General features: G+C 72.2%; 203 protein-coding genes and 14 pseudogenes (2 of these 217 running past the window's edge). 134 read left to right on the top strand and 83 right to left on the bottom strand.

The window, feature by feature from the left end:
- The 3 genes from IE142_RS12080 to IE142_RS12070 form a co-directional block, all read left to right on the top strand.
- Positions 1-1,437, top strand: the 3' portion of a protein-coding gene (locus IE142_RS12080) for a xanthine dehydrogenase family protein molybdopterin-binding subunit (protein ID WP_191885725.1). Its footprint begins 945 nt before the window's first position; 1,437 of the gene's 2,382 nt are visible here — the last part of the coding sequence; its start codon lies off the left edge, out of view; the stop codon is at positions 1,435-1,437.
- Positions 1,438-1,726: 289 nt separating this feature from the next.
- A complete protein-coding gene (locus IE142_RS12075) occupies positions 1,727-3,184 on the top strand; it encodes an NCS2 family permease (RefSeq protein WP_191885724.1) in 1,458 nt (485 codons plus the stop codon).
- Positions 3,185-3,242: 58 nt separating this feature from the next.
- On the top strand, positions 3,243-4,394 hold the full coding sequence (locus tag IE142_RS12070) for an XdhC family protein (protein WP_191885723.1): 1,152 nt from the start codon (positions 3,243-3,245) through the stop codon (positions 4,392-4,394).
- Positions 4,395-4,425: 31 nt separating this feature from the next.
- Here the strand turns inward: IE142_RS12070 and IE142_RS12065 are convergent, their stop codons facing one another.
- From IE142_RS12065 to IE142_RS12055, 3 genes and pseudogenes are all read right to left on the bottom strand, one after another.
- Positions 4,426-5,304 carry an endonuclease/exonuclease/phosphatase family protein gene (locus IE142_RS12065; protein WP_191885722.1) on the bottom strand — a complete coding sequence of 293 codons (879 nt, stop codon included), beginning with the start codon at positions 5,302-5,304 and terminating at the stop codon, positions 4,426-4,428.
- 85 nt (positions 5,305-5,389) lie between these two features.
- Positions 5,390-5,830 (bottom strand): SRPBCC family protein, encoded by a 441-nt coding sequence (locus tag IE142_RS12060; RefSeq protein WP_191885721.1) that lies wholly within the window; start codon positions 5,828-5,830, stop codon positions 5,390-5,392.
- 30 nt (positions 5,831-5,860) lie between these two features.
- Positions 5,861-6,589: pseudogene (locus IE142_RS12055) on the bottom strand (polysaccharide deacetylase family protein).
- Between the two features lie 95 nt (positions 6,590-6,684).
- Here IE142_RS12055 and IE142_RS12050 point away from each other — a divergent pair.
- The 12 genes and pseudogenes from IE142_RS12050 (at position 6,685) to IE142_RS11995 (ending at position 19,547) form a co-directional block, all read left to right on the top strand.
- Positions 6,685-7,677: a UDP-glucuronic acid decarboxylase family protein gene (locus IE142_RS12050; protein WP_191885720.1), complete on the top strand. Its 993-nt coding sequence runs from the start codon at positions 6,685-6,687 to the stop codon at positions 7,675-7,677.
- 237 nt (positions 7,678-7,914) lie between these two features.
- On the top strand, positions 7,915-9,555 hold the full coding sequence (locus IE142_RS12045) for a carbamoyltransferase family protein (protein ID WP_191885719.1): 1,641 nt from the start codon (positions 7,915-7,917) through the stop codon (positions 9,553-9,555).
- Entirely contained in the window at positions 9,552-10,571 is a 1,020-nt protein-coding gene (locus IE142_RS12040; RefSeq protein WP_191885718.1) for a glycosyltransferase family 2 protein, read from the top strand. Before IE142_RS12045 ends, IE142_RS12040 begins: the two co-directional genes overlap by 4 nt.
- A pseudogene (locus tag IE142_RS12035) lies at positions 10,568-11,164 on the top strand (D-glycero-alpha-D-manno-heptose-1,7-bisphosphate 7-phosphatase); the annotation flags it as partial. The gene IE142_RS12040 and the pseudogene IE142_RS12035, both read left to right, overlap by 4 nt.
- A 368-nt stretch (positions 11,165-11,532) precedes the next feature.
- Positions 11,533-12,522 carry a glycosyltransferase family 9 protein gene (locus IE142_RS12030; protein WP_191885717.1) on the top strand — a complete coding sequence of 330 codons (990 nt, stop codon included), beginning with the start codon at positions 11,533-11,535 and terminating at the stop codon, positions 12,520-12,522.
- Positions 12,519-13,469, top strand: coding sequence for a glycosyltransferase (locus tag IE142_RS12025; protein ID WP_191885716.1), 951 nt, complete (start codon positions 12,519-12,521; stop codon positions 13,467-13,469). The genes IE142_RS12030 and IE142_RS12025 overlap by 4 nt, the downstream gene beginning before the upstream one ends.
- Positions 13,466-14,683: a glycosyltransferase family 4 protein gene (locus IE142_RS12020; RefSeq protein ID WP_043378298.1), complete on the top strand. Its 1,218-nt coding sequence runs from the start codon at positions 13,466-13,468 to the stop codon at positions 14,681-14,683. The genes IE142_RS12025 and IE142_RS12020 overlap by 4 nt, the downstream gene beginning before the upstream one ends.
- Entirely contained in the window at positions 14,683-15,282 is a 600-nt protein-coding gene (locus IE142_RS12015; RefSeq protein ID WP_043378297.1) for a D-sedoheptulose-7-phosphate isomerase, read from the top strand. The genes IE142_RS12020 and IE142_RS12015 overlap by 1 nt, the downstream gene beginning before the upstream one ends.
- 8 nt (positions 15,283-15,290) lie before the next feature.
- A complete protein-coding gene (gene rfaE2 / locus IE142_RS12010; protein ID WP_191885715.1) occupies positions 15,291-16,673 on the top strand; it encodes a D-glycero-beta-D-manno-heptose 1-phosphate adenylyltransferase in 1,383 nt (460 codons plus the stop codon).
- Positions 16,670-17,722 (top strand): glycosyltransferase family 9 protein, encoded by a 1,053-nt coding sequence (locus IE142_RS12005; protein WP_191885714.1) that lies wholly within the window; start codon positions 16,670-16,672, stop codon positions 17,720-17,722. Before rfaE2 ends, IE142_RS12005 begins: the two co-directional genes overlap by 4 nt.
- The gene (locus tag IE142_RS12000) at positions 17,719-18,654 is read left to right on the top strand and encodes a glycosyltransferase family 2 protein (RefSeq protein ID WP_191885713.1); all 936 of its coding nucleotides are present in this window, start codon (positions 17,719-17,721) and stop codon (positions 18,652-18,654) included. Before IE142_RS12005 ends, IE142_RS12000 begins: the two co-directional genes overlap by 4 nt.
- Complete coding sequence (locus IE142_RS11995; protein ID WP_191885712.1) at positions 18,651-19,547, top strand: glycosyltransferase family 2 protein; 897 nt, start codon at positions 18,651-18,653, stop codon at positions 19,545-19,547. Before IE142_RS12000 ends, IE142_RS11995 begins: the two co-directional genes overlap by 4 nt.
- A 119-nt stretch (positions 19,548-19,666) precedes the next feature.
- Here IE142_RS11995 and IE142_RS11990 read toward each other — a convergent pair whose 3' ends face one another.
- The 4 genes from IE142_RS11990 to IE142_RS11975 all read right to left on the bottom strand — a co-directional run bounded on the left by IE142_RS11990 (position 19,667) and on the right by IE142_RS11975 (position 25,459).
- Complete coding sequence (locus IE142_RS11990) at positions 19,667-19,975, bottom strand: DUF3040 domain-containing protein (RefSeq protein WP_043378289.1); 309 nt, start codon at positions 19,973-19,975, stop codon at positions 19,667-19,669.
- A gap of 57 nt (positions 19,976-20,032) precedes the next feature.
- The gene (locus IE142_RS11985; protein ID WP_229830414.1) at positions 20,033-20,947 is read right to left on the bottom strand and encodes a polysaccharide pyruvyl transferase family protein; all 915 of its coding nucleotides are present in this window, start codon (positions 20,945-20,947) and stop codon (positions 20,033-20,035) included.
- A gap of 706 nt (positions 20,948-21,653) precedes the next feature.
- Entirely contained in the window at positions 21,654-24,476 is a 2,823-nt protein-coding gene (locus IE142_RS11980) for an ATP-binding protein (RefSeq protein WP_191885711.1), read from the bottom strand.
- 185 nt (positions 24,477-24,661) lie between these two features.
- A complete protein-coding gene (locus tag IE142_RS11975) occupies positions 24,662-25,459 on the bottom strand; it encodes a helix-turn-helix transcriptional regulator (protein WP_370466341.1) in 798 nt (265 codons plus the stop codon).
- Between the two features lie 168 nt (positions 25,460-25,627).
- On the opposite strand from IE142_RS11975, the gene IE142_RS11970 reads away from it, so the two are divergent.
- Positions 25,628-27,301, top strand: a complete 1,674-nt coding sequence (locus IE142_RS11970) for an AMP-binding protein (protein WP_191885709.1) — start codon at positions 25,628-25,630, stop codon at positions 27,299-27,301.
- Complete coding sequence (locus IE142_RS11965) at positions 27,298-28,905, top strand: AMP-binding protein (RefSeq protein WP_191885708.1); 1,608 nt, start codon at positions 27,298-27,300, stop codon at positions 28,903-28,905. The genes IE142_RS11970 and IE142_RS11965 overlap by 4 nt, the downstream gene beginning before the upstream one ends.
- An 18-nt stretch (positions 28,906-28,923) precedes the next feature.
- Here IE142_RS11965 and IE142_RS11960 read toward each other — a convergent pair whose 3' ends face one another.
- Positions 28,924-29,601, bottom strand: a complete 678-nt coding sequence (locus IE142_RS11960) for a hypothetical protein (protein WP_191885707.1) — start codon at positions 29,599-29,601, stop codon at positions 28,924-28,926.
- A gap of 165 nt (positions 29,602-29,766) precedes the next feature.
- On the opposite strand from IE142_RS11960, the gene gcl reads away from it, so the two are divergent.
- Positions 29,767-31,551 (top strand): glyoxylate carboligase, encoded by a 1,785-nt coding sequence (gene gcl, locus IE142_RS11955; RefSeq protein ID WP_191885706.1) that lies wholly within the window; start codon positions 29,767-29,769, stop codon positions 31,549-31,551.
- 97 nt (positions 31,552-31,648) lie between these two features.
- Here the strand turns inward: gcl and IE142_RS11950 are convergent, their stop codons facing one another.
- The 5 genes from IE142_RS11950 to IE142_RS11930 all read right to left on the bottom strand — a co-directional run bounded on the left by IE142_RS11950 (position 31,649) and on the right by IE142_RS11930 (position 36,428).
- A complete protein-coding gene (locus IE142_RS11950; RefSeq protein WP_191885705.1) occupies positions 31,649-32,251 on the bottom strand; it encodes a DUF2207 domain-containing protein in 603 nt (200 codons plus the stop codon).
- Positions 32,252-32,316: 65 nt separating this feature from the next.
- A complete protein-coding gene (locus IE142_RS11945) occupies positions 32,317-32,568 on the bottom strand; it encodes a hypothetical protein (protein ID WP_191885704.1) in 252 nt (83 codons plus the stop codon).
- A 420-nt stretch (positions 32,569-32,988) separates the two neighbouring features.
- Positions 32,989-34,452 (bottom strand): catalase, encoded by a 1,464-nt coding sequence (locus IE142_RS11940; protein ID WP_191885703.1) that lies wholly within the window; start codon positions 34,450-34,452, stop codon positions 32,989-32,991.
- Positions 34,453-34,650: 198 nt separating this feature from the next.
- On the bottom strand, positions 34,651-35,541 hold the full coding sequence (locus IE142_RS11935; RefSeq protein WP_191885702.1) for a 2-hydroxy-3-oxopropionate reductase: 891 nt from the start codon (positions 35,539-35,541) through the stop codon (positions 34,651-34,653).
- Between the two features lie 47 nt (positions 35,542-35,588).
- Positions 35,589-36,428: a TIM barrel protein gene (locus tag IE142_RS11930; protein WP_191885701.1), complete on the bottom strand. Its 840-nt coding sequence runs from the start codon at positions 36,426-36,428 to the stop codon at positions 35,589-35,591.
- A 141-nt stretch (positions 36,429-36,569) separates the two neighbouring features.
- On the opposite strand from IE142_RS11930, the gene IE142_RS11925 reads away from it, so the two are divergent.
- The 8 genes from IE142_RS11925 to IE142_RS11890 all read left to right on the top strand — a co-directional run bounded on the left by IE142_RS11925 (position 36,570) and on the right by IE142_RS11890 (position 43,775).
- Entirely contained in the window at positions 36,570-36,836 is a 267-nt protein-coding gene (locus tag IE142_RS11925) for a YkoF family thiamine-binding protein (RefSeq protein ID WP_043378267.1), read from the top strand.
- Complete coding sequence (locus IE142_RS11920; protein ID WP_191885700.1) at positions 36,833-37,201, top strand: helix-turn-helix domain-containing protein; 369 nt, start codon at positions 36,833-36,835, stop codon at positions 37,199-37,201. The genes IE142_RS11925 and IE142_RS11920 overlap by 4 nt, the downstream gene beginning before the upstream one ends.
- A gap of 149 nt (positions 37,202-37,350) precedes the next feature.
- Positions 37,351-37,860: a 2-oxo-4-hydroxy-4-carboxy-5-ureidoimidazoline decarboxylase gene (uraD, locus tag IE142_RS11915; RefSeq protein WP_191885699.1), complete on the top strand. Its 510-nt coding sequence runs from the start codon at positions 37,351-37,353 to the stop codon at positions 37,858-37,860.
- A gap of 2 nt (positions 37,861-37,862) precedes the next feature.
- On the top strand, positions 37,863-38,264 hold the full coding sequence (gene uraH / locus IE142_RS11910) for a hydroxyisourate hydrolase (protein ID WP_019330152.1): 402 nt from the start codon (positions 37,863-37,865) through the stop codon (positions 38,262-38,264).
- A gap of 7 nt (positions 38,265-38,271) precedes the next feature.
- On the top strand, positions 38,272-39,207 hold the full coding sequence (gene pucL / locus IE142_RS11905) for a factor-independent urate hydroxylase (RefSeq protein ID WP_043378259.1): 936 nt from the start codon (positions 38,272-38,274) through the stop codon (positions 39,205-39,207).
- Between the two features lie 64 nt (positions 39,208-39,271).
- Complete coding sequence (locus IE142_RS11900; RefSeq protein WP_191885698.1) at positions 39,272-40,687, top strand: nucleobase:cation symporter-2 family protein; 1,416 nt, start codon at positions 39,272-39,274, stop codon at positions 40,685-40,687.
- 72 nt (positions 40,688-40,759) lie between these two features.
- On the top strand, positions 40,760-42,148 hold the full coding sequence (locus IE142_RS11895; RefSeq protein WP_191885697.1) for an 8-oxoguanine deaminase: 1,389 nt from the start codon (positions 40,760-40,762) through the stop codon (positions 42,146-42,148).
- Positions 42,149-42,386: 238 nt separating this feature from the next.
- A complete protein-coding gene (locus tag IE142_RS11890; RefSeq protein WP_191885696.1) occupies positions 42,387-43,775 on the top strand; it encodes a nucleobase:cation symporter-2 family protein in 1,389 nt (462 codons plus the stop codon).
- 218 nt (positions 43,776-43,993) lie between these two features.
- On the opposite strand, the gene IE142_RS11885 is transcribed toward IE142_RS11890, so the two are convergent.
- The 3 genes from IE142_RS11885 to IE142_RS11875 all read right to left on the bottom strand — a co-directional run bounded on the left by IE142_RS11885 (position 43,994) and on the right by IE142_RS11875 (position 45,791).
- Complete coding sequence (locus IE142_RS11885) at positions 43,994-44,419, bottom strand: acyl-CoA thioesterase (protein ID WP_191885695.1); 426 nt, start codon at positions 44,417-44,419, stop codon at positions 43,994-43,996.
- Between the two features lie 62 nt (positions 44,420-44,481).
- Positions 44,482-45,153, bottom strand: coding sequence for a hypothetical protein (locus IE142_RS11880; RefSeq protein WP_191885868.1), 672 nt, complete (start codon positions 45,151-45,153; stop codon positions 44,482-44,484).
- 35 nt (positions 45,154-45,188) lie between these two features.
- Entirely contained in the window at positions 45,189-45,791 is a 603-nt protein-coding gene (locus tag IE142_RS11875) for a histidine phosphatase family protein (protein ID WP_191885694.1), read from the bottom strand.
- 98 nt (positions 45,792-45,889) lie between these two features.
- Here IE142_RS11875 and IE142_RS11870 point away from each other — a divergent pair, with 98 nt between their 5' ends.
- On the top strand, positions 45,890-46,720 hold the full coding sequence (locus IE142_RS11870; protein ID WP_043378244.1) for a helix-turn-helix transcriptional regulator: 831 nt from the start codon (positions 45,890-45,892) through the stop codon (positions 46,718-46,720).
- Positions 46,721-46,806: 86 nt separating this feature from the next.
- On the top strand, positions 46,807-47,901 hold the full coding sequence (locus tag IE142_RS11865) for an NHL repeat-containing protein (RefSeq protein ID WP_191885693.1): 1,095 nt from the start codon (positions 46,807-46,809) through the stop codon (positions 47,899-47,901).
- On the opposite strand, the gene IE142_RS11860 is transcribed toward IE142_RS11865, so the two are convergent.
- The gene (locus tag IE142_RS11860) at positions 47,882-49,090 is read right to left on the bottom strand and encodes a pyridoxal phosphate-dependent aminotransferase (RefSeq protein ID WP_191885692.1); all 1,209 of its coding nucleotides are present in this window, start codon (positions 49,088-49,090) and stop codon (positions 47,882-47,884) included. The two genes, IE142_RS11865 and IE142_RS11860, sit on opposite strands and share 20 nt — an antisense overlap.
- Positions 49,091-49,177: 87 nt before the next feature.
- Between IE142_RS11860 and IE142_RS11855 the strand changes: the two genes are divergently transcribed.
- Entirely contained in the window at positions 49,178-49,837 is a 660-nt protein-coding gene (locus tag IE142_RS11855; protein WP_191885691.1) for a winged helix-turn-helix transcriptional regulator, read from the top strand.
- 51 nt (positions 49,838-49,888) lie between these two features.
- Here the strand turns inward: IE142_RS11855 and IE142_RS11850 are convergent, their stop codons facing one another.
- From IE142_RS11850 to IE142_RS11840, 3 genes are all read right to left on the bottom strand, one after another.
- Positions 49,889-50,692 carry a hypothetical protein gene (locus tag IE142_RS11850; protein WP_191885690.1) on the bottom strand — a complete coding sequence of 268 codons (804 nt, stop codon included), beginning with the start codon at positions 50,690-50,692 and terminating at the stop codon, positions 49,889-49,891.
- Complete coding sequence (locus tag IE142_RS11845; RefSeq protein ID WP_043378237.1) at positions 50,692-51,966, bottom strand: VWA domain-containing protein; 1,275 nt, start codon at positions 51,964-51,966, stop codon at positions 50,692-50,694. Before IE142_RS11845 ends, IE142_RS11850 begins: the two co-directional genes overlap by 1 nt.
- Before the next feature lie 62 nt (positions 51,967-52,028).
- Positions 52,029-53,528 (bottom strand): IucA/IucC family protein, encoded by a 1,500-nt coding sequence (locus IE142_RS11840; RefSeq protein WP_191885689.1) that lies wholly within the window; start codon positions 53,526-53,528, stop codon positions 52,029-52,031.
- 114 nt (positions 53,529-53,642) lie between these two features.
- Between IE142_RS11840 and IE142_RS11835 the strand changes: the two genes are divergently transcribed.
- Entirely contained in the window at positions 53,643-55,202 is a 1,560-nt protein-coding gene (locus tag IE142_RS11835; protein WP_191885688.1) for an IucA/IucC family protein, read from the top strand.
- A 3-nt stretch (positions 55,203-55,205) separates the two neighbouring features.
- On the opposite strand, the gene IE142_RS11830 is transcribed toward IE142_RS11835, so the two are convergent.
- Positions 55,206-55,391, bottom strand: a complete 186-nt coding sequence (locus tag IE142_RS11830) for a DUF397 domain-containing protein (protein WP_191885687.1) — start codon at positions 55,389-55,391, stop codon at positions 55,206-55,208.
- Positions 55,388-56,239 (bottom strand): helix-turn-helix domain-containing protein, encoded by an 852-nt coding sequence (locus IE142_RS11825; protein ID WP_191885686.1) that lies wholly within the window; start codon positions 56,237-56,239, stop codon positions 55,388-55,390. The genes IE142_RS11830 and IE142_RS11825 overlap by 4 nt, the downstream gene beginning before the upstream one ends.
- 162 nt (positions 56,240-56,401) lie before the next feature.
- Here IE142_RS11825 and IE142_RS11820 point away from each other — a divergent pair, with 162 nt between their 5' ends.
- Together IE142_RS11820 and IE142_RS11815 are read left to right on the top strand one after the other, a co-directional pair.
- Positions 56,402-56,851 (top strand): ATP-binding protein, encoded by a 450-nt coding sequence (locus IE142_RS11820; protein ID WP_191885685.1) that lies wholly within the window; start codon positions 56,402-56,404, stop codon positions 56,849-56,851.
- Positions 56,852-56,898: 47 nt separating this feature from the next.
- Positions 56,899-57,813, top strand: coding sequence for a HipA family kinase (locus IE142_RS11815; protein ID WP_191885684.1), 915 nt, complete (start codon positions 56,899-56,901; stop codon positions 57,811-57,813).
- A gap of 56 nt (positions 57,814-57,869) precedes the next feature.
- Here the strand turns inward: IE142_RS11815 and aceB are convergent, their stop codons facing one another.
- Both aceB and IE142_RS11805 read right to left on the bottom strand, forming a co-directional pair.
- The gene (aceB, locus tag IE142_RS11810; RefSeq protein WP_191885683.1) at positions 57,870-59,492 is read right to left on the bottom strand and encodes a malate synthase A; all 1,623 of its coding nucleotides are present in this window, start codon (positions 59,490-59,492) and stop codon (positions 57,870-57,872) included.
- Between the two features lie 184 nt (positions 59,493-59,676).
- A complete protein-coding gene (locus IE142_RS11805) occupies positions 59,677-60,276 on the bottom strand; it encodes a nucleotidyltransferase family protein (RefSeq protein WP_191885682.1) in 600 nt (199 codons plus the stop codon).
- Positions 60,277-60,474: 198 nt separating this feature from the next.
- Here IE142_RS11805 and IE142_RS11800 point away from each other — a divergent pair, with 198 nt between their 5' ends.
- A complete protein-coding gene (locus IE142_RS11800; RefSeq protein WP_191885681.1) occupies positions 60,475-60,789 on the top strand; it encodes a DUF5955 family protein in 315 nt (104 codons plus the stop codon).
- Positions 60,790-60,822: 33 nt separating this feature from the next.
- On the opposite strand, the gene allR is transcribed toward IE142_RS11800, so the two are convergent.
- On the bottom strand, positions 60,823-61,626 hold the full coding sequence (gene allR / locus IE142_RS11795) for an allantoin degradation transcriptional regulator AllR (protein ID WP_191885680.1): 804 nt from the start codon (positions 61,624-61,626) through the stop codon (positions 60,823-60,825).
- Between the two features lie 249 nt (positions 61,627-61,875).
- Here allR and allB point away from each other — a divergent pair, with 249 nt between their 5' ends.
- Both allB and alc read left to right on the top strand, forming a co-directional pair.
- Positions 61,876-63,216 carry an allantoinase AllB gene (gene allB, locus IE142_RS11790; RefSeq protein ID WP_191885679.1) on the top strand — a complete coding sequence of 447 codons (1,341 nt, stop codon included), beginning with the start codon at positions 61,876-61,878 and terminating at the stop codon, positions 63,214-63,216.
- Between the two features lie 62 nt (positions 63,217-63,278).
- Positions 63,279-64,409, top strand: a complete 1,131-nt coding sequence (alc, locus tag IE142_RS11785) for an allantoicase (protein WP_191885678.1) — start codon at positions 63,279-63,281, stop codon at positions 64,407-64,409.
- 105 nt (positions 64,410-64,514) lie between these two features.
- Here the strand turns inward: alc and IE142_RS11780 are convergent, their stop codons facing one another.
- Positions 64,515-65,288: an SDR family oxidoreductase gene (locus IE142_RS11780; protein WP_191885677.1), complete on the bottom strand. Its 774-nt coding sequence runs from the start codon at positions 65,286-65,288 to the stop codon at positions 64,515-64,517.
- Between the two features lie 155 nt (positions 65,289-65,443).
- On the opposite strand from IE142_RS11780, the gene IE142_RS11775 reads away from it, so the two are divergent.
- The gene (locus IE142_RS11775) at positions 65,444-65,839 is read left to right on the top strand and encodes a guanyl-specific ribonuclease (protein WP_191885676.1); all 396 of its coding nucleotides are present in this window, start codon (positions 65,444-65,446) and stop codon (positions 65,837-65,839) included.
- Between the two features lie 30 nt (positions 65,840-65,869).
- On the opposite strand, the gene IE142_RS11770 is transcribed toward IE142_RS11775, so the two are convergent.
- Entirely contained in the window at positions 65,870-66,070 is a 201-nt protein-coding gene (locus IE142_RS11770) for a hypothetical protein (RefSeq protein ID WP_043378219.1), read from the bottom strand.
- A 169-nt stretch (positions 66,071-66,239) separates the two neighbouring features.
- Here IE142_RS11770 and IE142_RS11765 point away from each other — a divergent pair, with 169 nt between their 5' ends.
- The 3 genes from IE142_RS11765 to IE142_RS11755 all read left to right on the top strand — a co-directional run bounded on the left by IE142_RS11765 (position 66,240) and on the right by IE142_RS11755 (position 69,568).
- Complete coding sequence (locus IE142_RS11765; protein WP_191885675.1) at positions 66,240-67,499, top strand: sensor histidine kinase; 1,260 nt, start codon at positions 66,240-66,242, stop codon at positions 67,497-67,499.
- Positions 67,500-67,595: 96 nt separating this feature from the next.
- Positions 67,596-68,276, top strand: a complete 681-nt coding sequence (locus IE142_RS11760) for a response regulator (protein WP_191885674.1) — start codon at positions 67,596-67,598, stop codon at positions 68,274-68,276.
- Positions 68,277-68,383: 107 nt separating this feature from the next.
- The gene (locus IE142_RS11755) at positions 68,384-69,568 is read left to right on the top strand and encodes a cytochrome P450 family protein (protein WP_191885673.1); all 1,185 of its coding nucleotides are present in this window, start codon (positions 68,384-68,386) and stop codon (positions 69,566-69,568) included.
- A gap of 46 nt (positions 69,569-69,614) precedes the next feature.
- Here IE142_RS11755 and IE142_RS11750 read toward each other — a convergent pair whose 3' ends face one another.
- Positions 69,615-70,637, bottom strand: coding sequence for a Gfo/Idh/MocA family protein (locus IE142_RS11750; protein ID WP_191885672.1), 1,023 nt, complete (start codon positions 70,635-70,637; stop codon positions 69,615-69,617).
- Between the two features lie 130 nt (positions 70,638-70,767).
- On the opposite strand from IE142_RS11750, the gene IE142_RS11745 reads away from it, so the two are divergent.
- The 8 genes from IE142_RS11745 (at position 70,768) to IE142_RS11710 (ending at position 81,800) form a co-directional block, all read left to right on the top strand.
- On the top strand, positions 70,768-71,505 hold the full coding sequence (locus tag IE142_RS11745) for a myo-inositol degradation transcriptional regulator (protein WP_078949346.1): 738 nt from the start codon (positions 70,768-70,770) through the stop codon (positions 71,503-71,505).
- Positions 71,506-71,781: 276 nt separating this feature from the next.
- Entirely contained in the window at positions 71,782-72,786 is a 1,005-nt protein-coding gene (locus tag IE142_RS11740; protein WP_191885671.1) for a sugar ABC transporter substrate-binding protein, read from the top strand.
- Positions 72,783-73,823 carry an ABC transporter permease gene (locus IE142_RS11735; protein ID WP_191885670.1) on the top strand — a complete coding sequence of 347 codons (1,041 nt, stop codon included), beginning with the start codon at positions 72,783-72,785 and terminating at the stop codon, positions 73,821-73,823. The genes IE142_RS11740 and IE142_RS11735 overlap by 4 nt, the downstream gene beginning before the upstream one ends.
- Complete coding sequence (locus IE142_RS11730) at positions 73,820-74,659, top strand: ATP-binding cassette domain-containing protein (RefSeq protein ID WP_191885669.1); 840 nt, start codon at positions 73,820-73,822, stop codon at positions 74,657-74,659. Before IE142_RS11735 ends, IE142_RS11730 begins: the two co-directional genes overlap by 4 nt.
- 97 nt (positions 74,660-74,756) lie before the next feature.
- Positions 74,757-75,905, top strand: coding sequence for an ROK family glucokinase (locus tag IE142_RS11725; RefSeq protein ID WP_191885668.1), 1,149 nt, complete (start codon positions 74,757-74,759; stop codon positions 75,903-75,905).
- Positions 75,902-76,483, top strand: coding sequence for a sugar kinase (locus IE142_RS11720; protein WP_191885667.1), 582 nt, complete (start codon positions 75,902-75,904; stop codon positions 76,481-76,483). The genes IE142_RS11725 and IE142_RS11720 overlap by 4 nt, the downstream gene beginning before the upstream one ends.
- A 110-nt stretch (positions 76,484-76,593) precedes the next feature.
- The gene (locus IE142_RS11715; RefSeq protein WP_191885666.1) at positions 76,594-79,557 is read left to right on the top strand and encodes an SCO1167/SCO6262 family helicase; all 2,964 of its coding nucleotides are present in this window, start codon (positions 76,594-76,596) and stop codon (positions 79,555-79,557) included.
- A complete protein-coding gene (locus IE142_RS11710; RefSeq protein ID WP_191885665.1) occupies positions 79,554-81,800 on the top strand; it encodes an SWIM zinc finger family protein in 2,247 nt (748 codons plus the stop codon). The genes IE142_RS11715 and IE142_RS11710 overlap by 4 nt, the downstream gene beginning before the upstream one ends.
- A gap of 158 nt (positions 81,801-81,958) precedes the next feature.
- Here IE142_RS11710 and IE142_RS11705 read toward each other — a convergent pair whose 3' ends face one another.
- Genes IE142_RS11705 through IE142_RS11690 form a run of 4 tightly spaced genes read right to left on the bottom strand, consistent with a single transcriptional unit; the run spans position 81,959 to position 85,286 of the window.
- A complete protein-coding gene (locus tag IE142_RS11705) occupies positions 81,959-82,438 on the bottom strand; it encodes a thioesterase family protein (protein ID WP_191885664.1) in 480 nt (159 codons plus the stop codon).
- The gene (locus IE142_RS11700; protein WP_229830379.1) at positions 82,435-83,451 is read right to left on the bottom strand and encodes a 3-hydroxyacyl-CoA dehydrogenase NAD-binding domain-containing protein; all 1,017 of its coding nucleotides are present in this window, start codon (positions 83,449-83,451) and stop codon (positions 82,435-82,437) included. Before IE142_RS11700 ends, IE142_RS11705 begins: the two co-directional genes overlap by 4 nt.
- A gap of 29 nt (positions 83,452-83,480) precedes the next feature.
- On the bottom strand, positions 83,481-84,374 hold the full coding sequence (locus IE142_RS11695; protein ID WP_043378209.1) for a beta-keto acid cleavage family enzyme: 894 nt from the start codon (positions 84,372-84,374) through the stop codon (positions 83,481-83,483).
- 54 nt (positions 84,375-84,428) lie between these two features.
- Positions 84,429-85,286: a TetR/AcrR family transcriptional regulator gene (locus IE142_RS11690; RefSeq protein WP_191885663.1), complete on the bottom strand. Its 858-nt coding sequence runs from the start codon at positions 85,284-85,286 to the stop codon at positions 84,429-84,431.
- 261 nt (positions 85,287-85,547) lie between these two features.
- Here IE142_RS11690 and IE142_RS11685 point away from each other — a divergent pair, with 261 nt between their 5' ends.
- The 3 genes from IE142_RS11685 to IE142_RS11675 all read left to right on the top strand — a co-directional run bounded on the left by IE142_RS11685 (position 85,548) and on the right by IE142_RS11675 (position 87,024).
- The gene (locus tag IE142_RS11685) at positions 85,548-85,754 is read left to right on the top strand and encodes an EF-hand domain-containing protein (protein ID WP_191885866.1); all 207 of its coding nucleotides are present in this window, start codon (positions 85,548-85,550) and stop codon (positions 85,752-85,754) included.
- Positions 85,755-86,158: 404 nt separating this feature from the next.
- Positions 86,159-86,743: a DUF5994 family protein gene (locus tag IE142_RS11680; RefSeq protein ID WP_191885662.1), complete on the top strand. Its 585-nt coding sequence runs from the start codon at positions 86,159-86,161 to the stop codon at positions 86,741-86,743.
- 5 nt (positions 86,744-86,748) lie between these two features.
- On the top strand, positions 86,749-87,024 hold the full coding sequence (locus IE142_RS11675) for a hypothetical protein (protein WP_191885661.1): 276 nt from the start codon (positions 86,749-86,751) through the stop codon (positions 87,022-87,024).
- A gap of 80 nt (positions 87,025-87,104) precedes the next feature.
- Here IE142_RS11675 and IE142_RS11670 read toward each other — a convergent pair whose 3' ends face one another.
- The 3 genes and pseudogenes from IE142_RS11670 to IE142_RS11660 form a co-directional block, all read right to left on the bottom strand.
- Positions 87,105-88,820 carry a SpoIIE family protein phosphatase gene (locus tag IE142_RS11670; RefSeq protein WP_229830377.1) on the bottom strand — a complete coding sequence of 572 codons (1,716 nt, stop codon included), beginning with the start codon at positions 88,818-88,820 and terminating at the stop codon, positions 87,105-87,107.
- A 140-nt stretch (positions 88,821-88,960) separates the two neighbouring features.
- A complete protein-coding gene (locus tag IE142_RS11665) occupies positions 88,961-89,503 on the bottom strand; it encodes an XF1762 family protein (protein WP_229830375.1) in 543 nt (180 codons plus the stop codon).
- Positions 89,500-89,867, bottom strand: a pseudogene (locus tag IE142_RS11660) (hypothetical protein); the annotation flags it as partial. The gene IE142_RS11665 and the pseudogene IE142_RS11660, both read right to left, overlap by 4 nt.
- A gap of 128 nt (positions 89,868-89,995) precedes the next feature.
- On the opposite strand from IE142_RS11660, the pseudogene IE142_RS11655 reads away from it, so the two are divergent.
- From IE142_RS11655 to IE142_RS37495, 3 genes and pseudogenes are all read left to right on the top strand, one after another.
- A pseudogene (locus IE142_RS11655) lies at positions 89,996-90,304 on the top strand (CBS domain-containing protein); the annotation flags it as partial.
- Positions 90,305-90,429: 125 nt separating this feature from the next.
- Complete coding sequence (locus tag IE142_RS11650) at positions 90,430-90,657, top strand: DUF5133 domain-containing protein (protein ID WP_043378195.1); 228 nt, start codon at positions 90,430-90,432, stop codon at positions 90,655-90,657.
- Between the two features lie 139 nt (positions 90,658-90,796).
- Positions 90,797-91,045, top strand: a pseudogene (locus tag IE142_RS37495) (DUF6098 family protein); the annotation flags it as partial.
- 160 nt (positions 91,046-91,205) lie between these two features.
- On the opposite strand, the gene IE142_RS11640 reads toward IE142_RS37495, so the two are convergent.
- From IE142_RS11640 to IE142_RS36520, 3 genes and pseudogenes are all read right to left on the bottom strand, one after another.
- Positions 91,206-91,589, bottom strand: a complete 384-nt coding sequence (locus IE142_RS11640; protein ID WP_229830420.1) for a hypothetical protein — start codon at positions 91,587-91,589, stop codon at positions 91,206-91,208.
- A gap of 430 nt (positions 91,590-92,019) precedes the next feature.
- Positions 92,020-93,303 carry a cation:proton antiporter gene (locus IE142_RS11635; RefSeq protein ID WP_191885659.1) on the bottom strand — a complete coding sequence of 428 codons (1,284 nt, stop codon included), beginning with the start codon at positions 93,301-93,303 and terminating at the stop codon, positions 92,020-92,022.
- A gap of 106 nt (positions 93,304-93,409) precedes the next feature.
- Positions 93,410-93,827: pseudogene (locus tag IE142_RS36520) on the bottom strand (nitrate reductase); the annotation flags it as partial.
- Positions 93,828-93,957: 130 nt separating this feature from the next.
- Here IE142_RS36520 and IE142_RS11630 point away from each other — a divergent pair.
- A complete protein-coding gene (locus tag IE142_RS11630) occupies positions 93,958-95,217 on the top strand; it encodes a cation:proton antiporter domain-containing protein (RefSeq protein WP_229830370.1) in 1,260 nt (419 codons plus the stop codon).
- Positions 95,218-95,739: 522 nt separating this feature from the next.
- Positions 95,740-96,084: a DUF421 domain-containing protein gene (locus IE142_RS11625; protein WP_229830367.1), complete on the top strand. Its 345-nt coding sequence runs from the start codon at positions 95,740-95,742 to the stop codon at positions 96,082-96,084.
- Positions 96,085-96,354: 270 nt separating this feature from the next.
- Here the strand turns inward: IE142_RS11625 and IE142_RS11620 are convergent, their stop codons facing one another.
- The gene (locus IE142_RS11620) at positions 96,355-96,624 is read right to left on the bottom strand and encodes a hypothetical protein (RefSeq protein ID WP_191885658.1); all 270 of its coding nucleotides are present in this window, start codon (positions 96,622-96,624) and stop codon (positions 96,355-96,357) included.
- Between the two features lie 676 nt (positions 96,625-97,300).
- Here IE142_RS11620 and IE142_RS11615 point away from each other — a divergent pair.
- The 4 genes from IE142_RS11615 to IE142_RS11600 all read left to right on the top strand — a co-directional run bounded on the left by IE142_RS11615 (position 97,301) and on the right by IE142_RS11600 (position 101,432).
- On the top strand, positions 97,301-98,347 hold the full coding sequence (locus tag IE142_RS11615) for a glucose 1-dehydrogenase (RefSeq protein ID WP_191885657.1): 1,047 nt from the start codon (positions 97,301-97,303) through the stop codon (positions 98,345-98,347).
- A 27-nt stretch (positions 98,348-98,374) separates the two neighbouring features.
- Positions 98,375-98,884 (top strand): gluconokinase, encoded by a 510-nt coding sequence (locus IE142_RS11610; RefSeq protein WP_191885656.1) that lies wholly within the window; start codon positions 98,375-98,377, stop codon positions 98,882-98,884.
- Between the two features lie 686 nt (positions 98,885-99,570).
- Entirely contained in the window at positions 99,571-100,023 is a 453-nt protein-coding gene (locus IE142_RS11605) for a DUF4383 domain-containing protein (protein ID WP_191885655.1), read from the top strand.
- Positions 100,024-101,021: 998 nt separating this feature from the next.
- Positions 101,022-101,432 carry a four-helix bundle copper-binding protein gene (locus IE142_RS11600; RefSeq protein WP_191885863.1) on the top strand — a complete coding sequence of 137 codons (411 nt, stop codon included), beginning with the start codon at positions 101,022-101,024 and terminating at the stop codon, positions 101,430-101,432.
- A gap of 125 nt (positions 101,433-101,557) precedes the next feature.
- Here the strand turns inward: IE142_RS11600 and IE142_RS11595 are convergent, their stop codons facing one another.
- Positions 101,558-101,770, bottom strand: a complete 213-nt coding sequence (locus tag IE142_RS11595; protein WP_268252959.1) for an integrase core domain-containing protein — start codon at positions 101,768-101,770, stop codon at positions 101,558-101,560.
- Positions 101,771-101,821: 51 nt separating this feature from the next.
- Positions 101,822-102,199: a DDE-type integrase/transposase/recombinase gene (locus IE142_RS37350; RefSeq protein ID WP_268252958.1), complete on the bottom strand. Its 378-nt coding sequence runs from the start codon at positions 102,197-102,199 to the stop codon at positions 101,822-101,824.
- Between the two features lie 21 nt (positions 102,200-102,220).
- On the opposite strand from IE142_RS37350, the pseudogene IE142_RS11585 reads away from it, so the two are divergent.
- Positions 102,221-102,346 (top strand): annotated as a pseudogene (locus IE142_RS11585) (IS5/IS1182 family transposase); the annotation flags it as partial.
- Here IE142_RS11585 and IE142_RS37635 read toward each other — a convergent pair.
- The 3 genes and pseudogenes from IE142_RS37635 to IE142_RS11570 all read right to left on the bottom strand — a co-directional run.
- Positions 102,342-102,446: pseudogene (locus tag IE142_RS37635) on the bottom strand (transposase); the annotation flags it as partial. The pseudogenes IE142_RS11585 and IE142_RS37635 sit on opposite strands and share 5 nt — an antisense overlap.
- Positions 102,447-102,612: 166 nt before the next feature.
- Positions 102,613-102,990, bottom strand: coding sequence for a hypothetical protein (locus IE142_RS11575; protein ID WP_191885652.1), 378 nt, complete (start codon positions 102,988-102,990; stop codon positions 102,613-102,615).
- A gap of 375 nt (positions 102,991-103,365) precedes the next feature.
- Positions 103,366-104,180, bottom strand: a pseudogene (locus tag IE142_RS11570) (IS5 family transposase).
- A 93-nt stretch (positions 104,181-104,273) separates the two neighbouring features.
- Here IE142_RS11570 and IE142_RS11565 point away from each other — a divergent pair.
- The 6 genes from IE142_RS11565 to ggt all read left to right on the top strand — a co-directional run bounded on the left by IE142_RS11565 (position 104,274) and on the right by ggt (position 111,900).
- Complete coding sequence (locus tag IE142_RS11565) at positions 104,274-104,846, top strand: site-specific integrase (RefSeq protein ID WP_191885651.1); 573 nt, start codon at positions 104,274-104,276, stop codon at positions 104,844-104,846.
- Positions 104,847-104,875: 29 nt separating this feature from the next.
- Complete coding sequence (pcaDC, locus tag IE142_RS11560) at positions 104,876-106,246, top strand: bifunctional 3-oxoadipate enol-lactonase/4-carboxymuconolactone decarboxylase PcaDC (protein WP_191885650.1); 1,371 nt, start codon at positions 104,876-104,878, stop codon at positions 106,244-106,246.
- Between the two features lie 44 nt (positions 106,247-106,290).
- Positions 106,291-106,926: an MBL fold metallo-hydrolase gene (locus IE142_RS11555; RefSeq protein WP_191885649.1), complete on the top strand. Its 636-nt coding sequence runs from the start codon at positions 106,291-106,293 to the stop codon at positions 106,924-106,926.
- A 66-nt stretch (positions 106,927-106,992) separates the two neighbouring features.
- The gene (locus tag IE142_RS11550) at positions 106,993-107,781 is read left to right on the top strand and encodes an exodeoxyribonuclease III (protein WP_043382869.1); all 789 of its coding nucleotides are present in this window, start codon (positions 106,993-106,995) and stop codon (positions 107,779-107,781) included.
- 542 nt (positions 107,782-108,323) lie between these two features.
- Complete coding sequence (locus IE142_RS11545) at positions 108,324-108,731, top strand: DUF6278 family protein (protein ID WP_191885648.1); 408 nt, start codon at positions 108,324-108,326, stop codon at positions 108,729-108,731.
- 1,366 nt (positions 108,732-110,097) lie between these two features.
- Entirely contained in the window at positions 110,098-111,900 is a 1,803-nt protein-coding gene (gene ggt, locus IE142_RS11540) for a gamma-glutamyltransferase (RefSeq protein WP_191885647.1), read from the top strand.
- Positions 111,901-111,906: 6 nt separating this feature from the next.
- Here the strand turns inward: ggt and IE142_RS11535 are convergent, their stop codons facing one another.
- On the bottom strand, positions 111,907-114,441 hold the full coding sequence (locus IE142_RS11535) for an ATP-dependent Clp protease ATP-binding subunit (protein WP_191885646.1): 2,535 nt from the start codon (positions 114,439-114,441) through the stop codon (positions 111,907-111,909).
- A gap of 167 nt (positions 114,442-114,608) precedes the next feature.
- The gene (gene map, locus IE142_RS11530; RefSeq protein WP_191885645.1) at positions 114,609-115,385 is read right to left on the bottom strand and encodes a type I methionyl aminopeptidase; all 777 of its coding nucleotides are present in this window, start codon (positions 115,383-115,385) and stop codon (positions 114,609-114,611) included.
- 63 nt (positions 115,386-115,448) lie between these two features.
- On the opposite strand from map, the gene IE142_RS11525 reads away from it, so the two are divergent.
- From IE142_RS11525 to IE142_RS11495, 8 genes and pseudogenes are all read left to right on the top strand, one after another.
- Positions 115,449-115,700 (top strand): helix-turn-helix domain-containing protein, encoded by a 252-nt coding sequence (locus IE142_RS11525; RefSeq protein WP_191885644.1) that lies wholly within the window; start codon positions 115,449-115,451, stop codon positions 115,698-115,700.
- Positions 115,701-115,879: 179 nt separating this feature from the next.
- Positions 115,880-116,650: pseudogene (locus IE142_RS36515) on the top strand (nitrilase-related carbon-nitrogen hydrolase); the annotation flags it as partial.
- A gap of 66 nt (positions 116,651-116,716) precedes the next feature.
- On the top strand, positions 116,717-118,000 hold the full coding sequence (locus IE142_RS36510) for an aspartate aminotransferase family protein (RefSeq protein WP_229830412.1): 1,284 nt from the start codon (positions 116,717-116,719) through the stop codon (positions 117,998-118,000).
- 107 nt (positions 118,001-118,107) lie between these two features.
- Positions 118,108-119,706 carry a PucR family transcriptional regulator gene (locus IE142_RS11515; protein ID WP_191885642.1) on the top strand — a complete coding sequence of 533 codons (1,599 nt, stop codon included), beginning with the start codon at positions 118,108-118,110 and terminating at the stop codon, positions 119,704-119,706.
- A 114-nt stretch (positions 119,707-119,820) separates the two neighbouring features.
- A complete protein-coding gene (locus tag IE142_RS11510) occupies positions 119,821-120,663 on the top strand; it encodes a nitrilase-related carbon-nitrogen hydrolase (protein WP_191885641.1) in 843 nt (280 codons plus the stop codon).
- Between the two features lie 33 nt (positions 120,664-120,696).
- Positions 120,697-122,100, top strand: coding sequence for a dihydropyrimidinase (gene hydA / locus IE142_RS11505; RefSeq protein WP_043378015.1), 1,404 nt, complete (start codon positions 120,697-120,699; stop codon positions 122,098-122,100).
- A gap of 11 nt (positions 122,101-122,111) precedes the next feature.
- A complete protein-coding gene (locus IE142_RS11500; RefSeq protein WP_191885640.1) occupies positions 122,112-123,134 on the top strand; it encodes a TIGR03842 family LLM class F420-dependent oxidoreductase in 1,023 nt (340 codons plus the stop codon).
- Between the two features lie 102 nt (positions 123,135-123,236).
- Positions 123,237-124,781 (top strand): NCS1 family nucleobase:cation symporter-1, encoded by a 1,545-nt coding sequence (locus IE142_RS11495; protein ID WP_191885639.1) that lies wholly within the window; start codon positions 123,237-123,239, stop codon positions 124,779-124,781.
- Here the strand turns inward: IE142_RS11495 and IE142_RS11490 are convergent.
- The gene (locus tag IE142_RS11490) at positions 124,772-125,434 is read right to left on the bottom strand and encodes a hypothetical protein (RefSeq protein WP_043378009.1); all 663 of its coding nucleotides are present in this window, start codon (positions 125,432-125,434) and stop codon (positions 124,772-124,774) included. The two genes, IE142_RS11495 and IE142_RS11490, sit on opposite strands and share 10 nt — an antisense overlap.
- A gap of 159 nt (positions 125,435-125,593) precedes the next feature.
- On the opposite strand from IE142_RS11490, the pseudogene IE142_RS38735 reads away from it, so the two are divergent.
- Positions 125,594-125,807: pseudogene (locus IE142_RS38735) on the top strand (response regulator transcription factor); the annotation flags it as partial.
- 25 nt (positions 125,808-125,832) lie between these two features.
- On the opposite strand, the pseudogene IE142_RS11485 reads toward IE142_RS38735, so the two are convergent.
- Positions 125,833-126,373, bottom strand: a pseudogene (locus IE142_RS11485) (lipoate--protein ligase family protein); the annotation flags it as partial.
- A gap of 86 nt (positions 126,374-126,459) precedes the next feature.
- Positions 126,460-127,524 (bottom strand): lipoate-protein ligase LplAB, encoded by a 1,065-nt coding sequence (lplAB, locus tag IE142_RS11480; protein ID WP_191885638.1) that lies wholly within the window; start codon positions 127,522-127,524, stop codon positions 126,460-126,462.
- Positions 127,525-128,618: 1,094 nt separating this feature from the next.
- On the opposite strand from lplAB, the gene IE142_RS11475 reads away from it, so the two are divergent.
- Together IE142_RS11475 and IE142_RS11470 are read left to right on the top strand one after the other, a co-directional pair.
- Entirely contained in the window at positions 128,619-129,389 is a 771-nt protein-coding gene (locus tag IE142_RS11475; protein WP_191885637.1) for an SDR family oxidoreductase, read from the top strand.
- Between the two features lie 56 nt (positions 129,390-129,445).
- Positions 129,446-130,192 (top strand): SDR family oxidoreductase, encoded by a 747-nt coding sequence (locus IE142_RS11470; RefSeq protein WP_191885636.1) that lies wholly within the window; start codon positions 129,446-129,448, stop codon positions 130,190-130,192.
- On the opposite strand, the gene IE142_RS11465 is transcribed toward IE142_RS11470, so the two are convergent.
- Positions 130,141-131,097, bottom strand: a complete 957-nt coding sequence (locus IE142_RS11465; RefSeq protein ID WP_043382850.1) for a LysR family transcriptional regulator — start codon at positions 131,095-131,097, stop codon at positions 130,141-130,143. The two genes, IE142_RS11470 and IE142_RS11465, sit on opposite strands and share 52 nt — an antisense overlap.
- 625 nt (positions 131,098-131,722) lie before the next feature.
- On the opposite strand from IE142_RS11465, the gene IE142_RS11460 reads away from it, so the two are divergent.
- Positions 131,723-132,730, top strand: coding sequence for a BtrH N-terminal domain-containing protein (locus tag IE142_RS11460; RefSeq protein WP_191885635.1), 1,008 nt, complete (start codon positions 131,723-131,725; stop codon positions 132,728-132,730).
- A 226-nt stretch (positions 132,731-132,956) separates the two neighbouring features.
- On the opposite strand, the gene IE142_RS11455 is transcribed toward IE142_RS11460, so the two are convergent.
- Together IE142_RS11455 and IE142_RS11450 are read right to left on the bottom strand one after the other, a co-directional pair.
- Complete coding sequence (locus IE142_RS11455) at positions 132,957-133,616, bottom strand: restriction endonuclease (protein WP_229830363.1); 660 nt, start codon at positions 133,614-133,616, stop codon at positions 132,957-132,959.
- A 451-nt stretch (positions 133,617-134,067) separates the two neighbouring features.
- Positions 134,068-134,412: an ArsR/SmtB family transcription factor gene (locus tag IE142_RS11450; RefSeq protein WP_043377992.1), complete on the bottom strand. Its 345-nt coding sequence runs from the start codon at positions 134,410-134,412 to the stop codon at positions 134,068-134,070.
- Between the two features lie 169 nt (positions 134,413-134,581).
- Between IE142_RS11450 and IE142_RS11445 the strand changes: the two genes are divergently transcribed.
- On the top strand, positions 134,582-135,724 hold the full coding sequence (locus IE142_RS11445) for an FAD-dependent monooxygenase (RefSeq protein WP_191885634.1): 1,143 nt from the start codon (positions 134,582-134,584) through the stop codon (positions 135,722-135,724).
- 328 nt (positions 135,725-136,052) lie between these two features.
- On the opposite strand, the gene IE142_RS11440 is transcribed toward IE142_RS11445, so the two are convergent.
- On the bottom strand, positions 136,053-136,904 hold the full coding sequence (locus IE142_RS11440; RefSeq protein ID WP_191885633.1) for a helix-turn-helix transcriptional regulator: 852 nt from the start codon (positions 136,902-136,904) through the stop codon (positions 136,053-136,055).
- Positions 136,905-137,086: 182 nt separating this feature from the next.
- On the opposite strand from IE142_RS11440, the gene IE142_RS11430 reads away from it, so the two are divergent.
- The 3 genes from IE142_RS11430 (at position 137,087) to IE142_RS11420 (ending at position 140,736) form a co-directional block, all read left to right on the top strand.
- Positions 137,087-137,584, top strand: a complete 498-nt coding sequence (locus IE142_RS11430) for an SRPBCC family protein (protein WP_191885632.1) — start codon at positions 137,087-137,089, stop codon at positions 137,582-137,584.
- Between the two features lie 364 nt (positions 137,585-137,948).
- Positions 137,949-139,784 carry a gamma-glutamyltransferase family protein gene (locus tag IE142_RS11425; RefSeq protein ID WP_191885631.1) on the top strand — a complete coding sequence of 612 codons (1,836 nt, stop codon included), beginning with the start codon at positions 137,949-137,951 and terminating at the stop codon, positions 139,782-139,784.
- Between the two features lie 103 nt (positions 139,785-139,887).
- Positions 139,888-140,736: an inositol monophosphatase family protein gene (locus tag IE142_RS11420; protein ID WP_191885630.1), complete on the top strand. Its 849-nt coding sequence runs from the start codon at positions 139,888-139,890 to the stop codon at positions 140,734-140,736.
- 89 nt (positions 140,737-140,825) lie between these two features.
- Here the strand turns inward: IE142_RS11420 and IE142_RS11415 are convergent, their stop codons facing one another.
- Positions 140,826-141,506 (bottom strand): NAD(P)H oxidoreductase, encoded by a 681-nt coding sequence (locus IE142_RS11415; protein WP_229830360.1) that lies wholly within the window; start codon positions 141,504-141,506, stop codon positions 140,826-140,828.
- A gap of 174 nt (positions 141,507-141,680) precedes the next feature.
- Here IE142_RS11415 and IE142_RS11410 point away from each other — a divergent pair, with 174 nt between their 5' ends.
- From IE142_RS11410 to IE142_RS11370, 9 genes are all read left to right on the top strand, one after another.
- Positions 141,681-142,610 (top strand): AraC family transcriptional regulator, encoded by a 930-nt coding sequence (locus IE142_RS11410; RefSeq protein ID WP_440862268.1) that lies wholly within the window; start codon positions 141,681-141,683, stop codon positions 142,608-142,610.
- A 195-nt stretch (positions 142,611-142,805) separates the two neighbouring features.
- A complete protein-coding gene (locus IE142_RS11405) occupies positions 142,806-144,215 on the top strand; it encodes a phytoene desaturase family protein (protein WP_191885627.1) in 1,410 nt (469 codons plus the stop codon).
- A gap of 31 nt (positions 144,216-144,246) precedes the next feature.
- A complete protein-coding gene (locus IE142_RS11400) occupies positions 144,247-144,759 on the top strand; it encodes an O-acetyl-ADP-ribose deacetylase (protein ID WP_191885626.1) in 513 nt (170 codons plus the stop codon).
- 112 nt (positions 144,760-144,871) lie between these two features.
- A complete protein-coding gene (locus IE142_RS11395) occupies positions 144,872-146,464 on the top strand; it encodes an ABC transporter substrate-binding protein (protein ID WP_191885625.1) in 1,593 nt (530 codons plus the stop codon).
- A gap of 32 nt (positions 146,465-146,496) precedes the next feature.
- Complete coding sequence (locus IE142_RS11390; RefSeq protein ID WP_191885624.1) at positions 146,497-147,465, top strand: ABC transporter permease; 969 nt, start codon at positions 146,497-146,499, stop codon at positions 147,463-147,465.
- A gap of 5 nt (positions 147,466-147,470) precedes the next feature.
- On the top strand, positions 147,471-148,466 hold the full coding sequence (locus IE142_RS11385) for an ABC transporter permease (RefSeq protein ID WP_191885623.1): 996 nt from the start codon (positions 147,471-147,473) through the stop codon (positions 148,464-148,466).
- Positions 148,463-149,503, top strand: a complete 1,041-nt coding sequence (locus IE142_RS11380) for an ABC transporter ATP-binding protein (RefSeq protein WP_191885622.1) — start codon at positions 148,463-148,465, stop codon at positions 149,501-149,503. Before IE142_RS11385 ends, IE142_RS11380 begins: the two co-directional genes overlap by 4 nt.
- Positions 149,496-150,155, top strand: coding sequence for an ABC transporter ATP-binding protein (locus IE142_RS11375; RefSeq protein ID WP_043377964.1), 660 nt, complete (start codon positions 149,496-149,498; stop codon positions 150,153-150,155). The genes IE142_RS11380 and IE142_RS11375 overlap by 8 nt, the downstream gene beginning before the upstream one ends.
- A 131-nt stretch (positions 150,156-150,286) precedes the next feature.
- Positions 150,287-151,882: an alkaline phosphatase D family protein gene (locus tag IE142_RS11370; protein ID WP_191885621.1), complete on the top strand. Its 1,596-nt coding sequence runs from the start codon at positions 150,287-150,289 to the stop codon at positions 151,880-151,882.
- A 13-nt stretch (positions 151,883-151,895) separates the two neighbouring features.
- On the opposite strand, the gene IE142_RS11365 is transcribed toward IE142_RS11370, so the two are convergent.
- The gene (locus tag IE142_RS11365; RefSeq protein ID WP_191885620.1) at positions 151,896-152,525 is read right to left on the bottom strand and encodes a TetR/AcrR family transcriptional regulator; all 630 of its coding nucleotides are present in this window, start codon (positions 152,523-152,525) and stop codon (positions 151,896-151,898) included.
- Between the two features lie 81 nt (positions 152,526-152,606).
- On the opposite strand from IE142_RS11365, the gene IE142_RS11360 reads away from it, so the two are divergent.
- The 3 genes and pseudogenes from IE142_RS11360 (at position 152,607) to IE142_RS11350 (ending at position 158,704) form a co-directional block, all read left to right on the top strand.
- The gene (locus IE142_RS11360; protein WP_229830357.1) at positions 152,607-153,653 is read left to right on the top strand and encodes a saccharopine dehydrogenase NADP-binding domain-containing protein; all 1,047 of its coding nucleotides are present in this window, start codon (positions 152,607-152,609) and stop codon (positions 153,651-153,653) included.
- 237 nt (positions 153,654-153,890) lie between these two features.
- Positions 153,891-157,785 (top strand): annotated as a pseudogene (locus tag IE142_RS11355) (glycoside hydrolase family 2 TIM barrel-domain containing protein).
- Between the two features lie 40 nt (positions 157,786-157,825).
- Positions 157,826-158,704, top strand: a complete 879-nt coding sequence (locus IE142_RS11350) for a DUF72 domain-containing protein (RefSeq protein WP_191885619.1) — start codon at positions 157,826-157,828, stop codon at positions 158,702-158,704.
- Here the strand turns inward: IE142_RS11350 and IE142_RS11345 are convergent.
- Positions 158,685-159,047 carry an ArsR/SmtB family transcription factor gene (locus IE142_RS11345; RefSeq protein WP_043377953.1) on the bottom strand — a complete coding sequence of 121 codons (363 nt, stop codon included), beginning with the start codon at positions 159,045-159,047 and terminating at the stop codon, positions 158,685-158,687. The two genes, IE142_RS11350 and IE142_RS11345, sit on opposite strands and share 20 nt — an antisense overlap.
- A gap of 56 nt (positions 159,048-159,103) precedes the next feature.
- Here IE142_RS11345 and IE142_RS11340 point away from each other — a divergent pair, with 56 nt between their 5' ends.
- The 3 genes from IE142_RS11340 to IE142_RS11330 are packed head-to-tail and all read left to right on the top strand — an operon-like array spanning position 159,104 to position 163,089.
- On the top strand, positions 159,104-161,038 hold the full coding sequence (locus tag IE142_RS11340; protein ID WP_191885618.1) for a heavy metal translocating P-type ATPase: 1,935 nt from the start codon (positions 159,104-159,106) through the stop codon (positions 161,036-161,038).
- A gap of 55 nt (positions 161,039-161,093) precedes the next feature.
- Positions 161,094-162,578: a DNA-3-methyladenine glycosylase 2 gene (locus IE142_RS11335; RefSeq protein ID WP_306432538.1), complete on the top strand. Its 1,485-nt coding sequence runs from the start codon at positions 161,094-161,096 to the stop codon at positions 162,576-162,578.
- Positions 162,579-162,597: 19 nt separating this feature from the next.
- On the top strand, positions 162,598-163,089 hold the full coding sequence (locus IE142_RS11330) for a methylated-DNA--[protein]-cysteine S-methyltransferase (RefSeq protein ID WP_191885617.1): 492 nt from the start codon (positions 162,598-162,600) through the stop codon (positions 163,087-163,089).
- Between the two features lie 100 nt (positions 163,090-163,189).
- On the opposite strand, the gene IE142_RS11325 is transcribed toward IE142_RS11330, so the two are convergent.
- Entirely contained in the window at positions 163,190-163,915 is a 726-nt protein-coding gene (locus tag IE142_RS11325; protein ID WP_191885616.1) for an SIR2 family NAD-dependent protein deacylase, read from the bottom strand.
- 64 nt (positions 163,916-163,979) lie between these two features.
- Entirely contained in the window at positions 163,980-164,474 is a 495-nt protein-coding gene (locus tag IE142_RS11320) for an NUDIX domain-containing protein (RefSeq protein ID WP_191885615.1), read from the bottom strand.
- Positions 164,475-164,656: 182 nt separating this feature from the next.
- Between IE142_RS11320 and IE142_RS11315 the strand changes: the two genes are divergently transcribed.
- Positions 164,657-165,781, top strand: a complete 1,125-nt coding sequence (locus IE142_RS11315; RefSeq protein ID WP_191885860.1) for a glycerate kinase — start codon at positions 164,657-164,659, stop codon at positions 165,779-165,781.
- Positions 165,782-166,038: 257 nt separating this feature from the next.
- Here IE142_RS11315 and pssA read toward each other — a convergent pair whose 3' ends face one another.
- From pssA to IE142_RS11270, 9 genes are all read right to left on the bottom strand, one after another.
- Entirely contained in the window at positions 166,039-166,857 is an 819-nt protein-coding gene (gene pssA / locus IE142_RS11310) for a CDP-diacylglycerol--serine O-phosphatidyltransferase (RefSeq protein ID WP_043377942.1), read from the bottom strand.
- A gap of 22 nt (positions 166,858-166,879) precedes the next feature.
- Positions 166,880-167,536: a phosphatidylserine decarboxylase gene (locus IE142_RS11305; protein ID WP_191885614.1), complete on the bottom strand. Its 657-nt coding sequence runs from the start codon at positions 167,534-167,536 to the stop codon at positions 166,880-166,882.
- 170 nt (positions 167,537-167,706) lie between these two features.
- Positions 167,707-168,912, bottom strand: coding sequence for an acyl-CoA dehydrogenase family protein (locus tag IE142_RS11300; protein ID WP_191885613.1), 1,206 nt, complete (start codon positions 168,910-168,912; stop codon positions 167,707-167,709).
- Positions 168,913-169,425, bottom strand: a complete 513-nt coding sequence (locus IE142_RS11295; RefSeq protein WP_191885612.1) for a MaoC family dehydratase — start codon at positions 169,423-169,425, stop codon at positions 168,913-168,915.
- Between the two features lie 5 nt (positions 169,426-169,430).
- Positions 169,431-170,393, bottom strand: coding sequence for an HpcH/HpaI aldolase/citrate lyase family protein (locus IE142_RS11290; RefSeq protein WP_191885611.1), 963 nt, complete (start codon positions 170,391-170,393; stop codon positions 169,431-169,433).
- Positions 170,390-172,417, bottom strand: coding sequence for a protein meaA (locus IE142_RS11285; protein ID WP_191885610.1), 2,028 nt, complete (start codon positions 172,415-172,417; stop codon positions 170,390-170,392). Before IE142_RS11285 ends, IE142_RS11290 begins: the two co-directional genes overlap by 4 nt.
- A gap of 18 nt (positions 172,418-172,435) precedes the next feature.
- Positions 172,436-173,773, bottom strand: a complete 1,338-nt coding sequence (ccrA, locus tag IE142_RS11280) for a crotonyl-CoA carboxylase/reductase (RefSeq protein ID WP_031017991.1) — start codon at positions 173,771-173,773, stop codon at positions 172,436-172,438.
- A gap of 341 nt (positions 173,774-174,114) precedes the next feature.
- Positions 174,115-174,930: a TetR family transcriptional regulator gene (locus tag IE142_RS11275; RefSeq protein WP_229830355.1), complete on the bottom strand. Its 816-nt coding sequence runs from the start codon at positions 174,928-174,930 to the stop codon at positions 174,115-174,117.
- 160 nt (positions 174,931-175,090) lie between these two features.
- Positions 175,091-176,896 carry a 3-hydroxyacyl-CoA dehydrogenase family protein gene (locus tag IE142_RS11270; RefSeq protein WP_191885608.1) on the bottom strand — a complete coding sequence of 602 codons (1,806 nt, stop codon included), beginning with the start codon at positions 176,894-176,896 and terminating at the stop codon, positions 175,091-175,093.
- Positions 176,897-177,280: 384 nt separating this feature from the next.
- Here IE142_RS11270 and IE142_RS11265 point away from each other — a divergent pair, with 384 nt between their 5' ends.
- The gene (locus tag IE142_RS11265; RefSeq protein WP_191885607.1) at positions 177,281-177,874 is read left to right on the top strand and encodes an adenylosuccinate lyase; all 594 of its coding nucleotides are present in this window, start codon (positions 177,281-177,283) and stop codon (positions 177,872-177,874) included.
- Positions 177,875-177,949: 75 nt separating this feature from the next.
- Here IE142_RS11265 and IE142_RS11260 read toward each other — a convergent pair whose 3' ends face one another.
- The 4 genes from IE142_RS11260 to IE142_RS11245 all read right to left on the bottom strand — a co-directional run bounded on the left by IE142_RS11260 (position 177,950) and on the right by IE142_RS11245 (position 181,641).
- On the bottom strand, positions 177,950-178,453 hold the full coding sequence (locus IE142_RS11260) for a GNAT family N-acetyltransferase (protein ID WP_191885859.1): 504 nt from the start codon (positions 178,451-178,453) through the stop codon (positions 177,950-177,952).
- A 20-nt stretch (positions 178,454-178,473) separates the two neighbouring features.
- A complete protein-coding gene (locus tag IE142_RS11255; protein WP_191885606.1) occupies positions 178,474-178,872 on the bottom strand; it encodes a RidA family protein in 399 nt (132 codons plus the stop codon).
- Positions 178,873-178,910: 38 nt separating this feature from the next.
- Positions 178,911-180,488 (bottom strand): alpha/beta hydrolase, encoded by a 1,578-nt coding sequence (locus IE142_RS11250; protein ID WP_191885605.1) that lies wholly within the window; start codon positions 180,486-180,488, stop codon positions 178,911-178,913.
- Between the two features lie 109 nt (positions 180,489-180,597).
- The gene (locus IE142_RS11245) at positions 180,598-181,641 is read right to left on the bottom strand and encodes an Rv2578c family radical SAM protein (protein ID WP_191885604.1); all 1,044 of its coding nucleotides are present in this window, start codon (positions 181,639-181,641) and stop codon (positions 180,598-180,600) included.
- A 186-nt stretch (positions 181,642-181,827) separates the two neighbouring features.
- On the opposite strand from IE142_RS11245, the gene IE142_RS11240 reads away from it, so the two are divergent.
- The 8 genes from IE142_RS11240 (at position 181,828) to IE142_RS11205 (ending at position 191,773) form a co-directional block, all read left to right on the top strand.
- Positions 181,828-182,271: an SRPBCC family protein gene (locus IE142_RS11240; RefSeq protein ID WP_191885603.1), complete on the top strand. Its 444-nt coding sequence runs from the start codon at positions 181,828-181,830 to the stop codon at positions 182,269-182,271.
- 178 nt (positions 182,272-182,449) lie between these two features.
- Positions 182,450-184,858: an MFS transporter gene (locus tag IE142_RS11235; RefSeq protein WP_191885602.1), complete on the top strand. Its 2,409-nt coding sequence runs from the start codon at positions 182,450-182,452 to the stop codon at positions 184,856-184,858.
- Positions 184,859-185,248: 390 nt separating this feature from the next.
- Entirely contained in the window at positions 185,249-185,974 is a 726-nt protein-coding gene (locus tag IE142_RS11230) for a class I SAM-dependent methyltransferase (RefSeq protein ID WP_191885601.1), read from the top strand.
- A gap of 98 nt (positions 185,975-186,072) precedes the next feature.
- Positions 186,073-186,906 carry a M55 family metallopeptidase gene (locus tag IE142_RS11225; protein ID WP_043377914.1) on the top strand — a complete coding sequence of 278 codons (834 nt, stop codon included), beginning with the start codon at positions 186,073-186,075 and terminating at the stop codon, positions 186,904-186,906.
- Positions 186,899-188,224 (top strand): M20/M25/M40 family metallo-hydrolase, encoded by a 1,326-nt coding sequence (locus IE142_RS11220; RefSeq protein WP_191885600.1) that lies wholly within the window; start codon positions 186,899-186,901, stop codon positions 188,222-188,224. The genes IE142_RS11225 and IE142_RS11220 overlap by 8 nt, the downstream gene beginning before the upstream one ends.
- Before the next feature lie 69 nt (positions 188,225-188,293).
- On the top strand, positions 188,294-190,249 hold the full coding sequence (locus IE142_RS11215; protein WP_229830352.1) for a S9 family peptidase: 1,956 nt from the start codon (positions 188,294-188,296) through the stop codon (positions 190,247-190,249).
- Entirely contained in the window at positions 190,246-191,169 is a 924-nt protein-coding gene (locus tag IE142_RS11210) for a S66 peptidase family protein (protein WP_191885598.1), read from the top strand. The genes IE142_RS11215 and IE142_RS11210 overlap by 4 nt, the downstream gene beginning before the upstream one ends.
- A 37-nt stretch (positions 191,170-191,206) precedes the next feature.
- The gene (locus IE142_RS11205) at positions 191,207-191,773 is read left to right on the top strand and encodes a GNAT family N-acetyltransferase (RefSeq protein ID WP_191885597.1); all 567 of its coding nucleotides are present in this window, start codon (positions 191,207-191,209) and stop codon (positions 191,771-191,773) included.
- On the opposite strand, the gene IE142_RS11200 is transcribed toward IE142_RS11205, so the two are convergent.
- A complete protein-coding gene (locus tag IE142_RS11200; protein ID WP_191885596.1) occupies positions 191,745-192,092 on the bottom strand; it encodes a DUF6204 family protein in 348 nt (115 codons plus the stop codon). The two genes, IE142_RS11205 and IE142_RS11200, sit on opposite strands and share 29 nt — an antisense overlap.
- A gap of 121 nt (positions 192,093-192,213) precedes the next feature.
- Here IE142_RS11200 and IE142_RS11195 point away from each other — a divergent pair, with 121 nt between their 5' ends.
- The gene (locus tag IE142_RS11195; RefSeq protein WP_191885595.1) at positions 192,214-194,247 is read left to right on the top strand and encodes a DUF5107 domain-containing protein; all 2,034 of its coding nucleotides are present in this window, start codon (positions 192,214-192,216) and stop codon (positions 194,245-194,247) included.
- Between the two features lie 18 nt (positions 194,248-194,265).
- Here the strand turns inward: IE142_RS11195 and IE142_RS11190 are convergent, their stop codons facing one another.
- On the bottom strand, positions 194,266-194,613 hold the full coding sequence (locus IE142_RS11190; protein ID WP_043377903.1) for a VOC family protein: 348 nt from the start codon (positions 194,611-194,613) through the stop codon (positions 194,266-194,268).
- Positions 194,614-194,694: 81 nt separating this feature from the next.
- On the opposite strand from IE142_RS11190, the gene IE142_RS11185 reads away from it, so the two are divergent.
- The gene (locus IE142_RS11185; protein WP_191885594.1) at positions 194,695-195,210 is read left to right on the top strand and encodes a phage holin family protein; all 516 of its coding nucleotides are present in this window, start codon (positions 194,695-194,697) and stop codon (positions 195,208-195,210) included.
- A 66-nt stretch (positions 195,211-195,276) separates the two neighbouring features.
- Here IE142_RS11185 and IE142_RS11180 read toward each other — a convergent pair whose 3' ends face one another.
- Positions 195,277-196,239, bottom strand: coding sequence for an LLM class F420-dependent oxidoreductase (locus IE142_RS11180; RefSeq protein WP_043377901.1), 963 nt, complete (start codon positions 196,237-196,239; stop codon positions 195,277-195,279).
- Between the two features lie 158 nt (positions 196,240-196,397).
- On the opposite strand from IE142_RS11180, the gene IE142_RS11175 reads away from it, so the two are divergent.
- The 13 genes from IE142_RS11175 to IE142_RS11115 all read left to right on the top strand — a co-directional run bounded on the left by IE142_RS11175 (position 196,398) and on the right by IE142_RS11115 (position 206,535).
- Positions 196,398-198,347 (top strand): FAD-dependent oxidoreductase, encoded by a 1,950-nt coding sequence (locus IE142_RS11175; protein WP_191885593.1) that lies wholly within the window; start codon positions 196,398-196,400, stop codon positions 198,345-198,347.
- Positions 198,344-200,191: a transketolase gene (locus IE142_RS11170; protein ID WP_191885592.1), complete on the top strand. Its 1,848-nt coding sequence runs from the start codon at positions 198,344-198,346 to the stop codon at positions 200,189-200,191. Before IE142_RS11175 ends, IE142_RS11170 begins: the two co-directional genes overlap by 4 nt.
- Complete coding sequence (gene ligD, locus IE142_RS11165; RefSeq protein WP_191885591.1) at positions 200,188-201,117, top strand: non-homologous end-joining DNA ligase; 930 nt, start codon at positions 200,188-200,190, stop codon at positions 201,115-201,117. Before IE142_RS11170 ends, ligD begins: the two co-directional genes overlap by 4 nt.
- Before the next feature lie 95 nt (positions 201,118-201,212).
- Complete coding sequence (locus tag IE142_RS11160) at positions 201,213-201,584, top strand: gas vesicle protein GvpO (protein WP_191885590.1); 372 nt, start codon at positions 201,213-201,215, stop codon at positions 201,582-201,584.
- Positions 201,585-201,654: 70 nt separating this feature from the next.
- Positions 201,655-202,092 carry a gas vesicle structural protein GvpA gene (locus IE142_RS11155; protein WP_191885589.1) on the top strand — a complete coding sequence of 146 codons (438 nt, stop codon included), beginning with the start codon at positions 201,655-201,657 and terminating at the stop codon, positions 202,090-202,092.
- Positions 202,089-202,862 (top strand): GvpL/GvpF family gas vesicle protein, encoded by a 774-nt coding sequence (locus tag IE142_RS11150; protein ID WP_191885588.1) that lies wholly within the window; start codon positions 202,089-202,091, stop codon positions 202,860-202,862. The genes IE142_RS11155 and IE142_RS11150 overlap by 4 nt, the downstream gene beginning before the upstream one ends.
- Positions 202,863-202,866: 4 nt before the next feature.
- Entirely contained in the window at positions 202,867-203,130 is a 264-nt protein-coding gene (locus IE142_RS11145) for a gas vesicle protein GvpG (RefSeq protein ID WP_191885587.1), read from the top strand.
- A complete protein-coding gene (locus IE142_RS11140) occupies positions 203,127-203,837 on the top strand; it encodes a DNA primase (RefSeq protein WP_191885586.1) in 711 nt (236 codons plus the stop codon). Before IE142_RS11145 ends, IE142_RS11140 begins: the two co-directional genes overlap by 4 nt.
- A complete protein-coding gene (locus IE142_RS11135) occupies positions 203,834-204,967 on the top strand; it encodes an SRPBCC family protein (protein WP_191885585.1) in 1,134 nt (377 codons plus the stop codon). Before IE142_RS11140 ends, IE142_RS11135 begins: the two co-directional genes overlap by 4 nt.
- Positions 204,964-205,290, top strand: a complete 327-nt coding sequence (locus IE142_RS11130) for a gas vesicle protein (RefSeq protein WP_191885584.1) — start codon at positions 204,964-204,966, stop codon at positions 205,288-205,290. Before IE142_RS11135 ends, IE142_RS11130 begins: the two co-directional genes overlap by 4 nt.
- Entirely contained in the window at positions 205,287-206,066 is a 780-nt protein-coding gene (locus tag IE142_RS11125; protein ID WP_191885583.1) for a GvpL/GvpF family gas vesicle protein, read from the top strand. Before IE142_RS11130 ends, IE142_RS11125 begins: the two co-directional genes overlap by 4 nt.
- Positions 206,063-206,245, top strand: a complete 183-nt coding sequence (locus IE142_RS11120) for a gas vesicle protein (protein ID WP_003972471.1) — start codon at positions 206,063-206,065, stop codon at positions 206,243-206,245. The genes IE142_RS11125 and IE142_RS11120 overlap by 4 nt, the downstream gene beginning before the upstream one ends.
- Positions 206,246-206,250: 5 nt before the next feature.
- A complete protein-coding gene (locus IE142_RS11115) occupies positions 206,251-206,535 on the top strand; it encodes a gas vesicle protein K (protein ID WP_107063936.1) in 285 nt (94 codons plus the stop codon).
- A gap of 68 nt (positions 206,536-206,603) precedes the next feature.
- Here the strand turns inward: IE142_RS11115 and IE142_RS11110 are convergent, their stop codons facing one another.
- The 3 genes from IE142_RS11110 to IE142_RS11100 form a co-directional block, all read right to left on the bottom strand.
- On the bottom strand, positions 206,604-206,774 hold the full coding sequence (locus IE142_RS11110) for a hypothetical protein (RefSeq protein ID WP_043377884.1): 171 nt from the start codon (positions 206,772-206,774) through the stop codon (positions 206,604-206,606).
- A 36-nt stretch (positions 206,775-206,810) separates the two neighbouring features.
- Positions 206,811-207,650, bottom strand: a complete 840-nt coding sequence (locus IE142_RS11105; protein WP_191885582.1) for a class I SAM-dependent methyltransferase — start codon at positions 207,648-207,650, stop codon at positions 206,811-206,813.
- A gap of 94 nt (positions 207,651-207,744) precedes the next feature.
- Positions 207,745-209,250, bottom strand: coding sequence for a bifunctional phosphatase PAP2/diacylglycerol kinase family protein (locus tag IE142_RS11100; RefSeq protein WP_191885581.1), 1,506 nt, complete (start codon positions 209,248-209,250; stop codon positions 207,745-207,747).
- Between the two features lie 110 nt (positions 209,251-209,360).
- Between IE142_RS11100 and IE142_RS11095 the strand changes: the two genes are divergently transcribed.
- Positions 209,361-210,980, top strand: coding sequence for an ATP-binding cassette domain-containing protein (locus IE142_RS11095; RefSeq protein WP_191885580.1), 1,620 nt, complete (start codon positions 209,361-209,363; stop codon positions 210,978-210,980).
- A gap of 35 nt (positions 210,981-211,015) precedes the next feature.
- Here IE142_RS11095 and IE142_RS11090 read toward each other — a convergent pair whose 3' ends face one another.
- Complete coding sequence (locus IE142_RS11090) at positions 211,016-212,137, bottom strand: baeRF2 domain-containing protein (RefSeq protein ID WP_191885579.1); 1,122 nt, start codon at positions 212,135-212,137, stop codon at positions 211,016-211,018.
- A 63-nt stretch (positions 212,138-212,200) separates the two neighbouring features.
- Between IE142_RS11090 and IE142_RS11085 the strand changes: the two genes are divergently transcribed.
- A complete protein-coding gene (locus IE142_RS11085) occupies positions 212,201-212,479 on the top strand; it encodes a DUF6158 family protein (protein ID WP_191885578.1) in 279 nt (92 codons plus the stop codon).
- A 251-nt stretch (positions 212,480-212,730) separates the two neighbouring features.
- Here the strand turns inward: IE142_RS11085 and IE142_RS11080 are convergent, their stop codons facing one another.
- The 3 genes and pseudogenes from IE142_RS11080 to IE142_RS11070 all read right to left on the bottom strand — a co-directional run bounded on the left by IE142_RS11080 (position 212,731) and on the right by IE142_RS11070 (position 214,022).
- The gene (locus tag IE142_RS11080; RefSeq protein ID WP_191885577.1) at positions 212,731-213,273 is read right to left on the bottom strand and encodes a type 1 glutamine amidotransferase domain-containing protein; all 543 of its coding nucleotides are present in this window, start codon (positions 213,271-213,273) and stop codon (positions 212,731-212,733) included.
- Positions 213,274-213,420: 147 nt separating this feature from the next.
- Positions 213,421-213,594 (bottom strand): annotated as a pseudogene (locus tag IE142_RS11075) (CBS domain-containing protein); the annotation flags it as partial.
- Positions 213,595-213,614: 20 nt separating this feature from the next.
- Complete coding sequence (locus tag IE142_RS11070) at positions 213,615-214,022, bottom strand: DUF2795 domain-containing protein (RefSeq protein ID WP_191885575.1); 408 nt, start codon at positions 214,020-214,022, stop codon at positions 213,615-213,617.
- Positions 214,023-214,468: 446 nt separating this feature from the next.
- Here IE142_RS11070 and IE142_RS11065 point away from each other — a divergent pair, with 446 nt between their 5' ends.
- The 7 genes from IE142_RS11065 (at position 214,469) to IE142_RS11035 (ending at position 223,056) form a co-directional block, all read left to right on the top strand.
- A complete protein-coding gene (locus tag IE142_RS11065; RefSeq protein ID WP_191885574.1) occupies positions 214,469-216,859 on the top strand; it encodes an ATP-binding cassette domain-containing protein in 2,391 nt (796 codons plus the stop codon).
- Between the two features lie 62 nt (positions 216,860-216,921).
- Positions 216,922-217,350 carry a helix-turn-helix transcriptional regulator gene (locus tag IE142_RS11060; protein WP_191885573.1) on the top strand — a complete coding sequence of 143 codons (429 nt, stop codon included), beginning with the start codon at positions 216,922-216,924 and terminating at the stop codon, positions 217,348-217,350.
- A gap of 5 nt (positions 217,351-217,355) precedes the next feature.
- Positions 217,356-217,772, top strand: coding sequence for a VOC family protein (locus tag IE142_RS11055; RefSeq protein WP_191885572.1), 417 nt, complete (start codon positions 217,356-217,358; stop codon positions 217,770-217,772).
- A 421-nt stretch (positions 217,773-218,193) separates the two neighbouring features.
- Positions 218,194-218,988: an RNA polymerase sigma factor SigF gene (locus IE142_RS11050; RefSeq protein WP_191885571.1), complete on the top strand. Its 795-nt coding sequence runs from the start codon at positions 218,194-218,196 to the stop codon at positions 218,986-218,988.
- Positions 218,989-219,695: 707 nt separating this feature from the next.
- Positions 219,696-220,568 carry a hypothetical protein gene (locus IE142_RS11045; protein WP_191885570.1) on the top strand — a complete coding sequence of 291 codons (873 nt, stop codon included), beginning with the start codon at positions 219,696-219,698 and terminating at the stop codon, positions 220,566-220,568.
- 146 nt (positions 220,569-220,714) lie between these two features.
- On the top strand, positions 220,715-221,992 hold the full coding sequence (locus tag IE142_RS11040) for an aminotransferase class I/II-fold pyridoxal phosphate-dependent enzyme (protein ID WP_191885569.1): 1,278 nt from the start codon (positions 220,715-220,717) through the stop codon (positions 221,990-221,992).
- The gene (locus IE142_RS11035; protein ID WP_191885568.1) at positions 221,989-223,056 is read left to right on the top strand and encodes an MBL fold metallo-hydrolase; all 1,068 of its coding nucleotides are present in this window, start codon (positions 221,989-221,991) and stop codon (positions 223,054-223,056) included. The genes IE142_RS11040 and IE142_RS11035 overlap by 4 nt, the downstream gene beginning before the upstream one ends.
- A 51-nt stretch (positions 223,057-223,107) precedes the next feature.
- On the opposite strand, the gene IE142_RS11030 is transcribed toward IE142_RS11035, so the two are convergent.
- The gene (locus IE142_RS11030) at positions 223,108-223,734 is read right to left on the bottom strand and encodes a DedA family protein (protein ID WP_191885567.1); all 627 of its coding nucleotides are present in this window, start codon (positions 223,732-223,734) and stop codon (positions 223,108-223,110) included.
- Entirely contained in the window at positions 223,731-224,504 is a 774-nt protein-coding gene (locus tag IE142_RS11025) for an MBL fold metallo-hydrolase (RefSeq protein WP_191885566.1), read from the bottom strand. Before IE142_RS11025 ends, IE142_RS11030 begins: the two co-directional genes overlap by 4 nt.
- 82 nt (positions 224,505-224,586) lie before the next feature.
- On the opposite strand from IE142_RS11025, the gene IE142_RS11020 reads away from it, so the two are divergent.
- The 3 genes from IE142_RS11020 to IE142_RS11010 form a co-directional block, all read left to right on the top strand.
- A complete protein-coding gene (locus IE142_RS11020; protein ID WP_191885565.1) occupies positions 224,587-224,988 on the top strand; it encodes a hypothetical protein in 402 nt (133 codons plus the stop codon).
- Between the two features lie 151 nt (positions 224,989-225,139).
- Positions 225,140-227,284, top strand: a complete 2,145-nt coding sequence (locus tag IE142_RS11015) for a phage holin family protein (protein ID WP_191885564.1) — start codon at positions 225,140-225,142, stop codon at positions 227,282-227,284.
- Between the two features lie 84 nt (positions 227,285-227,368).
- Positions 227,369-228,159: the 5' portion of an amino acid permease gene (locus IE142_RS11010; RefSeq protein ID WP_191885563.1), read on the top strand. The gene runs 622 nt beyond the window's last position; only the first 791 of its 1,413 coding nucleotides appear in the window; the start codon lies at positions 227,369-227,371; its stop codon lies beyond the right edge, outside the window.

Here is a 228,159-nt window from a genome sequence, read left to right as displayed (position 1 = left end):
GGCAAGCTCACCCACATGAAGTGCCGGATCGTCCTGGACGGCGGCGCCTACGCCTCCTCCTCCCCGGCGGTCGTCGGCAACGCCGCCTCGCTGTCGGCCGGCCCGTACGTGATCGACGACGTGGACATCGAGGCGCTCGCCCTCTACTCCAACAACCCGCCCTGCGGCGCCATGCGCGGCTTCGGCGCCGTCCAGGCGTGCTTCGCCTACGAGGCGCAGATGGACAAGCTGGCGAAGGAACTGGGCATGGACCCGGTCGAGTTCCGCGGGATCAACGCCATGGAGCAGGGCACGATCATGCCCACCGGCCAGCCGGTCGACTCGCAAGCCCCCGTCGCCGAACTCCTGCGCCGCGTCAAGGCGAGGCCCATGCCGCCCGAGCGCCAGTGGGAGTCCAGCGAGGGCACCGACGTACGGCAGCTGCCCGGCGGCCTGTCCAACACCACGCACGGCGAGGGCGTCGTCCGCGGCGTCGGCTACGCGGTCGGCATCAAGAACGTCGGCTTCTCCGAGGGCTTCGACGACTACTCCACCGCCAAGGTCCGCGTCGAGGTCGTCGGCGGCGAGCCGGTGGCCACCGTGCACACCGCCATGGCGGAGGTCGGCCAGGGCGGCGTCACCGTTCACGCGCAGATCGTCCGCACCGAGCTGGGCGTCGGCCAGGTGACCATCCAGCCGGCCGACACACGGGTCGGGTCGGCCGGGTCGACCTCCGCCTCCCGGCAGACGTACGTCACCGGCGGCGCCGTGAAAAACGCCTGCGAGCTGGTCCGCGAGAAGATCCTGGACCTCGGCCGCCGCAGGTTCGGCACCCACCACCCGGCCTGGGCGACGGCCGAACTCCTCCTGGAGGGCGGCAAGGTCGTCACCGACGGCGGCGAGGTCCTGGCCGATCTCGCGGACGTACTGGGGGACGAGGCGATCGAGGTCGAGGAGGAGTGGCGGCACCGCCCCACGGAACCCTTCGACCGGCGTACCGGCCAGGGCAACGGCCACGTGCAGTACTCCTTCGCCGCGCACCGCGCCGTCGTAGAGGTCGACACCGAACTCGGCCTGGTCAAGGTCGTCGAGCTGGCCTGCGCCCAGGACGTCGGCAAGGCGCTCAACCCGCTCTCCGTCCTCGGTCAGATCCAGGGCGGCACCGTCCAGGGCCTGGGCATCGCCGTCATGGAGGAGATCGTCGTCGACCCGGAGACCGCCAAGGTGAAGAACCCCTCCTTCACGGACTACCTGCTCCCCACGATCCTCGACACGCCGACGATCCCGGTCGACGTGCTCGAACTCGCCGACGACCACGCGCCGTACGGGCTGCGCGGCGTCGGCGAGGCACCCACCCTGTCGTCCACCCCGGCGGTCCTCGCGGCCATCAGGGACGCGACCGGGCTGGCGCTCGACCGCACGCCGGTACGGCCGGAACACCTCACCGGCACGGCGTGAGCGGAGGATGTCGTTCGGATCAGGCCGACTCCAGGCGACGGTGCCTCGTAGCCGCCCCGCGCCCCGGCAGGATCCGAACGACATCCCCTGGCCCTCCGGGCGGCGCACGGAACGTCACACACTCCGCGCCGCCCGGAGCACACCCCGGGTACCGCCCCGCTCGCGGGCCCGGAAGCACCACCCACCATGCGTTCGTCTCGGGCCGTCCCCCGGGTCGTGCACATCCCAAATCCCGCAGCCGCCCCAGCGGCCCGCGCGGGTGCCCCTATGAACCTTGGGAGACGGCCCCATGACCCAGCAGTCCGTGGAGCCCAAGACCACCGCCGAGGACGCGGGCGCGGGTTCCCGCGTCCCCTCCGGCCGGTCCTGGCTCGACCGGTACTTCCACATAACCCACCGGGGATCGACGGTCGCGCGTGAGGTGCGCGGCGGCATCACCACCTTCATGGCGATGGCGTACATCGTCCTGCTCAACCCCATCCTGCTCGGCGGCGAGGACGCCGCCGGCAACACCCTGGGCCAGAAGGCCCTGATCACCGCGACGGCGCTCGCCGCGGCGGTCACCACGCTCCTGATGGGCTTCGTCGGCAAGGTGCCACTCGCCCTGGCCGCCGGACTCTCGGTGTCCGGAGTGATCGCCGGACAGGTCGTCCCCCAGATGACCTGGGGGCAGGCCATGGCCATGTGCGTGATGTACGGCGTGGTCATCATGCTGCTCGTGGTCACCGGGCTGCGCGAGATGATCATGAACGCGATCCCGCTCGCGCTCAAGCACGGCATCACCATGGGCATCGGCCTGTTCATCGCCATCATCGGCTTCGTGAAGGGCGGTTTCGTCCACGGGGGCAAGGCGACCCCGCTCCAGCTCGGCCCCGCCGGTGAACTCGCGGGCTGGCCCGTCCTGCTCTTCGCGGGCACCCTGCTCCTGATCTTCATGCTCCAGGCGCGCGACATCCCCGGCGCGATCCTGGTCGGCATCGTCGCCGGCACGGTCGTCGCGGCCCTGCTCAACGCCACCGGTGTCATCGACCCCGAGCAGTGGGCCAACGGCGCCCCCGAACTGCGCGGCAGCGCGGTCTCCGTGCCGGACTTCTCACTCTTCGGCGAGGTGGAGTTCGGCGGCTGGGGCGACGTCGGCGTCATGACCGTCGGCATGATCGTCTTCACGCTGGTGCTGGCCGGGTTCTTCGACGCGATGGCCACCATCATCGGCGTCGGCACCGAGGCCAAGCTCGCCGACGACAAGGGCCGCATGCCGGGCCTGTCGAAGGCGCTGTTCATCGACGGCGCCGGCGGTGCCATCGGCGGTGTGGCGGGCGGCTCCGGCCAGACCGTCTTCGTCGAGTCCGCGACCGGCGTCGGCGAGGGCGCGCGCACCGGGCTCGCCTCGGTGGTCACCGGTCTGTTCTTCGCCGCCTGCCTCTTCTTCACGCCGATCACCGCGCTCGTGCCGCAGGAGGTGGCGTCCGCCGCGCTGGTCGTCATCGGCGCGATGATGATGACGAACGCCCGGCACGTGGACTGGGCCGACCGGGCCACCGCGATCCCGGTCTTCCTGACCGTCGTCCTGATGCCGTTCACGTACTCCATCACGGCGGGTGTCGCCGCCGGCGTGATCTCCTACGCCGCCATCAAGATCGCCCAGGGCAAGGCCCGGGAGATCGGCGCGTTCATGTGGGCCCTGACGGCCGTCTTCATCGTCTACTTCGCCCTCAACCCGATCGAGAGCTGGATGGGGGTGCACTAGCGGCAGCTCCGGGAACCCTTCCACCACGCCGTACGAGGAGTACCGGGAGACCGAACGGATGCTGGACATCGCCGAAGAGCTCGACCGGTGGGTCGAGCAGGGACGCGACTTCGCCGTGGCCACCGTGGTGGCCGTCGACGGCAGCGCCCCGCGCCTGCCGGGCGCCGCCCTCGCGGTGGACGCCGACGGCACCGCGGTCGGCTCGGTCTCCGGCGGCTGCGTGGAGGGGGCCGTGTACGAGCTGTGCCGACAGGCGCTCCAGGACGGCCACACCGTGCTCGAACGCTTCGGCTACAGCGACGAGGACGCCTTCGCCGTGGGTCTGACCTGCGGCGGAGTCGTCCACATCCTGGTCACGCCGGTACGGGCGCACGACCCCGACCGTCCGGTGCTCGCCGCCGCGCTGTCCGCCGCCGCCCGAGGAGGGGCGGTGGCGGTGGCGCGGATCGTCGGCGGACCGGCGGAGCTGACGGGCCGCGCGCTCGTCGTCCACCCGGACGGCTCCCACCAGGGCGGTCTCGGTGCCCGTCCCGAGCTGGACCGTACGGTGGCCGCCGAGGCGGGCGCCTTCCTGGAGGCCGGCCGCACCGGCACCCTGGAGACCGGTGAGCGGGGCTCGCGCTGCGGCGCACCGCTCACCCTGCTGGTCGAGTCCTCGGTCCCGGCGCCCCGCATGATCGTCTTCGGGGCGATCGACTTCGCCTCGGCACTGGTCCGGGCCGGGAAGTTCCTCGGCTACCACGTCACGGTGTGCGACGCCCGCCCCGTCTTCGCGACCGGGACCCGCTTCCCGGACGCGGACGGGATCGTCGTCGAGTGGCCGCACGAGTACCTGGCCCGCACCGCCGTGGACGCCCGTACGGTGCTGTGCGTGCTGACCCACGACCCCAAGTTCGACGTGCCGCTGCTGCGGCTGGCGCTGCGCCTGCCGGTGGCGTACGTCGGCGCGATGGGCTCCCGCCGCACCCACCTGGACCGTGAGGCGCGCCTGCGCGAGGTCGGCGTGAGCGACCTGGAGCTCGCCCGCCTCAGGTCACCGATCGGCCTCGACCTCGGCGCGCGCACCCCCGAGGAGACGGCCCTGTCCATCGCCGCCGAGATCGTCGCGACCCGCCGCGGCGGCACGGGCGCCTCCCTGACCGGCGCCCGCACCCCCATCCACCACGACGGCCCGTCGTCCCCGGCGGGCCGCGTCGGCTCGGTGGCCTGAACGGGGCCCGGGACCCTCCCCGGAGGGGTCGTCAGTCCCTCCCGGGAGCCTTCCTGTCCAGGGACACGTCCGCGACCACCGGCCGGTGGTCCGAGGCCACGGCCTCCTCCGGCACGGCGGCGTCCCGCACCCGCACACCCTTTCCCACAGCCACGTAGTCGATCCGCTTCACGGGAGCCGCCGCCGGGTACGTGCCCCCGGTGCCGGTCCCGGCGTCGGTCAACTCCTCCCACAGCGGCCGGAGTTCCGGCGCCGACGGTTCGGCGTTGAAGTCGCCGAGCAGCACCTGCCGGGCCCCTGGCAGGGCCGCCCGCTCCCGCGCCATGATCCGCCGCGTGTCGGCGACCTGCGCCACCCGGACCGCCGGGTCGGCCCGGTAGTCGAGGTGCGTCACGAACACCTGCACCGGGACCCCGCGCACCTTGAGCGTGACCTCGCCGAACCCGGGCGCCGGGGCCGGTGCCGGGTTCTCGTCCTGCGTGGACAGGCGCGTGATCTCGTGGTTGGCCGCCGAGCGGGCGGGGAAGCGGGACAGCACCGCCACGCCGTACTCGCGCCGGGGACCGCCCGCCTCCACCGGGTCGAAACTGTAGATCGGCGCGAACGACACCCGCATGCCGAGCCGCCGCGCCAGCTCCTCGGCGACATCGAGGCCCTGGCTGCGCGCACCCCAGTGCACGTCGACCTCCTGAAGGCCGATCACGTCCGCGTCGAGGGCACGCAGCGCGGTGGCCTGGCGGTCGAGGTCGAAGACGCCGTCCGAGCCCGTTCCGGCGTGGATGTTGTACGTGGCGATGCGCAGCGGGACGGCCTGCCCCTGCCCGGCCGAAGCGGGCGGCGCCGCCACGGCCAGGCTCAACAAGGCACCCGTGAGGGACAGTTGGAGGTAAGTGCGCGCTCTGAGAGACATGTCGGCACGGTACGCGGGAAACGGCCGAGGCGGGGCGTGCGGCGCCGTCCCGACCGAGTCCCGTCCCCCGTGCGCAATCAGCGGTTCACGGGCGCCGCAGGAGCTGGTTCACCGTGCGGCCGAACACGTACCGGCCCGCGCGGCCCAGGACGCCGTCGAAGACCGACGGAAGGAGACGGACCCTCAGCTCCTCGCTCCACATGACTCGGGTGCGGCCGCCGGGTCCGGGCCGGACCTCGAACTCCGCCCAGCCGCCGACCAGTCGGCCGCGCTTGTCCAGCCGGCAGCGGCCGGGGGAGTCGTCCCCAGGCGGCTCCCAGACGGTCACCTCCATCCGGTCGTCGAAGGCGAACGGTCCGGCGCCCGTGCGGGCCACGATCACCGTGCCCCGGCGGGTGGGGCCGGGCGTGGCGACGGTGACGCGGGTCAGCGGCACGGAGTCGCCGTGCCGCTGCCACGCGGTGAGCCTGCGCCAGGCCTCGTCCAGGGGGAGCGGGGCGGTGCGTTCGAGCGAGAAGGTGACCACGGGACGATCGTAAGGACTGCGCCCGCGGATTCAGCGGTGGACCCTGCCAGGTCCGGCTTTCCCGGGGGCCGGCAGCTGGGGCACCGTCACGAGAACGTACCCCCGCTTCTCGAGCGCGTCGATGATCCCGGGCACCGCCGGCACCGTGCCGTCGTGGATGTCGTGCAGCAGGATGATGCCGTCCCGGGACGACAGGTCCAGGACGCGCTCGGTGATCAGGCCGGAGTCGTTCGTCCTGCAGTCCTTGGCGGTCACGGTCCACAGCACCTCCGCCAGGCCCAGCTCTCGGCAGATCCCGTGGACCGTGTCGTCCGTGCGGCCCTGCGGCGGGCGCATCAGGGTGGGCGCTTCCCGGACAGGCGCTCCGTCTCCTTGTTCGGGCGCTCCGGTTCCCCGCGTATCCCGTCCGGTTCGGCGTCCGTGAGGATCTTGTGGGTCCTCTTGTGGCCGGCCACCTCGTGACCCTCGTCAGCCCTGCGCCTGACAAGCTCGGGAGGTGTCGATGTGCCGTTCGTCCAGCAGGAAGAAGGTCGCCGGGACCTGCTTCTCCTTGAGTATGTCGAGAAGCCGGGCGGAGTTCTCGCTCGGCCCGGCGTCGAAGGTCAGTGCGATGCACTTGGCGCGGCCGCAGTCGACGGTGCCGAACCCGCCCGCCCGTGCCTGGCCGCCCGCCGCGCCCCGGACCGGGCTGGGCGAGGTCGTCTCCAGGCCTGGCCAGCGCAAGCATGCGAGGACTATGCGCAGCGAGTGCGAACGCAGTTCAGTAGGTTGCCGAATATGTGTTCGAGGTAGTGAGGGCGCTCACTGGGTTACTCAGCCGACACGCAAGTGACGGTCGGAGCGAGGAGGACCCCGTGAGCGAGAGCCCCGTGGGCGACAGCCCCGTGAGCGGACGCGTCTGGCGCCGCGCCCTGGTGACCGGCGGAGCGGGGTTCGTGGGATCCCACCTGTGCGCCCGGCTCCTCGACGCCGGCACGGACGTCGTGTGCCTCGACAACCTGGCCACCGGCTCCCGCGCCAACGTGGCCGACCTGGAGCGGCACCGCGGCTTCCGGTTCGTCCACGCCGACGCCACCGCCCCGGCCGCCCTGCGCCGCCTGCCCGGACGCTTCGATCTGGTCCTGCACTTCGCCTGCCCCGCGTCGCCCGCCGACTACCTCCGGCTGCCCCTGCAGACCCTGGACGTCGGCAGCACCGGCACCCGCAACGCGCTGGAGCGGGCCCGCGCCGACAACGCCCGCTTCCTGCTCGCCTCCACTTCCGAGGTCTACGGCGACCCCCTGGAGCACCCGCAGCGCGAGACGTACTGGGGCAACGTCAACCCGATCGGCCCGCGCAGCGTCTACGACGAGTCCAAGCGCTTCGCCGAGGCCCTGGTCACCGCCCACCGCCACGTGCACGGCACCGACGCCGCCATCGTCCGCATCTTCAACACCTACGGCCCCCGCATGCGCACCGACGACGGCCGCGCCGTCCCCACCTTCATCGCCCAGGCCCTGGACGGCATGCCGCTCACCGTCGCCGGCGACGGCGGCCAGACCCGCTCCCTTTGTTACGTCGACGACACCGTCGACGGCGTCCTGGCCCTCGCCGCGTCCGGCGAGAGCGGGCCGGTGAACATCGGCGGCGCCGACGAGATCACCATGCTGGAACTGGCCCGCCGCGTCGTCGAGCTCACCGGCTCCGGCTCCCGCATCCGCTTCGTCGACCGCCCCGTCGACGACCCCGGACGGCGCAAGCCCGACACCACCCTGGCCAGGGAACGGCTCGGCTGGCAGCCGAGGGTCGGCTGGAGCGAGGGGCTGGAGCGGACGATCGGCTGGTTCGCGCACTCCGTCGCCGCGTAGGTCCCCACGGCCGGGCCCGGCCGTGGGGGCTCGCGAGGGACCGCGCGGGCCCGTGGCCGGGTGGGCTCGCGCACGTGAGCGGGCCCACAGGCGTGGGCGCGCCCGCTTGTCATCACGTTCCGTGATTTGTCCGTTCATCGCTGGAATTGAGTTGTCTCCAAGTGTTTGACCCAGCTGCACCGCGGCACCCGCGAGACCGGAGAGACCCCAGTAGTCGCCCGGGACGGAGCACCATCCATGCGCATCCTTGGTATCAACGCCCTGTTCCACGATCCGGCCGCCGCGCTCGTCGTCGACGGCCGGACCGTCGCGGCCGCCGAGGAAGAGCGCTTCAGCCGCCGCAAGCACGGCAAGCGGCCGGTGCCCTTCTCGGCGTGGGAGGTGCCGGAGCTGTCGGCGCGGTGGTGCCTGGAGCACGCCGGGGTGCGGCCGGATGAGCTGGACGCCGTCGCGTACTCCTTCGATCCCAAGCTCGCCCGGCCCGCCCGCGACATGGGCCTCGACGACCCCTGGGACCCGCTGCGACTCGAGTACGCCCGCCGCGCGCCCGAGTTCCTCGCCGAGGCGCTGCCCGGGCTCGACCCCGACCGAGTGGTCTTCGTCCCGCACCACGTGGCCCACGCCGCCTCAGCCGGACCGGCCTCACCGCACCCCGACAACGACGTCCTCGTCCTCGACGGGCGCGGCGAGTCCGCCTCCCACCTGGCCGGCCGCTACCGCGACGGCAAGCTCGACACCCTCGCCACGCAAGCGCTCCCGCACTCGCTCGGCCTGGTCTACGAGGACCTGACCGAGCACCTCGGCTTCCTGCGCAGCAGCGACGAGTACAAGGTGATGGCCCTCGCCTCCTACGGGAAACCCCGCTTCGTGGACCGACTGCGCGAGCGCGTCCACGCCACCGGCGACGGCGGCTTCCGCGCCCACGGCGTCGACTGGGCGGCCCTCGCGCCGCCGCGCGCCAAGGGCGAGGACTGGACGAAGGACCACGCGGACCTCGCCGCGAGCACCCAGGCCGTACTGGAGGAACTGCTCCTCGAACTCGTCCACTGGCTGCACCGCGAGGCCGGCGGCCAGGCCCTGACCATGGCCGGCGGAGTCGCGCTGAACTGCGTCGCCAATTCGAAGATCGCGGCCCGCGGCCCGTACCGGAACGTGTGGGTGCAGCCCGCCGCCGGCGACGCCGGCACCGCCCTCGGCGGCGCCCTGCACGTCGCCGCCGCCCAGGAGGGCGCCACCCCGGAACCGATGCCCGGCGCCGACCTCGGCCGCGGCTGGAGCGACGACGAGATCCGCGCCTGGCTGGAGACGGCCGCGATCCCGTACGAGGAACCGGACGACATCGCCGAGACGGTCGCCGAGGAGCTGGCCCGCGACGGCGTCGTCGCCTGGTTCCAGGGCCGCAGCGAGTTCGGGCCCCGTGCTCTCGGGCACCGCTCCCTGATGGCCCACCCCGGCCGCGCGGAGAACCTGGAGCGCCTCAACCACGTCAAGGGGCGCGAGGAGTTCCGGCCGGTCGCGCCGATGGTGCTGGCCGACCGCGCCGCCGACATCTTCACCGGCCCGATCCCGAGCCCGTACATGCTCTTCGTGCACGACGTCGCCCCCGCCTGGCGGGACCGCATCCCGGCCGTCGTGCACGTCGACGGCACCGCACGCATCCAGACCGTCGAGGAGCGCCGCGAGCCGCTGGTCGCGCGGATGCTGGCCGCCTTCGAGAGGCGCACCGGACTGCCCGTGGTCGTCAACACCAGCCTCAACACCGCCGGCCGGCCCATGGTCGACGACCCGCGCGACGCCCTGGAGTGCTTCGGCTCCGCGCCCGTGGACCTGCTCGCCATCGGCCCGTTCGCGGTGCGCCGGGGAAGGGCGTTCGGATGAGCGGCGATCCCGTGACCGGCTACGCCGTGGTCGTCCCCACGCTCGCACGCGCGACCCTGGCCGACTGCCTTGCCGCGCTGGCCGCCGCGACCGGGCCCGGCCCCGACGAGATCGTCCTCGTCGACGACCGGCCCGAACCGGAGGCCGACCCGCGGGCGCTGGAACACCCCCTGACCGTCCTGGGCGACCTGCGCGAGCGCACGGTGGTGCTGCGCAGCGGCGGACGGGGGCCCGCCGCCGCCCGCAACACCGGCATCCGCGCGGTCACCGCGCCCTGGACCGCCTTCCTCGACGACGACGTCCAGGTCGGCCCGCACTGGTGCGACCAACTGGTCCAGGACCTCGCCGAGGCGGCCCCCGACACCGGTGCCGTGCAGGGCGTGATCGCCGTGCCGCTGCCCGGCGAACGCCGCCCCACCGACTGGGAGCGCGGCACCGCCGGCCTGGCACGGGCGCAGTGGATCACCGCCGACATGGCCTACCGCACCGACGTGCTGAAGCAGGTCCACGGCTTCGACGAACGCTTCCCCCGCGCCTTCCGCGAGGACGCCGACCTGGCGCTGCGCGTCCTCGACGCCGGCTGGCGCATCCGGCGGGGCCGCCGCACCACCAGCCACCCCGTGCGCGACGCCTCCCGCTGGGCGTCCCTCAAACAGCAGCGCGGCAACGCCGACGACGCGCTGATGCGCCGCCTGCACGGCCCCGACTGGTGGGCCAAGGCGGTGGCCCCCAGGGGCCGTATCCGCCGGCACGCGGCGATCACCGCCGCCGGACTCACCGCCCTCGCTCTCGCCGCCGCCGGCCGTCCCCGGGCCGCCGCGGTCGCCGGGCTCGGCTGGGCCGCGGGCACCGCCGAGTTCGCCTGGGCCCGCATCGCCCCGGGACCGCGCACCCGCGACGAGGTCACCACCATGCTGGCGACCAGCGCGCTCATCCCGCCCGCCGCGACCTGGTACCGGCTGACCGGCGAGTGGCGGCACCGCGGCGCCCGGGCCTGGCGGGAGGTGGCGGCATGAGCCCCGTCAAGGCCGTGCTCTTCGACCGCGACGGCACCCTCGTCCACGACGTGCCCTACAACGGCGACCCCGACCGGGTCCGTCCCGTCGACGGCGCCCGCGAGGCGGTGGCGCTGCTGCGCGAACACGACATCCGCGTCGGCGTCGTCACCAACCAGTCCGGCGTCGCCCGCGGACTCATCACCGACACCGACGTCCGCCACGTCAACCGGCGGATCGACGAACTCGTCGGCCCCTTCGACGTCTGGGCGGTCTGCCCGCACGGCCCCGACGACGGCTGCCACTGCCGCAAGCCGCAACCCGGCATGATCCTCTGGGCAGCCGGCCGCGTCTGCACCGCGCCCGCCGACTGCGTCGTCATCGGCGACATCGGCGCGGACATGGAGGCCGCCGAACGCGCCGGCGCCCACGGCATCCTCGTCCCCAACGACCGGACCCGCCCCGAGGAGACGAGGGCCGCCGCCCACGTCGCCCCGGACCTCCTGACCGCCGTACGGGCGGTACTGGACGGTGCGCCGAAGGGCCGCGTCCCGGCGGACGAGCGCCCCGACGAGGCGGCGTCCGACGCGGGCGCGGACGGCGGCGGTACGGCCGCCGAGGACGCCGTCCCGGGTGAGCCGGGGACCGGCCGCACCGGCCGAGGACCCGGCCACCGTCGGCGCGCCGGCCGTACCGCAGTCGGCGAGGACCGGGACACCCTCGCCCCTGACGCCCGTCGGAACGTTCCACAACAACCGGGCGGGCCCCCCGTCCACCGTGCGGCGAGCCGCCCGGCCGCGCAGGGAACCGACGGCCGGGCCGACGCCCCGGACCGGTCGGCCACCGCCCCGGACGGAAGCGCGGGCACCGGCCGGAGCGGCACCCCGGACACCCGGGACTCCGCCCACGACCCCCGACGGCCGGCCCCCGACGCCGAAGCGGCCCCCACGCGTACCGCCGTCGACACCCGCGGGAGGCCGCGATGAAGGCCCTGGTCACCCGGCTCGACAGCTTCGGCGACGTGCTGCTCGCCGGTCCCGCCGTGCGGGCCGTGGCCGCTGGCGCCGACCACGTCACGATGCTGTGCGGATCGCGCGGCGCGCCCGCCGCCCGCCTGCTGCCCGGCGTGGACGAGGTACTGGTCTGGGACGCGCCGTGGGGCGGGTTCCAACCGCCCGACGTCGACCGCGCCGACATCGACGCCCTCGTGGACCGGATCGACGCCGACACGGCGCTGATCCTCACCTCCTTCCACCAGTCCCCGCTGCCCACCGCCCTGGTGCTGCGCCTGGCCGGCGTCCGGCACATCGCCGCGGACAGCGTGGACTACCCCGGCTCCCTGCTCGACCTGCGCCACCAGCGCGCCCCGCACGCCCACGAGGCCGAGGCCGCACTGGACCTCGCCGAGGCGGCGGGCTTCCCCTGCCCCGACGACGGGCGCCTGAGGGTGCGCACGCCGCCCCGCACCGCCGCCCTGACCGGCCCCGGCCCGTACGTCGTCCTCCACCCGGGCGCCAGCGTCCCCGCCCGCGCCTGGAGCGCCGAGCGCAGTGCCGAGGCGGTACGCGAACTGGCCGCCGCCGGGCACCGCGTGCTGGTCACCGGCGGCCCCGACGAGCGCGACCTCACCGCGTACGTCGCCGGCGAGCACGGTACCGACCTCGGCGGCCGGACCGAGGCCCCGGAGCTGTCCGGCGTCCTCGCGGGCGCGTCCGTCGTCGTCACCGGCAACACCGCGCCCGCCCACCTCGCCGCCGCCGTCGGCACCCCGGTCGTGTCCCTGTTCGCCCCGGTCGTACCGGCCGAGCGCTGGCGGCCGTACGGCGTCCCGTACGTGCTGCTCGGCGACCAGGACGCGCCCTGCGCCGACAGCCGGGCCCGGGACTGCCCCGTCCCCGGCCACCCCTGCCTGGACACCGTCACGGCCACCGACGTGGCCGCAGCCGTCGAGAAACTCCTGGGGGAGGCATGAGGATCCTCATCTGGCACGTGCACGGGTCGTGGACCACGGCCTTCGTGCAGGGCCCGCACACCTACCTCGTCCCCGTCATCCCGGACCGCGGACCCGACGGCCTCGGCCGTGCCCGCACCTGGGACTGGCCCGACTCCGTGATCGAGGTACCGCCGGAGCGGCTGCCCGACGAGCACATCGACCTGGTGATCGTCCAGCGCCCGCACGAACTCGCCCTGGTCGACCAGTGGCTGGGCCGCCGCCCGCCGATCGTGTACCTGGAGCACAACGCGCCCGACGGAGATGTCCCCGACACCCGCCACCCCGCCGCCGACCTCCCCGGTGTCACCCTCGTCCACGTCACCCACTTCAACCGGCTGATGTGGGATGCGGGCCCGACCGAGACGACCGTCATCGAACACGGCATCGTCGACCCCGGCCACCGCTGGACGGGCGAGCTGGAGCGCGCCGCCGTCGTCGTCAACGAGCCGATCCGGCGCGGGCGTACGACCGGCACCGACCTGCTTCCCGACTTCGCCCGCGCCGCCCCTCTCGACGTCTTCGGCATGCGCACCGAGGGCCTCGCCGAGCACATCGGCGTCGCCCCCGACCGCTGCCGCACCCAGGACGTCCCCCAGAGCGACCTGCACACCGAACTGGCCCGCCGCCGCGTCTACGTCCACCCCGTCCGTTGGACCTCCCTCGGACTGTCCCTCCTGGAGGCCATGCACCTCGGCATGCCCGTGGTCGCCCTGGCCACCACCGAGGTCACCGAGGCCGTCCCCCCGGGCGCCGGGGTGGTCTCCAACCGCATCGACGTACTGACCGACGCCGTACGCGACTTCCTCGCCGACCCGCTGCACGCGCGGACCGTCGGCGACGGCGCCCGTGCGGCGGCCATGTCCCGCTACGGGCTGTCCCGCTTCCTGGACGACTGGGAGCGGCTGCTGAAGGAGGTGACCCGATGAGGATCGCCATGGTGTCCGAGCACGCGAGCCCGCTCGCCGCGCTCGGCGGCGTCGACGCCGGTGGACAGAACGTCTACGTGGCCCGCCTCACCGAGGAGTTGGCCAAGCGCGGCCACGACGTCACGGTCTACACCCGCCGTGACGCCACCGACCTGCCCGACCGGGTGCCGCTGCCCGGCGGCGCGGTCGTCGAGCACGTGCCGGCCGGACCACCCCGGGCGGTTCCCAAGGACGAACTCTTCCCGCACATGCCCGCCTTCGGCGCCCACCTGGCCCGCGCCTGGGCCCGCGAGCGGCCCGACGTCGTGCACGCCCACTTCTGGATGTCCGGCATGGCCTCCCGGATCGGCGCCCGGCCGCTCGGCATCCCGCTCGTGCAGACCTTCCACGCCCTCGGCACCGTCAAGCGCCGCCACCAGGGCATGCGGGACACCAGCCCGTACGAACGCATCGGCATCGAACGGCAGATCGGCCGCTCCTGCGAACGAGTCCTGGCCACCTGCACCGACGAGGTCGTGGAACTCGGCGACATGGGGGTACCGCCCCGCCAGGTCTCCGTCGTGCCCTGCGGCGTGGACGCCGAGCACTTCAGCCCGACCGCCGACACCGGCCGCACCCCCGACCGCAAGCAACGCCACCGGCTGCTCGCCTGCGGCCGGCTCGTCCCGCGCAAGGGCTACGACCAGGCCATCCGCGCCCTGGCCCGCGTCCCCGACACCGAACTCCTCATCGCGGGCGGCCCGCCCGCCGGTGGCCTCGACGCCGACCCCGAGGCACAGCGCCTGACCGCGCTCGCCCGCCGCACCGGCGTCGCCGACCGGGTCCGGCTGCTCGGCGCGGTCGACCCCGATGACATGCCCGCCCTGCTCCGCAGCACCGACCTGGTGCTGTGCACCCCCGTCTACGAGCCCTTCGGCATCGTGCCGCTGGAGGCGATGGCGTGCGGCGTGCCCGTCCTCGCCACCGACGTCGGCGGTCACCGCGACTCCGTCGCCGACGGGACCACGGGCCGCCTGGTCGCCCCGCAGGACCCCGACGCCATCGCGGACGCCGCCCGCGAACTCCTCGCCGACGAACGGCTGCGCCGCCAGTACGGCCGCAACGGCCGCGAACGCGTCCTCAGGCACTACACGTGGGCGCGCGTCGCCGACGGCGCGGAACAGGTGTACCGCCTGACCCTCGCCGACCACGCACTGCCGAAGGAGGTCGCCTGATGACCGTGCACCCGCCCGTCGTGGACCACTGCGACGAACTGCAGGACGCCCTGCGGGCGTTCCGCGCCAACGCGCACGTCACCCAGCGCTGGGGCGAACGGCTCGCAGCCGTCCTCGGCGGCGGCGGCCGGCTGCTGGCAGCGGGCAACGGCGGCAGCGCCGCCCAGGCCCAGCACCTGACCGCCGAACTCGTCGGCCGCTACCGCGACGACCGGCCCCCGTTCTCCGCGATCGCCCTGCACGCCGACACCTCCTCGACCACCGCCATCGCCAACGACTACGGCGTCGACGAGGTGTTCGCCCGCCAGGTCCGCGCCCACGGTCGCGAGGGCGACGTACTGATGCTGCTGTCCACGTCCGGCGCCAGCGCCAACCTGCTGTCCGCCGCCGACGCGGCCCGCGCGGGCGGCGTACGGGTGTGGGCGCTGACCGGCTGCGCGCCCAACCCGCTGATGGCGGGCAGCGACGAGTCGCTGTGCGTGGACGCCGCCTCGACGGCCACCGTCCAGGAGATCCACCTGGTCGCCGTCCACATGGTCTGCGCGGCCTTCGACGCGGCCCTGGAACGGGGCGTGCGCGGAAAGAGGACGGGGAGGTGACGGGTCGCATGACGGGACGCACGACAGGCAAGGCGCCCCTGGTCGTGGTCGGCGACGCCCTGCTCGACCGCGACCTGTCCGGCTCCGCCGACCGGCTCGCCCCCGACGCGCCGGTCCCGGTGGTCGCCGAGTGCGCCGAACGCGTCCGTCCGGGCGGCGCCGCCCTCGCCGCGTATCTCGCCGCCCGCGACGGCCGCGACGTCACGCTGATCACGGGCATGGGCGACGACCCGGCCGGCCGGGCCCTGCGCGAACTGCTGGAACCCTGGCTGACGCTGATCCCGCTGCCGCTGACCGGCACCCTGCCCGAGAAGACCCGCGTCCTGGCTCAGGACCGGCCCGTCGTCCGCCTCGACCGCGGCGGCGGCCGGGTCCGCGAGGCCACCGACGAGGCCCGCGCGGCGCTGCGCTCCGCCCGGGCCGTCCTCGTCTCCGACTACGGCCGCGGCGCCGCCGACGCGCTGCGGGACCTACTGGCCGAGCGCCCGCCGCTGGTCTGGGACCCGCATCCGCGCGGGGGCCCGCCGGTGCCCGGCACCCGGCTGGCGACGCCCGCCGAGAAGGAGGCGCTCGGCTTCGCACCGCGCGACGGCCGGCCGGGCGGGGGACTGAACGCCGCCGCGCACAACGCCGCCGCCCTCGTACGGGACTGGCGGGTGGCCGCGGTGACCGTGACCCTGGGCTCCCGCGGCGCCCTCCTCTCCTACGGCGAACACCCCCTGCTCGTCCCCGCACCCGCCGCCCACCACGGCGACTCCTGCGGCGCGGGCGACCGGTTCGCCGCCACTGCCGCCGGGCTGCTCGCCGACGGGGCGCTGGTGGGGGAGGCCGTCGAGGGCGCGGTGGGCGCAGCGACGGCGTTCGTCGCCGCCGGTGGCGCGGGTGCCCTGCCTCCCGCCGAGGACGGGCCGGAGGCCGCCGGCCCGCCCGACACCGACGACCCGCTCGCCCTGGCCGCCCGCGTCCGCGCCCAGCACGGCACGGTGGTCGCCGCGGGAGGCTGCTTCGACCTGCTGCACGCCGGGCACGTCGGCCTCCTCCAGGCCGCCCGGCGGCTCGGCGACTGCCTGGTCGTCTGCGTCAACTCGGACGCCTCCGTGCGGCGCCGCAAGGGCGACGGCCGCCCCGTCAACCCCCTCGCCGACCGGGTCCGCGTGCTGCGTGCCCTCGCGTGTGTGGACGCCGTCGCCGTCTTCGACGAGGACACCCCCGAACGCCTCCTCGGCGACCTGCGCCCCGACGTCTGGGTCAAGGGCGGCGACTACGCCGGCGCGGACCTCCCCGAGGCCGGCCTCCTCCAGGAATGGGGCGGTCAGGCGGTCCTCCTGCCCTACCTGGACGGCCGTTCCTCCACGGCCCTGATGGCCCGCGCGGCAGAGGGAGTGCGATGATCCACGCCACGCCGGGCCGGGCCCGCGACGGCGCCGCGCCCCACCCCGGCGGCGGCTCGCGGCCCCGGGTGCTCGTGCTGCGGGCCCTCGGGCTCGGGGACCTGCTTGCCGGGGTCCCCGCGCTCCGCGCGCTGCGACGGGCGTACCCCGGGCACGAACTGGTGCTGGCCACCCCCGCCGAGCTGGCGCCCGTGGTCGCCGCGACCGGGGCCGTGGACCGGCTGCTGCCCGCCGCCGAGCCGGGCCGTGCCGTCCCGCACGCCCTCGACTGGACCGGACCGCCGCCCGACGTCGCCGTCGACCTGCACGGCAACGGGCCGCCCAGCCACCGCCTGCTCATGGACCTCGGCCCGGGGAGACTGCTGGCCTTCGCGCACTCGGAGACGCCGGAGGTGGACGGGCCGCCCTGGTACGCCGAGGAGCACGAGCGGGACCGGTGGTGCCGGATGCTGGAGGCGTACGGCATCGACGCCGACCCGTCCGACCTGCGCCTGCCCCGCCCGCAGGCACCGTCCCCCGCGCCCGGAGCCGTCGTCCTGCACCCCGGCGCCGGCGCCCCTTCCCGCTGCTGGCCCGTGGACCGGTACGCGGCCGTGGCGGAAGCACTGCGCGCACGAGGACGCCGGGTCGTCGTCACCGGGGGAGCGGACGAGGGGGACCTCGTGGCGCTGCTGGCCGAGCTCGCCCACCTGCCCGACACCGACGTCTTCGGCGGCGGCCTCCCCTACGACCGGCTCTCCGCCCTGGTGGCCGGCGCCCGCACCGTCGTGAGCGGCGACACCGGCATCGCCCACCTCGCCGTGGCCCACGCCACGCCCTCCGTCACCCTCTTCGGCCCCGTACCGCCCAGCCGCTGGGGCCCGCCCGACCACCCCCGCCACCGCGCCCTGTGGCACCCGGGCCCGGACGGCGACCCGCACGGCCACGAGACCGACCCCGCGCTGCTGCGGATCGGCACCGATGACGTACTGGACGCGCTCGACGTACTGGACCGGCTCGTCGCCCTGGACGCTCCGGGAGCGGCACCAGCCCTGGGAGAGGCACCATGAACCACGCCACGGACCGCGGCCCGACGACCACCCGGGAACGCACCCGCGCCGCCCGCATCGAACCCGCGCCCGTCGGCGTCGTCATCGCCACCCGCAACCGCTCGGCGAGCCTCGCCGTCACCGTGCGGAACCTGCTCGCCCTGCCCGAGCGGCCCCAGGTCCTCGTCGTCGACAACGCCTCCACCGACGGCACCCCCGCCATGCTCGCCCACGACTTCCCGCAGGTCCGGGTGGTCTCCCTGCCGTTCAACCGCGGCGCCCTCGCCCGCACCCACGGCGTCCGCGCCCTCGACACCCCGTACGTGGCGTTCAGCGACGACGACTCCTGGTGGGCACCCGGCGCCCTCGCAGCCGCCGCACGGCACTTCGACGCCCACCCGAGGCTCGGCCTGCTCTCCGCCCGGACCCTCGTCGGCCCCGGCGACGACGCGGACCCCCTCAACGACCTGCTCGCCGGCTCGCCCCTCGGCACGGCCACCGACCTGCCCGGCACCCAGGTGCTCGGCTTCCTCGGCTGCGCCGCCGTCGTCCGCCGCACCGCCTACCTCGACGCCGGCGGCTACCACCCCCTGCTCTTCTTCGGCGCCGAGGAGACCCTCCTCGCCTACGACCTCGCCGCCCGCGGCTGGGGTGTCACCCACTGCCCCGACGTGCTCGCCCACCACCACCCGGACCCCGGCCCCCGCACCGGCCGCCCGGCCGTCGTACTCCGCAACGAACTCCTCACCGCCTGGCTGCGCCGCTCCCTCCCGCACGCGCTGGCCCGCACCCGCGCCCTCGCCGCCGAGGCCCGCCGCGACCCGCACGCCCGGCGCGCCCTGCGCGAGACGCTCACCCGCCTGCCCGCCGCCCTGCGCGACCGCAGGCCGCTGCCGCCGCACGTGGAGCGCGCGGCCCGCCTGCTGGACACGGTGAACGGAGCGATTTCATGACGGACACCCGGACCACCGTCGTCGTCATCACCCACAACCGGCGCTCCGAACTCCTGCGCACCCTGGACCGCCTCGCCGAACTCCCGGAGCGGCCCCCGGTGATCGTCACCGACAACGCCTCCACCGACGGCACCGCCTCCGCCGTCGCCCGCCACCACCCCGAGGTCAAACTCCTGCGCCCCGGCCGCAACCTCGGCGCCGTGGGCCGCAACCTGGCCGTCCGCCAGGTCCGCACCCCCTACGTCGCCTTCTGCGACGACGACTCCTGGTGGGCGCCGGGCTCCCTGTCCGGGGCCGCCGACCTGCTCGACCGGTACCCGGCGGTCGGCACGGTCACCGCCCGCATCCTCGTCGAACCGGACGGCACCGAGGACCCCATCGTCAAGGAACTGCGCGACTCAGCCGTACCCCGCCCGGACTGGCTCCCGGGACCGGCCCTCGGGTCGTTCCTCGCCGCCGCGACCGTGCTGCGCGCCGACGCCTTCCGGGCCGCGGGCGGCTTCCACCCCCGGCTGTGGCTGGGCGGCGAGGAAGAACTGCTCGCCGCGGACCTGGCGGCGGCCGGGTGGTGGCTGACGTACGCCGACGACCTGACGATCCACCACCACCCGTCCGTCGTACGGGACCCGACCCTGCGGCGGGCGCACGGCATCCGCAACACCCTGTGGTTCACCTGGCTGCGCCGCCCGGCCGGCCCCGCCCTGCGCCGCACCCTCCACCTGGCCCGCACCGTCCCCCGGGACACCGCGTCCCTGCGCGCCTTCGCCGAGGCGGCGGCCGCCCTGCCGTGGGTACTGCGCGAGCGCCGGGTACTGCCACCGGAGGTCGAGGCCCGCCTGCGCTCGCTGGAACCGGCCCAGCGCGACTCGAAGGCCCGCAGCTACACGGGCTGACCGGCCCCTGCCACCGCTCGCCGCCCCACACCGTCCGCCACCACACACGGGCCGGCCCCGCGCCGGGGGGACGCGGGGCCGGTTCACGTATTCACGCGGATGTACGGGCCAACCGCCGCCTAGCCTTCCGACCACCGGCACAGCAGCCGGAACGACGCGAACAGCGTCACCGGCCACACCGCGGCGAACGCCCAGATCACGCCGGGCGCGGACGTGACGATGCCGGTCACCAGCAGGGTGACCGACAGGGCCAGCAGCAGGAGAACGGTCAGGGTGCGCGGGCGGTAGGACACCAGCTGGGTGAGATCGGGGCGGCGGCTGAGCCGCAGGGTGCGCAGACGCCGGTCCAGCCGGCGGTCGCGGCTCAGCGCCCGCTCCACCTCGTCGAGTATGCGTTGCTCGTGATCTGAGAGTCGGTCGATGCTCACGATGTCTCCTCCCGGGGGCGGACCGACGCTCGACCGAGTGCCCGCGCCGCCGGGGGACTAACCGACCTGCCGCGTCCCCAGAGCCGCCACGAGACCGTCCGCCGCGTCCGCAGGCGCGTCCGCGGCCCGGAACCCGGCGCCGATCCGCCCGGCCTCGTCCCGTCCGCCGGTCAGGCACCAGTCCCACCAGCGCTCCAGCACCCGGTCCGTCATCCGCTCGGCGGCCACCAGCGCCGGCCAGCCGCAGGCACGGGCCTGTGCCGTCACCTTCGCCCCGCCCGCGACGGGGTCAACGGCCAGCGCCGGCGTCCCGGCCCGCAGCGACAGGACCAGCCCGTGCAGTCGGTCGGTGACGACCACGTCAAGCCGGGCCAGTACCGCCTCCAACTGCGCCGGTGTCCCGCACAGCCGCCAGTCGTGCGCGTCGAGCCGGGTCTCCAGCTCCAGCCGGGCGCAGTCCTTGCCGGCCAGCCAGCGGGTCAGCCCGGCGGCGACCTCCTCGTGCCGCCGCTGACCGCCGTACTCGTGCTGGCCGTGGGTGAGGACGACCCCGACTACCGGCCGGGACGGCAGGGCGGGCGCGCGGGCGGCGAGGTCCGGGGTCGGATCCGTGCCGGCGCCGTCCCGGGCCAGCACCCGGTGGAAGCCGGTGACGCCCGGGGAGCCGGGGTCGATCACGGACACGCCGACGGCGATCCGCACGCAGTGCGCGAACCGCCGGTGCAACTCCTCGACCTGCCATCCGTGGGCGGGCCCGCACACGAAGACCAGCCGGGAGTACGCCGCCGGGTCCAGGTCCGCGAAATGGGGCCCCGCCGCCCGGAACCCCGGGCTCCACACGACGTCGTATGCGAGCCCTGCGCTCCCCAGCACCTCCTCCACCCGCCGCAGTGCCAGGACGTCCCCGGCGGTCGCCTCCCCGTGCAGGAAGCTGAACCAGCCGGTCACCAGGATCTTGTCTCGTCCGTGCACAGTGCGCACGGGTGCCCCGGGGCGGCTACGGCAATCACGGGCGCCCCGCCTCACCGGTTGGGCCGGACTGTGGAAGCTGACGACGCCCTCGTCGTCGAACCCTTCGGTCCCGTCACCGGGGCACGGCGGGACGAGGTCGCGGCGGAAGGGGAGCGGATGCCGGCGGCGATGCACCCGGAGAGGGCGTACGACATCGGTTCCGGGACGGGTACGCGGCTGACATGGAGAGGGGGCGTTGCGGGCCGCTCGTGGAGGCCCGCAACGCCCCCCGGTCTGTCACCTGAGGGTTACTCAGGAGTCCTGCGTGGTGGACACAGTGCGGACGGACCCGCCGGGCACGCGTGCGCGGCGGCCGAGGGAGCGGCGGGTCTGGTGCGGATGATCCCGAACATGAGTCTCCTCAAGCTTTGCCGGTGGGGGGTCGCACGGGCGTGGGGGGTTGCACGGGGGGTCTCGGGACAGACCCCCGTGTGCCCGGGCGAGCGGCACGTGCTCACGCTAGGACCGGCGGCGGGACCGTCCCAATGAGGGAACCCCCTAAGGGCGTGGGGCAGGGAAAACCCTCGGTCGGCCCCCGGCAGACCCCGCGGGTTCACCTGGCCGCCGATCCCGCGTTCACCGCGCGGACGCGCGCCCGGCACCTCGGCCGGCCGACAGACGTGTGGCCGGGGACAGGCGGGTGGTGGCCGTCCTCGTCCGCTCCGCGTCATGACTCCCGCGGGCCCGCCGCCAGTCTGACGATGTCGACCCGGGACCGGATCCCCAGCTTGCGGTAGACCCGGGTCAGCGTCGCCTCGACGGTCTTGACACTGACGAACAGACGGCCGGCGATCTCCCGGTTGGTGGCGCCCTCCATGACCAGCGCGGCCACTTGACGCTCCATCGGAGCGAGTCCCGCCAGCGCGTCGGGGACGGTGGTCCGGGCCGGGGGCGGCCCGGCCGACCGGGCCGCGACCGCCGCATCCACCTGCCGCAACCAGGGGAGCGCACGGCAGCGCCGGAACAGCCGCGCCGCCTCGTCGTACGTCGTCGGCCCCGGCCCCCGGCCCGCCCGGAGCCCCGCCAGCGCGAAGGCGGCCCGTGCCTCCTCCAGGCCGTAACCCAGTCCGGCGAGCCGTTCCCGCGCCGACGTCAACCGCGTGACGGCGGCCCGGTGTTCGCCCCGTGCCGCACGCACCAGCGCCTCGGACCGGTCCATCACGGCGAGTACGCTCCCGCGCCCCAGCCGCAGCGCGTGCGCTCGCGTGACCTCGATGACGTCCAGGGCCTCGGCCGGCTCCCCGGTCCGCACCAGCGCCTCGGCGAGGTCGCCCTGCCACCGCCCGCGCGCCGGGTCGGTGATGCCGGCGCCCGCCTCCAGCTCCCGTACCCGGCGCAGCGCCCGCACCGCCGTCTCCGCGTCGCCGGCGACCAGGCTCGCGTGGCCCAGTGCGGCCAGCGCCCGCGACAGGTACACGGCGTCGCCGTCCTCCTCGGCCCGCCGCACCGCCTCCCGCGCCAGCGTGAGCGCCCGGTCCACGTCCCCGCCGGCCGCCTCGGCGAGCGCGGCCTGCATCGCGCCCGCGCCCTCCCCGATGCCCGCGTCCCTGGCCAGCGTCAGGCTCTCCCGGGACAGCTCCAGGGCCCGGCCGCAGTGCCCGGAGTGCAGCTCGGTCTCGGCCAGGAAGCGCAGGTAGTGCACCTCGCTCTCGGCCATGCCGCGTCGGCGCACCTCGCGCAGCAGCCCGGTGACGGCGGTGCGCGCCTCGGCCAGCCGGTCGCTCATCACCAGCCACCGGAACCGAGAGGAACCCGCCCCGTTGTGGTGGCAGGCCACCCGCGCATCCTGCGGTTCCGCCAGGGCCCGCTCGATGGTCGCCGGGGCGTCCGGGTGCCCCATCAGCGTCTCGGCCTGCGCCTGGAACGCCAGCGCGAGCAGCTCGGTGCGCCGGTCCCCGGCCCGGGCCGCCAGCCGGGCGGCGTGCGCGGCCTCCTCGCGGCCCTGCGCGAAGTCGCCCTGCACCACCAGGGAGCGCCAGGCCAGCTGGTAGTGGACCAGGGCGAGCAGGCGCGGGTCGTCGCCCGCGTCGGCCAGGGCCTGCGGGAAGACGGCGTCGACATCGCCGATGGCCTGCCCGGCGGCCTCGATCACCACCATCCAGGCCCGCACCCGCTCGCCGGGCGCGTCGGCCCGGGTCAGCACCTCGCGGGCGATGTCCCGGGCCAGGTCCGGCTCGCCCGCCGTGATGGCGTCCTCGGCGGCCGTGAGCCGGCGTTCGTCCGGTCCCGGCGCGCCGTCCGCGGGGGTGTGCCGGGCCGCGAGCAGCCCCAGCGACGCGGCGACCGAAGGCGCCCCGCGGTCCCGGGCCAGCGCGGCCGCCTCGGCCAGCCGGGCCGCCACCTCCGGGTCGGTGCCGGTGGTGGCCAGGGCCAGGTGCCGGGCGCGTTCGATCGGGTCGGAGGCCGCCGTGGACAGCGCGGCGTGCGCGGCCCGCCGCTCCGGCGCGGGAGCCTCCGCGTACAGCGCGGCCGATATCAGCGGATGCGCGAACCGTACGGCCGGACCTTCCGGGTCGGTCGCCAGCAGCCCCAGCGCCGCCGCCTGCGCCGTCTCGGCCTCGGCGTTCTCCCGGCCGGCCGCGTGCAGCAGCGCAGGGGTGGGGCGGGCGCCGGCACTGGCCACCAGGAGGGTGCGGCGGGCCTCGTCCGACAGCATCCCCAGGCGGGAGAGGACCAGGGCGCGCAGGGACGTCGGCACCGGCAGCGGCTCGCCCGGCCGGGCCTGGGTGGGGCTCTCGGCCAGCGCCCGGCCCAGCTCCAGCGCGAACAGCGGATTGCCGCCGCTGGTGCGGTGGATGTCGCGGACCGTGGAACGGGGCAGGCCCGAGTAGCCGCGCTCGTCGAGCAGCGCCGACACCTGGGCCCGGTTCAGCGGGCCCAGGCGGACCGCGCGGGTGTCCGGCGGGGACGCGCTCAGGTGACGGTCGTAGGCCGCGCCCTCCGCCCGCGGCCCCTCGGTGCGCACCGCGCACAGCAGCCGTACCGGGGCGTCACCCAGGCGGCGGGCGGCGAAGCCGAGGAGTTCGGCACTGGCCGGGTCGAGCCACTGCAGGTCGTCCGCGACGACCAGGACCGGACCCTCGGCGGCGAGGGCGCGCAGCACGGAGAGGACGGCCAGGCGCAGCGCCAGCCCGTCGCGCTGGAGCGTGGACTCGCCGCGGCCGGTGAGCGCGGACTCCAGGGCGGTGCGCTGGGCGGTGGGCAGGGCGTGGGACACCTGGTCCAGGACGAGGCCCAGGAGGTCGGCGAGGGCGAGGAAGGGGAGATGGGATTCGGACTCGGTGGCCGAGCATTGCAACACGGTGCGCGCGGTGCATGCGTATTCCGCGGCCAGCGTCCGCAGCACGGTCGACTTCCCGACTCCGGCGGGGCCGTGCAGCAGCACACTTCCCCCTCGGGTGAGCTGCTCGCGCGCCGCGCCGAACGACTCCTCCCGCCCGATGACCAGGTCGGAACGGCGCCCGGCAGACTCCGCGAAGTCCCGTCGCACGGTGACCGCTCCCCTCGTATGTCGTGTCCCGGCCAATGTTAGGCAACGTCCCGTCGCATGACGGCGGGACGATGAGGTGAGGGAAATAACAAGGCGGCAAAAACGAGTACGGCGTGCGGCGAAGGGAAGCCGACCGGTCACCGTGGAGGGGGCACTCCGAGCAGTCCGCCTCGGCGCCACCGGCGCTACGGCAGCCGGCCCGCCCGGCGCGCGGCGACCACCGCCTCCCCGCGTGTCCGTGCCCCCAGCTTGCGCATGGCCGACCGCAGATAGCCCTTGACGGTCTCCGGCCCCACCCCCAGCCGCTCGGCCGCCGCGGCGTTCGTCGCGCCCGCAGCCACGCAGGCCAGCACGTCCACCTCGCGCGGCGTCAGCCGCACCTCCTGCCTGCCCGGGCCGGCCTCGGGTGCCAGCAGGCCGCACGCCCGCAGGAGCTCGTCCCGCAGCGCCGGGTCCGCGATCCTGGGCGCCAGGGCCCGCAGCGCGGCGTGCGCCTCCCGCACCTGTTCCCAGGCGGTGGCGGAACCCGCCGGCTCGCGCACCGGCTGCGGCCGGGCCGTCGCCAGCAGCTCGCCCGCCTCGTCCCGCAGCACCAGCGCCTGCTCCACGTCCCGCGCCGCCGCCACGGCCGCGCCCAGCGTGCGGTCGCCCAGCGGCTGGGCCGAACGCAGGGCGCCGTACAGGACACCGCGCACCCGGCGCCGTACGACCACCGGAACCGCCAGCACCGAGCGCAGGCCCTCGGCGGCGACGGGAAGGTCGTACTCGTGGCTGATCTGCCGGGACACGGAGTAGTCCATCACCGCGCACGGCCGCGACAGCGCCACCGCCTTGCCCCCCAGGCCGTTGCCGGAGGTCACCGCCAGGGCGCTGAGCGCCGCCGTGGCGGTGCCGCTCAGCTCGCTGATCCGCACGTGGCGCCGCCCGGGCTCCACCAGCCCGCCGAAGGCGACCGGCAGCCCGGTCGCGCGCCGCAGCCGCATCAGCGCACTGCGGATCTCCACCCCGTCGGCCGCGTCCACCGCCACTCGTTCCGCCCTCCTCGCACCCGTCCCGGGGCGCACACCCCCGTTCGGGGGTAGTGAGACCTGCATCACGGATTACACGATGGCAGGGAGCCGCCCGGCAAGGTCCGGCACGAAGGAGGACAGATGACGACGGCCACGGAGCTGTTCCGCAGCGCACGGGACTTCCTGCTGGAGCAGCGCGAGGACTACACCGCCGCCTACGAGGGATTCCGGTGGCCCCGGCCCGAGCACTTCAACTGGGCCCTGGACTGGTTCGACGCCATCGCCGACGGGAACGAGCGCACCGCACTGCACATCGTCGAGGAGGACGGCTCCGAGGTCCGGGTCTCCTTCGCCGAGATGTCCGCCCGCTCCAACCGCGTGGCCAACCGCCTGCGCGAGTGGGGCGTCGGCCCCGAGGACCGCATCCTCGTCATGCTCGGCAACCAGGCGGAGCTGTGGGAGACGGCGCTCGCCGCGATGAAGCTGCGCGCCGTCGTCATCCCGGCCACCCCGCTGCTCGGCCCCGCCGACCTGCGCGACCGCGTGGACCGCGGCCGGGTCCGGCACGTGATCGTGCGCTCCGAGGACACCGGCAAGTTCGCCGACGTGCCCGGCGACTACACGCGCATCGCGGTCGGCGGCACCGCCGAGCCGGGCTGGCGGCCGTACGCGGAGGTGTACACGGCCCCCGACGCCTTCACCCCCGACGGCCCCACCGCCGCCGACGACCCCCTGATGCTCTACTTCACCTCGGGCACCACCGCCCGCCCCAAGCTGGTCGAGCACACCCACGTGTCCTACCCCGTCGGGCACCTGGCGACCATGTACTGGATCGGCCTGAAGCCCGGCGACGTCCACCTGAACATCTCCTCGCCCGGCTGGGCCAAGCACGCCTGGTCCAACCTGTTCGCGCCGTGGAACGCCGAGGCCACCGTCTTCCTGCACAACTACACCCGCTTCGACGCGGCCCGGCTGATGGCCGAGATGGACCGCGCCGGCGTGACCACCTTCTGTGCCCCGCCCACCGTGTGGCGCATGCTCATCCAGGCCGACCTGACGCAGCTCGCCACCCCGCCCCGCGAGGTCGTCGCCGCCGGTGAGCCGCTCAACCCCGAGGTGATCGAGCAGGTCCGCCGCTCCTGGGGCAGGACCATCCGGGACGGCTTCGGCCAGACCGAGACCGCCGTCCAGGTCTCCAACAGCCCCGGCCAGGTGCTGAAGACCGGCTCGATGGGCCGGCCGAGCCCCGGCTACCGCGTCGAACTCCTCGACCCGGTCACCGGCGCGCCCGGCGCCGACGAGGGCGAGATCGCCCTGGACCTGTCCGAGCGCCCCGTCGGCCTGATGACCGGCTACCACGGCGACCCCGACCGCACGGCGGCGGCGATGGCCGGCGGCTACTACCGCACCGGCGACATCGGCGCCCGCGACGCCGACGGCTACCTCACCTACGTGGGCCGCGCCGACGACGTGTTCAAGGCAAGCGACTACAAGATCAGTCCCTTCGAGCTGGAGAGCGCCCTGCTGGAGCACGAGGCGGTCGCCGAGGCGGCGGTCGTGCCGGCACCGGACGAGCTGCGCCTGGCCGTGCCGAAGGCGTACATCGTGCTGGCGGCGGGCTGGGAGCCCGGCCCGGACACCGCGAAGGTGCTGTTCGAGCACTCCCGCGAAGTTCTCGCCCCCTACAAGCGCCTGCGGCGCCTGGAGTTCGGCGAGCTGCCCAAGACCGTCTCCGGCAAGATCCGCCGCATCGAACTGCGCGAGGCCACCGCGGCCGGCTCCCGGAACGAGTACCGTGAGGAGGACTTCCGGTGACCGCGCTCTCCTACGCCCACGGAACCAGCACCACACCCCTCCTCGGCGACACCATCGGTGCCAACCTCGACCGGGCGATCACCGCCCACGCCGACCGCGAGGCCCTGGTCGACGTGCCGTCCGGACGGCGCTGGACCTACGCCGAGTTCGGCGCGGACGTCGACGAGGTGGCGCGCGGACTGCTGGCAAAGGGCGTGACGAAGGGCGACCGGGTCGGCATCTGGGCGGTCAACTGCCCCGAGTGGGTCCTCGTCCAGTACGCCACCGCCCGCATCGGCGCCGTCATGGTGAACGTCAACCCGGCCTACCGCGCGCACGAGTTGGAGTACGTCCTCAAGCAGTCCGGCATCTGCGTGCTGATCGCCTCCCTCGCCCACAAGAGCAGCGACTACCGGGCGATCGTGGACCGGGTCCGCGGCCGGTGCCCCGCGCTGCGCGAGACCGTCTACATCGGAGACCCGTCCTGGGACGCCCTGACGGCGGGCGCCGCCTCGGTGCCGCGGGAGCGACTGACCGCGGCCGCGGCCGAGCTGAGCTGTGACGACCCGGTCAACATCCAGTACACCTCCGGCACCACCGGCTTCCCGAAGGGCGCCACCCTCTCCCACCACAACATCCTCAACAACGGCTACTGGGTGGGCCGCACGGTCGGCTACACGGAGCAGGACCGGGTGTGCCTGCCGGTGCCCTTCTACCACTGCTTCGGCATGGTCATGGGGAACCTGGGCATCACCTCCCACGCCGCCTGCATCGTCATCCCCGCCCCGTCCTTCGAACCGAGGGCGACGCTGGAGGCGGTGCAGTGGGAGCGGTGCACGTCCCTGTACGGCGTCCCGACCATGTTCATCGCGGAGCTGAACCTCCCCGACTTCGCCTCCTACGACCTCACCTCCCTGCGCACCGGCATCATGGCGGGCTCCCCCTGCCCGGTGGAGGTCATGAAGCGGGTGGTCGCCGAGATGCACATGGAGGAGGTGTCCATCTGCTACGGCATGACCGAGACCTCCCCGGTCTCCCTCCAGACCCGGATGGACGACGACCTCGAACACCGCACCGGGACGGTCGGCCGGGTGCTGCCCCACATCGAGGTCAAGGTCGTCGACCCGGTGACCGGCGTGACCGTGCCGCGCGGCGACGCCGGCGAGCTGCGCACCCGCGGCTACAGCGTGATGCTCGGCTACTGGGACGAACCCGAGAAGACCGCCGAGGCGATCGACGCGGGCCGCTGGATGCACACCGGGGACCTCGCGGTGATGCGCGAGGACGGGTACGTCGAGATCGTCGGCCGCATCAAAGACATGATCATCCGGGGCGGCGAGAACATCTACCCGCGCGAGGTCGAGGAGTTCCTCTACGCCCACCCGAAGATCGCGGACGTCCAGGTGGTCGGCGTACCGCACGAGCGCTACGGCGAGGAGGTCCTCGCCTGCGTCATCCCGCGCGACGCGGCCGACCCGCTCACCCTCGAGGAGCTGCGCGCCTACTGCGCGGACCGGCTGGCCCACTACAAGGTGCCCAGCCGCCTCCAGATCCTCGACTCCTTCCCGATGACCGTCTCCGGGAAGGTGCGCAAGATCGAACTGCGGGAGCGGTACGGCGCCTGAGCCGTACGCGGGGAGAGTTCAGCCGGCCGTGGCGTCCAGCGCCACGGCCGGCGCGTTGACCGGGCGCGGTACGCCCGTCGGGCCGAGGACGAAGAGCGGTACGCCCAGCAGATCGGCACGGGCGCGGGTCTCCTCGGCGTACCCGGCGAGGGAGAAGTAGACGCAACTCGCGGACTCCGCCGTGGCCGTCAGCCACAGGCACTCCACGTCCCGCGCGGAAGCCGGGCCCGCCGCCGGGTCCACTTGGACCACGAGGCCGGGCGCGGCCAGCCCGATGCCGGCCACGGGCCGCTGCTCGGCGCGGCGGATGTCCCGGTGTCCCAGCCCGCGCAGGTACAGGACGGCGGCGGTCACCGCGTCCCGGGCGGTGCGGATCGGGACGGAGCGGTGGGCCGGCACCCGCGAGCCCGGCGTCCGTCCGGACCGGCCCGGAGCCGCCTGGTCCACCGGCACGCACAGCACCGTGCCGCACGGGCAGCCCAGCTCCGGCCGCGGCCACCGGCTCTCGGCGCCGCAGGCCGTGCAGCGCACCCCTGTCCACTCCTCGTCCCACGAGCGGTGGCTGACCGCGGTGGCGGCCCGGCGCGGATCGAGCTCCGGGGTCACGGGCTCCCCGCACGCACAGGGATACGACGGTGCCGTGTAGCGGTGCCGGCGCCCGCAGGCGGTGCAGCACACCGAGACGGTCTCGGACATGCCCCCATCGTCCTCCCTTGACGGCCCTCGGCCGCCCACTTACATTATTTCCAGATCGTAGAAATCAATTTCCGCTATACGGAAAAATCTCAGAAGTCGTTACGGAAGAGCTCACCGCGGGGCGCGACGGGAGTGCGAATCCGACAGCCGAAGCAGGAGTACTCGATGGCTCGTATGACCGCTGCCCGAGCGGCAGTTGAGATCCTCAAGCGCGAGGGCGTCACCGACGCGTTCGGTGTGCCGGGCGCGGCGATCAACCCCTTCTACGCGGCGCTCAAGGCCTCCGGCGGCGTCAACCACACCCTCGCCCGGCACGTCGAGGGCGCCTCGCACATGGCCGAGGGCTACACCCGCACCCACCCCGGCAACATCGGTGTCTGCGTCGGCACTTCCGGGCCGGCCGGCACCGACATGATCACCGGCCTGTACTCGGCGATCGGCGACTCGATCCCGATCCTGTGCATCACCGGCCAGGCGCCGACCGCGGTGATCCACAAGGAGGACTTCCAGGCCGTCGACATCGCCTCCATCGCCAAGCCGGTCACCAAGATGGCCGTCACCGTCCTGGAGGCCGCGCAGGTCCCCGGCGTCTTCCAGCAGGCGTTCCACCTGATGCGCTCCGGCCGCCCCGGCCCGGTCCTGATCGACCTGCCGATCGACGTCCAGATGACGGAGATCGAGTTCGACCCGGACACCTACGAGCCGCTCCCCGTCTACAAGCCGGCCGCGACCCGTGCCCAGATCGAGAAGGCGATCGGCCTGCTCAACGCCGCCGAGCGCCCGCTCATCGTGGCCGGCGGCGGTGTCATCAACGCCGACGCCGCCGACCTCCTGGTGGAGTTCGCCGAGCTGACCGGCACCCCGGTCGTGCCGACCCTGATGGGCTGGGGCCTGCTGCCCGACGACCACGAGCTGAACGCCGGCATGGTCGGCCTGCAGACCTCGCACCGCTACGGCAACGCGACCTACCTGGAGTCGGACTTCGTCCTCGGCATCGGCAACCGCTGGGCCAACCGCCACACCGGCAAGCTGGACGTCTACACCGCCGGCCGCAAGTTCGTGCACGTCGACGTCGAGCCGACCCAGATCGGCAAGATCTTCGCCCCGGACTACGGCATCGCCTCCGACGCCAAGGCCGCCCTGGAGCTGTTCGTCGAGGTCGCGGGGGAGCTGAAGGCGGCCGGTGAGCTGCCCGACCGCTCCGCGTGGGCCGCCTCCGCGCAGGAGCGCAAGGCCACCCTCCAGCGCCGCACGCACTTCGACGACATCCCGATCAAGCCGCAGCGCGTCTACGAGGAGATGAACAAGGCCTTCGGCCCGGAGACCCGGTACGTCTCCACCATCGGCCTCTCGCAGATCGCCGGCGCCCAGATGCTGCACGTCTACCGCCCGCGGCACTGGATCAACTGCGGCCAGGCCGGCCCGCTCGGCTGGACCGTCCCGGCCGCGCTCGGTGTCGCCAAGGCGGACCCCGACGCGCAGGTCGTGGCGCTCTCCGGCGACTACGACTTCCAGTTCATGATCGAGGAACTGGCCGTCGGCGCGCAGCACAAGATCCCGTACGTCCACGTCCTGGTCAACAACTCCTACCTGGGCCTCATCCGTCAGGCGCAGCGGGCGTTCGAGATCGACTTCCAGGTCAACCTGGAGTTCGAGAACATCAACTCGCCCGAGCTGGGCGTCTACGGCGTCGACCACGTCAAGGTCGCCGAGGGCCTCGGCTGCAAGGCGATCCGGGTCACCGACCCCGGCGAGCTGGGCGCCGCCTTCGAGCAGGCCAAGAAGCTCGCCGCCGAGCACCAGGTGCCGGTCGTCGTCGAGGCCATTCTGGAGCGCGTCACCAACATCTCCATGTCGGGCACCAACGACATCAGCAACGTCGTGGAGTTCGAGGAGGTCGCGACCGAGCCGGGGCACGCCCCGACCGCGATCCGGACGCTGAAGGCCTGACCCTCACGCAGTGCGTGGAGAGCGGCCCGTTCCTGACGGACGGGCCGCTCCTTGGTGTGCCCTGCCGCCGCCCGGCACCGCTCAGCCGCCCCGCCGCTCAGTCGCCTCCGCCGCCGCAGTAGTACGCCATGCCGCCCCCCGAGCCGCTTCCGTGTTCGGGCGGCGAGTTCTTCAGGAGGCGCTTGCCCGCCACCTCCACCCGCTCGACGAGTCCGGCCCGCAGCGCGAAGCGGGGCAGCAGTGCGCGCAGGGCGGCCACGTCGTGCAGGGCGACGGCGAGCAGTCTGTCGTCCGCCGTCATGCCGCGCCGGCTCGTGGGCGGCAGGTGCGCCTCCTGGAGAGCCCGCACCCGGCGACGGGCGGCACGGGTCGGACCGAGCAGCGGACAGCGCAGCAGCCCGGCCTCCGCCAGCGGAATCCGCATCAGCGCCACCGCCAGACGGACGTCGGGGTGCCGGGTCAGCCTCCGTACCGGGAGGGGCTCGTGAAGGCAGCCCCGTACCACCTCCGCCAGGGGCGGGAGGGGAACCGCGGCCGTCCCCGGCGCCGACGGCAGGGCCCGCACGGTGCCCGGCGGGCCGGCGTCGAGGGCGCCCCGCAGATACAGGTCCACCACGGCGACCGTCACGGCGGCACGGGGGCCGCCCCGCAGCAGCGCGACCTCGTGCGGTGCGAGCCGGAGCGTCCTGTCGTCGTCCATGACACCCCCCGAGAGCACCCCGTGTGCCCGGGGTTGTGCCCGCTGCCGGGGGCGGCTACGCGCGTTCAGCCCTCGTGGTGCCCATGGTGTTCGTGCAGCCCCGGCCAGTCGTCCGGGCCGCCGCCCTGCCACTCGACGAGGGCGCTCTCCTCGACGTCGGTCACATAGAGGTCGGCCAGCCGCAGGAGTTCGGCGACGTCGTCGACGTGCGAGGCGACGCCGAGGGTCTCGTCGCCGGAGGTGACCCGCCGGGAGCCGTCCAGGGCCGGGGCGTGGACGACGATGTGCGGGTGCTCGGGTGGGTGTGCCGTTGCCATGCCTCCAGGCTGCTGCGCGGGCCGGGAATCCGCACCCCCTGAACGCGGAGAAGCGCCGGATGCGGGACCGTCCGCATCCGGCGCTTCCCGGCCGGTGAAGGTTCTTCACGTGGTACCCGTCCGGCGGCGCGAGGCTGGGCGCGACAGGTCGTTCGCGCCGCCGGACGGAGTTGTTCGGCCCTCCCGAAGGGGCGGGTGGTGGCTGGGACCGCGACGGTGCGACGGGTCCGCGACGCTCTCCCCTCAGGTCGTAGGAGAAGCTCCGGGCCCTTCACCACCGCACTGGCTCGCAGGCCGCCGCGGTCCTCGCCCTGCCCGCGCCGGCACCGGGCGGCCACCCCTCATCCGGGCCGCTCCGGTGCCTGCGCGGGCCGCGCACGGTCCCGGCCTCCCCGCCGGATCCGTACGCGAGCTGGTGGATCAGTCCTCGCGCAGGGCGCGGACCGCCTCCTCCACGCGCTTGCCGTACTCCGTGTCGGCGGCGTGGAAGTGCGCGAGGTTCTTCTCGACCACGTCATTGCGGGAGACCTGGGACAGGCCGCCGGCGATGTTCGCGATCAGGCGCTTCTTCTCGTCCTCGGACATCAGGCGGAACAGCTCACCGGCCTGGAAGAAGTCGTCGTCCTTGGTGTGCTGCGGGGCCGCGTGGGTGCCGGTGTGGCCGGACACCGCGAGCGGGGCGGCCAGCGGGCGGCCGGTCTCGACCGGGCCGTCGTACGAGTTCGGCTCGTAGTTCTTGGCGTCCCGGCCCTGCGAGTTGGAGGCCATGAAGCCGTCGCGCCCGTAGTTGGCGGCACCGCCGGGCACGGCCTTCGGGGCGTTCACCGCGAGCTGGGTGTGATTGACGCCCAGGCGGTAGCGGTGCGCGTCCGCGTAGGCGAACAGGCGGCCCTGGAGCATCTTGTCGGGGGAGGGGCCGATGCCTGGAACGAAGTTGTTCGGGGAGAAGGCGGCCTGCTCGACCTCGGCGAAGACGTTGTCCGGGTTGCGGTCCAGCACCAGTCGGCCCACCCGCTTGAGCGGGTAGTCGGCGTGCGGCCACACCTTGGTCACGTCGAACGGGTTGAAGCGGTAGTTCGCCGCCTCGGCGACCGGCATGAGCTGCACGTGCAGCGTCCAGGACGGGTACACGCCCCGCTCGATGGCCTGTACCAGGTCCGTCTGGTGCGAGGTCGGGTCCTCGCCCGCCAGCTTGGCGGCTTCGTCGGCGGTCAGGCAGCGGATGCCCTGGTCCGTCTTGAAGTGGTACTTGACGAAGAAGGACTCGCCCTTGGAGTTCGTCCACTGGTAGGTGTGCGAACCGAAGCCGTCCATGTGGCGGTAGGACGCCGGGATGCCGCGGTCGCCCATCAGCCAGGTCACCTGGTGGGTGGCCTCGGGGGAGTGCGCCCAGAAGTCCCAGACGTTGTCCGGCTCCTGGCGGCCCGAGAACGGGTCGCGCTTCTGCGAGTGGATGAAGTCGGGGAACTTGATCGGGTCCTTGATGAAGAACACCGGGGTGTTGTTGCCGACGAGGTCGTAGTTGCCCTCTTCGGTGTAGAACTTCACCGCGAAGCCGCGCGGGTCGCGGACCGCGTCCGCGCCACCGAGCGAGTCGGCCACGGTGGAGAAGCGCAGGAAGACCTCGGTGCGCTTGCCGACGCTGCTCAGGAAGTCGGCGTGCGTGTAGCCGGTGACGTCGTCGGTCACCTCGAAGTGGCCGTAGGCACCCGAGCCGCGGGCGTGCACCACGCGCTCCGGGATGCGCTCGCGGTTGAAGCGGGCCAGCTTCTCCAGCAGGTGCTGGTCCTGGATCAGGAGGGGGCCGCCGATGCCGGCGGAGGCGGAGTTCTGGTTGTCGGCGACCGGGGCGCCGGACTCTGTCGTGAGCACGCGCTGCGACATCGGGGACCTTCCGTGCGAGGGGTCAGCGGAAACTTGTTTCCGCTTCGTGGAGCCTAGATTTGAGGCAACGGCACGTCAACAGTTTGTTGAAGTCCGCGTGCGGTGCATCGGGTGGAATCCGGGAGGCGCCGCCGCTCGGGCGCGACAGGACAGGTGTCAGCGACGGCGCCGCCCGGAGGTCTGGTGGCAGGTGGTCCGTCAGACCTGGGCGCCGGACAGCCGCTCCACGGCCCGCAGCAGGGCCGAGTGGTCCAGGCCCCCGTCGCCCTGGGCACGCAGCGAGGCGACCAGCTGGGCGACCACGGCGCCGACCGGCAGCGCGGCCCCGACGTTGCGGGCGGCGTCGGTGACGATGCCCATGTCCTTGTGGTGCAGGTCGATGCGGAAGCCCGGCTTGAAGTCGCGGGCCAGGAAGTTGTCCTTCTTCCGCGTCAGTACGGTCGAGCCGGCCAGGCCGCCGTTGAGGACGTCGAGGGCGGCCTTCAGGTCCACGCCCGACTTCTCCAGGAAGACCACGGCCTCGGCGCACGCCTGGATGTTCACGGCGACGATCAGCTGGTTGGCGGCCTTCACGGTCTGGCCCGAGCCATGCGGACCGCACAGCACGATGGTCTTGCCCAGCGCCTCCAGCAGCGGCTTGGCCTCGTCGAAGTCGGCCTGCTCGCCGCCGACCATGATGGACAGCACGGCCTCGATGGCACCGGCCTCGCCGCCGGACACCGGGGCGTCCAGGACGCGGATGCCCTTGTCCGCGGCGGCCTCGGCGAGGTCCACCGAGGTCTGCGGGGTGATCGAGGACATGTCGATCAGCAGGGCGCCGGACTTCGCGTTCTCCAGGATGCCGTCGGGGCCGTAGGCGATGGCCTCGACCTGCGGCGACGCGGGCACCATGGTGACGACCACGTCGGCGTCGCGCACGGCCTCGGCGATCGAGCCGGCCGCGGTGCCGCCGGCGGCGGACAGGCGCTCCAGCTTCTCCTGCTCCAGGGTGAAGCCGGTGACCTGGTAACCCGCCTTGATCAGGTTCTCGGACATGGGGGAGCCCATGATGCCGAGACCGATCCAGGCGACCTTGGGGAGCGTGCTCATGATGGGTGCCTCTCTGCAGATCCGTGGGGAATTCCTGCGGGTGGAGCTCAGCGGGCCGCGCGGGCCTCGGCCGGCAGCCAGGAGAAGGACTCGGCGCTGGGGTCGTCGCCCGGCTTGTACTCCAGGCCGACCCATCCCTCGTAACCGGCCTTCTTCAGGCGGTCGAGCAGGTCCTCCAGCGGGAGGGAGCCCGTGCCGGGGGCGCCGCGGCCCGGGTTGTCGGCGATCTGCACGTGCCCGGTCTTCGCGGCGTAGGCGTCGATCACCTGCGGCAGGTCCTCGCCGTTCATGGACAGGTGGTAGAGGTCCATGAGGAACTTGGCGTTGCCGAGCCCGGTGGCCTCGTTGACCCTGTCCACGACCGCGATCGCGGCCGGCGCCGACACCAGCGGGTACAGCGGCGACTCGGGCTTGTTGAGCGCCTCGATCAGCAGGATCGCGCCGATCCGGTCGGCCGCGCGGGCGGCGAGGACCAGGTTCTCCAGCGCCAGCTCGTCCTGCTCGGCGGGGTCCACGCCCTCGACGCGGTTGCCGTACAGGGCGTTGAGTGCCGTGCAGCCCAGCGACTTCGCGAAGTCTGCGGCCACGTCGATGTTGGCGCGGAAGCGGTCCGACTCCTCGCCCGGGACGGACAGGGCGCCGCGGTCGGGGCCGGGCAGCTGTCCCGCGTAGAAGTTCAGCCCGGTGAGCTGGACGCCCGCGTCCTCGATCGCCTTCTTCAGGGCGTCGAGCTCGGACTGCTCGGGGGTGGGCGAGTCGATCCAGGGCCACCACAGCTCGACCGCGGTGAAGCCGGCCGCGGCGGCGGCCGCGGGGCGCTCCAGGAGCGGGAGTTCCGTGAAGAGGATCGACAGGTTGACGTTGAAGCGCTGATCTGCGAAGCCCATCGGGTGCCGCGCTCCCTTCCGTTTCGTTCGTTGTTCCGCATTACGGAAGTTCATTTCTGCGTAATGGAAGATTGCCGGTGGAGCTCCGCCCTTGTCAAGAGGGGGCGGCGGAAAACGGTCACCGGGCGTTAGGTTGACCGGGTGCGATTGAGAGTGGAGTTCACGACCGAACCCTTCGACCTGGACGAGGCGCCCGCGCACGCGGTGGTCGCCCGCGAGGTCGTCGAGGCCGCGGAGCTGGACGAGGTGGACGTCGGCCCCTTCGGCAACACCGCCGAGGGCGGCTCCGACGCGGTGCTCACCGCCGTGGACGCGCTGCTGCGCCGCTCCCTGGAGGCGGGGGCCACCCGGATCTCCCTCCAGGTCAACGTCGTCGGGCCGGGCGCCGAAGGGGAGGGCGAGCGGTGACCCGTCCGGGGGAGGAGCCCTTCATCGCGGCCGTCAAACCCCTGGTCGACGCCATCGGGGGCGAGATGCTGCCGCCGGACGAGGCAGGGCAGGACGACGTCGTCCTCGCCTGGGAGGGTGCCGACGTCGTCGCCGTGCGCCTGCCCCAGCTCGCCGACTCCCTGGACCACATCCTGGCCGCCATGGAGCGCCGGCGGGGCAAGCCGCTGGCCGACCTGGACCGGCGTGCGAAGCAGGAGGTCGTACGCACCCTGGAGGCGCGCGGCGCCTTCTCCGTACGGCACGGCGTGGAGACCGTCGCGAGCGCCCTCGGCGTCAGCCGCTTCACCGTCTACAACTACCTCAACCGCGAGAAGGACTCCTGAGCCGCGCGGGAGCCCCGCATCACGAGCCGCCGTCCGGTAACCGGGCGGCGGCTTTCGTAACACCGAATTTTCAACAAAGTGTTGACGCGTTGTTTCCGAGGGCGTTAGCTATCGGCACGCCCGTTCAGCACAAGGCCACGGAGGCTCCCGTGACGTCCACTTCCGCGTCGGGCCTGGCCCGTTTCAACGCCCTCGAGGAGTCCGCGGCACTCGCGGAACTCCACGAGGCGTGTGCCTCGACGGCGTGGGCCCGGCACCTGCTCGCCGCCCGCCCCTACGCCACCGTCGAGGACCTGTACGCCGCGAGTGACGCCGCCATGGCCGGGCTGACGGCGGACGACCTCGCCGAGGCGATGGCCGGGCACCCGCCCATCGGCCGCCCCAAGCCGGGCGACCCGACCTCCTCCCGGGAGCAGGCCGGAATGGCCGGCGCCTCGGAGGAACTCAAGGCGGAGATGCTCGAACTCAACCTGGCCTACCAGGAGGAGTTCGGCCACGTCTTCCTCATCTGCGCCACCGGCCGGACCGGCGAGCAGATGCGGGACGCGGTCAAGGAGCGGATCGGCAACTCGCCCGAGCAGGAGCGCGAGATCGTCCGCACCGAACTGGGGAAGATCAACCGCATCCGCCTTTCCCGACTCGTCGAACAGGACGCCTGACCATGAGCACCAGCACCACCGCCTCCGTGTCCACGCACATCCTGGACACCAGCGTCGGCCGCCCCGCCGAGGGTGTCGCCGTCCAGCTCGCCGCCCGCGCCGGCGGCGAAGCGGACTGGCAGGCACTCGGCGGCTCCGCGACCGACGCGGACGGCCGGTGCAAGGACCTACCGGCACTGCCGGAGGGCACCACACACGTACGGCTCGACTTCGACACCGAGACGTACTTCGCCAAGAAACAAGCCGCGGCCCAGCAGGACGCCCCCGCGCTCCGGGACAGCGAGAACGGCCGGCCGGTGTTCTTCCCCGAGGTCACCATCACCTTCGCGGTGGTGCCCGGGGAGCACTACCACGTTCCGCTGCTGCTCAACCCGTTCGGCTACTCCGTTTACCGAGGGAGCTGACCGACACATGACCCGTTTCGTCCTGGGACAGAACCAGTACGGCAAGGCAGAGAACCGCGTCGTCAAGATCACGCGGGACGGCGACACGCACCACATCAAGGACCTCAACGTCTCCGTCGCCCTCTCCGGTGACATGGAGGAGGTCCACCGCAGCGGGTCCAACGCCAACGTCCTGCCGACCGACACCACCAAGAACACGGTGTTCGCCTTCGCCAAGGAGCACGGCATCGAGAGCGCCGAGGACCTCGGCGTCAAGCTCGCCCGCCACTTCGTCGACAACAACGAGCCGATCCACCGGGCCCGCATCCGCATCGAGGAGTACGGCTGGGAGCGGATCGAGACCTCCAAGGGCGGCGCCCGCTTCGTCGGCTCCGACGAGATCGCGCACTCCTTCGTCCGCAAGGGCCAGGAGACCCGCGTCGCGCAGATCACCTACGACGGCCACGGCATCCAGGTGCTCTCCGGCTTCAAGGACCTGACCGTCCTGAACTCGACCAACTCCGAGTTCTTCGGCTACCTGAAGGACAAGTACACCACCCTCCAGGAGGACTACGACCGCATCCTGGCCACCACCGTCTCCACCTGGTGGCGGCACAACTGGGACGGCATCGACTCGCACGCCCCGGACTGGGACCGCTCGTACAACGGGGTGCGCAAGCACGCGCTCCAGGCGTTCGCCGAGACGTACTCGTACTCGCTCCAGCAGACCCTCTTCGAGATGGGCGTGCGGGTGCTGAACTCCCGTGACGAGGTCGACGAGATCCGCTTCTCGATGCCCAACAAGCACCACTTCCGCTCGGACCTGTCGCCCTTCGGGATCGACAACGAGGCCAAGGACGGCGCCGTCTACTACGCCGCCGACCGGCCCTACGGTCTGATCGAGGCCACCATCCTGCGCGACGGCGCCGAGCAACTGATCCCGGTCGACATGACCAACCTCTGACGCGGGACGCGCGCCACCGGCCCGGCCACCGGGGCCGGTGGCGCGCCACACCGGAGGGAACACCATGGCACAGCCTGCAACGGAGCCGGCGAAAGGCTCAAGTTCCACCCCGTCACCGGAGCACACCGAGGACGCCGTCACGTCCGTGCACCCGGTCGACGAGAAGCTCCACCCCTCGCGGCTCGTCCCCGCCGCGCTCCAGCACATCGCCGCCATGTACGCGGGCGTAGTCACTCCTCCGCTCATCATCGGCCAGGCCGTCGGCCTCGACATCGCAGGCCGCACCCGGCTGATCGCCGCGAGCCTGCTCATCGCGGGCGTCGCCACCCTGATCCAGACCATCGGCGTCAAGGGCTTCGTCGGCAACCGCCTGCCCTTCGTCAACGCCGCCTCCTCGGCCGGCATCGCGCCCATCCTCGCCATCGCCGAGACCAACAGCGAGGGCGGCCAACTCCCCGCCATCTACGGGGCGGTGATGGTCGCCGGTGTCTTCTGCCTCGCCGTCGGCCCGTTCTTCGGCCGCCTGCTGCGCTTCTTCCCGCCCCTGGTCACCGGCGTGGTCATCACCCTCATCGGCGTCACGCTGATGCCGGTCCCGGTGGGCTGGGCGCAGGGCGGCGACGAGACGGCAGCCGACTTCGGCGCGATGCGCAACCTCGCGCTCGCCGCCTTCACCCTCGCCGTCATCCTCGTCATGCAGCGCTTCGGCAAGGGCTTCCTCAAGCAGGTCGCCCTGCTGTTCGGCCTGCTCGTCGGTACCCTGGCCGCCATCCCCTTCGGCATGGCCGACTTCAGCGGCCTGAAGTCCGCGCCGGTCGCCGCGCTGCCCACGCCGTTCGCCTTCGGCGCCCCCGAGTTCCAGCCCGCGGCCATCCTGTCGCTGTGCATCGTGATGCTGGTCCTGATGACCGAGTCCAGCGCCGGGATGCTCGCCCTCGGCGAGATCTGCGATCGCCGCGCCGACTCCGAGGTCATCACCCGCGGCCTGCGCACCGACGGCCTCGCCACCCTGGTCGGCCCCGTCTTCGGCGGCTTCCCCACCTCCGCCTTCGCGCAGAACGTCGGCGTCGTCTCCCTCACCCGGGTGCGCAGCCGCTACGTCGTCGCCGTCGCCGGCGCCACCCTGCTGGTCCTCGGCGCCTTCCCGGTCCTCGGCGCCGTGGTCTCCCTGGTGCCGATGCCGGTCCTGGGCGGCGCGGGCATCGTCCTCTTCGGCTCCATCGCGGTCAGCGGCATCCGTACGCTGTCCGAGGCCGGCCTCGACGACAGCTCCAACATCATCCTGGTCGCCGTGGCGCTCGGCGCGGGCATCATCCCGCTGGCCGCGCCGACCTTCTACACCGAGTTCCCCGCCTGGGCGCAGACCGTGCTCGGCTCCGGCATCAGCGCCGGCGCGCTCGTCGCGGTCACGCTCAACCTGTTCTTCCACCATCTCGGCACCCGCAGCCGCCCCGCGGCCGCGGCACTCAAATCCTCCTAGGGTTCTGCCGTGCCCTCCCCGCGGGTACTCGACTCCCCGCCCACGGGTCGCACCGAGAGACAAGGAAGCAGCATGGCAGCATCATCGGCAGCCGATCGCATCGTCATCGAGAACTGCGCCATCGCGACCGTCGACGCGGACGACACCGAGTACGCCTCGGGCCACGTGGTACTCGCCGGCAACCGGATCGAGTCGGTGGGCGCGGGGCGGGCCCCGGCGGGCCTGGAGAACGTCGTGAGCCGGATCGACGCGACCGGACACCTGGCCACGCCCGGCCTGGTCAACACCCACCACCACTTCTACCAGTGGCTCACCCGGGGCCTGGCCACCGACCACAACCTGTTCGACTGGCTGGTCGCGCTCTACCCGACCTGGGCGCGCATCGACGAGCCGATGGTGTATGCGGCGGCACAGGGCTCGCTCGCGATGATGGCCCGCGGCGGCGTCACCACCGCCATGGACCACCACTACGTCTTCCCCCGGGGCTGCGGCGACCTGTCCGGCGCGATCGTCCGCGCCGCCCGCGAGACCGGCGTCCGCTTCACCCTCGCCCGCGGCTCCATGGACCGCGGCGAGTCGGACGGCGGGCTGCCGCCGGACTTCGCGGTGGAGAGCCTGGACGACGCGCTCGCCGCCACCGAGGCCACCGTCCGGGAGCACCACGACGCGTCGTTCGACGCGATGACGCAGATCGCCGTCGCGCCCTGCTCCCCCTTCTCCGTCTCCACCGAACTGATGCGCCAGGGAGCCGAGTCGGCGCGTCGGCTCGGGGTGCGGCTGCACACCCACGGCTCGGAGACCGTGGAGGAGGAGAAGTTCTGCCACGAGCTGTTCGGCATGGGCCCGACCGACTACTTCGAGTCCACCGGCTGGCTGGGCGAGGACGTGTGGATGGCGCACTGCGTCCACATGACCGACTCCGACATCGCCGCCTTCGCCCGCACGAGGACCGGCGTCGCCCACTGCCCTTCCTCCAACGCCCGCCTGGCCGCGGGCATCGCCCGGGTCCCCGACCTGCTCGCCGCCGGCGTCCCGGTCGGCCTCGGCGTCGACGGCACCGCCTCCAACGAGTCCGGCGAACTGCACACCGAACTCCGCAACGCCCTGCTGGTCAACCGCCTCGGCGCCCACCGCGAGGCGGCGCTGACCGCCCGCCAGGCCCTGCGCCTGGGCACGTACGGCGGAGCCCAGGTCCTCGGCCGCGCCGCCGAGACCGGCTCGCTGGAGGCGGGCAAGCTCGCCGACCTGGTGCTCTGGCGAATGGACACGCTCGCCCACTCCTCCATCGCCGATCCGGTGACCGCCCTGGTCCTCGGAGCTGCCGCGCCGGTCACGGCGTCGTTCGTGAACGGCCGCCGGATCGTCGAGGACGGCAGGCTGCTGACGGTCGACGAGGACGCCGTCGCCCGCTCCACCCGGGACGAGGCGCGGCGGCTGGCCCGGATCGCCGCACAGGCCTGAACACCGCACGACCGAACACCACTTGATCTCCGGCCGGGAGGGACGGCTCCCGGCCGGTAGCCGTGGACCCGAGCGGGGTCCATGGCGGCCGTCTCCGGGGCGCGCGTCCCATACGCGTGCCCCCGGAGCGGTTCCCGTTTCCCCGAACGGGGTCCGTCCCGGTCCCGCACGACCATCCGCACCACCTCCCTGACACCCACGTCAGAGCCGACGTGTAACCGACCGGAGGAACGCCGCCGTGGCCGACCACCCTGTTGACGAGAAACTCCCGCCACTGAAAATGGCGACGACCGGCCTCCAGCACGTGGCCGCCATGTACGCCGGAGTCGTCGCACCACCCCTGATCGTCGGTGCGGCCATCGGCCTGACCGCCACCGAACTGACCTTCCTCACCGGCGCCTGCCTGTTCACCGCGGGTCTCGCCACCTTCCTGCAGACGCTCGGCATCTGGAAGATCGGTGCCCGCCTGCCCTTCGTCAACGGCGTCACCTTCGCGGGTGTCGCCCCCATGACCGCGATCGTCGCCTCCACCGAGGACAAGTCCGACGCGCTGCCGATCATCTTCGGCGCCGTCATCGTCGCCGGACTCCTCGGCTTCTTCGCCGCACCCTTCTTCAGCAAGGCGATCCGCTTCTTCCCGCCGGTCGTCACCGGCACCGTCATCACCCTCATAGGCGTGTCCCTGCTGCCCGTCGCCTTCGGCTGGGCACAGGGACCGAGCCCCGAGGCCGAGGACTTCGGCTCGTCGACCAACCTGGGCCTGGCGGCCATCACGCTCGTCATCGTGCTCGTCCTGCGCCGCTTCACCCGGGGCTTCGTCAAGCAGATCGCGGTGCTCCTCGGCCTGGTCGCGGGCACACTCATCGCCATCCCGTTCGGCGTCACGGACTTCGGGCCGGTCGCGGACGCGAGCATCGTGGGCTTCCCGACCCCGTTCCACTTCGGCGCCCCGCAGTTCCAGCTCGCCGCGATCCTCTCCATGTGTGTGGTGATGGTGGTGTCCATGACCGAGTCCACCGCCGACATGCTCGCCCTCGGCGAGATCGTGGACCGCAAGGCCGACGAGAAGACCATCGCGGCCGGCCTGCGCGCCGACACCCTCGGCTCGGCGATCAGCCCGCTCTTCAACGGCTTCATGTGCAGTGCCTTCGCCCAGAACATCGGCCTGGTCGCGATGACCAAGATCCGCAGCCGTTACGTCGTCGCCGCGGGCGGCGGGTTCCTGGTGCTGATGGGCCTGTGTCCGATGGCCGCCTCGCTCATCGCGGTCGTGCCCCGGCCGGTGCTCGGCGGCGCGGGCATCGTCCTCTTCGGCTCCGTCGCGGCCAGCGGCATCCAGACCCTGGTCCGGGCGAGCCTGGACAAGGACAACAACGTCCTGATCGTGGCGGTCTCCCTGGCCGTCGGCATCATTCCGATCGCGGAGCCGGAGTTCTACCACGCGTTCCCGGAGAACGCGAAGATCATCCTGGACTCGGGCATCTCGACCGGCTGCGTCGTCGCCGTCCTGCTCAACCTGGTCTTCAACCACATCGGGGGCCGCAAGCGGGACGCGGAGGACGTGACCCACCCCATGGAGGCGGGCGAGGAGATCAGCGAGGCGACCCGGGCCCCGGCCACCCCGTGAGGCCGGCACCGGGAGAGCCCCGGGAGTTACCGAGGGCCGGCGCCTCGACCGGAGGCGCCGGCCCCATGCCGGATCGCGGCACCCGCGTCAGCACCCGGGCATCGGCGCGACGGCGTGGCCGGCCGCGCCCAAGGGCCGCCTCGCCGGTCAGACGGCCGTGGCACGGGCTGCCTCTGCCGGTCAGATAGGCCGTGGCCAGGACCGCCCCCTTCGTCAGGTCATCGGGTCTCGAACAGTGCGGGCGCGGACGCCAGTTCCTTGAGGCGCTGCGCCGGATCGGCCACCAGCTTGCGGGCCTCGAGGTCCATCAGTCCGCCGACCGCCTCGATCTCGGCGGCGACGGTGCCGTCCGTCTTGCGGATGAGCTGCACGATCCGGAACGTCTTGCCCTCGCCCCACTCGAAGGCGCAGGTCACCTCGACCTCGTCACCTGCGAGCAGCTCCCGGCGGAAGCGGATCGTCGTCTCCAGGGCGACAGGGCCCACGCCTCGGGCCACGAGATCGGCCTGCCGGATGCCGGCGGCCCGGAGCAGCGACCAGCGGGCGTGCTCCGCGTAGTTCAGGTACACGGCCTGATTGAGGTGGCCCTGTGTATCGGTCTCGTACCCGCGCACGGTCACGGGCACGGAGAACGGTTCGCTCACGGCTGCTGCCTCTCCTCGCACACGTACTGGACGTACCGACCGACCGATCCTGACATGTGGCGTCACACCTTCCGCGGGGAGGCCAGCAGGTAACGGGCCCTGGTGCGCGGCTCGGTGTGCTCCCCGACCTGCCAGCCCGCCCGTTCCAGCGTCACCGCACAGTCCCGCAGGGCCGTGCCGTCGGGTCCGTACACGGCGACGGCCTCGGGCTGCGGCGTCGCGCGCACCCGGTACCCGTCCGCGCCGTCGGGCCCCGCCGGACGGCACCCGGCCGCCTCCAGGGCGAGCGCGGCGGCCTGCACGAGATGGGCCCGCTCCCACCCGCACGGCCGGTCCGTGGCCCCGTCCGGATGGCTCATCCGGCGCAACTCGAGCAGCCCCTGCCAGGCGCTGCGCACCTCGCGCAGCCGCGCCGGCCCGGCGTCGTCCGCCGCGGCCTCCTCCCCGCCGATCCGCGCGGCGAACACGCCTCCGCGGTCCGGTTCGGCGCCCTCCGAGGCATCCCGCGTCACCGCGGCCCCCGGCCCGGCACCGGCTCCCGGCTCGGCCCCCGTCTCCCGTATCCGGTGGCCGGCGGGCGTCAGGAAGTGGTCGTGCGGCGGGCGCGGATGCCGGAAGGCGAGCCCTCGCCTCACCAGCGCCGCGAGCTGTGTCTCCGTGCCCTTCAGGCGCCCGGACACGGGGTCGGCGGCGGCGATGACACGCCGCTGCGCCGCGGTCGGCCACAGTGCCACGACGTCCTCCCTCACACCGGTCACGCCTTCGAAGACTACGACGGGGGTCTGACATTCCAGGCGGCGATCACCGGCCGGCTGTGCTCCGTCCCCAGCCGGCACAAGGTCCCGGTGCCCAGCTGGAACAGGGCGCCGTCGGACGGCGGAAGTCCCAGGTACCGGGCGGTCAGCACCCGCAGGAAGTGTCCGTGCGCCACCAGCACCACACACCCCTCGGTATTGGCGAACGCGGCCTCCACCCTGGCCAGCACCCGGTCGGCCCGCTCGCCGACCTGCTCGGGAGTCTCCCCGGGATGCTCCGGCGGTCCGGGCTCAACCCCGTCCGTGAACAGGAACCAGTCCGGCCGGCTCCGGTGGATCTCGACGGTCGTGATCCCCTCGTAGCCGCCGTAGTCCCACTCGTGCAGGTCCGGATCGACGCGCGCCTCGTTCTGCAGCCCGATCAGCTCGGCGGTCTCCCGGGCCCGCTGGAAGGGGCTGACGAACGCGGCCCCGATGCGGTGCGACCGGATCAACGGCACCAGACCGCGCGCCTGCTCCCGCCCGTGCTCGGTCAGCGGAACGTCCGTGAGTCCGGTGTGCCGCCCGGACCGCGACCACTCGGTCTCACCGTGCCGGACCAGAAAGAGATCACCCATGGCTCCAGGCTACGGGCGCAGGCCCGGCGATCGGTGCGCTTGCGCCGGCGACGCACCGCCCGTGAACGGTGAGAGCGCAGGAAGGTGATAATGAAGTCATGCAGTCACGCGGCGAGTTGGGGGACTTCTTGCGTTCGCGGCGGGCGAGGATCCGGCCCGAGGACGTCGGCTTCGCCTCCGGCTCGGGCCTGCGGCGCGTGCCGGGGCTGCGCCGTGAGGAACTGGCGCACCTGGCGGGGGTGAGCATCGACTACTACGTACGCCTGGAGCAGGGCCGCAACCGCAGCGCTTCGGACGCCGTGCTCGGGGCGGTGGCCGCCGCGCTGCGGCTGGACGAGGACGAGCGCGCCCACCTCTTCCGGCTGGCGCGGCCCCGGAAGCCGGAACCGGACCATGCGCGGGAGGCCGTCGACGGGGCGACGCGCCCCGGAGTGCGTCGGCTGCTGGACTGGATCACCGCTCCGGCGCTCGCCATGGGCCGCCGGATGGACGTACTGGCCTGGAACCGGCCCCTGTGCGCCCTCATCACCGATTTCGCCGCACTGCCCGTCGCCGAGCGCAACCTGTGCCGGCTCCACCTGCTGAACGACGAGATCGGCCGCCGCTACCCGGACCGCGAGATGATCGCCCGCGAGGCGGTGGGTCATCTCCGCATCGCGGCGGGCCGCTTCCCCGAGGATCCCGAACTGTGGCGGCTGGTCGACGAGCTCAACGAGGGCAGCGAGGAGTTCCGGCGGCACTGGCGGCAGCACACCGTGCGCACCAAGTCCCACGGCCTCAAACGCATAGACCATCCCGAGGCCGGCCCGCTCACCCTCTCGTACGAGATCACCCACTTCCCCCAGGATCCCGAACTCAGCCTCCTCGTCTACACGGCAGCTCCGGGTTCGCCCGAGGAAGAGGCACTGAGGGTCATGGCCAAAGCCTAGGCCGGTGAGGGGGGACTGGGAGTACCCAGGTTCGCCGTGCCTTGGGTGAGGCAGAGCGGAGGGAACCGGGCCGCGACCCGACCAGGATGAACAGGACCATCCGCCCCACCGGCCCCGCGAGGTCCTCCATGCGCCTGTTCGCGTCCGCCCTGGCAGCCGTCACCGCGCTCGCCCTCACCGCCACCGGCTCCCAGGCCGCCACCGGCTCCGGGACCGCCGCCGCGCGGCTCCCCGACCACTATGTGATCCCTGGGGAGAAGGCCTTCCTCACCGGCGTGGCCTACGATCCGCGCAGCGGGCACTACTACGTGGGCAGCGCCCAGGACGGGACCCTCTACCGAGGGCATGTGCGCAAACCCACCGCACGGGTCTGGTCGCCCGACGGGAGGGACGGACGCTCCTTCACCGCCGGCATGACCATCGACGGCGAGGGACGGCTCTACGTCAACGGGGGCGGCACCGGCACGCTGCGCGTGTACGACACGGCGACCGGCATCCTGCTGACCACACAACACGGCGCGAAGGGCGGTTTCGTCAACGACGTCACGGTGGCCGCGGACGGCACCGCCTACGTCACCGACTCCTTCAAGCCGGTCGTGTACCGCCTGACCGAGGACGAGCGCGGCCGGTGGAAACTGGAGCACTGGCTGGACGTCGCCGCCTCGGGCATCGACTGGGTCGCCGGACAGCACAACCTGAACGGCATCGTCGCGGTCGGCACCGGCCGCCTGCTCGCCGTGCAGAGCAACACCGGCAAGCTGTGGCGCATCGACCGCTCCACCGGCCGGACCGCCGAGGTCGACCTCGGCGGACGCACCCTGGTCAACGGCGACGCCCTGGCCTGGCGGGACGGCCGCCTCTACGTGACCCAGGGCAACCTGTACGCCGATCCCGGCGCCCAGCCGCAGGTCGCCGTCGTCGAGATGGACGACGACCTCGCCCACGGCCGCTTCGTCGACCGTCTGGTGCCGCCGGACGGGCTCCTGCATCCGTCCGCCGCGGCTCTCACCGACCACGACCGCCTTCTCGTCGTGAACAGCCAGTACAACCGCTGGGTCGCCGGTCTTCCACCGGAGAGCCTGCCCTTCACGGTCTCCAGCCTGCCGCTCGACCAGGGGACGGCCGCCCGGGAGCCGCACACCCCGGGCCCCGAAGTGGTGGCTACTGCCGGTATCCGCTGAGGAACCGCCCGATCCGCCCGATGGCGGCCTCCAGGTCCTCCACGTGCGGCAGCGTCAGGATGCGGAAGTGGTCCGGGCTCGGCCAGTTGAAGCCGGTGCCCTGGACCACCTGGATCTTCTCCCTCAGCAGCAGGTCCAGGACGAACTTCTCGTCGTCGTGGATCTTGTGCACGGCCCGGTCGATGCGCGGGAACGCGTACAGCGCCCCCCTGGGCTTCACACACGACACGCCCGGGATCTCGTTCAGCTTCTCCCAGGCCGTGTCCCGCTGTTCGCGCAGCCGACCGCCCGGCGCGGTCAGTTCGCGGATGGACTGGCGGCCGCCGAGGGCCGCCTGGATGGCGTACTGGGCGGGCGCGTTGGCGCACAGCCGCATGGAGGCCAGCATGGTCAGGCCCTCCAGGTAGTCCTTCGCGTGCTGCTTGGGGCCCGTGACAACCAGCCAGCCGGAGCGGAAGCCCGCCACCCGGTACGTCTTGGACAGGCCGCAGAAGGTGAGGACGACCAGGTCGGGGGCGAGGGCGGCGGCCGAGTGGTGGACGGCGTCGTCGTAGAGGATCTGGTCGTAGATCTCGTCGGCGAAGACCATCAGGCCGTGCCGGCGGGCGAGGTCGAGGATGCCCTCGACGATCTCCTTGGGGTAGACCGCCCCGGTGGGGTTGTTGGGGTTGATGATGACGACCGCCTTGGTGCGGTCGGTGATCTTCGACTCCATGTCGGCCAGGTCCGGGTACCAGTCCGCCCGCTCGTCGCACAGGTAGTGGACCGCCTTGCCGCCCGCAAGGGTGGTCACCGCCGTCCAGAGGGGGAAGTCGGGGGCGGGGATCAGCACCTCGTCGCCGTCCTCCAGCAGGGCCTGTACGGCCATGGAGACCAGCTCGGACACGCCGTTGCCGAGGAAGACGTCGTCCACGTCCACCTCCAGGCCGAGCGCCTGGTAGCGCTGGGCGACGGAGCGGCGGGCGGAGAGGACGCCCCGCGAGTCGGTGTAGCCGTGCGCCTGCGGCAGCATCCGGATCATGTCCTGGAGGATCTCCTCCGGCGCCTCGAAGCCGAAGAGCGCCGGGTTGCCGGTGTTCAGGCGCAGCACGCTGTGCCCCGCCTCCTCCAACGCGTTGGCGTGCTCGATGACCGGGCCGCGGATCTCGTAACAGACCTCGCTGAGTTTGTTGGACTGCCGGAACTCCATGCGCCGCTACCCCTCCGGTATCTGGTGTTGCTTGGTTTTACCAAGTAGGAGCTTGGAAAGTCCAACAACTTGTCTACACTGCGTCGCATGTCACCTCGTCCTCGCCGAAGCTACGACCAGTACTGTTCCGCCGCGCGCGCCCTCGACACCGTCGGCGACCGGTGGACCCTGCTGATCGTCCGGGAGTTGCTGGCCGGTCCGCGGCGCTACACCGACCTGCACGCCGACCTGCCCGGCGTCAGCACCGACGTACTCGCCTCACGGCTGAAGGACATGGAGCGTGAAGGGCTGACGACCCGGCGCCGGCTGCCCCCGCCGGGAGCGGCGTACGTGTACGAACTCACCGAGCGCGGCAGCGGGTTGCTGCCGGTGCTGGAGGCGCTCGGCGCGTGGGGCGCCCGCGAACTGGGGGAGCGGCGGCCCACGGACGCCGTCCGGGCGCACTGGTTCGCGCTGCCCCTGCGGCGGGCGCTGCGGGAGGCCGGGGCGGGGGAGGGGGTCGTCGAAGTCCGGCTGGAGGAGGGGACCTTCCACCTGTACGCCGGTGACGGGGAGAGCGATTCCGGGCACGGCCCCGTGTACGGCGACGGACCCGCCCCCGGGGGGCCCGACGCCCGGCTGGTACTGGACTCCGGGACCTGCGCGGCCGTCTGCCGCGGGGAGCTGGGGCTGCGGGAGGCGGTGCGCGAGGGCCGGGTCGACGTGACCGGTGAGGGCACGGTGGCCAAAGCGCTCCGGGAGGCGTGAGACGGCGGAAGGCCCGCTCCCCGGCGGGCCTTCCGTATCGTTCAGGGGCGTTCAGGCTCCCGGCGGCACCCTCGACGGCCGTCCCGGCCCGCGGGTCAGCGCGTAGCCGCCGACGCCCGCGAGCGCGGCCAGTACACCGCCGATCCCGGTCCACACCCACCGGTCGGACCACCAGCCGGAGGACCAGCCGTCCTCGGGCTCGATCGCGGACAGCACCGCGCCGCGGTCCTTCTCGGCCTCGTCCGCACCGGACTTCATCGCGACGCCCGGCACCAGCGGCTCGGACAGCGAACCGTCCACCGCCGCCGCGCCGCCCATGTCCTTCGAACCGACCTCGATCTCGGCGCCCACCCGGACGCCGAGGTCGGAGGTGGGCAGGTCCACGACCGTCAGCCGGACGTAGTACGTGCCCGGCAGCGGGTCGTTCGCCCACGGCTCGGACCAGGCGCGGACGGTGCGCAGCACGCAGGCCAGCTCCACGGAGGAGGTGCCCGCCGCCGCCGTGCGGGTCTGGGCGCCCCACTGGCACGCCTGACGCCGGCGCAGACCGTCGTACACGTCGACCCGCCAGGTCTGGGCCGCGTGCGTCTCGGGCAGCTTCACCGTGGCCCGCACCGTGGGACGCTGGCCGGCGTCGGCCGGGAACGACCAGTACAGGTAGTCACCGGCGGCACCGTTCGCGGTCGCCCGCTGCCCCTGTTCGATCTCGGTCGCCGTCCGGAAGGAGGTGCCCGCCGTCGTCGGCGCGTCACCGTCCCCGGACGGGCCCGCGGAGGGCGAGGAGTCGGCCGCCGCCGGGGTCGCGGCGAGGCCCAGCAGCAGAACCGCGGCACTCAACATCCGTACAGCACGCATCAGTTTGCCCTCCAGATCGCGAACCGCCAGCGCGACAGCCAGCCCCACAGCAGACCGGCGAGGAAACCGACGAGCACCAGCACGCCGAGCAGCCACCAGCCGCGCCCGAGACCGAACGAGGCCACGTCGTCGGCGTCGCCGGGACCGTCCACGACATCGACGGTCAGCTCCAGGGGCAGCCCCGGCGTGGTCTTCACACCGGAGGCGACGGAGAAGGAGTTGGTGACCTGGAGGCACACGGCCTCGGCCGCCGGCTTGTCCCCGTCCGCCTCGTCGCTCTCGGCCTTCGGGTACCGCAGACCGGTAGAGATCACGTCCGTACGGCCGTTGCCCGCCGCCTCGCCGCGCACGATCTCCCGGCCGTGCACCGTCACCGCCCGCAGCAGCACGCCGTGGGACGGATTGACGGCACGGTCCGCGCCGACGCTCACCGAGGCGCGCAGTTCCTGTCCGGGCAGCACGTCCACCCGGTACCAGCGCTGCTGGCCGAACTCCTCGCGGTCGGTGTACAGCCCCGACTCCAGCGTCGGCGCCTTCGCGCAGGAGCCGGCGCCCTCGACGGCCACCGGCGTCACCACGGGGTCGGCCGCGCGGTCCACCAACTGGTTGACGCGGTCGGTGAGTTCGTCGGTGTGCTCGACGGAGGTGTACGTCCCGCCGGTCGCCTCGGCGATGCAGCTGAGCTGCTGCCGCATCTTGGCGTTGGGGACCAGGCCGAGCGTGTCGATGGTCAGCCCGATGCCCTTCGCGGCGATCTCGCGGGCCACCTCGCACGGGTCGAGCGGGGCGCAGGTGTCCTCGCCGTCACTGATCAGCACGATCCGCTTGGAACCGTCGCCGCCCTCGAAGTCGTCGGCCGCCGCGAGCAGCGCGGGACCGATCGGCGTCCAGCCGGTGGGCGACAGGGTCGCCACCGCCGTCTTGGCCTCGGTGCGGTCCAGCGGGCCCACCGGGTAGAGCCGCGCGGTGTCCTTGCAGCCCCGCTTGCGGTCGTCGCCCGGATAGTCGGCGCCCAGCGTCCGGATGCCCAGCTGCACCTCCTCGGGCGTCGCGTCGAGCACCTCGTTGAACGCCTGCTTCGCGGCGGCCATCCGCGTCCCGCCGTCGATGTCCCGGGTCCGCATCGACCCACTGACGTCGAGCACGAGATTGACCTTCGGTGCGTCCTCGCCCGTGGGTTCACCGGCGGCCGCGCCGGACGGGAACGCCAATCCCGCCGTCAGCGCGGCGAGCAGGGCACAGGCACCCGCCGCCAGCCGTGTTCTTGTGATCATCGGCGGATCTTATTGATCAGTGGTGCCGGGTTCCAAAACGAGACCGCGCGGACGCCCCGACTTCACCCCCAGTGCAGCGGATTGGGCAGCCGAGCCCAGAGATCCCCGGCGTTCTCCGGCGAAGTGCGCATCAGCGTGAGCGCCTTGACCGGCAGCGGCTCCTCGCGCAGCGCCACGACGTCCGGTGTGCGAGGCAGTTCGCGCACGGCCCCCTCCAGCGCCTCCCGCAGCGCCGGACCGGATCCCGCGGTCGCCGCCAGCGCGCCACCCACCAGCGAACCGAACAGCTTGCGGCGCAGCACCGCCGGGTCGTCCGTGAGCATGCGCGCCGGCAGCGCGGGGGCCGGGACGCCGTGCCGCGCCAGGCGCGCCGGGCTCACCCTGATGTCGGCGAGGTCGCGGTAGACCAGGCGCAGGGGGTCGCCCACCCGGTCCAGCACCACCAGCAGGTTCTGGCCGTGCGCCTCCAGGGCCACGCCCATCTCCAGGGCGCGCAGTCCGACGGTGAGCGCGAGCCGGGCGAAGGCGGCCGGCCAGCCGGGGCGGCGGGGCAGCCCGGTGGTGGCCAGGGCGGCCACCGGAACGACGCGCTCGCCGCCACTCACGTACACCTCGGGCGACTCGCGCAGCACGGCGGCCAGGTCGGGGGAGTGGGCGGTGGCCGCCCCCAGGGTACGGGTCATGTGGAGCAGGCCGTCCGTCCGCGCGGCCAGATCCTCCCCGAAGGACGACAGGGTCGCCGACGCGGCGATCGAGGCGACCGAGATGTCCCGCACGGAGGAGGTGAGCCGTGCGCTGAGCGCCGTCTTGACGTGCGGTCCGCCGGGCACGGCGAGCGTACGCAGGGACATCAGCGGACGGGCGGCGATCCGCTCCTCGCACGGCAGCTTCAGCACGTGCGCCGCCTGCCACGGATGCACCGGGACCAGCACCCTCGCCCCGTCCCGCAGGTCCGACGGCCACACCCCCGTCACCAGGCACGCGGACGCCGGCACGGGCACCAGCCCCAGCCCGACCACGGGCCGGTGCTCGGGCCCGTACGCGAGCTGGTCCGCCACCGAAAGGCCCGGGCGGGAACGGCAGTTGGGGTGGTAAGGGTGTCCGTCCACCACCCGCTGCTCCCAGGCCCAGTCGCTGTCCGGCCACTCGTCCGGGTGATTCTCCTGGGCCGTCCGCGACAGCGCCAACGACGCGACGCTGTGCCCGAGTTCCGCCGCGAAGCCCGCCGAGTGCGGCACGGCGAGGTCCGTCGTCAGCCGCGCCGGATCGTCGTAGGGCACGTCGTCCAGGTGTACGACGCGGACGTACGCGTCGGTCCGGTACGGGTCGGCGGCCGGGCCGGACAGCCGCCGGCCGTCCCGAAGCCGCAGGACGAGCCCGTCCCGCACGGTGTCCCGGCCCGTGATCCACGGCAGCGGTTCATTGGCGAAGGCACGCCACAGCCGGGTCAGCACGGCCGCGCGGGCGCCGGGCAACCCGGCCGTGAAGCCGGGCAGCAGACCGGGACGGACGACGGCCAGTTCGTCGGCGACCTCGGTCTCCGCGGTGGGGGGACGGTGCACGGGCGGGCTCCTCGGGTACGAGTAGGAGGTCACGGCACGCGGACGACGACGGACATGACGACAGACATACTGATCGCCTCCGCCTCTCCGCCATGGACAGACCGTAGGGAACGAGTGGAACGCGTGGATTTTCTGCCCCCGCCCACCGGCGCCGACGCCGCCACACGGGACTTCACCGGACACGCCGGCGCCGCCCGCCCGAGCGTCGCCGAACTCGCCGACGCCTACGCGATGGTGCCACTGCTCAACTGCCTGCTGCGCGAGGTGGCCGAACCCCTGCCGAACCCCGGCCCCCGGCCCGTGTACCGGCTGCCCGGCGGCCGACTGCTGCGAGTGCGCGCGGGCCGCCGCCCCGCCGAGCCGGAGGTCGCCGCGGCGGCGGGCGGGTGGCACCCGGTCGGCCACACCACGCTGGTGAAACTCGTCGCCGAGGAGCTGCGCCACCACACCGGCCTGCCCAACCACGAACTGCCCACCGAGATCACCGACAGCCGCGACACGGTGGCCGCCCTGCTCACGGCCCGCGCCCGCGCCACCCCGCCCCAGGACCCCTACCTCCGCTCCGAACAGGCCCTGATCACCGGCCACGCCCACCACCCCGCGCCCAAGGCGCGCGGCGGGGGCCCGCACGCCGGCTGGCTGCCGTACGCGCCCGAGGCGCACGCCCGCTTCCCGCTGACCCTGCTCGCCGTGCGCGAGGACACGGTCGTCGAGGAGGGCGACACCGCCACCCTCGACGACCTGGCCGACGCCCCGCCCGGCTACCGGCTGCTCCCGGCCCACCCTTGGCAGCTCGACCTGACCGCGGGCACCCTCGCCCCCGCCTTCGCCGACGGCCGCCTCCTCCGCCTCGGCACGACCGGCGGCTTCGTGTGGCCGACGGCCGCGATCCGCACGGTCTACGCCCCCGACCCCGATCTCTTCCTCAAGTTCAGCCTCGACGTACGCATCACCAATGACATCCGCCGCCTGTGGCGCCACGACCTGCTGAAGCTGCGCCGCACCGACACCGCCGTCACCGAGGCCTTCGACGCCATCGGCCCACCGGCCGCCTGGCTCGGCGACCGCGGCTACCGCACGGCGGACTTCGCCTTCGAGGAGTTGGCCGTCGTGGTCCGCGACGGCCTGCGGGACCGCGTCCTGCCGGGGGCCACCCCGCTTCTCGCCGCCGCACTCGCGGAGGGCTTCGAGGGCAGCCCCCTGGAGGCCGCCACCGACCCGGCGGCCTGGTGGGAGGCGTACCTCGCGGCCGTCGTCCCGCCCGTCCTGACCGCCTTCGCCGAGGACGGGGTCGTTCTGGAGGCGCACCTGCAGAACACCCTGGTCGCCGTGGGCGAGGCCGGTACGCCGGTGCAGGCCCTGTTCCGCGACGCGGAGGGCGTCAAGCTGCTGCCGGACACCTCGCGGACGGCCGGGTGGCAGCGGCTGGTGTACTGCCTCGTCGTCAACCACCTCATGGAGATCGCCGCCGCCCTGGCCGAACACCACTCGGGGTTCGATCCCTGGCCCGCCGCCCGCCGGGCCCTGGCCCACCACACCGACCTGCCGGAGATCCCGCCCCTCCTCACCTCACCCACCCTCCCCGCCAAGACCAACCTCCTGCTCCGCTGGACCGGCGCGGACGGGGCCGACGCGCGGTACCGGCCGCTGGCCAATCCTTTGCGGAGGGCGTGAACGTCAGTGGCCGGTCGTGTACGTGAGGAAACGGGCCCACGCCGCCGGGGAGACGGCGAGCTGGTCGCCGTGGCGCACCTTGGAGTCCCGGACGTGGACGGTGCCGGGGCAGGCGGCGACCTCGACGCAGTCGCCGTCGCTTCCGCTGCTGTAGCTGCTTTTGAACCAGACAAGTTCGGATGAGCTCATAGCGATCCTCGCATTCGCTTCAACAGGCCCTTGGAATCCTCGGGGTTGAGGGCCTGTGAACGCAGTTTCGCATAGCGCTGGAGCATAATGCTGACCTCCTTTGAGTCGGAGATCAGCAGGCCTCCGCGCTGCCCCTCGGCGTAGCCGAACCACCTGTTCTCTGGGGTCTCCAGTACCTGAAGGGGACCGTCGAAACCCGCGTGGTCCACTTGCCGTAACGGCATGATCTGCAGCTCTACGTTGAACTGATCAGCCTGTGCCAGCAGGTTGTCGATCAACAGCCTCGTCACCTCCGGCCCGCCAGTGCCTCGTTCGATCAGTGCTTGCTCGATGATGAAGCTGAACGAGATCGGCGGCCTGCGCTGAAAGAGTTCCTGCCGATCCAGACGTGCCGCTACCTGTTGGTTCACCTGCACGTCGTCCTTCACGGGCGGCACACTCACGGTCACCGCCCGCGCATACCCCTCCGTCTGCAACAGCCCAGGCACCACCCGGCACTCATACGTGTACAGACTCACCGCCTCCGCCTCGAACCGCGCCCACTGCCGGAACCAGCTCGCCAGCCCCGGCTGCCGTGACAGATGCCGTGCCGCACCCCGCAGCGCCCCGAACGCGTCGAGGACCTCCTCCGCGCGCTCCACGAAGTCCACCGGCGGAAACCGCCGCCCTTGCTCGATCGACGCCACCGTCGGCACCGAGTACCGCACCAGCGGCGCGAACTCCTCCTGCGTCAGCCCCGCCCGTTTGCGGAACGCCTTGAGGACCTCCCCGAAGGTCCTGAGACTGTCCGACCGCTCCGGTTCCCCGCCCCCGCAAGGCGCTTCCGCGCCACCCGCACCGTCCGACATCCAGGGCACCTCCCACACGTACACCCACTCGGGCAAACCCACCGAACGGGCCCATGGTCACGGACGGTTACCCCTACCGTCCACCGTCCGTACCCGTACGCTGACCCTGCGTACCGGTCGCCGAGCTGGTGGGACGTCGTCGCCGCAGGTGGGATGGGCGGCATGAGAGCAGCTTCCACCCCCCGACTCCCGGTCACCGCGCGTGTGTTCGTGCAGCGGTTCAGCTCCACCCCGCGCGGTGCACGACTGGCCCGGCACCTCGCCCTGCACCGCCTGGACGCGTGGGGTGTCCCGTACGGCTCGCCGGTCTCCGACACGGCCGCGCTGCTGGTCGCGGAGCTGGCGGCGAACGCCGTGACGCACGGGCGGGTGCCGGGGCGGGACATCGAGGTGCGGCTGCGGCTGGACGCGTACACGCTGCGGATCGACGTGTCCGACAGCAGGGGCGAGAGGCGGCCGCGCGGACCGGAGAGCACGGCCGCGGTGACGCCGGAGGCCGAGCGAGGCCGGGGTCTGCTGCTCGTGGACGCGCTCGCCGACCGGTGGGGCGTGTTCGACCGCGTACCCGTCGGCAAGACGGTCCGCGCGGAGCTGGACCTGCCGCCCCGGTGAGCGGCGGCGCCCCGCCCCCGCGTGCCCGGCGTGCATATGCTCGCCCCATGCTCACCGAAGTCACCGCCACTCGCTACATCGAGCCCCTGCGCACCGGCGGCTCCGTCCCCGGCGTCGTGGAGGCCGACGACCTCGGCACCTACGTGCTGAAGTTCACCGGCTCCGCGCAGGGCCGCAAGGCGCTGGTCGCCGAGGTGATCGTGGGTGAGCTGGCCCGGGAGCTGGGGCTGCGGGTGCCCGAGCTGGTGCTCGCGGACTTCGACCCGGCGATCGCCGCCGGCGAGCCGCACCAGGAGGTGCGGGACCTGCTGGACGCCAGCGCGGGGCTCAACCTCGGCATGGACTACCTGTCGGGCGGCGCCGACCTCACGCCCGAGCTGGCCGAGGTGTTCCCGGTGGACGCGGCGGAGGCCGGCCGCGTGGTCTGGCTGGACGCGCTCACCATCAACGTCGACCGCACGGTGCACAGCTCCAACCTCATGGTCTGGCCCACCTCCGGCACGGTGCCCCCGAGGCTGTGGCTGATCGACCACGGCGCGGCGCTGGTCTTCCACCACCGCTGGGGCGCGTCCACGCCCGAGAAGGCGTACGACTTCCGCCACCACGCCCTCGGCCACTACGCGCCCGACGTCAGGGCCGCCGACGCCGAACTGGCGCCGAAGGTGACGGAGGAGCTATTGCGCGAGGTGGTGGGGCGGGTGCCGGAGGACTGGCTGACCTGCGAGGCGGGTCTGGACACGCCGGACGAGGTGCGTGCCGCCTACGTCGAGTACCTGCTCACCCGCGCCCGCGCCTCCCGGCAGTGGCTGCCCACCGGATTCCCGACCCGCGAGGAACTCGCCGCCGAGAACGCCGCCCGCGCGGAGCGCACCCGCCGCGGCCGTCCCGACTGGCTCAAGCGCGTCCCCGACCTGCACGGCAAGCCGCCCGCCGAGCAGGACTGGTCCGTGCACCTGGGCTGAACGCACGACCGCGCCCCTGGTGCGGTACCGGGGGCGCGGTCGTGCCGTACGGGGCGTCAGCCCTCCAGCTGCTCGTACGCCGGCAGCGTCAGGAAGTCGGCGTAGTCCTCGTCGAGCGAGACGGTCAGCAGCAGGTCGTGGGCCTGCTGCCAGTTGCCGGCCGCGAAGGCCTCGTCGCCGATCTCGGCGCGGATGTTCGCCAGCTCCTCGGCGGCGACCTTGCGGGCCAGCTCGGCGGTGACCCGCTCGCCGTTGTCGAGGACGACGCCCGCGTTGATCCACTGCCAGATCTGGGAGCGGGAGATCTCGGCGGTGGCCGCGTCCTCCATCAGGTTGAAGATGGCGACCGCGCCGAGGCCGCGCAGCCACGCCTCGATGTAGCGGATGCCGACCTGGACGGCGTTGACCAGGCCCGCGTACGTCGGCTTGGCGTCCAGGGAGTCGATGGCGATGAGGTCGGCCGCCTTGACGTCGACGTCCTCGCGCAGCCGGTCCTTCTGGTTCGGCTTGTCGCCGAGGACCTTGTCGAAGGACTCCAGGGCGATCGGGACCAGGTCCGGATGGGCGACCCAGGAGCCGTCGAAGCCGTCGCCGGCCTCGCGGTCCTTGTCGGCGCGGACCTTCTCGAAGGCGACCTTGTTGACCTCGGCGTCCCGGCGCGAGGGGATGAAGGCCGCCATGCCGCCGATCGCGTGCGCGCCGCGCTTGTGGCAGGTCCGGACGAGGAGTTCGGTGTAGGCGCGCATGAACGGAGCGGTCATCGTCACCGCGTTGCGGTCCGGGAGGACGAACTTCTCGCCGCCGTCACGGAAGTTCTTGACGATGGAGAACAGGTAGTCCCAGCGGCCGGCGTTCAGGCCGGAGGCGTGGTCGCGCAGTTCGTAGAGGATCTCCTCCATCTCGTACGCGGCCGTGATCGTCTCGATCAGCACGGTGGCGCGGACGGTGCCCTGCGGGATGCCGACGTAGTCCTGCGCGAAGACGAACACCTCGTTCCAGAGGCGGGCCTCCAGGTGCGACTCCGTCTTGGGGAGGTAGAAGTACGGGCCCTTGCCGAGGTCCAGCAAGCGCTGGGCGTTGTGGAAGAAGTACAGGCCGAAGTCGACCAGGGCGCCGGGGACCGGGCGGCCGTCGACCTGGAGGTGGCGCTCGTCGAGGTGCCAGCCGCGCGGGCGCATGACGACCGTCGCCAGCTCCTCGTTCGGGCGCAGGGCGTACGACTTGCCGCTCTTCGGGTCCGTGAAGTCGATGGTGCGGGTGTAGGCGGCCATCAGGTTGAGCTGGCCGAGGACGACGTTCTCCCAGGTCGGGGCGGAGGCGTCCTCGAAGTCCGCGAGCCAGACCTTGGCGCCCGAGTTGAGGGCGTTGATGGTCATCTTGCGGTCGGTGGGACCGGTGATCTCGACCCGGCGGTCCTGGAGCGCGTCCGGGGCCGGGGCCACCTTCCAGGAGTCGTCCGCGCGGATCGCGGCGGTCTCCGGGAGGAAGTCGAGTGTGGAGGTGCGGGCGATCTCGGCGCGGCGCTCCGCACGGCGGGCGAGGAGCTCGTCACGCCGGGGCGTGAACCGCCGGTGCAGCTCGGCCACGAAGGCGAGCGCCGCATCGGTGAGGACCTCCTCCTGCCGGGGCAGGGGCTCGGCGTCGACGATGGCCAGCGTGGACGGCGCTGGTGCGGACATGAGCTGTCACTTCCTTCAGCGGTGGCACCGGGTGCCAACGGGCACGTATGGGGCAATGCGCACCCACTGTGCGGTCGGGTGCTTCTGGTCAGTGGATAGTAGTTTCCTTATCGTGGAACTTCAATGGTCTGTTGACGTCGAGATTCTCTGAGTCGAGGGACAGTGGCGCCCAGTGCCAGACCCCTCACTCGAGGTGGCGCAGGTCCGCCTCGGTGTCGATGTCGTACGGCCGCGCCACGTCCCCGCATTCCACCAGGGTGATCTCCGCCTCGTGTTCCCTCAGGTAGGCGCGTGCCCCCCGGTCCCCGGTGGCAGTCGCCATGACGCCCGGCCAGTGGTCGGCACCGAGGAGGACGGGGTGCCCGCGAACGCCGGCGTACGCCGCCGACACGAGTGACGCCCCGCCCCGGTACCCGGCCCGCACCCGCGCCATGGCCTCCGCGCCGATCCCGGGCTGGTCCACCAGCGAGACCAGCGCCGCCCGTGCTCCGGTGCCGGTCAGCGAAGCGAGCCCGGCGCGCAGTGACGACCCCATGCCCCGCTCCCAGTCGGGGTTCTCCACGATCACGCACCCGTCGAGCGCCGCCCGTTCGCGTACGGCGTCCGAGCGCGCTCCCAGGACGACGTGCACGCGGGCGCAACCGGCCGCGCGCAAAACGGCGATCGCATGTTCGACGAGTGGATGGCCGCGGTGTTCGAGCAGGGCCTTGGGTCGTCCGCCGAGCCGCCGCCCGCCGCCGGCGGCGAGCAGCAGCCCCGCCACCTGCTCTTCGGTCTTGGTCATGCGTCCTGCATACCTGACCGCCCGCCGAACACTCCGGTGTGCGCGGGGCTTTTGGAGGCTGAATTTCGGTCCGCGCGGTGGCGCGTCCGGTGCGGGGTGGCGTTTACTGGCCCGCGTCCCCGGCGCCCGAACCGGTGCCAGGGGCGCTCGGCACGTTCACCACTTAGGGGCGCACAACGGGGTGCGAGGGGGAGGGCTGTGTTGCAGAGCTTGGGGCAGGGGCAGGTGACCGTCGGCGACGAGGACGTGAGGGTGGTCGCGCTGCGCACCGCGGTGGCGCGACTGCGCCGACAACTCGCTTTGCTGCCCGCCGACTTCCCGGACCGGGCCATAGCCGAGGACGAACTCGCCGACCTTGCCGCGATGTCGGCGCGCGGTGTCCCGGAGGTGCCTCGGCTGCACCGCTCCCTGCTGCTGATAGCGGGCGCGATCGGCTCCGTCAGCGCCCTGTCGCGGGGGCTGACGGAGGTCCGTCACGCCGTGGAGCTCTTCGGCGATCCGCCGCGCCGCTGAGCAGCGCGGGATCCGCGCCGCGGCGCTGCCGTTCTACGCCGCGGGGTTGCCGTTCGAGTTCAGCAGGGACTCGGACAGCTCCGCCGCCACCTGCTGGAGCAGCGGCACCATTCGGTCGGTCGCGGCCTCGGTGACCCGGCCGGCCGGGCCGGAGATCGAGATCGCCGCCGCGGTCGGGGAGTTGGGCACGGAGACGGCCAGGCAGCGCACGCCGATCTCCTGCTCGTTGTCGTCGATCGCGTAGCCCTGGCGCCGCACCTCCTCCAGCGCCGCGATGAAGCCGTCCGGCGTGGTGATCGTCTTCTCGGTCGCGGCCGGCATCCCGGTCCTGCCGAGCAGGGCCCGCACCTCCTCCGCGGGGAAGTCCGCGAGGAGCGCCTTGCCGACGCCGGTGGAGTGCGGCAGGACCCGCCGCCCCACCTCGGTGAACATGCGCATCGAGTGCTTGGACGGCACCTGGGCGACGTACACGATCTCGTCACCGTCGAGCAGCGCCATGTTCGCCGTCTCGCCGGTCTCCTCGACCAGGCGGGCCAGGTGCGGGCGGGCCCAGGTTCCCAGCAGCCGGGAGGCGGACTCGCCGAGCCGGATCAGGCGCGGACCGAGCGCGTACCGGCGGTTGGGCTGCTGGCGGACGTAACCGCAGGCCACGAGGGTGCGCATCAGGCGGTGGATGGTCGGCAGCGGCAGTCCGCTGCTCGCGGAGAGCTCGCTGAGGCCGACCTCGCCGCCCGCGTCCGCCATCCGTTCGAGCAGGTCGAAGGCGCGTTCCAGGGACTGGACGCCACCTGTGGCGGACCTGGCGGAGTCGGTGGTGCTGGCGCTGGACGTCGGCACGGCACGTTCCTTTCGGGGCTGGCGGGAGGAAAGAAGCGTACCCGGCGGCCGGTTGACTACCGGCTTGTACGTAGCTACGTTCTGCTTGCTGGAATTCTAATTCCGCTTTGTGGAAACGTCCAGGGCTGAGCCGTGGGCATGCCCGCACAAAGGGTGCCTCTTGACGGCACGGAAGCGGGGATGAAGACTCCTTCGACGGAGGACTTCAACAGAACGTTGAAAAGCATGGCGGCAGAAAGAGGGGTTCGGGTGTCCGGAGCTGAACTGGTGCTGCGCTCGACGCGCGTCATCACCCCCGAGGGGACACGCGCCGCGTCGATCGCGGTGACGGGGGAGACGATCACGGCGGTCCTGCCGCACGACGCCCCCGTCCCGGCCGGCGCCCGGCTGGAGGACGTCGGGGACCACGTCGTGCTGCCCGGCCTGGTCGACACCCACGTGCACGTGAACGATCCCGGCCGCACCGAGTGGGAGGGCTTCTGGACCGCCACCCGCGCCGCGGCGGCCGGCGGCGTCACGACCCTCGTCGACATGCCGCTGAACTCGATCCCGCCGACCACCACGGTCGACAACCTGCGCACCAAGCGCGAGGTCGCCGCCGACAAGGCGCACATCGACGTCGGCTTCTGGGGCGGCGCGCTGCCCGACAACGCCAAGGACCTGCGCCCGCTGCACGAGGCAGGCGTCTTCGGCTTCAAGGCTTTCCTGTCGCCGTCGGGTGTGGACGAGTTCCCGCACCTCGACCACGAGCAGCTGGCCCGCTCCCTCGCGGAGATCGCCGCCTTCGACGGCCTGCTGATCGTGCACGCCGAGGACCCGCACCACCTGGCCGCGGCCCCGCAGCAGGGCGGCCCGAAGTACGCGCACTTCCTCGCCAGCCGACCGCGCGACGCCGAGGACACCGCGATCGCGGCCCTCCTCGCCCAGGCCAAGCGGTTCAACGCCCGCGTGCACGTCCTGCACCTCTCCTCCAGCGACGCGCTGCCGCTGATAGCCGAGGCCCGCGCGGACGGCGTACGGGTGACAGTCGAGACCTGTCCGCACTACCTGACCCTCACCGCTGAGGAAGTGCCGGACGGAGCCAGCGAGTTCAAGTGCTGCCCGCCCATCCGCGAGGCCGCCAACCAGGACCTGCTGTGGCAGGCGCTGGTGGACGGCACCATCGACTGCGTCGTCACCGACCACTCGCCGTCCACCGCCGATCTGAAGACCGACGACTTCGCCACCGCCTGGGGCGGCATCGCCGGCCTCCAGCTCAGCCTGCCGGCGATGTGGACCAAGGCACGCGAGCGGGGCCTCGGCCTGGAGGACATCGTGCGCTGGATGTCCGCGAACACGGCCCGCCAGGTCGGCCTCGACGGGCACAAGGGCGCCATCGCGGCCGGCCACGACGCCGACTTCGCCGTCCTCGCCCCCGACGAGACCTTCACCGTCGACCCGGCCGCCCTCCAGCACCGCAACCGCGTCACCGCGTACGCGGGCAAGACCCTGTACGGCGTCGTGAAGTCCACCTGGCTGCGCGGGACGCGCATCGTGGCGGACGGCGCGTTCACCGACCCGAAGGGACAGCTCCTCACCCGGACCCCCTGACACACGTCCGGACCTGCCCCAACTCATACATCGAACGAACCCGAGAGGAACACCTGATCACCGTGACGGCCCAGCAGAACACCTCGTTGGCCAGCTTCACCGGAGACGCGAACCCCTACGGAGGCGGCGACCCGTACGCGGACTACCGCACCGCCGACCTCCCCTTCACCCAGTACGCCAATCTTGCCGACCGGCAACTCGGCGCGGGTGTCGTCGCCGCCAACGACGAGTTCTTCGCCCAGCGCGAGAACCTGCTGGTGCCCGAGCGCGCCGAGTTCGACCCCGAGCACTTCGGGCACAAGGGCAAGGTCATGGACGGCTGGGAGACCCGCCGGCGCCGCGGCGTCTCGGCCGAGCACCCCTGGCCCACCGAAGACGACCACGACTGGGCGCTGATCCGCCTCGGCGCCCCCGGAGTGATCCGCGGCATCGTCGTCGACACCGCCCACTTCCGCGGCAACTACCCGCAGGCGGTATCCGTCGAGGGCACCTCGTTCGCCGGCTCCCCGTCCCCCGAGGAACTGCTCGCGGACGACGTGAAGTGGACGACCCTCGTCCCGCGCACCGCCGTCGGCGGCCACGCGGCCAACGGCTTCGCCGTCTCGGCCGAGCAGCGCTTCACCCACCTGCGTCTCAAGCAGCACCCGGACGGCGGCATAGCCCGCCTGCGCGTGTACGGCGAGGTCGTGCCCGACCCGGCGTGGCTCGCCGCCCTCGGCACCTTCGACGTGGTCGCCCTGGAGAACGGCGGCCAGGTCGAGGACGCCTCCAACCTGTTCTATTCGCCGGCCACCAACACCATCCAGCCGGGCCGCTCCCGCAAGATGGACGACGGCTGGGAGACCCGCCGCCGCCGCGACCAGGGCAACGACTGGATCAGCTACCGCCTGGTGGACCGCGTCCAGATCCGCGCGATCGAGATCGACACGGCCTACCTGAAGGGCAACTCGGCCGGCTGGGCCTCGGTCTCCGTGAAGGACGGTGAGTCCGGCGAGTGGCGCGAGGTCCTGCCGCGCACCCGGATGCAGCCCGACACCAACCACCGCTTCGTCCTGCCCGAGGCGGCTGTCGGCACCCACGCGCGCGTGGACATCTACCCCGACGGTGGCATCTCCCGCCTGCGCCTGTTCGGCTCGCTGACCGAGGACGGCGCGGCCCACATCGCCGCCCGTCACCAGGAGCTGGGCGGCTGACCTCTCCCGCGTGGGGCGCGCCGGCCCGGACGGCTCCGGCGCGCCCCACGCGCATCCGCACATCGTCGGCGGTGGAGCGGGTGACCGGCGTCCTCACCGCCGGCGTCAGGCGGCGTGCCCGCCGTCCACCGCGAATTCGGCCCCGGTGACGTACGCCGCCGACGCCAGGTGGGCGACGGTCGCCGCGACCTCCTCGGCCCTGCCGAAACGGCCCAGCGCGGTCAGCGCCGCCTGACCTTCGGCGTACGGGCCGTCGGCCGGGTTCATGTCGGTGTCGATCGGCCCGGGGTGAACGATGTTCGCGGTGATGCCACGCCCGCCCAGCTCCCGGGCCAGTGCCTTGGTGAGCCCCACCAGCGCCGCCTTGCTCATCGCGTACAGCGTGCCCCCGGGACCCGGCACCCGCAGGGCCATGCAGCTGCCTACGGTGATGATCCGTCCGCCCTCCGTCATACGGGCCGCCGCCGCTCGCGCGGTGAGGAAGACGCCGCGTACGTTGACGGCGAGCACCCGGTCCAGATTGGCGACCGAGATGCCCTCGACGGGGCCGAGCAGCCCGACGCCCGCGTTGTTGACCAGCACGTCGAGCCCGCCGAGGGCGTCGGCGGCGTGCTCCGCCACCCCGGCCGCCTCCTCCGCGTCGGCGGAGTCCGCCCGCAGGGCCACCGCGCGACGCCCCAGCGCCTCGACGGCCCGTACGACGTCCTCGGCCGCGTCCTTGCGGTTCACATAGGTCAGGGCCACGTCGGCGCCGTCGCGCGCCAGCCGGAGCCCGGTCGCCGCGCCGATGCCGCGACTGCCTCCGGTCACCAGGACCGCACGGCCGGTCAGGGGTGCCGGGAAGCGAACGAGCGAGTCCGTGTTCGTGTTCGTGTTCATGGGTCCATCCCAGCGGCCCGGCCCGGCCCACGCTGGCGGCGAACGGACACGGACCCGCCCCGGTGGTGAACGCGCCGAAAACACATATGACGTCCCGGGAAACTCCACGACATTGTCATTGACATGCCACTGTCTACGCGCGTCATCATGAGGTCATGCGATTCCCCCCACGCGTCGCTCGGTTCGGCGCAGCAGCCGCAGTCCTGTCCGCCCTCCTCGTGGGCGGCTCCGTCTCCGCGACCCCGGCCGGCGCGGCCCCCGCCGCGGTCGGCCACATCTGCTACGGCGACCTGCCGTCCCAGGCCCACGACACGCTCGACCTGATCGAGCAGGGCGGCCCCTATCCGTTCGAGCAGGACGGCACCGTCTTCCAGAACCGGGAAGGCATCCTCCCCAGCCGGTCCACCGGCTACTACCACGAGTACACGGTGATCACCCCGGGCTCCGACACCCGGGGCGCCCGCCGCATCGTCACCGGTGAGGACTATCAGGAGGACTACTACACGGCCGACCACTACGCGTCGTTCGACCTCGTCGACCGCGGCTGCTGACGGCGGCGGCCACCGGTCCGGGGACCGGACTCACCCGGACTTGCGGCTCTCGGCGGCGGCGAACAGCGCGCCGCCGAGAGCGAGCAGCGCGACGCTCGCGTAGACCTCGTGACCCTCGAGGAAACCGATCCGCCGCACCACGCCCGTGTCCCAGTCGGTGAACTCGTGCACGAGGCTCATCGCGCCCTGAAGAACGGCGATCAGGCCCAGGAACTCCAGCAGTTGTTTCATGCCCCCGACCCTCGCCCCGCGGTCCCCCCACACGCATCGGCCGCGGGGCGAGCCGTGCCCGACGGAAGGCGCCGTTGTCCGTGCCCCGGCGCGACCTAAGTCGCCGGGTCTGCGACTTCGGTCGGTGATCCCGTTCTCCCGGCAGTGCCGGTCCCCACCGCTGCGTAAATTGTCGACCGTGAACAGTGACGAGCGGGACACGACGTCTCCCGCGTTCGCCAAGGGGCGCTGGGTGCTGCCGGCGGCGCTGGTCGAGGACCTGTACCCCGAACCGCGGGGACCCGGCCGGCGGACCCGGCGCACCGCGCGCGACTGGTTCGTCGACTTCGCCTGCTTCCTGCTGGCCGTCACCGTCGGGCTGCTCGCCGCCGACGTGTTGGACGAGGAGCCGGGTCTCTCCCCGGCCATGGCCGTCGCCGATCAGGTGATCGGCGCCCTGGCCTGCGCCGCCGTCTGGCTCCGGCGGCGGTGGCCGGTCGGGCTGGCCGTGGCCATGGTGCCCGTCTCGCTGGTCTCGGCCACCGCGGGCGGCGCCGTCCTCGCCTCCATGTTCACGCTCGCCGTGCACCGGCCCTTCCGGTACGTGGCCTGGATCGGCGGCGCGAGCCTCGCCGTGGCGCCCCTGTTCTACTGGATGCGCCCGGAACCGGGCCTGCCCTTCCTGGCGTCCCTCCTCATCGCCCTCCTGCTCGCCGTGACGGTCATCGGCTGGGGACTGCTCGTCCGTTCCAAGCGCCAGCTCCTGCTCAGCCTGCGCGACCGCGCACGGCACGCCGAGGCGGAGGCGCGGCTCCGGGCCGAACAGGCGCAGCGGCTCGCCCGCGAGGCCATCGCCCGCGAGATGCACGACGTCCTCGCGCACCGGCTGACGCTGCTCAGCGTGCACGCCGGCGCCCTGGAGTTCCGGCCCGACGCGTCCCGTGAAGAGGTGGCGCGGGCGGCCGGCGTCATCCGGGAGAGCGCGCACGAAGCCCTCCAGGACCTGCGGGAGATCATCGGTGTGCTCCGCGCGGGGGAGTCCGACGACGCGGGCCGCCCCCAGCCGACGCTCGCCGCGCTCGACGCGCTGGTCGCCGAGTCACGCGAGGCCGGGATGAAGGTCGTCCTCGTGGGCCGCGTCACCGAACCCGCCGCCGTACCCGCCTCCGTCGGACGCACCGCCTACCGCATCGCCCAGGAGGCTTTGACGAACGCGCGCAAGCACGCCCCCGGCACCGCGGTCAGCGTCTCCGCGTCCGGAGCCCCGGGGCACGGACTCGTACTGACCGTGCGCAACGCACCGCCCGAGGGAGAGGTGCCCCACGTGCCCGGCTCCGGGCAGGGCCTGATCGGGCTGACCGAGCGCGCCACGCTCGCCGGCGGCACCCTGGACCACGGCCCCACACCGGAGGGCGGCTTCGAGGTACGGGCACGGCTGCCGTGGGCATGAGACGGGCACCGGCGACCGGACGGCCGCCGTCACGGGAACCAAGTCGGCCGCCTGCGACCGTGATGCGTTCACCGGCATTGTGATTTCGTGAGGGCCATGACTGCGATCAGACTGCTCCTGGTGGACGACGACCCGCTGGTGCGGGCCGGGTTGTCCTTCATGCTGGGCGGGGCCGACGACGTGGAGATCGTCGGCGAGGCCGCCGACGGGAACGAGGTCGCGGAACTCGTCGACCGCACCCGTCCGGACGTCGTCCTCATGGACATCCGCATGCCGGGAGTGGACGGCCTGACGGCCACCGAGCGGTTGCGGGGCCGCCCGGACGCCCCGCAGGTCGTCGTCCTCACCACCTTCCACGCCGACGAGCAGGTGCTGCGGGCTCTGCGCGCCGGCGCCGCCGGCTTCGTCCTGAAGGACACCCCGCCCGCGGAGATCCTCGACGCGGTGCGCAAGGTCGCGGCCGGCGACCCGGTCCTGTCGCCCGCCGTGACCCGGCGGTTGATGGAGCAGGCTGCCGACGGCGCCGCCGACAGCAGGCGTACGCGCGCGCGTGCGCGCGTCGGCACCCTCAACGACCGCGAACGCGAGGTCGCCGTCGCGGTCGGCCGGGGCCTGGCCAACGCCGCCATCGCCGCGGAACTCTTCATGAGCGTGGCCACCGTCAAGACCCACGTATCCCGCATCCTCGCCAAACTCGACCTCGGCAACCGGGTCCAGATCGCGCTGCTCACGTACGACGCGGGGCTTCTGGACGACTTCGAGGAGAGCGGGCACTGACCGACGGGCGCGCACGTTGGGGGAGCAAGGGCACGCGGTGTGCCGCACGGCCCCGCGTCGGAGCGGGCCGTGTGGACGGCCCGCGGGGAGCGAGCGAGGGGGCCATCGTGACGGAAGTGATCGACTTGGGGGAGTTCGGCGACGACTTCCGCAGGGACCCGCACCCGGTCTACGCCCGACTGCGCGCGCGGGGCCCCGTCCACCGGATCCGCCCGCCGTCCCCCGATGCGCGGTACGAGGCGTGGCTCGTCGTCGGCCACGCGGAGGCTCGTGCGGCCCTGGCCGACCCGCGTCTGGCCAAGGACCCGAGCGGGGTCGGCGCGACCTCCCTCGACGAGGAGCTGATCGGCAAACACCTGCTGGTCACCGACCCGCCCCGGCACACCCGGCTGCGCTCCCTCGTCACCCGCGCCTTCACCGCGCGCCGCGTGGAGGAGATGCGGCCGCGCATCCAGCGGATCACCGACGACCTGCTGGACGCCATGCTGCCGCCCGGCCGCGGCGACCTCGTGGAATCCCTCGCCTATCCACTGCCGCTCACCGTGATCTGCGAACTGCTCGGCGTGCCCGAGATGGACCGCACGGAGTTCCGGCAGATGTCGACCGAGGCGGTCGCGCCGACCAGTGCGGAGAGCGAGTACGACGCCTTCGTCAGGCTCGCCGGATACCTCACCGACCTCATCGAGGACAAGCGGTGCGCCGGGCCGAGCGGCGACCTGCTGAGCGATTTGATCCGCACCACCGCCGAGGACGGCGACCGGCTCTCCGCCGAGGAACTGCGGGGCATGGCCTTCGTGTTGCTGATCGCCGGCCACGAGACCACGGTCAACCTCATCACCACCGGCGTCCACGCCCTGCTCACCCACCCCGGGCAACTCGCGTCCCTGCGCGCCGACATGAGCCTGGTCGACGACGCGGTGGAGGAGGCGCTGCGCTGGGAGGGCCCGGTGGAGAACGCGACGTTCCGGTACGCCGCGGAGCCCCTGGACATCGGCGGCACCCCCATCGCCCGGGGCGACACGGTGATGGTCGGCCTCACCGCGGCCGACCGCGACTCCCACCGCTTCCCCGACCCGGACCGCTTCGACATCCGCCGCGACACACGCGGTCACCTGGCCTTCGGCCACGGCGTTCACTACTGCCTGGGCGCCCCGCTGGCCCGCCTGGAGGCCCGTACGGCGATACGCACCCTGCTGGAACGCGCACCCGGCCTCGCCCTCGACGGCCCGCCCGGCGACTGGCTGCCGGGCAGGCTGATGCGGGGAGTGCGGAGCCTTCCGGTGCGCTGGTAGGCGGGCGCCGACCACGAACTGCCCGGCGTCGGCTCCGGGGCACCGTTCATCCGACCACGAAGGACGCGGTCGCCTCGACCTCCGTCGGCCGCACCGGTCTGCGCTCCCGCCGGGAGACGTCGCAGGCCTCAGCGATCAGCAGCGCCCGCAGCGCCTCGCGCCCGTCGCACGGGTTGGCCCGCTCCCCGCGCACCACCTCCACGAAGGCCGCCAGCTCCGCCTCGTAGGCGGGTCCGAACCGCTCCACGAAACCCGTCCACGGCTTGTCCGCGGCCGGCGGCCCGGTCGGCTCCGTCGAGGCGATCGGCGTACGGTCGTCCAGTCCGACGACGATCTGGTCCAGTTCACCGGCCAGCTCCATGCGTACGTCGTACCCCGCGCCGTTCAGCCGCGTCGCGGTCACCGTGGCGAGCGTGCCGTCGTCCAGGGTGAGCAGCGCCGCGCCGGTGTCCACGTCGTCCGCAGCCCGGAACATCGGCGGCCCGGCGTCGGACCCGCCGGCGTACACGTCGACCACCTCCCGTCCGGTCACCCAGCGCAGCACGTCGAAGTCGTGGATGAGCGTGTCCCGGTAGAGCCCGCCGGACTGCGGCAGGTACTCGGCCGGCGGCGGCGCCTGGTCGCTGGTCACCGCCCGGACGGTGTGCAGCCGGCCGAGCCGCCCCGACCGCACCGCCTCGCGCGCGCCCGTGTAGCCGGCGTCGAAGCGCCGCTGGAAGCCCATCTGCAGGACCGTTCCGGCGGCCTCCACCTCGGCGATCGCCTGCAGCGTGCCCGGCACGTCCAGCGCGATGGGCTTCTCGCAGAACACCGGCAGTCCCGAGCGCGCGGCACGGCCGATCAGCTCGGCGTGGGCCGGCGTCGCCGTGGTGATCACGACGGCGTCGACGCCCCACCGGAAGATCTCGTCCACCCCGGGCGCCGCCGTCTCGCCGAGCCGGTGGGCCAGATCCTGCGCCCGCGCCAGGTCGGCGTCGGTGAGGATCAGGGAGCCGACGTCCCGGTGGCGGCTGAGCGTGTTGGCGTGAACGGTGCCGATGCGGCCCGTACCGATGACCCCGATGCGCATGGATTCAAAGTGGGCTCACAGCCCGGGCCCTGTCAATGCGTATGTCCGGACAATCGAACTACACGACTTCCCGTCAACAGCGCACGGAGCTACGCTCGGGCCCGTGCCCAGACCAGAAGTGGACCCGACCGTGTCGCTGGACCTCAGCGTGGATCGCAGCAGCCCCGTGCCGCTGTACTTCCAGCTGTCGCAGCAGCTGGAGGCGGCGATCGAGCACGGCGAGCTGACCCCGGGCAGCCTGCTGGGCAACGAGATCGAGCTCGCCGCGCGGCTCGGCCTCTCCCGCCCCACCGTCCGCCAGGCCATCCAGTCGCTCGTCGACAAGGGCCTGCTGGTGCGCCGCCGGGGTGTCGGCACCCAGGTCGTGCACAGCAAGGTCAAACGCCCGCTGGAGCTGAGCAGCCTCTACGACGACCTGGAGGCGGCTGGGCAGCGCCCGGCCACGAAAGTCCTGGTCAACACCGTGGTCCCCGCGACCGCCGAGGTCGCCGCCGCGCTCGGCGTCGCCGAGGGGAGCGACGTGCATAGGGTGGAGCGGCTCAGGCTGGCGCACGGGGAGCCGATGGCGTACCTGTGCAACCATCTGCCGCCCGGTCTCGTCGACCTGGACACCGGGCAGCTGGAGGCCACGGGCCTGTACCGGCTGATGCGGGCCGCCGGCATCACCCTGCACAGCGCCCGCCAGTCCGTCGGCGCCCGCGCCGCGACCGCCGGGGAGGCGGAGCGGCTCGGCGAGGACGAGGGCGCGCCCCTGCTCACCATGGAGCGCACGACGTTCGACGACACGGGACGCGCGGTCGAGTTCGGCACCCACACCTACCGGCCGTCCCGCTACTCCTTCGAGTTCCAGCTGCTCGTACGGTCCTGAGCTGCTGCTCGTGCGCTCGTGACCTGCCGCTCGGCGCGAGCTGACCTGCCGCCCGGGTACGGCCCGAAGAGCGCCGTCCCGCCGTCCGGAGGCACCTCGCGGTTCGCCGTGCGAGTTCGTCGCAATGTCCGGACAATGTGACCGACGTCTGCTCCCCGGCGCCGGTGGATCGTTTGCCATGTCGGACAATGGGGCGTTTGTGGTTTCCGGAACCCGGTCGCGGTTCCCGCGGAACCCGACACGCACAGCACGGCACAGCAAGAAGGGCACGGCCTCGTGGCACGGTTTCGGACATGGGTGGGCATCGCGCTGGCAGGGGCACTGTCGCTGTCCCTGGCCGGCTGCAGCAGCACGGGCGGCAAGCGCGCCGAGGACGCCCGCAAGGCCGCGTCGGCCCAGGGGAAGGCCGCGGTGAACACGCCGCGCTGGACCTTCGCGATGATCACGCACTCGGGTGACGGCGACACCTTCTGGGACATCGTCCAGAGCGGCGCCGAGCAGGCCGCGGTGAAGGACAACGTCAACTTCCTGTACTCCCACGACGACGAGGCGCAACAGCAGGCGCAGCTCGTGAACGCGGCCATCGACAAGAAGGTCGACGGGATCATCGTCACGCTCGCCAAGCCCACCGCGATGAAGTCCGCCCTGGACCGCGCGCGTAAGGCGGGCATCCCGGTGATCACCGTGAACTCCGGCTCCGCGGAGTCCAAGGACTTCGGCGCCCTCACCCATGTCGGCCAGGACGAGACCATCGCCGGCGAGGCGGTCGGCGAGGCGCTGAACGAACGCGGTCGCGAGAAGGCGATCTGCGTCCTGCACGAGCAGGGCAACGTCGGCCACGAGCAGCGCTGCGACGGCGTCGAGAAGACCTTCGACGGCGGGATCCAGCGGCTCTACGTCAACGGCACCAGCATGCCCGACGTGCAGTCCGCCATCGAGGCCAAACTGCAGACCGACGAGTCCGTCGACGCGGTCGTCACCCTCGGCGCGCCCTACGCCGACACCGCGGTGAAGGCCAAGCAGGGCGCGGGCAGCAAGGCCGAGATCGTCACCTTCGACCTCAACGCGAAGGTGGCCGCCGGACTGGAGGACGGCTCCCTCGGCTTCGCCGTCGACCAGCAGCCGTACCTCCAGGGCTACGAGGCTGTCGACCTGCTGTGGCTGTACAAGTACAACGCCGACGTCCTCGGCGGCGGCCGGCCGGTGCTCACCGGCCCGCAGATCATCACCAAGGACGACGCCGCCGAGCTGGCCGACTACACCAAGCGGGGCACCCGATGAGCGCCACGCAGGCAACGGACGCAGACGAAAGGATTCTGCAGACCTCTCCGCTGCGCAGACTCCTGGGCCGCCCCGAGCTGGGCTCCGTCGTCGGCGCGATCGCGGTCTTCCTCTTCTTCGCCTTCTTCGCCGACAGCTTCCTGCGCGCCACGAGCCTCAGCACGGTGCTCTACGCCGCCTCGACGATCGGCATCATGGCCGTCCCGGTGGCGCTCCTGATGATCGGCGGCGAGTTCGACCTGTCCGCCGGCGTCACGGTCACCTCGTCAGCCCTGGTTTCGTCGATGTCCAGCTACCAGATGACCGCCAACGTCTGGGTCGGCGTCGGCGTGTCCCTGCTGGTCACCGTGGCGATCGGCGCCTTCAACGGCTTCATGCTCACCCGCACCAAGCTGCCCAGCTTCATCATCACGCTGGGCACCTTCCTCATGCTGACCGGCGTGAACCTGGGTTTCACCAAGCTCATCGACGGCACCGTCTCCACCAAGACGATCGCCGACATGGAGGGCTTCGACTCCGCCCGCGAGGTCTTCGCCTCCACGATCACCGTCGGCGGCGTCGGCTTCAAGGTCACCATCCTGTGGTGGTTCGCCCTGGTCGCCGTCGCCAGCTGGATCCTGCTGCGCACCCGCGCCGGCAACTGGATCTTCGCCGTCGGCGGCAACAAGGACGCCGCCCGCGCGGTGGGAGTCCCGGTCGCCAAAACCAAGATCGGCCTCTACATGGGCGTCGGTCTCGGCGCCTGGATCTCGGGCCAGCACCTGCTCTTCTCGTACGACGTCGTCCAGTCCGGCGAGGGCGTCGGCAACGAGCTGATCTACATCATCGCGGCCGTCATCGGCGGCTGTCTGATCACCGGCGGCTACGGCAGCGCGGTCGGATCGGCGGTCGGCGCGTTCATCTTCGGCATGACCAGCAAGGGCATCGTCTTCGCCGAGTGGAACCCCGACTGGTTCAAGTTCTTCCTCGGAGCGATGCTGCTCCTCGCGACCCTGCTCAACGCCTGGGTCCGCAAGCGCGCGGAGGCCACCAAGTGACCGGGACGGAAGCACGCACGGCGCTCGTCGAGCTGTCCGGCGTCAGCAAGAACTACGGCAACGTCCGTGCCCTCGAAGGCGTGTCCCTTCAGGTTCACGCGGGCGAGATCACCTGCGTGCTGGGCGACAACGGCGCCGGCAAGTCGACCCTCATCAAGATCATCGCAGGGCTGCACCAGCACGACGGCGGCACTCTGAGCCTCGACGGGGAGGAGACCCGCCTCTCCTCCCCGCGCGAGGCCCTGGACCGCGGCATCGCCACCGTCTACCAGGACCTGGCCGTCGTCCCCCTCATGCCGGTCTGGCGCAACTTCTTCCTGGGCTCCGAGCCGCGCAAGGGCATCGCGCCCTTCAAGCGCATGGACGTCGACCACATGCGCAGCACCACCCACGCGGAACTCCTGCGCATGGGCATCGACCTGCGCGACGTCGACCAGCCCATCGGCACCCTCTCCGGCGGCGAGCGCCAGTGCGTGGCGATCGCCCGCGCGGTGCACTTCGGCGCGAAGGTCCTGGTACTCGACGAGCCGACGGCGGCGCTGGGCGTGAAGCAGTCGGGCGTGGTCCTGAAGTACGTGGCAGCGGCACGCGACCAGGGCCTGGGCGTTGTTCTCATCACCCACAACCCGCACCACGCGTACATGGTGGGGGACAGGTTCGTGCTGCTGAAGCGAGGCACGATGGTGGGCAACCACGAGCGCGAGGACATCACCCTGGACGAGCTGACGACGCAGATGGCCGGTGGGAACGAGCTGGACGACCTGCGCCATGAGCTGCAACGGACCCAGGAACCCGGGACCGTGTCACGTGGGGCTCCGCCGCGCGGGCGCGAGTGACCACGCCGCACCCGCACCCGCACCCGGCGATGAACCGAGCCCCCCGCCCCCTGCCGCATTCGGCACCCGGCACGGCCGTGCGGCACAATCGCACCCGATGAGCACCTACCGCGACTTCACCGCCCCCATCGGCTCCCGCCGCGCCCCGGTCCTGCGCACCGTGGGCACCAGGGAACGCCGCTCGCACCTGACGGCGCCCCGCGTGCCCACGGTCGGCATCGACATCGGCGGCACGAAGGTCATGGCGGGCGTCGTGGACGCCGACGGCAACATCCTGGAGAAGCTCCGCACGGAGACCCCGGACAAGTCCAAGAGCCCCAAGGTCGTCGAGGACACCATCGTCGAACTGGTCCTGGACCTGTCCGACCGGCACGACGTGCACGCCGTCGGCATCGGCGCGGCCGGCTGGGTCGACGCCGACCGCAACCGCGTCCTGTTCGCCCCCCACCTGTCCTGGCGCAACGAACCGCTGCGCGACCGCATCGCCGGCCGCCTCGCCGTTCCCGTCCTGGTGGACAACGACGCCAACACCGCCGCCTGGGCCGAGTGGCGCTTCGGCGCCGGACGCGGCGAGGACCACCTCGTCATGATCACTCTCGGCACCGGAATCGGCGGCGCGATCCTCGAGGACGGCCAGGTCAAGCGGGGCAAGTACGGGGTCGCCGGCGAGTTCGGCCACATGCAGGTCGTCCCCGGCGGCCACCGCTGCCCGTGCGGCAACCGCGGCTGCTGGGAGCAGTACAGCTCCGGCAACGCCCTGGTCAGGGAGGCCCGCGAGCTGGCCGCCGCCGACTCGCCGGTGGCGTACGGGATCATCGAGCACGTCAAGGGCAGCATCGGCGACATCACCGGCCCGATGATCACCGAGCTGGCCCGCGACGGCGACGCCATGTGCATCGAGCTGCTCCAGGACATCGGCCAGTGGCTCGGGGTCGGCATCGCGAACCTCGCCGCGGCCCTCGACCCGTCCTGCTTCGTGATCGGCGGCGGGGTCAGCGCCGCCGACGACCTGCTGATCGGACCCGCCCGCGACGCCTTCAAGCGCCAGCTCACCGGCCGCGGCTACCGCCCCGAGGCCCGCATCGTCCGCGCCCAGCTCGGACCCGAGGCCGGCATGGTGGGCGCCGCCGACCTGGCCCGCCTGGTCGCCCGCCGGTTCCGCCGCGCCAAACGGCGCCGGGTTGAGCGGTACGAGCGCTACGAGCGGTACGCGGAGGCCCGCCGCACGGCCCGGGAGTCGCTGTGACGGAATCGCTGCCCCACCAGGCCGGGCCTCCGGACGAACCCCGGCCCCCGGCGGAGGACCGCCGGCACATGATCCGCCGCAGGTCGCTCACCCTGCTCATCATCGTGCTGCTCATCGGCATCCCGGCCGGCTACCTCGTGATCTCCGCCAACCAGAGCCGCGACAGCGGCAGGAAGAAGGAGGCGAAGTACGCGGCGACCGGCATGACCCGGGGCTGGCCGTCCAAGCTCCAGCGCCGCATCTACGAGGTACCCGTCCCGCTCCCGGCGAACAAGATGGCGTACTACGAGACCAACAACTGGAAGACCAGCCGTCTCTACGTCCAGTTCGAGACGAGCGAAGCCGGTCTCGACGCCTTCCTGGCGGGACTCGGCGTCGACCGGGACGCGCTGAGGAAGGACAAGATCGCCATCAGCGACCGTGCCCAGCGCGTCACCGGCTGGGACTTCGGCCGATCCGGCCCCTGGTGGGGCCTGGTCAACGAGCAGCGGAACCCGGCGCCCACCCAGGACATCATGGTGAACATGAAGAATCCGGAGTATCCGATGGTCTACGTCGTCTCCCGAACGGTGCCCTGACCGACATCCGCGCGTCCGGGCCCCGGCAGGCCGCCGGAGCCGATTGTCAGACCCCGCCCGTAGAGTCGAAGACATCTGATCCGGCGGGCGGGCGGGAGGTGACAGGACGTATGAGCGACGTGGCCGTGGCGGGCACGCCGGAGACCGGGCACGCCGAGGCGCGCGGGCGGACCTGGCCGCCCGAGGACGTCCTTTCGTTCGCCGCGGTCCGGCTCGCCGCCGTCTTCCTGCCCGCACCGCTCCCGCGCGACGGGCGGATCGTCTTCTGGGATTCCGGGGACGGGTCCGACATCGAGACCTTCGCGCAGTACGGGGCCGGGGACGGGCCCGCCGCCGACGCTGCCCTCCGGCACGGTGCGCCGCCGCCCGCCCGGGTCACGGAGCTCACCGTCGTGCGGCGGCACGGCGCCGGGGCGCGACGCAGGACGACGCCCGCGCTGTCGCTCCCACTCACCGAGGCCCTGCCCCTGCTGGTGCGGGCCCGGCACGACCCGGCCGCCCACCCGGCCACCGCCTGCTGGGGCGCCGCCGCCCTGCACGCCCTGCGGCTCACCGCGCGAGGCCGGTTGCTGCCCGGCCTGACGCCGACCGGGCACGACGCCTGGCGGGCCGGCCCGCTGGGCCCCGACGACATCGCGCATCTGCGGGCGGTGGCCGCCGCACTGCCCCCTGAAGGACACGCGGTCCCGCTGGACGGCCCCGGCCCGATCCGGCTGCCCGAGCCGGAAGCGCTGATCCGTGCCTTCCTGGACGCGGTCGCCGACACCCTGCCGCGCACCCCGGCGGCGCCCCACGCCTGCGGCCGGCCCTTCGCCGACCGCGGAGCCCACCGCCTGCCGGGCGCCCACGACTGGGCCGCCGAGGTCGCCGCCGGCATGGACGCGGGCGTGCGGATCTCCCTCCGACTCGACCTGTCGGCGTACGACCTCTTCGACGGGGACACCGAAGGCAACGGCGGCGCGCGCAGTGCCGGGGCGGCGGTCGTGCAGGTGCACAACCTCGCCGACCCCACCCTCGTGGCCGACGCCGCGGACCTGTGGTCGGGAGCGGCGGACGCGGCGTTCGGTCCCCGCGCGCGCGTGGACGCGGCCCTCGCGGTGCGGCGGGCCGCCCGGGTCTGGCCGCCGCTGGACCGGCTCACCGAACAGGACGTGCCCGACGTCCTCAGCCTGTCCGAGGAGGAGGTCACCGACCTGCTGGGCGTGGCGGCCGGCCGGCTCTCCGCCGCCGGGGTAGCCGTGCACTGGCCCCGCGACCTGGCCCAGGACCTCACCGCCACCGCGGTGGTCCGGCCGGCGCCCGGCTCGGCGACGGACGGCACCGGCTTCTTCGAGAGCGAGGACCTCCTCCAGTTCCGCTGGCAGCTGGCCATCGGCGGCGACCCGCTCACCGAGGCCGAGATGGACACGCTCGCGGAGGCCCACCGACCGGTCGTGAGGCTGCGCGACCGCTGGGTCCTGGTCGACCCGGCCCTCGTCCGCCGGGCCCGGGGGCGCGACCTCGGCCTGCTCGACCCGGTCGACGCGCTGTCCGTAGCCCTGACCGGCAGCGCGGAGGCCGACGGCGAGACGGTCGAGGTCGTACCGGTCGGCGCGCTGGCCGCCCTCCGCGACCGGCTCACGGCCGGGGTACGTCCCGCGGAGCCGCCGCCCGGGCTGCACGCCACCCTCCGCGACTACCAGCTGCGCGGCCTGGCCTGGCTGCACCTCATGACGTCCCTCGGCCTCGGCGGCTGCCTCGCCGACGACATGGGCCTCGGCAAGACGGTCACCGTCATCGCCCTGCACCTCAAGCGGGCCCACACCGCGCCGACGCTGGTGGTCTGCCCGGCCTCCCTGCTGGGCAACTGGCAGCGGGAGATCACCCGCTTCGCGCCCGGCGTGCCCGTCCGCCGCTTCCACGGCCCCGACCGCACCCTGGACGACGTGACCGGCGGTTTCGTCCTCACCACGTACGGCACCATGCGGTCCGCGGCGGCGACCCTGGCCGAGCGGCACTGGGGCATGGTCGTCGCTGACGAGGCGCAGCACGTCAAGAACCCGTACTCCGCGACGGCCAAGGCCCTGCGCACGATCCCGACCCCCGCCCGCGTGGCGCTGACCGGCACCCCGGTGGAGAACAACCTCTCCGAGCTGTGGGCGCTCCTCGACTGGACGACCCCCGGCCTCCTCGGCCCCCTGAAGTCCTTCCGAGCCCGGCACGCCCGCGCGGTGGAGAACGGCGAGGACGAGGAGGCGACGGAGCGCCTCGCCCGTCTGATCCGCCCCTTCCTGCTGCGCCGCAGGAAGTCCGACCCGGGCATCGTCCCGGAGCTGCCGCCGAAGACCGAGACGGACCATCCCGTCCCGCTCACCCGCGAACAGGCCGCACTGTACGAGGCGGTGGTGCGCGAGTCGATGGCCGCCATCGAAGCGGCCGAGGGCATGGGCCGCCGAGGTCTGGTGCTCAAACTCCTGACCTCGCTCAAACAGATCTGCGACCACCCCGCGCTGTTCCTGAAGGAGGAACACGCGCCGGGCACCTCCGACCACCACCGGCTGACCGCTCGCTCCGGCAAACTCGCCCTCCTGGACGAGCTGCTGGACACCGTGCTCGCGGAGGACGGCTCGGTTCTGGTCTTCACCCAGTACGTCGGCATGGCCCGCCTGATCACCTCCCACCTGCTCGCCCGCGCGGTCCCCGTCGACCTGCTGCACGGCGGTACGCCGGTTCCGGAGCGCGAGCGGATGGTGGACCGCTTCCAGAGCGGGGCGACGCCCGTTCTCGTGCTGTCCCTGAAGGCCGCCGGTACCGGTCTCAACCTCACCCGCGCGGCTCACGTCGTGCACTTCGACCGCTGGTGGAACCCGGCCGTCGAGGAGCAGGCCACCGACCGTGCCTACCGCATCGGCCAGACTCAGCCGGTCCAGGTACACCGCCTCATCACCGAGGGCACGGTCGAGGACCGCATCGCCGACATGCTCCGGTCTAAGCGGGCGCTGGCCGAGGCGGTCCTCGGCTCCGGCGAGTCGGCACTGACCGAGCTGACGATCCGTGAACTGTCCGACCTGGTGTCCCTGCGGAGGCCGTCATGACCCCCCGTCCCGCCGACGAGGTCCGCCGCGCACTGCGCGCGGTGCGTGAACGCGGTGAGGAAACCCAGGCCACGACCGCCGGAACGACCGCCGACACGGACGCGGCTGCCGCCCCCGACGCCGGCGAGGACGCGACGGCAGGGCAGCAGGACGGGGATTCCGATGTCCAGCCCCAGCCCCACGTCCAGAGCCGGGCCGTGGGAAGCGGGGAGCGCACCGGGCCGCGCCCCGGTGACGTCGCACGCGAGGCACTGCGCAACGCCCGCACCGCGGGCGGGGCCACGGAGCGACCGGACCCGGCCCTGGACAGCCTGTCGGACCCGCCCGGCAACCAGGGAACGGAAGCCGACCGGCCCGAAGCGGCGAATCGGCTCGCTCGGCCGTCCACCGCCGGTGCGGCGACCGCAACCACCCCGGCGGACCGTTCCGGCCACACGGCGGAAGGCCGGCCCGGGGACGCGGCACGCGAGGCGTTGCGGGCGGCTCGCCGACAGCCGAGGCCGGATCCGGCGGCCAAGGGGACGGTGACGTCACGGCGGCCGGCCCGTGCTCCGCAGCGGACCGGCGGTTCGCGCACCGCCGACGCCCGCGCTCGTGCCGTACGGCAATTCGCCGCGGGCGCCTTCCGGCTGCCTCCTGAGGCGGACACCGTGGAGGCGGACACCGCGGGGGAGGGCCCGTCGCGAGGGGAGACAGCGGCCCTCGGGAGGCCCCCGCTCACCGGGGAGCCCGCCGACGGGGCTGCGGAGGACCCAGCGAAGGTGCCGGCTCCCTCGGCCGCTCCGCCGACCCCACCCCCCTCGTCGTACGCCCCATCCCCACGACGGCGCCCGTCGGCACCGGCCCCGGAGCGCGCCCCCGCAGTGCCGGACGGCTCCGCGCACCGGCCCACGCGCCCGGCTCCGCACCGGGAGGCGCACGGAGAAGCCGCCGCCTCGCCGCCCTCCGAGCCGGCCGCGCAGCCCCGCGCGCCCCGTTCCATGGCGGCCCCGGACCGGGACGGCGAGCTGCGCCGCACCTTCCCCGCCCTGCCGTCCCGGTCGTCGGCGGAGGACGGCTTCGCCGCGACCTGGTGGGGCACTGCATGGGTGACCGCGTTGGAGGAGGGCGCCCTGGACGCCGCGCGGCTGGCCCGGGGGCGCGGGTACGCCGAGCGGGGGAAGGTCGACGCGATCACCGTGACGCCCGGCCTGCTCCTCGCCTATGTGCAGGGCAGCCGTTCCCGTCCGTACCGTGTCCAGGTGCGGCTGCGCACGCTCGACGACACCGACTGGGAGCGGTTCCTGAACGCCGCCGTCGAGCGACCCGGGCACATCGCGGCCCTGCTCGACAAGGAACTGCCGCACTCCCTGGCCGACTGCGGAGTGCCTCTCCTCCCGGGCCCGGGCGACCTCGCCCCGCGGTGCAGCTGCCCCGACTCCGGGCACCCCTGCAAGCACGCCGCGGCCCTCTGCTACCAGGCGGCACGTCTGCTCGACGCCGACCCCTTCGTCCTGCTCCTGCTGCGCGGCCGGGGCGAACGCACGCTGCTCGACACCCTGTCCCGGCGCAACGCGGCCCACGCCGCACGCGCCGCCCGGGACCGGGGGCCGACGCCGTTGCCCGGCGTCCGGGCCGCCGAAACCCTCGCGGCGCGCACGCTGCCGCAGCTCCCGGCGCCGCTGCCCCCGCCCCCACATCCCGAACAGCCCCCGGCCTACCCGGCGGCCCCGGGCGGCCCGGACCCCTTCGTGCTGGACCAGCTGGCCACCGACGCCGCGGCCCGCGCCCACGCCCTGCTCACCACGGGCCGCGACCCGGTCGGCGGGCTGACGCTGTGGCAGGACGCGGTCCGTCTCGCCGCGGCCCGCCCCGGCTCCGGCCTCACCGCCGGCACCCGGGCGCTGTACGCGTCCCTCGCCGAGGCCACCGGCCGGGACACGGCGGAGCTGGCCCGAGCCGTGGCCGCCTGGCGCCAGGGTGGACGCGACGGCCTGGACGTCCTGGAGCAGGCCTGGGACCCCCCGGCCGGCCGCTTCGACCGCGCCCGTCCGCTGCTGCTCGCCGCCGACCTCCCCGCCTTCCGCCCCTGGCGGAACCGCCTCACCCACCCCCAGGGCCACGTCCAGCTCCGGCTCGGCCGCACCGGGCTGTGGTACGCCTACGAGTCGGAGCCTGACCGCGACGACTGGTGGCCGCGCGGCACCCCAGACCTCGACCCGGTAGGCGCGCTGACCGGCTTGGGCGCGTCCGGCGACCTCTGACATGCTGCCCGTGGCTCGACCAGCGATGCGAGAGGTACCTCTTGAGCAGGTCGCCGGACGCGTTCGAGGCGCATGTCCCCCGAGCGACGGCGTCCTGGACCTGTATGACACCGTTAACCCTGGGTGAACTCCCCCATAGGGCGTCGAAATGCTCCCCGTCAGGCCACGGCGCCGATCGAGCGGCCCGCCCACTCAGGAGCCGGTTCGGTCAGTTCCGTGAAGCGGCGCCGCACCGCGTCCGGAAACTCGGCGGCGCGGCCCGACTGCCGGTCGACGTGGACCGCGAGCAGCTCCGTGGTCGCCACCGGGGCCGCGTCGGGCGTCGGCTCCGACTCCGGTCCGGACATCACGTACATCTCGTGCACGAAGCGAGCCTTGCGCGCCGCCGCCCCCAACACGCGCGTACGGACGGCCAGATGGGAGCCGTCGGGCACGTCCCGGAGGAAGCGGATGTGGGACTCGACCGTGTAGAGGGAACAGCCCGTGGACTCGCGGTACCCGGAGTCCAGGCCCGTCTCGATCATCAGCGCGTCCGTGGCATGACCGAAGACGAGGACGTAGAAGGCCTCGCTCATGTGGCCGTTGTAGTCGATCCACTCCGGGCGGACCGTGCTGTGGAACAGGGGAGGCCTCGTCATCGGGAGTCCTCCTCGCGGTCCAGGCGGCCGGTGGCGCGCAGCACGTCGATGACCCCCCGGTCGCGTTCCGCCACCAGGTCGGCGATGGAGCGGCCGTCCGCCGCCTCGTCGCAGCCCGCCACCACGGCGTCGTACAACTGCTTGTCCAGTTCCGGCGCCTCCAGACGCGTCCACGGTGACTTCAGGGACGGGCCGAAGTGGTCCAGCATGTGCGCCATGCCGCCCTCGCCGCCCGCGAGCGCGAACGTCAGCATCGGCCCCATCACCGCCCAGCGCAGCCCGGGGCCCTCGGTGATCGACCGGTCGATGTCCCGGACCGTCGCCTCGCCGTTCGCGACCATGTGCAGCGCCTCGCGCCACAGGGCCTCCTGGAGGCGGTTCGCGATGAAACCCGGTACCTCGTCGTTCATCGTGATGACGGACTTGCCCGCGACCTCGTAGAAGCGGGAGGCCCAGGCGACCGCCGTGGCGTCGGTGCGCTCGCCCCCGACGACCTCGACGAGCGGGATGAGATAAGGCGGGTTGAACGGGTGGCCGACGACCAGGCGCGACGGGTCCTCGGCCGCCGTCTGCATGTCGGTCATCGGATAGCCGGAGGTGGAGGAGGCGATGACGACGCCGGGTGGTGTCGCCGCGTCCAGGCGGGCCAGCAGATCGCGCTTGAGGTCGAGCTTCTCGGGCGCGCTCTCCTGGACGAACTCGGTGTCGCCAACGGCCTGTTCGAGCGTGTCGGTGACAGTGAGCCGGCCGGTGGACGCGCCCTCGGCGAGGCCGAGCGAGGTGAGCGCCGGCCACGCCGCGTCGACCAGGCGGCGCAATTTCCGTCCGGCGTCGGGCGCCGGGTCCCAGGCGGTCACGTCGTAGCCGCGGGCCAGGAAGTGGGCGACCCAGCCACCGCCGATGACTCCGGCGCCGACGCAGGCGACGCGGCGGACGTTCTCCGGCGAGGTGATATCCGGTGACGCCGCCTTCGGCGCGGTCGGTTCGGGCGAGCCCGTCACGGGTGAGGCCATGAGTGCTGCTCCTTCGTCGTCGCGGCGGACTACTTGCGCGGCATGAGGCCGAGCGTGGCGCGGGCCTCGTCCGGTGTCGCGACGCGTGCGCCGATCGACTCGGTGATGGTCACGGCCCGCTCGACGAGCTGGGCGTTGGTCGCCTTGTTGCCCTTGCCGAGGTACAGGTTGTCCTCCAGGCCCACGCGGACGTGCCCGCCGAGCAGGATGGACTGCGCGACCCACGGCATCTGCATCCGGCCGAGCGCGAAGCTCGCCCAACGCGCGCCCTCCGGCAGCATGTTGACCATGGACTGGAGCACTCCGGGGTCCGCCGGCGCGCCCCACGGGATGCCCATGCACAGCTGGAACACGGTCGGGTCGTCGAGCAGGCCCTCGGCGAGCAGCTGCTTGGCGAACCAGAGCTGACCCGTGTCGAAGATCTCCAGCTCGGGCCGCACGCCCAGCTCCTGGATGCGCCGCGCGCCCGCACGCAGCATGTCGGGCGTCGAGACGTAGAGGTTCGAACCGTCGCCGAAGTTGAGCGAGCCGCAGTCCAGCGTGCAGATGTCGGGCAGCAGGTCCTCGACGTGCGGGAGGCGCTCCAGGCCGCTGACGAGGTCGGTGCCGGGGAGGTGGGTGAGCGGGTCGTCCGGGTCGATGACCAGATCGCCGCCCATGCCGGCGGTGAGGTTGATGACGACGTCGGTGCCGGTCTCCTTGATGCGCTCGACGACCTCCCGGTACAGCTTCGGGTCGCGCGACGGATCCCCGGTCTCCGGATCGCGTACGTGGATGTGGACGACGGCCGCTCCGGCGGCGGCCGCCTCCACGGCGTTCCCGGCTATCTGCTCAGGCGTGACGGGGACATGTGGGCTCTTGCGTACGGTGTCACCGGCGCCGGTGAGCGCACAGGTGATGATGACGTTCTCGGTCATGGGCATGCGGGGGCCTCCCGGGAGGGCAGGGGCGGGTACGGGACTTCGGTGGCCTCTGGCCTACTGCGCCAGGATCGTGTGGTCGACGTGGGCGGTCAGTGCGGCGTGCATCGCGTCCGCGGCCGCGGCGGACGACGGCCCGCTCACCGAGAGGACGTGTGTCGCCAGGCCGTCGATCAGCGCGGTCAGCGTCAGTGCCGCCGCCTGCGGATCGACCCCGGCGCGGAACACGCCCTGTCCGACACCTCGGCGTACGACGTCGGCGACGGTCTCCCGCCACTGCTGGTAGTACTCGGAGTGCAGTAGGCCGACCGTCGTGGAGCGCGCCGCCTCGGCCCACAGGTCGAGCCACACCGCCCACTGGCGGCGCTGCTGCTCGGTGCGCGGCGTCTGCAGCGCGATCAGCTGGCGCAGTTCCTCGGCCGCGTCGTCCGCCTCGGCGAGACGCGCGGCACGCCGTGCGGTGTCCTCGTCCATGCACCAGCGCACGGCCGCCTCCAGGAGTTCGGCGCGGCCGGGGAAGTGGTAGTGGATCGTGGCGCTGCTGGTGGCGCAGGCGCGAGCGATGTCGGCGACCCGCACCGCGTGGAAGCCGTGCTCGGCGATCAGCCGGACCGTCTCGCGGACGATCTGCAGCGGTCGCCCGCCCTCGACGCCGGCGGCCGGCGCCTGGGCCTTCTCGCGGGGGCGCGTCCCGAGCAGCCAGCCGGCGTCGACCCGACCCTCGTCGGCGATCCGCGCCAGCTCCGCGGCCGTGAAGCGGCGGGTGCCGCTCAGCGCGCGCGAGAGCTTGGACGGATCCATGACGACGCGGCGCGCGAACTCACGCTGGCTGACGCCCGCGGCCGCGATGACCTCGCGGACTCGGGCGGCGGTGTCGTCGGTCGGTGGGCTCTTGAGGACGGCGTCGGCTTCCACGGGCCACGACCCTAGGCACGTGTTGCGGAAAACTCAACAATGCGAACGGGTGAAGTGCGCATCGGCAGTGCTATTGCGATCCTGACTGACATGTCAGTCAGGATCGCAACGCCGCCCTGACCGGCGCACACCCCTCATGTCCGGCGGGCCTGGACGGCAGACACTCGCCGTCCGACCACTCCTCCGGGGAACGCCCTGGTCAAGCGCCACTAGGGTGGAGCCGTCCTGGAACAGCGAGAGAAGGGCGCCCACGTGGTAGACATGGCAGCCGCGGCGCGGAAGGTCTTCGAGCGTTACGACGTCGACGGTGACGGTCAGTTGACGGCGGAGGAGTACCGGAAGGTCGTCGAGGAACTCGGTGACACGGGCGTCACCGACGATGCCGCGCAGGCACTCATCGGCACCATCGACACCGACGGTGACCGGAAGGTGTCGTTCGAGGAGTTCCGGGCTTCCATGGGACTCTGAGCCCGAAGCGCCGGCGGTCGGTGCCGTGGCCATGCTGCCGAGCGTGATCATGGCTGCGGTGCTGACGAGTGCTGCCGCACGGCGCAGGGTGCGGCGCGAGCATGTGCGCTTCTTCATGAGTCTCCCCATTGGCGGCTTCGGTGGGTGTGTGCACCTGGTTCACCCGTGACGGGACCGGATGCGGCTCGTCGAGTCTTCATCCGCTGTGGAGCCGGCTCCCCCACGTGGCCGTCAGTCCGGCGAGCGCGCCGGCGCGGCCGATGCGCCCACGGCCCGCTCGGGCGCCGCGAAGAGTAGGCTGAAGGAACCGGGGACACTCCGTGCACGGACATTCGCGCCTGTGCCGTTCCCGGTGATCGAATACGCCGGGTCGGCTCAGGCCCGCCCGGGGCAGGGTTCGCGTCATGACTGCGACCGTCTCCCCTCCGCTGACGTCCGAAGACCGGCGTCCCACGTCTCCCGTGCGTCTGTCGCTTGTTCCCGACGGTTCGGCACCGCTCCTGCTGGACGGAGCGTGGTGGCCGCGTTCGCGCGATCTCACCGCCGAACTGCCCGGCCTGGCGTCCGTTCTCGATCCGTTGTGGGGACGGATCACCCGGGTCACGGTGCATCCCGCCCAGTGGCCGGTCGTCCCGCGCAGGGTGCCTGTGGCCGGTCACGTGGTGCAGGTGGGCTGGTTCCGCTTCGAGCAGGACGAGCACGAACTACTGTTGCTCTCCTACCACGTGGGCCGCTGGAACCTGCTGGTCGTTCCCTCGTGGATGCCTCCGGCTGCGGCCGCGTGGCTGATGGCCGCGGCGAGTGACCCGCGCCGGACCGCGACCGGGAGCAGCCTGGTGGCGGAGGCCGCGCGTCTGACGGTGACTGCCGAGGCCGACCGGGAAGCGGTGTGGGAGTCCGAAGGGGGACACGGAGCCGGTGCCCTGGTCATCCCCGCGTGGGGCAGGGCAGTCACCGAGGCGCCGACGGAACGGCCGGAAAGGGTGTGAGGACGGTGGACATCCTCGTGACGGTGATCGTGCTGCTGGCGGTGATCGCGGCAGGCGTGTTCCTCATCCACCGGCTGAACTCTCAGCACGGGGACAGGAGCGCCGCCTTCCACTACGGCCGTGGCGGTGTGGTCGCACCGGACCGGAAGACCGATGACGGGCCGGTCGCACGCCGACGGGCCGCCGTCGCGAGCGACGCCGACGGGCCCCGGGGCCGCCGGGACGGCAGACGCGGACGGCTGCGCCCTCGACGCCGTACCCGCGACGTATCGGCACGCTGAGCGCGGACGCGGGCCCGTCGGAGCGGGGCGCCGACGTTGTGGAGGCTGGTGAGCGCCAGCCGGCAGGAGGCGTTCATCTCTCATGGCGGCGGTACGCGCAGGGCGAGCAGGGCCACGTCGTCGGTGCTGCCGGGAGGCACGACGGCGAGCACGCGGTCGCACAGCGTGTCCAGTGGTTCGGAGGCGTGCGCGAGGGCGTGGCGGCGCAGCCGGTCCAGCCCCGTGTCGAGGTCACTGCCCGGTGTCTCGACCAGCCCGTCGGTGTACAGCAGCAGGGTGGAGCCGGGATCCAGGGGATGCATGGCGTCCGGCCGACCCGCGCCGGTGGCCGGACCGGTGCCGAGGAGCAGTCCTTGGCCGGCTTCCAGATAGCACGCGGTGCCGTCCGGGGAGAGGAGCAGCGGAGGCGGGTGTCCCGCACTGGTCCAGTGGAGCGTCCACGGTCCCGTGTCCGGGTCGCCCTCGACGCGGGCGAGGATCAGGGTGGCCAGCGGCACGGTGGTGATGACGGGCATGGCGGCATCGAGGCGGTCGACGACGGCGCCGGGCGGTCCCGTGTGGTCCCATGCCAGTGAGCGCAGGATGCCGTGCAGTTGCGCCATGCCGGCGGCCGCGGTCAGGTCATGGCCCACGACGTCACCGATGACGAGGGCGAGCGCGCCGTCCTTCAGCGTGAAGGCGTCGTACCAGTCCCCGCCGACCTGCGAGCCCGCCGGGGCGGGCTGGTAGCGGGCGGCCAGCCGGAGGTGGCCGGGCCGGGGCAGCGGTGCGAGCAGGTTGCGCTGCATGGCCTCGGCGACGGCGCGCTGACGGCCGTAGCGGCGGGTGTTGTCGATGACCACGCCGACCCGGCGGCCGACGTCACTCACTACCACCAGGTCGCCTTCGTCGAAGGGATGCGCCGGGTCGGTGCGCACCACCGTCAGCGCCCCGGTGATCCGGTCCCGGGCGCCGAGTGGCACCGTGACGGCGGAACTCGCGCCCACCGCCGCCAGGAAGCCATTGTGGATGGCCGCCAGAGGGGAGTGTCCGGCAGCCGGGAGGACGGCAGCCACCCGCTCCTGGAGTACGGAATCGCCACCGGTCAGCGCCCGGCCCAGTGGCGAGTCCTCCCCCTCACCGGCCCCCTCCGGGGCGGGCTCGCGCCGGCCCTCGAACCCCGCGTTCCGTCCCCCCGGACCGGTCACTGCCACCCGGTGGATCTCCCCGGAGCCGGTCCGGAGGTCCACCGCCGCCCAGTCGGCGAGGCGGGGCACCAGCAGGCGCACCAGGCGGGCCAGCGCCTCATCGGTTTCCAGGGTCTGCCCCAGGACGTCCGTGATCTCGGCGACCAGGGACAGCCGCTCGTTGAGGTCCTCCAGCGCGCGCGTGCGTGCCGTTCGCTCGCGGTGGACGCGGGGTTCCCCGGTGGCATCAGTGAACAGCAGTGCCACACCCCTGACGGAGCCGTCCTCCGTAAGGGGGGACGCGGACCAGGAGACCGCCAGCAGGCGACCGTCGCCCCGCAGATACGTGCCCCCTTCCCCGCGCGCTCCCTTCCCCTCGGCCAGCGTGCGGAGCAGCGGGCACCGGTCCCGCGGCACCCGATTGCCGTCCGCGTCCCGGTGCAGCAGATCGTGGGCGTCAGTGCCCCGCATCGCCGCGATGGTGCGGCCCAGCAACCGCTCGGCCGCCGGGTTCGCGGCGACCACCCGTCCGGCTGTGTCCAGCACCAGCACCGCCGTGACCAGCCGCTCGACGACCTGCCGCCAGAAGCCCGGCTCGCCCACCGGCCACAGCCCCACGTCATCACCCACCGCATCCCGCTCGGACTCTCCGGAGACTGCCTTCCCGTCGATGGTGCTCCGACGCGGTCCTGCTCGCAGGGCGACGGGGCACTCGGCGCACGTGGGCACGGCCCGACGGCCGGCGGGGAGTGTCCGGCCCAGTTCAGCCGTCATCCCGCCTTCTGTCCGGACTCCGCGTCTCCCGGACGGTCGGCTGTTCTCCGGCGGAGCCGTACCCCGCACCGTCCTCGCCGCCGTCCGCGAGGGCTCGTCAGAGGGCTTCCCGCAGCGCGGGTGACGCGGTCCCGCCCGCTGGCCGGGGCGTGCCATCCGGCACGGGGTGGCCGGTCGGCGATCACGCGCCATCCGGTGCCGCGCAGTGATGTGCCGCTCCCGCCGTCCTGCGTGCAGGTGATCAGTCTTCGGTAGCCGAGGGCCTTCGCCGCCCGCCAGGCGGCACCGCAGAGCAGTGAGCCGGCGTTGCTGGCGCCGTCGCCGGCGGTCCGGGCAAATCGGAAGGTGGCGCCGTCGTCCAGGTGGCGGGCCACCGGCCGGCCTATGGCGACCACGGCGCGCAGCGTGCCGGTCTCGTCGGTGGCGCCGACCGTGAAGATCTGTCCTGTGGGCGGCGGGTGGTGACGGTGCCGGGCGGGCACGAAGTCCTTCGCCTCACAGGAGCGGACCGGCACCAGGTGCAGTGGGGCGTCGCTCACGCGGCCTTCCCGAAGCCGGACTGTGTCGGCGCGTGCTTCGCGACGGCGCGGGCGGTGATCTCCGCCGATGCGCGGCCGTACGCCGCGGACAACTCCTCCGCTCCCGGCTCCCGATACCACGGTCGCAGGTCGAGCATCGCGGCCCACATGCCGGTGGCGAAGCACAGCGCGGTGCCCTCGGGCAGGGCGCGGATCGCACCGGCGGGCAGGATCCGTTCCTGCCACATGCTGACCGAGGTCGACTTCCCGGGCTCCGAGCGAGAGGTGGACGTGCTCTCACGTGGAAGTCGGGGTCGTCGACGCCGGAGCCGATGGCCTCGACGGTCGAGGCGGACGCCATGGCATCCATGCCCGCGTCTCCCCAGGGCTACTGGCCCTGACACGGCGCCGACCGAGGAGGACGTCACGCGCCTGTCGGCGTCTTTGCAGGACGCCGTCGACGAACTCGGCGCCTGACTCCACCCCGCGCCACCGCGATATACGACCACCACCCCGATCTGCGGCACGGACAACAAGCTCAAGGGCGTGCTGACCGACCGGGACGTCGTCGTGAAGGCGCTGGGCGCGGGCAAGGACCCCGCGACCTGCCCGGCCGGCGACCTGGCCCAGGGCGAGGCCGTGACCATCGGCGCTGACGACGACGTGGAGGAGATCCTGCGCACCATGACGGAACACAAGGTGCGCCGCCTGCCGGTGATCGACGGTCACGACCTGGTCGGCATGGTCGCCCAGGCCGACGTCGCCCGCTCCCTGCCCGACCCCAAGGTCGGCGACCTGCTCCAGGCCCTGTCCACCGACTGAGCCGGGCACTGGCCCTACTGACCTCTGGCCGCCGGTGCGGGAACGCACTGGATTGGCGGCCGGAGGACGGGGCACACGGGTCGGTGTATGACCCACGTGAGCGATGGTGACAAGGGAGACTCCCCATGCTCTTGGCACACCCCGTCGTGCTGAAGAACCTCATCGAGCAGTACGAGACGTTGCGCGCCCTGCACGCCGAAGACGGCACCGAGGGGGCGCGTCGGCGTATGGAAGACGTCGCTTACACGCTGTGCGTGTCGACCGGGACCCGCGACGTTGACGCCGCCCTCGTTGCCGCCCGCCACCGGCTGCCTGGAGCGCGTACCGAAGACGACTCCCTTCTGACCACCTGACTGCCCCCGGCATCGCCCCACCGCACCATGACCAAGTCCGTCGACCTGCCGACGTTCAGCAGCCTCGATGAGCTCACCCGGCTCATCACCCACCGCCGCGGCCTTTACATGCGCTGGTTCCGGGGGTCCTGAAAGCGATCTGCCGAAGACGAGCAGTACGGACGATCCGGCGGGAGTCGAGCTGCCGGGCCTGTCGGCCAGCCCACTGGACCTGGAGGACTGATGGGGCGAGCGACTTGTGAGGGTGTGGGTCGCCCGCCGACTATACGACTACTGTCGCCCGCCGTATGCCAAGGACGCCCGCACCCGGCCGTGGGTCCTGCACGGCTCCGAGAGGGCCTGCGGACCGGCCAACGAGCCCCTGGTGACGGAGATCGAACCCCTCGGCTGGATCGCCGACCAGGTGATCACGGAAGCCTCCCGCGTCATCACCGAGCAGCCCGGGCGCTGGGACCCACTCGACCGAGACGAAGTTCCTGAGGTACCCCACGCGTCCCTGGGTGGGGCCGTCACCGAGACGGCACGACCGCCAGTAACCCTCGGCGCCGCTACCGCCTCCGGGCTTGGTCACGCGGCGCGGGTCCCATGTCCGGCTGCCGACCGGCGCGAACCGACGCATGGCGCTGCCCCGGACCGGGGCCCGACCGCGCGGCCGGGGCGTCGGCGCCGGTGGCGAAGGCGTAACCGTCTTGTGAAGGAGGTCGACGACGAGTTCGCGGCGCGGCCAGGGTCGGGGGCGGGGCGCCGACGCCGGTGGCGTTCTCCAGGATCTGGTCGTTGGCGAGGCGGACGACGGCGAACTTAGCCGACGACCAGGGTCCGCACAGCCCGGAGTGTGCCATCATCGACCGCAGCACGCCGAGGAGGGCGCCCTGGCCGACGTGCACGGCCAGGTTCACCGGCACGGCCTGACGGCCGGAGTGCTCCCGCATGCCGGTCAGGCGTTCCAGAGTGCGGGCGCGTGGGAGTCGGGTAGGCCGGTCAGCCGTTGCTCCGCCTTCTCGTCCAGCGTCATCACCAGCTCTCTGGTCGTACCGGCCGGCAGTTCCTGTCACAGCGCGCGCTTCATGGCGAGAAGGCACAGGGGACTGGCGACTTCTACTGCGCCAGTTGCAGCGAGAAAGTCCATGTTGAGGAATGTGACAAAATCCTCTCCTGCTCGAACGGACACAAGGAGTTCGAGACTCGCCGCAACGAACCGGGCAACAAGTTCTGAGCGGGCGGAGTGCTGCCGGTGGCCGAGCAACGTCAAGGGCTCCTGTCCGGTGACGAGCCCCGGCCCGCCGAGTGCCCCGGAGTGCTACACCGCTGGCGCCGTCATGGGCGTGGGCGCTTGACCGGTCGGATTCGCGGGCAGGCCGTTCACTGCGTACGGGGCCGGTCGTCGTGGCTGCCGGTTCCCGTGTCGCGGTGCCCCTGCGGCATGCCGGGGTCCGGCCGATGCTGTGGTCTTCCGTCGTCGTCGGGGAGGCCGATCAGTTCCTCGACGTCGAAGATCCGTGCGATCGGTACGTCCGTGCTGCTGTGGGCGACGATCGAGAAGGCGATGGTGACGGCGATCAGCGTGAACGCCTCCTCGCCCCGCGGGATGCCGGCCTGGAGCACCAGCAGTCCGTAGACCACCGAGGCGAATCCCTTGGGACCGAACCACGCCGCGGTGAGCTTCTCCTTGCGGTTGAAGTCGGTGCCCACCAGGGACAGCAGCAGCGAGGCCGGACGGATGAGGACGATGCACAGGACCGCCACCGCGTAGCCGCCGATCGACAGCTCGCCGAAGAGGTGCGGGGTGAGCAGTGCGCCGAAGACCAACAGCGCCGCGAACTTGGCCAGCTCGGCCAGGGCTCCCCCCAACGGCTCGAAAGCGTCCTTGGCCTGCGGCGCGAGGGCAGCGCTCACCGCGCCCGCGGAGAAGGCGGCCAGGTAGGGGTTGGCGTGGGTGAGGTGGCAGGCCGCGTACAGAATGACTCCGACCGCCAGCGGCAGCAGGGGCTGAAGCGAGGGTTCAGCGCCCAGCAGCCGGAACCGGACCAGCCAGTGCACCAGCAGCGGCAGGGTCACGCCGAAGAGCAGTCCGAGGAGGAGTTCACCGGCGATCGAGGCGAAACCGACGTCCTCGGCGTGTCCGGCGGGGGCGGCGGCCGCGATGAAGACGAGGACGAACGGCAGTGCGAGGCCGTCGTTGACGCCGCTTTCGATGTTGAGCAGTTGCCGTAGTCGGGCGGGGACTTCCTTGCGGCTCACGATGGCCGAGGCGAACACCGGGTCGGTGGGTGCCAGTACGGCGCCGATCAGGAAGGACGTCGTCCAGTCCAGGCCGACGAGGAAGTGAGTGAGCAGCGCGACCCCGAGGAAGGCCAGCGGCATGCCCAGGCCGAGCGCGCGGGCCGGATTGCGCCAGGACCGGCGTAGGGCCGGGAAGGAGACGTGCATGCCGTCGGTGAGCAGCACCGCGAAGAGCGCCAGATCCGCGGTGACCCGGACGATGTCGCTGTCCGGCGTGATGTGGATCAGACCGAGGAAGCCGTCGCTGACGAGCGCGCCGCCCACCAAAAACAGCAGCGAGGTGGACAGCACCGAGCGGGCGGCCAGCCCGGACAGCAGCACGGCCACCAACAGCGCCGCTCCGAAGACGATGACGAGTACCACCTAGAACGCTCCCCGCTGTCGGCCAGGCCCTACGGCGCCGACCCGGATCGGCAGGCGCCTCTGCCCTGTCCTCTGCCACAGCCCGGTCCTGGTATGCGTACCCGCCGTAGAAGCCGATCGCACCCCGTCCCTGCTCCTCCATGAGCTCCCGGGTCCGCGCCACGACGCGGTCCACCGCGGTGTCCCAGTCGGTCCACACCAGCCGGCCGTTCTTCCGCACCAGCGGCCGCGTCAGCCGGTCGGCGGCGGCGTTCGCCTGCCACCCGAACAGGTCCTTCGGACCCAGCCGGCCGTGGTTGACCCGGTGGTGCGCCCGGCCGCGCACCCCGACGATCCGGCCGTCCTTCACCGCGATGTCCATCGCATCCCCGTTCGAATGCAGGATGGACGCCGACGGCACCCACCGGTCCACTCTGCTCGGCGCTCACGCCGTCCGCCAGATGGGTGTCCACCCGCACCGGCCAGGGCACGCCCGACCCGTACGGCGTCCGGCTTCCCCGCCTTTTTGGGGTTCTTCGGTGGATGGTTCACGCGGTGCCGAGTCGCTTGCCCAGCCATGGGAGCACCTGGGAACACACCGGACCTGTCCGATGACCCGGAGCAGTCGTCTGCGGCGGGACTGGTCCATCGGGCGGAGTGACGGGCTGACAGGACATGTTCCTTTCGCAGCCGGGCAAGCAGACGGGCATGCTGAACGTCCTGCTGACGGTGGTCGGTGCCCTGGGACTTGTGGTGGCGGCGCTCTCCGGGCCTCTCCGGCGGGTTCCGCTGAGCGCGCCGCTCCTGGCCCTGCTGACAGGAATGGTCCTCGGCCCGGAGGTGCTGGGAGCCGTTGATCTGCCCACGGTGGTGGAGGGACACAAGGAACTGCACGAGGTGTCCCGTCTGCTCCTGGCGGTCTCGGTCATGTCCGTGGCCCTGCGCTATCCGTTCCGTGAGGTGCGAGCGCAGGCGAGACCGCTGCTCGTCCTGCTGATCGTGGCCATGGCCGGGATGGCACTGCTCACCACGGTGGTGTCGGCTGCCGTACTCGGACTCGGGCTCGGTACGGCGGCGCTGCTGGGAGCGGCTCTGTGTCCGACCGACCCGGTACTCGCCTCCGGCGTCGTCACCGGCGAGCCCGCAGAAAAGGGGATCGCCGCCCGGACCCGGCAGTTGCTCTCCTTGGAGTCGGGCGCCAACGACGGGCTCGCGCTGCCCCTGGTGCTCGCCGCTGCGGCGATCGCCGGACCGCTGACGGGGACACGAGCGCTGACGGAGTCCCTGTGGCAGGTGCTGGGTGCGCTCGTCCTCGGAGTGGCAGCGGGCTGGCTGGGAGGGAAAGTACTGCGCGTGGCGGAGAGGAGCGGAAGCATCTCCCCCGGCCCGCTGCTGGTGTACACCCTGCTGCTGGCCCTCTTCGTGCTGGGCGCGTCCGGGCTGCTGCGCTTCGACGGCGTTCTGGCCGTCTTCGTCAGCGGCCTGGCCTTCAACGCGGTCAGTTCGGTGGACGAACGAGCGAGTGAGAACAAGATCGACGAAGCGGTCAACCGTTTCCTCGTCCTGCCGCTGTTCGTGCTGCTCGGAGCCATGATCCCCTGGCGTGAGTGGGGCGAGCTGGGCTGGTGGCGCGGCATTCTGCTCGTTCTCGGTGCGCTGTTGGTGCGCCGTCTGCCGGTCCTGATCGCCCTCAAGGGTCCCCTGTCCCTGTCCTGGCGGGACGCCGTCTTCCTGGGCTGGTTCGGCCCCATCGGGGTCTCGGCCCTGTTCTACCTGACCATGGAAGCCCACCGGCTCGGCGTCGACCCGGGGGTCCTGGCAGCCGGGACACTGGTCATCGTGGCCAGCACGGCCGTGCACGGCGTCACCACAGCTCCCGGCCTGGTCCTTTACCGTCGAGCGGCCACCGGAGGAACCGAGGGGACCGTGAAATGACTCGGCCCAGGTGTACCCACGAGTCCATCGCTCCATCGCGGGGCCGGAGCGCTGTGCCCGGTCCGGCACGACGGCTCGCGCCTCATCGTCGGTCTCCACGCGCATGACCGGTCGATCCGGTGGTCGGCGAGCCTGACCACGCAGCCGACCGTGTCTTCCCGGCGACAGGCGACAGGCACGAGGCCGAAAGCGTTCGAGGCTCGGCCGGGCGGCGCCGGGGCGGCCGCCGACCTGACGGACCGGTCTTCGGACCCTGGTCCTTGTGCGAGGGGCTCTCGCGCCGGGTACCAGAGGATTCGTGTTCTTCGATTCCTGGAATGAAATCTTCCGCAGTACTCCTCATGGCGGGGCTGGCCTACCCGATCCTCATCACCGCGGTACGTGCGTCAGGCAAGCGGACACTGTCGAAGATGAACGCCTTCGACCTGGTCGGTCACGGTCGCGCTGGGATCGACCCTGGCGACCATCCTGCTCAACCGACAGGTGGCCCTCGGGGAAGGGGCCCTGGCACTCGGCTCGCTGGTGACGCTGCAGTTCGTCACCGCCTGGGCATCTGTCCGCTTCCGGGGTGTTCGCCGGCTGGTGAAAGCCGAGCCGACCCTGCTGTTGCACGAGGGCCGCTTGCTCCATGAGGCGATGCGACGCCAACGGGTCACACCGGACGAGGTGCGTCAGGCGATCCGTGCCCAGGGGACCGGAGCGCTGGAGCTGGTACACGCGGTAGTCCTGGAGACGGACGGCAGCTTCAGCGTGATCTCCCGCTCGCAACACGGCTCGGGAAGCGCCATGGACGGCGTGCCGCAACGGCAAACGCGCCATCACGACGTCGGACAGCAGCCCGTCCCCGAGCCCGGCGACCGGCATTGACCTGCCCGAACGGGCCCGCCCTGGACGCCGCCGTCGTAAGCGGCTATGCGGAGGGCCCCGCGGCAGGTACTACCGACGAGCGGCGCGCGAACCAGGTCCTGGGGACAGGCTCATTGCCGCGGTACCCGCACCGGGCGGTCGCCACGCGAGGGGCGGAACCGCCCCGGCTCGCCGGGTGACTGCGGGCGGTGAAGGCTTCAACTGTCTCGCGCCCCTACCCTCCCTGGCCGCCCGGCCCGCAAATGTCCTTGAGCCGGTGCAGGGCCCGTCTCACCGGCCGGGGCCAGCGGGGTGAGTCGCGTGCGTGCGGGGGCGCCTGCGGCGGCGGTGGGCCGCGGTGCTCGCCACCGCGCTCAGGGCCGCGCAGAAGATGAGCGCGAGGGCCAGGCCGGAGCAGAAGACGGCCAGCGTGTTCATGGTGCCGATGTCCTGGCCGAGTACGGACACGGTGTACTCGGGGCCACCGGAGAGATTGTCGGCGATCACCAGGCCGGTGAAGGCTCCTACGGCTGCGAGGAGAAGCAGTCCGAGTATGAGCATCCGGATCATCCCTTCAAACGGAGCGTTGACTGGTACGGGATGCGGTGCTCCTCGGGTACCCATGGTGCCGCGTGGGACACGCGGCAGGCGCGAATGGGGGCGTGGGAGTCGTCCCCCGAGGCTGCTATGTCGTGTCAAGCCGCTTGAGTGAGTGCCTCGACGTTGCCGAGTTGGTTCCGGTCGCAGCGCTCAAGAATCTTGAAGACCTGGCGGCCACCCGCGGCCACCCCACCGTCGGCGTCATCCGCCCGGTGGGGGAGAGGTCAGTCCCGGTGCGTCGATGGCGTCTTCGACGTAGGCGGGTGTCTGGGAGTGCACCTGCAGGGCGACCTTACCGGCTCGCTCGAAACGCAGGGTGATGCACGATGGTCTCGTCGAGGCCGTCAAGCCGCTACCCCTCTCGGCGCACGGTTTCAGCTCCGCGGTGGCCGAGTGTCCATTCACTGCTGGACCGCTGAGCACGAGAGTGCGGAGCGGGCACCCGGACGTGGATCTCGGCAGCGGGGCGGGTGCCCGGACGGGACGCGAGCGCCCGTGTCCGGAGGGTCTAGGAGGGATGCGACCGCGTGGCTGGTGCTGAAAGGGGCCGAGCGGGACACCCGTGAAGCCGAGACGGACGGCAGGCAGCGGCGCACACGGCATGAGGCGCCGCGTGGCGAGAGGAACGAGGTGGGCGATGCGTGCACTGACCGTGCGGCCCGGCGAGAAGGATTCCCTGGAGGTACGGGAGGTGCCCGACCCCGTCCCTGCCGACGGCGAGCTGCTGGTGCGCGGTTTGGCGGTGGGGGTGTGCGGAACGGACAGGGAGATCGTCCGGGGCGGGTACGGGTGGGCCCCGCCGGGCCGTGAGTGGCTGGTGCTGGGGCACGAGTCCCTCGGGCGGGTGCGGCAGGCGCCGCCCGGCAGCGGCTTTTCGGCCGGTGACCTCGTCGCCGGGGTGGTGCGCCGGCCGGACCCCGAACCGTGCGGGGCCTGCGCCCGAGGGGAGTTCGACATGTGCCGCAACGGCCGTTACAGCGAACGCGGCATCAAGGAGATCGACGGTTATGGCGCACAGGCGTGGTGTGTGGAAGCCGGTTACGCGGTGAAGCTGGAGCCGCGTCTGGAGCGCGTCGGTGTGCTCATGGAACCGGCCACCGTGGTGGCGAAGGCGTGGGAGCAGGTGGAGCGTGTCGGTGGCCGTTCGTGGTTCGAGCCGCGTCGCGCCCTGGTGACGGGAGCGGGGCCCATCGGGCTGCTCGCCGCCCTGCTGGGGGCACAACGCGGGCTGGAGGTGCATGTCCTCGACCGGGTGACCGAAGGAATCAAGCCCGCCCTGGTACGGGAGTTGGGCGCCACCTACCACGCGGAGGATGCCGAGCGGGTCGTCTCCGCCGTGCGCCCGGACGTCGTCATCGAGGCCACGGGCGCGAACCAGCCCGTCCTCGCTTCGCTGACGGGCACCGCACCCTACGGGGTGGTGTGCCTGACCGGTGTGTCACCCGCCGGCCGCAGGATGACCGTGGACGCGGGAGCCCTCAACCGGGAGATCGTCCTGCAGAACGACGCGGTGGTGGGCTCGGTCAATGCCAACCTGCGTCACTACCGCCAGGCCGCCGAGGCGCTGGCACGGGCCGACAGGTCGTGGCTCGAGCGCCTGATCACCCGGCGGGTGCCGCTGGAGCGCGCGAAGGAGGCGTTCACGCCGCGACCCGACGACGTCAAGGTGGTCATCGAGCTGTAGGCGGCACGGTACGAAGGAAGGCTTCGGATGTCTCATCACACTGCTCCACTGGTCGTCGTCATGGGCGTGTCGGGTTCGGGGAAGACCACGGTAGGCCGACTGCTGGCACGGGACCTCGGCGTGCCTTACGCCGAGGGAGACGACTTCCACCCCGCACCCAACGTGGCGAAGATGCGTGCGGGCCACCCGCTCGACGACGAGGACCGTCGCCCCTGGCTGGACGAGATCGCACGATGGCTGGCCGACCATGCGGACGCGGGAGGCGTGGTGACATGCTCGGCGCTCAAGCGCCGCTACCGTGCCCGGCTGGCTTCCGCCGCGCCGTGCGTCTTCTTTCTCCACCTCGACGGCTCACCCGAGCTGATCGCCGCACGAATCACCGCGCGACAGGGCCATTTCATGCCGCCCGAGCTGCTCCGTACGCAGTTCGCCGACTTCGAACCACTGAGCGGCGACGAAGCGGGCTCGGCCATCCCGATCGACGGTACGCCGCAGGAGACGGCGGCTCTCGCTCGTGCCGCCGTCACCTCGGCCTGACCCTCATACCGCGACCTGTCGGCGGTTTCGCCGTCAGGCACGACCTCCTCGGGCCCAGTGGGAGACTGCTCCACCGGTGCCTCACCAGCAGGCACCGGACGATCTGAGGCAGCCCGGGGGAACATGCGCCCCGTGCGGCTTCGGCGCATGGACGATCTGACAGGACAGGGGCGCATCGATGAAGCCGCAAGGTTTCGAACACCGCTGCCCATAACCGGCCCTCCCGGTCCGTTCCCCGAGTGGAACGCCCTCGGCACGGGAGCGTTCCTGGGTGACTTCCCCGAACTCCCCGCCGTGTCGTGGGCTCATGTTCAGCACCGTCGTACTCGGTCGGGTTCAGCGCGGAATCCGGCCCGAACCGCCCACCCACGTATGGCTCCCCTGACGTGCCAGGCGAGCCACGGCGTCGACAGCTCTACGGTTGCCCAACGACCTGGCCGCCCGCCACCCGACTGGCCCAGACGAGCGCGGCTGTTCTCTGCCGGTCGAGGGGCGGGGAGTGAGGACGGCAGGCGCTTCCCCGCTGCCGGGAGACCGGCTCGCCTGCTTCGGGAGACGGGTGTGGCACGGGAAGCCGAGAAGCAATGGCGCACTGAAGGGGGGAAGGTGGGGTAACCGGACGGTAAAAGACAACCAGTCACTGCGCGGCTTCGGCCGTCCGCACCGTCAGAAGGAGTATCACCCTCATGTCCACCCACCACGCCACCCCCGCGGCCGGCCTGACCAGGGTCCAGCAGGCCGCGCTCGCCGTCGGAGCAGTATTCCTCCTGGTGGGCGTTCTCGGCTTCATCCCCGGTGTCACGACCGACTACGACACCATGGAGTTCGCCGAACATCACTCCGAGGCCAAGCTCCTGGGGCTTTTCCAGGTGTCGATCCTGCACAACATCGTCCACCTGCTGTTCGGCCTCGCCGGAATCGCCATGGCCCGCGCGGCTTCCACCGCCCGCGCCTTCCTCATCGGCGGCGGTGTGATCTACCTGATCCTGTGGATCTACGGGTTGATCATCGACCACGACAGTGCAGCGAACTTCGTGCCGGTCAACACGGCGGACAACTGGCTGCATTTCGTCCTGGGTGTCGGCATGATCGCCCTCGGCGTCCTTCTCACCCGCCGGACCGCCCCGACAGCTCGCTGAAGCACAGCGGCTCAAGCCTGACGGCGAGGGGCGCCCGCGAACGGTGGCGAAGCCGTCCCACTGCCCTCCCCGCACCGTACGGGTCTCGATGTAGCCGGCAACGACTTGCTCACCACGCGATGCCGCTCGGATTCCACAGCGTCCTCGGTCGCCTCGGGCAGTCCGGCCGCCAGCGGGGAAAGACGACGCGGAACGCCGATCCCACGGCGAGTAACGGGCGTCGAACGGGTCAGGGGTGCTTCCAGCCGGTCTTCCGCCGACGGACGGCGTAACCGCAGACCGGTCTGCCGGGCGGAGCACCGCAACACCTGTGTCGGCGCCTCCACGGTGGCGACGCTGCTGGTCAGTGCCGGGAGCCCCGGGCTGCTGGGCCGCTATCTGGCCCAGACCGCCTTTCTCACAGCAGACGGACGCCCTTCCTTCGTCCGAGGGACCCGGCAGCCTCTTCGCGCCGGCCGACGACACGGAGGATCACGGTGCGCACGGAGTCTTCGACGATCAGGCGCACGCTCGCAGCCCGCAGTCGTGGGCGAGCCGCCACCGGGCATCGGACGCGTCGCGACCGCGGCCGGCCTCGCCGGGGCGGGTTGCGCGCTGTTCCGCCGCACCAGGTCCTGAATCGCACGCATCGCCGGTGCTTTACCCCCGGGCACGGGTGCCGGCAGAACCGCAAGACCGCCAGCCCGGGGAGATACTCAGAGCGTGGGCGCCTGTTCGCAGCGTCGGCATGCCTCCGGTCCTGGGGCGCGACGTGAGGAAGTCGATCGCCGCGAACCTCCGGTGCATCGTCTCCACGGCCTCCTCGCCACCGCCCAACCCTGCCCCCCTCATGCGCGGCCGCCACCGTTGCCTCCGCTCGCTCCAGGTTCAACGCACCACGACCGCGATCAGGGCCGAGCGGTGTTGACGCAGCACTCGGCGGTTTGCGGCGTCCGGTGTGGTGTTACCCCTACGTGGACGGCACCAGCCGTCGCTGGACACCGCTGGAAGGTTTCTTCATGACCACTGCAGTCAAGGACATGCTCGATACCTACCCTGCCCATCTGGGCGGAGTGAACCGGGAGAAGCTCGCCCGGTGCATCGAGGAATGCATCGCCTGTGCCCAGGCGTGTACCGCGTGCGCGGATGCGTGCCTGTCGGAGGAGATGGTCAGTGAACTGACCAAGTGCATCCGTACGAACGCCGACTGTTCCGACATCTGCAACGTCACCGCCGCGGTGCTGTCCCGCCACACCGGCTACGACGCCAACATCACCCGCGCGATCCTCCAGGCGTGCGCCACCGTCTGCAAAGCCTGTGCCGACGAGTGCGGGCGCCACGCCGACCAGCACGACCACTGCCGTGTGTGCGCCGAAGCCTGCCGCCGTTGCGAGCAGGCGTGCAACGACCTGATCGATTCCTTGGGCTGACATACTCCCCGTCCACTCCGCTGCACCGGGCGGACGGGGGCCGACTTCGGAGGGCGGCTGAGCTGCCCCGAGTTTCGTAGAGTCCGCGGGGTGTCCTGAGTTCGGTGGAGTCGTGTCGCTTGGTTTTACGCTACAGGTGCTGCCCGTAGTTCGTACTCGACCGGAGTGAGCATCTCCAGGGCCGAGTGGCTGTGCTGGCGGTTATGGAAGGTCTCCAGGTACTCGAAGAGTGCCGTGGACAACTCCAGTCTGGTCCGCCAGCGCCGGCGGTTGAGCAGTTCCCCCTGGACCCGAGCCCAGAAGGACTCCGTCATCGCGTTGTCCACGCAGTTTCCGATCGAGCCCCTGGACGGCAGGGGACCGGAGGCGCGGGCCCGTTCGGTGAACGCTCAGGAGCCGGACTGCACTTCGTGATCGGAGTGGATGATGGTGCCGCCGGGCCGGGGATGGCGGTTGCCGATGGCCGTGCTCAGTGCATGGGTGGTCAATGCGGCAGTCGGAGACGCGTCGATGGACCGGCCCACCACCCGGCGGGCGAGGGCGTCCAGGACCACAGCGCAGTACACCTTGCCCTCCATCATTGGAGGTTCGCTGATGTCGGTGACCCACAGTCGGTCCGGGCGTGACGGGTGAAGTTGCGTTCCACCAGATCGGCAGCGACCTGCCGGATCGTCGTCTCGGGCCGCGACTCGTAGTTCTGTGACCGGCCGGAATCCCGCAACGCACGAGGCTCCTGTGCCGTTCGAAAAAGGTGTTCGACGTCTCAACTCATCAACGCACAAGCCTCATTGGTTCCCTATCCTGCCTCACTCGGCCTGCCTCACGCCCTGGTCGAGTGGGTCACCATGCTCATCGTCACCCGTGAGGGTGGCCGCCGCTGCAAGCTCCGGCCGCAGAAGCGTGCTCTCGTCGCCCGCCCTTCGGCCCCACCCGCGCCGGCGGGAGCAACGGCTCCACCAGCGCCCATTGCTCGTCCGTCAGGTCCGACGGATACCCACCCCCAACACCGCTCACGGCGAGCTCAACGAACCCCTCAGCAACGGGACACGGCAGATCTCAAACACGGTCTCAGGGAATCGAGCCTCCATCAGACCCGGAGCGGTTCAGTGTCGGTGAGCTGGCGATGGCCACCCTGAAGGGCTGGCGCCTCCTGCGGAACTCCGCCGCAGCACCAACCGCATCACCAACGTCGTGAAAGCCGTCCTGGTCCTTCACCACGCCTGAATTTGGTGTCGCCGTCGGCGTTCCACTGGTTGGGGGAATCCTCACGACCTTCGTAGAGTCCCGTGAAACATGCGTCCTCGTCTCTTGCCGTCGACGGGACTCCGATGTCCCAGTCGCCCTCGCATTCCAGGGTGGCTTTCAGCTTGGAGCCTGCCTTGTTGAAGTCACCGTTGGTGGTTTTGACGTCGATGTTGAAGTCGAACTCGACGTAACGCGTGTAGGGGCTGGCATCGAGGCCGCCGATCTTGCCGTACCCGATGAGTGTGTTCCGTGAGATGAAGAGGCCCTTGACGTAGCATATCTTCCACGCTGTTTCGGTCGGCTCAGTCGGCACGGTGGCATCCCCCCCCCGGGTGCAGCAGGTAGCACTCACTGGTGCTGCGCTGAAGGCTGCGCAGGCATGGCCGTCCTAAAACGTGCGGCGGATATCTTGGCCTGAACACGTGGGAAAGCGGGCGATCCCGGTACGCGAGGTGGGCCGGAAGATCAGAGCTTCCGCCGGGCGATGGACTCAGAATTCAGCTAGCCGGAGGGGGACCCTGTAGCGGCCCGAAGCACTCATTGGAGCCTGATCCCTCGGGTCGTTTACCGCTCCCGCTCCATGGCCCTCTTTGCTCAACGGGTGGCCTGCCCGCCGTGGTTCCGCGACGCCCGCATGTTGAGGGCGTCAGTGAGTCTGCGACGCCCCGCAGAGTGTTTAGACCGTGTCCTACGTGGTGAGGCGGACGAGTCGTTTGTAGCAGCAGGGCGGCTGCCAGTCCGAGAAAGGCCAGGTAATTGCGGGGATCGCGTCGTAGCGAGGGCTCAGGCGTCGGTAGCCGGACAGCCAGGACATCGTCCGCTCGATGACCCAGCGGCGGCGGCCCAATCGTTCGCTGGACTCGATGCCTTTGCGCGCGATCCGTACTCCGATGCGTTTGCCACGTAACCATTTCCGCAGGTCGGCGCGGTCGTAGGCTTTGTCTGCGTGGAGGCGCTGGGGCTTGAAGTACCGGCCGCGGTGGGGGTCGTGTCTCGTTTGGTGACCCTCGACCATGGGCTTCAGCCCTTCGCTGTCGTGGGTGTTGCCGGCCGAGACGCCGACGAGAAGGGGCAGTCCGTTCGCGTCCGACAGGACGTGCATCTTGGAACCCGGCTTGCCTCGGTCCACGGGGCTCGGACCTGTGTGTTCGCCCCCTTTTTAGCCCTGACATGGGCGGTGTCCAGGACGACGCGGGTGACGTCGATGAGGCCGGCGTCGTCGAGTCGGTGCAGCACGGCTTCGTGCAGCCGCCCCCAGACGCCGGCTCTCGACCAGATCAGGAACCGGCGGTGGGCGGTCGACTTTGATATGCCGAAGCAGGGCGGTAGTTGGCGCCAGGCGCAGCCGCTGACCAGTACGTAGATGATGGCCGCGAACAGCGTCTCATCAGGCGTGTCCTGTGTTCCGCCGCCCTGCGGCCGCACCCTCGACGGCGGGATCAGCGGCTTCGCGATCTCCCACAGCCCGTCCGGAACAATCCAACTCCACGTACCCCGCCCCATACCGAGGTCAACGACGCCTCACCACGTAGGACACGGTCTAAGGAGGTTGCCCAGCCATGGAACGCCTCGGAGGTGGGTGCCTTTGTCGCTGCGATGAAGAGTGACCGCCTGTTCGCGCCGTTGCTGCTGTCCGTGATGGGGCTCCGTCCGGCGGAGGTCTGCGGCCTGCGGTGGTCGGACATCGACCTGGCCGCAGCCACGCTCAGCATCGCCAACACCCGAACCATGATGGGCAACCGCACGGTGGTGGAGAAGGACACGAAGAACATGGCGGGGGAGCGTGTGTTGCCGATCCCGAGCCTCGTACGGGAAGCGCTGAAGACGTTCCGCGCCACGCAGGCAGTGGAACGCCTGGCGGCGGGCGAGGGGTACGAGGGCGGCGGGTATGTCCTCGTGGATGAACTTGGGTGCGCGCTGAACGGTCGGCAGCTCCGAACGCGGGCCTACAAAATAATGGATGCAAACGGCCGCCGCAGGGTCCGTCTGTACGATGCTCGGGCGTCTTGCCTCACGTACCTCGCCAACAACGGGGTGCCGGATCACCTGCTCGCCATGTGGGCCGGGCACACCAACGTGAAGACGACGAAGAAGTGGTACGTGAAGCCGGACGTGGCGGACCTGCTTCCGGCGGCGGAGGCGTGGGGAGGTCTCGCAGGGGGCGTGTGACAGATCGTGACAGATGAAGGTGTGAACCCGTGACCGAAGGCAAGACCGAGACGCTGCAATACCGCTTTGACGGGCCAGAACACCTACCAGTCCTGATCCTGGGGCCGTCCCTCGGTACCACATGGCACATGTGGGACCGGCAGGTGCCCGAGTTGGCGCAGCAGTGGCGGGTCCTCCGTTTCGACCTGCCCGGGCACGGCGGCGCTCCCGCCCATCCGGCGGGTTCGGTCGCCGAGCTCACCTCGCGCCTGCTGGCCACGCTCGACGGACTCGGTGTGCAGCGATTCGGATACGCGGGCTGTGCGTTCGGCGGCGCCGTCGGTACCGAGCTGGCCCTGCGCCACCCCGAGCGCCTCGCCTCCCTCGCGCTGATCGCGGCCTCGCCCCGCTTCGGCACGGCCGACGAGTTCCGCCAGCGCGGCGTGATCGTCCGCACCAACGGACTCGACCCGATCGCCCGCAGTGCGCCGGAGAGATGGTTCACGGGGGGCTTCGCCGCCGCCCAGCCCGCGATCACCGAGTGGGCCGTGCAGATGGTCCGGACCACCGACCCCGGCTGCTACATCGCCGCCTGCGAGGCGCTCGCCGCGTTCGACGTGCGCGGCGAGCTCGGGGAGGTCGGCGTGCCCACCCTTGTCCTCGTCGGCTCCGACGACCAGGTCACCGGCCCCGCCGAGGCCCGTACGCTGGTCGCCGGTATCCCGGACGCCCGCCTCGCCGTCGTCCCGGGTGCCTCCCACCTGGTCCCGGTCGAGCAGCCCGCAGCCGTCACCGACCTGCTGGTGCGGCACTTCTCCACCGCCTGGCAGACCGCCCACGACACCTCCACCGGGCAGATCCCGGTCCCGGCCGTCCAGGGCGCAGCACCCGCCGCTCACGTGGCCGGCCCGGCCGTTCCGGCGGTCCCGTCCTCCTCCGCGCCCGTCCAGCCGGCCATGGCGCCGCCCCCGCCGCAGAGCGCGCCCGTCGCCGAGATCGCTCCGGCCGACGTTGGACCGCAGGCCACGGCGCAGGGGCGGCCCGACCCGTACGAGGCGGGGCTCAAGGTACGTCGCGAAGTACTCGGCGACGCGCACGTCGACCAGACGCTGGAGCAGGCGGACGAGTTCTCGGGGGACTTCCAGGAGTTCCTCACCCGGTACGCGTGGGGCGAGATCTGGGACCGTCCGGGCCTGGACCGGCGCACCCGCAGCTGCGTCGCCCTCACCGCCCTGGTCGCCGGCGGCCACCTCGAGGAACTGCCGCCCCACCTGAGGGCCGCCCTGCGCAACGGGCTCACCCCGGCCGAGATCAGGGAAGTACTGCTCCAGGCTGCCGTCTACTGCGGCGTACCGGCCGCGAGCGGCGCCTTCCGGGTGGCGCAGCAGGTCATCCGCGAGGAGACCACGCCGCCGGAGTGAGTTCCGGCGAGCCGGGGGCCGGCGCGCGGCGGCAGGATGGAGTCATGAAGCTCACCAAGAAGTCGCACGCCTGCGTCCGCCTCGAGAAGGACGGGCACACGCTCGTCCTGGACCCCGGTGGATTCAGCGAGGAGGACGCCGCGCTCGGCGCGGATGTCATCCTCGTCAGCCACGAGCACCCGGACCACTTCGACGAGCTGCGGCTGCGCGCCGCGATGGAGGACAACCCGGCCGCCGAGATCTGGACGCTCAGGTCCGTCGCCGAGAAGGTCGCGGCGGCCTTCCCCGGCCGCGTGCACACCGTCGGCCACGGCGACTCCTTCACCGCAGCCGGTTTCGACGTACAGGTCCACGGTGAACTGCACGCGGTGATCCACCCGGACATCCCGCGCGTCACCAACATCGGGTTCCTCGTCGACGGCGGCAAGGTGTTCCACCCCGGCGACGCCCTCACCGTCCCCGACCACCCGGTCGAGACGCTGATGCTCCCTGTCATGGCGCCGTGGAACAAGATCTCCGAGGTCATCGACTACGTCCGCGAGGTGAAGCCGCAGCGGGCCTACGACATCCACGACGCCCTGCTGACCGACCTCGCCAGGCCGGTCTACGACCGCCAGATCGGTCAGCTCGGCGGCGCCGAGCACCTGCGGCTGACGCCGGGGGACTCCGCCCGGGTGTGATGCCGGTGACCTGGGCCTTTTCCGGGGCGGGGTGGGGTTGTCGGTGCCGCCCGGTAAGTTGTGGACATGCGCATCGCGACCTGGAACGTGAACTCGATCACCGCCCGCCTGCCGAGGCTCCTCGCCTGGCTGGAGAGCAGCGGCACCGACGTGCTGTGCCTCCAGGAGGCCAAGGTCGCCGAGGAGCAGTTCCCCTTCGACGAGCTGCGCGAGAAGGGCTACGAGGCGGCGGTGCACGCCACCGGACGATGGAACGGCGTGGCGGTGCTCTCCCGCGTCGGCCTCGAGGACGTCGTCAAGGGCCTGCCCGGCGACCCGGGCTACGACGGCGTCCAGGAGCCCCGGGCGATCTCCGCCACCTGCGGTCCGGTCCGCGTCTGGTCGGTGTACGTGCCCAACGGCCGCGAGGTGGAGCACGCGCACTACGCCTACAAGCTCCAGTGGTTCGAGGCGCTGCGCGCGGCCGTCGAGGGTGACGCGGCCGGCAGCCGCCCGTTCGCGGTGATGGGCGACTACAACGTCGCGCCGACGGACGACGACGTCTACGACCGCGCCGCCTTCGAGGGCTCCACCCACGTCACCGCCGCCGAGCGCGCCGCCCTCGCCTCGCTGCGCGGCGCCGGCCTGTCCGACGTGGTCCCGCGACCGCTGAAGTACGACCACCCCTTCACCTACTGGGACTACCGCCAGCTCTGCTTCCCCAAGAACCGCGGCATGCGCATCGACCTGGTCTACGGGAACGAGCCCTTCGCCAAGGCCGTCACCGACTCCTACGTCGACCGCGAGGAGCGCAAGGGCAAGGGTGCCTCGGACCACGCCCCGGTCGTCGTCGACCTCGACGTCCGTATCTCCTGAGGCACCGGCAGCCCGCACCCGCACGCGCCGGTCCGGCGGGCTCGCGCAGGACGGCGTCGAAGTCGAGTACGGCGTCGAAGGCGCCCGCGCGGTGCGCGGCCACGCCGTACCGCCGCCGGTGCCGACCACGAGGAAGGCGAGGGACGCCGCCGCGTCCGGGGACGCGCCCGTTCTGTGTTCGTCGGCCCGTACGTCGTCCGGTTTGCCCGCGGACCGGCCGACCAGGTCAGCCGGGCACGCCCGCACGGTGAGCGTCCGGCCCGGCGCCCAGCCGGGGGCGGCGAGGCCCCGGGCCGGGAGCAATGCGCCCGAGCCGTCGAAGTCCGCCCGTCCGGGCCGGGCGCCGTGGCTGGCGGCCGCGTTGTCGAAGTACCGCCCCAGCGGGGCCGTGGCGCGCGTTGGGCGTCCGTGAGGGACGTCGGCGGGCGAGGACGACCGCGGACTTCGGACCGCGCCATGACCCGACGGCTCCTGACGCCGCCCGGAAGCGGGTGCTCCCGCTCCTGTGGTGCGTACGGCGGTGCGAGTGCCAGGGTGGAACCATGAACATTCCCTTCTTGGGCAAGCGGCGCGTCGGTGCGGGGGCTCGCGACCCGGAAGGCATCGCCGGCCTGCTGGCCGAGTGCGGACTGCTGCGTTCCCTGGCCGACCGGGAGGGTGTCCGGCTCGACGACTCCCCGGCCTCGCTGGAGCAGCTGGACCAGATGCTGCCGCGTTGGCGGGACGACGAGGAGGTCCTTCCCTGGCTCGGCAACGACGCCGGTCTCTACCTCGGCACCGTGATCGTGCGCACCGTCCCCGGAGCCGCCTGGGCGTTCACGGAGGACGGGCAACCGGTCGTCCGGCTCGTCTCCGGACGTGAGTGTGAGGTGGTCGCCGCCGGTCACCAGTGGGCCGCCACCGGTGCGCCGGAGTTGTCGCAGTCGTACGCGGAGGTCGCGGAGGGCTGAGTTGCAGGACGGACACGGTCAACGGGGGAAGGTAAATACGGCTAATGCCCGGAAAGTGCGTGTCGCACGGATAGTGTCACCTCCTCCTACTACGTTGCGGCAACCAGGACACGGCTGAGGAAGAGGGCTTTGCATGGTCTTCGATCCGTTGATCGAGTCGAGTGGCGCCGGGGCGCGTGCGAGTGAGGTGGCCGGGTACCGGGGAGGGGGTGTGAACCCGCACCTCCGGCGCATGACCTGACGCCTCGTCGCGCGCAACCGTGAAGCAGAACCCGCCCGGCGCCAGCCGCAGATCACTCCTCACCGCGGGGAGAAGGTCAGCTGCGCGCCGGACGGGTGGGACAGCGCGGTTCGCCGAGCAATCCCGTGCCCGCACCTCGGAGACGAAGTTCGGTGCCCCGGCCGGCCGCGGGTGCCCCTGCCCGGGCCGGCTCCCCGGCGCCCCGTACCGCGACCGGGCTGCGGGTCCGCGAGCCGACCGCTGTGTGAACGTGTCGGTGCGGCGCCGGGCCGGCGCCGCCTTGGCGCCCCTGTCCGAGCCGTGCTTCCGAGGACGGCCGGCTGGATGGGACGGCCCCTGGTCAGTCGGCCCCCCCGGTAGGGTCACACCGTTCGGTGGGCCACACCGCGGTCGGGTGCCGCAGCGACGCCAGGCCCTCCCTCCCGGTCATCGGCCCCAGGCACCGCGCCGACCCGCTTCGGCATCCATCGTCGCGTCACTTCGTCGCGTACACCCGACCGGTGCGATGATCGTCCGGACGCCGAACGCATACTGCGACACCCGGTACGAAGTCTCCCCGGCCTGCTACGGGTGAGAAGCGTGTGGCATCTGTTGACTCCTCGACCTGATCAACGTCGGCGTAGGCGCATGCGGATCGGGGCCAACGTTTCGTACGGACCCAAGAGTTCAGGTTGAGATGCGGCCCGAAGAACGGCAAGAGGGCAGCCTCGGCGCCCGGTCCGAGGGGCCCGTCGGCTCCGGCCCCGCCGCTGTCCCGGGTCGTCCCCTGCCGACGCTACCGAGGCCGTCGCCTACCGCGGTGGCGGTTCGTACCTTGGATCACCTGCGCACCGCCTACCGGCCCGGTGGTGACCGGACATCGTCCGCGCAGGACGGCCCGCGAACGCTGGATCCGCACGCTGCGCGGAGCGCCCCCCGGGCAGGGAGGTAGCCCTGGCCGAGCGCCGCGCACCCGAGCGGCACCCGGGCCGGCCCGACCGGCTGCCGTTCCGTACCCGCGCTCACCCGCGCACGGATGCTCCACAAGCGTGGACGGCGGGGTGGAGACATGCACGTGCCGGGCTTCCTGACGGGATCATGACGATGCACTAAGCTTCCCGGACGGTCGTCTCACCGGAGGTGCGGATGCGTCGCCCTGTCGCACGGAATCTGACGGTCCTGGCGGTGTCGGCCGCCGTCGTGTCGGTGGGCGCGGCGGCGCCACCCTCCGCGCAGAGCGGACCCGCCGTCCCCAAGACCCCGGTCGCCGTCGGCTACGGCGGCGCGGTGGCGAGCGTCGACCCGGACGCCTCCGCGGCCGGCGTCGAGGTGCTGCGCAAGGGCGGCAACGCCGTCGACGCCGCCGTGGCCACCGCGGCCGCCCTCGGCGTCACCGAGCCCTACTCCGCAGGCATCGGCGGGGGCGGCTACTTCGTCTACTACGACGCCAAGTCCCGTACCGTGCGCACGATCGACGGCCGCGAGACCGCGCCGCTGACCGCCGACGAGGGCCTCTTCACGGAGAACGGCGAGCCCATCCCCTTCTCCGACGCCGTCAGCAGCGGCCTCGCCGTAGGGACGCCGGGCACGCCCGCCACCTGGCAGACCGCCCTGGACAAGTGGGGCAGCCGGAAGCTCTCCTCGGTACTCGAGCCCGCCGAGCGCCTTGCCCGGCACGGCTTCACCGTCGACGAGACCTTCCGCTCCCAGACCGCCGCCAACGAGCAGCGGTTCCGCTACTTCCCGGACACCGCCGAACTCTTCCTCCCTGGCGGCGGACTCCCCGCCGTGGGCTCCACGTTCAAGAACCCGGACCTCGCGCGCACCTACAAGGAACTCGGCCGTGAGGGCGTCGACGCCATCTACCACGGCGAACTCGGCGAGGACATCGTCGCCACCGTCAACGAGCCGCCCGTCGACCCCGACTCCGGCTGGAACGCCCGCCCCGGTGACCTGACCGCCGAGGACCTCGCAGCCTACGAGACCGAGCTCCAGGCGCCCACCAGGACCTCGTACCGCGGCCTGAACGTCTACTCCATCGCCCCCTCCTCCTCCGGTGGCACCACGGTCGGCGAGGCGCTCAACATCCTGGAGCGCACCGACCTCTCCAAGGCGAGCAAGGCCCGTTACCTGCACCGCTTCATCGAGGCCAGCCGCATCGCCTTCGCCGACCGGGGGCGCTGGGTCGGCGACCCGGCCTTCGAGGACGTACCGACGAAGGAACTCCTGTCCCAGCGGTACGCCGACTCGCGCGAGTGCCTGATCCGCGACAACGCGGTGCTCACCAGCCCCCTCGCGCCCGGCGACCCGGGGAACCCCGCCCCCTGCGCGGGCGGCGGCACGGCGGCGCCGACGACGTACGAGGGCGAGAACACCACGCACCTGACCGTGGCAGACAAGTGGGGGAACGTCGTCGCCTACACGCTCACCATCGAGCAGACCGGCGGCAGCGGCATCACCGTGCCCGGCCGCGGATTCCTGCTCAACAACGAGCTGACGGACTTCTCCTTCGCCCCGGCCAACCCGGCCGTCCACGACCCGAACCTGCCCGGTCCCGGCAAGCGTCCGCGGTCGTCGATCGCGCCGACGATCGTCCTGGACCAGCACCACAAGCCGGTCGTGGCGGTCGGTTCGCCCGGCGGCGCGACCATCATCACCACCGTCCTGCAGACGCTGACCGGCTTCATCGACCGCGGCCTCCCGCTCGTCGACGCGATCGCCGCCCCGCGCGCCAGCCAGCGCAACGCGGCGCAGACCGAACTCGAACCCGGTCTCCACGACAGCGGCCTGCGGGAAGAGCTGGAAGCGCTCGGGCACTCCTTCAAGGCCAACCCCGAGATCGGTGCGGCGACCGGCGTGCAGCGGCTGCCGGGCGGCAAGTGGCTGGCCGCGGCAGAGAAGGAACGGCGCGGCGGCGGCTCGGCGATGGTGGTCAGCCCCGTCAGATAGCGATGGTCACAGCTCGGGGACGGGCTGCTGCGGCGTCCGGAACGCCAGGTGCCCGTCCTCGACGTCGACCGTCACCCGGCCGCCGTCCGCGATGCGGCCGTCGAGGAGCAGCCGCGAGAGCTCGTTGTCGACCTCGCGCTGGATGGTGCGGCGCAGCGGACGGGCGCCGTACTCGGGCTGGTAGCCGCGCTCGGCGAGCCAGTCCACGGCCGCGTCGGTGAAGTCGACGGTGACGCCCTGCGCGTGCACCATGCGGCGGGTCTGCTCCAGGAGCAGGCTGGTGATCTGCCGCAGTTGTTCGCCGCTGAGCTGGCGGAAGACCACGATCTCGTCGATGCGGTTGAGGAACTCGGGCCGGAAGTGCTCACGCAGCGGGCGCAGCACCTGCTCGCGCCGGGCCTCCTCGTCCGCCTCCGAGCCGCCGGCCCCGAAGCCGATGCCCGCGCCCCGCCGGGTGATGACGTCGGAGCCCAGGTTGCTGGTCATCACGACGACCGCGTTGGAGAAGTCCACGGTCCGGCCCTGCGAGTCGGTCAGTCGGCCGTCGTCCAGTACCTGGAGCAGGATGTTGAAGACGTCCGGGTGCGCCTTCTCCACCTCGTCCAGCAGGAGCAGCGAGTACGGGTGCCGGCGCACCACCTCGGTGAGCTGACCGGCCTCCTCGTGCCCGACGTAGCCGGGCGGGGCGCCGACCAGGCGGCTGACGGTGTGCCGCTCCTGGTACTCGCTCATGTCGAGCCGGACCATCCGGTCCTCGCTGCCGAACAGGGCCTCCGCCAGCGCGCGGGCCAGTTCGGTCTTGCCGACGCCGGTCGGGCCGAGGAAGAGGAAGCTGCCGATGGGCCGGTCCGGGCTCGCCAGCCCCGCGCGGGAGCGCAGCACCGCGTCGGAGACGACCCGTACGGCCTCGTCCTGGCCGACCACCCGCTCGTGCAGGTGGGACTCCAGGCCCAGCAGGCGGTCCTTCTCCTCCTGGGTGAGGCTGCTGACCGGGATGCCGGTCTGCCGGGACACCACCTCGGCGATGGACTCGGTGCCCACCACCAGGTTCAGGCCCTCGTCGGCCTCGCCGCCGCCGTCGGCCTCGGTGATCCGCTGCTTCAGCTCGACGATCCGGTCGCGCAGCTGCGTCGCCTGCTCGTACTGCTCGTCCGCGACCGCCTGGTCCTTGTCCCGGATCAGCTGGTCGACCTCGCGCTCCATGGCCCGTACGTCCGTGCCCTTGGTACGCGCCCGCAGCCGGACCCGGGCGCCGGCCTGGTCGACCAGGTCGATCGCCTTGTCCGGGAGACGGCGGTCGGTGAGGTAGCGGTCGGACATCTCCACGGCCGCCACGAGCGCCTCGTCGGTGTAGCAGACCTGGTGGTGGGCCTCGTAGCGGTCGCGCAGGCCGCGCAGGATCTCGACGGCGTCCGCGGTCGTGGGCTCGGGTACCAGGATCGGCTGGAAGCGGCGGGCGAGGGCGGCGTCCTTCTCGATCCTGCGGTACTCCTCCAGCGTGGTTGCGCCCACGATGTGCAGCTCGCCGCGGGCCAGGGCCGGCTTGAGGATGTTCCCGGCGTCCATCGCCCCGCTCTCGCCGCCACCGCCCGCGCCGACGACGGTGTGCAGCTCGTCGATGAAGATGATCAGCTGATCGGAGTGGGCGCGGATCTCGCCCACGATGTTGTTCATCCGCTCCTCGAAGTCGCCCCGGTAGCGGGTGCCGGCGACCACGCCGGTCAGGTCCAGCGCGACCACCCGGCGACCGATCAGCACGTCGGGCACGTCGCCGTCCGCGATGCGCTGGGCCAGCCCCTCCACCACGGCGGTCTTGCCGACGCCCGCGTCACCGATCAGCACCGGGTTGTTCTTGCCGCGGCGGGAGAGCACCTCGACGGTCTGCTCGATCTCGTCCTCGCGCCCGATCACCGGGTCGATCCAGCCCTGCTGGGCCAGGTCGGTGAGATCGCGGCCGTACTTGTCGAGGGTCGGCGTGTTGGTGGCCTTCGGCCCCTCCGCACGCTTCTTCGCCGCCGCGTCCGGCGTCTCCGTCGGCAGACCCGACGAGGGGGCGAACCGGGCCGCGTTCAGGATGTGCCCGGCGGCCGAGTCGGGGTTGGCGGCCAGGGCGCTGAGCACGTGCTCCGGGCCGATGTACCCGGTGCCGGTCGAGCGGGCCAGTTCGTGGGCGTCCAGCAGGGCGCGCTTGACGGCCGGGGTCAGGGACAGCGAGGTGGGCGGCGGGGCCTCGCCCGGGGGGTGCTGTACGGGGCCGCTGCGCTCGTCGATCTGCGACGCCAGCGAGTCGGGGTCGGCGCCGGCGCGGCTGAGCAGGCCCCGGGTCGGTTCGGTGGAGAGCGCGGCCCGCAGCAGGTGCTCGGTGTCCAGGTCCCGGCTGCCGTGCTCGGCGGCGTACTGCGCGGCGCCTCGCACCAGCTCCCGGGCGGGCTGGCTCAGCAGCCGGCCGATGTCGATCTGCCTCGGCCTGGGCCCGCCGAAGAAGCGTGCCAGGAATTCCGCGAACGGGTCGCCCTCCGGGCCCATGTAGCCGCTGGTCATCGTGTACGGACCTCCGCTGCATCGCTGTTCGACGTGCCGAGGCCGGGTAACCCGGACGGGGCGCGGTCATGCCCAACATGACACGTTCTGTTCCGTCGGGCATGTCCTGGACCCCGAGGGCGGGGCCCGGGCGTGCGGAGTGCTTCACGCCCGGGTCGTGCGGTGCCTCAGAGGCCGTCCCGCGACGTCAGGACACGCGGGCCGTCCTCCGTGATCGCCACCGTGTGCTCCACGTGGGCCGCCCGCGAGCCGTCGTTCGTGCGCAGGGTCCAGCCGTCCGGGGCGGGGTGGTAGTCGTCCCGGCCGCTGCCGATCAGCATGGGTTCGATGGCGATGACCATGCCGTGCCGCAGGGGCAGCCCGCGCCCCGGGCGGCCTTCGTTGGGCACCCCCGGGTCCTCGTGCATGTGCCGGCCGATGCCGTGGCCGCCGAAATCCTCCATGATTCCGTAACCGGCCGCCCGGCACACCGTGCCGATGGCGTGCCCGATGTCGCCGATGCGGTTGCCGACGACGGCCGCCGCGATGCCTGCGGCCAGCGCTCGCTCCGCGGTCTCGATCAGCGTGACGTCCGCCGCGCGAGGGGCGCCCACGACGAAGCTGACCGCCGAGTCGCCGGCCCAGCCGTCCAGCGTCGCCCCGCAGTCGATCGAGACCAGGTCACCGTCGCGCAGCCGGTAGCCGTCGGGGATGCCGTGCACGATCGCGTCGTTCACCGACGCGCAGATGACACCGGGGAAGGGCGTCGGTGCGAAGGCGGGCCGGTAGCCGAGGAACGGCGACCCGGCGCCCGCCTCCCGCAGCACCTCGCGCGCCACCGCGTCCAGCTCCAGCAGGGACACGCCGACGTCCGCCGCCTTCCGTACGGCGGTCAGGGCGCGCGCGACGACCTGGCCGGCCGCGTGCATGGCGTCGATCGATGTATCTGTCTTCAGTTCCACCATGCCAATTACTATACCGGTATTTGAATTGGGTCGATCGCGCGGGACCGGTATTAGAATGACGGCATGGTGCGCACCCCACTCACCCCCGAAGAGCGCGAGCGCGGCGAACAGCTCGGCCGCCTGCTGCGCGCGGCCCGCGGCGAACGGAGCATGACGGAGGTCGCCGCCGTGGCCGGCGTCTCCGCCGAGACCCTGCGCAAGATCGAGACCGGCCGGGCGCCCACCCCGGCGTTCTTCACCGTGGCGGCGCTGGCCGGCGCGCTGGGGCTGTCCATGGACGACCTGGTCGGGAGGTGCGAGCCCGCGGCGGCCTGAGGCTGCCGCACCCGGCTGCCCGAGCCGCGCGCGCTCACCCACAGGAGTGCGAAACACGATCGACACCGCGCCTTGACGACGATGGTCTTGGCAAGCCCCTGCGGCCAGGCTTACGTTCGTCCCTCTACGGCCTGCTCTACGGGCGTAGAGGCTCTGACGTCGTGTCGAAGGAGCAGCTCATGGCCAACGTCGTACGCGCCGCTCTCGTCCAGGCCACCTGGACCGGCGACCCCGAGTCCATGGTGGCGAAACACGAGGAGCACGCCCGCGCGGCGGCCCGGCAGGGCGCCCAGGTCATCGGCTTCCAGGAAGTCTTCAACGCACCGTACTTCTGCCAGGTCCAGGACCCTGAGCACTACCGCTGGGCCGAGCCCGTGCCCGACGGCCCGACCACCCGCCGCATGCAGGCCCTCGCCCGCGAGACCGGCATGGTGATCGTCGTCCCCGTCTTCGAGGTCGAGCAGTCCGGCTTCTACTACAACACCGCGGCCGTGATCGACGCTGACGGCACCGTCCTCGGCACGTACCGGAAACACCACATCCCGCAGGTCAAGGGGTTCTGGGAGAAGTTCTACTTCCGGCCCGGCAACCTCGGCTGGCCGGTCTTCGACACCGCAGTCGGCAAGGTCGGCGTCTACATCTGCTACGACCGGCACTTCCCGGAGGGCTGGCGCCAACTCGGGCTCGGCGGTGCTCAGCTGGTCTACAACCCCTCCGCCACCCATCGCGGCCTCTCCGCCCACCTGTGGCGGCTGGAGCAGCCCGCGGCGGCCGTCGCCAACGAGTACTTCGTCGCCGCGATCAACCGGGTCGGCCAGGAGGAGTACGGCGACAACGACTTCTACGGCACGTCGTACTTCGTCGACCCGCGTGGCCAGTTCGTCGGCGACGTCGCCAGTGACACCGAGGAGGAACTCGTCGTCCGCGACCTGGACTTCGACCTCATCGACCAGGTGCGGCAGCAGTGGGCCTTCTACAGACCGCCGCCCCGACGCCTACGAAGGGCTGGTGCAGCCGTGACCAAGGACCTCCATGCCCGGCACCGCTCCGTCCTGCCCGACTGGCTCGCCCTCTACTACGAGGACCCGCTGGAGATCACCCACGGCGAGGGCCGCCACGTCTGGGACTCCGCCGGCAACAAGTACCTCGACTTCTTCGGCGGCATCCTCACCACGATGACCGCGCACGCCCTGCCCGAGGTGACCAAGGCGGTGAGCGAGCAGGCCGGGCGGATCATCCACTCCTCGACCCTGTACCTGAACCGGCCCATGGTCGAACTCGCCGAGCGGATCGCCCACGTCTCCGGCATCCCGGACGCCCGCGTCTTCTTCACCACCTCCGGCACCGAGGCCAACGACACCGCCCTGCTGCTCGCCACCGCCCACCGGCGCAGCAACACGATCCTGGCGATGCGCAACAGCTACCACGGCCGCAGCTTCGGCTCCGTCGGCATCACCGGCAACCGCGGCTGGTCACCGACCTCGCTCTCCCCGCTCCAGACGCTCTACGTCCACGGCGGCGTCCGCACCCGCGGCCCCTACGCCCACCTCGACGACCGGGACTTCATCGACGCCTGCGTCGCCGACTTGAAGGACCTCCTCGGCCACACCCGCCCGCCCGCCGCGCTGATCGCCGAACCCGTCCAGGGCGTCGGCGGCTTCACCTCTCCGCCGGACGGCCTGTACGCCGCCTTCCGCGAGGTGCTGCACGAGCGGGGCATCCTGTGGATCGCCGACGAGGTGCAGACCGGCTGGGGCCGCACCGGCGAGCACTTCTGGGGCTGGCAGGCCCACGGACGCAGCGGCCCGCCGGACATCGTGACCTTCGCCAAGGGCATCGGCAACGGCATGTCGGTCGGCGGCGTCATCGCCCGCGCCGAGATCATGAACTGCCTCGACGCCAACAGCATCTCCACGTTCGGCGGCACCCAGGTCACCATGGCCGCCGGCCTTGCCAACCTCAACCACCTCCTGGAGCACGACCTCCAGGGCAACGCCCGGCGCGTCGGCGGACTGCTCATCGAAAGGCTGCGGGCGGTCGCCGCCCGGGTGCCGCACGTGCGCGAGGTACGCGGGCGAGGGCTGATGATCGGCATCGAGCTGACCAGGCCCGGCACCGACGAGGCCGCCCCCGAGGCCGCGTCCACCGTCCTGGAGGAGGCCCGCGCCGGTGGGCTGCTCGTCGGCAAGGGCGGCGGCCACAGCACCAGCGTCCTGCGCGTCGCACCGCCGATGTCCCTCACCGTCGCGGAGGCCGAGGAGGGCGCCGCGATCCTGGAGCGGGCCCTGCGGAGCATCTGACGAACGCCCTGCCCGCCATCTGACGAACGTGCCCCACGCACCGTCCCTGACGAACGCGCGCCCGCACAGCACCCGACCGCCGCGTCCCGAGCCGAGGAGGCGCCGCCATGACCACCGCCTTGGGGCAGCAGCCCTGGGAACCCGCCCTGTCGGTCCGGCAGGTCCTCACTCTGGAGCGGGTGCTCGCCGGGCAGCCCGAGGTGGTGGCCGGCGCCCACCGGCTCGACCGGCCCGTGCGCTGGGTGCACGTCGCCGAGGCCGCCGACGTCGGAGTGATGCTCACCGGCGGCGAGATGGTCCTCACCACCGGGGTGCTGCTCGCCGGTGACGAGGCCAAGCAGGGCGAGTACGTCCGCTCCCTGCACCGGGCCGAGGCGTCCGCCGTCGTGCTGGGCCTCGGCCGGGCCTTCCCCACCCCGCCCGACGGGATGCGCCGGGCGGCCGAGCGCTGCGGGCTCCCCATGGTCGTCCTGCACCGCCCCTCCCCGTTCGCCGAACTCACCGAGGAGGTGCAGTCCCGGCTGCTGCGGCGCAAGTTCGCCGCCGTCAGCCTCTCCGAGGCCGTACGCACCGAACTGACCGGCCTGATCACCGCCGGCGCCCCCGTGCAGCGCCTGCTCGACGAGGTGGCCCGGCACGGCGGCTGCCCGGTCGTCGTCACCAACCTCGCCCACCGCGTCCTCGCCACGGCGGGGGAGCGGGCGGCGGTCGACGACGTACTGCGGGACTGGGAGCGCATCGCCCGCCAGGCCGGTGCCGGATCGGCCGACGGCTGGATCCGCGCCGAGCTGAGCTGCCGCGGGGAGCGTTGGGGACGGCTGCTGCTGTGCGGCTACCGCGGCGACCGGGCCGCCGGGCGCCTGCTAGCCGACCGCGCCGCCGAGGCGCTGGTCCTGCACCGCATGCTCGGCGGCGACGGCACCCACGTTCAGGGCCCCGGCGGCTCCTGGGACTCCTGGGAGGAGCAGTCCGCGCGCAACCTGCTCACCGATCTGGTCACCGGGGCCGTGCCGGCGCGGCAGCTGCTGCCCCGGGCGCGGGCCGCCGGACTGCCGGTCAACCGGCGTGTCTTCGTCCCGCTGGTCGTGCGCGGCGGCGATGCCGCCCTGCTGGACCGCGTCCTGCGGCTGCTGGGCCTGCCCGGGGTCGCCGCCGACCTCGGTGACGACCGCGTCACCGTGCTGCTCAGCCTCGCCCCCGACCAGGACGCCAGGGCGCTCGCCGCGCACTTCGCGGCCCGGCTGCGCTCGGAGCCGGATGCCTCCCGCGCCGTGGTGGCGGCGGCCGACGCCCGCGCCGCCTGGGACGACGTCCCCGCCGGTCTGCGCGAGGCCCGGCACGTGGCCGACGCCGTCGCCGACTCCGCGCCCGGCCTCGACCTGCCGCCCGTCGTGCGGCTGCGTGACATCCACCTGCGGGGCCTGGTCCGGCTGCTGCGCGACGACCCGCGCGTGCAGTCCTTCGCCGAACGCGAGCTGGACGGCCTGCTCGGCGGCCCCGACGAGGACCTGCTGGCCGTCCTGCGCACCTACCTCGCCACCGGTCGCAACAAGTCACGCACCGCCCAGCTCCACCACGTCTCCCGCCCCGCCCTCTACCGCCGCCTGGAGGCCATACAGGGACGCCTCGGCGTCGACCTCGACGACTTCGAACAGGCCGCCTCCGTGCACATCGCGCTCCTCGCCCACGACGCGCAGCAGGGGTGACACCGTGCAATGCCCGCCCCCGACAGACGTGACACCGTGCCACTCAAACCGGCCGGCCGCCGTCCCTAGTCTCGCCCTACACCGAGCGCCACACCGAGCGAGTGGAGGCCGAAGATGAGCCGAGTGATCCGTGCCGCGCTCTTCCAGACCGCCTGGACGGGCGACAAGGAATCGATGATCCAGGTCCACGAACAGGCGGTGCGCGACGCCGCCGCCCAGGGCGCACAGGTCATGTGCTTCCAGGAGCTGTTCTACGGGCCGTACTTCTGCCAGGTCCAGGACCCCGATTTCTACGCCTACGCCGAACACGTTCCCGACGGGCCGATCGTCGAGCGCTTCCAGCGCCTGGCCCGCGAGCACGGCATCGTGCTGGTGCTGCCGATGTACGAGGAGGAGCAGCCCGGCGTCCTCTACAACACCGCCGCCGTCATCGACGCCGACGGCTCCTACCTCGGCAAGTACCGCAAGACGCACATCCCGCAGGTGCGCGGCTTCTGGGAGAAGTTCTACTTCCGTCCCGGGAACTCCGGCTGGCCGGTGTTCGACACCGCCGTCGGCAAGGTCGGCGTCTACATCTGCTACGACCGGCACTTCCCGGAGGGCTGGCGGGCGCTGGGCCTCCAGGGCGCGGAGGTCGTCTTCAACCCGTCGGCCACCTCGCGCGGCCTGTCCGGCTACCTGTGGCAGCTGGAGCAGCCGGCGGCGGCCGTGGCCAACGAGTACTTCGTCGGCGCCATCAACCGGGTCGGAGTGGAGGAGTACGGCGACAACGACTTCTACGGCACCTCCTACTTCGTCGACCCGGAGGCGCAGTTCGTCGGTGAGGTGGCGAGCGACAAGGAGACCGAACTCGTCGTCCGCGACCTCGACATGGGCAAGCTGCGCGAGGTCCGCGACCGCTGGCAGTTCTACCGCGACCGCGCGCCGGGGGCGTACTCCCCGCTGACCGCGCCCTGACCGACGGGGCTCCTGACAGGAGGGAACAGCAGCATGAGCGTCCGTACCGTCGTCCGCGGTGGCCTCGTCGTCACCGCGTCCGACGAGATCCACGCCGATGTCCTGATCGAGGACGGCCGCGTCGCCGCCCTCGCCGCCACCGGCACCCCGGCCGCCGACGCCTTCACGGCCGAGCGGACCGTCGACGCGAGCGGCAAGTACGTCATCCCGGGCGGCGTCGACGGCCACACCCACATGGAGATGCCCTTCGGCGGCACCTACGCCGCCGACACCTTCGAGACCGGCACCCGGGCCGCCGCCTGGGGCGGTACGACCACGATCGTCGACTTCGCCATCCAGAGCGTCGGGCACTCACTGCGCTCCGGCCTGGACGCCTGGCACGCCAAGGCCGAAGGCAACTGCGCCATCGACTACGCCTTCCACATGATCGTCTCGGACGTGAACCAGAAGACGCTCAAGGAGATGGACCTGCTGGTGGAGGAGGGCGTCACCTCCTTCAAGCAGTTCATGGCCTACCCGGGCGTCTTCTACTCCGACGACGGGCAGATCCTGCGGGCCATGCAGCGGGCCGCCGGAAACGGCGGGCTGATCATGATGCACGCCGAGAACGGCATCGCGATCGACGTGCTCGTGGAACAGGCTCTCGCCCGGGGCGAGACCGACCCGCGCTACCACGGCGAGGTCCGCAAGGCGCTGCTGGAGGCGGAGGCGACGCACCGGGCCATCAAGCTCGCCCAGGTGGCCGGCGCGCCCCTGTACGTCGTGCACGTCTCGGCGACGGAAGCGGTGGCGGAGCTGACCCGGGCCCGGGACGAGGGCCTGAACGTCTTCGGCGAGACCTGCCCGCAGTACCTGTTCCTGTCCACCGACAACCTCGCCGAGCCGGACTTCGAGGGCGCCAAGTACGTCTGCAGCACCCCGCTGCGGCCGAAGGAACACCAGGCGGCCCTGTGGCGGGGCCTGCGCACCAACGACCTCCAGGTGGTCTCCACCGACCACTGCCCCTTCTGCTTCACCGGCCAGAAGGAGCTGGGCCGTGGCGACTTCTCCAAGATCCCCAACGGCATGCCCGGCGTCGAGAACCGCATGGACCTGCTCCACCAGGCCGTCGTCGACGGCCACATCAGCCGCCGCCGCTGGATCGAGATCGCCTGCGCGACCCCGGCCCGCATGTTCGGCCTGTACCCGAAGAAGGGCACCATCGCACCCGGCGCCGACGCCGACATCGTCGTCTACGACCCGCACGCCGAGCAGGTCATCTCGGCCGAGACGCACCACATGAACGTCGACTACTCGGCGTACGAGGGCAAGCGGATCACCGGCCGCGTGGAGACCGTGCTCTCGCGCGGCGTGCCGGTCGTCACCGAGCGGGAGTACACCGGGCGCAAGGGCCACGGCGTCTACACCCCGCGCGCCACCTGTCAGTACCTGAACTAGGAGCGGTGCCCATGGACTTCGGACTCGTCCTGCAGACCGACCCGCCGGCCACCCGCGTCGTCGAGCTGATGAAACGGGCGGAGAGCAACGGCTTCGACTACGGCTGGACCTTCGACTCCTCCGTGCTGTGGCAGGAACCGTTCGTCATCTACAGCCAGATCCTGGCCCACACCGAGCGGCTCATCGTCGGCCCGATGGTCACCAACCCGGGCACCCGCACCTGGGAGGTGACCGCCTCCACCTTCGCCACCCTCAACGACATGTTCGGCAACCGCACCGTCTGCGGCATCGGACGCGGCGACTCAGCGATGCGCGTCGCCGGCCGCAAACCCAACACCCTGGCCCGCATCAGCGAGGCCATGCACGTCATCCGGGCGCTGGGCAGGGGAGAGGAGGCCGACCTCGGCGCCGGCACCGCCGTCCGGTTCCCCTGGATCAAACCGGGCGCCGAAGTCCCCGTGTGGATGGCGGCGTACGGCCCGAAGGCCCTGAAGATGACGGGCCAGGAGGCGGACGGCTTCATCCTCCAGCTCGCCGACCTCTACCTGACCCAGTACATGGTCAAGGCCGTCAAGGACGCCGCCGTGGCCGCCGGACGGAACCCGGACGAGGTGACGATCTGTGTCGCCGCCCCGGCCTACGTCACCGCCGACGACTCGCCCGAGGCGCTCGCCCACGCGCGCGAGCAGTGCCGCTGGTTCGGCGGCATGGTCGGCAACCACGTCGCCGACCTCGTCGACAAGTACGGCGCCCACACCGGCGCGGTCCCCGACGAACTCACCGACTACATCAAGGCCCGCGAGGGTTACGACTACGCCCACCACGGGCGCAGCGGCAACCCGGACACCCGGTTCGTGCCGGACGAGATCGTCGACCGGTTCTGCCTGATCGGGCCGGCCGGGAAGCACGTCGAGAAGCTCAAAGCCCTGCGCGCCCTCGGCGTCGACCAGTTCGCGCTCTACGACATGCACGACGCGCAGGAAGCCGTGATCGACGCCTACGGCACGAAGATCATCCCGGCCGTCAACGGCTGACTCCTCCCTTCCCCCTTTCCCGTCCTCGGGGAAGGGGGCCCAGGGCGCACCCGCGCACCGCCCGCACGGCCTCTCCCGTCCCACCGCACGATTGGCCTGCCCATGACCGACACCGCGCCCACGGCGATACCGCCGTCCGCCCAAGTCACCCTCCCCGACGGGCGCGTGGAGCTCGCCCCCGGCTCCCCGCCGCCGAGCGGCCCCTACGCCAACGAGGACCTGCTGCCGGTCCCCGTGGACAAGCGCACCTGGACCACGTACAACTTCTCCGCCCTGTGGGTCGGCATGGCCCACAACACGGCCTCCTGGACCCTGGCCTCCGGCCTCATCGCCGTCGGCATGGACTGGAAGCAGGCGGTGTTCACCATCGCCCTGGCCAACGTGATCGTGCTCGTGCCGATGCTGCTCACCGGGCACGCGGGCCCCAAGTACGGCATCCCGTTCCCGGTGTTCGCCCGAGCCTCCTTCGGTATCCGCGGCGCCAACCTGCCCGCGGTGGTGCGGGCGCTGGTGGCCTGCGGCTGGTTCGGCATCCAGACCTGGATCGGCGGCGAGGCGATCTACTTCCTGGCCGGCAAGCTGATCGGCGACGGCTGGACGGACGCGGGGCACTTCGGCGGTCACCCCTGGACCATGTGGCTGTCGTTCGCGATCTTCTGGGCGATCCAGGTCGTCATCATCTACCGGGGCATGGAGACGATCCGCCGCTTCGAGAACTGGGCGGCGCCCTTCGTCCTGGTCGGCGCGTTCGTGATGCTGTGGTGGATGACCGACAAGGCGGGCGGCTTCGGCCCGCTCTTCGACCAGCCGTCGAAGCTCGGCTGGGGAGCGGACTTCTGGGCGCTGTTCTGGCCCTCCCTCATGGGCATGATCGGCTTCTGGTCCACGCTGTCGCTCAACATCCCCGACTTCACCCGCTACGGCAGGAGCCAGAAGGCCCAGACCCGCGGGCAGGCCCTCGGCCTGCCGACCACCATGACACTGTTCGCCTTCCTGTCCGTGATGGTCACCTCCGGCTCGCAGGCGGTGTACGGGGAGCCGATCTGGGACCCGGTGAAGCTCGCCGCGAAGACGGACAACGTGGTCGGGCTGCTCTTCGCCCTCGTCACCGTCCTGGTGGCGACGCTGTCCGTGAACATCGCGGCCAACCTGGTCTCACCGGCCTTCGACTTCTCCAACGTCGCGCCGCGCAAGGTCAGCTTCCGGGCCGGCGCGATCGTCACCTGCGTCCTCGCCGTGCTGATCTTCCCGTGGAAGCTGTACTCCGACCCCGAGGGCTACATCTTCACCTGGCTCGGCCTGGTCGGCGGACTGCTCGGCACGGTCGCCGGCATCCTCATCGCGGACTACTGGATCCTGCGCCGCGCCCGACTGGACCTCGTCGACCTGTACCGCCCCGGCGGACGCTACTGGTACGGCGGCGGCTGGAACTGGCGGGCGGTCCTCGCCTTCGCCGTCGGAGGGGTCCTGGCCATCGGCGGCGCCGACTTCCACCCGCTGATCGACGGCCGCCCCGTGCCCTTCCTCGAACCGCTGGCCGACTACGGCTGGGCGGTGGGCCTCGGCACCTCGATGGTGCTGTACCTGGCGCTGATGCTGCTGCCAGCGACCCGGCCCCGCACGGCTGCCGGACCGGCTCAGCCCTGACCGTCCTCCAGGGCGGTCACCGCCTCCTTGGCCGCCTTGATGGCACCCTTGTTGATCTCTTCCGTACTCGGCGCCTTCTTCGACTCGAAGTCACTGCCGTTGTAGGTGATCACCACCAGGGCGTTGGCGGCGCGGACCAGCACGGTGCCCTCGCGCGTCTGCTGCTCGTCCTCGGTGGTGAGGTTCACGACGGAGTACGCGGCGTCGCCGAGTCCGGGGATCTCGCCGCCGCCGCTCCGGTCGGCCACCCGTTCCGCGTACGACTTCTTCGCCGCCTCGTCCGACTTCATCACCTCGTAGGAGACGTCGAGCCAGCGGTAGTCGTAGCCCTTGAGCGCGTTCCAGGAACAGGTGCGGCGCACCTCGGTGTCCGTCGACGGGATCTCCTTGCCGGCCTCTTCCGCACCCGGCACCAGCGAGGTGACCGTCTTCTCGGCCAGGCTCTCGCAGGGCGCCGGGGCGGTGGCGTACGTCTTCGTCACCGCCTCGGTCGCCGGGGCGGAGGCGGGCCGGTTCGTGGTGTCGGGCGGCGTCTCGTCCTTGGCGGCCGGTGTCGTGTCCGGCCCGGACGACAGTGCCCAGCCCGCCGTGGCGAGCACGGCGACCGGCGCCAGACGCGCGGTCAGGGCGAGCGGCAGGGGAAGAGAACGCACGGCGCACTTCTCGTGGGGGACGGTGCGGAGGGGGTCCGCACTGCGGACGGGACGCCAGTGTCACACGAGTCCCTGTGGGGCGGAAGGGCGAACTCGGTGCGTGGCCGCCCGGTGACGCAGACATACCGGTGCGCCGGTGCGCCGGTGCGTCCGCGTCAGGTCTCACGGCCGGACGGCCGTCACCGTCACCCGTCCGCCCGTGCCCGCCGAGCCCCGCTGCCGGTGGCGAACGGGAGCAGCAACATGGTGATCAGCCCGCTGACCGCCAAGACGCACGTCAGCCGGGGCGATGACCAAGCTCGGCGCTCGGGACCGGGCGCAACTGGTGCTCTTCGCCTACGAGTCGGGGCTGGTGGAGGCGCGGCGGCGCTGATGCGCACCCCCGGTCCTCCGTCCGCTCACGGCACCCGCGCCGTCCACTCCGCGGACCCGAACTCGGTGCGCGCCGGCTCCCGGGCCCGCGCCAGCTCCTCGTCGGTCACCTTGCCGTGGGTGAGCCCGTACCGGCCGCCGAACGACGTGATCATCCGCTCGATCACGGCCTCGCGCGGCAACCCCGCCTGCCGGCGCAGCGGATCCACCCGCTTCCTCGGGCACTTGGTGCCCTTGTCGGAACATCTTCTCCCGCCCGATGCGCAGCACCTCCAGCATCTTGTCGGCGTCGATGTCGTAGGACATGGTCACGTGGTGCAGCACGGCACCGGGGCCGCCACCGGGACCGACGACGCGCTTCTGCGCGGCGCCCGCGACCTCGCCCTGGTCGGTGGCGATGTCGTTCAGCGGCTGGTACCAGGCGCGGATCCCCAGCTCGCCGAGCGCGTCGAGCACTCAGTCGTCGAGGTAGGCGTAGCTGTCCTGGAAGGAGAGCCCCTGCACCAGCGCGTCCGGCACCGACAGCGAGTAGGTGATCGGGTTGCCGGGCTCCACGAAGGTCGGACCGGGACGACGCTACGAGCCGGCTTGATCACGGGCAGGGGCCTGCTCGCCCTGCCGGGTGCGAGGCGGTACCCGGCAGGGCGCGGCGCTCACGGCACGCGCGCGGTCCACTGCTCGGTCGAGAACTTCGTCCGCACCAGTTCCTCCGCGCGGGTCATCTCCTCCGCTGTGACTTCGCCGGTGGTCAGTCCGTAGCGGTTGCGGAAGGAGGCGACCATGTTCTCGATGACCTGCTCCCGCGCGAGGCCCGTCTGCCGGCGGAGCGGGTCGACGCGCTTCTTGGCGCTCTTGGTGCCCTTGTCGGACATCTTCTCCCGCCCGATGCGCAGCACCTCCAGCATCTTGTCGGCGTCGATGTCGTAGGACATCGTCACGTGATGGAGGACGGCTCCAGGGCCGCCATCAGGGCCGACCACACGCTTCTGGGCCGCACCGGCGATCTTGCCGGCCTCGGTGGCGATGTCGTTCAGGGGCTGGTACCAGGCCTTGATGCCCATGTCGCCGAGTGCGCCGAGCACCCAGTCGTCGAGGTAGGCGTAGCTGTCTGCGAAAGAGAGGCCCGAGACCAGGGACTCCGGCACGGACAGGGAGTACGTGATCGTACTCATGGGCTCTACGAACATGGCCCCACCACCGGAAATACGGCGAACCACGGTCATCCCGTGCTTCGCGGCCCCTTCGGGGTCCACCTCGTTCCGCAGGGACTGGAAGCTGCCGATCACCACTGAAGGCGAGGCCCACTCCCATACCCGTAGGGTCGGGGCTCGCCGCCCGGCGGCCACCTCGGCGGTGATCACCTCGTCCAGCGCCATGTGCAGGGCCGGTGCCTGCGGCTCCATGTGCACCAGCTGCCAGTCGTAGTCGCTCCACTCGGTCGCGTGGGCCAGAGCACGCCGGACGGCGATGCCGACCCCCTCTGCCGTCAGCCCGAACATCACGGTCGACTCCGGCAGCGCCGCCGTGATCCGGGCAGCCAGCCCTGCGGCGTCCGTCGATGAGGGTGAACCCTCAAGGGCTGTGTTGATCGAGAGGATCGCTTCGTCCGGCTCCAGGAAGAAATCCCCGGCGACTCGTACGTTGCGCAGGACACCGTCCTCGACATCCAGATCCACGACGACCAGCTTGCCGCCGGGCACTTTGTACTCGCCATGCACGGCTTCGTTTCCTTCCAGTGCGCTGTACGTGTCCTGAGCCTGCTGCTCTGCGTTCGGACAGATGCGTACATCTTTTGGATTGCACCTTAATGCCCGTCCGTAACGGGCGATGCGGCCCCGAGGGAACTGGAGGGGGAATGATGCCGACATGCTGTCCGACTGCCTCCTTGTGGGAAACAGGCCCGGCGTACAGCCGACTTGTCTGCCGCCGACTGGGGAGCTTGTCGCGTTAGGCGGCGGGAAGTCCTCGTAGGTCCCTCTGACAGCACTGAAGGCCCCTGGGACGGCGAGGCGGGGTGGCTCCGCGGAGACTGCTCGCTCCGCCTGTCGCCGTCGACCTCGACACAGCTGACACGGTGCCGAGGATTGGCCGCAGCGCGGGTTTCGCGCTGGCGAACGATCTCCTGGCTGCACGGCTTGCGCCGCCCGCGCATCCACGGAGTCGTGATTCCGCACGGGGACGATCTCGTGGCCGTCCACCCAGCGGCGGTCGGCAGGCTGCCCGCCGCCCTGGGTGGAGCAGACAGTGCTCGACCGCCACCCACGGTGTGCCGGCGTGCTGTCCTGTGGAGGCTGAGGTTGGGAGACGCTTCACTGCCAACCGCGCACACTCCTGGCAGGAGTCCAAGAGGTAACCGACTGAGAGTTCAGCTGAGGGCGCGGTTGCTTCGACCTCGACGAGAACGTCCGGCTCGAAGAGATACTCGAGGCCTTACCGAAGCCGAAGGTGGTCTTCGACATGCCTCCGGCGGGTTCGGGCACGCTCCGGTGGCATGAGCCGGCCCGCCTCCATCGGCGTCCGTCTGCTCACAGCGGCCTGGGGCGCCGGCTGTGGGGTTCCCTACCTCTCCGGCCCGGCGATGTGGAGGATCGCAGACCCCCGCCCCAGCGAGGCCAGTCGCACCGTCAAGGCCTGCCTATAGGCAACCCCTATAGCATGTGCTCATTTTTCGTCTTTGCCTCCCATTCCTTTCCGGCTCTACGGTGAAACCTCTCGACGAGGCAAGATGCGTACCCGGCCCCAGTATCAGAGCCCCCGTACTTGTCTCCCTTTGAAGTCGAATGACCGATTCGCATTTGAGAGGGCAAGCGGCATGACCACAGCCAATTTTGATTCAAGGGTGCAAGAATTCGCAGGAAAGCGAGTCTTGGTCACGGGCGGTTCGCGCGGAATCGGCGCGGCTGTCGTGCGCCAGTTCCTGGACGCGGGCGCCGAGGTGCTCACTACCGCCAGGTCGCGGGCGAGCACGGTGCCGGAGGGTGTGGCCTTCGTGGAGGCCGATGTGCGGACGCAGGCCGGAGTGAAGGCAGTCGCCGAGGCCGCGCAGGAGGCCCTCGGTGGGGTGGACGTTCTGGTCAACAACGCAGGTGGAGCGCGGCCCTTCAGGAGCGCCTTGGCCATCCCCGACGAGGAGTGGCAGGACCAGCTGGATCTGAACTACCTGGCGTCGGTGCGGCTGGACTCGCTGCTGACTCCGGGGATGCGGGAGCGGGGTTCGGGTGCGGTCGTGCACGTCTCCTCGGCCGCCGTTCCCACCTCTGCACCGGCCTTCTTGCACTACACGGCGGCGAAGGCGGCGCTGCAGAATTACAGCAGGGGACTGGCTCTGGAGCTGGCTCCGTCCGGGGTCCGGGTCAACGCGGTGTCCCCCGGCAGGATCGCCACCCCCGGCGGCGAGGCAACGCGGGAACAGCACATGAGCCTTGACGAGGGGGCGGACCAGGAGGACACCACCCCTCCGATGGGGCGCGATGGCCGGCCCGACGACATCGCGGACGCGGTGTTGTTCCTTGCATCGGGCCGAGCGAGCTGGCTGACCGGAAGAACTCTCACGGTGGACGGCGGCGAGTTCCCCGTGGGCTGACGCCGAGGCAGTGGGGAAGGACTGGACGGGGAATCGAAGAAGTAGGGATCCTGGAAATGAACGAGACATACAGCGGCAAGAACGTAGTGATCACGGGCGGCAGCAGCGGCATAGGTTTCGCGACGGCGAAGCTGCTGGTGGACGCCGGGGCACGCGTGGTGATATCCGGCCGTTCCCAGAGCACCCTCGACGCCGCCAGGGAGCGCCTCGGCAAGAACGCGCTGGCTTTCCGGAGCGACGTGGCCTCGCTGGCCGACCTGGACGCTCTGGCTGCTTACGTACGGGGCGAACTCGGAACGGTGGACGCCTTGTTCGCCAACGCGGGTGTCACCATCCCCACGCCCTTCGTGTCGACGACCGAGGAGATGTTTGATGAATCGTTCGCGATCAACGTCAAGGGTGCCTTCTTCACGGTGCAGAAGCTCGCCCCGCTGCTGAGCACGGGCGCCGGCGTCGTCCTGACGACCTCGGTCGCCAACGCCATGGGCTTGCTGGAGTCCAGCGTCTATGCGGCCAGTAAGGCAGCGCTGCGCTCCATGGCCCGCAGTCTCTCCCGCGAGCTCCTTCCACGCGAGATCCGCGTCAATGCGGTCAGCCCCGGCCCGGTCGACACGGGGATCTTGGAGAACACGATGACCAAAGAGGCCGCGGATCAGTTCAAGGCGGAACGGGTCGCGGATAACCCCATGCACCGTTTCGGGGCTCCGGAGGAAGTCGCCAGGGCCGTGGCGTTCCTGGCCTTCGACGCCACTTACACCACGGGCGCCGAGTTGGCAGTGGACGGAGGCGCCACCCAGTTGTGAGTAAGCCCTGACCTGTTGGCGGAGAATTCGGTGTAGTGCCAGGTCTCTTCACGCAGGAAGCCGAGCAGGGCCATCTCCGCCGGGCCCGCGCCGGGCCGGACCGCAGCGACGGTGGGCATGGAAACGGCGGGAAGGACGGGACGCGTGAGGTGCTCGAACCCAGGAGGTACCGCGGAGGCCGGTACGAGAGTCACCCCCAGCCCGTGGGCGGCCCAGCGCACCGCCGTCGCCGTCTGGGAGACGCGGGCGACCGTGGTCGGGGCCAGTCCGTTGTCCCGCAAGACGTCCCGCAGCACTCCGTCGAGCGCGCTGCCGTGGTCGAACCTGATCCACGGCTCCCGCGCCACTTCGCGCAGTTCGACCCGGTCCGCGGCGAGCCGCGCCCGCTCGAAACCCAGCACCACGACGAACTCCTCGTCGCCGAGGTGGTGGCCCTCGTAAAGGCCGTCCTTGCACGGCCCGCCCATCAGGCCGAGGTCCACCACGCCCCGGCGGGCCAGCCGCTCCAGCTCGGCGGGATTCGCCTCCTCGAACACAGTGATTTCCAGCCGCGGGAAACGGCGGCGCAACGCGCTCAGCGCGCCCGGCAGCTGCCGGGTGCCCAGTCCCATCTGCGCCGCGACCACCAGTTCGCCCTCCAGCTCATCGGCACCGGCCCGTGCTGTCGCCCTCGCCCGCCGCGCCGCCCTCACCGCGACCTCCGCGTCCCGCAGGAATGCGCGACCGACCGCGGTGGGCACCAGCCCGGCCGACGTTCGGGCGAACAGCGTTACACCGAGTTCCCGCTCCAGGCCGCGAATCTGCTGGGACACCGATGGCTGGGCAACACGTAACGACTCCGCCGCCGCCGTTACCGAGCCTGCCTCCGCCACAGCCAGGGCGTACTCGAACTGACGAATGGTCACCTTCTCAGCCTCCCCTCGGGCCGGGCCACGGCCCACCGCGTCGTACCTGGAGTCCTGCACGGTGCCCGACGAGACCGCCCCACACCGTAACGGCCGGCCACCAGCCGCAGCGCAGCTCAGGCATGGCCCCCGAACAGCCACAACGTCCTCGGCCACGGACACCGACGACTGTCCACCGCGGAAGCGGCAACGCGATCGCGACCAAGCCGTATTCCCGTTCCTGCGCCCCGGCACAGGATGGCTCGGTAGCCCAGTCAGGCGAAGCCAGAGCTACTTCGGTGACCATCAGGGCCCTCGCACGTCCCACAGCCCGGTCGGTGTTGCCGGTGTAGGACGACAGATCGGCCCATTCATCGAGCAGGATCCGGTTGGAGCGTTCGACCTTGCCGTGATCTCCAGTCGGTAGTCGCGGGTGAGCTTGCCGGTTGCGCTTCGGTCGTCCATGGGCTGCTGCCAGGCGAAGATCTTGCAGCAGGGCCAGGCAGTGTCCGTCAGGGCCCGTTCGATGGGGGCGAACCCGCTGGTGGCGAAGAATGCTGCGACGTGTCGCCGATGTGAGCGGGTGAACTCTATTGATCTTGGTGTCCGCAATCGAACTTCTGAGGGTTGCGCTACGCTCTTCGCGATGGAAGGGGGGCGTGTAAAGGTGTCGCTATTGGAAGCAGAGCCGTACGTCGGCCGGCATTGCGAGTCGACCACGCTCGTGAATCTGTTGCGGCAGCGAGAGGTCGACTTGTCGGAGTCGTTCGTCTTCGGGCTCGCCGGTGGCCTGTCCTTCATCTACTGGCGGACGAAGCAGATGCCGACGCCGTTCGTCGGCGGCCGCATCAAGCCCGACACGCTGACGGACAATCTCGCGGACGCGCTGGAACTGAGGCTGTCCGTTTACGAGACGTCATCGGCGAAGCGGGCGCGGGACCATCTGCTGGCCGAGCTTGACTCCGGTACCCTTGTCGGACTCAAGCTCGACCGCTACTGCCTCGACTACTCCACCGACGCCTTCCGGTTCGCGGCACACTATGTCGCCTGCGTCGGATATGACGACGACCGTTTCGCCTTGGTCGAGACCCAGCCACTCGGCCTGCAATGGGCCTCCGGCGAATCCCTCGCGACCGCGCGAAATCCCCGCGGTCCGATGAGTTCACGCAACCGCGCCTTCACCCTCGACCTTCCGAAGGCCGGCCTCCCCGACCTGGAAAGAGCGGCGCTCAACGGCATCAGAACAGCGGCGGAGACCTTCCTCGATCCGCCGATTTCCAATTTCGGGTACAAGGGCATGCACAAAGTCGCCGACCTGATGCCGCAGTGGCTGGACGACCTCGATTCGCCCGCCGACGGCCTCTCGGAGATCAGCACGATCATGGAGGACGCAGGAACGGGCGGGGGCCTGTTCCGCAAGATGTGGGCGGAATTCCTCGCGGAGACGGCCGAGATCACCGGGATCGATGAATTCCACGAGACCTCGGACGCCTACCGCGAGGTGTCGAAGAAGTGGACCGAAGTGGCCGCACTCGTGAACGAGGCGGGTGCTTCGTCTTCCCGGGGATCCCTCAACAGCGCGTCGAAGATCGTCCGCGAGGCCGCGGACAAGGAGCAGCAGCTGATGCAACGCCTGTTGGACCTGTCGGGCTGAGGAGTACACGACGGCAGGACGTCGTCCCATAACGCCATACTGCCCGATCGCGGGCCGGAGGAAGAGATCGATGCGGCACACCATCTGCGGCTGGCCCTGCACCGACGGGATCTGCTGAGCGGCGGACACGAGGAAGGGGAAGCCATCCGCTGGCCGGCTTGGAGGGTGTACGGCACGAGTCGGACCTGAGCCGGGAGCGGTCCCGCTTCCCTGCCCTTACGGCGGCCTACTTGCTGTATGCCTGCTTCCAGCGTGTCCGGTGCCGGGCGTCCCCCTGGCCGGCACCGTTGATGTCCGCGAGCGACATCAAGGAGGCTCCCCCGTTCCACGCGCCGAGGTGGTCACGGTGTATGGCGAGGATCCCGTGCTGTACCGCGAACTTCTCCGACGGACGGCTGAACCGGGTGGTCGTCACGAAGACGGCCAGATCGGCGCCGAAATGCACCCGGGCTCCCAGCAGATCACGCAGTTCGCGGCTCGCAATCGTGCTGGTCGGTGCGTATCGCTTGCACTGAATCACCATGCTGCGGCCGTCCGGAAGACGGCCGAGGACATCGGCCCCGTTGTCGTTCGCGCCGCCCACCCGGCGTACCTCGACGCACCCGTCCCGTCGGCAAAGGCTCGCGACCAGTTCCTCGAACTCCGTACCGGTCATCGCGTCAACCTCGGGCAGCGTCCGTCGACCGGCATTGATCAGATCGGCCTGACGCCACAGGTGGTCCCTCTGGCGTACCAGCCGGTCAGTGCGCCATAGCCACCAAGCGGCCGCTACCACGCCGCTCAGCAGCAGTGCCCCGGTGACGTAGGGCCAGACCACCGACCAGAACATCACCAGGAGAGCTATGGCGATGGCCCCGCACACCGACGCCCGCTTCAGCCGGGCCACCCTCCGCTTTCGCGCAGCCGCACCTCGTCCACGCCGAGCCGCCATACCTGCCTCCCGCCCCCGGCCACCTCGATACCGCAGTCTGACCAACGAAGGCAGGCCCGAGTAGAGCGCGGAGTCGGCCACTGGCCGGATCAGGCGGGGGGCCGGCGACTGCCAGATCCTTGTCGAGCAGGGGCAGGCGCTGGATGACGCCGTTGCGGTGTCGGCCGGTCAGTGACACCGCGAGCGGAGTGGTGCGGTCGGTCAGCGGCGATCCGGTCGATGGGCGGGAAGGGTTTGCCGGTCCACGCTCAGTCGGCGCCGCCGCGTGCTCCGCTCCGGATATCGGGTGGCCAGTGTGGCGCCGATCCCCTCTGTGCCCGCATCGTGCTCGGCTACCTGCGGGCCGGGCGCGAGCTGTCGGTTGAGCGCGTGGCTCAGGGCTGACTCGGACTCCCCTCCGGTGTACTCAGCCGCGCTCAGCGACGAGCGGTCCCCCCGAGGGCTCTGCCTCCAGGAGCGCGAGCAGTCCGGGGAATCTCTTCTCGATGTCCGCGCGTCGTAGTCGGATTCCCTTGCGGTTGCCGTAGTCGATCTCGTCAATGAGACCTGCCTCGCGCAGGACGCGGAAGTGGTGAGTCTGGGTCTGCTTCGAGATCGGGAGATCGAACGAGTTGCAGCCCCGCTCGTTGTCGCTGTGGTCGGCGGCCAACTGCGTCATCACCGAACGACGGTGCTCGTCGGCGAGGGCGCGGAACACCGCACCCAGATCGAGCACGTCGGTCTTCGGGCCGGCCAGGTTCTTCCCGGTCACGCGGCACCCCCTTCAGGTATGACTTGAATCGTACCTGAGGATGTGCTCCACTGAGGTACGAGATTTTTCGTACCTAGGTCCGATGTCGCTGCCCCGCGCCGCCGCGCCCTGATACCCGGCCCCGGCACTCGCCGGGACCTGCTCATCGACTCTCCGAGAGGTCATCGTCATGAAGAAGCCCGAAGTGCTGATAGTCGGTGCCGGAATCGCAGGGCCCGCACTCGCGTACTGGCTCTCCCGGAACGGGTACCGGCCGACGGTCGTCGAACATGCCCGGCAGCTGCGCTCCGGTGGTAGTGCGATCGTCGTGAAGGGGCCCGCGATCCCGGTCGCCGACCGCATGGGCATCCTTCCGCAACTCCGCGGGCTCGCCACCCGCAATCGGTCACTGACCTTGCTCGACCCCGGCGGCAGGCGCATCCTGCAGATCCCGCTCGCATCGGACGAGGCGCCGACGGTCGAGGTGACCCGAGCCGACCTGTCCGAGGTGCTCCACCGGTCGGCGCGGACCGAGGCCGAGTTCGTGTTCAACGACACGGTCACCGCTCTTGAGCAGGACGGAGGTGGTGTAGACGTCACCTTCCGGCGGTCCGCGCCACGGCGCTTCGACTTGGTAGTCGGTGCCGACGGGATGCACTCCACCGTACGGCGCCTGGTATTCGGACCCGAGCGGCAGTTCGCGAGCGATCTGGGCCTGTACGGCGCGACCGTGCCGCTGGAACCCGAGGCCATCGAGGACCCGAGCGAGATGACGATGCTGACCGTGCCGAATCGGATGCTGGTCGTCCACCCCTCGCGGACCACTCCGCTCGCGATCTTCACTTTCCGGGCCGTGCAGCCGACGCCCCACGACCGCAAGAACATCGCCCTGCACAAGCGGACCGTGGCCGACGCCTACGCCGACGTGCGGTGGCGGGCACCGGAATTCGTGGCGGCGTTCCTCGACCACCCGGCGCCGTTCTTCGACCCCCTGACCACCGTCCGGGTGCCCTCGTGGTCCCGCGGACGGGTCGTACTGCTCGGGGACGCGGCGGCGGCGACAGCCCTGCTGGGCGACGGGTCCAGCATGGCGATGGCGGGCGCGCACGCCCTCGCAGAGGAGCTCGCCGCCCATCCCGGTGATCACGCTCGCGCCTTCGCCGCCTACGAGTCGCGGCTCCGCCGTGAGGTAGGTCCGCGGCAGCGACGCGTCGGTCTGCTCTCCAGGCTCATGGTGCCCCGCACCCGGCCGGGCCTCGCGGTGCGCAACGCGGTGGGCCGAGCGGTCGCTCGGACGAACCGCATCGCCTCTCGCGAAGCCGTAAACCGGTAGACCGAGCCGGCACCGACCGGTCCCGGCGCTCGGCACGACCAGGGTGTGCCGGTGACTTCCCTCGTCGTTGGCATCGCTCGGCAGGTAGTGGCCGCCACCGGTTGGGGCGGGCCTCACTTCGCCCTCAGGTCATGATCGTGCCGACGGCTGAGCGGGACCGGCAGCGCCATCGGGCCGAACGCCTCATCGACCCGGGGGCAGCGCACACTGCCCACGGAAGGTCGAGTACGGAACCCCCCGGTAGCGGTGCCGGACGAGTGGACCCCCGACGACCGGGGCGACGTGCCGCCCTGTCCGTGACAGGGCGTGCGGTGGCCAGCTGTGGCGTTCACGGCGCGTACTGGCCGGCCTCTGTTCCCAGGACGTGCAGCAGGGTCAGGGCTTCGGCACTGGGGGATCCCGGTGGTGCGCTGTAGAGCACGAGGCACTGGTCGTGGTCGGCGAGGATGAGGGTGTCGCAGTCGACCGTGACCTCACCGACGGCCGGGTGGCGGAAGGTTTTGGTGAGCGTGGGCGGTGGTTGAATGTCGTGGCGTTCCCAGAGGCGGACGAAGTCAGCGCTGCCGTCGTGGAGTTCGTCGACGAGGCCGTTCACCACGGGATCCTCCGGGTAGCGGGCGAGGGCGACGCGGAGCTGCGTCACGACATTCAGCCGGAATCCGGCGGCGTCGGAGGCCCCGTACGGTGGCCCACCGGTGGAGCTCGCGCCGAGGAAGACCCGGCGTGCGAGGTTGCGGTCCTTCGGGCCGAGCGGGGTGAAGTCTTCCATGAGCGTCGCCGCGAGGCTGTTCCACGCGAGGACCTCGAACACGGCGGACGTCACGATGCCGGCCGTGTGGGGCAGCCGCTCGAGCAGCGCGAGGATGCTGGGGCGGACGTCGCGCCGGTGCAGTCGGGTGCGGTTCGGCGCCGTACCCGCGAGGACGTGAAGGTGGTCGGACTCTGCGTCGGTGAGCCGTAGCGCGCTGGCGATCGCGGCCAGGACGTCACCCGAGGGGCGCGGTGCCCTGCCCTGCTCGAGGCGGATGTAGTACTCGGTGGAGATGTGGGCGAGGACTGCCAATTCCTCGCGGCGAAGACCTGGCGTGCGACGGCGTGGTCCGGTGGGGAAGCCGACGTCCTGCGGGCGGAGCCGCTCACGCCGGCTGCGCAGGAATGCCCCGAGTTCGTGCTTGTCCATACGCACAGTGTGCGCGCCACCGGGCGGCTTGAGCCTGGTACTGCCTGTACCTGTATCCGGCCGGCCGCCGACAACATGCTGTCGGTCATGGCGAACACCACCGACAGCACGCCCGTCGGGCTGCTGACCGACAAGGTCATCTTCATCACCGGCGCCAGCCGCGGCATCGACGGAGCCTGGACATGCTGATCACACACACCGACCAGATCGTGCCCATCACCGTGTTCGCGAGGACGTCAGTACCCCCCGAGACCGCATTCGCCGTCATCGCACCGATCGATCTCTCCCTGGTTTTCACAGCGGACCGCTTCTTCCCCGGCATCAGCCACGTCGAGAAGCAGCATGACGCATGGGATCACGTCGGCGTGGCACGCGAGCCGCACTTCACCGACGGATCCCACGTCACGGAGCGACTGACCGAGTACACGGCACCGCACGGATTCGCCTACGAACTCACCGAGTTCACCAACGTGCTCAGCGCCATGGCGCAGGGCGTGCGCGGCGAGTTCTCGTTCCTTCCCGATGGTGGCGGCTCGATCATCCGGTGGACCTACGAGTTCAAACCCCGCCCCGGACGTCGATGGATCCTCCGCGGGCCGTTCAAGCCTTTTTGGAAGCGCTACATGCAGCGCGCCTTGGACCGCATGGCCGACGTCGCCGAAGTGCGGGACCCTCGGTAGCCAATCCGAGGACGGCGCCCGGCGCCACGTCGAAGCGGTAGAGCGCTGGAAGAAGCGTGATCCCGGACGTGCCAACGGTCTCCACGTGCTGAGGCACACGTACGCGTCCCTCGTCCTCGAGGCAGACGAGTCGGTCGTGACCCTCGCCAAGTGGTTGGGGCACTCGTCGCCGACCATCACCCCCGACCACTACGCCCACTTCATGCCGGAGGCCGGGGGAAGAAGGGGCGCAGGGCGGGCGATAGCCTTCTGGGGGAGCGGGAGAAGGAGGCCGCTGGTGCAAACTCCCCAGATCCTCCCCGGGACCCGTCCTGAGTGCCCACCCCCTGGGCCGCGACACGTAAACAACGAGGTGAGAGGCCCTGTGTTCACGACCCGTCCCACCCTCCAGGGCACCTTCGGCATGGTCTCCTCCACCCACTGGCTGGCCTCGCAGTCGGCCATGGCGGTGCTGGAGGACGGAGGCAACGCCTACGACGCCGCCGTGGCGGGTGCCTTCGTGCTGCACGTCGTCGAGCCGCACCTGAACGGACCCGCCGGGGAGGTACCGATCCTGCTCGCCCCGGCGGGCGGCGAGGTGCGCGTGCTGTGCGGGCAGGGCGTGGCACCGGCCGGGGCGACCGTCGCGCACTACAAGGGACTCGGCCTCGACCTCGTCCCCGGCACCGGCCCGCTCGCCGCCGCCGTCCCCGGCGCCTTCGACGCCTGGCTGCTCCTGCTGCGCGACCACGGCACCAAGACACTGGCCGAGGTCCTGAAGTACGCCATCGGATACGCCGAACACGGGCACCCGCCCGTGGAGCGCATGACGGAGACCGTGGAGACCGTACGGGAACTCATCGAGACGGAGTGGACGTCCTCGGCCGCGATCTACCTCCCGGACGGCCGTCCGCCCCGTCCCGGCGTGCCCTTCCGCAACCCCGCCCTCGCCGCCACCTGGCAACGGCTGCTCGCCGAGACCGCCGGCGCGGGGGACCGGGAGGCGCGGATCGACGCGGCGCGGGAGGTCTGGCGCACCGGGTTCGTCGCCGAGGCCCTGGTACGGCAGGCAGGCCGGCCCACCATGGACACCAGCGGCGTGCGCCACACCGGCACCCTCACGGCCGCCGACCTCGCCGGCTGGTCGGCGCACTACGAGGCTCCCGCCACGTACGACTGGAACGGCTGGACCCTGTGCAAGGCCGGCCCCTGGAGCCAGGGCCCGGTACTGCTCCAGCAACTGGCGCTGCTCCCGCCCGAACTGCCCCGATACGGCTCCGCCGACTACGTCCACCTGCTGATCGAGGGCTGCAAGCTCGCCATGGCCGACCGGGAGGCCTGGTACGGGGACGCGGACGGCGCGGACGAGGTGCCGCTCGACGACCTGCTGTCGCCCGAGTACAACGCGGCACGGCGGGCACTCGTCGGCGACAAGGCGTCCTTCGAACTGCGGCCCGGCAGCCCGCGCGGACGCGTCCCGCGGCTCAGCGCGCACGCGCGCGTGGCGGCCGTGGAGGGGGAGGGCTTCGACGCCCTGGGCGTCGGTGAGCCGACGGTGGCCAAGAGCCCGAGGTCGCCGGTGCCGGGCGAACCGGACGTCGCCGCCGACGGAGGCACCCGTGGCGACACCTGCCACCTGGACATCGTCGACCGCTGGGGCAACATGGTCTCGGCCACGCCCAGCGGCGGCTGGCTCCAGTCCAACCCCGTCGTACCCGAACTGGGCTTCCCGCTCGGCACCCGGCTGCAGATGACCTGGCTCGAGGAGGGCCTGCCCAACTCGCTCACGCCGGGCCGCCGGCCGCGCACCACGCTCACGCCCTCCATCGCCCTGCGCGACGGGGTGCCGGTCATGGCCTTCGGCACCCCCGGCGGCGACCAGCAGGACCAGTGGCAGACGCACTTCTTCCTCGCGGTCGCCCTGCGCGGTCACGTGCGCGGCGGCCTCGATCTCCAGGGCGCCATCGACGCCCCGAACTGGCACAACGACAGCTTCCCCGGCTCCTTCTTCCCGCGCGGCATGCGGGCGGGCAGCGTCACCGTCGAGTCCCGCATGCCGGCCGAGGCCGTCGAGGAACTGCGCCGACGCGGGCACGACGTGACGGTCGGCGAGGCCTGGTCGGAGGGCCGGCTGTGCGCGGTCGCGCGGGACCCGGAGACGGGTGTGCTGTCGGCGGCGGCGAACCCGCGCGGAATGCAGGGGTACGCGGTCGGGCGCTGACCCGGCAGGTGCGGGACGGCCCCGCACCGCCTGTTCGTGCCGATTCCACCCGGAGCACACCACCCGGGTGGGGATTGTCAGTGGCGCGTGCTCTCATGGAGTCATGATCGAGAACAACGAAACCATCGACGAGTTTCTCGCCCGGCACGCCGACGACGTGGAGGAGGCCGTCCGCAAGGCGGCCGCGCAGGAGATCATGCCGCGCCGGCGCCGGCTCGAGGCCCACGAGGTCGACGAGAAGGCCGGCCCGCACGACCTGGTGACGGACGCCGACCGCAAGGCCGAGTTGTTCCTCACCGAGGCCCTGTCCGCCCTGCTGCCCGGCTCGGTCGTGGTCGGCGAGGAGGCGGTGCACGCCAACCCCGCCTCGTACGAGGCGCTGCACGGCGAGGCGCCGGTGTGGATCGTCGACCCGGTCGACGGGACGCGGCAGTTCGTGCACGGCGACCCGGGCTTCTGCACCCTGGTCGCGCTCGCCCACCACGGGGTGGTGCGGGCCTCGTGGACCTATGCCCCCGTCCCCGACCGGATGGCCACGGCGATCCGGGGCCAGGGCGCCTTCCTGGACGGCGAGCGGCTGCACGCGGGACCGCCCGAGCCCGGCCGTGAACTGCGGGTCGCCACCTCCCACCCGGACTACACGACGGACGAGCAGAAGCACGCCCTGCTCGGCCTGCGCACCCCGGGCGTGGCACCCCGGCCCTGCGGCTCGGCGGGCCTGGAGTACCTCGCCGTGGCCCGCGGTGAGCTCGACGCCACCGCGTTCTCCTGGGAGGCCGCCTGGGACCACGCGGCCGGCCTGCTCCTGGTGGAGGAGGCGGGCGGCACCCACCTGACCCGCACCGGCGAGCCGTTCCGCATCACGGGCGACAACGACCTGCCGTTCACCGCGGCCCGCGACGCCGCAACCGCACGCCGGGTGGTGGCCCTGCTGGCGGGCGAGGCGGCCTGACCGCCGGGGGAGTACTTCTCTCCGCACGGCGAATCCCGTAGTCCGGACCGCCGCCGTCAGGACGGCCGCCGTGGCCCGGGCGGCTGCCGTCAGGCCGGCACCGGCTCCTCGGCGAGGAACTTCTCCAGCAACTCCCGTGCGCGACGGTCGAAGTCGGCGTACTGGGCCTCGCGCTCGGCGCCCGCGACCGCGTCGCCGACCAGCAGATTGCCCTCGGCGTCGACGCGCTGCGGGCGCTCCTCCGCGTCGGGGAGCAGACCGACGGCCGAGTGGGAGAAGCCGCAGTAGTAGGCGATGCCCTCACTGAGATTGGTCTCCAGGAGGGAGTGCATCCCCTCCGTGACGGGGTCGTCGGCGGTGGCCCCGGCCAGGCCCAGCCACAGGATGCGCTTGCCCTCGAGGCGGGGCTTGCTGCGGCCGTAGGCGAACCCGTAGTTCCACACGCGGTCGATCCACCCCTTCAGGATGGCGGGCACGCTCTGCCAGTACACCGGGAAGACGGCGACGACGACGTCGGCGTCGAGAATGCGCCGCATATGGGCGTGCGTCTCGTCCGAGTACGCCTTCTCCCGGTTGCCCCAGTCCGGCTGATCCGCCACGTTCATCCGCGGGTCGAACCCCTCGGCGTGCAGATCGAGCAGGTCGATACGGAACCCGGCGGCCTCGAGCCGGGCGGCGGTACGACGGGCGGTGTGCGCCGTGAGGGAATCGGCGCGGTGGTGCGCGACGACCACGAGGGCTGTCCGGGCGTCGCTGCTGGGCTGCGTCACGGTGACTCCTGGTTGGTCTCGATGCCGCCGATACCGGTGGACGCCGGTCTCGACGCGGGCCGCCATGCGGGCTCCATCGATGCGATGAGTGATGAGTCCAGTACAGCCGCGGTCGCGTAGATGATCCATGGGAGAAGCGCTCCAGAACATAGGAGATCGTCTACAATGGGCGCCGTGGATCCCCTGAGTTCACTGCTGAGCGGCATCCGGGCCGAGGGCTCGGTCGTCAGCCACGCCGTACTGACGGCACCCTGGTCCATCCGCTTCACCGACGGCGCGCCGCTCACCATGGTCAGCGTGCTGCGCGGCGGCGGCACCCTGCTGCTGTCCGACGGCACCGAGCGGGCGGTCAGCGTGGGTGACACGGCCATCGTGCGCGGCCCCGCGCCGTTCCGCCTCGTGGACGGTCCCACCACTCTCGACCGCCCGCACACCGAGTACGAGATCGCCTGCTTCCCCCCGGACGCCGAGTGCACCGCCCAGGAACTCGGCGGCATCCGCTGGGGCACCGATCCGGACGGAGCGACCGCGCTGATCGTGGGCGCCTACCGCGCCTCGGGCCATCGGCACGAACGGCTCCTGCGCGCCCTGCCGTCCGTCCTGGTGATCAACGAGGACGTCGAGGTCTGCGCCTGGCTGGAGACGGCCGCCGCCGACGCCGCGCGGCTCCCGGCCGGTTCGCAGGCCCTGATGGACCGTCTCCTCGACTGGGCCCTGGTGTGCACGCTGCGCAACTGGTTCGACGAGGCGGGCGCGGACGCGCCCAGCTGGTACCGCGGCCTGGCCGACCCGGTGCTCGCCCCCGCTCTGCAGGCCTTCCACGGCCGCCCCGCCGAGCCCTGGACGGTGGCGTCGCTGGCCCATCAGGCGGGCGTCTCCCGGGCGCTGTTCGCCAAGCGCTTCACCGAGCTGATGGGCCGCCCACCCCTCGCCTACCTCACCGAATGCCGCATGGCCGACGCCGAGGCGCTCCTGACCGACACCGACCTCAGCATCGCCCAGATCGCCAAGTCCGTCGGCTATGCCGACGCCTTCGGCTTCAGCGCCGCCTTCAAACGCCACAAGGGCCAGAGCCCCAGCAGGTTCCGCGCCGCGGCGGCCTGATCCCGACGGGCCGTGCGGGCGGGGGGAAAGCGGGGTGAAGCCGCCTTCGCCGAGGGCCGCGCACGGCACCCGTCCGCCGGCAGCCCGCGGTACCCGGCGCGCTGCCGCCCACCCGAGGCCGCGGGCTGTCGGACCCCGGGCATATCCTGATCCCGAGTGGCCATCGGCTGACGAAGGGGTCCGAAGGTGCCGTCGATGCTCGATGCGGTCGTGGTGGGTGCGGGACCCAACGGGCTGACCGCTGCCGTTGAGCTGGCCCGCCGCGGATTCTCGGTCGCCGTTTTCGAGGCCCGGGACACCGTGGGCGGCGGCGCCCGCACCGAGGAGCTGACCCTGCCGGGTTTCCGGCACGACCCGTGCTCCGCCGCGCACCCGCTCGGCATCAACTCACCCGCCTTCCGCGACCTGCCCCTGGAGCGGTACGGCCTGGAGTGGCTGCACGCCCCGCTGCCCATGGCGCACCCCTTCCCGGACGGCTCGGCGGCCGTGCTCTCCCGGTCGGTCGGCGAGACGGCCGCCTCCTTCGGAGCGCGCGACGCCGGCGCCTACCGCCGTCTGGTCGAGCGCTTCCTGCCCCACTGGGACACCCTCGCCCGCGACTTCATGTCCCTGCCGCTGACCGCGCTGCCCCGCGACCCGATCACCCTCGCCCGGTTCGGCCTGGTCGGGCTGCCCCCGTCGACGTGGCTGATGCGCCGCTTCCGCGACGACAGGGCCAAGACCCTCTTCGCCGGCCTCGTCGCGCACGTCATGGCCCCGCTCAACGGCTTCGCCACCGGCGCCGTAGGACTGGTCTTCGCCCTCGCCGCACACGCCCGCGGCTGGCCCGTGGCCCGCGGCGGCTCCCAGGCCATCTCGGACGCCCTCGCCACGTACCTCGCGGACCTCGGCGGCACCGTACACACCGACTTCGAGGTCAAGCGCCTCGACGACCTGCCGCCCGCCCGCGCCTACGTCTTCGACACCTCGCCCACCGCCCTGGCCCGCATCGCCGGCCTCGGCAACCACTACGCCGACTACCGGTACGGCCCCGGCGTCTTCAAGATCGACTACGCGCTGGACGGCCCCGTCCCGTGGACAGCCGAGGAGCCCCGCACCGCGGGCACCGTGCAGATCGGCGCCGACAGCGCGGAGATCGGCGCCGCGCTGAACGCGGCCTCCCGCGAGGGCCGCGCCCCCGACGCGCCGTTCCTCATCACCACGCAGCCCAGCGTCGTCGACCCCACCCGCGCTCCGGAGGGCAGGCACGTCTTCTGGGCGTACGGCCACGTCCCCAACGGCTGGACCGGTGACCTCACCGACGCCGTCGAGCGCCAACTGGAACGTTTCGCCCCCGGCTTCCGCGACCGCGTACTCGCCCGTGCCACCGCGGGTCCGCCCGAACTCGCCGCCCGCAACGCCAACTACGTCGGCGGTGACATCGCCGCCGGCGCGGTGTCCGGCCTCCGGCTCCTGCTGCGCCCCAAGCTGTCCCTGTTCCCGTACGCCACCCCGCACCCGGCCGTCTACATCTGCTCGTCGGCCACCCCGCCGGGCCCCGGCGTGCACGGCATGTCGGGGCACAACGCGGCGAAGGCCGTGTGGCGCAGACTGCGCCGGACCTGACCACCGAACCGAGCCGCACCGGGGGCCGGACATGACCACCACCATCACCCTCGTCCAGGGCGACATCACCCGCGAGAGCACCGACGCGATCGTCAACGCCGCCAACTCCTCCCTGCTCGGCGGAGGCGGCGTCGACGGCGCCATCCACCGGCGGGGCGGCCCCGAGATCCTCGCGGAGTGCCGCCGACTGCGCGCCGGTCACCTCGGCGGGGGCCTGCCCACCGGCAAGGCGGTCGCCACCACCGCGGGCAACCTGGACGCCCGCTGGGTGATCCACACGGTCGGCCCGGTGCACAGCCCGGCGGAGGACCGCTCCGGTCTCCTTGCCTCCTGCTACCGCGAGTCCCTTCGCGTCGCCGACGAACTGGGCGCGCGCACGGTCGCCTTCCCGGCCATCTCCACCGGCGTCTACCGCTGGCCGATGGACGACGCGGCCCGTATCGCCGTCGAGACGGTACGCGGCACCGCGACGTCGGTGGCGGAGGTCCGTTTCGTCCTGTTCGACGACCGGGCGTACCGGGCGTTCGCGGCGCAAGTGCACTGAAAGACCCCCCCCGCCGACTCGTCGCGCCCCCGCACGCTCCCCGACCTGGCTTGACGCTCCTATTGCGACTGATGTGCAATAACCCCGCACCAACAACAAGCGTGGGGGAGACATGACAACCCGTCGGATACGAAGTGCCGCCGCCGCGGCGGCGTTTGCCGCCGGCGTCACCGCCTGCTCCGCGCCCGGGGGCGGCGGAGCAGGCGGTGACGCCAAGGCGGCCGAGTCCGTGGTGATCGGGGTGGCCTCCGAGCCGGACACCCTCAGCCCGCTGCTCGGCTACGGCAAGGACGGAAACTCCAAGATCTTCGACGGGCTGCTCGCCCGCGACACCGACCTGAAGCTGAAGCCCGCGCTCGCGACCGCGCTGCCGAAGATCGCGGACGGCGGCAGGACGTACACGTACACCCTGCGCGACGGCGTGAAGTTCAGCGACGGCGAACCGCTGACGGCCCAGGACGTGGTCTACACGTACCGCACCGTCCTCGACGAGAAGACCAACAACACCGCCCGCAGCGAACTGGACGCCATCAAGGACGTCAGCGCGAAGGGCGACGACACCGTCGTCTTCTCCCTCAAGTACCCGTACGCGGCCTTCGCCGCCCGCACGGTGCTGCCCATCGTTCCCGAGCACGTCGCCGGCGGACAGGACCCCAACACCGGCACCTTCAACACCGAGCCGGTCGGCACCGGCCCGTACGTCCTCGCCGACTGGAGCAAGGGCGAGAAGCTCACCTTCAAGGCCAACCCGCACTACTGGGGCGGCGAGCCCGCGGTGAAGTCGTTCACCATGGCGATCATCGCCGACGACAACGTCCGCGCCACCCGGCTGCGCTCCGGCGACCTCGACGGCGCCGTCCTGCCGCCCAACCTCGCCGCCACCTTCGAGAAGGACGACGGCCGGCGCACGTACGAGGCCAAGTCCTACGACTTCCGCGCCGTCACCCTGCCCACCTCCGGCAAGGTCACCGGCGACCGCGCCATCCGGCAGGCCCTGGACGCCGCCGTGGACCGCCAGGCCATGGTCGACAAGATCCTCGACGGCGCCGGCCGGCCCGCGTACGGACCGCTGCCCGTCGACGACCCCTGGTACGAGCGCGGCATCGAGCGCCCGCACGACCTCGCCGAGGCGAAGCGCATCCTCGGCGAGGCCGGCTGGAAGCCCGGCTCCGGCGGCATCCGCGCCAAGGACGGACAGCGCGCGTCCTTCACCCTGTACTACCCCTCGGGCGACAAGGTCCGCCAGGACCACGCCCTCGCCTACGCCTCCGACGCCAAGAAGGCCGGCATCGAGGTGAAGGTGGAGGGCGCCACCTGGGAGGTCATCGAGCCGCGGATGAAGAACGACGCGGTCCTGGCAGGCTTCGGCAGCGTCGGTGACCCCGACTTCGGTCTCTACACCCTGCTGCACTCCTCCCTCGCCAACGACGGCTTCAACAACATGGCCGGTTACGACAACCCGGCCGTGGACAAGGCCCTGGACGCCGGTCGCCGCACCCAGGACCCGGACCAGCGCGCCGCCGCCTACGACGAGATCCAGCAGGCCCTGGTCGAGGACCCCGGCTACACCTTCCTCACCCACATCGACCACCTCTACGTCCTCGCCGACCGCTGGGACGGGCTGAGTACGCAGCTGGAGCCGCACGAGCACGGCTTCGCCAGCGGGCCCTGGTGGAACATCGAGGACTGGCAGCCGAAGAAATGACCCGATCGCCCCGGAGGCTGCCCTGGGGAGCGATGGCACGACTGGCGGGGCGGCGGGCGTTGTTCGCCGGCCCCGTCGTCCTCGTCGTCACGTTCGGTGTCTTCGCCATCGCCGCCGCCTCCCCGTTCGACCCCGTCAAGGCGTACGCCGGCACCGCCGCGCTGGGCGCCGACCAGGAGACCCTGGACCGGCTGCGCGACAACCTCGGTGTGGATCAGTCGTTCGTCGTCCGCTGGTGGGACTGGCTGACCGCCGCCCTCACCGGAGACCTCGGCCACTCGCCGGTCATGCGCCAGCCAGTGGCCGAGGTGATCGGCGAACGCCTCGTGTGGTCCGCGCTGCTGTGCGCGGTCGCCTTCGCCGTCGCCGTCCTGGTCGGCACGCTCCTCGGCGTGCTGGCCGCCCGCCGCCCCGGCTCGATGCTGGACCGGGCGGTCACCTCCCTCGCGTACACCCTGGAGGCCGCGCCGGTCTTCTGGATCGCGCTGCTCGCGGTGTGGCTCTTCGCCCTGCAGTGGGATGTCCTGCCGGCCGGCGGGCTGACGGACACAGCCAGCGAACAGGTCACCCCGGGACAGGTCGCGAGCCACATCGTGCTGCCCGCCGGTGTGCTCGCCGTCTCGCAGCTGCCCTGGTTCACGCTGTACGTGCGCCAGGGCGTGGGCGACGCCCTCGCGGAGGACCCGGTGCGCGGCGCGCGGGCCCGCGGCATCGGTGAGGGCACCGTCCTGTTCGGGCACGCCCTGCGCTCGGGTCTGCTCCCGGTGCTCACCCTGATCGGCTCCCGCGTCCCCGAACTCATCACCGGCGCCCTGCTGGTGGAGACCGTGTTCAGCTGGCCGGGCATCGCCGCGGCCACCGTCGAGGCGGCCACCGCCGTCGACTTCCCGCTGCTGGCCGCCCTGACCGTCCTCGCCACCGCCGCGGTCCTCGCCGGCAACCTGCTCGCCGACCTGCTCTACGGACTGTTCGACCCGAGGGTGAAGCTCAGTGAAATGTGACTCCCATGGCTGACGTCGCCGCCGAGAAGGCCGAGAAGACCGAGAAGGCCAAGCGGACCGGGCGGGCCGGGCGGGCCGGGCAGTCCGAGCGGGCCGCCCCCGCCGCCGACGCCGGGAACGCGGAAGGGGCGGAGCAGGCCGGCACGCCGTGGCGGGCCCACGGCACCGACCGCCGCTCCACCCGCACCCTGCGCCTGCGCGTCTCGGCCGCACTGCTGACCCTGACCGTCCTCGCGGTGCTGCTCGTGCCACCGCTGGCGCAGCTCGACCAGCAGGCCGTCGACCTCGCCGCCAAGCTGCAGCCACCCAGCTGGGCCCACCCGTTCGGCACCGACGACGTGGGCCGGGACCTGCTGCTGCGCTGCGTGTACGGGCTGCGCGTCTCCCTGCTCGTCGGGGTCGCGGCGGCCCTGACGGCGACGGTCGTCGGCACCGCCGTGGGCGCCACCGCCGGGGCGCTGGGCGGCTGGGTCGACCGCTCCGTCATGCGGGTCGTCGACACCATCTCCTCCGTGCCCCACCTGCTGCTCGGCATCTTCATCGTGGCGATGTTCCGGCCGGGAGTGTGGCCGGTCGTGATCTCCGTAGCGCTGACCCACTGGCTGTCCACCGCACGTATCGTCCGCGCCGAGGTGCTGTCCCTGCGCTCGCGCCCCTACATCGACGCGGCCGTCTCAGGCGGCGCCTCCCGGTGGCGGGTGGCCGTACGGCACCTGCTGCCGGGCGTGCTGCCCCAGGCCGCGCTGGCCGCCGTACTGATGGTGCCGCACGCCATGTGGCACGAGTCGGCGCTGTCCTTCCTCGGCCTCGGCCTGCCCACCCACACCGCCAGCCTCGGCAACCTCATCCAGGAGGCGCGGGGTTCGCTGCTCGCCGGGCAGTGGTGGCCGACCCTCTTCCCGGGCCTGTTCATCATCGTCCCCACCCTCGCCGTCGCCGGCCTCGCGGGCGCCTGGCGGGAGCGGGTCAACCCCCGCCGCCGATCGGAGCTGATGCTGTGACCGAGCGAGCCCCCGTGCTGTCGGTACGCGGTCTGTCGGTGCGTTTCCTCATGCCGGGCGGGCGCCGTGTCGCCGCCGTCACCGACGCGCACTTCGACGTGGCGGCCGGCGAGTGCCTGGCCCTGATCGGGGAGAGCGGCTGCGGCAAGTCCGTCCTCGCCTCCGCCCTGCTCGGGCTGCTGCCCGGCAACGCCCGGACCGCCGGCGCCGCCCTCCTGGGCGACCTCGACCTGCTCACCGCGGACGAGCGGACCTTCGCCCGCACCGTACGGGGCCGGCTCGTCGGCCTCGTCCCGCAGAGCCCGGCCGCGCACCTGACGCCCGTGCGCACCATCCGCTCGCAGCTGGAGGAGACGGTCGCGGAACTCACCGACGTCCGCGGCCGAGTCGCCTTGCGTCAGGCCGCCGAGGCCGCCGCCGAGCGCGCCGCCTTCCCGGTGGACCACCTCGACCACCACCCGCACGAACTCTCCGGCGGCCTGGCCCAGCGCGCCGCCACCGCCCTCGCCCTCGTCGGCGACGCCCCGCTGCTGCTCGCCGACGAGCCGACCACCGGACTCGACCGGGACCTGGTGGACCGCACCGTCGACGAGCTGAGGCGACATGTCGACAACGTGACGGGTGGCCGGAGCCGCGCCCTGCTGATGATCACCCACGACCTCGCCGCAGCCGAACGCATCGCCGACCGGATCGCCGTGATGTACGCGGGCCGCATCGTCGAACTCGCCGACGCCACCGACTTCTTCGGCACCCCCGGCCCCCGCCATCCCTACAGCAGGGGACTGCTCGACGCCCTGCCCGACCGTGCCTTCACCCCCATCCCCGGCCTGCCGCCGGAACTCGGGGCCCTCCCCGACGGCTGCGCCTTCGCCGCCCGCTGCGACCGCGCGACCGACGCCTGCGACGCGCTGCCGCCCCTGACCGCCGTACCGCCGTCGCCGGACGCCGTGCTGCCGCCGCCGGCCGGCGCGCCGGCCGCCACCGTCGCCTGCCACCACCCGCACGCCGCGCTCACGGAGGCCGCCGACCGTGCTTGAAATGCGCGCCATCACCGCCGGATACGCCAGGAACGCGCCCGTGTTCCGGAACGTCTCCCTGTCCCTGGAGCCGGGCGAGGCCCTCGGACTGCTCGGCCCCAGCGGCTGCGGCAAGTCCACCCTCGCCCGTGTCGCCGCCCTGCTCCACCACCCCGACGCCGGCTCCCTGACGGTCGACGGCGCCCCCGTACGGCGCTGGCGGCACCGGGCGCCCCGCGAACAGCGCACCGCCTTCGGCGTCGTCTTCCAGCAGGCCAGGCTCTCCGCCGACCCCCGCCTCGCGCTCACCGACCTGATCGCCGAGCCGCTGAGGGCCACCGGCCGGCGCGAGGACGTCACCGGCCGCGTCGCGGAACTGGCCGCCACCGTGGGGCTGACCGCGGACCTGCTGAGCAGGCGTCCGCACGAGGTCAGCGACGGCCAGTTGCAGCGCGCCTGCCTCGCCCGCGCCCTCGTACTGCGCCCGCGCTGGCTGGTCTGCGACGAGATGACGGCGATGCTCGACGCCTCGACCACCGCCGCCCTCGTGCGGGTGGTGGAGGACTATCGGGCGTCCACGGGCGCGGGTTTGCTGGCCGTCGGCCACGACCGCGTGCTCCTGGACCGCTGGTGCGACCGCACCGTCGAGTGGGGGACCCTGACCAGCGGCTGAGCCTCCGTCCGAGCCACCTCCCGAGATCCTGGACATGTATCGGTCAAGCGCGGTCCATGAGCACAGCAGCCGGGGTTCACCCGCTGCCGTTTGCCTGGTTGTCGTCCGGCCATCCCCCCTCTGGAGGTTCGATGACCCCGCCGCGCACCAGCTCCCCGAACTCGCTGAAGAGAAGGGGGTTCCTCGGCATCGCGGGCGCCGCCGGCGCCGGCGCGGTGCTGCTCGGCACCGGTGCCGCGCCCGTCGCTTCCGCCGCGCCGGGACGTGTCCCGGGCGACCCGTTCCAGCTCGGCGTCGCGTCCGGCGACCCACTCCCCGACGGCGTGGTGCTCTGGACCCGCCTGGCGCCCAAGCCGCTCGACGACGACGGCGGCATGCCCAACCGCCCCGTCGCCGTGAGCTGGGAGATCGCCCTCGACGAGCGGTTCCGGAAGGTCGTCCGGCGCGGTGTCGAGCACGCCGTGCCCGCGGAGGCGCACACCGTCCACGCCGACGTACGCGGCCTGCGTCCGCACCACGAGTACTACTACCGCTTCCGCGCCGGCGACGCGGTCTCCCCCGTCGGCCGCACCCGTACCGCCCCGGCCCCCGGCACCTCGCCCACGGTCGACTTCGCCTTCGCCTCCTGCGCCAACTGGGAGCAGGGCCACTTCACGGCGTACCGGCACATGGCCGAGGAGCGCCCCGACGTGGTCTTCCACCTCGGCGACTACCTCTACGAGTACGCCGCCGGCGTCAACGGCAAGGTGCGCACCCACCACGGCGACGAGATGAACACCCTCGCCGAGTACCGCGCGCGCCACGCCCAGTACAAGACCGACCCCGACCTCAGGCTGCTGCACGCCACCGCGCCGTTCGTCGTCACCTGGGACGACCACGAGACCGACAACAACTACGCCGACCTGAGCCCGGAGAACAACGACGCCGGCCAGGGCAACGACACCACCGCCCACTTCGCCGCCCGCCGCCGCGCCGCCTACCAGGCGTACTGGGAGCACATGCCGCTGCGCCGCTTCCGCAAGCCGGTGGACACGGCGCTGCCGCTGTACCGGCGCCTGGAGTACGGCGCCACCGCGACCTTCAGCGTGCTGGACACCCGTCAGTACCGCACCGACCAGCCCTACGGCGACAAGTGGCAGGTCTCCGGCCCGGACCAGTGGGATCCGAAGGCCACCATCCTCGGCGACGAGCAGCACGCCTGGCTGGAGCGGAGCCTCGCCCGGTCGCGCTCCACCTGGAACGTGGTCCCGCAGCAGATCTACTTCGCCAACTGGGACGCCGTCGCCGGCCCGGACGACGGCGGCTACAACGACGGCTGGGACGGCTACCGTGCCTCCCGCGACCGGGTCCTCGGCTACGTCGAGGAGCGCCGTATCGACAACTTCGTGGTCCTTACCGGCGACGTGCACAACAACTGGACCAACGACCTGCGCCGCGACTTCGAGCGTCCCGAGACCCGGCTGCTGGGCAGCGAGTTCGTCACCACATCGATCACCTCGGGCGGCGACGGATCGGCCACCCACGACCCCGGCCAGGTGTACTGGGACGAGAACCCGCACACCAAGTACTACAGCAGCCGTCGGGGCTACGTCCGCTGCTCCGTCTCCAACCAGCAGTACACCGCCGACTACCGCGTGGTCGACTACGTCACCCGGCCCGGCGCCCCGGTCCGCACCGACAAGTCGTTCGTGATCGAGACCGGGGTGCCCGGGGTGCAGGAGGTCTGAGCACCGCCCCGGTTCACCGGGGCAGCAGCTGCCGCGCCAGAGCGTCTCCCGCCCAGTGCTGCCACCGGGCGGGAGACCATCCCCGCCCGGTGACCAGCAGGCCGTACGTCTCCGGGCCCAGGACGGCCAGGCCGATGTCGGCGGCCGTCGCGGCGTCGATGCCGTCGCGCAGCGCCCCAACGGACTTGGCCACCAGCGCCTCGGCGAAGGCGAGCTGCACGGCGTGCCGCTGCCGCCGGTTGAGCTGCCACAGCTCGGCCAGCTCCCGGTCGGCGGCAGCGGCGGCATGCACCACCTCGAGCACGGGCGCGGCCCGCTCCAGAACGGCTCGTGCACCCGCCGCCTGGAGGGCCAACTGGGCAGCGGGATCCGGGGCGTCGAGCACCTCCTGTGCCCAGGGCCGGTCCAGCGTCGCGACCGGGTCGAGATCCCCGGCGACGGCGGTGTCCAGCAACTCCTTGAGCACCGCCCGCTTGGTCCCGAAGGTGAAGTAGACGGTCTGGACCGCCACTTCGGCGCCGCGGGCGATGTCCTCGACGGTGGTCCCCGCCCAGCCGCGTTCGGTGAACAGTCGCCCGGCGGCGTCCAGCATCCGCTGTCGGGTGCGGCGTGCCTTCTCGGCGCGGGTGACGGGTGGCGTCATGCCGTGTCCTCTCCGCCGCGCGGATCGGCTTGGTGCGGTCGGACTTTGACTGCAGTCATACCGCACTGTAATCACTGGAGTATGACTACAGTGAGGTGCGGCGGCTCCGCCGGGCGGATCCTGGTCGTCGGTGGCTACGGTGCCGTCGGCGCCGGTGTGACCTCCTCCCTCGCCGCTCGGTTCCCCGGCCGAGTGGTGCCCGGTGGACGGGACGAGGCCAGGGCCCGGCGGCTCGGGGGAGTGCGCGTCGACGTCACCGACACGGCCGCCTTCCGGTGCGCGCTGGACGAACTCGGCGACGTGGCGGCCGTCGTGCTGTGCGTCGAACCCCCCGACGAGTCCGTCGCCCGCCTCTGCCTGGAACGCGGAGTGCACCTGGTGGACGTGGGGGCCACCGCCCGTCACCTGGACGCCGTGGCGGCCCTGTCCCGCACGGCCGCCGCCACCGGGGCCGTCGCCGTGCTCAGTGTGGGCGTCGCCCCCGGACTGACCAACCTGCTCGCCCGCCGCGCCCACGAGGCCGTGGCTGGCGCCGAGCGCATCGACATCACGCTGCTGCTGGGCACCGGCGACCGGCACGGCGCCGACGCCTTGCGCTGGACCGTCGCGGGCCTGGCCGAGCCCGTCCGCGAGGTGCCGCGCAGGACGGGTCTGCCCGGGTACGGCATCCGCACCGCGCATCCGTTTCCGTTCTCCGACCAGCACACCCTGCCGAACACCCTGGGCGTCGCGGACGTCACCACCCGGTTGTGCCTGGACTCCCGCGCGCTGACCGCCGCGCTGTTCGGGTTGCGCCGTACGGGTCTGCTCCGAGCCGTCGGACGGCCCCGGGCGCTGCGGTCGCTGACCGGCGCACTCCACCGCGTCCACCTGGGGCGGGACGGATTCGCGGTGCGGGTGGACGCGTGGCGCGGCGACCGGCACGCGGTGCACGCCCTCACCGGCCGCGAGCAGAGCCGCGTCACCGCGCTCGTGGCCGCCCGCGTCACGCGTGAAGTGCTCGCCGGATCCATTCCACCCGGCGTCCGTCACATCGAGCAGGTCCCCGCCCTGCAGGGGCTGCCCGGCACGCTGGCCGCCCACGGCGTCACCCTGTTGCGTCCGGCCGCCGCTCGGGGGCGGCGGTGACCCTGGAAGTCCCTCACCTCCTGGTGCACGCGGAGGTCCATGCAGAGGCCTGAGCCGTATTGTTCATCAGGAACCAACAAAGTTCGACGGGATAATTGATTCGGTTGTGTTCGGGTCCTAGGGTGTGCCTGACTCAGTAGTCGCCGTGTCACCGGCAGTTGTGTTCCACCGCCACGTCAACTGCACTCACAGCACCGTGCGTTGAGCCGCCCCCGAAGCCCACGGAAGGCCACGGTCATGCCGCACTCGCCCGTGTCACCCGCCGGACTCCCGGTCCCCCGTCCCCGGCCGCTCGTCAGCCGTCGCCGTCTTCTGGAGGGCGGTGCCGCCGTCCTCGGCGCGCTCGCCCTGTCGTCCTCGTCGCCTCTCGTGGCGCATGCGGCCGACCGTCGGCCCGCGGCCGAAGAGACCTCGGAGTGGAACGACTTCGGCGTCTTCCGGGTCGGCACCGAGCCGCCGCACACCACCCTCATGCCGTACGCGGACGTGAGACAGGCCCTCGAAGGCGACCGCACCCGCTCGCCGTACCGGCTCAGCCTCGACGGCAACTGGAAGTTCGCCTACGCCGACCGGCCCGAGGACCGGGACGCCGACTTCCACCGCACCGACCTGGACGACGGCGACTGGGAGACCATCCCGGTGCCGTCCGTGTGGCAGCTGCACGGGCACGACTTCCCGATCTACCTCAACATCACCTACCCGTACTGGGGCCCCAACGGCCGTGGCGAGGACCCGCAGCCGCCCGCCGCGCCGACCCGATACAACCCGGTCGGCCAGTACCGGCGCACCTTCACCGTCCCCCGCGACTGGGACGGCCGCCGCACCTTCCTCCACTTCGAGGGCGTCAAGTCCGCCCACTACGTGTGGATCAACGGCGAACTGGTCGGCTACGACGAGGACTCCTTCACCCCGTCCGAGTACGACATCACCGACCACCTGAGGCCCGGCACCAACCAGATCGCCGTGGAGGTCTACCGCTACGCCGACGGCGACTGGCTGGAGGACCAGGACATGATCCGGCTGAGCGGCATCTTCCGCTCGGTCCACCTGTACTCCACCCCGGTCGTGCACCTGCGCGACTTCAAGCTGGACACCCCGCTAAGCGACGCGTACACGGCCGCCGAGCTGGCGGTCACCGCGAGCGTGCGCGCGTACGGCGACGGTCGAGACCCAGCTGTACGACGCTCGCGGCCACGCCGTCTGGTCCCGGCCGCTGGAGCAGTCCGCCGACCTCGGCACGGTGGGCGCCGGCCAGGACGTCACCGTACGGGCGGCGAAGGCCGTGCCGAAGCCCCGGCTGTGGTCCGCCGAGCACCCGTACCTCTACACGGCCGTACTGCGCCTGCGCGACCCGGCCGGCAAGGTCGTCGAGACGCTGTCCCACCGGGTCGGCATCCGCGAGTTCGCCCTCAAGGACGGGCTGATGCGGATCAACGGCAAGCCCGTCTCCTTCCGCGGCACCAACCGGCACGAGATGCACCCCGACCGCGGCATCGCGCTCACCCGCGAGGACATGATCGAGGACATCGAGATCATCAAGCGGATGAACATGAACAGCGTCCGCACCTCGCACTACCCGAACAACACGCTGTGGTACGAACTCGCCGACGAGTACGGCCTCTACCTCGTCGACGAGACCAACCTGGAGACCCACGGCATCCGCGACGAGTACCCCGGCGACCACCCCGAGTGGACGAAGGCATGCGTGGTCCGCGCCCAGAACATGGTCCACCGCGACAAGAACCACGCCTCGGTCGTCATCTGGTCGCTCGGCAACGAGGCGGGCGGCGGCTCCACCTTCACCGCCATGCACGACTGGATCCGCTCCTACGACCCCACCCGCGTCATCCAGTACGAGGGCGACGACCGGCCCGGCATCAGCGACATCCGCTCCGAGATGTACGACACCCCGCAGCGCGTCGAGCAGCGGGCGAAGGACACCTCGGACACCCGGCCGTACGTGATGATCGAGTACTCCCACGCCATGGGGAACTCCAACGGCAACTTCAAGAAGTACTGGGACCTGATCCGCCGGTACGACGTGCTTCAGGGCGGCTGGATCTGGGACTTCGTCGACCAGTCGCTCACCTGGCCGGTCCCGCGGCGCACGCTGCTGACCGAGGAGGGGCCAGCCGGACTGCGCGGCGAGATCCTCGCCGCGTCCGGCACCTTCGAGCGCGGCGAGGGGCTGTCCGGCGGCACGGTCTTCGCCCGCGACGAGAGCCTGGACCTCACCGGCTCACTGACCCTGGAGGCCTGGGTCACCCCGCACTTCACCGGCTACCACCAGCCGATCATCGCCAAGGGCGACACCCAGTACGCCCTGAAGCAGAACAACCGCACCTTGGAGTTCTTCATCCACTCCGGCGGCCAGTGGATCACCGCCACCTGGACCGTGCCCGAGGACTGGACCGGCCGCGAGCACCACATCGCGGGCGTGTTCGACGCGGACGCCGGCACCCTCGCCCTGTACGTCGACGGCGAGCGCCGGGCGACCCGCGCCACCGACCGGCGGCCCACCGGCAACACCGCATCCCTGTCGCTCGCCACCGACGCCGACAACCAGGTGCGCGAGTTCAGCGGCACCATCCGCCGCGCCCGCGTCTACGCCCGCGCCCTGAGCGCCGGCGAACTGGCCGACAACGGGCGGGGACCCGGCGACGACGGCGTGCGCTTCTGGTTCGACGCGGCGACCGTGGATGCGGAGAAGAAGCGGACGAAGGAGAAGACCTTCTTCGCGTACGGCGGCGACTGGGGCGACAACCCCAACGACGGCAACTTCGTCGCCGACGGCATCGTCCTCGCCGACCGCGGCCACACCGGCAAGGCCGCCGAGATCAAGCGCGTCTACCAGGCGGTGGGCGTCGAGCGGCGGTCCGGCGGCGCGGGCGCGGTCACCCTCGTCAACGAGTACCTGTTCACCAACCTCCGCGAGTTCGACGGCCACTGGGAACTCGTCGCCGACGGCAAGGCCGTAGGGCGCGGGCGGCTCACCCGTGACCAGCTGGACGTGGAGCCGCTGTCCCGCAAGGACATCACCGTGCCCGTACGGCTGCCGGGCGACCCGGCACCGGGCACCGAGTACTTCCTGGAGCTGTCCTTCACCACCAAGGACGACACCCCCTGGGCGAAGGCGGGCTTCGAGGTCGCCCGGCAGCAGCTCGCCCTCGACGCGGGCGTCCCGGCCGTGACCCCGGTGCCCCTGGACCGGGTGCCGTCCCTGCGCCACCGGGACGGCGAGGAGGAGGTCGAGGTCGACGGCCGCGACTTCTCGGTCACCGTCGACAAGCGCACCGGCACCATCACCTCGTACGAGGTGAACGGCAGGCGGCTGATCACCTCCGGTCCCGTGCCCAACTTCTGGCGGGCGCCCACCGACAACGACCACGGCAACGGCCAGCACACCCGCAACCAGACCTGGCGCGACGCGGGCGCCCGCCGCGAGGTCGCGGACGTCACCGTGCGGGCCCTGGCGGACCGGGCCGTCGAGATCAAGGTCACCGGCGCCCTGCCGACCACTGTGGAGTCGGCGTACTCCACCACGTACACGGTTTTCGGCAACGGCGAGATCAAGGTCGACAACACCCTGCACCCCGGCGCCGCGAACCTGCCCTACATCCCCGAGGTCGGGACGATGCTGTTCCTGCCGCGCGGTCTTGACCGGATGCACTGGTACGGCCGCGGTCCCGAGGAGAACCACTGGGACCGCAACGCCGGGACCGACGTGGGCCTCCACTCCGGGACCGTCGCCGAGCAGTGGACGCCGTACATCCGCCCGCAGGAGAACGGCAACAAGACCGACGTCCGCTGGGTCGCCCTCACCGACTCCCGCGGCGTGGGCCTGCTCGCCTCCGGTGAGCCGCTGCTGGAGGTCAACGCCTCGCACTTCACCCCGGAGGACCTGTCCGGCGGGGTACGGCACGACTACCAGCTGACGCCGAGGGACGCGGTCGTCCTGCGCCTGAGCCACCGCCAGATGGGTGTCGGCGGCGACAACAGCTGGGGCGCGCACACCCACGACGAGTTCAAGCTCTTCGCCGACCGGGACTACTCCTACACCTACCGGCTGCGTCCGCTGACGGACGTGAAGGAGGCGACGGCGGCCTCGCGGCGGCCCACCGCGACCGATTAGCCCGGGGATGAACGGGGAGTCCGGGGCAACCCGGGCTCCCATGGGTGACGTACTGGTCGGAGCGTGCTCCTGGACGGACCGGCAACTGGTGGCGAGCGGCTGGTACCCGCGCGGACGACGGGACGCCGAGGGGCGGCTGCGGCACTACGCCTCACGGCTGCCCGTCGTGGAGGTGGACGCGGGGTACTACGCGTTGCCGAGCCGGCGCAACAGCGAGCTGTGGCTGGAGCGCACGCCGGAGGGCTTCCGCTTCGACGTCAAGGCATTGTCCCTGCTGACCGGCCACCCGACACGGCCGGAGGCGCTCCCCGCCGACCTGCGCGGGGCCGACCCGGACCGGCTGCGGCGCGGGCAGGCGAGCGACGGCCTGCTGGACGAGGTGTGGGGGCGTTTCGCCGAGGCGGTCGAGCCGCTGCGGAAGGCCGGGCGGCTCGGCACCGTGCTGTTCCAGTTCCCGCCCTGGTTCGCACCGGGTTCCCGGGCCGAGGAGGCGCTCGAAGCGTGCGCCCGGCGTACGGAGGGCCGGCCGATCGCCGTGGAGTTCCGGCACCCCGGGTGGTGGGCGGCGGAGCGGGCGGACGCGACCCACGCCCTGCTGTCCGCGCTGGGCGCCTCGGCCGTCGGCACCGACATGGCCCGGGGCGTGCCCGGCGCCCTGCCGCCCACCGCACCGGTCACCCGGCCTTCGCTCGCCGTCGTCCGCTTCCACGGGCGCAGCCGGGCGTGGGGGAGGGGCACCAAGGAGGACCGCTTCCGTTACGACTACTCCGTCGCCGAACTGGCCGCCCGGGTGCCCCGGCTGCGGCGGGCCGCCGACCGGGCGGACGAGCTGCACGTACTCTTCAACAACTGCTGCGCCGACGCCGCCGTACGCGCCGCCGAGACCATGCGGGAGCTGCTCACTCCGCCGCGTCGCTGATACCCAGCCGCAGGTGCTCCACGTGGTAGACGGCCTGGTCGAGCAGCTCGGCGACATGGTGGTCGTGGAGCGCGTACACCACCGAACGGCCGCGCCGCTCACCCACCACCAGGCCCAGATTGCGCAACAGCCGCAGCTGGTGCGAGCAGGCCGACTGCTCCATGCCGACCTCCGCCGCCAACTCGGTGGCGGGCAGCGGGCCTTCGCGCAGGCGGGCCAGGATCAGCAGCCGGGAGGGCGTCGACAGGGCCTGGAGCGTGGTGGCGACGTTGGCGACGTTGTCCGCGTCCAGCCGCACGCGTGCGGCGGCGTCCTGCGCGGTGGTGGCGGCTCCGTGACCCATGCGCTCATCCTACTCACCACACATGAAAGCATGAATGAGTCTTCATCTGTTCCTGTATGGTGTGCCGCGTGTCCACCACGCTTGCCCCTACCCCGGTCCCCGCGCCCGTCAGCCGGGCGCCCCGCCGCCGCACCCGCGTCCTCGCCCTGCCCGAGGCCCGCTGGGCGCTCGTCTCGCTCGTCGCGTTCCTGCTCGCGCTGCCCCTCGACCTGGGCGGCGCCCCCGCCTGGACGTACGGCCCGCTGTACGTCCTCGCCTACGCCGCCGGCGGCTGGGAACCCGCCCTGGAAGGCCTGCGGGCGCTGCGCGAGAAGACCCTCGACGTCGACCTGTTGATGATCGTCGCGGCGCTCGGCGCGGCGTCCATCGGACAGGTCCTCGACGGCGCCCTGCTGATCGTCATCTTCGCCACCTCCGGCGCCCTGGAGGCCCTGGCCACCGCCCGCACCGCCGACTCCGTGCGCGGCCTGCTCGACCTCGCGCCCACCACCGCCACCCGCGTGACCGGTGACCGCGAGGAGACCGTGCCCACCGCCGACCTGGCCGTCGGGGACGTGCTGCTGGTCCGGCCCGGGGAGCGGATCGGCGCCGACGGCACGGTCCTCGGCGGCGAGGGCGAGGTCGACCAGGCCACCATCACCGGCGAGTCCCTCCCCGTCCTCAAGCGCCCCGGCGACGACGTCTTCGCGGGCACCCTCAACGGCACCGGCTCCCTGCGCGTACGCGTCGACCGCGACCCCGCCGACTCGGTGATCGCCCGCATCGTCACCCTCGTCGAGGAGGCGTCCCGCACCAAGGCGCCGACGCAACTGTTCATCGAGAAGATCGAGCAGCGCTACGCCGTCGGCGTGGTGGTCGCCACCCTCGCGGTCTTCGGCATCCCGCTCGCCTTCGGCGCCGACCTCACGGACGCCCTGCTGCGCGCCATGACCTTCATGATCGTCGCCTCGCCCTGCGCGGTCGTCCTCGCGACGATGCCGCCCCTGCTCTCCGCCATCGCCAACGCCGGCCGCCACGGCGTCCTGGTGAAGTCGGCGGTCGCCATGGAACGCCTCGGCGAGATCGACAGCGTCGCCCTCGACAAGACCGGCACCCTCACCGAGGGCACCCCCGAGGTCACCGCCGTACGCCCGCTGCCGGGCAGCGGCCTCGACGAGGACGCCCTCCTCGCGCTCGCCGCAGCGGCCGAGCACCCCAGCGAACACCCCCTCGCCCGTGCGATCGTGTCCGCCGCCCGCGCCCGGGAACTGCGTATCGCCCCCGCACAGGACTTCGCGGCGACCCCGGGCCGCGGCGTCACGGCGGTCGTCGACGGTCACGAGGTGCACGTCGGCCGCGCCGAGACCCCCGAGGGCGCCGAGACCACCGTCCAGGTCACCCGCGACGGCACCCCCGTCGGCACCCTCGCCCTCACCGACCGCCTGCGCGCCGACGCCGCCGGGGCCACCGCCGCGCTCACCGCCCTCACCGGTACCGCCCCCGCCCTCCTCACCGGCGACAACGCACCCGCCGCCGCCCGTGTGGCCACGGCGACCGGCATCACCGACGTCCGCGCCGACCTGCTTCCCGAGGGCAAGGTCGAGGCCGTACGGGAACTGGAGCGGGCCGGCCGCAAGGTGCTCTTCGTCGGCGACGGCGTCAACGACGCGCCCGCCCTCGCCGCCGCGCACGCCGGCGTCGCCATGGGCAGGGCAGGCTCCGACCTCGCCCTGGAGACGGCGGACGCGGTCGTGGTGCGCGACGAACTGGCCGCCGTACCCGCCGTCGTGGACCTGTCCCGGCGCGCCCGCGGGCTGGTCCTCCAGAACCTGGTCATCGCCGGTACGTTCATCACCGTCCTCGTCCTGTGGGACCTGATCGGACACCTCCCGCTGCCGCTCGGCGTCGCCGGCCACGAGGGATCGACCGTGCTGGTCGGCCTCAACGGGCTGCGGCTGCTGCGCGAGTCGGCGTGGCGACCGAGGCGATCCGGAGAAGCCCAGCAAGCGTGACGTCCATGTCGGATTCCCGCCAGCCCCAGCCGGGCCGGCGGGCCATCCTGGACGCATGCAGACGGGAATGCACACCGACACCGAGCGTTGCGTGCGCGCCGTGCAGTCGAAGGACGCGCGGTTCGACGGCTGGTTCTTCACGGCCGTCGTCACGACCCGCGTCTACTGCCGGCCCAGCTGCCCGGTGGTGCCGCCCAAGCCCGCGAACATGACCTTCTACCCGAGCGCGGCGGCCTGCCAGCAGGCGGGGTTCCGGGCGTGCAAGCGCTGCCGCCCGGACACCAGCCCCGGCTCCCCGGAGTGGAACCGCCGCGCCGACCTCACCGCCCGCGCCATGCGCCTGATCGCCGACGGCGTCGTGGACCGCGAGGGCGTGCCCGGCCTCGCCGCCCGGCTCGGCTACAGCACCCGGCAGGTGGAACGCCAACTCCTCGCCGAACTGGGCGCGGGCCCGCTCGCCCTCGCCCGCGCGCAACGCGCCCAGACCGCCCGGCTGCTCATCGAGACCACCCCGCTGCCGATGGCGGACATCGCCTTCGCGGCCGGCTTCTCCTCCATCCGCACCTTCAACGACACGGTCCGGGAGGTCTACGCGCTCCCCCCGAGTGAACTGCGCACTCGCGCCCCCAAGGACCGACCCGCGGGCAACGCGCCCGGCACGCTGACCCTCCGCCTCCCCTTCCGCGCCCCCCTCAACCGCGACAACCTCTTCGGCCACCTCGCCGCCACCGCCGTACCCGGCGTGGAGGAGTGGTGGGACGGCGCGTACCGGCGCACCCTGCGCCTCCCGTACGGTCACGGCATCGTGTCCCTGACCCCGACCCCCGACCACATCGCCTGCCGCCTCACCCTCAGCGACCTGCGCGACCTGACCGTCGCCATCAGCCGCTGCCGGCGCCTGCTCGACCTGGACGCCGACCCGACGGCCATCGACGACCAGCTGCGCGCCGACCCGCTGCTCGCGCCGCTCGTCGACAAGGCCCCCGGCCGGCGCGTGCCGCGCACGGTCGACGAGGCGGAGTTCGCCGTACGGGCCGTGCTCGGCCAGCAGGTCTCCACCGTCGCCGCCCGCACGCACGCCGCCCGCCTGGTCACGGCGCACGGCGACCCGGTCGACGATCCCGAGGGCGGTCTGACCCACCTCTTCCCGTCCCCGACCGCGCTGGCCTCGGTGGACCCCGAGACGCTGGCCATGCCCCGCACCCGCCGCACGACCTTCACGACCCTCGTCTCCCACCTGGCCGACGGCTCGCTCAACCTGGGTGTCGAGTGCGACTGGGCCGAGACCCGCGCCCGGCTCCTCGCCCTCCCCGGCTTCGGCCCATGGACCGCCGACGTCATCGCCATGCGCGCCCTGGGCGACCCCGACGCCTTCCTCCCCACCGACCTCGGCATCCGCCGCGCCGCCGCCGAACTGGGCCTGCCCTCGACCCCGGCGGCGCTCACCGCCCGCGCGGCGGCCTGGCGGCCCTGGCGTGCGTACGCCGTCCAGTACCTGTGGGCGACCGACAGCCACCCGATCAACTTCCTGCCCGTATGACTCCGCGCGAGGAACCGACGTGAAACAGCACGCTGTGATCGACAGCCCCTACGGAGCGCTCACCCTCGTCGCCGAGGACGGCGTCCTGTGCGGCCTCTACATGACCGACCAGCGCCACCGCCCGCCGGAGGAGACCTTCGGCACGGCCGACGACGGCCCCTTCGCCCAGGTGGAGGAGCAACTGACGGCGTACTTCGCCGGCGAACTGAAGGACTTCAGCCTGGACCTGCGCCTGAACGGCACCCCGTTCCAGCGCACGGTCTGGGACCAGCTCCGCGAGATCCCCTACGGCGAGACCCGAACCTACGGCGAACTCGCCGACGCCCTCGGCAACCCGGCCGCCTCCCGCGCCGTGGGCCTGGCCAACGGCCGCAACCCGATCGGCATCATCGTCCCCTGCCACCGCGTCATCGGCGCGAGCGGCGGCCTGACCGGCTACGGCGGCGGCCTGGAGCGCAAGCGGCGGCTGCTGGACTTCGAGCGGGGGTCGGCGGGGCGGACGCTCTTCTAGAGGCAGCGGGGGACCGGCCCCCGCCCGGCCGAAGGGGCGCTGCCCGTACTCCGCGACGGTCGCGTTATCACCGCACCCCCACTCCCCGGCCCGTCGTGCCTCAGCCGAGCCCGCGCAGCAGCGCGGGCAGGGCGGTGCCGATCGGCTCCCGGACGACCTCGTCCGCGAGATCGTCGTACGGCGTCGGATCGGCGTTGACGACGATAAGGCGGGCGCCGTGGTCGGCGGCCACGCCGGCCAGTCCGGCGGCGGGCCGGACCCGGAGGCTGGTGCCGACGGCGATGAAGACATGGCACGCCTTGGCGATCGTGACCGCATCACCGAGCACGACCGGGTCGAGGTGCTCGCCGAACATCACGGTCGCCGGCTTCAGGACGCCGCCGCACTCCGGGCACGGCGGATCGTCCTCGCCGGCCTCGATCCGGGCGAGCGCGTCCTCCATCGGCCCCCGGACGCGGCAGTCCGTGCACACGTAGCTGCGTGCGGTGCCGTGCAGTTCGAGGACCTTGCGGGCGGGGAGACCGGCGAGCTGGTGCAGTCCGTCCACGTTCTGCGTGATCACCCGCACCGGCACCCCGGACCGCTCCAGCTCGGCCACCGCGCGGTGCGCGGCGTTCGGCTCCGCCCGCAGCACCCCCGTGTCCCGCCGCATCCGCCAGGAGCGGCGCCGGATCTCCGGATCGCCCATGTAGTACTGGTACGTGACGAGCTTCTCGGCATCCGGGTCGCTCCGCCACAGCCCGGCCGGCCCGCGGTAGTCGGGGATGCCGGAGTCGGTCGAGACGCCGGCGCCACTGAGGACGGCGACGAGGGGCTTGCCGGTCATGCGGTCGAGGGTATGGCGCCCCGGTCCGGCGGGCGAGTAAATTGTTCCGGCTCGGGACGCGCCGTCACACGTCGACCCGGCGGCCGTTCTCCAGCTCGGCGGCGCCGGCCCCCTCCGCCAGTACGTCCAGTGCGGCGAGGACCCGGCCGTGCAGGGTACCGAGCAGGTGGTCGCCCAGCTCCTCGCGGGGCACCAGGCGCCAGGACAGCAGCTCCTCCTCCTGCAACCGGATCGCCTTGAGGTCGTCCTCGCCGAGGACCCCGCCGTCGTACAGGTACGCCACGATCGGCGGCCGGCCAGCCCCGTGCGACCAGTCCACGGCGAGCAGCCGGCCGAGCCGGACGTCCAGCCCGATCTCCTCGGCGGTCTCGCGCCGCGCGCCCTGCCGGGGCGTCTCCCCGTCCTCCGATTCGATCGTCCCGCCGGGCAGTGTCCAGCCCTCGCGGTAGTTGGGCTCGACGAGCAGCACCCGTCCCTCGGCGTCCCGGAAGACGGCGGCGGCACCGGCGAGGACACGGGGGAGTCCGGCGATGTAGGCGGCGTAGTCAGCAGTGGTCATTGCGAAAGCGTAACGAGGGCCGGCCCGCCCCGGGCGTGCCGTTCCACGGTGCGGGCAGGGGCATGACGGCGTGGGCGTCCTCCGGTTAAGGTCGCAGCGGCGCGACTGCCTTGACGTGCGCAAGGCTCGGAGAGCAAGGGGAGAGCAAGGTGGCTGACGCTGCAGTGGACGGGGCCCGCAGGGTGCTCGTCGCCGCGGACAAGTTCAAGGGGTCGCTGACGGCCGTCGAGGTCGCCGAGCGGGTGACCGCCGGACTGCGCCGTGTCGTGCCGGATCTCGCGGTGGAGGCGCTGCCCGTCGCCGACGGCGGTGACGGCACCGTGGCCGCGGCGGTCGCGGCCGGGTTCGAGCGCCGGGAGGTCCGGGTCGCAGGTCCCCTCGGCGACGAGGTGACGGCGGCGTTCGCGCTGCGCGACGGCACCGCGGTGGTGGAGATGGCCGAGGCCAGTGGCCTCCAGCGGCTCCCGGAGGGCGTCCTGGCGCCGCTGACGTCGTCCACGTACGGCTCCGGCGAGCTGCTGCGGGCCGCGTTGGACGCGGGGGCGCGGACGATCGTCTTCGGGGTCGGCGGCAGCGCCACCACCGACGGCGGTGCCGGGATGCTGTCCGCGCTGGGCGCGCGGTTCCTGGACGGGCACGGTGAGCCGGTCGCCCCGGGCGGTGGCGGCCTCGCCGACGTGGCCTCGGCGGACCTGTCGGGTCTGGACCCGCGGTTGACGGACGTCGAACTGGTGCTCGCGAGCGACGTCGACAATCCGCTGACCGGGCCGAAGGGCGCGCCCGCCGTGTACGGCCCGCAGAAGGGTGCCTCACCGCAGGACGTGGAGACCCTCGACGCGGCGCTCACGCACTTCGCGAAGGTGCTGGCGGGGACGGTGACCGTGGGCGCGCGGGCCGCCGAGTACGCGGCCTCGCCGGGGGCGGGTGCCGCGGGCGGCATCGGGTTCGGCGCCATGCTGCTGGGCGCGCGGTTCCGGCCCGGCATCGAGGTGATGCTGGACGTGCTCGGCTTCGCGCCGGCGCTGGAGCGGGCGGACCTCGTGATCACGGGGGAGGGCTCGTTGGACGAGCAGACGCTGCACGGCAAGGCACCGGCGGGCGTGGCGTCGGCGGCGCGGGCGGCGGGCAAGGAGGTCGTCGCGGTGTGCGGGCGGCTGGCGCTGGCGCCGGAGGTGCTGGGACGGGCCGGGATCCGGCGGGCGTATCCGCTGACGGACGTGGAGCCGGACGTGGCGAAGTGCATCGCCGATGCGGGGCCGATCCTGGAGCGGGTCGCGGAGCGCATCGGGCGGGACTTCCTGGCGTAGGCAGTCTCGCACCGCAGCCCCTTCCCGTACCCGACCCCGGGGGGCTCCGCCCCAGACCCCCGTACGGCCCTGAACGAGCCTCTTCCTCGAACGCCGGATGGGCTGGGCAGGCCGTCCGGGCCCTCGGAAGCCCACCGAGTGCACAGGCCGAGTTCGGGGGGCGGAGCCCCCGGCGAGGCCCGCATCGACGCCGGGAGGGCACGAACGAAAGGGCCCCGAACCCAACCCGGGTTCGGGGCCCCACCGAATAAGCACGGTCACGGAAGCTGCGCGGCCCGCGCTTCCCGCCGATTGTCACGGAAGTTGTTCACCCGGCGAGCCGTGGCGAACAGCGGAATCACCGCCCCCATCACCAGCTGCAGCGCACACCCCGTCTGCAGCAGCAGCTGCCCGCTCGGCGCGTCGAAGGCCCACGCGGCCAACAGCCCCATCGACAGGACGATCCACGACAGCATCGCCACCGCGAGGCGCCCCCGCGGCTTCGGGTACTCGACCCGGCTCACCATCAGCCAGGCGGTGCCGATGATCGCCAGCAGCGTCGCCACGAAGGGCAGCTCCAGCAGCACGATCGACACCACCGTCAGCGCCCCGAAGGGCGACGGCATGCCCTGGAAGGTGCCGTCCTTGACGGTGACGCAGGAGAACCGGGCAAGCCGCAGCACCACCGCCAACAGCACCACGATCGCCCCCACCGCCGCCACCCGCTGGTAGGCGTCGTCCGCGACCATGCCGTAGACGAGGACGAAGTACGCCGGGGCCAGGCCGAAGCTGATCAGGTCGGACAGGTTGTCCAGCTCCGCGCCCATGGGGGACGAGCGCAGCTTGCGGGCGACCAGACCGTCGAACAGGTCGAAGATCGCGGCGCACAGCATCAGGATGACCGCCGTGGCCGCGCTGTGGCGGGCCATGCCGGACTCTTCGCTGCCTGTGAGGTGCGGGATCAGGATGCCGGTGGTGGTGAAGTACACCGCCATGAAGCCGCACGTGGCGTTGCCGAGGGTGAGGGTGTCCGCTATCGACAGGCGGAGCGAGAGCGGCATCTCCTCCTCTTCGTCCACCTCGTCGGCCTCGGGCACCCACCCGGCCTGGGTCTGTGGATCAATCACGGTCAATTCGAGTCACCCCAGCCACCGTCTTCTGACCCACCTCGACATCCACATCGACGCCCTCGGGCAGGTACAGGTCGACGCGCGAGCCGAAGCGGATCAGGCCGACCCTCTCGCCCTGCTCGACCTTGGTGCCCTGCGGCACGTAGGGGACGATGCGGCGGGCCACCGCGCCGGCGATCTGGATCATCTCGATGTCGCCCAGCTCGGTGTCGAAGTGCCACACGACCCGCTCGTTGTTCTCGCTCTCCTTGTTGAAAGCGGGAACGAAGCCGCCGGGCACGTGCTCGACCGACGCGACGGTGCCGGACAGCGGCGCGCGGTTCACGTGGACGTTGAGCGGGCTCATGAAGATGGCGACGCGGGTGCGGCCGTCCTTCCACGGCATGATGCTCTGCACCACTCCGTCGGCGGGCGAGACGACCCGGCCCTGGGTGATCTCGCGCTCGGGGTCGCGGAAGAACCACAGCATCCCCGCCGCGAGCGCGGTGGCGGGGACGGCGACGGCCTTGGCCACGCCCGAGCGGCGGGCGCGGACCAGACTGACGGCTGCCGTGGCGACGGTCGGCAGAAGCCACGGCGATGCTCCGCGCGCGAGGCGTACGCCGGCCAGGCTGTCGCGAGATGCAGAGGTTTGGCTGTGGGGCATGGATGACCTTCGTAGCGGATGATGCCGCGCTATGACGGGGGACGGCGGCTTTTCGGCGATCGTAGCGGCTTCCTGCCGCAACTGGGTAAGCCAGGAAGCCGAGTCGGCGGCCGAACAATGCCTACGGGGCGTGACCTTGTTCTCCAAGAAAACACCCCGTATCCGGACATCTAACCCTGGAATCGATACTCTTCGAGCAGTCGGCGGCCGATGATCATTTTCTGGATCTCGGCGGTGCCTTCGCCGATCAGGAGCATCGGAGCCTCGCGGTAGAGGCGCTCGATCTCGTACTCCTTGGAGAAGCCGTACCCGCCGTGGATCCGGAAGGCGTCCTCCACGACCTCTTTGCAGTACTCGGAAGCGAGGTACTTGGCCATCCCCGCTTCCAGGTCGTTTCGTTCGCCCGAGTCCTTTTTGCGTGCAGCGTTCACCATCATCGCATGCGCCGCCTCTACCTTGGTAGCCATCTCCGCGAGCTTGAACTGAATGGCCTGGTGCTGGGCGATCTGCTTGCCGAAAGTGCGACGCTGCTGGGCGTACTGGACACCGAGCTCGAAGGCACGCTGAGCGACGCCGCAGCCACGCGCCGCCACATTGACGCGTCCCACTTCGACGCCGTCCATCATTTGGTAAAAACCTCGGCCGGTGACGCCGCCGAGCACCCGGTCGGCCGGAACGCGCAGGCCGTCCATGACGAGCTCGGTCGTGTCGACGCCCTTGTAACCCATCTTGTCGATCTTGCCCGGGATGGTCAGGCCGGGGCGGACCTCGCCGAAGCCGGGCTCCTTCTCCACGAGGAAGGTCGTCATCGACTTGTGCGGGGCCGTGCCCTCGGGGTGACCCTCGTCACTCTTCACCAGAACGGCCACCAGGGACGAGGTGCCGCCGTTCGTCAGCCACATCTTCTGGCCGTTCAGGACATACTCCTCGCCGTCCTTCACCGCCTTCGAGGAGATCGCCGACACGTCCGAGCCGAGCGCGGGCTCGGACATCGAGAAGGCGCCCCGGATGTCCCCGGCGGCCATACGGGGGAGGAAGTGGTCCTTCTGCTCCTGCGTGCCGTGCTGCTTGAGCATGTACGCCACGATGAAGTGCGTGTTGATGATGCCGGACACCGACATCCAGCCCCGGGCGATCTCCTCCACGCACAGCGCGTAGGTGAGGAGCGACTCGCCCAGGCCCCCGTACTCCTCCGGGATCATCAGGCCGAACAGGCCGAGCTCCTTCAGCCCGTCGACGATGTCCTGCGGGTACTCGTCCCGGTGCTCCAGCTCGGTGGCGACCGGGATGATCTCCTTGTCCACGAAGTCGCGGACGGTGGAGAGGATCTCCCGCTGGACGTCCGTGAGGCCGTGGGTCTGGGCGAGGCGGCTCATCTACTTCCCCTGTTCCTTCAGCTCGGGCCGGCCGGGCTGCTCGCCGCCGCGCTCCTTGATGTACGTCTCGGTGGGCACCATCACCTTGCGGCGGAAGACGCAGACCAGCGTGCCGTCCTGCTTGTAGCCCCTGGTCTCGACGTGGACGATGCCGCGGTCGTTCTTCGACTTCGACGGCCACTTGTCGAGCACGGTCGTCTGGCCGTAGACCGTGTCGCCGTGGAAGGTCGGTGCCACGTGCTTGAGCGACTCGATCTCCAGGTTGGCGATCGCCTTGCCGGAGATGTCCGGGACCGACATGCCGAGCAGGAGCGAGTAGACGTAGTTGCCGACCACCACGTTCTTGCCGAAGTCCGTCGTCTTCTCGGCGTAGTTCGTGTCCATGTGGAGCGGGTGGTGGTTCATGGTCAGGAGACAGAAGAGGTGGTCGTCGTACTCGGTGACCGTCTTCCCGGGCCAGTGCTTGTACGTCGCCCCGACCTCGAACTCCTCGTAGGTGCGTCCGAACTGCATCGCCCTCAGCCCTCCGGGATCTCGAACTCGCTGGTGCGCCGCATGCCGGCCGCACGTCCCTTGCCGGAGATCACCAGCGCCATCTTGCGGCTGGCCTCGTCGATCATCTCGTCGCCGAGCATCGCGGAGCCCTTCTTGCCGCCCGCCTCGGACGTGTAGTAGTCGTACGCGTCCAGGATCAGCTCGGCGTGGTCGTAGTCCTCCTGGGAGGGCGAGAAGATCTCGTTGGACGCCTCGACCTGGCCCGGGTGCAGCACCCACTTGCCGTCGAAACCGAGGGCGGCGGCGCGCTGGGCGACCTCGCGGTAGCCCTCCACGTTGCGGATCTGGAGGTAGGGGCCGTCGATCGCCTGGAGGTTGTTGGCGCGGGCGGCCATCAGGATCTTCATCAGGATGTAGTGGTAGGCGTCCGCCGGGTAGCCGGGCGGCTGCTCGCCCACGACCAGCGACTTCATGTTGATGGACGCCATGAAGTCGGCCGGGCCGAAGATGATGGTCTCCACGCGCGGGGAGGCCTGCGCGATCTCGTTGACGTTGTTCAGGCCCTGCGCGTTCTCGATCTGCGCCTCGATGCCGATGCGGCCGACCTCGAAGCCCATCGTCTTCTCGATCTGGGTGAGCAGGAGGTCGAGGGCCACGATCTGCCGGGCGTCCTGGACCTTCGGCAGCATGATGCAGTCGAGGTTCTGGCCGGCGCCCTCGACGACCGTCACGACGTCGCGGTACGTCCACTCGGTGGTCCAGTCGTTGATGCGCACGACGCGGGTCTTGCCGGTCCAGTCGCCCTCGTTGAGGAACTTCACGATGGTGTGCCGGGCCTCCGGCTTGGCGAGCGGCGCGCAGGCGTCCTCCAGGTCCAGGAAGACCTGATCGGCCGGGAGGCCCTGGGCCTTCTCCAGGAAGCGCGGGTTGCTTCCCGGGACCGCCAGGCAGGAGCGGCGGGGGCGAAGCCGGTTGACGGTCGTCATGCGGGGACCTCCAGGGGGTCGAGCTTGTTCGCGTTCCGGATCTCGTCGACGATCCGGCCGATGATGCCGGTGATGTCGAAATCCTTCGGGGTGAAGACCGCGGCCACTCCCGCGGCCCGCAGTTCTTCGGCGTCACCGTTCGGGATGATGCCACCGGCGATCACCGGTATATCTGTGGCACCGGCCACACGGAGCCGTTCCAGCACGTCCGGGACGAGCCGGGCGTGCGAGCCGGAGAGGATGGACAGGCCCACCGCGTGCACGTCCTCGGCGAGGGCGGCGTCCACGATCTGCTCCGGGGTGAGCCGGATGCCCTGGTAGACCACCTCGAACCCGGCGTCGCGGGCCCTGACGGCGATCTGCTCGGCGCCGTTGGAGTGACCGTCCAGGCCGGGCTTGCCCACCAGGAAGCGCAGCTTGCCGACACCGAGGTCCTTCGCCGTCAGGTCCACCTTGCGGCGCACCTCGGACAGGGCCGAGCCCTCCTCCGCGGCGACCGCGACCGGAGCCGACGACACACCCGTGGGCGCCCGGAACTCGCCGAACACCTCGCGCAGTGCCCCGGCCCACTCGCCGGTCGTGACACCGGCGCGGGCGCACTCCAGGGTGGCCTCCATGAGGTTGTCGGTGCCCTTGGCGGCCTCCTTCAGCTTCTCCAGCGCCTTGCAGGGGCGCGGGTGGTTGAAGGGCGGCTGGTACCGCGTGTCCCGCCAGTTCTGCAGCGAGGCGATGACACGGGCCCCCACCGCCGGGTCCACCGTCTGGATGGCGGTGTCCAGGTCGGCGGTCAGCGGGTTGGGCTCGGTGCCCTCGAAGGCGTTGACACCGATGATCTTCTCCTCGCCGGACTCGATCCGGGCCCGGCGCTCGGCGTGCGAGGCGACCAGTTGCGACTTCAGGTAGCCGGACTCGACGGCGGCCATCGCGCCGCCCATCTCCTGGATGCGTTCGATCTCCGCGAACGCCTCCTCGACCAGCTCGGCCACCTTCGCCTCGACCACCTTCGAGCCCTCGAAGAGGTCGCCGTACTCCAGCAGGTCGCTCTCGTACGCCAGCACCTGCTGGATGCGCAGCGACCACTGCTGGTCCCAGGGCCGGGGCAGGCCCAGCGCCTCGTTCCAGGCCGGCAGCTGCACGGCACGCGCGCGGGCGTCCTTGGAGAGGGTGACCGCCAGCATCTCCAGGACGATCCGCTGGACGTTGTTCTCCGGCTGCGCCTCGGTCAGGCCGAGGGAGTTGACCTGGACGCCGTAGCGGAAGCGGCGGTGCTTCGGGTTCTCGATGCCGTAGCGCTCGCGGGTGATGCGGTCCCAGATCCGCCCGAAGGCCCGCATCTTGCACATCTCCTCGACGAAGCGGACGCCCGCGTTGACGAAGAAGGAAATGCGGCCGACCACGTCGCCCATGCGCTCCCGGGGCACCTGCCCGCTGTCGCGCACGGCGTCGAGCACGGCGATCGCGGTGGACATCGCGTACGCGATCTCCTGCACCGGCGTGGCGCCCGCCTCCTGCAGGTGGTAGCTGCAGATGTTGATCGGGTTCCACTTGGGGAGGTGGAAGACCGTGTACGCGATCATGTCCGTCGTCAGGCGGAGCGAGGGCCCCGGCGGGAAGACGTGCGTCCCCCGGGACAGGTACTCCTTGACGATGTCGTTCTGGGTCGTGCCGCTGAGCTCGGTGATGTCCGCGCCCTGCTCCTCGGCGACGACCTGGTAGAGCGCCAGCAGCCACATGGCCGTGGCGTTGATGGTCATCGAGGTGTTCATCTGCTCCAGGGGGATGCCCTGGAACAGCCGGCGCATGTCACCGAGGTGCGCGACCGGCACGCCGACCCGGCCCACCTCGCCGCGGGCGAGGACGTGGTCGGAGTCGTAGCCGGTCTGGGTCGGCAGGTCGAAGGCGACCGACAGGCCCGTCTGGCCCTTGGCGAGGTTGCGCCGGTACAGCTCGTTGGACGCCTCGGCAGTGGAGTGACCGGCGTAGGTGCGCATGAGCCACGGCCGGTCCTTCTGACGCTCAGTCATGTGTGGCCTCCGCCGTCCTCAGATGTTCCGGAAGCGGTTGATGGCGTCGAGGTGCTTGGCGCGCTTCTCGTGGTCGCGCACGCCCAGGCCCTCCTCGGGGGCCATGCAGAGCACGCCGACCTTGCCCTGGTGGGCGTTGCGGTGGACGTCGTGGGCGGCCTGGCCGGTGTCCTCCAGGGAGTACACCTTGGAGAGGGTCGGGTGGATCTTGCCCTTGGCGATGAGGCGGTTGGCCTCCCAGGCCTCGCGGTAGTTGGCGAAGTGGGAGCCGATGATGCGCTTCAGGGACATCCACAGGTAGCGGTTGTCGTACTCGTGCATGTAGCCCGAGGTCGAGGCGCAGGTGGTGATGGTGCCGCCTTTGCGGGTGACGAAGACGGAGGCGCCGAAGGTCTCGCGGCCGGGGTGCTCGAAGACGATGTCGATGTCCTCGCCGCCGGTGAGTTCGCGGATGCGCTTGCCGAAGCGCTTCCACTCCTTGGGGTCCTGGGTCTGCTCGTCCTTCCAGAACCTGTAGCCCTCGGCGCTGCGGTCGATGATCGCCTCGGCGCCCATGGAGCGGCAGATGTCCGCCTTCTGCTCGCTGGAGACGACGCAGATCGGGTTGGCTCCGCCGGCCAGCGCGAACTGCGTGGCGTAGGAGCCGAGGCCGCCGCTCGCGCCCCAGATGAGGACGTTGTCGCCCTGCTTCATGCCGGCGCCGTTGCGGGAGACCAGCTGGCGGTAGGCGGTGGAGTTGACCAGGCCCGGGGCGGCGGCCTCCTCCCAGCTGAGGTGGTCCGGCTTGGGCATCAGCTGGTTGGACTTGACGAGGGCGATCTCGGCGAGGCCGCCGAAGTTGGTCTCGAACCCCCAGATGCGCTGCTCCGGGTCGAGCATCGTGTCGTTGTGGCCGTCCGACGACTCCAGCTCGACGGAGAGGCAGTGCGCGACGACCTCGTCGCCCGGCTGCCAGGCGTTGACTCCCGGACCGGTGCGCAGGACGACGCCCGCGAGGTCGGAGCCGATGATGTGGTACGGCAGGTCGTGGCGCTTGGCCAGCTCGTTGGTGCGGCCGTAGCGCTCCAGGAACCCGAACGTGGACAGCGGCTCGAAGATCGAGGTCCACACCGAGTTGTAGTTGACCGAGGAGGCCATGACGGCCACCAGGGCCTCGCCCGGGCCCAGTTCGGGCACCGGCACCTCGTCGAGGTGGATCGACTTGCGCGGATCCTTGTCGCGGGTCTCCAGGCCCGCGAACATCTCCGTCTCGTCCTTGTGCACGGTGATCGCGCGGTACGACTCGGGGATCGGCAGGGCGGCGATGTCGGCCGGCGTGGATTCGGGCGACTGGATCGCGTCCAGGATGTCCTTCACGGTCACGGTGTTGCCTCCGGCGATGAGCGCCCTGAGGGAGGGGCGCCGATGGGTACGTCGGTGCTGCTGAGGGTTGGTGTGAAAGTGCCTGTGACGCAGGCGTTCGGGCGCGCAGGGGATGGGTGCGGGGACAGCCCGGACACCTTCAACGTATGACACCGCGTGTCACCCCGCAAGGCACTGAGTGCCAGAAAATCCACTCAGATGAAATCTTTACGCTTCAGATGAGCGATGATCGATCGAATGAGGGTCTGCGAGGGGTGGGAAAGGGGCGTTGACGTGCAAAAACGGCCACCCGGTGGGTGGCCGTTGTCACAGCGTGGAACGAGCGGGAGCCCCGGTCAGCGCTCCTTGAGGGCCTGCTCGATGGTGCGCATGACCTCGTGCAGCGGCGCGTCGGTGCGCGCGACCGTCACCAGCACCTCGCCCTGCACGGAGGCGGACGACGTGGTCGGCCGCGCGGTGGAGGCCGTGGAGCGCCCGGCACCGATACCGGAGCCGAACGTCCGGCGCACGATCGCGAAGGCGTGGTCCAGCTGGGTCTCCACGTCCCCCTGGCCGCCCGCCCTGAGCCAGCGCCGCAGCACGTGGTTGTGGGCGGTGACCACGGCCGAGGCGGCGACCTCCGCCAGCAGCGGGTCGTCGTTGGCGTCGTCGTCGTGCGCGTGCTCGTCGAAGTGGCCGAGGAGGTAGCGGGTGAACAGGCGCTCGTAGCGGGCCACCGACGCGATCTCCGCCTCGCGCAGGGTGGGTACCTCGCGGGTCAGCTTGTAGCGGGCGACCGAGATCTCCGGCCGGGCCGCGTACATCTTCATGACCTCTTTGATGCCGCGGCACACCGTGTCGAGCGGGTGCTCGTGCGCGGGCGCCGCGTTGAGCACGGCCTCCGCGCGGACCAGGGTGTCGTCGTGGTCCGGGAAGATCGCCTCTTCCTTGGAGCGGAAGTGCCGGAAGAAGGTGCGGCGGGCGACCCCGGCCTGAGCCGCGATCTCGTCGACGGTGGTCGCCTCGTACCCCTTGGTCGCGAACAGCTCCATCGCCGCTGCCGCCAGCTCCCGGCGCATTTTGAGCCGCTGGGTGGCGGCTCGGCTGCCGGCCGCGCTCTCCGGCGCGTCGGGCGTGGCTGGTGTACGTGAGGACTTGGCGGGCTGGGACATGCCATGAACGTACTGCATGCTCCCGCAATCATGCGCGTGACCGGGGATTCCCCCGCCCGCGGCGGACAGGGGAGGCCTGGCCGGGGAGGGAGGGGGAAAGCCGGCCGGGTCGAGCAGTCCGCCCCAGTCCTCCTCGGTCCGGAACCAGTCGCCCACTCCCTCAGCGGCGGGCATACTCGCGGAAGCCGCGGCCCGTCTTGCGGCCGAGGCAGCCCGCGGCCACCAGGTGTTCCAGCAGCGGCGCCGGGGCCAGCCCCGGATCGCGGAACTCGCGGTGCAGCACCTTCTCGATGGCGAGCGAGACGTCCAGCCCCACCACGTCCAGCAGTTCGAAGGGACCCATGGGGTAGCCGCCGCCGAGCTTCATCGCCGCGTCGATGTCGTCGAGCGTCGCGTAGTGCTCCTGGACCATCTTCACGGCGTTGTTGAGGTACGGGAACAGCAGCGCGTTCACGATGAAGCCGGCCCGGTCGCCGCAGTCCACGGCGTGCTTCCTGACCTCGGCGCAGACCTCCCGGACGGTCGCGTGCACGTCGTCCGCCGTGAGCACCGTGCGGACCACCTCGACCAGCTTCATGGCCGGCGCCGGGTTGAAGAAGTGCATGCCGATCACGTCCTGCGGGCGCGAGGTCGCGCGGGCGCAGGCGACGACGGGCAGCGAGGAGGTGGTGGTGGCCAGCACCGCGCCGGGCTTGCACACCTTGTCCAGGGTCGCGAACAGCTGCCGCTTGACCTCCAGGTCCTCGGCGACCGCCTCCACGGCCAGGTCCACGTCGGCGAAGTCGTCGTAGCTGCCCGTGGGCGTGATCAGGTCCAGTGTCCGCGCGGCGGCCTCGGCGGTCAGCCGGCCCTTGTCGACGCTGCGGGCCAGCGACTTCCCGATCCGGGCCTTGGCCGTCCGCGCCTTCTCCGCGCTGCGGGCGGCGAGGACCACCTCGTACCCGGCCTTGGCGAACACCTCGGCGATGCCGGACGCCATGGTGCCCGACCCGGCGACGCCAACGGCGCGCACGGGACGGCCGGGAACCTCCGTGCCGCCCGCGCCCGGGGTCAGGGCGTCCGGCACCACGACCGCGCTGCCCGGCGCCTCGTAGGTGTAGAAGCCGCGCCCGGCCTTGCGGCCCGTCAGGCCCGCCTCGCTGAGCTGCCGCAGGATCGGTGCGGGAGCGTGCAGCCGGTCGTGGGAGGCGGCGTACATGGCCTCCAGCACCGTGCGCGCGGTGTCCACGCCGATCAGGTCCAGCAGGGCCAGCGGGCCCATCGGCAGCCCGCAGCCGAGCCGCATCGCGGCGTCGATGTCCTCGCGTGAGGCGTAGTTCGCCTCGTACATCGCCGCGGCCTGGTTCAGGTACCCGAACAGCAGCCCGTCGGCGACGAACCCGGGCCGGTCACCGACCGCGACGGGCTCCTTGCCGAGATCGAGGGCCAGGTTGGTGACGGTCGAGACGGCGCCCGGCGCGGTCAGCACGGAGGAGACGACCTCCACCAGCTTCATCGCCGGAGCCGGGTTGAAGAAGTGCAGGCCCAGCACCCGCTCCGGGCGGGCCGAGTCGGCTGCCAGCCGCGTCACGGACAGGGCGTTCGTGCCGGTCGCCAGGATCGTCTCGGGGCGCACGATCCCGTCCAGCTCCCGGAAGATCTGCTGCTTGATCTCGTACGACTCCGGCGCGACCTCGATCACCAGCTCGGCGTCGGCCGCCGCGCGCAGGTCGGTCGAGGTGCGGACGCGGGCGAGGGCGTCGGCGCGTTCCTGCGCGGTGAGGCGTCCGCGCTCGACGGCACGGGCGGTGGAGGACTCCAGCGCGGCGACGGCCGTCGCGGCCTGGGCCTCACTGACGTCGATGCCGACGACATCGCGGCCGGCCCGGGCGAGCACTTCGGCGATGCCGGTGCCCATCGTGCCGAGGCCGACGACGGCGATGGTCCGCAGCGGGGACAGAGGGGTGTCGGACAGGGGAGTGGCCATCGCGGGACTCCAGGATTAAGGGTGACGACGGGAACACGCCCGGATGCGCCGAGGGGCGCACCGGGTGCGTGTGGAAGGAGTGCGGGTGTTGCCGGGCTGTCTCGCGCACACGCCCGGTGCCGCGACGGGGGGCGTGCACCCGCCCGCCCGGCGGCGTTTGCCGACCGGCCCTGTCCCGAGGCCGAGTCGCACTGCGGTACCTGAACATCCGGTACCGAACCGACTGCTCTGCCCTCACACCGGCCGCGTCACCAGACCGTCGTGAGGAGCTCGCGAGTGGGTGACTCGCTCGTCTGAGATTAACTCGCCGGTAACGAGCGCGCCAGCCCTCGGTGTTCGTGATGCAGGTCCCACACGCCCTGTGACGCCCCTAACCTCGGTGTCATGGACGAAGAGTTGCGAACGCTCACGGAGCGTTTACGGGCGGAGGTGGCGGCATCGGGTGCGCCGGGTGCCCCGGAGACGTACGACCGTCTGACGGCGACCGGGGACCTGGACGAGCTGGCGGCGGTGCTCACCGAGCCGGGACAGCCGCTCTGGGCGCGGGAACTGGCCGCGTTCCGGCTGGGCGTGGCGGGGGACCGGCGGGCCTTCGAGTCCCTCGTGCTGCTCCTGAACCACCGCGACCCGCCGCGCTGCGCCTCCGCCGCCCACGCCCTCGCCCGTCTCGGCGACCCCCGCACCGCCCGCGCCGCCGCCGCCCTCGCCACCAACGAACTCCGGATCGCCTACGCCTTGCACCCGGTACGGCTGCTGGTCGAACTGCGGGCGCCCGAGGCGGTGCCCGCCCTCATCACCACGCTGGAGCGGCGGCTGCGCCCGCGCGACCCGTACCGGCGCGTGGCGCTCGCCTGCGTCGAGGGACTCGGCGCGCTCGGCGACGACCGGGCCGCACCCGTCCTGAACGACGCCCTGGCCCACCCGGCGCTGGCCCAGGCCGCGGTGCGGGCGCTGGCGCGGATTCCCGGGCAGCGGTGACCGTCGTCCGGCGGATGTCCATGGGCCGGACCGGCGGTGGATGTCCGTGGGCCGGCCCCCGGCGGCCCTGAGCCGTCAGCCGGTCAGGTCCCTGGCGTACCGCACCTCGGGCACCACGGCCCCCGCCACATCGAAGGGCTCCTCGGCGCCGTCCGCGCGGAAACCCGCCCGCTCGTAGAAGCGCCGGGCGCGGGCGTTGCCCTCGACCACCCACAGGAGCATGCGCCCCTGCCCGGCCTCCGCACACGCGCGCACCGACTCCTGGAGCAGCGCCCGCCCGATGCCGGTGCCGAAGCGTGCCCTGTCGACGTAGAGCGCGTACAACTCCGCGTCCTCGGTGAGCGATTCACCGTCCCGGTACGGACCGTGGCAGGCCCAGCCGACGACCTTGCCGTCGTCGTCCTCGGCGACGAGGTTCACCATGCCGGCCGGGGTCCGGGCGAATAGCGCGTGGCGCCGCTCGGCGTCCTCGGCGATGTCGAGGCCGTCGAGGTAGGACTGCGGCATCAGACCGCGGTAGGCGGTCCGCCAGCCCCGGACGCGGATGTCGGACACGTGCTCGCAGTCGTCGGCCGTCATCGGCCGCACCAGCGGCCCGCTCACGGGGACACGACCGCGAACGCCTCGATCTCCATCAGGAACTCCGGCCGGACCAGCGCGGCGACCTGCACGGCCGAGGCGGCGGGCAGGCGGTCGTCGGGTATGTGCTCGGCGCGTGCCGCTCGGATCGCGGACATGTGCGCCATGTCCGTGACGAAGAAGGTCAGTTTCACCACGTCGTCGAAGGTCGCACCGGCCGCAGCCAGGCACCGGCGCAGATTGGCGAAGACCTGGCGGGCCTGGACCTCCGCGTCGCCCTGGCCGACCGGCTTGCCGTCCTCGTCCAACGCGAGCTGGCCGGAGACGGCCACGAACCGCCCGGTGCCGAGGACGACATGGGTGTACTGGGCGGCGGGCGCGACGCCGTCGGGGGCGGGGATCCTGGTCAGCTCACTCATGCGTCCATGGTGAGCCATGGCACTGACAACACCCGGTCCTAACTCCGGAATCCGAGCAGCCCGTGCAGCGTCGATCCCCGCGAGGATGTCGACGCCGCCTTCCACTCCAGCGGCTTCGGGTCGGGCAGCGCTCCGCAGACCGCGTCCACCGCGCCGGTCCCGGCACCGCTGGGCACGGTGCCGTCGGCCAAGTAGGCGGCCAGATGCCGGTCCAGGCACGTGTTCCCGCTCAGCGTGATGCCGTGGTTCCCGCCACCCTCCTCGACGACCAGGCTCGAACCGCGCAGCAGGCGGTGCACCGTGACGCCGCCCTCGTACGGGGTGGCGGCGTCGTCGGTCGCCTGGAACAGCAGGGCCGGCGGCACCTCGTCGTTGGTGACGTCCACCGGCCGTCGCGACCCCGTGGGCCAGAACGCGCACGGCGCGTTGTACCAGGCGTTGTTCCACGCCATGAAGGGCGCCTTCCCGTGCACCGACCAGTTGGCGTCGCGCCACTCGTCCCAGTCGCGCGGCCAGCCGGCGTCGCGGCACAGCACCGAGGTGTAGACGCTGTAGCCGTTCTCCCCGACGGCGTCCACGGCAGCGAAGTCCTCGTACGCCTCGACCAGCGGGCCGGTGTCCGCGTCGTTCGCGTACGCGGCGAACGCCTCCGCCAGATACGGCCAGTAGCCGTTGTAGTAGCCGCCGGGGATGAAGGTGTCCTCGAGTTCGGAGGCACCCACTTTCCCGCCCGCCGGCTCCTTCGCCAGCGCCGTCCGCATGTCGTACCAGGCCGCCTCCACCCGCTCCGGGTCGGTGCCCAGCCCGTACGTCGCGTCGTGCGCCGCGACCCAGGCCAGGAAGGCGCGGTGGCGGTCGTCGAAGACGAGGTCCTGGTTGAGGTTGGCGTCGTGCCAGACGTCGGTCGGGTCGACGACGGAGTCCAGGACCAGGCGCCGCACCCGGTCCGGGTGCAACTTGGCGTAGACGGCACCCAGGTAGGTGCCGTACGAGTAGCCTAGGTAGTTCACCTTCCCGGCGCCGAGCGCCGCGCGGATGGCGTCCACGTCCCGCGCGGCGCTCACCGTGTCGATGTGCGGCAACACGTCCCCGTACTTCTCGCCGCACGCCTCGGCGAAGGACTTCGCGCGCGCCAGGTTGGCCTTCTCGACGGCCGGGGTGGCCGGCAGGGAGTCGGGCCGCACCGGGGCGAAGTGGCCCGGACGGCAGTTCAGGGCGGGCTCGCTCCTGCCCACGCCGCGCGGGTCGAAGCCGACGACGTCGTACTGGGCGACCACCTCCGCGGGCAGCGAGGACGCCACGAAGCCGGCGAGCGTCAGCCCGCTGCCGCCGGGCCCGCCGGGGTTGACCAGCAACGGCCCCTGGTACTTCCGGGCGGTGTGCGGGACGCGGGACAGCGCCAGCGTGATCCGCCTCCCTTCCGGACGGGCGTGGTCCAGCGGCACCGAGAGGGACGCGCACTGGAGCGTCGGGTACTCGGACGTGCCGCACTTCCTCCAGTCGAGTGCCGCGGCCCCCGGGGCCGCTCCGGGGAGCAGCGCGCTCGCCTCGGCGGGAACGGCCGTCGCGGCGGCGATCACGACGGCGCCGCACAGCGCGGCTGCGCGTTGTCTCATGGCGTTCATCGTCCCGGGGAGCGTGGCCGGACGAACGCGTTCTGTTCAAACTTGACCCAATTGGGCCGGTGGGTGCCCTCGAATGCTCTCAGGGCTCGGACAAGCCGCCTCACATGAGCGAAAGTTGCACTGGTTCAACCGGCTCACTCGGAGCAGGTTCCACCTGCGGCTCCGCGATCCGCCGCGGCATCCCCGCGCGCGTGGGTCCGACGCCGTACTCCTGAGCCAGTTCGTGCACCTGGCGCGTGATCCGGCGCTGGTACCACCGCGGGGCGTAGGCGCCCTCCGCGTAGAGCCGCTCGTAGCGGCGCACCAGATGCGGGTGGTGCCGGCCGAGCCAGGCCATGAACCACTCCCGCGCACCCGGCCGCAGATGCAGCACCAGAGGCGTCACCGAGGTGGCACCGGCGGCTGCGATCGCCCGTACCGCCGCGCGCAGTTGGGCGGGCTCGTCACCGAGGAACGGGATGACCGGCGCCATCAGCACTCCGCAGCCGATCCCGTGCTCCCCGAGGGTCCGTACGACCTCCAGGCGGCGCTCCGGCGCGGGGGTGCCCGGCTCGACTGTGCGCCACAGCTCGGGATCGGTGAAGCCGACCGAGACCGAGATCCCCACGTCCGTCACCCGCGCGGCGCGCGTCAGCGCCTCCAGGTCGCGCAGGATCAGCGTGCCCTTGGTGAGGATGGAGAAGGGGTTCGCCCGCTCGGTGAGCGCCTCGATGATCCCCGGCATCAACCGGTAGCGGCCCTCCGCACGCTGGTAGCAGTCGACGTTGGTGCCCATCGCGACGTGCTCCCCCTGCCAGCGTCGCGAGGCCAGCTGGCGCCGCAGCAGCTCCGGCGCGTTCACCTTGACGACGATCTGGGAGTCGAAGTCGAGGCCGGTGTCGAGGTCCAGGTAGCTGTGCGTCTTGCGGGCGAAGCAGTACACGCACGCGTGCGTGCAGCCCCGATAGGGGTTCACCGTCCACTCGAACGGCATGCGGGAGGCGCCCGGCACCCGGTTGAGGATCGAGCGGGCCCGCACCTCGTGGAAGGTGATGCCCCGGAACTCGGGCGTGTCGAAGGTGCGGGTGGTGACCGCGTCCGCGCCGAACAGTGCGGGGTCGGCGGCCCGGGCGTGGTCGGAGTCCGTGAGGTTCTCCCAGCGCATGGCGCCTCCTTGGTAGTGCTGCGAACGCCACAATAGAACAAACGTTCCCTTGATCGTGTGGACCGGTCGCGCCGCGGCCCCGGTGCCCGTCGCACGGGGCCGCTTCGTCCCGCCCCCGATTTGGTGGCGGAGCGGCGGGGTGGTTGGCTTGCCCCGACCCCGATAACCAGGCCCAGGAGGGACTTGATGGCGCAGGTCGAGGCGGAGACGGAGCGGATCGTCGCGGCGGACGCGGAGACGGTGTTCGACACCCTCGCCGACTACAGCGGCACCCGCGCGAAGCTGCTGCCCGAGCAGTTCAGCGAGTACGAGGTCCGCGAGGGCGGCGACGGCGAGGGCACCCTCGTGCACTGGAAGCTCCAGGCCACCAGCAAGCGCGTCCGCGACTGCCTGCTGGATGTCACCGAGCCGTCCGACGGCGAGCTCGTGGAGAAGGACCGCAACTCCTCCATGGTCACCACCTGGCGGGTCACGCCTGCGGGTGAGGGCAAGTCCCGGGTGGTCGTCCTCACCACCTGGCAGGGCGCCGGCGGCATCGGTGGCTTCTTCGAGAAGACCTTCGCGCCCAAGGGGCTCGCCCGTATCTACGACGCCATGCTCGCCAAGCTCGCGGCCGAGATCGAGAAGTAGCCGACCCGGAGGGCTCGACCGAAAACGGCCAAAGGGCAAACCCTGGACGGTCGTTGGCCGCCTCACCGGTTCGAGTGATCTCCGCCCGAAACCACCGCACTTCCGTAACTCGTCGCACTTGTTCGCAGTTGCCGCATCAGGCGGCATTTGTGAGCAGGTGTGACGAGGGGAGCGGAACATGGGCGGGATCACTCTGGTGCAGGACGAACCGGTCACCGCACCGCCGACGCCTCCCGAGCCCCCCGCACCCGACCCGGAGCCCGGCGCCGGGCTGAGCCCGCGCCGGGTGCGGCTGGTCTTCGTCGGACTGATGCTGGCGCTGCTGCTCGCCGCCCTCGAGCAGATGATCGTCGCAACCGCGCTGCCGAAGATCGTCGGCGAGCTGCACGGCCTGGACAAGATGTCCTGGGCGATCACCGCCTACCTGCTCACCTCCACCGTCGGCCTGCCGATCTACGGCAAGCTCGGCGACCTCTTCGGCCGCAAGGGCGTCTTCCAGTTCGCGATCCTGGTGTTCATCGTCGGCTCGGCGCTCGCCGGCCGGGCCCAGACCATGGACCAGTTGATCGCCTTCCGTGCGGTGCAGGGCGTCGGCGCGGGCGGCCTGATGATCGGCGTACAGGCGATCATCGCGGACATCGTGCCGCCCCGCGAGCGCGGCCGGTTCATGGGCCTGATCGGCGCCGCCTTCGGACTGGCCTCGGTCGCCGGCCCCCTGTTGGGCGGCTACTTCACCGACCACCTCTCCTGGCGCTGGTGCTTCTACATCAACGTCCCCTTCGGGCTGGTCACCATGGCCGTCGTGGCCGTGGTCCTGCAGCTGCCCAGGCCGACGGCCAAGCCCCGCCTCGACGTCCTCGGCGCGCTGCTGCTCGCCGCCGCGTCCACCTGCCTGGTGCTGCTGACCAGTTGGGGCGGTACCGAGTACGAGTGGGGCTCGAAGGTCGTCCTCGGTCTCACCGCCGGAGCGGTCGCCGCCACCGTCCTCTTCCTGATCGCCGAACACTTCGCGCCCGAACCCCTGATCCCGCTGCGCCTGTTCCGTGACTCCGTCTTCAACGTCACCGGTCTGGTGGGCCTCGTCATCGGCATCGCCCTGTTCGGCGCCGCCAGCTACCTGCCGACCTTCCTCCAGATGGTCGACGGCGCCACCGCCACCGAGTCCGGGCTGCTGATGCTGCCGATGATGGGCGGCATCGTCGGCGCCTCGATCATCTCCGGACAGCTCATCAGCCGCACCGGGCACTACCGGTCCCACCCGATCCTCGGCAGTGCCCTGTCCGTCGTCGGCATGTGGCTGCTGTCCCGGCTCGACGCCGACACGCCCCGGCTGCAGTACAGCATCTGGATGGCCGTCCTCGGCGCCGGCATCGGCATGGTGATGCCCGTGCTGGTCCTCGCCGTGCAGAACTCCGTACGCCCCGCCGACCTCGGCACCGCCACCAGCGCCAACAACTACTTCCGGCAGATCGGCGGCAGCGTCGGCGCGGCCGTCTTCGGCACCCTCTTCGCCGACCGTCTCACCGACGCCCTGGCCGACCGCGTGCCCGCCGAGGCGGGCGCCGGACTCCCCGACGCCGAGGCCATCACCCCACAGCTCGTCCACTCCCTGCCCCCGGCGCTGCGCGACGCCTACATCGGGGCCTACGCCGACGCCATGCCGCGGATCTTCCTCTACCTGGTGCCGGTGCTCGCCCTCGGCCTGCTCATCGCCTTCTTCCTCAAGGAGAAACCCCTGGTGTCCCACAACGCCCCCGTCACCGAGCAGCGAACCGGTCAGACCGTGCAGCCCGTCGCCCCCGTGCCGCAGGCCCGGTCGCCGTACGCCGCCGGCATCCCGGTCTGCGGCACGGTGCAGCACCCCGACGGCACCGTCGTGCCCCGCGCGGCGCTCACCCTCATCGACGTCGGCGGTCAGCAGATCGGCCGGGGAGCCAGCGGCGACGACGGACGGTACGCGCTGGCCACGCCCGGCCCGGGGTCGTACGTTCTGATCGCGGCGGCCGGCGGCCACCAGCCGCAGGCGGTCTCCGTGACCGTCGGCGAACGCCCCGTGGAACTCGACGTCGTCCTCGGCGGCGCCGGCCGCCTCGCCGGCAGCGTGCTCACCGCCGACGGCAGCCCCGTGCGCGACGCCATCGTCACCCTCACCAACGTCCACGGCGAGGTCGTCTCCACCACCCGCAGCGGCCGGGAAGGCGGTTACGTCATCACCGAGCTGGTGGCCGGCGAGTACACCCTCGCCGCCAGCGCCCCCGCCTTCCGCCCGGCCGCGCTGCCGGTCAGCGTCCAGGCCGCGCGGGAGACCCGCCAGGACGTCGAGCTGGCCGGCGGCGCCGTGCTGCGCGGCACCGTGCGCGCCAGTGCCGGACGGGTCGTCGAGGACGCGCGCGTGACGCTCCTCGACGCGGCCGGCAACGTGGTGGACACCCTGACCACCGGCCCGGACGGCACTTTCCGGTTCGTCGACCTGTCGTCCGGCGAGTACACCGTCATCGCAGCCGGCTACCCGCCCGTCGCCACCGTGCTCCAGGTGGCCGGCGGGGGCCGTACCGAACGCGACCTCCAGCTCGGGCACGAGGACTGAGACCGGACACCGGCGCGCGGACGCGCGCCGGTGTGTTCGCGTGCCACCGATTCCCCCGTTGCCGCACACGCCACCGGCCACCGCCGTACGGTGGGTGACGGTGGCACAGATCATGGGAGCCGTGGGCGAGGCCTGAGCGTGGTCAGCACCCTCGCCCGCGAATGGGGCGCGAGCCGCACAGGACGGGCAAGACCGTCTGGTTCGAACTCACGCCGCCGCGTCGCTGAGCCGTCCCGAGCGGCCGGTCGCCGGTGCCGCCGGGAGTCCGAGTCCTTCGCACGTCCAGTGAAGGAATGGGCGGGGCGCTTGTGGCCGTGCTCCGTGCGCGGTAGACCGTACGAGCCCGTCACCGCCGACGGGCCGTACGTCGTCGCACCTGGGGAGACGCGCATGAGCGTGACGAGTCGGTACCGGAACGCCTGGGAGAGCTTCTGGAGCGAGGCACCCGAGGGCCCGGGGGCGGTGTTCTGGGACGCGGAGCCGATGCTGACCGCCGGGCGTCACCTGGCCCACTTCGAGCCGCACGTCGTCGACCCCGGCCTGCCCATGATCGACCTCGGCTGCGGCAACGGCACCCAGACCCGCTACCTCGCCGAGCGCTTCGGGCACGTCGTCGGCGCCGACCTGTCCGCCGCCGCCCTCGGCCACGCCCGCCGCGCCGACCCCGCCGACCGGGCGGCCTACCGGCAACTGGACGCCGCGGACAAGGCGGAGGCGGAGACACTGCACGCCGAGCTGGGCGACGCCAACGTCTACGTACGGGGCGTCCTGCACCAGTGCGAGCCGGACGACCGGCAGCCACTGGCCGACGCCCTCGCGGCATTCCTCGGCGCGCGCGGCCGGGCCTTCCTGGTGGAGCCCTCCCAAGCCGCCGGGACCGTCCTCATGGGGCTGTTCCAGGGGCCCGACGGCCCACCGGCCAAGCTCGCCCCGGTCCTCCGGCACGGCCTGACCCCCGGCGTGGTCCCCGACGACGCGGTACCGGAGCACCTCCGTGCCGCCGGACTCACCGTCCTGGCGAGCGGTGAACTCCCGCTGGTCACCACCGAGTACACGATGGACGGGACGCGGATCGAGCTGCCGTCGGCGTGGGTGGTGGCGGGCAGGGCGAAGTGACGGCGGCCGAACGCCCCACACCAGGCATTGGTCTGGGCCGGTGAGAGTTTTCCACAGGCCTGGCTGGGGGTCGGCGCCACCGCGTAACGTGGCGCAGCATGAAGATCCTCATCAGTGCCGACATGGAAGGCGCCACCGGTGTCACCTGGCCGGCCGACGTGCTGCCGGGGACTCCGCAGTGGGAGCGGTGCCGGTCGATGTTCACCTCGGACGTGAACGCGGCCGTGCTGGGCTTCCTCGACGGCGGGGCCGACGAGGTACTGGTCAACGAGGCGCACTGGACCATGCGCAACCTGCTCCTGGAGCAGCTCGACGAGCGGACGCAGATGCTCACCGGCCGGCACAAGGCACTGTCCATGGTGGAGGGCGTCCAGCACGGGGACGTGGACGGCATCGCCTTCATCGGGTACCACGCGGGTGCCGGCATGGAGGGCGTCCTCGCGCACACCTACCTCGCCAACCAGATCACCGGTGTCTGGCTGAACGACGTACGGGCCAGTGAGGGTCTGCTCAACGCGCACGTCGTCGCCGAGTACGGGGTGCCCGTGGTGCTGGTCACCGGGGACGACGTGGCCTGCGAGGACGCGCTCGGGTACGCGCCCGAGGCGCTGAAGGTCGCGGTCAAGGACCATGTGTCGCGGTATGCCGCCGTGTGCCGTACGCCGGCCAGGACCGCCGCCGACATCCGGGCGGCCGCCAAGGAGGCGGCGGCGCTCGCGGTGCGGCACGAACCGGTGAGCGGCGGGCCCTTCACCGTCGCCGTGGAGTTCGACGCCGAGCACCTGGCGGCCGCCTCGACCGTCGTGCCGGGTGTGGCCCGTATCGGCGAGCGCAAGGTGGCGTACACCCACGACACCATGTTCGAGGCGATCCGTGCCTTCAAGGCGGTCACCACGATCGTCTCGGCCGCCGTGGAGGAGCAGTATGGCTGAGCAGCAGTCCGGGCAGACGGGCGCACAGGCGCTGGACGAGGTCGTGCGGTTCACGTCCGACCTCATCCGGATCGACACGACCAACCGGGGCGGCGGCGACTGCCGGGAGCGCCCGGCCGCCGAGTACGCCGCCGCGCGGCTCGCCGAGGCCGGGACCGAGCCCACGCTGCTGGAGAGGACCGAGGGCCGGACCAACGTCGTCGCCCGCATCGAGGGCACCGACCCGTCGGCCGGCGCGCTCCTCGTGCACGGGCACCTGGACGTGGTGCCCGCCGAGGCCGCCGACTGGAGCGTGGACCCGTTCTCCGGGGAGATCCGCGACGGGGTCGTGTGGGGTCGCGGCGCCGTCGACATGAAGAACATGGACGCGATGATCCTGGCCGTCGTGCGCGACTGGGCCCGGCAGGGAGTACTGCCCCGGCGGGACATCGTGATCGCGTTCACGGCGGACGAGGAGGCCAGCGCCGAGGACGGCTCCGGCTTCCTCGCCGACCGGCACGCCGCCCTGTTCGAAGGCTGCACCGAGGGCGTCAGCGAGTCGGGGGCGTTCACCTTCCACGACGGCGCCGGACGGCAGTTCTACCCCATCGCCGCCGGTGAGCGGGGCACGGGCTGGCTCAAGCTCACCGCGCGCGGGCGGGCCGGCCACGGGTCCAAGGTGAACGGGGAGAACGCGGTCACCCGCCTCGCCGCGGCGATCACCCGCATCGGCGACCACGAGTGGCCGCTGCGCCTCACCCCGACCGTCCGCGCCGCGCTGAGCGGACTCGCCGCCGTCTACGGCATCGAGACCGACCTGGACGACGTCGACGCGCTGCTGGAGAAGCTGGGACCCGCGGCCAAGTTGGTCGAGTCCACCGTCCGCAACAGCAGCAACCCGACCATGCTGGAAGCCGGTTACAAGGTCAACGTCATCCCCGGGGAGGCCGTCGCGTACGTCGACGGGCGGTTCCTGCACGGCTGCGAGGACGAGTTCCGCGCCACCCTCGACCGGCTCACCGGCCCGGACGTGGACTGGGAGTTCGCCCACCGCGAGGTCGCCCTGCAGGCGCCGGTGGACTCGCCGACTTACGCCAGGATGCGCGCGGCCGTCGAGGAGTTCGCCCCGGAGGGGCACGTGGTGCCGTACTGCATGTCCGGTGGGACGGACGCCAAGCAGTTCTCCCGGCTGGGGATCACCGGGTACGGGTTCGCGCCGCTGAAGCTGCCCGAGGGCTTCGACTACCAGGCCCTGTTCCACGGCGTCGACGAACGCGTCCCCGTCGAGGCGCTGCACTTCGGCGTCCGCGTCCTCGACCGGTTCCTGCGCACCGCCTAGCGGACAGGCCCCGGGCCCGCCCGACGAGTAACTGCCCGACGAGTAACTGGAGGAGAAGTGGGGGAGTCGGTGCAGACTCTGTCGTACGGATCGTGGCCCTCGCCCGTCGACGCGGCCCTCGCCGCCGCGCACGACGGACGGCCGGACGACGTGGGCCTCGTCGGCGACGAGGTGTGGTGGACCGCGCCCCGGCCCGCCGAGGGCGGCCGGCGCACGCTGGTGCGGCGGTACCCCGACGGCACCGAGGAACCGGTGCTGCCCGCGCCGTGGAACGTGCGCAGCCGCGTCCTCGAGTACGGCGGCCGGCCCTGGGCCGCGCACATGACCGGCGCCGGGCCGCTGGTCGTCTTCGTGAACTTCGCCGACCAGCGGCTGTACTCCTACCGGCCGGGCGGCGGCGAACCGCGTCCGCTGACGCCCGTCTCCCCGGTGGGCGGCGGACTGCGCTGGGCCGAGCCGGAGCCCCGTCCCGAGTACGGTGAGGTGTGGTGCGTCCTGGAGGAGTTCACCGGCGACGGGCCCACCGACGTGCGCCGGGTACCCGTCGCGGTGCCGCTGGACGGCTCGGCGGCCGACGACCGGGCCGCGGTGCGCGAACTCACCGGCGAACGCCACCGGTTCGTCACCGGGCCCCGCCTCTCGCCCGACGGGCGGCGCGCGGCCTGGCTCGCCTGGGACCACCCGCGCATGCCCTGGGACGGCACCGAGCTGCTCGTGGCGGAGGTCGGCCCCGACGGCACCTTTCTGGACGCCCGATCCGTCGCCGGCGGGCCCGAGGAGTCGATCGCCCAGGTCGACTGGGCGCCCGACGGCGCCCTGCTGTACGCCTCCGACCGCACCGGCTGGTGGAACCTCTACCGCGACGGACGGGCGCTGTGCGCGCGGGAGGAGGAATTCGGCGGACCGCTGTGGAAGCTCGGGCAGCGCTGGTTCGCCCCGCTGGACAGCGGCCTGATCGCCGTCGTGCACGGCCGCGGCGCCACCGCCCTCGGCATACTCGACCCCGAGACCGGTGAAGTCGTGGACGCGGTGGGCCCCTGGACCGAGTTCGCCGCGACCCTCGCCGTCCACGGCGAGCGCGTAGTGGCCGTCGGCGCGAGTCCGCGCAGCGCCTTCGAGGTGGTCGAGCTGGACACCCGAACCGGCCGGGCCCGGGTGATCGGCGCCCCGCACGAGGACGCCGTGGACCCGGCGTACTACCCCGAACCGCGCAGCCGCACCTTCACCGGTCCCGATGGCCGCGAGATCCACGCCCACATCCATCCGCCGCACAACCCCTGCTGCCGTGCCCCGGAGGGCGAGCTACCGCCGTACGTGGTCTGGGCGCACGGTGGCCCCACCAGCCGGTCGCCCCTCGTCCTTGACCTGGAGATCGCCTATTTCACCTCCCGCGGCATCGGCGTCGCGGAGGTCAACTACGGTGGCTCCACCGGGTACGGCCGGGAGTACCGCGACCGGCTGCGCGAGCAGTGGGGCGTGGTCGACGTCGAGGACTGCGCCGCCGTCGCCCTCGCCCTCGCCGAGGAGGGCGCCGCCGACCGGAAGCGGCTCGCCGTGCGGGGCGGCAGCGCGGGCGGCTGGACCGCCGCCGCCTCCCTGGCCACCACCGACGTCTACGCCTGCGGCACCGTCATCTATCCGGTCCTCGACCTGACCGGCTGGGCCACGGGCGGGACCCACGACTTCGAGTCGCAGTACCTGGAGAGCCTGATCGGACCCCACGCCGAGGTGCCCGACCGGTACCCCGAGCGGTCGCCCGTCACCCACGCCGACCGGGTCACCGCACCGTTCCTGCTGCTCCAGGGGCTGGACGACGTGATCTGCCCGCCCGTGCAGTGCGAGCGGTTCCTCGCCCGCATGGCGGGCCGGGGGGTGCCGCACGCGTACCTCGCCTTCGAGGGCGAGGGACACGGATTCCGGCGGGCGGCGACCATGGTGCGCGCCCTGGAGGCGGAACTCTCCCTGTACTCCCAGGTCTTCGGCCTGAACGTGCCGAACGTCCCCGCCCTGGAGCTGACCCGATGAGACCCCTGAACCGGCCGGCCCGGCTCGCCCCCGGCGCCCGGGTGGCCGTCGTCGCGCCCAGCGGGCCCGTGCCCGAGGAGCGGCTGGAGGCGGGCCTGGACGTGCTGCGCGGCTGGGACGTCGACCCGGTCGTCGCACCGCACGTCCTGGACCGGCACCCCTCCTTCGACTATCTCGCCGGCACCGACGCCGACCGGGCCGCCGACCTCCAGGCCGCCTGGTGCGACCCGTCCGTGGACGCCGTGCTGTGCGCCCGCGGCGGGTACGGCGCCCAGCGCATGGCCGACCTGCTCGACTGGGAGGCGATGCGCGCGGCCGGGCCGAAGGTCTTCGTCGGCTTCAGCGACATCACGGCGCTGCACGAGGCGTTCGCCACCCGGCTGGACCTGGTCACCCTGCACGGACCGATGGCCGCCGGGGTCGACTTCCTCAAGAACGCACGGGCGCAGGAGCACCTGAAGGCCACCCTGTTCGCACCGGAGACGGTCCGCGTGATCGCTTCCGGCGGCACGCCCATGGTGCCGGGCCGGGCGCGGGGCGTCACCCTCGGCGGCTGCCTCGCCCTGCTCGCCGCGGAACTGGGCACCCCGCACGCCCGCTCCTCCGCGCACGGCGGGCTGCTGTGTCTGGAGGACGTGGGGGAGGAGACGTACCGCCTGGACCGCTACCTCACCCAGTTGCTGCGGGCCGGCCTGCTCGACGGGGTCGCCGGGGTGCTGCTCGGGTCCTGGCAGGAGTGCGAACCTCCGGAACGGCTGCGGCCGATGCTGGCCGACCGGCTCGGCGGCCTCGGCGTGCCGGTGGCCGAGGACTTCGGCTTCGGGCACTGCGAGGGCGCGCTGACCGTCCCGTTCGGCGTGGCGGCGGAACTCGACGCGGACGCGGGCACCCTCACGCTGGACGAACCGGCCCTGCGCTGAGGCCGCGTCCCGCACCCGCCCGTCGTAGGCTGGCGGAATGCCGCACAACGCGTCCCGCCACCTCGCCGAGGGCCCCCGCGTGGGCATCAGGCACTTCGCCTACGAGGACGGCGCCGAGTTCACCGCCCGGGCCAGGGAGAGCAAGGACCTGCACCACCCGTGGCTCTTCCCGCCGGACAGCGTCCAGGCGTACGAGGCCTACGCGGGCCGGCTGATCGGGGATCCCACCAAGGCCGGATTCCTCATCTGCGAGAAGGACGCGGGCAGGCCGGACGGTGGCTCCATCGCAGGGTTCGTCAACATCAACAACATCGTTCACGGCGGCTTCCTCAGCGGCGCGCTCGGCTACGGCGCGTTCGCCCACGCGGCCGGGCGGGGGCTGATGCGCGAGGGCCTGGACCTCGTCGTGCGGTACGCCTTCGGACCGATGCGGCTGCACCGGCTGGAGATCAACGTGCAGCCGGGCAACGCCGCGTCCATCGCGCTGGCCCGTGCCTGCGGCTTCCACCTGGAGGGCTTCTCGCCGCGGATGCTGCACATCGACGGCGCCTGGCGGGACCACCAGCGCTGGGCCATCACCGCCGAGAGCGTGACTTCCGGTTGATCTTCACCGTGTCCAGGTCCGTCACCGCCGACCTCAGATCGCGGAAACCGTAGCCCAGCGCGCGCAGCGCCGTCTCCGCCCGGTCCTCGGCGACCGCGCCCGCCATCTCCTCGCCGTCCACCGCGTCGGACACCACGACGTACCGCATCGAGAAGTGCTTCAGTGGCGAGGACTCGTACGACAGCGAGCCCTCCCGCGTGAACCGCATGCTCGCCAACCCGTGGTCCGCCGCCCCGGCGAGCAGCCGGGTCCGTGCCTCCTCGGTCAGCCCCTCCCAGGTGCCCCGGACGATCACCCGGTAGGTGTGCCGCTCACTCACGTGCCGCTCCCTCGCGCTCGCCCGCCGACCGCCCGACAGCACGTCGGCCCCGCACCGACGCCCATCGAATATCGGTGGGCGCCCTGTTCAGCGGGCCCCCGAACGGCTTCCATGGGGAAGCGTGACGACGATCCGACGTGACGTACTGACGCTGCCCGCCGCCCCGCTGGGACCGGACAACCCCCTGCCGCCGCTCCGTCCGCTGGACGAGGCTCACCGCATCGACGAACGCGACCGGGCCGGCCTGCCCCGCGACATGGCCCGCCAGGTCGGCTACGAACCACTGCGCAGCCTGCTGCCCGCGCCCGTCCGGGACGGCTACGGGCGGGTGCGCGAACCTCGCGAGTTCGACGCCCTGGTCATCGAGAACGACCGGCTGCGGGCCACCGTCCTGCCCGCCCTGGGCGGCCGCGTCACCTCCCTCTTCCACAAGCCGACCGACCGTGAACTGCTCTACGTCAACCCGGTCCTGCAGCCCGCGAACTTCGCCCTCAACGGCGCCTGGTTCTCCGGCGGCATCGAGTGGAACATCGGCGCCACCGGACACACCACCCTCTCCTGCTCACCAGTGCACGCCGCCCGCGTCCCCGCCCCCGACGGCGGGGAGATGCTGCGTCTGTGGGAATGGGAGCGGCTGCGCGACCTGCCCTTCCAGGTCGACCTGTGGCTCCCGCGGGACTCGGACTTCCTGCACGTCGGCGTCCGCGTCCGCAACCCGCACGAGCGCCCCGTGCCCACGTACTGGTGGTCCAACATCGCCGTCCCGGAGGACCGCCGCGTCCTCGCGCCCGCCGACGAGGCCTGGCTCTTCGGCTACGAGCGGCGGCTGCGCCGCGTCCCCGTCCCCACCTACGACGGAGCCGACCGCACGTACCCGCGCAACAGCGCGTACGCCGCCGACTGGTTCTACGAGGTGCCGGACGGCCGGCGGCGCTGGATCGCCGCGCTCGACGAACACGGGCACGGGCTGGTGCAGACCTCGACGGACGTGCTGCGCGGCCGGAAGCTGTTCGTGTGGGGCACGGGACCGGGCGGGCGGCGCTGGCAGGAGTGGCTCACCGAACCCGGCACCGGCGGCTACTGCGAGATCCAGGCCGGGCTCGCCCGCACCCAGCTGGAGCACGTCAAGCTGGAGGCGGAGAGCGAGGTGTCCTGGCTGGAGGCGTACGGGCCGCTCGACGCGGATCCGGAAGGGGAATGGCACACCGTACTGGGGGGAGCCGAAGACCGGCTGGAGGCGGTCCTCCCGCGCACCGGCGTGGACGCGGCGTACGAGGCCTGGCGCCCCCACGCGGACGCGGAGCCGGGCGAGCGCCTGGCCACCGGATCGGGGTGGGGCGCCCTCGAAGTGCTCCGCACGGGCTGGAAGCTGCCCGGAACCCCCTTCGAGGAGACCACCCTCGGTGACGAGCAGCGGCCCTGGCTGCACCTCCTGCACGCCGGGTCGCTGCCCGAGCCCGACCCCGGCGCACCGCCCGGGGGCACGCTGGTCGCCCGGCCCTGGCGGGACATGCTGGAGACCACGGCCGCCACGCCCGTCGCCGAGTACCACCTCGGTGTCGCCCAGTGGCACGAAGGCGACCGGGCGCAGGCGGTGCGCAGCTGGGAGCGCGGCCTGAAGAACGCCGCCGCCCGCTGGCCGCTGCTGCGCTGCCTCGCCGTCGCCGACCAGGAGGACGGCCATCACGAGCGGGCCGCCGACCGGTACGCGCAGGCCTTCGACGACCTGTGCGCACAGGTGCCGGACTGGGCGGAAGGCTCCCCGCGCGCGGGCGGCGCGTCCGGTGGGGGCGAGGCGGGCGCTCGGGAGGCCCTGCCCGGTTCCGGCGGCGACACGTCGTGGACGGCCGCCACGGCAGCTCTCGGCGGCGAGGCCATCGGGGCGCTGCTCGCGGTGGGGCGCACGGCGGACGCCCGCGCCGTGTGGGAGAGGCTGCTTCCCTCCGTCCGGGCCCGTGGCCGGTTCCGGCTGACCGAGGCGGCACTGCTGGCCGCCGAGGGCCGGCGTTCGGAGGCACGGGCCGTCTTCGACGAGGGCTTCGAGGTAGCCGACCTGCGGGAGGGCGACGAGAGCATCGGCCGGCTGTGGGCCCGGCTCTTTGGCGAACCGCTCCCATCCCACCACGACTTCAGGATGCGGCCGGGCGGGGATTGAGCCCCGCCCGGCCCGGCGCTACGCCCGCCGGTCCACGTACTCGTAGATCACACCGTCCGGGTGGCGGGCGATCAGATTGCGGCCGGCGGGCGTCGGAACCGGTCCCGCGATGATGTCCGCACCCAGCGAGCTGAGGACACGATGGGTCTCCTCGACGTCCGTCACGGCGATCGTCGCGGTCACCTTGCGCAGTACCTCGAGCTGGGACTCGGGCCCGCTCATCAGCAGGAAGCAGCCGACCGCGGCGACTTGGACGCCGCCGCGTTCGAATCGGAGCGCCTGGCCGCCGGCCAGGCCTTCGTAGAAGGGGATCACCTTCTCCAGGTCGTCGACATAGATGCGCAGTGTGGCTCCCAGAATGTCCATGCCGACGAGCCTAGTTGGGAGCGGAGCGGCCGGGTCCACGGTCCCGCCCATGGAAACCGGGCCCGAGGGTACCCGCAACGCATGGACCGCATGGATCACTTGGAACACCTGGACAAGCATCTGGTCGAGGAACTGGCGCAGGTGGCACGCGAGACCGTGCGCGACGAGCTGCGTCAACAGACGCGGAAGCAGCGCCGCAAGGCCACGCTGTACGCCGCGTCCGGTGCCGCCGCCCTGTACGCCGGGGCGGCCCTCGCGCTCACCGTGGGCCTGGCCCTCGCCGTCGGCCTGCCGGACTGGGCCGCCGCACTGATCACGGCCGCCCTCCTGGGCGTCGCGGCGTACCTGCTGCGCGGTGCGGCCCGGCCGGGGTCCGTCCACCGCCCGGGACACGACCACACACTCGGTGGTGACGCGCCGAGCGCGCCGCCGAACGGGCTGGGCGTGCCGTACCCGCCGATGCCGCCGGTCGCGCCCGGCGGTGCCGGCGGCGCGACCGGCGCCCCGGGGGCGGGCACGCCCGCACCGGGCGCCACCGGGCCCGTGGCGCCGCGCCGGGACGACATCGACCCCGAGGCTCGGCAGCGCCGCGGCTGACCGGTCGCGGGACCTGACAGCACGGCACCCCCCGAACGCGGTTCGGGGGGTGCCGGCCTGCGCGGGTCAGGCGCTCTGCTGCAACTGCGGCAGCACCTTGGTGCGGTAGAAGTCGAAGAAGCCGCGCAGATCGGGACCGATCTGGTTGACGTAGACCCGGTCGAAACCGGCGTCGGCGAACTGCCTGAGCTCCGCGACGTGTTCGTCCGCGTCGTCGCCGCAGACCCGGCTGTCGCGGACCATGTCCTCGGTGACCAGGGTCTGCGCCTGCTCGAAGTGCTTCGGCGAGGGCAGCACCTGGCCCAGCTCGCCCGGCAGCAGCTCGTTGGCCCACAACCGGTGCACGGTCCGTACCGCCTCGTCCCGGTCGGTGTCGTAGCAGACCTTGGTACCCCCGCTGACCAATTTCCCGCCGCCCCCGCCCTTGCGGTACTGCTCCACCATCGAGCTGTCCGGCATCATCGTGATGTAGCCGTCGCCCACCCGCGAGGCGAGCTTGGTCGCCGCCGGGCCGAAGCCGGAGATGTCGATCGGGACGGGCTCGTCCGGGACGGTGTAGAGGCGGGCGTTCTCGACCGTGTAGTGCGTGCCGTGGTGGTTGACCTCCTCGCCGGTGAACAGCCGGCGCATGATGAGGATGGCCTCCTCCAGCATCTCCAGGCGTACGTGCGCGGCCGGCCAGGCGTCTCCGAGGATGTGCTCGTTGAGCGCCTCTCCGGTGCCGACGCCGAGCCGGAAGCGGCCGTCCGTCATCACCGCGCTGGTCGCTGCGGCCTGCGCCACCACCGCCGGGTGGATGCGCACGGTCGGGCAGGTCACGGCCGTCTCGACGGGCAGGGACACCGCGTCGGACAGGGCGCCGATCACCGACCACACGAAGGGGCTCTGCCCCTGCTCGCCGTTCCACGGGTGGTAGTGGTCCGAGATCCACAGCGCCTGGAAGCCGGCCTGCTCGGCCATCCGCGCCTGTTCGATCAGCTCCGCGGGGCCGTACTGCTCGCACGAGAGGAAATAGCCGTACTCGGGCATGGGGGGTTGCCTCCGGTATGGGGCGGGTGGGTCCGGGGGCGAGTACCCGGGCGTACGAGGGGAAACCGGGGTCCGGCGGCCGCCCGCCGGACGTTTGGGCGCCCTGGTCAAGGGGACGCGGAAGGCTCCCGAGGTACGCGACAGCCCGGAGGCGAACCGTGAGCCGACCCCGCATCGTGATCGTCGGTGCCGGCTTCGCCGGGTACCGGACGGCCCGCACCCTGTCCCGGCTCACCCGGCACCAGGCCGACATCACCCTGCTCAATCCGACCGACTACTTCCTCTACCTGCCCCTGCTGCCGCAGGTCGCCGCCGGAATCCTGGAACCGCGCCGGGTGAGCGTGTCCCTGTCGGGCACCCTGCCGCGCGTGCGGCTGGTGCTCGGTGAGGCCGACGGCATCGACCTCGACGGGCGCACCGTGCACTACACGGACCCGGAGGGCGGCGAGGGCGCCCTGCGCTACGACCGGCTGGTGCTCGCCGCGGGAAGTGTCAACAAGCTGCTGCCCATCCCCGGCGTCGCCGAGCACGCGCACGGCTTCCGCGGGCTGCCGGAGGCGTTGTACCTGCGCGATCACGTGACCCGGCAGGTGGAGCTGGCGGCGGCGGCCGGCGACCGCGCGGAGTGCGCCGCCCGGTGCACCTTCGTCGTGGTCGGCGCGGGATACACCGGCACCGAGGTCGCCGCGCACGGCCAGATGTACACCGACGCCCAGGTCCGCAGGCATCCGATGCGCACCGGCATGCGGCCCCGCTGGATGCTGCTGGACGTGGCGGAACGGGTGCTGCCAGAGATGGACGAGCGCCTCTCCCGCACCGCCGAGCGGGTGCTGCGGCAGCGGGGCGTCGACGTGCGGATGGGGACCTCCGTGAAGGAGGCCACGCACGACGGTGTCCTGCTGACCGACGGTACGACCGTGGACACCCGCACGCTGGTGTGGTGCGTGGGCGTGCGGCCCGACCCGCTGGTGGAGTCCCTGGGGCTGCCCATGGAACGCGGCCGGCTCCTCGTTGACCCGCACCTCCAGGTGCCGGGGCGGCCCGAGCTGTTCGCGTGCGGTGACGTGGCCGCCGTGCCCGACCTGAGCCGGCCCGGCCAGTACACGCCGATGACCGCGCAGCACGCCTGGCGGCACGGCAAGGTCTGCGCGCAGAACGTCACCGCGTCGCTCGGCATCGGTGGTGAGCGACGGGCCTACCGGCACCGTGACATGGGGTTCGTCGTGGACCTCGGCGGCGCCAAGGCCGCAGCCAACCCGCTGGGGGTGCCGATGTCCGGCCCGGCGGCGGGCGCGGTCACCCGGGGCTACCACCTGGCGGCGATGCCGGGCAATCGCGTGCGGGTGGCCGCGGACTGGCTGCTCGACGCGGTGCTGCCCCGGCAGGCCGTGCAGCTGGGTCTCGTACGGTCCTGGTCCGTGCCCTTGGAGTCGGCGTCGCCGGAGGTGGCCCGGGTGCCGGGACGGCCGGACAGCGACGCGGCCGGCGGCCCGGCGGACGGCGCCCGCGCCGGGGCCCGGTCCGGCGGCGATTCGGCCGCGGGGCGATCAGGGGCAGGTGCCGGGGCTGGGGAACACCGGCCTGATGGTGAGCCCGCGCAGGGGCGACGAAGTGAGTCCGCCGCGAATCAGCCGGGCCGTGAGCCCGCGAAGAACCAACCGGGTGGTGAGCCCGCCAAGGCGCAACCGGGCGGTGAGCCGTCGAAGAATCAACCGGGCCCGGAGCCGGCGAAGAACCAGCCCGCCGAGAACCGGCCCGCCAAGAAGCAGCCCGGCGAGGCGCACGCCGCCGCTGGCGGTGCCGGCCGGCACCGCCGCCCCGCCGAGGCGGCCGAGTCCCGTTCGGACCGCGCGCCGGGCGAGCCCCGCAAGGCCTCTGAGCCACCCAGGGCGGCCAAGCCCGCCGCCACGCCCAAGCCCTCCGTCATGCCCAAATCCTCCAGGCCACCCGGAGCCCGGGTCCCCGGCGCGCCCGCGCCGAGCCGCTCAGCCCGCCCGCCCGCCGACCCGGAACCCGAACCCCCGGCGAACCAGCCGCCTCCCGGACCCGACATCGCCCCCGGCCCCGTCAAGCGAACCGACGGCCGCGCCGCGGAAGGAGACTCATGAACACCGGTGAACTCGTCGACCTCGGACAGCAGTTGCGCGTCGACAGCGTGCGGGCGTCCGCCGCCGCGGGCTCCGGGCACCCGACGTCCTCGATGTCCGCCGCGGACCTGATGGCCGTACTCCTCGCCAACCACCTCCGCTACGACTTCGAGCGCCCCGCCCACCCCGGCAACGACCGCTTCGTCCTGTCCAAGGGACACGCGTCTCCCCTCCTCTACTCCGCCTACAAGGCGGCAGGCGCCATCGACGACGAGGAACTGCTCACCTTCCGCAAGCTGGGCAGCCGCCTGGAGGGGCACCCCACCCCGCAGCGGCTGCCGTGGGTCGAGACGGCCACCGGTTCGCTCGGCCAGGGGCTGCCCGTAGGCGTGGGCATCGCGCTGTCCGGCAAGCGGCTGGACCGCACCGACTACCGAGTGTGGGTGCTGTGCGGCGACAGTGAGATGGCCGAGGGGTCGGTGTGGGAGGCCGCGGAGCACGCCGGGTACGAGCAACTCGACAACCTCACCGTGATCGTGGACGTCAACCGTCTCGGCCAGCGCGGTCCGACCCGGTACGGCCACGACCTCGACGCGTACGCGCGCCGCTTCCGGGCCTTCGGCTGGCACACCGTCGAGATCGACGGCCACGACGTGGACGCCATCGACCGCGCGTACGGCGAGGCCCTGTCCACCAAGGGCCAGCCCACGGCCGTCATCGCCCGCACCCTCAAGGGCAAGGGCGTCGAGGCCGTCGAGGACCGCGAGGGCCAGCACGGCAAACCGCTGCCGGAGGCGGAGGAGGCCATCGCCGAGCTCGGCGGCCCGCGCGACCTCCGCGTCCGGGTGCAGGATCCCCCGGCGGCGCGGGCACTGCACTCCGCCGGCACCGGGGAGGTCGAACTGCCCCGCTACGACAAGGACGACGAGGTCGCCACCCGCAACGCCTTCGGCGAGGCGCTCGCCGCGCTGGGCACCGCCCGCGGCGACGTCGTGGCCCTCGACGGCGAGGTCGGCGACTCCACGCGCGCCGAGTTCTTCGCCAAGGAGCACCCCGAGCGCTACTTCGAGTGCTACATCGCCGAGCAGCAGATGGTCGCCGCCGCGGTCGGGATGGCGGCGCGCGGCTGGGTGCCGTTCGCCACCTCCTTCGCCGCCTTCCTGACCCGGGCGTACGACTTCGTGCGCATGGCGTCCGTCAGCGGCTCCGGCATCAACCTCGTCGGCTCCCACGCGGGCGTCGCGATCGGCCAGGACGGTCCCAGTCAGATGGGTTTGGAGGACATCGCGATGATGCGGGCCATCCACGGTTCGACGGTGCTGTACCCGTGCGACGCCAACCAGACCGCCCGGCTCGTCGCCGAGATGGCCGGTCTGGAGGGCATCCGCTACCTGCGCACCTCGCGCGGCGGCAGCAAGGTCATCTACGGCCCCGACGAGGAGTTCCCCGTCGGCGGCAGCAAGGTCCTGCGCTCCTCCGACCGCGACCGGCTCACCGTCGTCGCGGCCGGCGTCACCGTGCACGAGGCGCTCGCCGCGGCCGACGCACTGGAGCAGGACGGCATCCGGATCCGGGTGATCGACCTGTACTCGGTCAAGCCCGTCGACCGGGCCGCTCTGCGCCGGGCCGCCGAGGAGACCGGCTGCCTGCTGACCGTGGAGGACCACCGCAGGGAGGGCGGCATCGGGGACGCGGTCCTCGACGCGTTCGCCGACGGGCGGCCCGTGCCCCGCCTGGTCCGGCTCGCCGTCGAGACGATGCCCGGTTCCGCGAGCCCGGCGGAAGAGTTGCACGCTGCCGGGATCGACGCCGAGTCCATCGAGGCGGCCGGGCGGATGCTCGTGGAGCAGGCGATCGTCCGGTGAGCCGGGACGCCGTACGGACCGTCCGGGCCGGGCGGCGCACGGTGGAGGTGCACCGGCCGGACAAGGTGCTGTTCCCCGGGGGCGAGGGCGGCGCCGAGGAGTACACCAAGGCCGACCTCGTCGACTACTACCGAGCCGTCGCCCCCTTCGTGCTGCCGCACCTGCGGGGCCGTCCGCTGATGCTGGAGCGGCATCCGGACGGTGTGGACGGCCCCCGCTTCATGCAGAAGAACACCCCGGAACACTATCCGGACTGGATCGGCCGCGTGGAAGTGGGCAAGGAGGGCGGTACCGTCCGCCACACCGTCTGCGACGACACCGCCACCCTCCTCTACCTCGCCGACCAGGCCGCCCTCACCCTGCACCGCTGGCTGTCCCGAGTCGGGGACGTGGACCGGCCGGACCGCATGGTCTTCGACCTCGACCCGGCCGGCGACGACTTCCCGGCGGTCCGGGAGGCGGCCGGGCTGCTGGGCGAACTGCTCGACGAGCTGGAGCTGCCTTCGGCGCTCATGACCACCGGGTCCCGGGGGCTCCACGTGGTCGTGCCACTGAGCGGTAGTCACAACGTCGACGAGGTACGGGAGTTCGCTCGGGACGTCGCCGAAGTGCTGGTCGCGGAACGTCCCGACCGTCTCACCACCGCCGCCCGCAAGAAGGACCGGGGCAGCCGGCTCTACCTCGACATCCAGCGCAACGCCTACGCGCAGACCGCGGTCGCCCCCTTCACCGTCCGGGCCCTGCCCGGCGCTCCCGTCGCCACCCCGCTCCCCTGGGACCAGTTGGACGACCCCGCGCTGCACGCCCGCCGCTGGACGATCGCGGACGCCGTCGACCAGGCGCGTACCCGGCCCTGGGCCGGAATCACCGGCCGCGCCCGGAGCCTGGGCCCCGCCCGGCGGCGGCTGGATTCCGTGCGCGGCTGAGCCGGCCGCGGTGCGGGGGCCGGGTGCGGGGCACATGCCTGCGCCGGTGGAGGTTTGGCGAACACTCTTGCGGCCACACGGAGGGGGAGGTGGCCATGTCGAACACGAACAACACGTCCGAATCGCAAGGCTCACAACAGAGTTCACACAGTTACACGGAAGCGAAGTCACAGAAGTCACAAGACTCGCAGGAGTCGCGTCGGCCCCGGCCGATGGAGGTGCTGCGTGAGGCACGCGCCCAACTCGCGGACCTCACCGGCATGACAGCGGAGACCGTGTCGTCCTTCGAGCAGACGGAGGAGGGCTGGTCGCTGGAGGTCGAGGTGCTCGAGCTCGAGCGCGTGCCCGACACGATGAGCCTGATGGCGAGCTATCAGGTGGAGCTCGACTCCGAGGGGCAGCTCACGGGCTACCGACGCGTCCGGCGTTACGAGCGTGGCCGGGCCGACTCGCGCGGCGGCCGTTAGGCCGTCCGGCCGGCCCGACCGCACCCACACCCGTACACACACCCACAGACAAGAGGGAGGAACAGCTGGCATGACTGTCGTACCGGCACAACAGACCGGCGGCGGAGGCGGCAGCAGCGGCCTTTACGATGTGCTTGAGCTTGTTCTGGACAGGGGGCTCGTCATCGACGCATTCGTGCGCGTCTCCCTGGTCGGCATCGAGATTCTGAAGATCGACGTTCGCGTCGTCGTCGCCAGCGTCGACACCTATCTGCGCTTCGCCGAGGCGTGCAACCGGCTCGACCTGGAGGCGGGGCCCCGCAAGGACCCGGGCCTGCCCGACCTGGTCGGGGAGATGACCGAGTCCGGCGCCCGCGGCAAGTCCAAGGGGGCGCTGTCCGGCGCCGCCGAGACCATTTCCGACGCGTTCAACCAGGCCCGTGACGAGAGCGGCTCCGAGCGCGAGACCGCGTCCCGTCCCAAGGCCCGCAAGGCCGCGCCCTCGCGACGTAAGGAGGAGCAGGAGTGAGTACCTACGTCTACGGCATCACCGCCGTCTCGCACCCCTCGCTCCCCGAGGGACTGACCGGCGTCGGCGACCCGCCGGGCCGGGTGCGCGTCCTCAAGGCGGGCGGGCTGGCGGCCGTGGTGAGCGACGCGCCCGAGGGGCTGCGCCCCAAGCGCCGGGAACTGCTCGCCCACCAGACCGTCCTGAGCGAGGTGGGAGCGGCCGGCTGTGTGCTGCCGATGCGCTTCGGCAGCGTCGCCCCGGACGACGACGCGGTCACCTCGGTGCTCGCCGAGCGGGCGGAGCACTATCGGGAACGCCTCGGCGCGCTGGACGGCCGGGTGGAGTACAACATCAAGGCCAATCACGTGGAGGAGGCCGTCCTGCACCACGTGATGGCCGAGAGCCCGGAGATCCGGGCCCTCGCCGAGGCCAACCGGCAGCAGGGCGGCGGGAGTTACGAGAACAAGATCCAGCTCGGCGAGATGGTCGCGGCCGCGGTGAAGGACAAGGAGGCGCAGGACGCCACCGCGCTGGAGCGGGCCCTGGAGCCGGCCGCCGACGCCGTGAGCACGGGCCCCGACTCCACCGGCTGGCTGGCCAATGTGTCGTTCCTGGTGAACCGGGAGGCGGCCGAGGAGTTCCTGGCCGCCGTGGAGCGGGCCCGCACGGACATGCCGCACCTGGAGGTGCGGGTGAACGGTCCGCTGCCCCCGTACAGCTTCGTCGAGCCCGGCCCGGCCGAGCCCGCGGGCACGGCGGCCGGCGGAATGGACGTCGGAACGGAGTGAGGACGTGGGACTCATCTCCGAGGTCCTGCTGCTGCCGTTCGCCCCGGTGCGCGGCAGCGCCTGGGCCATCAGACAGGTGCTGAACGAGGCCGAGCGGATCTACTACGACCCCGCCACGGTCCGAGCCGAACTGGCCCGCCTGGAGGAGCAGCTGGAGGCCGGTGAGATCACCGAGGAGGAGTTCGACCGGCAGGAGGACGAGCTTCTGGACCGGCTGGAGATCGCTTCGCGCACGAGCGCGGGATTGGGCAACGGGACGGCACCATGAACCGAGTCGGACTGGGCCTCGCAGTAGGGGCCGGATATCTGCTGGGACGCACGAAGAAGCTGAAACTCGCGGTCGCCGTGGGCACCATGATGGCCGGCAAGAAGCTGAACCTGACGCCGAAGGGCATAGCGGAGCTGGTCAACTCGCAGCTGCAGAACAACCCCCATTTCAAGGAGATCGGGGACCAGCTGCGCACGGACCTGCGGGGCGTCGGCAAGGCGGCCTCGGGCGCGCTGGTCGAGCGGCGGATCGACGCGCTCGCCGACCGTCTGCACGGGCGCACGGCACAGGTTCGCGACCAGCTCTCCGGCGTGACGTCCCGGGCGCCGGGCGTCGGGACCGATGCCTCGCGCGACTCCGAGGCCTCGGAGGACTCGGAGCCGTACGACGAGTACGAGGAGTACGCGGACGAGGGCGGTCGCGGCGACGAACGCCACGACGCCGAGCCTCGCGACGAACGCCACGACGAGGAGCCCGACGAGCACGAGGGGCGGCGCGAGCGAGCCGCGAAGAAGGTCCCGCCCCAGGCGCGGAAGGCGGCCAAGAAGGCACCCGCGAAGCAGGCCGCTGCCGGGGCCCCCGCCGAGAAGGCGGCCACGAAGCGGGCCCAGCCCGCCAAGAGGGCGGCCGGCAAGAAGGCCGCGGGGACCAGGGGCGCCGCCCGCGGTGCCACCGGCCGGCAGTCGAAGGGCGGCGGTGAGCGATGACAGACACCCTCGGTTCCGCGGCCTCCACGGCGGGCAAGGCCGCGAAGAAGAATCCCTTCGCCGACGTGGCGCGGAGCGCGGCGGCCGACCGTCTCAAGGCGGAGGCGCAGGACTACCTCGCCGCCCAGGCCACGCGGCTGCTGACCGGCGTCGGCACCAAGCTCGGCGAGACCACCGGCAAGCTCAACGACATCGCCGAGGGCAACAGCCCCGGCTTCGCCGAGCTCGCCCTGGACGGCGGACGCAAGCTCGCCGAGGGCAAGAGCCCGGTGCGGGCCGCGTTCGAGGTGGGGGCCGGCAAGGTCAAGGACAACGTGGTCGGCGCCTTCAAGAACCTCGGCGGCGGCAAGGACCGGAAGAAGGGCGGCGGCGGTCGGAAACCGACGGTCATCATCGAGTACGTCGACGTCGGCGTGCCGCTGCGTACCGCCTACGACCAGTGGACCCAGTACCAGGACTTCAGCACGTTCGCCAAGGGCGTCAAGAGCGCGAACCGCGCCGACGACACGTCCTCGGACTGGCAGCTGAAGATCTTCTGGTCCAACCGCAGCTGGAAGGCGAAGACCACCGAGCAGGTCCCCGACGACCGGATCTCCTGGACGTCGGAGGGCGCCAAGGGCACCACCAAGGGCGTCGTCAGCTTCCACGCGCTCGCCGACAGCCTTACCCGCGTGATCCTCGTCATCGAGTACTACCCCAAGGGCCTCTTCGAGAAGACCGGCAACATGTGGCGCGCGCAGGGACGCCGGGCCCGTCTCGACCTCAAGAACTACGTCCGCCACATCACCCTCAAGGGCGAGGCCGACGACGGCTGGCGCGGCGAGATCCGCGACGGCGAGGTCGTCCGCAGCCACGAGGACGCTCTCGCGGAGGGGGACCAGGAGGCACAGCGCCCCGCGGCGGAGGACGAGGCCGGCTACGACGAGGAACCCGAGGGTGAGTACGGGGAACAGCCCGGGCCCGAGAGCGGGTACGAGGACGAGGAAGAACCCGAGGGCGAGGAAGAGGAAGTACCCGGGGACGAGTACGAGGAGGAGGACGAGGAAGCCGGAGAGGACGAGTACGCGTCCCGTGACGAGTACGACGTGTACGACGAGCACGAGGACGCCGACCGCGGGAGCCGTCGATGACCACACCCAGCCGGCTGCCCGATCCCTATGGCCAGGGACAGAGCGCCAATCTCGCCGACATCCTGGAGCGGGTGCTCGACAAGGGAGTCGTGATCGCGGGCGACATCCGGATCAACCTGCTCGACATAGAACTGCTCACCATCAAGCTGCGGCTCGTCGTCGCCTCCGTCGACAAGGCCAAGGAGATGGGCATCGACTGGTGGGAGAGCGACCCCGCACTCTCCTCGCGCGCCCGGCACGACGAGCTGACCCGGGAGAACGCCGCACTGCGCGAACGCCTGCGCGAACTGGACCCGGGCCGCGTTCCGAGGGAGGCACCGTGACCGGACTGCGGTACGTCTACGCCGTCTGCCGCCCCTTCGGCGCGGCTCTCCAGTCCCAGCTGACCGGGGTGGCGGGCGACCCGCCCCGGCTGCTGCCCCACGGCGACCTGGTCGCCGTCGTCAGCCACGTCCCGGAGGCCGACTTCAGCGAGGAGGCGCTGCGCGCCCACCTGGAGGATCTGGACTGGCTCGCCGGGACCGCCCGCGCCCACCAGCAGGTCATCGACGCGCTCACCGCCGTCACCACCCCGCTGCCCCTCAGGCTGGCCACCGTCTTCCGGGACGACAGCGGCGTGCGCGTGATGTTGGAGGAGCGCGAGGAATCCTTCCGGCGCACGCTCGACCGGCTGGAAGGGCGCGTGGAATGGGGCGTCAAGATTTATGTCGAGGCGGGCCCCGTCCAGGCCGCCGGACAGGCCGGGCCCGCCCCGAAGCCCGCCTCGGGCCGGGACTACCTGCGGCAGCGGCGCCGGCAGACGCGGGCGAGCGACGACCTGTGGAGCAGGGCGGAGGAGTTCGCGAACCGCCTGCACGAGACGCTGTCCTCCCGGGCCGACGACGCCCGCCTGCACGCGCCGCAGAATCCCAACCTTTCCGGTGCCGCCGGACGGAACGTCCTCAACGCCGCCTATCTGGTGCGGCGCGAGGTGTCCGAGGAATTCGTGGAAACAGTGGACCGGACCAAGGACGATGCCCCCGGAATCCGGGTCGAACTCACCGGGCCGTGGGCGGCTTATTCATTCGCCGGTGAGGAAGGACCGAGGGAGGGATCATGACCGTCGTCGAACGCCGCGAGATCGCCCTCGTGGACCTCCTCGACCGGCTGCTGGCCGGTGGCGTCGTCATCACCGGCGACGTCACTCTGCGCATCGCGGACGTCGACCTGGTGCGCATCGACCTCAACGCGCTGATCAGCTCGGTCAACCGCAATGTCCCGTCGCCGTTCGGAGACTGATAGACGTGACCGAATCCCGCAAGCGTCTCGACCTGGAGCCCGACACCGTCGAGCGCGACCTGATCAAGCTGGTGCTGACCGTCGTCGAGCTGCTGCGCCAGCTCATGGAGCGCCAGGCGCTGCGCCGCGTCGACGAGGGCGACCTGAGCGAGGAGCAGGAGGAGCGGATCGGGCTGACCCTGATGCTCCTCGACGACCGCATGACCGAACTGCGCGACCGCTACGGCCTGCGGCCCGAGGACCTGAACCTGGACCTCGGGCCGCTGGGACCGCTGCTGCCCCGGGAATGAGCCCCGGAGCCGGGAAGCCGCTGCCCCGGGAGTCGGCCTCCCGGGGCAGCGGCTTCGTCATCCGTCGTTCACCACTTGTACCAGCGGCCCCTTCCGCCGCCGGCCGTCGTCCCGCGGGCCAAGAAGCCCACCAACCACAGGACCAGGACTGCCAAGGCAATCCACCAGAGAATCTTCACGGCGAATCCGGCGCCGAAAAGAACGATTGCGAGAAGCAGTACGAGCAGAAGCGGAACCATAATGTTGAACCTCCTGTCGTACTGGTTTCCCGGAATTTACCGATCAGGCGTGGATCGGGCTTCCTTTCGGCACAGAATTTCTCCGTGCAGGACGCTGAACCAGCCGTCCGGCCGCTCTCCCCATTCCCGCCAGGCCGCCGACACGGCCCGCAGCTGCTCCGTCGTCGCGTGGCCGCCCCCGGTGGCTCGTTCCGTGTACGCCGACGCCAGGGTGCGGTCCGCCCACAGACCGCTCCACCACTCCCGCTCGTCGGGGGTGGAGAAGGTCCAGGTGGCGGAGGTCGCCGTGATGTCCGTGAACCCCGCTTCGAGGGCCCAGGCCTTCAGCCGCCGTCCCGCGTCCGGCTCGCCGCCGTTGGCGCGGGCCACCCGGCGGTACAGGTCCAGCCAGTCGTCCATGCCCGGGGAGGCGGGGTACCAGGTCATGGCGGCGTAGTCGGAGTCGCGCACGGCGACGATCCCGTTCGGCTTCGCGACCCTGCGCATCTCGCGCAGGGCCCGCACCGGGTCGCCCACGTGCTGGAGCACCTGGTGGGCGTGGACGACGCAGAACGTGTCGTCCGGGTAGTCCAGCGCGTGCGCGTCCGCGACGGCGAAGCCGGTGTTGGCGAGCCCGCGCCCGGCTGCCGTGGCCCGGGCCCGCTCCACGATCTCCGGGGCCCGGTCGACGCCGGTGACGTGCCCGTCCGGAACCAGTTCGGCCAGGTCCGCGGTGATGGTGCCCGGGCCGCAGCCGACGTCCAGGATCTTCATGTGGGGCTTGAGCGACCCGAGCAGATGCGCCGCGGAGTTGGCGGCGGTGCGCCAGGTGTGCGAGCGCAGCACGGACTCGTGGTGCCCGTGCGTGTAGACGGCGGTCTCCTGCGGCTTCGGCATGCTGGGCCCCTCTTCCGGCTCTCCCGACGGTGTGGTCACCGTACGACCATTGCCGGATTATGAGACGGCCGTATCACAGTGTGGTCTGAGGGAGTCAGGAAAGGAATCCGTCACCGGGCAACGGGCGGTACACCGTCAGCGCCTCGGGCAGCTTCTCCAGCGTCAGATCGCCCTCCGTCTCGGTGAGCTCGCCGTCGTACGCCATCAACGTCCCGGGTGCGACGCCGGACAACCGCAACCGGTGCACCTGCACCGCCGCGTGGGCGGGGGAGCGCGTCAGCGGACCCGCGAGCGCCGCGGACAGCAGCCGCAGGGCGGGCCGGCGGCCACCGTGCACCACCCGTACGTCCAACTGCCCGTCCGCCAGGTCGAGGCGGCGCCCGGAGGCGATGCCCCTGCGGTGGTACGTGCCGTTGCCCGCGAACAGCATCCACAGCGGACGCCGACGGCCCCGCACCTCCGCCTCCAGCGGGTGCCGGTCGGCGCGCAGCACCCGCACCGCCGCCAGCACCCCGGCCGGCCAGCCGCCGATCCGCGGCGACCAGCGCTCCCGCTCGCTGACCAACTCGGGGTACACACCCAGGCTGAAGGTGTTGACGAAGATCCCGCGCCGCCCGCCGGAGGCGAAGCGGCCCACGTCCACCCGCACGCCCTCACCGCGCTCCAGCGCCCGGCACAGATCCCGGACGTCCTCCACGCCGAGGTCGTAGGCGAAGTGGTTGAGCGTGCCTCCGGGCAGTACGGCGAGCGGCAGCCCGTGCCGCAGGGCGATCTCGGCGGCGGCGTTCACGGTGCCGTCACCGCCGCACACGCCGAGCACCCGGGCGTGACCCGCGGCCCGCTCCAGTTCCGACCGGACGTCCTCGGGGTCGCACTCCACCACCTCCGCGTCGGGCAGCGCGTCGCACAGCGCCCGCACCCGGTCGGAGGTGCCCGAGCCGACGTTGGCCACCATGACCAGGCCCGCACCCTTGGGCAGAGCCGGTACGTCGGCGCGCGGCCGGGCCGGCGGTGTGTGCTGGGCGCGCGTGGGCACCATGCCCCGCACGGCGAACGCGGCACCCGCCCCGAGCGCCGCGCCGGCCAGCACGTCGCTCGGGAAGTGGACGCCGGTGTAGACACGGGAGAGCGCGACCGCGGCTGCCACCGGAGCCACCGCCGCACCCCACGCCGGGGACTCCAGGGCGACGCCGGTCGCGAACGCGGCGGCCGAGGCGGCGTGCCCCGACGGGAAGGACGTGGTGATCGGCTGCCGTTTCAGCTGCCGGACCAGCGGCACCGGGTCGAGGACCGGCCGGGGACGGCGGACCGTGCGCTTGCCGAGGGTGTTGATGGTCAGCGAGGCCAGGCCCAGCGAGGCCAGCCCCCGGGCGGCGGCACGACGCGCCCTCGGGGTGCGGGAGGCGGCCAGCGCGGCGGCCGCCCCGAACCACAGCACGCCGTGGTTGGCGCTGCGGCTCAACCGCGGAAGCAGGGGGTCGGCGCCGGGCCAGGTGCGGGCGGCGACGGCCTCGAACACCCGCTGGTCCAGTCGCAGGAAACCCCTGCGGACCGGATGCGGGCGGGGTGTCGGGGCGGTGAGGTCCAGGTCGGGGCTCATGCCCACCGCCTACCCGTTCGACGGCCTTTCCTGCGGTCGGCGTGTCCCGTGTCACGGCACCGGGAAATGCGGTTGCCCCGGGCGTGGCCGGAGCTGAAGAATCCGGTCCCATGGGACACCTCGAAGCCGCGCACCTGGAGTACTACCTCCCCGACGGGAGGGCGCTGCTCGGCGACGTCTCCTTCAGGGTGGGGGAGGGGGCGGTCGTGGCCCTCGTCGGTCCCAACGGGGCGGGCAAGACCACTCTGCTGCGCCTGCTGTCCGCAGAGCTGAAACCGCACGGCGGGACCGTCACCGTCGGCGGCGGACTCGGGGTGATGCGGCAGTTCGTCGGCTCCGTCCGGGACGAGACGACCGTACGGGAACTGCTGGTGTCCGTGGCGCCGCCCCGTATCCGCGAGGCCGCCCGGGCCGTCGACGCCGCCGAGCACGCGATCATGACGGTCGACGACGAGGCCGCCCAGATGCACTACGCGCAGGCGCTCGCCGACTGGGCCGAGGCCCAGGGCTACGAGGCCGAGACCCTTTGGGACATCTGCACGACGGCCGCGCTCGGGGTGCCGTACGAGAAGGCCCAGTGGCGGCAGGTGGGCACCCTGTCCGGTGGCGAGCAGAAGCGGCTGGTGCTGGAGGCGCTGCTGCGCGGCAACGACGAGGTGCTGCTGCTCGACGAGCCGGACAACTACCTCGACGTACCCGGCAAGCGCTGGCTGGAGGAGCGGCTGGAGGAGACCCGCAAGACGGTGCTCCTCGTCTCCCACGACCGTGAGCTCCTCGCCCGTTCCGCGCAGAAGATCGTCTCCCTGGAGCCGGGTCCCGCGGGGGCCGACGCCTGGGTGCACGGCGGCGGCTTCGCCACCTTCCACGAGGCCCGGCGCGAGCGCTTCGCCCGCTTCGAGGAACTGCGCCGCCGCTGGGACGAGAAGCACGCGCAGCTGAAGAAGCTGGTGCTGACGCTTCGTCAAGCCGCTGCGGTGAGCCATGAGATGGCCTCCCGCTACGCCGCCGCACAGACCCGGCTGCGCAAGTTCGAGGAGGCGGGACCGCCGCCCGAGCCGCCGCGCGAGCAGGACATCAGGATGCGTCTGAAGGGCGGCCGTACCGGCGTCCGCGCCGTCACCTGCGAGCAGTTGGAACTCACCGGCCTGATGAAACCCTTCGACCTGGAAGTCTTCTACGGTGAACGGGTGGCCGTCCTCGGCTCCAACGGCTCCGGCAAGTCCCACTTCCTGCGCCTCCTCGCCGGGGACGGCGTGGCCCACACCGGGAACTGGAAGCTCGGCGCGCGCGTTGTGCCCGGACATTTCGCGCAGACCCACGCCCACCCCGAACTGCTGGGCCGCACGCTCCTGGACATCCTGTGGACCGAGCACTCCCAGGACCGGGGCGCGGCCATGTCCAGGCTGCGCCGCTACGAGCTGACCCAGCAGGCGGAACAGACCTTCGACCGGCTCTCCGGCGGCCAGCAGGCCCGCTTCCAGATCCTCCTGCTGGAACTCCAGGGTGTCACCGCCCTGCTGCTCGACGAGCCGACCGACAACCTCGACCTGGAATCGGCCGAAGCCCTCCAGGAGGGCCTGGAGGGCTTCGAGGGCACGGTACTCGCGGTCACCCACGACCGCTGGTTCGCCCGCTCCTTCGACCGGTACCTCGTCTTCGGCAGCGACGGGCGCGTGCGCGAGACGCCGGAGCCGGTCTGGGACGAACGGCGGGTGGAGCGGGCCCGCTGACGCTCACGCGGAGGCCGGGCGCCGGCGGACGGAGGTCATTTCCAGCGCAGCAGCGCACCCAGTCCGCCCACCGGCGCGTCCGCCGACGCCTTCGACGGCAGCGCCGGCGTCACCGAGATCGCCGGGGCGCCGGTCATCACCGCCGAGCGCAGCAGGGCGTCGTCCGCGCGGGCCGACCAGGAGTTCTGCTCGCCGAGCGTCTTCAGCTCGGTACGCCGCATGGCGAGCTGGTCGGCGTCCTCCCCGATCCACACCTCGCGGTGGGTGTCGGGGGCGTCCGGGATGACCAGCAACTCGTCGATGCGGTGCTCCCGGGCGGCCTCGACCAGCGCGGGCACGCCCTCCGCCGCACCTGCCCGGCCCTCGCCGTCCGGCGTGCGGGCGGCCAGGAACCGGGCCAGGTCCTCCTGCGCGCGCGAACGCACGTGATCCTCGCGCAGCTGCTCCACCTCGTCGTCCAGCAGCCTGCTGCCGGCGCCGCGCGAGGCCTCGGCGATCCGCTCCTGCAGCCGCTTCGGCAGCCGCTCGTGCACGGACCGCCGCGCCCGGTCGTCACCCACCAGGATCAGCAGATCCGCGCCGGTCTCCTCCTGGCACACGGCGAGCGCGTCCGCGATCTCCGCCGCGTTGTGCTCCCAGGTGTTCTCCACCCGCAACTGGAAGTGACGCTCCGACCAGTCGACGCTGCTCGTGCGATGCACCGGCCACTGCCGGCCGGTCACGCCGCCCGCGTCCGAGCTCCCCAGGGCGCTGCGCAGCTCGAAGTCGGCGCCCTTGCGGTCGATGTACGCCACCACGCACACCGGGTTCTCGCCGGCCAGGTCCAGCAGCGGCGCGATGTGCGGCAGCGGCGCCCAGTCGGCGGTGGTCCCGCCGTACGGGGGCCGGGCCAGCGGCGGATCGAGGACCACCTGTCCGCCGCGCGCGAACAGGGCCCGCCCGTGCGGGTCGGTGGCATGGCGCAGTTCCTCCACCGCCTCCCGCACGGCACGGCAGGTCGCGTCGTCCGCGCCCTGCTCCGCCAGCTCCCGGGCCACCGCGGCGGCCGTGAGCTCACGCTCGTGGGGGGTGTCCTCCGTGTGCCGGGAGAGATCGACGTACACGGAGGCCCAGGGCCCCTGATGCTCGTAGAGGGGGTGCAGAAACGCGAGATCCATGGTGGCTCCCTCCCGGGTGCCGCTCGGGGGTGGTAGTGCTGCGGGGGCGGGTACCCGGACCGCATGAACGAACACGACACGCGGGACGACGCGATGACCGGAGTGGACCCCGGGCGCTTGGACGACCAGCAGCTCATGAAGGAGCTGGAGACCATCCACCGCACGCGCCACGACACCCTGCTCCACGGGTCGAACGACGCGCTGCGGGCCCACAACGATCGCATGGCGCAGCTTGAGGGCGAGTGGCTGCGCCGCAACCCGCGACGCCCGGTGGCCGCGGGCCGCACCCGCGAAGGGGCCCGGGAACGGGGCTGCGGGGGGTCGGCGGTGCCCGGCGGCTGAGCGCGGACGCGGCCCGCGCGGCTTTACCCGGCCGCAGTGCGCGCGGGCCGCGCAGGGCGGGACGACCGCAGGTGTGCCCGCCGGGGCGGCTGTATGCGCTCCCTGTTTCACGGGAAGGCGGCGGGGCGTCTCCCCGTAGGCATGGCCAGGACGGCTCGGCGTGTCCTCGCGCGGGCGAGACGGCGGGCCCGGGCCTCGCGGCGCGCTCGGGGCGCACCGCGAGGCCCGGGCCCGCCGCGGCGGTCAGCCGCTCAGCCGTCCGCCTTGGCGAACTCCGCGAGATACGTCTCGCAGAACGCCTTGAGGTCGTCCGGCTTGCGGCTGGTGATGAGGACGTTGTTCCCGTGGTCGCAGACCTTCACCTGTTCGTCGACCCAGGTGGCGCCCGCGTTGCGGAGATCGGTCCGCAGGCTCGGCCACGAGGTCACGGCCCGGCCCCGCACGACGTCGGCCTCGACGAGCGTCCACGGGGCGTGGCAGATGGCGGCCACCGGCCGGCCCCGCTCGAAGAAGTCCTTGACGAACGCCACGGCCTTCTCGTCCATCCGCAGGAAGTCCGGGTTGGCCACGCCGCCCGGCAGCACCAGCCCGCCGAACGAGTCGGCCGACGCGTCGCCCACCACCTCGTCCACCGGGAACGTGTCCGCCTTGTCGAGGTGGTCGAAGCCCTGGATCTCACCGGACTGCGTCGAGACCAGCACGGGTTCGTGCCCCGCGTCCTTCGCCGCCTGCCACGGTTCGGTCAGCTCGACCTGCTCCACGCCCTCGGGAGCGGTCAGAAATGCGATGCGCATGTGGTTCGGTTTCCTTTCCCGGCGCGCCGGGCCCGTGCCGCCCGACGCGCACGCGTCATTCGGTCAGCGGGGGCCTGCCCGGCCCGGACCGGGCATCCGGTTCCGCACGGCTGATGTCGGCGAGCGCCGAGGCGGGGTCGTGGGCCTCGCCCGCACCGTGATGTCACGGTCGGTGATCAGGCCCACGACGCCCCGCCCGTCCGCGACCACCACGTCGCCGATGTTCTGCGTGCGCATGAGCTGCGCCGCCTCGACGACGGAGGAGTCCTGACGGCAGGCGGCCACACCCGAGGTCACGACCTCCCTCACGTACTCGGTCACGGGGCCACCCTCCCGTTCGCCTACGCGCCCCGGGCACCGGCGTCTCCGGGCCCGCCGCTCTCGGTCAGGGCCACCGCCAGTTCCTGGACGTTGTCGTAGCGGGCCCTGTGCGGCAGTCGTTCCAGTCCCTCGACGAGGGCGTCCGGTGCGTTGCCGCGGCGCAGTGCCCGGGTCAGTTCCCGCGGGCCGGCGGGGAAGGCACCCCGGGTCAGGTTCCGGGCCAGCTCGAGCCGGAGGGCCTCCAGATACGTCGGTCCGCGACCTGGGGTCACCGGTCCGCGGGTGACGTCGGGATCGTCCTCGGCGGCCGGTTCCGGGTCGTGCCACTCCTCGGTCCGGGTGGGGTGCCCGGACCTGAGCAGACCCTGCAGTTCGTGCTTCATCTCGTCGTCGCGGTGGACGCTCATCCGGTCACTGCCTCGCTGCATGTCTCCCTCCAGGTCCTTCAGGGGTGCCGACCGCGTACCCGGACACCGGGGGCCGACACGGATTCATCCGGAAGGGTCTGCTCCGATTCCTGCGGACACAGTGCGTGCGGCCTCGTGCACGGCGGGTTTGCCCGCCCGGGGCGGGGAACCCGGCCCCTGCCACCACCCCCACGCCCACCCTTCATCGGGAAGGACGGATCATGGCGGTGCTGCTCGCTTTGTGCATTCCGGTCCATGCTCGGCGTGGTGCTGGCCCTGGGCCGCTACGAGGAACTGGTGCTGCCGGGCACCGCGCCGCCGTCCGACGACGCCGAGGCGGCCGGCCGTGCGGAGCCGTGACAAGGGCCGGACGGATCAGCAGCCCGACGGATCAGTAATCGAGAAGCGCCGCTCGCCCCGCCCCGTCTAGCGTGGCCCTGCCGACCCGCCCGACGGATGGAGAGACGATGAGCAGCGCCAGGAGGACGGACACACGGCCGACCGTGCCCCATGCCGCCGACAGCCACGACATGATCCGCGTGCACGGCGCCCGTGAGAACAACCTCAAGGACGTCAGCATCGAGCTCCCCAAACGCCGGTTGACCGTCTTCACCGGTGTCTCCGGCTCGGGCAAGAGCTCCCTGGTGTTCAACACCATCGCCGCCGAGTCGCAGCGCCTGATCAACGAGACCTACAGTGCCTTCGTGCAGGGCTTCATGCCGACGCTCGCCCGGCCCGAGGTCGACGTCCTCGACGGCCTGACCACGGCGATCATCGTGGACCAGCAGCGGATGGGCGCCGACCCCCGCTCCACCGTCGGCACCGCCACCGACGCCAACGCGATGCTGCGCATCCTCTTCAGCAGGCTCGGCGACCCGCACATCGGCCCGCCCAGCGCGTACTCCTTCAACACCGCCTCCGTCCGCGCCAGCGGCGCGATCACCGTCGAACGCGGCAAGAAGAAGGCGGTGAAGGCGACCTACGAGCGCACCGGCGGCATGTGCACGAACTGCGAGGGCCGGGGCAAGGTCTCCGACATCGACCTCTCCCAGCTCTACGACGACTCCAAGTCCCTCGCCGAGGGCGCGTTCACCATCCCCGGCTGGAAGTCGGACAGCCAGTGGACCGTGCAGGTCTACGCCCAGTCCGGCTTCGTCGACCCGCACAAGCCGATCCGCGAGTACACCGAGAAGGAACTGCGGGACTTCCTCTACGGCGAGCCGGTCAAAGTCAAGGTCAACGGCGTCAACCTCACCTATGAGGGCCTGATCCCGAAGTTCCAGAAGTCGTTCCTGTCCAAGGACAAGGAGTCGATGCAGCCGCACATCCGGGCGTTCGTCGAGCGGGCCGTCACCTTCACCACCTGCCCCGAGTGCGACGGTACCCGGCTCAGCGAGGGTGCCAGGTCGTCCAAAATCGGCAAGATCAGCATCGCCGACGCCTGCGCCATGGAGATCCGCGACCTGGCCGAGTGGGTCCGCGGCCTCGACGAGCCCTCGGTCGCGCCGCTGCTCACCGCGCTGCGGGACACCCTCGACTCGTTCGTGGAGATCGGCCTCGGCTACCTCTCGCTGGACCGTCCGGCGGGCACGCTGTCGGGCGGCGAGGCGCAGCGCGTCAAGATGATCCGCCACCTCGGCTCGTCCCTCACCGACACGACCTACGTCTTCGACGAGCCCACCATCGGCCTGCACCCGCACGACATCCGGCGGATGAACGACCTGCTGCTGCGCCTGCGGGACAAGGGCAACACCGTGCTCGTCGTCGAGCACAAGCCGGAGGCGATCGCGATCGCCGACCACGTCGTCGACCTCGGCCCCGGCGCGGGCACGGCGGGCGGCACCGTCTGCTTCGAGGGCACCGTCGAGGACCTGCGGTCCGCCGGCACCGTCACCGGACGCCACCTCGACGACCGGTCCTCGCTCAAGGAGACGGTGCGCAAGCCCACCGGAGCCCTGGAGATCCGGGGCGCGAACACGCACAACCTCCAGGACGTCGACGTCGACATCCCGCTCGGCGTGCTCTGCGTCGTTACCGGCGTGGCGGGCTCCGGCAAGAGCTCGCTGATCCACGGCTCGGTCCCGGCCGGCTCGGATGTCGTCGCCGTCGACCAGAGCCCCATCAAGGGCTCCCGGCGCAGCAACCCGGCGACGTACACCGGACTGCTCGACCCGATCCGCAAGGCCTTCGCCAAGGCCAACGGCGTGAAGCCCGCCCTGTTCAGCGCCAACTCCGAGGGCGCCTGCCCCACCTGCAACGGCGCCGGCGTCATATACACGGACCTGGCCATGATGGCCGGCGTCGCCAGCCCCTGCGAGGACTGCGAGGGCAAGCGGTTCCAGCCCTCGGTACTGGAGTACCGGTTCGGCGGCCGGGACATCAGCGAGGTGCTGGCGATGTCGGTGGCCCAGGCCGAGGAGTTCTTCGGCGCCGGCGAGGCACGCACGCCGGCCGCGCACAGGATCCTTCAGCGTCTCGCCGACGTGGGACTCGGCTACCTCACCCTGGGCCAGCCGCTCACCACGCTCTCCGGCGGCGAGCGGCAGCGGCTGAAGCTGGCCACGCACATGGGCGACAAGGGCGGCGTGTACGTCCTCGACGAGCCCACCACCGGCCTGCACCTCGCCGACGTCGAGCAACTGCTCGGCCTGCTCGACCGACTGGTCGACGCCGGCAAGTCGGTCATCGTCATCGAGCACCACCAGGCCGTCATGGCGCACGCCGACTGGATCATCGACCTCGGCCCCGGCGCCGGCCACGACGGCGGCCGTATCGTCTTCGAGGGCACGCCCGCCGACCTCGTCGCCGACCGCTCCACCCTCACCGGCGAACACCTCGCCGCCTACGTCGGCGCCTGACCCTGGCCACGGTTCCCGCAGCGCCGTACCGCAGACGTACGGCGCTGTGGGATCGTGGTGGAGTGACGACGTTGGAGGACCTGGCGCGGCTGCGCCGCGCCCGCGACCTGATGGACCGGGAGTACGACGAGCCGCTCGACGTCGCGGCGTTGGCGCGGGTCGCCCTCATGTCGGCGGGCCACTTCTCGCGCAGCTTCCGCGCTGCCTACGGCGAGACGCCCTACAGCTACCTGATGACGCGCCGCATCGAGCGGGCCAAGGCCCTGCTGAGGCGGGGCGACATGTCGGTCACGGAGGTGTGTTTCGCGGTCGGCTGTACTTCGCTGGGCTCGTTCAGCTCCCGCTTCACCGAGCTGGTCGGCGAGAGCCCGAGCGCCTACCGGGCCCGCGACCACGCCGACGGCGCGGCCGTCCCGGCCTGCGTCGCCAAGATCTACACCCGGCCGGTCAGGAACGGAGAAGCCAGGCCCGCGCCCGGGCCCCTAGCGTGAGGCGCATGGACATCAGCCTCTCGCAGTGCTTCATCGCAGTGGACGACCACGACAAGGCGCTCGCCTTCTACCGGGACGTGCTCGGCATGGAGGTCCGCAACGACGTCGGCTTCGAAGGGATGCGCTGGGTGACCGTCGGCTCCCCGGCCCAGCCCGACGTGGACATCGTCCTCGAACCGCCGCTCGCCGACCCCAACGCATCGACCTCCGACAAGGAAGCCATGGCGGAACTGCTGGCCAAGGGCCTGCTGCGCGGCGTCATCTTCAGCACCGACGACGTCGACGCCACCTTCGAACGCGTCAGCGCGGCGGGCGTCGAGGTCCTCCAGGAGCCGGTCGACCAGCCCTACGGCGTCCGCGACTGCGCCTTCCGCGACCCGGCCGGCAACATGCTCCGCTTCCACCAGCCGCACAAGCGATGACCACCGCCGCGCGGCCGCCGCGGGACCGAGCGGCCGTGCGGCCGAGGTGACCGCAGGGAGCATGCCGGACACCGTCGCGCTCCGGGACGGACCCCGGAGCGACGGGGGTGAGGCGGGCGGCAGCCGCGCGGGTGCCCCGACGGGAGGCCGGCGAAGAGGGGGTGTTTGGCGTGGGGCGGCGGGGCAGGCGCAATTCAGTGCTTCGGACAGGAGGCACGTCCGTGGGAGCGGCGGGACGCCGCCACCGACGCGTCGGTCCGTACGCCGGACGTCCTCTCCCACGGTGACCGCCCGACTCAAGGGCCGTGCCGTCGCACCGGTGAGGCCCCCCGGAGGTTCCCCGGGTGCCGCCCGTGCCGACCGGGCCTCCGCCCGGCGCGACGACAGGACCCCGCGCCCCGCGAGGGAGTTGCGACGCACCATGCCGATCCACGCCAGCGTGAAGCACCCGCACGACGACGCACCCGACACCGCCGACGCCTTCCGCAGGCTCACCACCCTCCCCGACGGCCCGGAACGCGACGCCGTCCGCGACCGGATCGTCGAGGCCTGGCTCCCCATGGCCGAACGGCTCGCCGGTCGCTTCCGCAGCCGCGGCGAGAGCTACGACGACCTGCGCCAGGTCGCCGCCCTCGGCCTGGTCAAGGCCGTCGACCGGTACGACCCCGAGCGCGGCAACGCCTTCGAGAGCTACGCCGTGCCGACGATCACCGGCGAGATCAAGCGGCACTTCCGGGACCACATGTGGACCCTCCACGTGCCGCGCCGGGTGCAGGAACTGCGCAACCGCGTCCGCTGCGCGGGGCAGGACCTGTCCCAGACCATCTCGGGTCGCGGGCCCACCGTCGCCGAGATCGCCGAGCACGCCGACATGAGCGAGGAGGACGTCCGGGTCGGCCTGGAGGCCCTGGAAAGCTTCACGGCCCTGTCCCTGGACGCCGGACTCCCCGGCGGCGAGGACGGTTACTCCCTCGGTGACGCCCTCGGCGCCCCCGACCCGGCCCTCGACACGGTCGTCGATCGCGAGGCCGTCAGGGAGCGCCTGGCCGCCCTGCCCGAACGCGAGCGCGCCATCCTCTACATGCGCTTCTTCGACGACATGACCCAGAGCCACATCGCCGAACAACTCGGCATTTCCCAGATGCACGTCTCCCGCCTGATCAGCCGCTGCTGCAACCGGGTGCGGGAGCAGGTTCTGCGGGATCCGGCGACCTGAACCGAGGAGGCCGGTGCGGGCAGCAGGCGTTGACCCGCTGAGCGGGGACCCGGAGCGGCCCCACCTCCCGCCTCCCGTCACCCTCGCCCGCGCGGCCCGACCGCTGCCGCAGGTACGGTACGAAGGTAGGTGACGGGCTCTCGGGGACCGTCGTGATCGCCCTGCCTCGTCACCGACTTGCCCGGCCGCTGCCGCGAGGTGCGGCACGAGCTTCCGGCGGGGCGGGTGCCGCTGATCGCTCCGCGACCGCACCGGGTGGTCGATCGGCTTCTGCCGAAGTGGCGCCCGGCCGACCTGACCTCGCGCCGGCGCCCGGCCCGGGTGGGTCCCGCTGCCCGGTCCTTCCTCGCCGGCCGAGCGCTGCCGCGGGGTGGGGGACGGTGAGGGCATCGGCGATCCGTCCGCGACCGCCCCGGATGGCGACGCGGCCCCGCGCGTGCCCCGTGCCGTGCCGCCAGGTCCGGCGTGCACCCGCGTCATCCCCTCTCGTCCGGCATACGCCCTGCCGTGTCGTCCGGTCCGGTGTGCGCCGTGCCTCGGACGGCCACACCGGTGAGTACGGCGCCAAACCTGCCCCGTCACCCGCTCGGGCGCTTCGTTCCCGCGAACGGCGCATGGCGGCGCGCGGGTTCGCGCCGGGCGGGCTGTGATGGCCGAGGGGCGCGAGTGCCGTGCCCCCGCAGCCGCCGCTCGAAGGAGCCCGACCCATGCGCCGCACCGCCCGCGCCCTGTCCACCGCCGTCCTGGCCAGTGCCGCCCTCGGCGTCTTCGCGGCGCCTGCCCCGGCAGAGCCCGGCGTACCCCCGCCGCCCATCGGCGTCGCCGAACCCGTCGCCGAGGTCAGCCCGGCCGGCGTGACCCCCGGCGGCACGGTCACGGTCTCCGTGACCTGCGCCCCGACCGGCGGCTCCGCACCCGCGACCCTCGACGCCACCTCACCGGCCTTCGACGGAGGTACGGTCGTGCTGCGCAAGGTGGGAGATGAGCACGAGGCGACGTCCGGACCCGCCTACCGCGGCACCGCCCGAACAGCAGCCGCCGAGGACTTCGGGAGCGACCCGGAGGCGGCGGGCTCCGAGGACGAGTGGACCGTCGACGGAACCTGCCCAGGGGCCTCCGGCGAGGAGGGCGACCCCTGGAGCGCGACGATGACCGCACCGGAGGCACCGATGACCGTGCCCGAGGAGCCGATGACCGTGCCGGAAGCGCCACTGACGGTGCCCGAGGAACCGATGACGGCACCGGACGAGCCGATGGCCGCGCCGGAGGAGGGCGGCGGCGCCGTCGCACCGCCCTGCCCGCAACCGACGGCCCCGCACGCCGGAGCCTCCTCCCGCGGTACGTCCTGCGCCACCGAACCCGCGTGCCCCGAACCCGCCTCACCGCACGGCGAAACCTCCGCGCAGCGGAGGAACTGCGGCGGGACGACCGCGGAGCACGGTGTGCACGCCGGCGCGGGGGGAGCCTTCACCGACTCGGTGCCCGCCCTGGTGGCCGGCGGCGTCCTGATCGCCGGGGCGTGCGGCGCGGCCGCGCACCGACTGCTCCGGCTCCGGCTGCGCGGGGACGCCGCGCACTGACCCGCACCGCGCCCGGCCCGCGTGTGATCCGTACCCACCGGGGCCACAGCCTTGGCCGGGCGCCCCGATGGGTACTTGGAGCAACGACCGGACACGGTGTGCCGGCGGCGACGGCACACGGCACCACGGACTGCGCGGAGGCACGCATGCGGCGGACGGACCCCGTGGGGCACGGCCCCGAAGGCCATGACCCCGTGGGGCACGGCCCCGTCCGCTACGGCCCGCACCTTCCCGACGACGGACTGCCCGTGCTGCCCGAACTGTCCGCCGTCCTCGCCGCCGCGGCGGGCCGCGCCCACGAGGAACCGGCCGGCGGCGCACCCGCCCTCCTGGGGGCCGCCTGCGGCTACTGGGACCGGCGCGGTCTGCCCACCGACCCCGGCCACGCGGCCGCCGCCCCCGGTGCCAACGCCCTGCTGCTGGCACTGACCGCCGCGCTCGGCGGCGACGTCCTGGTGCCCCGACCCTGCGCCGCCTGGTGGGCGCCGTACGCGCGGCTGCTGGGCAGGCCCGTCTTCCACGTGCCGACCCCGGCCGAGTCCGGCGGTGTACCCGACCCGTACGCACTCCTGGAGACCGTCCGCCGGGTCCGCGCCGAGGGTGGTGACCCCCGCCTGCTCGTCCTGTCCGTCGCCGACGACCCGACCGGCACCGTCGCGCCGCCCGAACTGCTGCACGAGACCGTGGAGGCGGCCGCCGGCGAGGGACTGCACCTGGTCAGCGACGAGACCTGGCGCGACACCCTGCACGATCCGCACGCCACCGTGATCCTCAGCCCCGCCGAGATGCTGCCCGAGCGGGTCACCGTCGTCTCCGACCTGGCCGGCGCGCTGCTGCCCCCGGCCTGGCCCGCCGCCGTCGCCCGCTTCCCCGCGTCCGCCGCCGGAGACGGCCTGCACGCGCGCGTGCTCGACGTGCTCACCGCGCTCGGCGCCCGCGTCGCCGCGCCCGTCGCCGCCGCGGCCGGGTACGCGCTCGGCGAACCCGAGCCGGTCACCGCCCGCCGGTCCGCCGCGGTGCGCCTGCACGCGCGCGTGGCCGCCGCCGCGCACGCCGCCGTCGTCGCCGCGGGCGCCACCGCCCGGCCCCCGCAGGCAGGCCGCCACCTCTACGCCGACCTCGGCCCGCTGCGCGACGCGCTCGCCGCCGAGGGTGTCGGCGACGCCCAGGAACTGGAGGACTTCCTCACCGACCGGCTCGGCATGCCCGCCCCCGGCGGCCACCGCTTCGGCGACGACCTGCCGGCCCTGCGCGTACGGCTCACCACCGGCCCCCTGCTCGGCGGCACCGGCGGTGAACGGCGCGCGGAATGCCTCACCGCCCCCGACCCGTTGGAACTGCCGCAGGTGCAACGCGCCCTGATCGCCCTGAAGTCGGTCTTCGGTGATCTCCGCGACGCTCAGCGATGGGAGCCTCCTCGATGACGCAGCAGCCCCGGTCGGCCACGAGCACCCCCGCCCCCGCCACCACCGAGGACGACGGCGCGCCGCCGGCCGCGTCCTCCCCGGCGCCCTCGTACCCGCCGCTCGCCGACCCCAGGCCGCCGGCCGAGCACCGCGTGTGGCCGCGCACCTTCCACGACCGGCTGACCGCACCGCTGCCCGGCCTCAAGGGCTTCGCGAGGTTCGCCCGCGAAGGAGCGGTCAGACCCGGCCCCGAGGGTCTCGCCGACATTCCCCGGCTGCCGTACGAGCCCGGTCCGCTGCCCCGCGTGGACGCCCGCACCGTCGCCGTCACCTGGGCGGGACACGCCAGCTGGGTGGTGCGGATCGGCGGGCTCACCGTGCTCACCGACCCGGTCTGGTCCCGCCGGATCCTCGGCACCCCGGCCCGCGTCACGCCCGTGGGCGTACCCTGGAGCGCCCTGCCCCGCGTCGACGCGGTCGTCATCAGCCACAACCACTACGACCACCTGGACGCCCCGACCCTGCGCAGGCTGCCGCGCGACACCCCGGCCTTCGTACCCGCCGGGCTCGGCCGCTGGTTCCACCGCCGCCGCTTCACCCGCGTCACCGAGCTGGACTGGTGGGAGGCGTCGGAACTGAACGGCGTCCGGTTCGACTTCGTGCCGGCCCACCACTGGTCCAAGCGCACCCTCACCGACACCTGCCGCACCCTGTGGGGCGGCTGGGTCCTCACCGCGCCCGACGGCCGGCGCGTCTACTTCGCCGGCGACACCGGGTACGGCCACTGGTTCGCCCGCATCGGCCGCCGCTACCCGGGCATCGACCTCGCCCTGCTCCCCATCGGCGCCTACGACCCCCGCTGGTGGCTGCGGGACGTCCACTGCGACCCGGAGGAGGCGGTGCGGGCCGCCCAGGACGTCGGTGCCCGGCGGATGGCGCCGATGCACTGGGGCACGTTCGTGCTGTCCGCGGAACCGGTCCTGGAACCCCTCACCCGCGTACGCACCGCCTGGCAACGCGCCGGCCTGCCCCGCGAGCACCTGTGGGACCTTCCGGTGGGCGGCTCCCGCGTACTGGAGTGACCCCGTGCGGGGGAACCGCACGCCACCGCCGCGTCCCCGCCCCACCGGCGGCTACGCCTTGGCGGGCCGCCGGAACCGCCGCCACAGGCCCGGCGCCGTGCTGACCACGACGGTCAGGACGATCGCCGCGGCCACGCCCTCCCACGGCTCGCTGAACAGCGCACCGCTCAGGATGCCGATCAGCTGGTACGTCACCGCCCAGGCCAGGCAGGCCGGGAGGTTCCCCCGGGCGAAGCGCCGCGGCGGCCACTTCGCCAACAGGCAGGCCAGCATCACCGGTATGCGGCCCGCCGGCACGAGCCGGGACAGCACCAGCACCGCGACGTCGTGCTCGGCGAGCTTCTCCTGCGCCTGCTCCAGCCGGTCCTCGGGCGCCCGGGACCGGATCGCCTCCAGCCAGCGCGAACCGTTCCTGGAACCGACCCCGCGCCGCCCCAGCCAGTACAGCGCCATGTCCCCGCAGAACGCGGCGAGGGACGCCGTCGCGAAGACCATCAACATCGAGTAGGGCAGCGTCTGGTGCATCGCCACCACGGCCGCCGAACTCACCAGCGCCCCGGTCGGCACCACCGGCACCAGCGCCCCGATGAACACCAGCAGGAACAGCGAGGGATAGCCGAACGCCTGCTGGGTCGGCTCGGTCGGAATGCTCGTCACGGCGGCACTCAGCGAGTTCACCGCGCGACCTCCACGCGCACACTCGCACCGTGCCCCAGCCGGTGCACCGCCACCCCCGGCGCGCGCAGTGCCGCCAGGCGCACGAACTCGTCACCCGGCGTGTGGAACTCGTGCGGGCGCACGGCGTCCATCCCGATCGGCCAGTACGTGCCGTAGTGCACCGGCACCGCCGTGCCCGGCGCCAGCCGCGCCAACGCCTCGGCCGCGCGCCCCGCGTCCAGGTGCTCCGCGCCCAGGAAGGGGCCCCAGCCGCCCACCGGCAGCAGCGCCGCGTCGACCGGCCCGACCTCCTTCTCCATGCCGTCGAACAGGCAGGTGTCCCCGGCGAAGTACGTCCGGGCCTCGCCCTCGACCACGTAACCGAGGGCCGGGGAGCGGTGCGGGCCGAGCGGCAGCCGACGACCGTCGTGCCGGGCGGGCACCGCCCGTACGCGCAGGTCACCGATGGTCATCTCGTCGCCGGGCGCCACCTCGGTCAGCTGCAGGTGGCCGAGCCGGCGCATCCCCGGCACCGCCCGCGGCGCGCCCCGGGGCACGAGCAGGCGCGTGCCCGGCGCGAGCCGCGCGAGCGACGGCACGTGCAGATGGTCGGCGTGCAGATGGGACACCAGCGCCACGTCCGCGCGCCAGGCCTCCGGCGGTGGCACCGCACCCCGCCTGCGGCGCAGGTGCGCGAGCCGGCGGACGAACAGCGGATCGGTGAGCACACGGATGTCCGAGTCCTCGACCGTGCAGGTGGCGTGACCCCACCACGTGAGCTCCACCGGCACCCCTTTGCCTCCTTCGCGCGACTCCCCGAAGCCTACGTCCAGGAGTAGGGTCGGCGGCGAAACGGGAGGTGAGGGGGACACCATGGGGCTGCTGAGGGTGACGGCGATCGCGAGTCTGACGCCGCTGGAGCAACTGGACGACGACCCCTTCCTGGTCGACTCGCGCAGCCAGCACGCCATGTGCGCCCGCTGGGCCGCGGAACGGGGCTACGTCGTCGCGCGGGAGCTGCTGGTCCGCGGACTGCGGGCCGACCACGCCGCCCTGTGGGACGGCGTCCGCCCGGGACACGACCTGTTCGTGGCGCCCAGTCGCCGGGTGCTGGCCAGCGCGCTGTCGTCCGTGGACGAGTTCACCGCGGAGTGCGCGCGGCGCGGCGTCCGGGTCGAGACGGTCGGCCACGCAGAACCGGCGTACGACGCCCGGATGAAGGCGTGTGTGCATCGGCGCCTGTCGATGCCGACGGCCGGTTACGACGGCCGCTGACACCCGGCCGCGGGGTGTGCGACACCCGGCCGCGGGGTGTGCGACACCGGGCCGTGGGGAGTGAACCGGACCCGGGGGGACAAACGGACGTCCCGGAGCGTTGTGGCAGGGTGGGCAAGGCCCGCGCCGACGACGGGCCGGGACGTGAGGTGTGCGGAGCGTGGGTGGAGGGCGTTGGCGCCGGGTCGCCAGTCAGATCGGCCGGAGTGTCGCGGTATGGGCCGTGTCCACCCTGACCATGCTCGTGCTCGCCGGGATCCTGCCGGACTTCCGGCTCCAGTCGCCCGACGGGGACAGCGCCACCGACATCGCCGTTACCGCGGCGGTCGGCGCCGGAGCCTTCGGTCTGCTGTCCGCACTGGTGTGGCCGCTGTTGGTACGGCTGCTGCTCCTGGTGCCGGCACTGGTCCTGGGCCTGCTGGTCTTCTTCCTCAACGGCGGACTGCTGCTCCTCGCCATCGACATCAATCCGGCCGGTCGCGGCGGCGTCGCCCCCGAGACGGCGGTCGTGGTGGCCGCCGTCATGTCCGCCGTCGCCTCGGCCACCGGCGGTGCCCTGGCCGTGCGCGACGACGACGCCTACCGGCGCCGGCTCTACCGCCTCGCCGACCGCCGCCGCAGATCCGGCCCGCCCTGCCCGGGCGGCCCCGGCACCGTCTTCCTGCAACTGGACGGCGTCGGCCACGACGTCCTGCTGGACGCGGTCGACGCCGGCGCCATGCCCACCGTGGCCCGCTGGCTCGGCCGCGACGGCTCCTCCGCGACCCACCGCCTGGCCCCGTGGCGCACCGACTGGTCCAGCCAGACCGGCGCCAGCCAGCTCGGCATCCTGCACGGCTCCAACCACGACGTCCCCGCCTTCCGCTGGTTCGAGAAGGACAGCGGCGAGGTCGTGGTCTGCAACCGCCCCACCAGCGCCGCCCAGCTCCAGCGCCGCGCCATCGAGCACACCGGCGACGGCGGGCTGCTGACCTTCGACGGCGCCAGCCGCGGCAACCTGTTCAGCGGCGGCGCCGACGAGCAGGCCCTCGTCCTCTCCATCGCCACCCGCCGCCGCAGCAAGGAGCACCGCTCCCGTTCCGGCTACTTCGCCTACTTCTCCGACCCGGCCAACGCCGTCCGCACCGCGATGTCCTTCGTCGCCGAGGTCTGCCGGGAGATCGGCCAGTCCACCCGCGCCCGCGTGCACAAGGTCCGCCCGCGCGTCTCCCGCGGCGGCCTCTACCCCTTCGTCCGCGCCTTCGCGACCGTCGTCGAACGGGACGTCGTGGTCGCCGCGGTGATGGGCGACATGCTCGCCGGCCGCACCGCCGTCTACGCCGACCTGGTCGCCTACGACGAGGTCTCGCACCACTCCGGACCGGGCAGCCGGGACGCCGCGAAGGTCCTCCAGCGGCTCGACCGGTCCCTCGCGCTGATCGAGAAGGTTGCCGAGCACGCCCCCCGCAAGTACCGGATCGTCGTCCTGTCCGACCACGGCCAGAGCCCCGGCGAGACCTTCCGCGCGCGCTACGGCCTCACCCTCGGCGACCTGGTCCGGGCCGGCTGCGGACTGCCCGTGCCGCGCCGGGCGCAGCGCACCCGCAGCGGCGCCGAGGCCCGCAACACCGTACGGGCCGCCCTGCACCGCCCCGTGGAGGAGGGCGCCGAGCAGCAGCGCCCCGCCGACACCCCCACCGGCCGTCGCTCGGAGCCGATCGTGCTGGCCTCCGGCAACCTGGGCCTGGTCTCCTTCCCGGACGTACGCCACCGGATGACCCGCGAGGAGATCGACGCCCGCTACCCCGCCCTGCTGCCGACCCTCGCCAACCACCCCGGTATCGGCTTCCTGCTGGTCCGCAGCCAGAGACACGGCGGTGTGGTGCTCGGCGCGCGCGGCGCGGAGATCCCGCTGGACCGGCTCGACGAGGAACCCGGACCGCTCGCCCCGTTCGGACCCGGCGCCGCCGACGCCGTACGCCGCACGCACTCCTTCCCGCACACCGCCGACATCATGGTCAACTCCTTCCACGACCCGGTCGACGGCGAGGTGCTCGCCTTCGAGGAGCAGATCGGCTCCCACGGCGGACTCGGCGGCGCCCAGTCCCGCGCCTTCCTGCTGTCACCCGTCGTCCTGTCCGCGCCGGCCGAGGACGGCACGGAGGTCGTCGGCGCGGAGCACGTCCACCGGGTGCTCCGCCGCTGGCTGCGTGAGTCGAACGGCCCGCAGGTTCCCGTGGAGGATCCCCGGCCGGAGACCGGCCGCGGCGGACCTTTTCCCGTCCCGGACCCGGTCGTGCAGGACAAAAGCGCCTGATTTGGAGCCGTGCCCGGCCGTGCCGGACCATGGGCGCCGCCCCGGCGATCCCGGGCACCAGTTCCAAGGAAGGCGCACCACCCCATGCACGTCACCGGGACCGTCCCCCCACCGGCTCCGGCCCCGCAGGAGACCCCCGCGGCCCCCGGTTCCGCCCCCGCGGCCGAGGGCGGCAGGCACGCCCGCCGCTTCGGGCTCCCCGTCGCCACCGCCCTGGTCATGGGCAACATCATCGGCGGCGGCATCTTCCTGCTCCCGGCCTCCGTCGCCCCCTTCGGCACCGTCAGCCTGCTCGCGTTCGGCGTCCTCACCGTCGGCGCCATCGCGCTCGCGCTGGTCTTCGGCCGGCTCGCCCAGCGCGACCCGCGCACCGGCGGTCCCTACGTCTACGCCCGTGAGGCCTTCGGTGACTTCGCCGGCTTCCTCGCCGCCTGGGCGTACTGGATCACCACCTGGGTGTCCAACGCGGCCCTCGCCGTGGCCGCCGTCGGCTACCTCGACGTCCTGATCCCGGTGGGCGACCACCGCTGGACCGCCTGCCTGGCCGCCCTCGTCATCCAGTGGCTGCCCGCGCTCGCCAACTTCGCCGGCACCCGCTACGTGGGCGCCGTCCAGCTCGTCGCCACCGTCCTGAAGTTCGCCCCGCTGCTGCTGGTCGCGGTCGGCGGCCTGTTCTTCTTCGACGCCGACAACCTCGGCCCGTTCAACGCCACGGGCGGCAGCGGCATCGGCGCGGTCTCGGCCGCCGCCGCGATCCTGCTCTTCTCCTACCTCGGCGTGGAGTCCGCCGCCGTCAGCGCCGGCGAGGTGAAGGACCCCCGCCGCACCGTCGGCCGGGCCACGGTCATCGGCACGGCGGGCGCCGCCCTCGTCTA

Source organism: Streptomyces mutabilis (assembly GCF_014649815.1).
GTDB lineage: Bacteria > Actinomycetota > Actinomycetes > Streptomycetales > Streptomycetaceae > Streptomyces > Streptomyces mutabilis.
Note: the sequence above shows the minus strand (reverse complement) of the source record. Positions and strands in the feature narration are given on the sequence as shown.

What these genes read in the sequence shown, in the direction of transcription:
- IE142_RS12075 (WP_191885724.1), top strand. Translation starts at nt 1,727, where the DNA reads ATGACCCAGCAGTCCGTGGAGCCCAAGACCACCGCCGAGGACGCGGGC.
- IE142_RS12070 (WP_191885723.1), top strand. Translation starts at nt 3,243, where the DNA reads ATGCTGGACATCGCCGAAGAGCTCGACCGGTGGGTCGAGCAGGGACGC.
- IE142_RS12065 (WP_191885722.1), bottom strand. Translation starts at nt 5,304, where the DNA reads ATGTCTCTCAGAGCGCGCACTTACCTCCAACTGTCCCTCACGGGTGCC.
- IE142_RS12045 (WP_191885719.1), top strand. Translation starts at nt 7,915, where the DNA reads ATGCGCATCCTTGGTATCAACGCCCTGTTCCACGATCCGGCCGCCGCG.
- IE142_RS12040 (WP_191885718.1), top strand. Translation starts at nt 9,552, where the DNA reads ATGAGCGGCGATCCCGTGACCGGCTACGCCGTGGTCGTCCCCACGCTC.
- IE142_RS12030 (WP_191885717.1), top strand. Translation starts at nt 11,533, where the DNA reads ATGAAGGCCCTGGTCACCCGGCTCGACAGCTTCGGCGACGTGCTGCTC.
- IE142_RS12025 (WP_191885716.1), top strand. Translation starts at nt 12,519, where the DNA reads ATGAGGATCCTCATCTGGCACGTGCACGGGTCGTGGACCACGGCCTTC.
- IE142_RS12020 (WP_043378298.1), top strand. Translation starts at nt 13,466, where the DNA reads ATGAGGATCGCCATGGTGTCCGAGCACGCGAGCCCGCTCGCCGCGCTC.
- IE142_RS12015 (WP_043378297.1), top strand. Translation starts at nt 14,683, where the DNA reads ATGACCGTGCACCCGCCCGTCGTGGACCACTGCGACGAACTGCAGGAC.
- rfaE2 (WP_191885715.1), top strand. Translation starts at nt 15,291, where the DNA reads ATGACGGGACGCACGACAGGCAAGGCGCCCCTGGTCGTGGTCGGCGAC.
- IE142_RS12005 (WP_191885714.1), top strand. Translation starts at nt 16,670, where the DNA reads ATGATCCACGCCACGCCGGGCCGGGCCCGCGACGGCGCCGCGCCCCAC.
- IE142_RS12000 (WP_191885713.1), top strand. Translation starts at nt 17,719, where the DNA reads ATGAACCACGCCACGGACCGCGGCCCGACGACCACCCGGGAACGCACC.
- IE142_RS11995 (WP_191885712.1), top strand. Translation starts at nt 18,651, where the DNA reads ATGACGGACACCCGGACCACCGTCGTCGTCATCACCCACAACCGGCGC.
- IE142_RS11975 (WP_370466341.1), bottom strand. Translation starts at nt 25,459, where the DNA reads ATGCGGCTGCGGCGCGCGACCGGGCTGCCGGTCGCCTTCGGCGGGCTG.
- IE142_RS11970 (WP_191885709.1), top strand. Translation starts at nt 25,628, where the DNA reads ATGACGACGGCCACGGAGCTGTTCCGCAGCGCACGGGACTTCCTGCTG.
- IE142_RS11960 (WP_191885707.1), bottom strand. Translation starts at nt 29,601, where the DNA reads ATGTCCGAGACCGTCTCGGTGTGCTGCACCGCCTGCGGGCGCCGGCAC.
- gcl (WP_191885706.1), top strand. Translation starts at nt 29,767, where the DNA reads ATGGCTCGTATGACCGCTGCCCGAGCGGCAGTTGAGATCCTCAAGCGC.
- IE142_RS11950 (WP_191885705.1), bottom strand. Translation starts at nt 32,251, where the DNA reads ATGGACGACGACAGGACGCTCCGGCTCGCACCGCACGAGGTCGCGCTG.
- IE142_RS11945 (WP_191885704.1), bottom strand. Translation starts at nt 32,568, where the DNA reads ATGGCAACGGCACACCCACCCGAGCACCCGCACATCGTCGTCCACGCC.
- IE142_RS11940 (WP_191885703.1), bottom strand. Translation starts at nt 34,452, where the DNA reads ATGTCGCAGCGCGTGCTCACGACAGAGTCCGGCGCCCCGGTCGCCGAC.
- IE142_RS11935 (WP_191885702.1), bottom strand. Translation starts at nt 35,541, where the DNA reads ATGAGCACGCTCCCCAAGGTCGCCTGGATCGGTCTCGGCATCATGGGC.
- IE142_RS11930 (WP_191885701.1), bottom strand. Translation starts at nt 36,428, where the DNA reads ATGGGCTTCGCAGATCAGCGCTTCAACGTCAACCTGTCGATCCTCTTC.
- uraH (WP_019330152.1), top strand. Translation starts at nt 37,863, where the DNA reads ATGAGCACCAGCACCACCGCCTCCGTGTCCACGCACATCCTGGACACC.
- pucL (WP_043378259.1), top strand. Translation starts at nt 38,272, where the DNA reads ATGACCCGTTTCGTCCTGGGACAGAACCAGTACGGCAAGGCAGAGAAC.
- IE142_RS11900 (WP_191885698.1), top strand. Translation starts at nt 39,272, where the DNA reads ATGGCACAGCCTGCAACGGAGCCGGCGAAAGGCTCAAGTTCCACCCCG.
- IE142_RS11895 (WP_191885697.1), top strand. Translation starts at nt 40,760, where the DNA reads ATGGCAGCATCATCGGCAGCCGATCGCATCGTCATCGAGAACTGCGCC.
- IE142_RS11875 (WP_191885694.1), bottom strand. Translation starts at nt 45,791, where the DNA reads ATGGGTGATCTCTTTCTGGTCCGGCACGGTGAGACCGAGTGGTCGCGG.
- IE142_RS11870 (WP_043378244.1), top strand. Translation starts at nt 45,890, where the DNA reads ATGCAGTCACGCGGCGAGTTGGGGGACTTCTTGCGTTCGCGGCGGGCG.
- IE142_RS11865 (WP_191885693.1), top strand. Translation starts at nt 46,807, where the DNA reads ATGAACAGGACCATCCGCCCCACCGGCCCCGCGAGGTCCTCCATGCGC.
- IE142_RS11860 (WP_191885692.1), bottom strand. Translation starts at nt 49,090, where the DNA reads ATGGAGTTCCGGCAGTCCAACAAACTCAGCGAGGTCTGTTACGAGATC.
- IE142_RS11855 (WP_191885691.1), top strand. Translation starts at nt 49,178, where the DNA reads ATGTCACCTCGTCCTCGCCGAAGCTACGACCAGTACTGTTCCGCCGCG.
- IE142_RS11850 (WP_191885690.1), bottom strand. Translation starts at nt 50,692, where the DNA reads ATGCGTGCTGTACGGATGTTGAGTGCCGCGGTTCTGCTGCTGGGCCTC.
- IE142_RS11845 (WP_043378237.1), bottom strand. Translation starts at nt 51,966, where the DNA reads ATGATCACAAGAACACGGCTGGCGGCGGGTGCCTGTGCCCTGCTCGCC.
- IE142_RS11830 (WP_191885687.1), bottom strand. Translation starts at nt 55,391, where the DNA reads ATGAGCTCATCCGAACTTGTCTGGTTCAAAAGCAGCTACAGCAGCGGA.
- IE142_RS11825 (WP_191885686.1), bottom strand. Translation starts at nt 56,239, where the DNA reads ATGTCGGACGGTGCGGGTGGCGCGGAAGCGCCTTGCGGGGGCGGGGAA.
- IE142_RS11820 (WP_191885685.1), top strand. Translation starts at nt 56,402, where the DNA reads ATGAGAGCAGCTTCCACCCCCCGACTCCCGGTCACCGCGCGTGTGTTC.
- IE142_RS11815 (WP_191885684.1), top strand. Translation starts at nt 56,899, where the DNA reads ATGCTCACCGAAGTCACCGCCACTCGCTACATCGAGCCCCTGCGCACC.
- aceB (WP_191885683.1), bottom strand. Translation starts at nt 59,492, where the DNA reads ATGTCCGCACCAGCGCCGTCCACGCTGGCCATCGTCGACGCCGAGCCC.
- IE142_RS11805 (WP_191885682.1), bottom strand. Translation starts at nt 60,276, where the DNA reads ATGACCAAGACCGAAGAGCAGGTGGCGGGGCTGCTGCTCGCCGCCGGC.
- IE142_RS11780 (WP_191885677.1), bottom strand. Translation starts at nt 65,288, where the DNA reads ATGAACACGAACACGAACACGGACTCGCTCGTTCGCTTCCCGGCACCC.
- IE142_RS11775 (WP_191885676.1), top strand. Translation starts at nt 65,444, where the DNA reads ATGCGATTCCCCCCACGCGTCGCTCGGTTCGGCGCAGCAGCCGCAGTC.
- IE142_RS11770 (WP_043378219.1), bottom strand. Translation starts at nt 66,070, where the DNA reads ATGAAACAACTGCTGGAGTTCCTGGGCCTGATCGCCGTTCTTCAGGGC.
- IE142_RS11760 (WP_191885674.1), top strand. Translation starts at nt 67,596, where the DNA reads ATGACTGCGATCAGACTGCTCCTGGTGGACGACGACCCGCTGGTGCGG.
- IE142_RS11750 (WP_191885672.1), bottom strand. Translation starts at nt 70,637, where the DNA reads ATGCGCATCGGGGTCATCGGTACGGGCCGCATCGGCACCGTTCACGCC.
- IE142_RS11735 (WP_191885670.1), top strand. Translation starts at nt 72,783, where the DNA reads ATGAGCGCCACGCAGGCAACGGACGCAGACGAAAGGATTCTGCAGACC.
- IE142_RS11725 (WP_191885668.1), top strand. Translation starts at nt 74,757, where the DNA reads ATGAGCACCTACCGCGACTTCACCGCCCCCATCGGCTCCCGCCGCGCC.
- IE142_RS11715 (WP_191885666.1), top strand. Translation starts at nt 76,594, where the DNA reads ATGAGCGACGTGGCCGTGGCGGGCACGCCGGAGACCGGGCACGCCGAG.
- IE142_RS11710 (WP_191885665.1), top strand. Translation starts at nt 79,554, where the DNA reads ATGACCCCCCGTCCCGCCGACGAGGTCCGCCGCGCACTGCGCGCGGTG.
- IE142_RS11705 (WP_191885664.1), bottom strand. Translation starts at nt 82,438, where the DNA reads ATGACGAGGCCTCCCCTGTTCCACAGCACGGTCCGCCCGGAGTGGATC.
- IE142_RS11700 (WP_229830379.1), bottom strand. Translation starts at nt 83,451, where the DNA reads ATGGCCTCACCCGTGACGGGCTCGCCCGAACCGACCGCGCCGAAGGCG.
- IE142_RS11695 (WP_043378209.1), bottom strand. Translation starts at nt 84,374, where the DNA reads ATGCCCATGACCGAGAACGTCATCATCACCTGTGCGCTCACCGGCGCC.
- IE142_RS11685 (WP_191885866.1), top strand. Translation starts at nt 85,548, where the DNA reads ATGGCAGCCGCGGCGCGGAAGGTCTTCGAGCGTTACGACGTCGACGGT.
- IE142_RS11680 (WP_191885662.1), top strand. Translation starts at nt 86,159, where the DNA reads ATGACTGCGACCGTCTCCCCTCCGCTGACGTCCGAAGACCGGCGTCCC.
- IE142_RS11650 (WP_043378195.1), top strand. Translation starts at nt 90,430, where the DNA reads ATGCTCTTGGCACACCCCGTCGTGCTGAAGAACCTCATCGAGCAGTAC.
- IE142_RS11640 (WP_229830420.1), bottom strand. Translation starts at nt 91,589, where the DNA reads ATGCGGGAGCACTCCGGCCGTCAGGCCGTGCCGGTGAACCTGGCCGTG.
- IE142_RS11630 (WP_229830370.1), top strand. Translation starts at nt 93,958, where the DNA reads ATGTTCCTTTCGCAGCCGGGCAAGCAGACGGGCATGCTGAACGTCCTG.
- IE142_RS11620 (WP_191885658.1), bottom strand. Translation starts at nt 96,624, where the DNA reads ATGCTCATACTCGGACTGCTTCTCCTCGCAGCCGTAGGAGCCTTCACC.
- IE142_RS11615 (WP_191885657.1), top strand. Translation starts at nt 97,301, where the DNA reads ATGCGTGCACTGACCGTGCGGCCCGGCGAGAAGGATTCCCTGGAGGTA.
- IE142_RS11610 (WP_191885656.1), top strand. Translation starts at nt 98,375, where the DNA reads ATGTCTCATCACACTGCTCCACTGGTCGTCGTCATGGGCGTGTCGGGT.
- IE142_RS11605 (WP_191885655.1), top strand. Translation starts at nt 99,571, where the DNA reads ATGTCCACCCACCACGCCACCCCCGCGGCCGGCCTGACCAGGGTCCAG.
- IE142_RS11600 (WP_191885863.1), top strand. Translation starts at nt 101,022, where the DNA reads ATGACCACTGCAGTCAAGGACATGCTCGATACCTACCCTGCCCATCTG.
- IE142_RS11565 (WP_191885651.1), top strand. Translation starts at nt 104,274, where the DNA reads ATGAAGAGTGACCGCCTGTTCGCGCCGTTGCTGCTGTCCGTGATGGGG.
- IE142_RS11555 (WP_191885649.1), top strand. Translation starts at nt 106,291, where the DNA reads ATGAAGCTCACCAAGAAGTCGCACGCCTGCGTCCGCCTCGAGAAGGAC.
- IE142_RS11550 (WP_043382869.1), top strand. Translation starts at nt 106,993, where the DNA reads ATGCGCATCGCGACCTGGAACGTGAACTCGATCACCGCCCGCCTGCCG.
- IE142_RS11545 (WP_191885648.1), top strand. Translation starts at nt 108,324, where the DNA reads ATGAACATTCCCTTCTTGGGCAAGCGGCGCGTCGGTGCGGGGGCTCGC.
- ggt (WP_191885647.1), top strand. Translation starts at nt 110,098, where the DNA reads ATGCGTCGCCCTGTCGCACGGAATCTGACGGTCCTGGCGGTGTCGGCC.
- IE142_RS11535 (WP_191885646.1), bottom strand. Translation starts at nt 114,441, where the DNA reads ATGACCAGCGGCTACATGGGCCCGGAGGGCGACCCGTTCGCGGAATTC.
- map (WP_191885645.1), bottom strand. Translation starts at nt 115,385, where the DNA reads ATGGTGGAACTGAAGACAGATACATCGATCGACGCCATGCACGCGGCC.
- IE142_RS11525 (WP_191885644.1), top strand. Translation starts at nt 115,449, where the DNA reads ATGGTGCGCACCCCACTCACCCCCGAAGAGCGCGAGCGCGGCGAACAG.
- IE142_RS11515 (WP_191885642.1), top strand. Translation starts at nt 118,108, where the DNA reads ATGACCACCGCCTTGGGGCAGCAGCCCTGGGAACCCGCCCTGTCGGTC.
- IE142_RS11510 (WP_191885641.1), top strand. Translation starts at nt 119,821, where the DNA reads ATGAGCCGAGTGATCCGTGCCGCGCTCTTCCAGACCGCCTGGACGGGC.
- hydA (WP_043378015.1), top strand. Translation starts at nt 120,697, where the DNA reads ATGAGCGTCCGTACCGTCGTCCGCGGTGGCCTCGTCGTCACCGCGTCC.
- IE142_RS11500 (WP_191885640.1), top strand. Translation starts at nt 122,112, where the DNA reads ATGGACTTCGGACTCGTCCTGCAGACCGACCCGCCGGCCACCCGCGTC.
- IE142_RS11495 (WP_191885639.1), top strand. Translation starts at nt 123,237, where the DNA reads ATGACCGACACCGCGCCCACGGCGATACCGCCGTCCGCCCAAGTCACC.
- IE142_RS11475 (WP_191885637.1), top strand. Translation starts at nt 128,619, where the DNA reads ATGACCACAGCCAATTTTGATTCAAGGGTGCAAGAATTCGCAGGAAAG.
- IE142_RS11470 (WP_191885636.1), top strand. Translation starts at nt 129,446, where the DNA reads ATGAACGAGACATACAGCGGCAAGAACGTAGTGATCACGGGCGGCAGC.
- IE142_RS11460 (WP_191885635.1), top strand. Translation starts at nt 131,723, where the DNA reads ATGGAAGGGGGGCGTGTAAAGGTGTCGCTATTGGAAGCAGAGCCGTAC.
- IE142_RS11445 (WP_191885634.1), top strand. Translation starts at nt 134,582, where the DNA reads ATGAAGAAGCCCGAAGTGCTGATAGTCGGTGCCGGAATCGCAGGGCCC.
- IE142_RS11440 (WP_191885633.1), bottom strand. Translation starts at nt 136,904, where the DNA reads ATGGACAAGCACGAACTCGGGGCATTCCTGCGCAGCCGGCGTGAGCGG.
- IE142_RS11430 (WP_191885632.1), top strand. Translation starts at nt 137,087, where the DNA reads ATGCTGATCACACACACCGACCAGATCGTGCCCATCACCGTGTTCGCG.
- IE142_RS11420 (WP_191885630.1), top strand. Translation starts at nt 139,888, where the DNA reads ATGATCGAGAACAACGAAACCATCGACGAGTTTCTCGCCCGGCACGCC.
- IE142_RS11405 (WP_191885627.1), top strand. Translation starts at nt 142,806, where the DNA reads ATGCTCGATGCGGTCGTGGTGGGTGCGGGACCCAACGGGCTGACCGCT.
- IE142_RS11400 (WP_191885626.1), top strand. Translation starts at nt 144,247, where the DNA reads ATGACCACCACCATCACCCTCGTCCAGGGCGACATCACCCGCGAGAGC.
- IE142_RS11395 (WP_191885625.1), top strand. Translation starts at nt 144,872, where the DNA reads ATGACAACCCGTCGGATACGAAGTGCCGCCGCCGCGGCGGCGTTTGCC.
- IE142_RS11390 (WP_191885624.1), top strand. Translation starts at nt 146,497, where the DNA reads ATGGCACGACTGGCGGGGCGGCGGGCGTTGTTCGCCGGCCCCGTCGTC.
- IE142_RS11385 (WP_191885623.1), top strand. Translation starts at nt 147,471, where the DNA reads ATGGCTGACGTCGCCGCCGAGAAGGCCGAGAAGACCGAGAAGGCCAAG.
- IE142_RS11370 (WP_191885621.1), top strand. Translation starts at nt 150,287, where the DNA reads ATGACCCCGCCGCGCACCAGCTCCCCGAACTCGCTGAAGAGAAGGGGG.
- IE142_RS11365 (WP_191885620.1), bottom strand. Translation starts at nt 152,525, where the DNA reads ATGACGCCACCCGTCACCCGCGCCGAGAAGGCACGCCGCACCCGACAG.
- IE142_RS11360 (WP_229830357.1), top strand. Translation starts at nt 152,607, where the DNA reads ATGACTACAGTGAGGTGCGGCGGCTCCGCCGGGCGGATCCTGGTCGTC.
- IE142_RS11350 (WP_191885619.1), top strand. Translation starts at nt 157,826, where the DNA reads ATGGGTGACGTACTGGTCGGAGCGTGCTCCTGGACGGACCGGCAACTG.
- IE142_RS11345 (WP_043377953.1), bottom strand. Translation starts at nt 159,047, where the DNA reads ATGGGTCACGGAGCCGCCACCACCGCGCAGGACGCCGCCGCACGCGTG.
- IE142_RS11340 (WP_191885618.1), top strand. Translation starts at nt 159,104, where the DNA reads ATGGTGTGCCGCGTGTCCACCACGCTTGCCCCTACCCCGGTCCCCGCG.
- IE142_RS11335 (WP_306432538.1), top strand. Translation starts at nt 161,094, where the DNA reads ATGCAGACGGGAATGCACACCGACACCGAGCGTTGCGTGCGCGCCGTG.
- IE142_RS11325 (WP_191885616.1), bottom strand. Translation starts at nt 163,915, where the DNA reads ATGACCGGCAAGCCCCTCGTCGCCGTCCTCAGTGGCGCCGGCGTCTCG.
- IE142_RS11320 (WP_191885615.1), bottom strand. Translation starts at nt 164,474, where the DNA reads ATGACCACTGCTGACTACGCCGCCTACATCGCCGGACTCCCCCGTGTC.
- IE142_RS11305 (WP_191885614.1), bottom strand. Translation starts at nt 167,536, where the DNA reads ATGCCCCACAGCCAAACCTCTGCATCTCGCGACAGCCTGGCCGGCGTA.
- IE142_RS11300 (WP_191885613.1), bottom strand. Translation starts at nt 168,912, where the DNA reads ATGAGCCGCCTCGCCCAGACCCACGGCCTCACGGACGTCCAGCGGGAG.
- IE142_RS11295 (WP_191885612.1), bottom strand. Translation starts at nt 169,425, where the DNA reads ATGCAGTTCGGACGCACCTACGAGGAGTTCGAGGTCGGGGCGACGTAC.
- IE142_RS11290 (WP_191885611.1), bottom strand. Translation starts at nt 170,393, where the DNA reads ATGACGACCGTCAACCGGCTTCGCCCCCGCCGCTCCTGCCTGGCGGTC.
- IE142_RS11285 (WP_191885610.1), bottom strand. Translation starts at nt 172,417, where the DNA reads ATGACTGAGCGTCAGAAGGACCGGCCGTGGCTCATGCGCACCTACGCC.
- IE142_RS11275 (WP_229830355.1), bottom strand. Translation starts at nt 174,930, where the DNA reads ATGTCCCAGCCCGCCAAGTCCTCACGTACACCAGCCACGCCCGACGCG.
- IE142_RS11270 (WP_191885608.1), bottom strand. Translation starts at nt 176,896, where the DNA reads ATGGCCACTCCCCTGTCCGACACCCCTCTGTCCCCGCTGCGGACCATC.
- IE142_RS11265 (WP_191885607.1), top strand. Translation starts at nt 177,281, where the DNA reads ATGGACGAAGAGTTGCGAACGCTCACGGAGCGTTTACGGGCGGAGGTG.
- IE142_RS11260 (WP_191885859.1), bottom strand. Translation starts at nt 178,453, where the DNA reads ATGACGGCCGACGACTGCGAGCACGTGTCCGACATCCGCGTCCGGGGC.
- IE142_RS11255 (WP_191885606.1), bottom strand. Translation starts at nt 178,872, where the DNA reads ATGAGTGAGCTGACCAGGATCCCCGCCCCCGACGGCGTCGCGCCCGCC.
- IE142_RS11250 (WP_191885605.1), bottom strand. Translation starts at nt 180,488, where the DNA reads ATGAGACAACGCGCAGCCGCGCTGTGCGGCGCCGTCGTGATCGCCGCC.
- IE142_RS11245 (WP_191885604.1), bottom strand. Translation starts at nt 181,641, where the DNA reads ATGCGCTGGGAGAACCTCACGGACTCCGACCACGCCCGGGCCGCCGAC.
- IE142_RS11240 (WP_191885603.1), top strand. Translation starts at nt 181,828, where the DNA reads ATGGCGCAGGTCGAGGCGGAGACGGAGCGGATCGTCGCGGCGGACGCG.
- IE142_RS11235 (WP_191885602.1), top strand. Translation starts at nt 182,450, where the DNA reads ATGGGCGGGATCACTCTGGTGCAGGACGAACCGGTCACCGCACCGCCG.
- IE142_RS11230 (WP_191885601.1), top strand. Translation starts at nt 185,249, where the DNA reads ATGAGCGTGACGAGTCGGTACCGGAACGCCTGGGAGAGCTTCTGGAGC.
- IE142_RS11225 (WP_043377914.1), top strand. Translation starts at nt 186,073, where the DNA reads ATGAAGATCCTCATCAGTGCCGACATGGAAGGCGCCACCGGTGTCACC.
- IE142_RS11220 (WP_191885600.1), top strand. Translation starts at nt 186,899, where the DNA reads ATGGCTGAGCAGCAGTCCGGGCAGACGGGCGCACAGGCGCTGGACGAG.
- IE142_RS11210 (WP_191885598.1), top strand. Translation starts at nt 190,246, where the DNA reads ATGAGACCCCTGAACCGGCCGGCCCGGCTCGCCCCCGGCGCCCGGGTG.
- IE142_RS11205 (WP_191885597.1), top strand. Translation starts at nt 191,207, where the DNA reads ATGCCGCACAACGCGTCCCGCCACCTCGCCGAGGGCCCCCGCGTGGGC.
- IE142_RS11190 (WP_043377903.1), bottom strand. Translation starts at nt 194,613, where the DNA reads ATGGACATTCTGGGAGCCACACTGCGCATCTATGTCGACGACCTGGAG.
- IE142_RS11185 (WP_191885594.1), top strand. Translation starts at nt 194,695, where the DNA reads ATGGACCGCATGGATCACTTGGAACACCTGGACAAGCATCTGGTCGAG.
- IE142_RS11180 (WP_043377901.1), bottom strand. Translation starts at nt 196,239, where the DNA reads ATGCCCGAGTACGGCTATTTCCTCTCGTGCGAGCAGTACGGCCCCGCG.
- IE142_RS11170 (WP_191885592.1), top strand. Translation starts at nt 198,344, where the DNA reads ATGAACACCGGTGAACTCGTCGACCTCGGACAGCAGTTGCGCGTCGAC.
- IE142_RS11160 (WP_191885590.1), top strand. Translation starts at nt 201,213, where the DNA reads ATGTCGAACACGAACAACACGTCCGAATCGCAAGGCTCACAACAGAGT.
- IE142_RS11155 (WP_191885589.1), top strand. Translation starts at nt 201,655, where the DNA reads ATGACTGTCGTACCGGCACAACAGACCGGCGGCGGAGGCGGCAGCAGC.
- IE142_RS11140 (WP_191885586.1), top strand. Translation starts at nt 203,127, where the DNA reads ATGAACCGAGTCGGACTGGGCCTCGCAGTAGGGGCCGGATATCTGCTG.
- IE142_RS11135 (WP_191885585.1), top strand. Translation starts at nt 203,834, where the DNA reads ATGACAGACACCCTCGGTTCCGCGGCCTCCACGGCGGGCAAGGCCGCG.
- IE142_RS11130 (WP_191885584.1), top strand. Translation starts at nt 204,964, where the DNA reads ATGACCACACCCAGCCGGCTGCCCGATCCCTATGGCCAGGGACAGAGC.
- IE142_RS11120 (WP_003972471.1), top strand. Translation starts at nt 206,063, where the DNA reads ATGACCGTCGTCGAACGCCGCGAGATCGCCCTCGTGGACCTCCTCGAC.
- IE142_RS11110 (WP_043377884.1), bottom strand. Translation starts at nt 206,774, where the DNA reads ATGGTTCCGCTTCTGCTCGTACTGCTTCTCGCAATCGTTCTTTTCGGC.
- IE142_RS11105 (WP_191885582.1), bottom strand. Translation starts at nt 207,650, where the DNA reads ATGCCGAAGCCGCAGGAGACCGCCGTCTACACGCACGGGCACCACGAG.
- IE142_RS11100 (WP_191885581.1), bottom strand. Translation starts at nt 209,250, where the DNA reads ATGAGCCCCGACCTGGACCTCACCGCCCCGACACCCCGCCCGCATCCG.
- IE142_RS11095 (WP_191885580.1), top strand. Translation starts at nt 209,361, where the DNA reads ATGGGACACCTCGAAGCCGCGCACCTGGAGTACTACCTCCCCGACGGG.
- IE142_RS11090 (WP_191885579.1), bottom strand. Translation starts at nt 212,137, where the DNA reads ATGGATCTCGCGTTTCTGCACCCCCTCTACGAGCATCAGGGGCCCTGG.
- IE142_RS11085 (WP_191885578.1), top strand. Translation starts at nt 212,201, where the DNA reads ATGAACGAACACGACACGCGGGACGACGCGATGACCGGAGTGGACCCC.
- IE142_RS11080 (WP_191885577.1), bottom strand. Translation starts at nt 213,273, where the DNA reads ATGCGCATCGCATTTCTGACCGCTCCCGAGGGCGTGGAGCAGGTCGAG.
- IE142_RS11070 (WP_191885575.1), bottom strand. Translation starts at nt 214,022, where the DNA reads ATGCAGCGAGGCAGTGACCGGATGAGCGTCCACCGCGACGACGAGATG.
- IE142_RS11065 (WP_191885574.1), top strand. Translation starts at nt 214,469, where the DNA reads ATGAGCAGCGCCAGGAGGACGGACACACGGCCGACCGTGCCCCATGCC.
- IE142_RS11055 (WP_191885572.1), top strand. Translation starts at nt 217,356, where the DNA reads ATGGACATCAGCCTCTCGCAGTGCTTCATCGCAGTGGACGACCACGAC.
- IE142_RS11050 (WP_191885571.1), top strand. Translation starts at nt 218,194, where the DNA reads ATGCCGATCCACGCCAGCGTGAAGCACCCGCACGACGACGCACCCGAC.
- IE142_RS11045 (WP_191885570.1), top strand. Translation starts at nt 219,696, where the DNA reads ATGCGCCGCACCGCCCGCGCCCTGTCCACCGCCGTCCTGGCCAGTGCC.
- IE142_RS11040 (WP_191885569.1), top strand. Translation starts at nt 220,715, where the DNA reads ATGCGGCGGACGGACCCCGTGGGGCACGGCCCCGAAGGCCATGACCCC.
- IE142_RS11035 (WP_191885568.1), top strand. Translation starts at nt 221,989, where the DNA reads ATGACGCAGCAGCCCCGGTCGGCCACGAGCACCCCCGCCCCCGCCACC.
- IE142_RS11020 (WP_191885565.1), top strand. Translation starts at nt 224,587, where the DNA reads ATGGGGCTGCTGAGGGTGACGGCGATCGCGAGTCTGACGCCGCTGGAG.